General features: G+C 69.8%; 179 protein-coding genes, 3 tRNA genes and 2 rRNA genes (1 of these 184 only partly in view). 109 read left to right on the top strand and 75 right to left on the bottom strand.

The genetic code is table 11. From position 1 onward, the window contains the following. The 18 genes from ACTWQA_RS11930 to obgE all read left to right on the top strand — a co-directional run. Nucleotides 1-121, top strand: a 23S ribosomal RNA gene (locus tag ACTWQA_RS11930); the annotation flags it as partial. A 75-nt stretch (nucleotides 122-196) separates the two neighbouring features. After that, a 5S ribosomal RNA gene (rrf, locus tag ACTWQA_RS11925) occupies nucleotides 197-313 on the top strand. Nucleotides 314-454: 141 nt separating this feature from the next. Then, nucleotides 455-1,744 (top strand): bifunctional folylpolyglutamate synthase/dihydrofolate synthase, encoded by a 1,290-nt coding sequence (locus ACTWQA_RS11920; RefSeq protein WP_327591041.1) that lies wholly within the window; start codon nucleotides 455-457, stop codon nucleotides 1,742-1,744. Continuing rightward, complete coding sequence (locus ACTWQA_RS11915) at nucleotides 1,744-2,121, top strand: DUF4233 domain-containing protein (protein ID WP_443159290.1); 378 nt, start codon at nucleotides 1,744-1,746, stop codon at nucleotides 2,119-2,121. Before ACTWQA_RS11920 ends, ACTWQA_RS11915 begins: the two co-directional genes overlap by 1 nt. Before the next feature lie 11 nt (nucleotides 2,122-2,132). After that, nucleotides 2,133-3,917 carry a hypothetical protein gene (locus ACTWQA_RS11910; RefSeq protein ID WP_443159289.1) on the top strand — a complete coding sequence of 595 codons (1,785 nt, stop codon included), beginning with the start codon at nucleotides 2,133-2,135 and terminating at the stop codon, nucleotides 3,915-3,917. A 157-nt stretch (nucleotides 3,918-4,074) separates the two neighbouring features. Next, nucleotides 4,075-4,485, top strand: a complete 411-nt coding sequence (gene ndk, locus ACTWQA_RS11905; protein WP_138669422.1) for a nucleoside-diphosphate kinase — start codon at nucleotides 4,075-4,077, stop codon at nucleotides 4,483-4,485. 325 nt (nucleotides 4,486-4,810) lie between these two features. Beyond that, nucleotides 4,811-5,842, top strand: coding sequence for a rod shape-determining protein (locus ACTWQA_RS11900; RefSeq protein WP_305925431.1), 1,032 nt, complete (start codon nucleotides 4,811-4,813; stop codon nucleotides 5,840-5,842). Further along, on the top strand, nucleotides 5,842-6,744 hold the full coding sequence (mreC, locus tag ACTWQA_RS11895; RefSeq protein ID WP_443159288.1) for a rod shape-determining protein MreC: 903 nt from the start codon (nucleotides 5,842-5,844) through the stop codon (nucleotides 6,742-6,744). Before ACTWQA_RS11900 ends, mreC begins: the two co-directional genes overlap by 1 nt. Before the next feature lie 148 nt (nucleotides 6,745-6,892). Then, nucleotides 6,893-7,357 (top strand): rod shape-determining protein MreD, encoded by a 465-nt coding sequence (gene mreD / locus ACTWQA_RS11890; RefSeq protein ID WP_305925433.1) that lies wholly within the window; start codon nucleotides 6,893-6,895, stop codon nucleotides 7,355-7,357. Continuing rightward, nucleotides 7,336-9,399: a penicillin-binding protein 2 gene (gene mrdA / locus ACTWQA_RS11885; protein ID WP_443159287.1), complete on the top strand. Its 2,064-nt coding sequence runs from the start codon at nucleotides 7,336-7,338 to the stop codon at nucleotides 9,397-9,399. Before mreD ends, mrdA begins: the two co-directional genes overlap by 22 nt. Then, entirely contained in the window at nucleotides 9,396-10,562 is a 1,167-nt protein-coding gene (gene rodA, locus ACTWQA_RS11880; protein WP_305925435.1) for a rod shape-determining protein RodA, read from the top strand. The genes mrdA and rodA overlap by 4 nt, the downstream gene beginning before the upstream one ends. A gap of 4 nt (nucleotides 10,563-10,566) precedes the next feature. Continuing rightward, a complete protein-coding gene (locus ACTWQA_RS11875) occupies nucleotides 10,567-10,746 on the top strand; it encodes a hypothetical protein (RefSeq protein WP_305925436.1) in 180 nt (59 codons plus the stop codon). A 20-nt stretch (nucleotides 10,747-10,766) separates the two neighbouring features. Further along, nucleotides 10,767-12,677: a TIGR03960 family B12-binding radical SAM protein gene (locus tag ACTWQA_RS11870; RefSeq protein WP_443159286.1), complete on the top strand. Its 1,911-nt coding sequence runs from the start codon at nucleotides 10,767-10,769 to the stop codon at nucleotides 12,675-12,677. Between the two features lie 153 nt (nucleotides 12,678-12,830). Continuing rightward, a complete protein-coding gene (locus tag ACTWQA_RS11865) occupies nucleotides 12,831-13,598 on the top strand; it encodes a TIGR03936 family radical SAM-associated protein (protein ID WP_443159285.1) in 768 nt (255 codons plus the stop codon). 145 nt (nucleotides 13,599-13,743) lie between these two features. Further along, nucleotides 13,744-16,770, top strand: a complete 3,027-nt coding sequence (locus ACTWQA_RS11860; protein WP_443159284.1) for an Rne/Rng family ribonuclease — start codon at nucleotides 13,744-13,746, stop codon at nucleotides 16,768-16,770. Between the two features lie 212 nt (nucleotides 16,771-16,982). Beyond that, nucleotides 16,983-17,285, top strand: coding sequence for a 50S ribosomal protein L21 (rplU, locus tag ACTWQA_RS11855; protein WP_049575732.1), 303 nt, complete (start codon nucleotides 16,983-16,985; stop codon nucleotides 17,283-17,285). A gap of 15 nt (nucleotides 17,286-17,300) precedes the next feature. Then, the gene (gene rpmA, locus ACTWQA_RS11850) at nucleotides 17,301-17,558 is read left to right on the top strand and encodes a 50S ribosomal protein L27 (protein ID WP_012893687.1); all 258 of its coding nucleotides are present in this window, start codon (nucleotides 17,301-17,303) and stop codon (nucleotides 17,556-17,558) included. Between the two features lie 119 nt (nucleotides 17,559-17,677). After that, complete coding sequence (gene obgE, locus ACTWQA_RS11845) at nucleotides 17,678-19,030, top strand: GTPase ObgE (protein ID WP_443159283.1); 1,353 nt, start codon at nucleotides 17,678-17,680, stop codon at nucleotides 19,028-19,030. Between the two features lie 239 nt (nucleotides 19,031-19,269). On the opposite strand, the gene ACTWQA_RS11840 is transcribed toward obgE, so the two are convergent. Beyond that, a complete protein-coding gene (locus ACTWQA_RS11840; protein ID WP_443159282.1) occupies nucleotides 19,270-20,040 on the bottom strand; it encodes an SDR family oxidoreductase in 771 nt (256 codons plus the stop codon). A gap of 79 nt (nucleotides 20,041-20,119) precedes the next feature. Between ACTWQA_RS11840 and proB the strand changes: the two genes are divergently transcribed. The 4 genes from proB to ACTWQA_RS11820 all read left to right on the top strand — a co-directional run bounded on the left by proB (nucleotide 20,120) and on the right by ACTWQA_RS11820 (nucleotide 24,693). Beyond that, entirely contained in the window at nucleotides 20,120-21,238 is a 1,119-nt protein-coding gene (proB, locus tag ACTWQA_RS11835; protein WP_443159281.1) for a glutamate 5-kinase, read from the top strand. Between the two features lie 32 nt (nucleotides 21,239-21,270). Next, entirely contained in the window at nucleotides 21,271-22,545 is a 1,275-nt protein-coding gene (locus ACTWQA_RS11830; RefSeq protein ID WP_443159280.1) for a glutamate-5-semialdehyde dehydrogenase, read from the top strand. 50 nt (nucleotides 22,546-22,595) lie between these two features. Beyond that, nucleotides 22,596-22,772 carry a hypothetical protein gene (locus ACTWQA_RS11825; RefSeq protein WP_305925444.1) on the top strand — a complete coding sequence of 59 codons (177 nt, stop codon included), beginning with the start codon at nucleotides 22,596-22,598 and terminating at the stop codon, nucleotides 22,770-22,772. An 82-nt stretch (nucleotides 22,773-22,854) separates the two neighbouring features. Beyond that, nucleotides 22,855-24,693: a protein kinase domain-containing protein gene (locus ACTWQA_RS11820; protein WP_443159279.1), complete on the top strand. Its 1,839-nt coding sequence runs from the start codon at nucleotides 22,855-22,857 to the stop codon at nucleotides 24,691-24,693. A gap of 120 nt (nucleotides 24,694-24,813) precedes the next feature. Here ACTWQA_RS11820 and ACTWQA_RS11815 read toward each other — a convergent pair whose 3' ends face one another. Then, the gene (locus ACTWQA_RS11815) at nucleotides 24,814-25,845 is read right to left on the bottom strand and encodes a M48 family metallopeptidase (RefSeq protein WP_371826013.1); all 1,032 of its coding nucleotides are present in this window, start codon (nucleotides 25,843-25,845) and stop codon (nucleotides 24,814-24,816) included. An 87-nt stretch (nucleotides 25,846-25,932) separates the two neighbouring features. Here ACTWQA_RS11815 and nadD point away from each other — a divergent pair, with 87 nt between their 5' ends. The 4 genes from nadD to ACTWQA_RS11795 all read left to right on the top strand — a co-directional run bounded on the left by nadD (nucleotide 25,933) and on the right by ACTWQA_RS11795 (nucleotide 27,999). Beyond that, complete coding sequence (nadD, locus tag ACTWQA_RS11810; protein ID WP_305925447.1) at nucleotides 25,933-26,550, top strand: nicotinate-nucleotide adenylyltransferase; 618 nt, start codon at nucleotides 25,933-25,935, stop codon at nucleotides 26,548-26,550. A gap of 92 nt (nucleotides 26,551-26,642) precedes the next feature. Next, nucleotides 26,643-27,038: a ribosome silencing factor gene (rsfS, locus tag ACTWQA_RS11805; RefSeq protein WP_305925448.1), complete on the top strand. Its 396-nt coding sequence runs from the start codon at nucleotides 26,643-26,645 to the stop codon at nucleotides 27,036-27,038. 76 nt (nucleotides 27,039-27,114) lie between these two features. Further along, the gene (locus tag ACTWQA_RS11800; protein ID WP_443159278.1) at nucleotides 27,115-27,744 is read left to right on the top strand and encodes a histidine phosphatase family protein; all 630 of its coding nucleotides are present in this window, start codon (nucleotides 27,115-27,117) and stop codon (nucleotides 27,742-27,744) included. Between the two features lie 182 nt (nucleotides 27,745-27,926). After that, nucleotides 27,927-27,999: transfer RNA gene (locus tag ACTWQA_RS11795), tRNA-Ala, on the top strand. Between the two features lie 308 nt (nucleotides 28,000-28,307). Here the strand turns inward: ACTWQA_RS11795 and dctA are convergent. The 5 genes from dctA to ACTWQA_RS11770 form a co-directional block, all read right to left on the bottom strand. Next, on the bottom strand, nucleotides 28,308-29,615 hold the full coding sequence (gene dctA, locus ACTWQA_RS11790; protein ID WP_443159277.1) for a C4-dicarboxylate transporter DctA: 1,308 nt from the start codon (nucleotides 29,613-29,615) through the stop codon (nucleotides 28,308-28,310). 228 nt (nucleotides 29,616-29,843) lie between these two features. Beyond that, the gene (locus ACTWQA_RS11785) at nucleotides 29,844-30,893 is read right to left on the bottom strand and encodes a glycosyltransferase family 2 protein (RefSeq protein ID WP_443159276.1); all 1,050 of its coding nucleotides are present in this window, start codon (nucleotides 30,891-30,893) and stop codon (nucleotides 29,844-29,846) included. 354 nt (nucleotides 30,894-31,247) lie between these two features. Then, on the bottom strand, nucleotides 31,248-32,522 hold the full coding sequence (locus tag ACTWQA_RS11780; RefSeq protein ID WP_443159275.1) for an extracellular catalytic domain type 1 short-chain-length polyhydroxyalkanoate depolymerase: 1,275 nt from the start codon (nucleotides 32,520-32,522) through the stop codon (nucleotides 31,248-31,250). Between the two features lie 156 nt (nucleotides 32,523-32,678). Beyond that, nucleotides 32,679-33,539: a hypothetical protein gene (locus ACTWQA_RS11775; RefSeq protein ID WP_443159274.1), complete on the bottom strand. Its 861-nt coding sequence runs from the start codon at nucleotides 33,537-33,539 to the stop codon at nucleotides 32,679-32,681. A 58-nt stretch (nucleotides 33,540-33,597) separates the two neighbouring features. Further along, entirely contained in the window at nucleotides 33,598-34,575 is a 978-nt protein-coding gene (locus ACTWQA_RS11770) for a helix-turn-helix transcriptional regulator (protein WP_443159273.1), read from the bottom strand. 46 nt (nucleotides 34,576-34,621) lie between these two features. Between ACTWQA_RS11770 and ACTWQA_RS11765 the strand changes: the two genes are divergently transcribed. After that, nucleotides 34,622-35,062 carry a hypothetical protein gene (locus tag ACTWQA_RS11765; protein ID WP_443159272.1) on the top strand — a complete coding sequence of 147 codons (441 nt, stop codon included), beginning with the start codon at nucleotides 34,622-34,624 and terminating at the stop codon, nucleotides 35,060-35,062. Here ACTWQA_RS11765 and ACTWQA_RS11760 read toward each other — a convergent pair. From ACTWQA_RS11760 to ACTWQA_RS11740, 5 genes are all read right to left on the bottom strand, one after another. Then, nucleotides 35,049-35,384: a hypothetical protein gene (locus ACTWQA_RS11760; protein ID WP_443159271.1), complete on the bottom strand. Its 336-nt coding sequence runs from the start codon at nucleotides 35,382-35,384 to the stop codon at nucleotides 35,049-35,051. The genes ACTWQA_RS11765 and ACTWQA_RS11760 overlap by 14 nt on opposite strands. 106 nt (nucleotides 35,385-35,490) lie before the next feature. Next, on the bottom strand, nucleotides 35,491-35,952 hold the full coding sequence (locus ACTWQA_RS11755) for a hypothetical protein (protein ID WP_443159270.1): 462 nt from the start codon (nucleotides 35,950-35,952) through the stop codon (nucleotides 35,491-35,493). Between the two features lie 36 nt (nucleotides 35,953-35,988). After that, complete coding sequence (gene nhaA / locus ACTWQA_RS11750) at nucleotides 35,989-37,785, bottom strand: Na+/H+ antiporter NhaA (protein WP_443159269.1); 1,797 nt, start codon at nucleotides 37,783-37,785, stop codon at nucleotides 35,989-35,991. 27 nt (nucleotides 37,786-37,812) lie between these two features. Then, complete coding sequence (locus tag ACTWQA_RS11745) at nucleotides 37,813-38,502, bottom strand: GAP family protein (protein ID WP_443159268.1); 690 nt, start codon at nucleotides 38,500-38,502, stop codon at nucleotides 37,813-37,815. Between the two features lie 105 nt (nucleotides 38,503-38,607). Further along, complete coding sequence (locus ACTWQA_RS11740; RefSeq protein ID WP_443159267.1) at nucleotides 38,608-38,925, bottom strand: hypothetical protein; 318 nt, start codon at nucleotides 38,923-38,925, stop codon at nucleotides 38,608-38,610. Between ACTWQA_RS11740 and ACTWQA_RS11735 the strand changes: the two genes are divergently transcribed. Then, complete coding sequence (locus ACTWQA_RS11735; protein WP_443159266.1) at nucleotides 38,909-39,457, top strand: hypothetical protein; 549 nt, start codon at nucleotides 38,909-38,911, stop codon at nucleotides 39,455-39,457. The two genes, ACTWQA_RS11740 and ACTWQA_RS11735, sit on opposite strands and share 17 nt — an antisense overlap. Here ACTWQA_RS11735 and ACTWQA_RS11730 read toward each other — a convergent pair. Then, nucleotides 39,402-39,896: a DUF523 domain-containing protein gene (locus ACTWQA_RS11730; RefSeq protein ID WP_443159265.1), complete on the bottom strand. Its 495-nt coding sequence runs from the start codon at nucleotides 39,894-39,896 to the stop codon at nucleotides 39,402-39,404. The genes ACTWQA_RS11735 and ACTWQA_RS11730 overlap by 56 nt on opposite strands. 137 nt (nucleotides 39,897-40,033) lie before the next feature. Here ACTWQA_RS11730 and ACTWQA_RS11725 point away from each other — a divergent pair, with 137 nt between their 5' ends. The 3 genes from ACTWQA_RS11725 to ACTWQA_RS11715 are packed head-to-tail and all read left to right on the top strand — an operon-like array spanning nucleotide 40,034 to nucleotide 41,051. Continuing rightward, nucleotides 40,034-40,396 (top strand): hypothetical protein, encoded by a 363-nt coding sequence (locus ACTWQA_RS11725; protein ID WP_327590143.1) that lies wholly within the window; start codon nucleotides 40,034-40,036, stop codon nucleotides 40,394-40,396. Then, nucleotides 40,393-40,779: a hypothetical protein gene (locus ACTWQA_RS11720; protein WP_305922432.1), complete on the top strand. Its 387-nt coding sequence runs from the start codon at nucleotides 40,393-40,395 to the stop codon at nucleotides 40,777-40,779. Before ACTWQA_RS11725 ends, ACTWQA_RS11720 begins: the two co-directional genes overlap by 4 nt. A gap of 32 nt (nucleotides 40,780-40,811) precedes the next feature. After that, on the top strand, nucleotides 40,812-41,051 hold the full coding sequence (locus ACTWQA_RS11715) for a hypothetical protein (protein ID WP_443159264.1): 240 nt from the start codon (nucleotides 40,812-40,814) through the stop codon (nucleotides 41,049-41,051). 42 nt (nucleotides 41,052-41,093) lie between these two features. On the opposite strand, the gene ACTWQA_RS11710 is transcribed toward ACTWQA_RS11715, so the two are convergent. The 5 genes from ACTWQA_RS11710 to ACTWQA_RS11690 are packed head-to-tail and all read right to left on the bottom strand — an operon-like array spanning nucleotide 41,094 to nucleotide 45,920. Beyond that, nucleotides 41,094-41,957, bottom strand: coding sequence for an ABC transporter permease (locus ACTWQA_RS11710; RefSeq protein WP_443159263.1), 864 nt, complete (start codon nucleotides 41,955-41,957; stop codon nucleotides 41,094-41,096). Beyond that, nucleotides 41,957-44,458 carry a class III lanthionine synthetase LanKC gene (gene lanKC / locus ACTWQA_RS11705; protein WP_443159262.1) on the bottom strand — a complete coding sequence of 834 codons (2,502 nt, stop codon included), beginning with the start codon at nucleotides 44,456-44,458 and terminating at the stop codon, nucleotides 41,957-41,959. The genes ACTWQA_RS11710 and lanKC overlap by 1 nt, the downstream gene beginning before the upstream one ends. Beyond that, complete coding sequence (locus ACTWQA_RS11700; protein ID WP_443159261.1) at nucleotides 44,446-45,054, bottom strand: flavoprotein; 609 nt, start codon at nucleotides 45,052-45,054, stop codon at nucleotides 44,446-44,448. The genes lanKC and ACTWQA_RS11700 overlap by 13 nt, the downstream gene beginning before the upstream one ends. Then, on the bottom strand, nucleotides 45,051-45,611 hold the full coding sequence (locus ACTWQA_RS11695; RefSeq protein ID WP_443159260.1) for a GNAT family N-acetyltransferase: 561 nt from the start codon (nucleotides 45,609-45,611) through the stop codon (nucleotides 45,051-45,053). Before ACTWQA_RS11695 ends, ACTWQA_RS11700 begins: the two co-directional genes overlap by 4 nt. 45 nt (nucleotides 45,612-45,656) lie before the next feature. Further along, on the bottom strand, nucleotides 45,657-45,920 hold the full coding sequence (locus tag ACTWQA_RS11690; RefSeq protein ID WP_443159259.1) for a response regulator transcription factor: 264 nt from the start codon (nucleotides 45,918-45,920) through the stop codon (nucleotides 45,657-45,659). 384 nt (nucleotides 45,921-46,304) lie between these two features. Here ACTWQA_RS11690 and ACTWQA_RS11685 point away from each other — a divergent pair, with 384 nt between their 5' ends. From ACTWQA_RS11685 to ACTWQA_RS11665, 5 genes are read left to right on the top strand one after another with little or no spacing between them, the layout of a single operon-like run. Beyond that, nucleotides 46,305-47,246, top strand: a complete 942-nt coding sequence (locus ACTWQA_RS11685; protein ID WP_443159258.1) for an ATP-binding cassette domain-containing protein — start codon at nucleotides 46,305-46,307, stop codon at nucleotides 47,244-47,246. A 2-nt stretch (nucleotides 47,247-47,248) separates the two neighbouring features. After that, a complete protein-coding gene (locus ACTWQA_RS11680; protein WP_443159257.1) occupies nucleotides 47,249-48,373 on the top strand; it encodes an ABC transporter permease in 1,125 nt (374 codons plus the stop codon). Continuing rightward, nucleotides 48,370-49,509, top strand: a complete 1,140-nt coding sequence (locus ACTWQA_RS11675) for an ABC transporter permease (protein ID WP_443159256.1) — start codon at nucleotides 48,370-48,372, stop codon at nucleotides 49,507-49,509. Before ACTWQA_RS11680 ends, ACTWQA_RS11675 begins: the two co-directional genes overlap by 4 nt. Before the next feature lie 10 nt (nucleotides 49,510-49,519). Further along, entirely contained in the window at nucleotides 49,520-50,869 is a 1,350-nt protein-coding gene (locus ACTWQA_RS11670; RefSeq protein ID WP_443159255.1) for a nucleotide sugar dehydrogenase, read from the top strand. 4 nt (nucleotides 50,870-50,873) lie between these two features. Then, nucleotides 50,874-51,851 (top strand): NAD-dependent epimerase/dehydratase family protein, encoded by a 978-nt coding sequence (locus tag ACTWQA_RS11665; protein ID WP_443159254.1) that lies wholly within the window; start codon nucleotides 50,874-50,876, stop codon nucleotides 51,849-51,851. On the opposite strand, the gene ACTWQA_RS11660 is transcribed toward ACTWQA_RS11665, so the two are convergent. The 3 genes from ACTWQA_RS11660 to ACTWQA_RS11650 form a co-directional block, all read right to left on the bottom strand. After that, nucleotides 51,793-52,950 carry a DegT/DnrJ/EryC1/StrS family aminotransferase gene (locus tag ACTWQA_RS11660; protein ID WP_443159253.1) on the bottom strand — a complete coding sequence of 386 codons (1,158 nt, stop codon included), beginning with the start codon at nucleotides 52,948-52,950 and terminating at the stop codon, nucleotides 51,793-51,795. The genes ACTWQA_RS11665 and ACTWQA_RS11660 overlap by 59 nt on opposite strands. Further along, nucleotides 52,947-53,381: a sugar 3,4-ketoisomerase gene (locus ACTWQA_RS11655; protein ID WP_443159252.1), complete on the bottom strand. Its 435-nt coding sequence runs from the start codon at nucleotides 53,379-53,381 to the stop codon at nucleotides 52,947-52,949. The genes ACTWQA_RS11660 and ACTWQA_RS11655 overlap by 4 nt, the downstream gene beginning before the upstream one ends. A gap of 278 nt (nucleotides 53,382-53,659) precedes the next feature. Next, nucleotides 53,660-54,217, bottom strand: coding sequence for a GNAT family N-acetyltransferase (locus ACTWQA_RS11650; RefSeq protein WP_443159251.1), 558 nt, complete (start codon nucleotides 54,215-54,217; stop codon nucleotides 53,660-53,662). A 100-nt stretch (nucleotides 54,218-54,317) separates the two neighbouring features. Between ACTWQA_RS11650 and ACTWQA_RS11645 the strand changes: the two genes are divergently transcribed. Continuing rightward, on the top strand, nucleotides 54,318-55,535 hold the full coding sequence (locus ACTWQA_RS11645; RefSeq protein ID WP_443159250.1) for a methyltransferase domain-containing protein: 1,218 nt from the start codon (nucleotides 54,318-54,320) through the stop codon (nucleotides 55,533-55,535). Here ACTWQA_RS11645 and ACTWQA_RS11640 read toward each other — a convergent pair. Then, nucleotides 55,528-56,802 (bottom strand): activator-dependent family glycosyltransferase, encoded by a 1,275-nt coding sequence (locus tag ACTWQA_RS11640; protein ID WP_443159249.1) that lies wholly within the window; start codon nucleotides 56,800-56,802, stop codon nucleotides 55,528-55,530. The genes ACTWQA_RS11645 and ACTWQA_RS11640 overlap by 8 nt on opposite strands. Nucleotides 56,803-56,864: 62 nt before the next feature. Between ACTWQA_RS11640 and ACTWQA_RS11635 the strand changes: the two genes are divergently transcribed. The 5 genes from ACTWQA_RS11635 (at nucleotide 56,865) to ACTWQA_RS11615 (ending at nucleotide 61,886) form a co-directional block, all read left to right on the top strand. Beyond that, nucleotides 56,865-57,998 (top strand): activator-dependent family glycosyltransferase, encoded by a 1,134-nt coding sequence (locus ACTWQA_RS11635; RefSeq protein ID WP_443159248.1) that lies wholly within the window; start codon nucleotides 56,865-56,867, stop codon nucleotides 57,996-57,998. 4 nt (nucleotides 57,999-58,002) lie between these two features. Then, nucleotides 58,003-59,019 (top strand): ketoacyl-ACP synthase III family protein, encoded by a 1,017-nt coding sequence (locus ACTWQA_RS11630; RefSeq protein ID WP_443159247.1) that lies wholly within the window; start codon nucleotides 58,003-58,005, stop codon nucleotides 59,017-59,019. Continuing rightward, nucleotides 59,016-60,140, top strand: coding sequence for an acyl-CoA dehydrogenase family protein (locus ACTWQA_RS11625; RefSeq protein WP_443159246.1), 1,125 nt, complete (start codon nucleotides 59,016-59,018; stop codon nucleotides 60,138-60,140). Before ACTWQA_RS11630 ends, ACTWQA_RS11625 begins: the two co-directional genes overlap by 4 nt. Before the next feature lie 64 nt (nucleotides 60,141-60,204). Continuing rightward, entirely contained in the window at nucleotides 60,205-61,650 is a 1,446-nt protein-coding gene (locus ACTWQA_RS11620) for an amino acid adenylation domain-containing protein (RefSeq protein ID WP_443159245.1), read from the top strand. Beyond that, nucleotides 61,647-61,886: an acyl carrier protein gene (locus ACTWQA_RS11615; protein WP_443159244.1), complete on the top strand. Its 240-nt coding sequence runs from the start codon at nucleotides 61,647-61,649 to the stop codon at nucleotides 61,884-61,886. Before ACTWQA_RS11620 ends, ACTWQA_RS11615 begins: the two co-directional genes overlap by 4 nt. A gap of 3 nt (nucleotides 61,887-61,889) precedes the next feature. Here the strand turns inward: ACTWQA_RS11615 and ACTWQA_RS11610 are convergent, their stop codons facing one another. From ACTWQA_RS11610 to rfbA, 6 genes are all read right to left on the bottom strand, one after another. Further along, the gene (locus ACTWQA_RS11610) at nucleotides 61,890-63,260 is read right to left on the bottom strand and encodes an NDP-hexose 2,3-dehydratase family protein (protein ID WP_443159243.1); all 1,371 of its coding nucleotides are present in this window, start codon (nucleotides 63,258-63,260) and stop codon (nucleotides 61,890-61,892) included. Nucleotides 63,261-63,280: 20 nt separating this feature from the next. Next, nucleotides 63,281-64,390, bottom strand: coding sequence for a DegT/DnrJ/EryC1/StrS family aminotransferase (locus ACTWQA_RS11605; RefSeq protein WP_443159242.1), 1,110 nt, complete (start codon nucleotides 64,388-64,390; stop codon nucleotides 63,281-63,283). After that, a complete protein-coding gene (locus tag ACTWQA_RS11600) occupies nucleotides 64,387-66,027 on the bottom strand; it encodes a fatty acyl-AMP ligase (RefSeq protein WP_443159241.1) in 1,641 nt (546 codons plus the stop codon). The genes ACTWQA_RS11605 and ACTWQA_RS11600 overlap by 4 nt, the downstream gene beginning before the upstream one ends. A gap of 3 nt (nucleotides 66,028-66,030) precedes the next feature. Next, on the bottom strand, nucleotides 66,031-66,720 hold the full coding sequence (locus tag ACTWQA_RS11595) for an LmbU family transcriptional regulator (RefSeq protein ID WP_443159240.1): 690 nt from the start codon (nucleotides 66,718-66,720) through the stop codon (nucleotides 66,031-66,033). Between the two features lie 66 nt (nucleotides 66,721-66,786). After that, nucleotides 66,787-67,776 (bottom strand): dTDP-glucose 4,6-dehydratase, encoded by a 990-nt coding sequence (gene rfbB, locus ACTWQA_RS11590; protein WP_443159239.1) that lies wholly within the window; start codon nucleotides 67,774-67,776, stop codon nucleotides 66,787-66,789. A gap of 18 nt (nucleotides 67,777-67,794) precedes the next feature. Further along, nucleotides 67,795-68,667, bottom strand: coding sequence for a glucose-1-phosphate thymidylyltransferase RfbA (rfbA, locus tag ACTWQA_RS11585; protein ID WP_443159238.1), 873 nt, complete (start codon nucleotides 68,665-68,667; stop codon nucleotides 67,795-67,797). Nucleotides 68,668-68,726: 59 nt separating this feature from the next. On the opposite strand from rfbA, the gene ACTWQA_RS11580 reads away from it, so the two are divergent. Next, nucleotides 68,727-69,980, top strand: coding sequence for an activator-dependent family glycosyltransferase (locus ACTWQA_RS11580; RefSeq protein WP_443159237.1), 1,254 nt, complete (start codon nucleotides 68,727-68,729; stop codon nucleotides 69,978-69,980). A gap of 46 nt (nucleotides 69,981-70,026) precedes the next feature. Here ACTWQA_RS11580 and ACTWQA_RS11575 read toward each other — a convergent pair whose 3' ends face one another. After that, nucleotides 70,027-70,359, bottom strand: a complete 333-nt coding sequence (locus ACTWQA_RS11575) for a hypothetical protein (protein ID WP_443159236.1) — start codon at nucleotides 70,357-70,359, stop codon at nucleotides 70,027-70,029. A gap of 121 nt (nucleotides 70,360-70,480) precedes the next feature. On the opposite strand from ACTWQA_RS11575, the gene ACTWQA_RS11570 reads away from it, so the two are divergent. The 3 genes from ACTWQA_RS11570 to ACTWQA_RS11560 are packed head-to-tail and all read left to right on the top strand — an operon-like array spanning nucleotide 70,481 to nucleotide 74,053. Further along, entirely contained in the window at nucleotides 70,481-71,476 is a 996-nt protein-coding gene (locus tag ACTWQA_RS11570; RefSeq protein ID WP_443159235.1) for a Gfo/Idh/MocA family protein, read from the top strand. After that, the gene (gene rfbH, locus ACTWQA_RS11565) at nucleotides 71,473-72,774 is read left to right on the top strand and encodes a lipopolysaccharide biosynthesis protein RfbH (RefSeq protein WP_443159234.1); all 1,302 of its coding nucleotides are present in this window, start codon (nucleotides 71,473-71,475) and stop codon (nucleotides 72,772-72,774) included. Before ACTWQA_RS11570 ends, rfbH begins: the two co-directional genes overlap by 4 nt. 10 nt (nucleotides 72,775-72,784) lie before the next feature. Further along, nucleotides 72,785-74,053 carry an activator-dependent family glycosyltransferase gene (locus ACTWQA_RS11560; RefSeq protein ID WP_443159233.1) on the top strand — a complete coding sequence of 423 codons (1,269 nt, stop codon included), beginning with the start codon at nucleotides 72,785-72,787 and terminating at the stop codon, nucleotides 74,051-74,053. Here ACTWQA_RS11560 and ACTWQA_RS11555 read toward each other — a convergent pair. Further along, nucleotides 74,028-74,747 (bottom strand): NAD-dependent epimerase/dehydratase family protein, encoded by a 720-nt coding sequence (locus tag ACTWQA_RS11555; RefSeq protein WP_443159232.1) that lies wholly within the window; start codon nucleotides 74,745-74,747, stop codon nucleotides 74,028-74,030. The genes ACTWQA_RS11560 and ACTWQA_RS11555 overlap by 26 nt on opposite strands. Before the next feature lie 73 nt (nucleotides 74,748-74,820). Between ACTWQA_RS11555 and ACTWQA_RS11550 the strand changes: the two genes are divergently transcribed. The 3 genes from ACTWQA_RS11550 to ACTWQA_RS11540 are packed head-to-tail and all read left to right on the top strand — an operon-like array spanning nucleotide 74,821 to nucleotide 78,324. Then, entirely contained in the window at nucleotides 74,821-76,332 is a 1,512-nt protein-coding gene (locus ACTWQA_RS11550) for an FAD-binding oxidoreductase (protein WP_443159231.1), read from the top strand. A gap of 1 nt (nucleotide 76,333) precedes the next feature. After that, entirely contained in the window at nucleotides 76,334-77,605 is a 1,272-nt protein-coding gene (locus tag ACTWQA_RS11545) for an activator-dependent family glycosyltransferase (protein ID WP_443159230.1), read from the top strand. Beyond that, nucleotides 77,602-78,324 (top strand): class I SAM-dependent DNA methyltransferase, encoded by a 723-nt coding sequence (locus ACTWQA_RS11540; protein ID WP_443159229.1) that lies wholly within the window; start codon nucleotides 77,602-77,604, stop codon nucleotides 78,322-78,324. The genes ACTWQA_RS11545 and ACTWQA_RS11540 overlap by 4 nt, the downstream gene beginning before the upstream one ends. On the opposite strand, the gene ACTWQA_RS11535 is transcribed toward ACTWQA_RS11540, so the two are convergent. Both ACTWQA_RS11535 and ACTWQA_RS11530 read right to left on the bottom strand, forming a co-directional pair. Next, nucleotides 78,267-80,021 carry a BTAD domain-containing putative transcriptional regulator gene (locus tag ACTWQA_RS11535; RefSeq protein ID WP_443159228.1) on the bottom strand — a complete coding sequence of 585 codons (1,755 nt, stop codon included), beginning with the start codon at nucleotides 80,019-80,021 and terminating at the stop codon, nucleotides 78,267-78,269. The two genes, ACTWQA_RS11540 and ACTWQA_RS11535, sit on opposite strands and share 58 nt — an antisense overlap. Nucleotides 80,022-80,409: 388 nt before the next feature. Then, complete coding sequence (locus ACTWQA_RS11530) at nucleotides 80,410-83,313, bottom strand: BTAD domain-containing putative transcriptional regulator (protein WP_443159227.1); 2,904 nt, start codon at nucleotides 83,311-83,313, stop codon at nucleotides 80,410-80,412. Between the two features lie 261 nt (nucleotides 83,314-83,574). Between ACTWQA_RS11530 and ACTWQA_RS11525 the strand changes: the two genes are divergently transcribed. Genes ACTWQA_RS11525 through fabG form a run of 7 tightly spaced genes read left to right on the top strand, consistent with a single transcriptional unit; the run spans nucleotide 83,575 to nucleotide 90,471 of the window. After that, complete coding sequence (locus ACTWQA_RS11525; RefSeq protein WP_443159226.1) at nucleotides 83,575-84,249, top strand: AfsR/SARP family transcriptional regulator; 675 nt, start codon at nucleotides 83,575-83,577, stop codon at nucleotides 84,247-84,249. A 48-nt stretch (nucleotides 84,250-84,297) separates the two neighbouring features. After that, complete coding sequence (locus tag ACTWQA_RS11520) at nucleotides 84,298-85,419, top strand: glycosyltransferase (RefSeq protein ID WP_443159225.1); 1,122 nt, start codon at nucleotides 84,298-84,300, stop codon at nucleotides 85,417-85,419. 48 nt (nucleotides 85,420-85,467) lie between these two features. Next, nucleotides 85,468-86,736, top strand: a complete 1,269-nt coding sequence (locus tag ACTWQA_RS11515) for a beta-ketoacyl-[acyl-carrier-protein] synthase family protein (protein ID WP_443159224.1) — start codon at nucleotides 85,468-85,470, stop codon at nucleotides 86,734-86,736. A 55-nt stretch (nucleotides 86,737-86,791) separates the two neighbouring features. Beyond that, nucleotides 86,792-87,028, top strand: coding sequence for an acyl carrier protein (locus ACTWQA_RS11510; RefSeq protein ID WP_443159223.1), 237 nt, complete (start codon nucleotides 86,792-86,794; stop codon nucleotides 87,026-87,028). Then, entirely contained in the window at nucleotides 87,025-88,215 is a 1,191-nt protein-coding gene (locus ACTWQA_RS11505) for a hypothetical protein (protein WP_443159222.1), read from the top strand. Before ACTWQA_RS11510 ends, ACTWQA_RS11505 begins: the two co-directional genes overlap by 4 nt. Continuing rightward, complete coding sequence (locus ACTWQA_RS11500; RefSeq protein WP_443159221.1) at nucleotides 88,212-89,726, top strand: aromatic amino acid lyase; 1,515 nt, start codon at nucleotides 88,212-88,214, stop codon at nucleotides 89,724-89,726. Before ACTWQA_RS11505 ends, ACTWQA_RS11500 begins: the two co-directional genes overlap by 4 nt. A gap of 40 nt (nucleotides 89,727-89,766) precedes the next feature. After that, nucleotides 89,767-90,471, top strand: coding sequence for a 3-oxoacyl-ACP reductase FabG (fabG, locus tag ACTWQA_RS11495; RefSeq protein WP_443159220.1), 705 nt, complete (start codon nucleotides 89,767-89,769; stop codon nucleotides 90,469-90,471). Between the two features lie 27 nt (nucleotides 90,472-90,498). Here the strand turns inward: fabG and ACTWQA_RS11490 are convergent, their stop codons facing one another. The 3 genes from ACTWQA_RS11490 to ACTWQA_RS11480 all read right to left on the bottom strand — a co-directional run bounded on the left by ACTWQA_RS11490 (nucleotide 90,499) and on the right by ACTWQA_RS11480 (nucleotide 92,701). After that, complete coding sequence (locus ACTWQA_RS11490) at nucleotides 90,499-90,678, bottom strand: hypothetical protein (protein WP_443159219.1); 180 nt, start codon at nucleotides 90,676-90,678, stop codon at nucleotides 90,499-90,501. A 10-nt stretch (nucleotides 90,679-90,688) separates the two neighbouring features. Further along, entirely contained in the window at nucleotides 90,689-91,684 is a 996-nt protein-coding gene (locus tag ACTWQA_RS11485; protein WP_443159218.1) for a hypothetical protein, read from the bottom strand. A gap of 225 nt (nucleotides 91,685-91,909) precedes the next feature. Then, on the bottom strand, nucleotides 91,910-92,701 hold the full coding sequence (locus ACTWQA_RS11480) for a 4'-phosphopantetheinyl transferase family protein (protein ID WP_443159217.1): 792 nt from the start codon (nucleotides 92,699-92,701) through the stop codon (nucleotides 91,910-91,912). Between the two features lie 60 nt (nucleotides 92,702-92,761). Here ACTWQA_RS11480 and ACTWQA_RS11475 point away from each other — a divergent pair, with 60 nt between their 5' ends. The 3 genes from ACTWQA_RS11475 (at nucleotide 92,762) to ACTWQA_RS11465 (ending at nucleotide 96,320) form a co-directional block, all read left to right on the top strand. Then, nucleotides 92,762-94,156, top strand: a complete 1,395-nt coding sequence (locus ACTWQA_RS11475; protein WP_443159216.1) for an ArnT family glycosyltransferase — start codon at nucleotides 92,762-92,764, stop codon at nucleotides 94,154-94,156. A 116-nt stretch (nucleotides 94,157-94,272) separates the two neighbouring features. Beyond that, entirely contained in the window at nucleotides 94,273-95,496 is a 1,224-nt protein-coding gene (locus ACTWQA_RS11470) for a CynX/NimT family MFS transporter (RefSeq protein WP_443159215.1), read from the top strand. Next, the gene (locus ACTWQA_RS11465) at nucleotides 95,493-96,320 is read left to right on the top strand and encodes a metal-dependent hydrolase (RefSeq protein WP_443159214.1); all 828 of its coding nucleotides are present in this window, start codon (nucleotides 95,493-95,495) and stop codon (nucleotides 96,318-96,320) included. Before ACTWQA_RS11470 ends, ACTWQA_RS11465 begins: the two co-directional genes overlap by 4 nt. On the opposite strand, the gene ACTWQA_RS11460 is transcribed toward ACTWQA_RS11465, so the two are convergent. Next, nucleotides 96,317-96,442 (bottom strand): dienelactone hydrolase family protein, encoded by a 126-nt coding sequence (locus ACTWQA_RS11460; RefSeq protein WP_443159213.1) that lies wholly within the window; start codon nucleotides 96,440-96,442, stop codon nucleotides 96,317-96,319. The two genes, ACTWQA_RS11465 and ACTWQA_RS11460, sit on opposite strands and share 4 nt — an antisense overlap. An 11-nt stretch (nucleotides 96,443-96,453) precedes the next feature. After that, the gene (locus tag ACTWQA_RS11455) at nucleotides 96,454-96,678 is read right to left on the bottom strand and encodes a dienelactone hydrolase family protein (RefSeq protein WP_443159212.1); all 225 of its coding nucleotides are present in this window, start codon (nucleotides 96,676-96,678) and stop codon (nucleotides 96,454-96,456) included. Here ACTWQA_RS11455 and ACTWQA_RS11450 point away from each other — a divergent pair. From ACTWQA_RS11450 to ACTWQA_RS11440, 3 genes are read left to right on the top strand one after another with little or no spacing between them, the layout of a single operon-like run. Next, nucleotides 96,670-96,867, top strand: a complete 198-nt coding sequence (locus ACTWQA_RS11450) for a hypothetical protein (protein ID WP_443159211.1) — start codon at nucleotides 96,670-96,672, stop codon at nucleotides 96,865-96,867. The genes ACTWQA_RS11455 and ACTWQA_RS11450 overlap by 9 nt on opposite strands. A 55-nt stretch (nucleotides 96,868-96,922) precedes the next feature. Further along, the gene (locus ACTWQA_RS11445; protein WP_443159210.1) at nucleotides 96,923-97,138 is read left to right on the top strand and encodes an RNA polymerase subunit sigma-70; all 216 of its coding nucleotides are present in this window, start codon (nucleotides 96,923-96,925) and stop codon (nucleotides 97,136-97,138) included. A 4-nt stretch (nucleotides 97,139-97,142) separates the two neighbouring features. Further along, nucleotides 97,143-97,673 (top strand): hypothetical protein, encoded by a 531-nt coding sequence (locus tag ACTWQA_RS11440; RefSeq protein WP_443159209.1) that lies wholly within the window; start codon nucleotides 97,143-97,145, stop codon nucleotides 97,671-97,673. Nucleotides 97,674-97,676: 3 nt separating this feature from the next. On the opposite strand, the gene ACTWQA_RS11435 is transcribed toward ACTWQA_RS11440, so the two are convergent. Continuing rightward, nucleotides 97,677-98,570 (bottom strand): RNA polymerase sigma-70 factor, encoded by an 894-nt coding sequence (locus ACTWQA_RS11435; protein ID WP_443159208.1) that lies wholly within the window; start codon nucleotides 98,568-98,570, stop codon nucleotides 97,677-97,679. Between the two features lie 75 nt (nucleotides 98,571-98,645). Here ACTWQA_RS11435 and ACTWQA_RS11430 point away from each other — a divergent pair. Further along, a tRNA-Ala gene (locus ACTWQA_RS11430) sits at nucleotides 98,646-98,718 on the top strand. A 546-nt stretch (nucleotides 98,719-99,264) separates the two neighbouring features. Beyond that, nucleotides 99,265-99,846 carry a hypothetical protein gene (locus tag ACTWQA_RS11425; RefSeq protein WP_443159207.1) on the top strand — a complete coding sequence of 194 codons (582 nt, stop codon included), beginning with the start codon at nucleotides 99,265-99,267 and terminating at the stop codon, nucleotides 99,844-99,846. Between the two features lie 342 nt (nucleotides 99,847-100,188). Here ACTWQA_RS11425 and ACTWQA_RS11420 read toward each other — a convergent pair whose 3' ends face one another. The 5 genes from ACTWQA_RS11420 to ACTWQA_RS11400 all read right to left on the bottom strand — a co-directional run bounded on the left by ACTWQA_RS11420 (nucleotide 100,189) and on the right by ACTWQA_RS11400 (nucleotide 102,253). Continuing rightward, entirely contained in the window at nucleotides 100,189-100,662 is a 474-nt protein-coding gene (locus tag ACTWQA_RS11420) for an AAA family ATPase (protein WP_443159206.1), read from the bottom strand. A 3-nt stretch (nucleotides 100,663-100,665) separates the two neighbouring features. After that, nucleotides 100,666-101,187 (bottom strand): nucleoside-triphosphatase, encoded by a 522-nt coding sequence (locus ACTWQA_RS11415; protein WP_443159205.1) that lies wholly within the window; start codon nucleotides 101,185-101,187, stop codon nucleotides 100,666-100,668. Nucleotides 101,188-101,199: 12 nt separating this feature from the next. Then, nucleotides 101,200-101,610 (bottom strand): VOC family protein, encoded by a 411-nt coding sequence (locus ACTWQA_RS11410; protein ID WP_443159204.1) that lies wholly within the window; start codon nucleotides 101,608-101,610, stop codon nucleotides 101,200-101,202. Between the two features lie 184 nt (nucleotides 101,611-101,794). Further along, nucleotides 101,795-101,983 (bottom strand): DUF4236 domain-containing protein, encoded by a 189-nt coding sequence (locus ACTWQA_RS11405; RefSeq protein ID WP_327590154.1) that lies wholly within the window; start codon nucleotides 101,981-101,983, stop codon nucleotides 101,795-101,797. A 66-nt stretch (nucleotides 101,984-102,049) separates the two neighbouring features. Beyond that, the gene (locus tag ACTWQA_RS11400) at nucleotides 102,050-102,253 is read right to left on the bottom strand and encodes a DUF4236 domain-containing protein (protein WP_138666837.1); all 204 of its coding nucleotides are present in this window, start codon (nucleotides 102,251-102,253) and stop codon (nucleotides 102,050-102,052) included. Between the two features lie 186 nt (nucleotides 102,254-102,439). Here ACTWQA_RS11400 and ACTWQA_RS11395 point away from each other — a divergent pair, with 186 nt between their 5' ends. Continuing rightward, complete coding sequence (locus tag ACTWQA_RS11395) at nucleotides 102,440-103,201, top strand: metallophosphoesterase (protein ID WP_443159203.1); 762 nt, start codon at nucleotides 102,440-102,442, stop codon at nucleotides 103,199-103,201. A 300-nt stretch (nucleotides 103,202-103,501) separates the two neighbouring features. On the opposite strand, the gene ACTWQA_RS11390 is transcribed toward ACTWQA_RS11395, so the two are convergent. Then, nucleotides 103,502-106,900: an alpha-L-arabinofuranosidase C-terminal domain-containing protein gene (locus ACTWQA_RS11390; RefSeq protein ID WP_443159202.1), complete on the bottom strand. Its 3,399-nt coding sequence runs from the start codon at nucleotides 106,898-106,900 to the stop codon at nucleotides 103,502-103,504. Between the two features lie 197 nt (nucleotides 106,901-107,097). On the opposite strand from ACTWQA_RS11390, the gene ACTWQA_RS11385 reads away from it, so the two are divergent. The 12 genes from ACTWQA_RS11385 (at nucleotide 107,098) to araA (ending at nucleotide 121,928) form a co-directional block, all read left to right on the top strand. Further along, the gene (locus ACTWQA_RS11385; protein WP_305922446.1) at nucleotides 107,098-108,111 is read left to right on the top strand and encodes a LacI family DNA-binding transcriptional regulator; all 1,014 of its coding nucleotides are present in this window, start codon (nucleotides 107,098-107,100) and stop codon (nucleotides 108,109-108,111) included. A 76-nt stretch (nucleotides 108,112-108,187) separates the two neighbouring features. After that, nucleotides 108,188-109,174, top strand: a complete 987-nt coding sequence (locus tag ACTWQA_RS11380; protein WP_443159201.1) for an ABC transporter substrate-binding protein — start codon at nucleotides 108,188-108,190, stop codon at nucleotides 109,172-109,174. 249 nt (nucleotides 109,175-109,423) lie between these two features. Continuing rightward, a complete protein-coding gene (locus ACTWQA_RS11375) occupies nucleotides 109,424-110,959 on the top strand; it encodes a sugar ABC transporter ATP-binding protein (protein ID WP_443159200.1) in 1,536 nt (511 codons plus the stop codon). Next, a complete protein-coding gene (locus tag ACTWQA_RS11370) occupies nucleotides 110,956-111,969 on the top strand; it encodes an ABC transporter permease (RefSeq protein WP_443159199.1) in 1,014 nt (337 codons plus the stop codon). Before ACTWQA_RS11375 ends, ACTWQA_RS11370 begins: the two co-directional genes overlap by 4 nt. After that, complete coding sequence (yjfF, locus tag ACTWQA_RS11365; RefSeq protein ID WP_443159198.1) at nucleotides 111,966-112,949, top strand: galactofuranose ABC transporter, permease protein YjfF; 984 nt, start codon at nucleotides 111,966-111,968, stop codon at nucleotides 112,947-112,949. The genes ACTWQA_RS11370 and yjfF overlap by 4 nt, the downstream gene beginning before the upstream one ends. 199 nt (nucleotides 112,950-113,148) lie before the next feature. After that, nucleotides 113,149-114,258 (top strand): multiple monosaccharide ABC transporter substrate-binding protein, encoded by a 1,110-nt coding sequence (gene chvE, locus ACTWQA_RS11360; protein WP_305922451.1) that lies wholly within the window; start codon nucleotides 113,149-113,151, stop codon nucleotides 114,256-114,258. Between the two features lie 58 nt (nucleotides 114,259-114,316). Continuing rightward, the gene (gene mmsA, locus ACTWQA_RS11355) at nucleotides 114,317-115,849 is read left to right on the top strand and encodes a multiple monosaccharide ABC transporter ATP-binding protein (protein WP_443159197.1); all 1,533 of its coding nucleotides are present in this window, start codon (nucleotides 114,317-114,319) and stop codon (nucleotides 115,847-115,849) included. Continuing rightward, nucleotides 115,846-117,105: a multiple monosaccharide ABC transporter permease gene (gene mmsB, locus ACTWQA_RS11350; protein ID WP_305922453.1), complete on the top strand. Its 1,260-nt coding sequence runs from the start codon at nucleotides 115,846-115,848 to the stop codon at nucleotides 117,103-117,105. Before mmsA ends, mmsB begins: the two co-directional genes overlap by 4 nt. Before the next feature lie 34 nt (nucleotides 117,106-117,139). Next, complete coding sequence (locus ACTWQA_RS11345; RefSeq protein WP_443159196.1) at nucleotides 117,140-118,159, top strand: LacI family DNA-binding transcriptional regulator; 1,020 nt, start codon at nucleotides 117,140-117,142, stop codon at nucleotides 118,157-118,159. Between the two features lie 54 nt (nucleotides 118,160-118,213). Beyond that, nucleotides 118,214-119,833 (top strand): ribulokinase, encoded by a 1,620-nt coding sequence (gene araB / locus ACTWQA_RS11340; RefSeq protein ID WP_443159297.1) that lies wholly within the window; start codon nucleotides 118,214-118,216, stop codon nucleotides 119,831-119,833. Next, on the top strand, nucleotides 119,830-120,477 hold the full coding sequence (locus ACTWQA_RS11335; protein ID WP_305922610.1) for an L-ribulose-5-phosphate 4-epimerase: 648 nt from the start codon (nucleotides 119,830-119,832) through the stop codon (nucleotides 120,475-120,477). Before araB ends, ACTWQA_RS11335 begins: the two co-directional genes overlap by 4 nt. After that, nucleotides 120,474-121,928 (top strand): L-arabinose isomerase, encoded by a 1,455-nt coding sequence (gene araA / locus ACTWQA_RS11330; RefSeq protein ID WP_443159195.1) that lies wholly within the window; start codon nucleotides 120,474-120,476, stop codon nucleotides 121,926-121,928. The genes ACTWQA_RS11335 and araA overlap by 4 nt, the downstream gene beginning before the upstream one ends. On the opposite strand, the gene ACTWQA_RS11325 is transcribed toward araA, so the two are convergent. Beyond that, nucleotides 121,925-122,272: a PLD nuclease N-terminal domain-containing protein gene (locus ACTWQA_RS11325; protein ID WP_327590164.1), complete on the bottom strand. Its 348-nt coding sequence runs from the start codon at nucleotides 122,270-122,272 to the stop codon at nucleotides 121,925-121,927. The two genes, araA and ACTWQA_RS11325, sit on opposite strands and share 4 nt — an antisense overlap. Before the next feature lie 81 nt (nucleotides 122,273-122,353). On the opposite strand from ACTWQA_RS11325, the gene ACTWQA_RS11320 reads away from it, so the two are divergent. The 3 genes from ACTWQA_RS11320 (at nucleotide 122,354) to ACTWQA_RS11310 (ending at nucleotide 124,866) form a co-directional block, all read left to right on the top strand. Next, nucleotides 122,354-123,562 carry an FAD-binding protein gene (locus ACTWQA_RS11320; protein WP_443159194.1) on the top strand — a complete coding sequence of 403 codons (1,209 nt, stop codon included), beginning with the start codon at nucleotides 122,354-122,356 and terminating at the stop codon, nucleotides 123,560-123,562. 89 nt (nucleotides 123,563-123,651) lie between these two features. Further along, nucleotides 123,652-124,422, top strand: a complete 771-nt coding sequence (locus ACTWQA_RS11315) for an LLM class flavin-dependent oxidoreductase (protein ID WP_443159193.1) — start codon at nucleotides 123,652-123,654, stop codon at nucleotides 124,420-124,422. Nucleotides 124,423-124,458: 36 nt separating this feature from the next. Further along, nucleotides 124,459-124,866: a DUF3224 domain-containing protein gene (locus tag ACTWQA_RS11310; protein ID WP_443159192.1), complete on the top strand. Its 408-nt coding sequence runs from the start codon at nucleotides 124,459-124,461 to the stop codon at nucleotides 124,864-124,866. A gap of 174 nt (nucleotides 124,867-125,040) precedes the next feature. Here ACTWQA_RS11310 and ACTWQA_RS11305 read toward each other — a convergent pair whose 3' ends face one another. Then, on the bottom strand, nucleotides 125,041-125,361 hold the full coding sequence (locus ACTWQA_RS11305; RefSeq protein ID WP_443159191.1) for a helix-turn-helix domain-containing protein: 321 nt from the start codon (nucleotides 125,359-125,361) through the stop codon (nucleotides 125,041-125,043). Then, nucleotides 125,358-125,846 carry a type II toxin-antitoxin system RelE/ParE family toxin gene (locus ACTWQA_RS11300; RefSeq protein WP_443159190.1) on the bottom strand — a complete coding sequence of 163 codons (489 nt, stop codon included), beginning with the start codon at nucleotides 125,844-125,846 and terminating at the stop codon, nucleotides 125,358-125,360. The genes ACTWQA_RS11305 and ACTWQA_RS11300 overlap by 4 nt, the downstream gene beginning before the upstream one ends. 51 nt (nucleotides 125,847-125,897) lie before the next feature. Here ACTWQA_RS11300 and ACTWQA_RS11295 point away from each other — a divergent pair, with 51 nt between their 5' ends. The 3 genes from ACTWQA_RS11295 to ACTWQA_RS11285 all read left to right on the top strand — a co-directional run bounded on the left by ACTWQA_RS11295 (nucleotide 125,898) and on the right by ACTWQA_RS11285 (nucleotide 128,867). After that, a complete protein-coding gene (locus tag ACTWQA_RS11295) occupies nucleotides 125,898-127,241 on the top strand; it encodes a hypothetical protein (RefSeq protein ID WP_443159189.1) in 1,344 nt (447 codons plus the stop codon). After that, nucleotides 127,238-127,405: a recombinase family protein gene (locus ACTWQA_RS11290; RefSeq protein ID WP_443159188.1), complete on the top strand. Its 168-nt coding sequence runs from the start codon at nucleotides 127,238-127,240 to the stop codon at nucleotides 127,403-127,405. Before ACTWQA_RS11295 ends, ACTWQA_RS11290 begins: the two co-directional genes overlap by 4 nt. A gap of 367 nt (nucleotides 127,406-127,772) precedes the next feature. Beyond that, a complete protein-coding gene (locus ACTWQA_RS11285; RefSeq protein WP_443159187.1) occupies nucleotides 127,773-128,867 on the top strand; it encodes a methyltransferase in 1,095 nt (364 codons plus the stop codon). Here ACTWQA_RS11285 and ACTWQA_RS11280 read toward each other — a convergent pair. After that, on the bottom strand, nucleotides 128,848-129,825 hold the full coding sequence (locus tag ACTWQA_RS11280; RefSeq protein WP_443159186.1) for a helix-turn-helix domain-containing protein: 978 nt from the start codon (nucleotides 129,823-129,825) through the stop codon (nucleotides 128,848-128,850). The two genes, ACTWQA_RS11285 and ACTWQA_RS11280, sit on opposite strands and share 20 nt — an antisense overlap. Nucleotides 129,826-129,867: 42 nt before the next feature. On the opposite strand from ACTWQA_RS11280, the gene ACTWQA_RS11275 reads away from it, so the two are divergent. The 3 genes from ACTWQA_RS11275 to ACTWQA_RS11265 all read left to right on the top strand — a co-directional run bounded on the left by ACTWQA_RS11275 (nucleotide 129,868) and on the right by ACTWQA_RS11265 (nucleotide 132,740). Continuing rightward, nucleotides 129,868-130,887 (top strand): type III polyketide synthase, encoded by a 1,020-nt coding sequence (locus ACTWQA_RS11275; protein ID WP_443159185.1) that lies wholly within the window; start codon nucleotides 129,868-129,870, stop codon nucleotides 130,885-130,887. A 189-nt stretch (nucleotides 130,888-131,076) separates the two neighbouring features. After that, on the top strand, nucleotides 131,077-132,564 hold the full coding sequence (locus ACTWQA_RS11270; protein WP_443159184.1) for a YfbK domain-containing protein: 1,488 nt from the start codon (nucleotides 131,077-131,079) through the stop codon (nucleotides 132,562-132,564). Nucleotides 132,565-132,667: 103 nt separating this feature from the next. Further along, nucleotides 132,668-132,740: transfer RNA gene (locus tag ACTWQA_RS11265), tRNA-Ala, on the top strand. A gap of 111 nt (nucleotides 132,741-132,851) precedes the next feature. On the opposite strand, the gene ACTWQA_RS11260 is transcribed toward ACTWQA_RS11265, so the two are convergent. From ACTWQA_RS11260 to ACTWQA_RS11245, 4 genes are all read right to left on the bottom strand, one after another. Beyond that, on the bottom strand, nucleotides 132,852-133,499 hold the full coding sequence (locus ACTWQA_RS11260) for a hypothetical protein (protein ID WP_443159183.1): 648 nt from the start codon (nucleotides 133,497-133,499) through the stop codon (nucleotides 132,852-132,854). Nucleotides 133,500-133,642: 143 nt separating this feature from the next. After that, nucleotides 133,643-134,896 carry a hypothetical protein gene (locus ACTWQA_RS11255; RefSeq protein ID WP_443159182.1) on the bottom strand — a complete coding sequence of 418 codons (1,254 nt, stop codon included), beginning with the start codon at nucleotides 134,894-134,896 and terminating at the stop codon, nucleotides 133,643-133,645. After that, nucleotides 134,880-135,449 carry a hypothetical protein gene (locus tag ACTWQA_RS11250; RefSeq protein ID WP_443159181.1) on the bottom strand — a complete coding sequence of 190 codons (570 nt, stop codon included), beginning with the start codon at nucleotides 135,447-135,449 and terminating at the stop codon, nucleotides 134,880-134,882. Before ACTWQA_RS11250 ends, ACTWQA_RS11255 begins: the two co-directional genes overlap by 17 nt. Before the next feature lie 700 nt (nucleotides 135,450-136,149). After that, nucleotides 136,150-137,322 carry a winged helix DNA-binding domain-containing protein gene (locus ACTWQA_RS11245; protein ID WP_443159296.1) on the bottom strand — a complete coding sequence of 391 codons (1,173 nt, stop codon included), beginning with the start codon at nucleotides 137,320-137,322 and terminating at the stop codon, nucleotides 136,150-136,152. A 27-nt stretch (nucleotides 137,323-137,349) separates the two neighbouring features. On the opposite strand from ACTWQA_RS11245, the gene ACTWQA_RS11240 reads away from it, so the two are divergent. Continuing rightward, entirely contained in the window at nucleotides 137,350-138,252 is a 903-nt protein-coding gene (locus ACTWQA_RS11240) for a bifunctional helix-turn-helix transcriptional regulator/GNAT family N-acetyltransferase (protein ID WP_443159180.1), read from the top strand. On the opposite strand, the gene ACTWQA_RS11235 is transcribed toward ACTWQA_RS11240, so the two are convergent. The 4 genes from ACTWQA_RS11235 to ACTWQA_RS11220 all read right to left on the bottom strand — a co-directional run bounded on the left by ACTWQA_RS11235 (nucleotide 138,191) and on the right by ACTWQA_RS11220 (nucleotide 140,723). After that, nucleotides 138,191-139,108: a pyridoxamine 5'-phosphate oxidase family protein gene (locus ACTWQA_RS11235; RefSeq protein ID WP_443159179.1), complete on the bottom strand. Its 918-nt coding sequence runs from the start codon at nucleotides 139,106-139,108 to the stop codon at nucleotides 138,191-138,193. The two genes, ACTWQA_RS11240 and ACTWQA_RS11235, sit on opposite strands and share 62 nt — an antisense overlap. Continuing rightward, nucleotides 139,108-139,551 (bottom strand): VOC family protein, encoded by a 444-nt coding sequence (locus tag ACTWQA_RS11230; protein WP_443159178.1) that lies wholly within the window; start codon nucleotides 139,549-139,551, stop codon nucleotides 139,108-139,110. Before ACTWQA_RS11230 ends, ACTWQA_RS11235 begins: the two co-directional genes overlap by 1 nt. 91 nt (nucleotides 139,552-139,642) lie before the next feature. Then, complete coding sequence (locus tag ACTWQA_RS11225) at nucleotides 139,643-140,212, bottom strand: CGNR zinc finger domain-containing protein (protein ID WP_443159177.1); 570 nt, start codon at nucleotides 140,210-140,212, stop codon at nucleotides 139,643-139,645. A 4-nt stretch (nucleotides 140,213-140,216) separates the two neighbouring features. Next, nucleotides 140,217-140,723, bottom strand: a complete 507-nt coding sequence (locus tag ACTWQA_RS11220; protein WP_443159176.1) for a TetR/AcrR family transcriptional regulator — start codon at nucleotides 140,721-140,723, stop codon at nucleotides 140,217-140,219. A gap of 10 nt (nucleotides 140,724-140,733) precedes the next feature. On the opposite strand from ACTWQA_RS11220, the gene ACTWQA_RS11215 reads away from it, so the two are divergent. Beyond that, nucleotides 140,734-140,898, top strand: coding sequence for a hypothetical protein (locus ACTWQA_RS11215; protein ID WP_443159175.1), 165 nt, complete (start codon nucleotides 140,734-140,736; stop codon nucleotides 140,896-140,898). A 1-nt stretch (nucleotide 140,899) separates the two neighbouring features. Here the strand turns inward: ACTWQA_RS11215 and ACTWQA_RS11210 are convergent, their stop codons facing one another. Both ACTWQA_RS11210 and ACTWQA_RS11205 read right to left on the bottom strand, forming a co-directional pair. Continuing rightward, a complete protein-coding gene (locus tag ACTWQA_RS11210) occupies nucleotides 140,900-141,727 on the bottom strand; it encodes an SAM-dependent methyltransferase (RefSeq protein ID WP_443159174.1) in 828 nt (275 codons plus the stop codon). 85 nt (nucleotides 141,728-141,812) lie between these two features. Then, nucleotides 141,813-142,763: a GlxA family transcriptional regulator gene (locus ACTWQA_RS11205; protein ID WP_443159173.1), complete on the bottom strand. Its 951-nt coding sequence runs from the start codon at nucleotides 142,761-142,763 to the stop codon at nucleotides 141,813-141,815. A gap of 71 nt (nucleotides 142,764-142,834) precedes the next feature. Here ACTWQA_RS11205 and ACTWQA_RS11200 point away from each other — a divergent pair, with 71 nt between their 5' ends. Together ACTWQA_RS11200 and ACTWQA_RS11195 are read left to right on the top strand one after the other, a co-directional pair. After that, nucleotides 142,835-144,106 carry an MFS transporter gene (locus tag ACTWQA_RS11200; protein ID WP_327590185.1) on the top strand — a complete coding sequence of 424 codons (1,272 nt, stop codon included), beginning with the start codon at nucleotides 142,835-142,837 and terminating at the stop codon, nucleotides 144,104-144,106. Next, nucleotides 144,103-144,768 carry a peptidyl-tRNA hydrolase gene (locus ACTWQA_RS11195; protein ID WP_443159172.1) on the top strand — a complete coding sequence of 222 codons (666 nt, stop codon included), beginning with the start codon at nucleotides 144,103-144,105 and terminating at the stop codon, nucleotides 144,766-144,768. Before ACTWQA_RS11200 ends, ACTWQA_RS11195 begins: the two co-directional genes overlap by 4 nt. Before the next feature lie 15 nt (nucleotides 144,769-144,783). Here the strand turns inward: ACTWQA_RS11195 and ACTWQA_RS11190 are convergent, their stop codons facing one another. Continuing rightward, nucleotides 144,784-145,743, bottom strand: coding sequence for a DUF3616 domain-containing protein (locus ACTWQA_RS11190; protein ID WP_443159171.1), 960 nt, complete (start codon nucleotides 145,741-145,743; stop codon nucleotides 144,784-144,786). A gap of 170 nt (nucleotides 145,744-145,913) precedes the next feature. On the opposite strand from ACTWQA_RS11190, the gene ACTWQA_RS11185 reads away from it, so the two are divergent. From ACTWQA_RS11185 to ACTWQA_RS11160, 6 genes are all read left to right on the top strand, one after another. Further along, nucleotides 145,914-146,711, top strand: a complete 798-nt coding sequence (locus ACTWQA_RS11185) for a hypothetical protein (RefSeq protein WP_443159170.1) — start codon at nucleotides 145,914-145,916, stop codon at nucleotides 146,709-146,711. Between the two features lie 36 nt (nucleotides 146,712-146,747). Continuing rightward, nucleotides 146,748-148,655: an ATP-dependent zinc metalloprotease FtsH gene (ftsH, locus tag ACTWQA_RS11180; protein WP_443159169.1), complete on the top strand. Its 1,908-nt coding sequence runs from the start codon at nucleotides 146,748-146,750 to the stop codon at nucleotides 148,653-148,655. An 86-nt stretch (nucleotides 148,656-148,741) separates the two neighbouring features. Then, nucleotides 148,742-149,395, top strand: coding sequence for a DUF937 domain-containing protein (locus tag ACTWQA_RS11175; RefSeq protein WP_443159168.1), 654 nt, complete (start codon nucleotides 148,742-148,744; stop codon nucleotides 149,393-149,395). 19 nt (nucleotides 149,396-149,414) lie between these two features. Continuing rightward, nucleotides 149,415-149,996 (top strand): Maf family protein, encoded by a 582-nt coding sequence (locus ACTWQA_RS11170; RefSeq protein ID WP_443159167.1) that lies wholly within the window; start codon nucleotides 149,415-149,417, stop codon nucleotides 149,994-149,996. Between the two features lie 10 nt (nucleotides 149,997-150,006). After that, a complete protein-coding gene (locus ACTWQA_RS11165; protein WP_443159166.1) occupies nucleotides 150,007-150,777 on the top strand; it encodes an EI24 domain-containing protein in 771 nt (256 codons plus the stop codon). A 257-nt stretch (nucleotides 150,778-151,034) separates the two neighbouring features. Continuing rightward, nucleotides 151,035-152,147 carry a DUF4192 domain-containing protein gene (locus ACTWQA_RS11160; protein WP_443159165.1) on the top strand — a complete coding sequence of 371 codons (1,113 nt, stop codon included), beginning with the start codon at nucleotides 151,035-151,037 and terminating at the stop codon, nucleotides 152,145-152,147. 435 nt (nucleotides 152,148-152,582) lie between these two features. On the opposite strand, the gene ACTWQA_RS11155 is transcribed toward ACTWQA_RS11160, so the two are convergent. Beyond that, nucleotides 152,583-152,927 (bottom strand): hypothetical protein, encoded by a 345-nt coding sequence (locus ACTWQA_RS11155; RefSeq protein WP_305922499.1) that lies wholly within the window; start codon nucleotides 152,925-152,927, stop codon nucleotides 152,583-152,585. A gap of 134 nt (nucleotides 152,928-153,061) precedes the next feature. On the opposite strand from ACTWQA_RS11155, the gene ACTWQA_RS11150 reads away from it, so the two are divergent. Continuing rightward, on the top strand, nucleotides 153,062-153,664 hold the full coding sequence (locus tag ACTWQA_RS11150; protein WP_443159164.1) for a DUF1707 and DUF4870 domain-containing protein: 603 nt from the start codon (nucleotides 153,062-153,064) through the stop codon (nucleotides 153,662-153,664). A 41-nt stretch (nucleotides 153,665-153,705) separates the two neighbouring features. Here ACTWQA_RS11150 and ACTWQA_RS11145 read toward each other — a convergent pair whose 3' ends face one another. From ACTWQA_RS11145 to ACTWQA_RS11135, 3 genes are all read right to left on the bottom strand, one after another. Beyond that, nucleotides 153,706-154,332, bottom strand: coding sequence for a septal ring lytic transglycosylase RlpA family protein (locus ACTWQA_RS11145; RefSeq protein WP_443159163.1), 627 nt, complete (start codon nucleotides 154,330-154,332; stop codon nucleotides 153,706-153,708). Between the two features lie 536 nt (nucleotides 154,333-154,868). After that, nucleotides 154,869-156,392, bottom strand: coding sequence for an ATP-dependent DNA ligase (locus ACTWQA_RS11140; RefSeq protein ID WP_443159162.1), 1,524 nt, complete (start codon nucleotides 156,390-156,392; stop codon nucleotides 154,869-154,871). 156 nt (nucleotides 156,393-156,548) lie between these two features. Then, nucleotides 156,549-156,923 (bottom strand): FKBP-type peptidyl-prolyl cis-trans isomerase, encoded by a 375-nt coding sequence (locus ACTWQA_RS11135; protein ID WP_305922501.1) that lies wholly within the window; start codon nucleotides 156,921-156,923, stop codon nucleotides 156,549-156,551. A gap of 78 nt (nucleotides 156,924-157,001) precedes the next feature. Here ACTWQA_RS11135 and ACTWQA_RS11130 point away from each other — a divergent pair, with 78 nt between their 5' ends. Beyond that, entirely contained in the window at nucleotides 157,002-157,763 is a 762-nt protein-coding gene (locus ACTWQA_RS11130) for an SDR family NAD(P)-dependent oxidoreductase (protein WP_443159161.1), read from the top strand. A 61-nt stretch (nucleotides 157,764-157,824) separates the two neighbouring features. Here ACTWQA_RS11130 and ACTWQA_RS11125 read toward each other — a convergent pair whose 3' ends face one another. Continuing rightward, nucleotides 157,825-159,264: a GuaB1 family IMP dehydrogenase-related protein gene (locus ACTWQA_RS11125; RefSeq protein ID WP_443159160.1), complete on the bottom strand. Its 1,440-nt coding sequence runs from the start codon at nucleotides 159,262-159,264 to the stop codon at nucleotides 157,825-157,827. 96 nt (nucleotides 159,265-159,360) lie between these two features. On the opposite strand from ACTWQA_RS11125, the gene ACTWQA_RS11120 reads away from it, so the two are divergent. After that, entirely contained in the window at nucleotides 159,361-159,813 is a 453-nt protein-coding gene (locus ACTWQA_RS11120) for a GyrI-like domain-containing protein (protein ID WP_305922504.1), read from the top strand. A gap of 28 nt (nucleotides 159,814-159,841) precedes the next feature. On the opposite strand, the gene ACTWQA_RS11115 is transcribed toward ACTWQA_RS11120, so the two are convergent. After that, the gene (locus tag ACTWQA_RS11115; RefSeq protein ID WP_443159159.1) at nucleotides 159,842-160,366 is read right to left on the bottom strand and encodes a TetR/AcrR family transcriptional regulator; all 525 of its coding nucleotides are present in this window, start codon (nucleotides 160,364-160,366) and stop codon (nucleotides 159,842-159,844) included. A 75-nt stretch (nucleotides 160,367-160,441) separates the two neighbouring features. On the opposite strand from ACTWQA_RS11115, the gene ACTWQA_RS11110 reads away from it, so the two are divergent. Next, nucleotides 160,442-161,716: an FAD-dependent monooxygenase gene (locus tag ACTWQA_RS11110; protein ID WP_443159158.1), complete on the top strand. Its 1,275-nt coding sequence runs from the start codon at nucleotides 160,442-160,444 to the stop codon at nucleotides 161,714-161,716. On the opposite strand, the gene ACTWQA_RS11105 is transcribed toward ACTWQA_RS11110, so the two are convergent. After that, entirely contained in the window at nucleotides 161,643-162,764 is a 1,122-nt protein-coding gene (locus ACTWQA_RS11105) for a CaiB/BaiF CoA transferase family protein (RefSeq protein WP_443159157.1), read from the bottom strand. The two genes, ACTWQA_RS11110 and ACTWQA_RS11105, sit on opposite strands and share 74 nt — an antisense overlap. Before the next feature lie 109 nt (nucleotides 162,765-162,873). On the opposite strand from ACTWQA_RS11105, the gene ACTWQA_RS11100 reads away from it, so the two are divergent. From ACTWQA_RS11100 to ACTWQA_RS11085, 4 genes are all read left to right on the top strand, one after another. Then, entirely contained in the window at nucleotides 162,874-164,400 is a 1,527-nt protein-coding gene (locus ACTWQA_RS11100) for a serine/threonine-protein kinase (protein ID WP_443159156.1), read from the top strand. Further along, nucleotides 164,397-165,380 carry an NAD(P)-dependent oxidoreductase gene (locus ACTWQA_RS11095; protein WP_443159155.1) on the top strand — a complete coding sequence of 328 codons (984 nt, stop codon included), beginning with the start codon at nucleotides 164,397-164,399 and terminating at the stop codon, nucleotides 165,378-165,380. The genes ACTWQA_RS11100 and ACTWQA_RS11095 overlap by 4 nt, the downstream gene beginning before the upstream one ends. 203 nt (nucleotides 165,381-165,583) lie before the next feature. After that, nucleotides 165,584-166,933, top strand: a complete 1,350-nt coding sequence (locus ACTWQA_RS11090; protein ID WP_443159295.1) for an FAD-binding oxidoreductase — start codon at nucleotides 165,584-165,586, stop codon at nucleotides 166,931-166,933. A gap of 4 nt (nucleotides 166,934-166,937) precedes the next feature. Beyond that, nucleotides 166,938-168,197: a class I SAM-dependent methyltransferase gene (locus ACTWQA_RS11085; RefSeq protein WP_443159154.1), complete on the top strand. Its 1,260-nt coding sequence runs from the start codon at nucleotides 166,938-166,940 to the stop codon at nucleotides 168,195-168,197. A gap of 45 nt (nucleotides 168,198-168,242) precedes the next feature. On the opposite strand, the gene ACTWQA_RS11080 is transcribed toward ACTWQA_RS11085, so the two are convergent. Further along, on the bottom strand, nucleotides 168,243-168,530 hold the full coding sequence (locus ACTWQA_RS11080; protein ID WP_443159294.1) for a zinc-binding dehydrogenase: 288 nt from the start codon (nucleotides 168,528-168,530) through the stop codon (nucleotides 168,243-168,245). After that, the gene (locus tag ACTWQA_RS11075; RefSeq protein WP_443159153.1) at nucleotides 168,425-169,150 is read right to left on the bottom strand and encodes a zinc-binding dehydrogenase; all 726 of its coding nucleotides are present in this window, start codon (nucleotides 169,148-169,150) and stop codon (nucleotides 168,425-168,427) included. The genes ACTWQA_RS11080 and ACTWQA_RS11075 overlap by 106 nt, the downstream gene beginning before the upstream one ends. 103 nt (nucleotides 169,151-169,253) lie before the next feature. Here ACTWQA_RS11075 and ACTWQA_RS11070 point away from each other — a divergent pair, with 103 nt between their 5' ends. Then, on the top strand, nucleotides 169,254-169,898 hold the full coding sequence (locus tag ACTWQA_RS11070; protein ID WP_443159152.1) for a TetR/AcrR family transcriptional regulator: 645 nt from the start codon (nucleotides 169,254-169,256) through the stop codon (nucleotides 169,896-169,898). A gap of 116 nt (nucleotides 169,899-170,014) precedes the next feature. Here ACTWQA_RS11070 and ACTWQA_RS11065 read toward each other — a convergent pair whose 3' ends face one another. The 4 genes from ACTWQA_RS11065 to ACTWQA_RS11050 form a co-directional block, all read right to left on the bottom strand. Beyond that, nucleotides 170,015-170,140, bottom strand: coding sequence for a hypothetical protein (locus ACTWQA_RS11065; RefSeq protein WP_443159151.1), 126 nt, complete (start codon nucleotides 170,138-170,140; stop codon nucleotides 170,015-170,017). A gap of 132 nt (nucleotides 170,141-170,272) precedes the next feature. After that, the gene (locus ACTWQA_RS11060) at nucleotides 170,273-171,208 is read right to left on the bottom strand and encodes a phosphotransferase (RefSeq protein ID WP_443159150.1); all 936 of its coding nucleotides are present in this window, start codon (nucleotides 171,206-171,208) and stop codon (nucleotides 170,273-170,275) included. 10 nt (nucleotides 171,209-171,218) lie between these two features. Further along, nucleotides 171,219-171,875 (bottom strand): HAD family hydrolase, encoded by a 657-nt coding sequence (locus tag ACTWQA_RS11055; protein WP_443159149.1) that lies wholly within the window; start codon nucleotides 171,873-171,875, stop codon nucleotides 171,219-171,221. A 49-nt stretch (nucleotides 171,876-171,924) separates the two neighbouring features. After that, nucleotides 171,925-173,463: a long-chain-fatty-acid--CoA ligase gene (locus ACTWQA_RS11050; RefSeq protein WP_443159148.1), complete on the bottom strand. Its 1,539-nt coding sequence runs from the start codon at nucleotides 173,461-173,463 to the stop codon at nucleotides 171,925-171,927. Between the two features lie 125 nt (nucleotides 173,464-173,588). On the opposite strand from ACTWQA_RS11050, the gene ACTWQA_RS11045 reads away from it, so the two are divergent. Next, nucleotides 173,589-175,148: a GMC family oxidoreductase gene (locus ACTWQA_RS11045; RefSeq protein ID WP_443159147.1), complete on the top strand. Its 1,560-nt coding sequence runs from the start codon at nucleotides 173,589-173,591 to the stop codon at nucleotides 175,146-175,148. A 33-nt stretch (nucleotides 175,149-175,181) separates the two neighbouring features. Further along, nucleotides 175,182-176,435 carry a cytochrome P450 gene (locus ACTWQA_RS11040; RefSeq protein WP_443159146.1) on the top strand — a complete coding sequence of 418 codons (1,254 nt, stop codon included), beginning with the start codon at nucleotides 175,182-175,184 and terminating at the stop codon, nucleotides 176,433-176,435. A gap of 89 nt (nucleotides 176,436-176,524) precedes the next feature. Here the strand turns inward: ACTWQA_RS11040 and ACTWQA_RS11035 are convergent, their stop codons facing one another. Continuing rightward, the gene (locus ACTWQA_RS11035) at nucleotides 176,525-177,859 is read right to left on the bottom strand and encodes an MFS transporter (protein ID WP_443159145.1); all 1,335 of its coding nucleotides are present in this window, start codon (nucleotides 177,857-177,859) and stop codon (nucleotides 176,525-176,527) included. Nucleotides 177,860-177,933: 74 nt separating this feature from the next. Here ACTWQA_RS11035 and ACTWQA_RS11030 point away from each other — a divergent pair, with 74 nt between their 5' ends. Continuing rightward, complete coding sequence (locus tag ACTWQA_RS11030; protein ID WP_443159144.1) at nucleotides 177,934-178,773, top strand: alpha/beta fold hydrolase; 840 nt, start codon at nucleotides 177,934-177,936, stop codon at nucleotides 178,771-178,773. Nucleotides 178,774-178,815: 42 nt separating this feature from the next. On the opposite strand, the gene ACTWQA_RS11025 is transcribed toward ACTWQA_RS11030, so the two are convergent. Beyond that, nucleotides 178,816-180,018 carry a methyltransferase domain-containing protein gene (locus tag ACTWQA_RS11025; RefSeq protein ID WP_443159143.1) on the bottom strand — a complete coding sequence of 401 codons (1,203 nt, stop codon included), beginning with the start codon at nucleotides 180,016-180,018 and terminating at the stop codon, nucleotides 178,816-178,818. Between the two features lie 229 nt (nucleotides 180,019-180,247). Between ACTWQA_RS11025 and ACTWQA_RS11020 the strand changes: the two genes are divergently transcribed. Further along, nucleotides 180,248-181,489, top strand: a complete 1,242-nt coding sequence (locus tag ACTWQA_RS11020; protein WP_443159142.1) for a cytochrome P450 — start codon at nucleotides 180,248-180,250, stop codon at nucleotides 181,487-181,489. A 3-nt stretch (nucleotides 181,490-181,492) separates the two neighbouring features. Here ACTWQA_RS11020 and ACTWQA_RS11015 read toward each other — a convergent pair whose 3' ends face one another. Beyond that, nucleotides 181,493-181,800, bottom strand: the 3' end of a protein-coding gene (locus tag ACTWQA_RS11015; protein WP_443159141.1) for a hypothetical protein. It continues 1,048 nt past the right edge of the window; the window shows 308 of its 1,356 coding nt (coding positions 1,049-1,356); its start codon lies off the right edge, out of view; its stop codon occupies nucleotides 181,493-181,495.

The following is a 181,800-nucleotide window of genomic DNA, read 5'->3' as shown; positions in this document are numbered from 1 at the left end:
TGAGGTCTCCCACCATGAGAGTGGGTAAGGCCCCCGGTAGACGACCGGGTTGATAGGCCGGAGGTGGAAGCGCGGTAACGCGTGGAGCTGACCGGTACTAATAGGCCGAGGACTTGACCACAAAGCAGACTTTTTCTAGTCGTTGCTCGCGTCCACTACGCAATTCTGAGACAGCAAACAGGCTGTTTCTCAGGGTTACGGCGGTTATGGCGGGAAGGAAACACCCGGTTACATTCCGAACCCGGAAGTTAAGCTTCCCCGCGCCGATGGTACTGCACTCGGGAGGGTGTGGGAGAGTAGGTCACCGCCGGACAATCTTTATAGGAAGGGCCCGGACCAGGCATGGTCGCGGGCCCTTCTTGCGTTGTGCCCTCGGGGGCGAGGGCGAGTACGGACTGCCGCGGGCAGTCAGTAGGGTTGAGTTGTGGATTATCGTGCGGTTGAACGCGCGATCATGGAGCGCGGCGTCGAGTGGGATTTCGAGCCGACGCTCGACAGGATCGCGGCCCTCCTGGATGTGCTCGGCTCTCCGCAGCGGGCATACCCGGTGATACACATCGCCGGCACCAACGGAAAAACGAGCACGGCGCGGCTCACGGAGGCGCTGCTACGGGAGCGCAACTTGCGGGTGGGCCGGTTCACCAGCCCTCACCTCATCTCCATGCGCGAGCGGATCACGGTGGACGGAGAGCCGCTGAGCGAGGAGCGGTTCGCTGAGGTATACGAAGAGATCGCCCCATATGTAGAGCTCACTGATGCTCAGGGGCGGCGTATCCAGTTCTTCGAACTGCTGACTGCGATGGCCTTCGCGGCGTTCTCCGACACCCCAGTCGATGTCGCGGTCGTGGAGGCCGGGATGGGCGGATCGTGGGACGCCACCAATGTGGCGGACGGCATCGTGTCGGTCATCACGCCTATCTCCCTTGACCACACCGATCGGCTCGGGCCGGACATCCCGAGCATCGCCTCAGAAAAGGCCGGCATCATCAAGCCCGGCGCGACGACAGTGCTGGCCCAGCAGGAGCTGGCCGCGGCGGAGGTGCTGATGCGGCGGGCGGCCGAGGTGGGTGCCGTCGTGGCGCGGGAAGGGCTGGAGTTCGGGGTGATGAGCCGCGAGGTCGCGATGGGCGGCCAACTGCTCACGCTGCGCGGGCTCAAGGGTGTATACGATGAGGTCTACCTACCGCTCTACGGTGCTCACCAGGCAAGCAACGCGGTTTGCGCGCTGGCCGCCGTCGAGGCGTTGACCGCTGGTGATGACCCCCTCGACGTCGAGCTCGTACGGCAGGCGTTCGCCCAGGCGTCCTCTCCAGGGCGCATGGAGGTCGTGCGCCGCACGCCGACGGTGGTGATCGACGCCGCGCACAACCCCGGCGGCATGCAGGCCACCCTCGAAGGGCTGCATGAGGCGTTCGACTTCGCCAAGGTCATCGGGGTGGTCGCGGTCATGCGCGACAAGGACGTCCACACCTTGCTCGACCTGCTGGAGCCGGTCCTCGACGAGATCGTTGTCACCCGTAACTCGTCTCCTCGGTCGATGTCGCCCGACGAGCTGGCGTCGCTGGCGGAGCCGCTCTTCGGCGAGGACCGGGTGCACATCGAGGACCGGCTCGACGACGCCATCGACAAGGGGATCGGCATCGCCGACGCGGAAGGCGAGTTCAGCGGCACAGGGGTGCTGATCACCGGGTCCGTCGTCACAGCCGGCGACGCGCGACGGCTCCTGAACGTGGATGGCGCCTAATGGTCGGCATGTCGCAAAGTGGGTGGTTCGCGATGAAGGACTTCCAAGTCACGCCCGGGATGCGCCGCCTCGGCGCCAGCGTGCTCGGCATGGAGGCCATTGTCGCGGGACTGATCACACCCGTGGCGATCACCGTGGGCGGGGTCGCGCCCGCGCTGGCCGTGAGCGTCGGCATCGGGCTGGCCGTGTTGTGCGTGGTCGCCGCGGGCCTGCTCAAGAGGCCCTTCGGCTATGTCCTCGGCAGCGTCGTACAGGTGCTGGCGATCTGCACGGGTTTCCTGGTGACAGCGATGTTCTTCCTCGGATCGATCTTCGCAGCACTGTGGATCACGGCGATTATCGTCGCTCGTCGTGTCGAGGGCGTCACTAACCGCTAAAGTCGGCCTACATGGCCGTCCCCCCGATCCAGCGGTCGCCCCGTCCGGCCGGCCCCAGGCACCCGTGGCTGCTCGACACGGTGCTCGGGCTGCTCGTCGTGGCTGCGCTGCCACTGGCGATCATCACGATCCCCAACACGCTCTCCGTCGTCGCCAAGCTGCTGCCCGGCGACATCGATCAGGTCGGCTTGATGCGTACGCACGGGCTCGCCCTGCCCGCGCTCATGCTGACCGTCCCGCTCGCGGCCGTGGTGCTGCGGCGAGTCAAGGCGGCCCATCTCATGCTCGGCGGCCTGGCCTTGGTGGCCCTTTCCGACGCCGCAGGCGGATACGCCGCCTCTGAGCTCGTCGTCGGAGCCGTTCGCGTGCTGCGCGGCATTGGGGCCGGGGTCATCGTGCCGGCCACTCTCGCGGCCGTCTGGGGCCGCGTGGCGATGCTGCGGGGCTTGTGGGTGGGAGTGTTCAGCTTGAGCCTGCTCGCCGCCCAGGCGCTCGCGCTCTGGCCGCTCGACGAGGTGAGCAACTGGAAGGTGACGTTGCAGCCGTACCCGCTGGTGACGGGGGTGGCGCTGGGTCTGGCAGCCGTCTATCTGCTCGTTTGGACGCTCCTCGGCCGTCCCGCCGAGCCTCGCCTCCACCTACGGGAGCGCAGCCGGCTGCTGCTGGCCGCCGTGCCCGCGGCGGGCATCGCGGTCGTGGCGATCAGCACCGCGACCGAAGGGTGGCGGGCCGTCCCGGTGATCATGCTGGCGGCCACGGCGATCGTCGGGCTGCTGGCGTTGGCCTCGATCGGCACGGGCGAGAGCCGCACGCTGGCGTACTCGATGGTGGCGGTCGGTGTCGTGCTGGTGCCGAGCGCGGCGCAGGTCACGCTGGTGGAGATGGGCGGCCTCGGCGGCCCCGGGCTGCGTGGGCTCTGGATCCCCTTCGCGGTCGCCGGAGTGCTGGCGGTCGGCGCGTCGGTCGTGGTGTGGCGGTTCGCGTGCGCCGCTGGACGGTGGCTGGCGCCACTGGGGCTGTTGTCCATGGTCGGGGGGCTGTCTTCGGTGCGGCTGGTGGTGCCGTCGGCCGACGGTGTTGTCTTGGCGGTGCCGTTCACGCTGCTCGCCGTGGGGGCGGCGGTGGCGTTGACGGCCACGCTGCAGGAGGTTGGGTACGGGACGGCGGCGTTCGGGTTGTCGCTGTGCTTCGCCGGCGTGCTGGCCGGTTTCCTGCTGGGCACGGGTGTGCAGATGGTCATGCTGGACGGCGTACGGTCGGCTCAGGAGCTGGTCGACAACTATGTCGGGGCGCTGCGGTGGTGGGCGTTGGTCGGCGGCTTCCTTCTGGTGGCGATCATCGTGCTCGCGGCTGTGATGGTGCGGCGGCCCGGCGCGGAGACGCTGATCCGGGTGGAGGGTGATCCGCCACCCTCGGGTGCGGGACCAGAGCATGGCGATGATGGAGAGGTGCCGGCTGGAGACGGTGCGGGCCCGTCGCAGAATGCCCGGACGGTCGTCGGGGTGGCGGAGGCGTCCAGCGGAGGCAGCGAGGGCGGCAGGCGTAAGTGGGGGGACGCCTCGCAGAGCGACGACGACAGCGGCGAGGTCGTGCCTGGCGGGAGCGAGGACCAAGCAGGCGACGACGAGGACGGGCCGACCGGGATCGTGCCGCGGGTCGTGGCGCCCGCGTCGTCTCAGGGAGCCTTCGACAAGGGGGAATCGCGGCGCGACGGCGACGAGGCGCCCGGTTCTGAGGGAGCGGTGCCTGCTGTGCCGCCGCCAGGGCAATCGCCTGAAGACACCACATCCCCATAGGCCGCCGAGATCCGCACGGGAAACGAGGGTACGGCGCGGGGCGGTAAGCTGAGGGCCCAGCTACGGCGACGCGCGGGCCGATGCCCCCGTGACGCGTCCTCGCGGTGCGGCCGGCGCCGATAGCCGCGACCCCAATCTGTTCGAAGGAGAACTTCAAGTGTCCGAGCGCACTCTTGTCCTGATCAAGCCCGACGGGGTGAAGCGTGGCCTCATCGGTGACGTGATCGCCCGTGTGGAGCGCAAGGGCCTCAAGGTCGTGGCGATGGACCTGCGCACCCTCGACGCCGACACCGCCAAGGTCCACTACGCCGAGCACGCCGAGCGGCCGTTCTTCGGCGAGCTCGTCGAGTTCATCACGTCGGGCCCGCTCGTGGCCATGGTGCTCGAGGGCCCGCGCGCCGTCGAGGCCTTCCGCGCGCTGGCCGGTGCCACCGACCCGGTGAAGTCGGCGCCCGGCACGATCCGCGGCGACCACGCGCTCGAGATCGGCGAGAACGTCGTGCACGGCTCCGACTCCCCCGAGTCCGCCGCCAGGGAGATCAAGATCTTCTTCCCGGACCGGTTCTAGCCGCTTCGCGCTCCGCCCGCGCCCGTGTCAGCTGTCCAGCTGCGCGGGCGCGTGGTTTTTGGCTGGGCGGGGCGGCGAGGTTTCTGTCGGCAGGCTCCCGTACGCTGTGGCGCAGTGTCGGCGGTGCGTCGTCCAGGCCTTTGGAACGTTCCAGCTACTGGCCGGATGTTGTGGTGCAATCCGGGCAAAATTGCGGTTGAGGTTGAGGCTGGAGATTTTTGAGGAGCGCGGGGCCTGATCGCACCCATCGGCGGGTACGTCACGTTACGATTCGAATTCATTCCGTAGTCACTCGCGAACGACGTTACGGAGGGCTCCGTTCCCCATGGGCAGCAAGCTCGCGTTCCTCGGCCGTGACATGGCGGTCGACCTGGGCACCGCCAACACGTTGGTCTACGTGCGCGGCCGGGGCATCGTGCTCAACGAGCCGTCAGTCGTGGCGATCAACACCACTACGGGCAAGATCGTTGCAGTTGGCATCGAGGCCAAGCGGATGATCGGTCGCACGCCCGGCAACATCATCGCGGTCCGCCCGCTCAAGGACGGTGTGATCGCCGACTTCGACGTCACCGAGCGTATGTTGCGATATTTCATCCAAAGGGTGCATAGGCGTCGGCATTTCGCCAAGCCGCGCATCATCATCGCCGTGCCCAGCGGCATCACCAGCGTCGAGCAGCGCGCGGTGAAGGAGGCCGGCTACCAGGCGGGCGCCCGGAAGGTCTACATCGTCGAGGAGCCCATGGCCGCCGCCATCGGGGCGGGGCTGCCCGTGCACGAGCCCACCGGCAACATGGTCGTCGACATCGGTGGCGGCACCACTGAGGTGGCGATCATCTCGATGGGCGGCGTGGTCACCAGCCAGTCGATCAGGATCGGCGGCGACGAGCTCGACCAGGCGGTGATCGCGTTCGCCAAGAAGGAGTTCTCCCTGATGCTCGGCGAGCGCACCGCCGAGGAGATCAAGATGGCCATCGGCTCGGCCTGCCCCAACGGTGAGGAGGCGCACGCGGAGATCCGCGGCCGCGACCTGGTCAGCGGGCTGCCCAAGACGATCATCGTGTCCGGTGAGGAGATCAGGAAGGCCATCGAGGAGCCGGTCAACGCGATCGTGGACGCGGTGAAGAGCACGCTCGACAAGTGCCCGCCCGAGTTGTCCGGCGATATCATGGACCGCGGCATCGCGCTCACCGGCGGAGGCGCCCTGCTCAAGGGGCTGGAGGAGCGGGTCAAGGCCGAGACGGGCATGCCGGTGCACCTCGTCGACAACGCACTCGACTCGGTGGCCATCGGCTCGGGCAAGTGCGCCGAGGAGTTCGAGGCGCTCCAAGACGTCCTGGTGCCGGAGTCGCGACACTGATGAGAGACTCGCGCCGGGCCCGGCTGATCCTCGGAGCGCTGCTGACGGCGGCTCTGGTCATCCTGACCATCGACCACCGCACCGGCGAGAGCTCGCCGCTGCGTCCGCTGCGCGCTGCCGGGGCATGGGTGTTCGGCACGGCCGAGCAGTTCGGCAGTGGGCTGGTGCGGCCGGTCGGCGGGTTCGTGCGCGCCATCCTGACGGCGCCGAGCGCCCAGGAACGCATCGAGGTCCTCAAGGAGGAGAATGCGAAGCTGCGCACGGAGCTGCTGACGGGCAAGCTCGACGGCGCCCGCTCCAGCGAGCTCAAGAAGGTGCTCGGGCTGTCGGGGACGGGTGGATACAAGGTCGTCGCGGCCAACGTGGTCGCCAGGCGCGGGCAGCCGGGGTTCGAGGACACCGTCCAGATCGACGCCGGCACCAGTGACGGCGTGGAGCCTGAGATGACCGTGCTCAATGGTGATGGGCTGGTCGGACGGGTGATCCACGCATCCGCCCGCACGTCGACGGTGGTGCTGCTCAGCGATCCGGCCTCGGCCGCGGGGGCGCGGCTGGAGGGCGGGAGGGAGATCGGGGTGGTGCACGGGGTGGGGGAGCACGGCAGGCTCGTCCAGTTCCGCCTCCTCGACTCCACAGCGCCGCTGACCAGGGGCGCGCGCATCGTCAGCTTCGGTTCCCAAAACGGCCGGCCGTACGTTCCGGGGGTGCCGATCGGGGTGATCGAGCGGGTGGAGTCGACCCCTGGGGAGCTGACCCGCATCGCGTACGCCCGGCCGTATGCGGATCTGACGGCACTCGACGTGGTGGGTGTGGTGGTGGAGGCGCCCAAGCGGGATCCGCGTGACGCGGTGCTGCCTGCCAAGCGTGACGCGGTGCTGCCCGCCAAGGAGGGGTCCCGGTGATCGGGTCGGGAGCGCTGATCGGGTGGCGGCATGTGGCTGGTGTGACTGAAGGCGTCCGGAGGTGCCGGCGGGCCGCGGGTGTGGCGGTCGAGCGGTGTCGGCCGAGAGGGGGCGCGGTGAGTGGAAGGGCCGGTCGGAAGGGGGCGCTGTGATCGGCGGGATCTCCGTGCTGCTGGCGTTGCTGGCTCAGGTCATGCTGGTCAATCGGCTGCCACTGCCGGCGGGGGGGGCGCCTGACCTGGTGTTGCTGGCCGTCGTCGGCGCGGCGCTGGCACGGGGGGCTTCGTCCGGGGCGATGCTCGGCTTCTTCGCCGGGCTGCTGGTCGACGTCATGCCGCCGACCGCGCACCTGGTGGGCCAATACGCGTTCGTGCTGGCGCTCGCCGGCTACATCGCCGGGCGCGGTGCGGGCGGGCCGGTGACGACCGTGGTGCTGTGCGTGCTGCTGGCGCCGTTGCTGGCCGCGGCCGTGGGCATGCTCATCTCTGATCCCCGGGTGACCATGTCCACGCTGATCGAGCAGGTGCCGGTCACCGTCGTCTACACGCTGCTCGTGTCGCCGATCGTGATCTGGCTGACGACGCGGGGCAGATGGTCGAGGTACTCGACATGATCAGGATGCGGGCCCGGCTGCTGGTGCTGCACGTGCTGGTGCTGGTGCTGCTCGTCGTGCTGGCTGTGCGCTTGTGGCAGGTGCAGGTCGTGCGCGGAAACGAGTTCGTGACGCGGGCGACGGAGACCAGGACGCGGACGGTCATCGTGCCGGCCGTGCGCGGGCAGATCCTCGACTCGTCGGGACGGCCGCTGGTGCGCAACAAGACCGCGCTCGTCGTGTCCGTGGACCGGGCCATGCTGTCGCGGATGCCCGACGGAGGGATGACGGTGCTGCGCAAGTTGTCCGCGGTGCTCGGCATGCCGGTCGCGGACCTGCAGCAGCGCATCACGCCGTGCGGGCCGGGGGTGGGCAAGCCATGCTGGACGGGATCGCCATACCAGCCGGTTCCGCTGGATGAGAAGGTCGACCCACGCAAAGCGCTGCAGATCCTGGAGCGGCAGGAGGAGTTTCCCGGCGTGACGGCGGAGATCCACTCCGTGCGGCAATATCCCGGCGGCAGGGCCGGCGCGCAGATGCTGGGTTACCTGCAACCGGTGACCGAGCAGGAGCTGGAGCAACGCGAAGGGCTCAAGGCCAGCTTCTCCGGTGTGGACCTGGCCGGGCGCGACGGGCTCGAATACGTCTACGACGACGCGCTACGCGGCAAGTCGGGCCTGCGCAGGGTGCAGGTGGACCGGATGGGCAAGGCACTCGGGCTGGAGGAGCAGGTGCCGCCCATCCCCGGCGACCATCTGGTCACCAGCATCGACTCGCGGATCCAGACGATCACCGAGAGGGCACTGAACAAGGCGATGAAGTCTGCGCCCGCGGCCGACGGCGGAGCCGGGGTGGTGCTGGACGCGCGCTCGGGGCGGGTGGTGGCGGTGGCCAGCGCGCCCGGCTACGATCCGGCGATCTGGGGTGGCGGGATCTCGGCCCGTGGATACCAATGGCTGCTGTCGGACAAGTCCGGTAAGCCGCTGGTGTCGCGGGCCATCAACGGCCAGTTCGCGCCGGGCTCCACGTTCAAGATCTCCTCCGTTTCGGCGATGTTGCGGGCCGGCTATCCGCTCAATGGCAAATACGGCTGCCCGGGCTCCTACACGGTGGGCGGCCGGGCCTTCAACAACTTCCGCGGCATCGGGCTGGGCACCCTCGACCTGCACACGGCACTGGTCAAGTCATGCGACACGATCTTCTACCGGGCGGCGTACGAGCAATACCTCAAGGACGGGGGGCGGCAACCGAAGAAGAAGCCGAAAGAGGTGTTCTCCAACATGGCCAGGTCGTTCGGGTTCGGCAGCCCGACCGGCGTGGACCTGCCCGGCGAGTCGGCCGGCCGCATTCCCGACCGCGCCTGGAAACGGGATCTGTGGAACAGGACCAGCGCGATCAACTGTGAGCGGTCGCGCAAGGGATATCCGGAAGTGAAGGACCGGGCGCGGGCCGAGTTCCTCAAGCGGCTGGCGCTGGAAAACTGCACCGAGGGATTCCTGCTGCGGCCGGGCGACTCGGCCAACTTCTCCATCGGCCAGGGCGACGTGCTGGTCACGCCGATGCAGCTGGCCAGGGCGTACATGGCGCTGGTGAGTGACGGGAAGGTGCGCAGCCCGCGCATCGGATGGGCGCAGGTGCGGCCCGACGGCAAGGTGGTCAGGACCTTCCCTGTGCCCGTGGTGGGCAAGCTGCCGCTCAGCGAGAAAGAGCGGCTCTACATCAAGAACGCGCTGAGCCAGGTCGCCCAGGACGGCACCGCGGCGGGGGCGTTCGCCGGATTCCCGATGAACAAGGTCCGCATCGGTGGCAAGACCGGCACCGCGGAGGTGTGGGGCAAGAAGGACACCTCCTGGTTCGCCTCCTTCGCGCCCACGAAGAACCCTCAGTACGTGGTGGTCGTCATGGTCTCCCAGGGCGGGATGGGCTCGCAGACCGCGGCGCCGGCCGTGCGGGAGATCTACGAGGGCATTTACGGCATCAAGCGGCCCGCGGCCGTGCCCGGCGGAAAGCTGACCACCAAGCTGCCGACGTTCAGGCCGGACGGGACGGTGGTCCCGGGATGATCGCGCGCACCGCTGTCATCCGGCGGCCCTCGCTCCTGCGGCGGATGGCGCACGAGAATTCGACGATACGCCGGCTCGACGGGCTGATGCTGGTCGCGGTGGCCGGGTTGTGCGTGATCGGCACACTGCTGGTGTGGTCCTCCACCAGGACCTGGGCGCCCGGAGCCACGGGACTGGTGAAGAAGCACCTGCTCAACGAGGTCATCGGAGTGGTGCTGTGCGCGGTGGTGGCCACGATCGACCACCGGGCGATGCGGGCGTACGCGCCGCTGGTGTTCCTGGTGTCCTTGGTGGGCCTGGGGCTGGTGCTCACGCCACTGGGGGCGACGATCAACGGGTCGCATTCGTGGATCCTGCTGGGCGGGGGTTTCGCGGTGCAGCCGTCGGAGTTCGCCAAAGTGGGGCTGCTGCTGATCATCGCGATGCTGCTGGCGCAGCCGGCCGAGGGCACCGATCGGCCCCGCGGGCTCGACGTCACGCTGGCGCTCGTGGCCGCGGTGATCACGATGGGAATGGTGATGCTCCAGCCCGATCTCGGCACGGCCATGGTCCTGGCCGTGATCACGGCGGCTGGGCTGATCATCGGAGGCGTGCGCAAGCGAGTGATCATCGCGATGACGCTGGTGGCCGCAGCCGGGATTTTCGCGGTGTTCAAATTCGAGATGCTGGAGCCCTACCAGGTGGCGCGGTTCACCGCGTTCGTGGATCCGAGCGTCGATCCGCGCGGAGTGGGCTACAACAGCACTCAGTCGCTGATCGCCATCGGATCCGGGCAGTTGCTGGGCAAGGGGCTGCTCGGCGGCGGGCAGACGACCGGCAGGTTCGTGCCCGAGCAGCACACCGACTTCATCTTCACGGTGGCGGGAGAGGAGTTCGGGTTCCTCGGGTCGGTCACCGTCGTGTTGTTGCTCGGCGTGGTGCTGGTGCGCGGGCTGAAGATCGCCAGGAAGTGTGAGGACCGGTTCGGGACGCTGGTCGCAGGGACGATCGTGTGCTGGTTCGCCTTCCAGACGTTCATCAACGTCGGGATGACGATCGGGATCATGCCGATCACCGGGCTGCCGCTGCCGTTCGTGTCATATGGCGGGACCGCGACATTCGCGAATCTCATCGCGATTGGGCTTCTCCAAGCCATCAAGATGCGCGGTCAGTCGTTTAATTAGAAGTATGTTCTTGGCCTATTGCGATGAGTGCGAGGAGCGCTTTCTGCTGCCCGCGAACCACGTGGTCGCCCTGCACAACCTGGAAAGCGGCGTGATCGCCGTGGAGCTGACCTGCTACGAAGGGCACCACGTCCTGGTGCTCAGCGGAAATGACATCGACATCACCGGACCTGCCACCGTCTGACCGCCGCTACCCTGGACCGTATGCCTGTCGAGTCGATTTTCCACCGCCTGGAAGCGCTGCTGCCCAAGGTGCAGAAGCCGATCCAGTATGTGGGAGGTGAGCTCAACTCGACCGTCAAGGACTGGGACTCCGCCGACGTGCGGTGGGCGTTGATGTACCCGGACGCCTACGAGGTCGGGCTGCCCAACCAGGGCGTGGCGATCCTCTACGAGATTCTCAACGAGCTGCCCGCGACTCTGGCCGAGCGCACCTACGCGGTGTGGCCGGACCTCGAGGCGCTCATGCGGGCCGAGGGCGTCCCACAGTTCACCGTCGACGCGCACCGGCCGGTGCGTGCCTTCGACGTGCTGGGGGTGTCGTTCTCCACCGAGCTCGGCTACACCAACATGCTGACCGCCCTCGACCTGGCGGGCATTCCGCTGCACGCGGTCGACCGGGGCGAGGACGACCCGATCGTGCTCGCGGGCGGCCACGCGGCCTTCAACCCCGAGCCGATCGCCGACTTCCTCGACGCGGCCGTGCTCGGCGACGGCGAGCAGATTGCGATCGCCATCTCCGAGGTCATCCGCGAGTGGAAGGCCGAGGGCCGGCCCGGCGGGCGGGACGAGCTGCTGATGCGGCTCGCCGAGTCCGGCGGCGTCTACGTGCCCAAGTTCTACGACGTCGACTACCACCCGGACGGGCGCATCAAGCGTGTCGCGCCCAACAGGCCCGACGTGCCGTGGCGGGTGCACAAGCACACCGTGATGGACCTGGACGAGTGGCCCTATCCGAAGAAGCCGCTGGTCCCGCTGGCGGAGACGGTGCATGAGCGGTTCAGCGTGGAGATCTTCCGCGGCTGCACCCGCGGGTGCCGGTTCTGCCAGGCAGGCATGATCACGCGCCCGGTGCGCGAGCGGTCGATCACCACGATCGGGGCGATGGTCGAAAACGGCATCAAGGAGTCCGGCTTCAACGAGGTCGGGCTGCTGTCGCTGTCATCGGCCGACCACTCCGAGATCGGTGACGTCGCCAAGGGCCTGGCCGACCGCTACGAGGGCACCAACACCTCGCTGTCGTTGCCCTCGACGCGGGTGGACGCGTTCAACATCGACCTGGCCAATGAGTTCTCCAGGAACGGCAGGCGCTCGGGCCTGACGTTCGCGCCGGAGGGCGGCTCGGAGCGGATGCGCAAGGTGATCAACAAGATGGTCACCGAGGAAGACCTCATCCGCACCGTCACCACGGCATATTCGCAGGGGTGGCGGCAGGTCAAGCTCTACTTCATGTGCGGCCTGCCCACTGAGCAGGACGAGGACGTGCTGGGCATCGCCGACCTGGCCAAGAAGGTCATCAAGGCGGGCCGCGAGGCCACCGGCAGCCGCGACATCCGCTGCACGGTCTCCATCGGCGGCTTCGTGCCCAAGCCGCACACGCCGTTCCAGTGGGCCGGGCAGGCCGACCACGAGACCGTCGACCGGCGGCTCAGGGCGCTGCGTGATGCGCTCCGGAGCGACAAGGCATACGGCCGGGCCATCGGCTACCGCTACCACGACGGCAAGCCCTCGATCGTGGAGGGCCTGCTGTCACGTGGCGACCGCCGGGTCGCGGCCGTGATCCGCGCCGTCTGGGAGGAGGGTGGCAGGTTCGACGGCTGGAGCGAGCACTTCTCCTACGAGCGCTGGATGGCGGCCGCCGAGAAGGCCGGCATCGACGTGGACTGGTACACCACGCGTGAGCGGGAGGAAAACGAGGTCCTGCCGTGGGACCACCTCGACGCCGGGCTCGACCGCGAATGGTTGTGGCAGGACTGGCAGGAGGCCGTCTCCGGCGGCGAGGTCGAGGACTGCCGCTGGACTCCCTGCTATGACTGCGGCGTCTGCCCGACCATGGGCACAGAAATTCAAATCGGTCCCACGGGGCGAAAACTCCTTCCTCTGACGGTGGTCTAGCGCGCTCAGTGGGCGAGCCGTGCCTCGGCGTACACATACATACGCTGGGGCGGCTTATCCTGAGACGAAGGGACCTGAAAAGAAGGAACTCTGACAAGGGAAGGACGACAAGCTCTGAAACCTGTTCCCGAAGGGCCTCCGCCCGCGCCCACGGTGCAGCGCCTTCGCGTGCGTTACGCCAAGCGCGGCCGCCTGCGCTTCACCAGCCACCGCGACATTTCGCGGGCCGTCGAGAGGGCGGTTCGCCGTGCCGGCATTCCGGTGGCTTACAGCGCGGGATTCTCGCCCCACCCGAAGATCTCCTACGCGGGCGCGGCGCCGACCGGTGTCGCCAGCGAAGCCGAATACCTCGAGATCGGTGTCACCACGCACTGCGACCCCGAGCAGGTCAGGTCCGATTTGGACCGGTCGTTGCCGCCGGGGCTCGATGTGATCGACGTCGTGGAGGCGGGTCAGGGTGGACTGGCTGACCGCTTGGAGGTCTCCGAGTGGGAGGTGCGGCTGCCTGGTGCCGATCGCGAGCTCGCCGAGGTGGCGGCGGAGAAGTTCCTCGCGGCGGGCACCGTGGAGGTCGAGCGCCTCACCAAGAAGGGCCCCCGTCGCTTCGACGCGCGCGAGGCCGTCCTGGTGCTGACGGTGTCCGAGGGAACAGACAGAATCGCAGCTCAGGTGCTTGGAGGACCGTGTGTCATACTGCGCATGGTTGTTCGGCACATGACGCCTGCCGTTCGACCCGACGATGTGCTCACAGGGCTGCGCCTTGTGGCCGACTTCGCGCCGCCGGTTCCCCCAGAGGTGACCAGGCTGGCGCAGGGGCCGCTCGACGTCAGCACCGGTGCGCTTGCCGATCCGCTCGACCTGGACCGCGACACAACGCGCGGCGGCGAGGCGGGACCGGCGGGTGAGCACGCCGTCGGTTAAGGACGCGCCCAGCATGAGCCGGGCACGACCGCTGACAGGACTTGGCGCCGGTGCCTCCGACACGGAGGCGCTGGCGGACAACTGAGACACGAGGGCTCCTGCGCGGCGCGGCGACGCGCCCGGGAGCTGACGGGAGAGCGCCCGCATGCTCGACAACGAGCCCAACGCCGGGGCCACTGGCCCTGACGGGGAAACAACTGAACAGACCAAGGTGACCGCGCGTCGCCGCTCCGCCAGCCGCCCGGCCGGTCCGCCGCCCGAGCTGCCCGAGGAGCCGGCTTCCGTTCCGGTCACCCTTCCCGCCGCGCAGGCCGCGCCGTCGGTCGCGGAGGGCGCGCCGGTGCAGCGCACCGTCGTGCAGCGCGCTGCCGGCGAGCCTGATCCTGACGTTCTCGCGGCGGCTGCTGCCGCCACGGCCGGCGAGGCCCCAAGAGAGAGCACAGTCGAGAGCCCGGTCGAGGGCGTCTTGGCCGAGGCCGTCGCCGAAGCCGAAGACAAGCCCAAGAGGGCTACGAGGACCCGGTCCACCGCGACGACTCCGCGGCGGCGCACCACGAAGAAGGCCGCCGAGGACCAGCCGGAAGAGGCACAAGCGCTCCCGGAGGGTGCTGTGCCCGCCGAGGCCGAGGCGGCGCCCGTGAAGCGGCGCAGGACCACGCGCAAGAAGGCCGAGCCGGAAGAGGCTGTGGCGCCCGAGGCTCCCGCCGCCGCCGACGAGGCGGTTGCCGGGGAGACGGCTGGTGCCGGTGACGTGGCGGCCGCCGCACCGCGGACCGGCCGCACCAGGACGCGCGCCGGGCGTGGCGCTGCGGCGCGAGCGGCAGCCGGCGGTGACGCCGGGGTCGGTGCCGAAGCAGCGGAGGCCGAAGGCGCGGCGGTTTCGCGCCCGAAGGCCGCCGCGGCGGACGCTTCCGGCGTCCAGGCGGTGGTTTCCGGCGGTGACGTCGAGGGCGAAGAGGACATCATCGAGATCCTGCCCGAGGACGAGCCGCTCGACGATGAGCCCGCAGGCGAGGACCTCGACGAGGAGCTCGAGCGGCCGAGTCTGCTCGCCGACCCGTTCGGGTTCGCGGCCCGCACACAGGACGAGGCGGGCGGCACCGCGTTCCAGCGGCCGGCGGCCATTTTCGCGCCGCTGTTCCAGGCGCCCGACCCCAGCCAGGCCAAGCCCGCCGTGGTCCGGCGGCCCGAGCCGCAGCCCGAGGCCGCCGAAGCTCGCCCCGCAGAGGCGGAGGACGTGGCCGAGGAGGCCGTGAGCGAGGAAGAGACCGACGTCGACACCTCCGATGAGCAGGAGGAAGAGGCCGGTGGCAGGCGCCGTCGCCGCCGCCGTGGCGGTCGCGGCCGTGGCAAGGCCCGCGAGCGCGACGAAGCCGAGGACAGCGAGGAGTCCGAGGAGGAGACCGACGAGGAGCAGGGCGAGGAGGCCCAGGACGAGGAGGGCTCCACGTCGCGTCGCCGTCGTCGCCGTCGCCGCCGCGGGTCCGACGAGACCCCTGAGCCGGCCAGCGACGACCCGCCGAACACGGTGGTGCGCATCCGCGCGCCGCGATCCGGCCGTGCGGCCTCGCTCGAGACCGCCACCGACGGCGTGCAGAGCGTGCGCGGCTCCACCAGGCTGGAGGCCAAGAAGCAGCGGCGCCGCGAGGGCCGCGAGCTGGGCCGCAGGCGCCCGCCGATCATCACGGAGTCGGAGTTCCTGGCCCGCCGCGAGTCCGTCGACCGCATGATGGTGGTGCGCAGGCAGGGCGACCGCACGCAGATCGCGGTGCTGGAGGACGGCGTGCTCGTCGAGCACTACGTCAACCGCGAGGCCAGCCAGTCCTACGTGGGCAACGTCTACCTCGGCAAGGTGCAGAACGTGCTGCCGTCGATGGAGGCGGCGTTCGTGGACATCGGCAAGGGCAGGAACGCTGTCCTGTACGCCGGTGAGGTCAACTTCGACACCGCCGGAATGGAAGGCCAGCCCAAGCGGATCGAGTCGGCGCTGAAGTCGGGCCAGTCGGTGCTCGTGCAGGTCACCAAGGACCCGATCGGGCACAAGGGCGCGCGGCTCACCTCGCAGATCAGCCTGCCCGGGCGCTACCTGGTTTACGTGCCCGACGGCTCGATGACCGGCATCAGCCGCAAGCTGCCCGACAAGGAGCGCACGCGGCTCAAGAGCATCCTGAAGAAGGTCATGCCCGAGAACGCCGGCGTGATCGTACGCACCGCGGCCGAGGGCGCCTCCGAGGACGAGCTGGCCCGCGACGTGGCCCGGCTGTCCGCCCAGTGGGAGAACATCCAGAAGAAGGCCAAGTCGGCGAGCCCGCCCGAGCTGCTGTCCGCCGAGCCCGACCTGACCATCAGGGTCGTACGGGACGTCTTCAACGAGGACTTCACCTCGCTGGTCGTGCAGGGCGAGGAGGCCTGGGACACGGTCGACGACTACGTCAAGTACGTCGCGCCGCACCTGGGCGAGCGGCTGTCGAGGTGGGACGGCGAGCAGGGCGACGGCGACGTCTTCGAGTCGTACCGGATCGACGAGCAGCTCGCCAAGGCAATGGACCGCAAGGTGTGGCTGCCGAGCGGCGGCTCGCTGGTGATCGACCGTACCGAGGCGATGACCGTCGTCGACGTCAACACCGGCAAGTTCACCGGACAGGGCGGAAACCTCGAGGAGACCGTCACCAGGAACAACCTGGAGGCGGCCGAGGAGATCGTGCGCCAGCTCCGGCTGCGCGACATCGGCGGCATCATCGTGATCGACTTCATCGACATGGTGCTGGAGTCGAACCGGGACCTGGTGCTGCGGCGGCTCCTGGAGTGCCTGGCGCGCGACAGGACCAAGCACCAGGTGGCCGAGGTGACCTCCCTGGGTCTGGTCCAGATGACGCGTAAGCGGGTCGGTCAGGGGCTCCTGGAGGCCTTCTCGACGCCGTGTGAGTGCTGCAACGGGCGTGGCCTGCTGGTCTCCACGGAGCCGGTGGAGTCCAAGCCGGAGCCGCGCGGCACGCAGGGGAAGATGGCCGTGGAGAAGGCGGTCTCCGACAAGGTTTCCGCGGCCAAGGAGTCCGCAGGCCGTGATACGGTGACCGGTGCGCTTGAAGACGTCCCGGCAGAGGACGACCAAGCGGGTCAGACTTCTGGCAGGGGGCGGCGACGCTCCCGCCGAGCTAAGTCCGCCGAGTAGCCCTCGGCGGACGTCCGACGATCCGTCCGGTTCGCCTGGGGGACCGCTCATCCGGTACCCTGGTAAATCGGTGCGTCAGGTGACGTGCCCTGTTGGCGCGCCTACTCGGATCGTCGGTTCGAGACAGGACCGAATGACAAGGCGCAGCATTCGGCGGCCATCCTCGTTGGGGGATGGCCGTGACAACAGCGAGTCAGTAGAAGGGTTCCGCGGTGTACGCGATCGTTCGTTGCGGCGGCAGGCAGCAGAAGGTCTCCGTCGGTGACGTCCTCGAGGTGGACAAGGTCGCCGGCGAGGTCGGCTCTTCGGTTTCGCTGCCGACGGTGCTCGTCGTCAACGATGGCGACGTGACGACCGAGGCGGGCAAGTTCACGGTCAGCGCCGAGATCCTCGGTGAGACCAAGGGCCCGAAGATCCGCATTCTCAAGTACAAGAACAAGACCGGTTACAAGAAGCGCCAGGGTCACCGCCAGCGGTACACCCAGGTGAAGATCACCGGTATCGACCAGGCCTGATCGGGAGTTTGAGAGATGGCACACAAGAAGGGCGCGTCGTCCACCCGGAACGGCCGTGACTCCAACGCGCAGCGCCTGGGCGTCAAGCGTTTCGGTGGCCAGCTGGTCAACGCGGGCGAGATCATCGTCCGCCAGCGTGGCACCCACTTCCACCCCGGTGACAACGTCGGCCGTGGTGGCGATGACACGCTGTTCGCGCTGGCCGCCGGTCACGTGCAGTTCGGCGTCAAGCGCGGCCGCAGGGCCGTGAGCATCGTTCCCGTCGCGGAGTAGCTTTTCCTCCTCCCGACCTGGGGATCTTCTGGGGTGGATCGAGCGGTTTCGATCCACCCCTTTTGCGTTGTGTGGGAACTATGAGAGGCCCCTGGTGGGGCGATGGAGGAGAACGCGGCATGCCGGACTTTGTGGACCAGGTGGTCCTGCATATCAAGGCCGGTGACGGGGGGAACGGGTGTGCCTCCATCCACCGGGAGAAGTTCAAACCGCTCGGCGGCCCCGACGGGGGCAACGGCGGGCGCGGCGGCGATGTGATCCTCGAGGTCGATCCCAACACCGCAACCCTGCTCGACTACCATCGGCGGCCCCATCGCAAGGCCGACAACGGCAAGCAGGGGCAGGGCTCCAACCGGGACGGTGCCAACGGGGAGGACGTGGTCCTGCCCGTCCCCAACGGCACCGTCGTCAAGGACGCCGGCACGGGCGAGGTGCTGGTGGACCTCGTGGGAGCCGGCACCCGATATGTGATCGCCCAGGGTGGGCATGGCGGGCTGGGTAACGCCGCCCTGGCCAGCACGAAGCGGAAGGCGCCCGGGTTCGCGCTGCTCGGGGAGCCGGGCGACGGGCTCGACGTCATGCTGGAGCTGAAGAGCGTCGCGGACGTGGCGCTGGTCGGGTTCCCGAGCGCCGGCAAGTCGTCGCTGATCGCCGCCCTGAGCGCGGCCAAGCCGAAGATCGCCGACTATCCGTTCACCACGTTGATCCCCAATCTCGGGGTGGTGACGGCAGGGGACAACGTGTTCACCGTGGCGGATGTGCCGGGGCTCATTCCCGGGGCGTCGCAGGGGAAGGGGCTCGGGCACGAGTTCCTGCGGCACGTCGAGCGGTGCGACATGCTCGTCCACGTCATCGACTGCGCCACCATGGAGCCTGGGCGCGATCCGATCACGGATTACGAGGTGATCGAGGCGGAGCTGCGGGCGTACGGCAAGCTCGAGGACCGGCCGCGGATCGTCGTGCTCAACAAGGCCGACGTGCCGGACGCTCGGGAGCTGGCTGAGCTGGTCACGCCCGAGTTCGAGGCGCGGGGGCTGCAGGTGTTCACGATCTCGGCGGCCACCCATGACGGGTTGCGGGAGCTCACGTACGCGATGGGCGAGTGGGTCGCGGCCGCCCGGGCCAGCAAGCCGATCGAGGAGCCGACACGGCTCGTGATCCGGCCCAAGCAGCTCGGCGACGCCGGGTTCCGGGTGCGCCGGGTCAACGAGAACCTGTTCCAGATCACCGGCGAGAAGCCGGAACGGTGGATCAGGCAGACGGACTTCACCAACGACGAGGCGGTCGGATACCTCGCCGACCGGCTGGAACGGCTCGGGGTCGAGGAGCAGCTCGCCAAGGCCGGCGCCACCGCGGGGGCCGAGGTGGTCATCGGGCCGATGGAGGGCGGGTACGTCTTCGACTGGCAGCCCACGCTGCGCGCCGAGTCGGTCCGCCAAGGGCCGCGCGGCTCCGACAACCGGCTCGGGTAGGACCTGGGAGGGCTGCGGGCCTCCACAGCCAGCTCCCGCCGCTCCGGCCGCTCCGGCTGACCTGGGAGGGCTGCGGGCCTGCACAGTCGGCTCCGGCGGGCCGCCTGGGTTTCCACCGGGTGCCGAGCAGTTGCGCCTGTGGGTGGGCCCCGCGGGGTGCGGGGAGCAGCCGGGCACGTGGAACGGCGCCGAGAGGGCGCCCTATGGCGTCGTCAGATGGGTGCGGGGGTGGGAGCGGTCTACGAGCGGAGGGCGGCCTCGGCGCCGCCGTCGGCGTACAGAATCTGGCCGGTCATGAAGGAGTTGTCCGCGCTCACCGTCCACGCCAGCAGGGACGCGATGGCCGAGACCGGACCGGGGAAGCCCAAGGGCTGAGGCATCGCGGCGGCCACGAGCTCGGTCGTGGCCGGGTCGGCCAGGAGCGTTCTGCGGGCCGTCTCCGTGTCCACCACACCCGGCGCCACCGCGTTCAGCGGGATGCCCGCCCCCGCCCAGTCAGGGCCGACGGCGGCGCTCCGGAGCCACTGGTTGAGTGCGCGCTTGCTGGACGGGTAAACGATGCGGCCCTGCCCTGCCTCCACGACCGCGGTGGCGGCGGTAGCCGCGGCCTCCTCGTCCAGGGCCAGGCAGGCTTCGACGATGCTCTCGTCCGCGGCCACGATCGCGCTCAGCGAGGACACCGCGACCGCGCGGGGCCGGTCGGACTCGGTCAGGAGCGGGCGCAGACCCTCCAAGGTGGCAAGGGTGCCGAAGAAGTTGAGCCGTACGGTGAGCGGGGATGGCAAGCCGACACCCGCGACGGCGACCACGCCGTCGATCCTTCCGCCCGATGCGGCCCTGACCTGCGAGGTGAGCCTCTCGCGCCCCTCCGCGACGGCCAGGTCGGCGATCACTTCGGCGTCGCGCACGTCACAGCGGATCGCCCGCGCTCCGGTGGCCGCCAAATGGTCGGCAGTGGCCGCGCCGATGCCCGAGGCGGCGCCTGTGACGACATAGGTCCGTTCGCTCATGAGTCAATGACTACATCCAATGAAGTGATTCAGTCAATGCAGTAATGTCCGGAACCGTGGCTCAGATAGGCTTCGAGACGTGCGGGAACAGATCAGCTCGGCGTCGAAGGTCGTTGTCAAGGTCGGCTCCTCCTCGCTCACCACCCCCCAGGGAACGATCGACGTCGATCGTGTGGACGCCTTGGTGGACGTGCTGGCGGCGAGGCGCCGCGCCGGGACGCAGCTCGTCCTGGTCTCCTCCGGGGCGATCGCGGCGGGCCTCGGCCCGCTCGGGCTGAGCGCGCGACCGCGTGACCTCGCCACCCAGCAGGCGGCCGCCTCGGTCGGCCAGGGCGTGCTGGTGGCCCGCTACACCTCCTCCTTCGCCCGGTACGGCCTGCGCGTCGGCCAGGTCCTGCTGACCGCCGACGACATGATGCGGCGCGCGCACCACGTCAACGCCCAGCGCACCCTGACCCGGCTGCTGGAGCTGGGCATCGTGCCCATCGTCAATGAAAACGACACCGTAGCCACCGATGAGATCCGCTTCGGCGACAACGACCGGCTGGCGGCGCTGGTGTCGCACCTGATCAGGGCGGATGCGCTGGTGCTGCTGTCGGACGTGGACGCGCTCTACGACGGCCCGCCCAGCCGAGGCGGTGCCCGCCGGCTGGCCGAGATCCGCGGCCCTGAGGACCTGGTCGGCGTCGAGCTGGGCAAAAACGGCGCGAGCGTCGGCACCGGCGGCATGGTGACCAAGGTGCAGGCCGCCAGGATCGCGACCGGGGCCGGTGTCCCTGTGGTGCTCACCGCGGCCGCTCACGCGGCCCAGGCGCTGAGCGGGGCCGACGTCGGCACCTATTTCCACCCCGGGGGTCGCCATCCTGGCACGCGCCTGCTCTGGCTCGCGCACGCCGCCACCGGGCGCGGCCTGCTCCACCTCGACCAGGGGGCGGTCGAGGCCATCGTGACGCGCCGCAAGTCGCTGCTGCCGGCCGGGGTGACGTCCGTGGAAGGCGACTTCGCCGCGGGCGATCCGGTGGACCTGTGCGGGCCTCAGGGGCTCGTGGTGGCCCGCGGCCTGGTCAACTTCGACGCCGCCGAGATTCCCGGGCTGCTCGGGCGCTCCACGAGAGAGTTGGCGAGCGCCCTCGGCCCGGAATACGAACGCGAGCTCATCCACCGCGACGACATCGTCATACTGGAAGCCCACAACTAACCCATAGAGGTCCTGGACAGCGGAGCGTAGCCATGAGCACAGAGTTCCTGAGGGTCGCCCAGGCGGCACGAGAGGCCGCCGCCGAGCTGGCCCCGTTGCCGCGGGCGCCGAAGGACCGGGCGCTGCGTGCCGTGGCCGACGCCCTGGTCGCGCACGCGGCCGAGATCGTCGAGGCCAACGCCAAGGACGTCGAGCAGGCCAGGGCGCAGGGCACGTCCGAGGCGATGATCGACCGGTTGCGGCTCGACGAGGCCCGGATCGCCAAGATCGCCGACGCCGTGCGCGAGGTGGCCGACTTGCCCGACCCGGTCGGCGAGGTCGTCCGCGGCTCCACGCTGCCCAACGGGCTGGAGCTGCGCCAGCTCAGGGTGCCGCTGGGCGTCATCGGCATCATCTACGAGGGCCGTCCCAACGTCACGGTCGACGCCGCCGCGCTCTGCCTCAAGAGCGGCAACGCGGTCCTGCTCAGGGGCTCCTCCAGCGCCTACTCCTCCAACACGGCGCTGGTCCGAGTCATGCAGGACGCGCTGGAGGGCACCGAGGTGCCTGCCGGGGCCGTCCAGTTGGTGCCCGGACAGACCCGGGACTCCGTCAAGGAGCTGATGCGGGCTCGCGGCCTGGTCGACGTGCTGATCCCGCGCGGTGGCGCGTCACTGATCAACTCGGTGGTCGAGGAGTCGACGGTGCCGGTGATCGAGACGGGCGTCGGCAACTGCCACGTCTACGTCGACGCCGAGGCCGACGTGGACCTGGCCGTGCAGATCCTGGTCAACGCCAAGGCGCAGCGGCCGTCGGTGTGCAACGCGGCCGAGACGTTCCTGGTGCACGAGGGCGTCGCGGACACGTTCGTGCCCAAGGCGCTTGAGGCGCTCGCCGAGGCAGGCGTGACCGTGCACGGTGACGAGCGGATCGCCCGCCACGGCTCCGGCGTCGTGCCCGTCACCGAGGACGACTTCTCCACCGAATACCTCTCGCTCGACATCGCCGCCGCCGTCGTCGGCTCGCTGGAGGAGGCGGTGGCGCACATCAGGCGCTACGGCTCCGGGCACACCGACGCCATCGTCACCCGCTCGCAGCAGGCCGCCCGCAGGTTCGTGGCGCTGGTGGACTCGGCGGCCGTGGCGGTCAACGCCTCGACCAGGTTCACCGACGGGGGCGAATTCGGATTCGGGGCCGAGATCGGCATTTCTACGCAGAAGCTGCACGCGCGCGGCCCGATGGGGCTGCCCGAGCTGACGTCCACCAAGTGGGTCTACACCGGTGATGGGCATATGCGCACGTCAGAAGGCACGGTGATGCCTTGCTGACCGGCGTGTCGGCCTGACCGGCGCCCCTCGCCGCGGCTTGACTGGGAGACATGGACATTGTCGTCGCCCTCGTCTTCTCGGCCGCGGTGTTGTTCGGCGCCGACCGGCTCATGCTCTGGCTGGAGAGCCGCGGCCACGTCAACTGGCGCAGGAAAGGCCGCAGGCGGCTGTCGGAGGAGCCCACGGCCGGGCTCGACGCCATGCTCTCCGACCACACACGTCGATAAACCATCGGCGTGCCTCGAGCGGCAACTCGTATCCCGGCGCTAGGGTTGTGTCCCTTATGGGCGCGCCCGGCGGGGAGGGACGGTGAGCAAGCTCGGCAAGGTCGGGCCGTATACCCTGGTCGAGCGGCTCGGCCGGGGCGGGATGGGCGAGGTCTACCTCGCGACCACCCGCCGGGGCGAGCGCGTCGCGCTCAAGGTCCTGCACGATCTGGCAGAGGACGAGACCTCGCGCGTCAGGCTCGAGCGTGAGGTCCGCGCGCTGCGCAGGGTCGAGAGCCCTTACGTGGCCAAGGTGCTGGACGCCGATCTCAACTGCGCGCGACCTTACCTGGTCATGGAGCACATCGAGGGCGCCACGCTGCTGGAGCAGGTACGCCAGAGCGGACCCCTCGACGTCTCCGACCTCGTTGACATGGCGCAGGGCATCGCCGCGGCGCTCGCGATCATCCACGCGGCCGGGGTCGTGCACCGCGACCTCAAGCCGGGCAACATCATCATGGGCACCGAAGGGCCCGTGCTGATCGACTTCGGGATCGCGCAGGTGCTCGACGCGACCCGGCTGACCATGACGGGCACGTTCCTCGGCACGCCCGGCTACACGGCTCCGGAGATCTTCGCCGACGAGAACGTCGACTCGCCGGCCGACGTGCACGCGTGGGCGGCGACGGTGGCGTTCGCGGCCACGGGGCGGCCGACGTTCGGGCGGGGCACGGCTGAGGCGCAAATGTACGCGGTGCTGAACGGGCAGGCCGACCTCAAGGGCGTGCCCGTCGCGTTGTTGCCGCTGGTACGGGCCGCACTCAACCGGGAGCCGGGCAAGCGGCCCACGGCGGCGCTGCTGGCCGACCGGCTCTCCCGGCTGGCCAAGGCCACCAGCGCCACGGAGCCCGAGCCGCCCGCGGCCCCCGAGGCGGTCGAGGAAGCAGGCAGGTCGACGCCGGCGCGCGGCCGCACCACCGACGAGGCGGCCGCCAAGTCCGCCCGCGGCAGGCCCAACAACACGGGCGCGGACGGGAAGGTGCCCGCGCCGCGCCGTCGCCCGGCCGCCGACGCCGGCCGTACCGGCACGGACGGCAAGGGAGCGGCGGCACGCGGCCGCGCCGGCCAGGACGGGGCAGCCGTACGCGGCCGCACGGGCGCGGACGAAGCCGCGGCCCGCCAGCGCTCGCCCAGGACGGGCACGGCGGCGGACGGGGCCGTGGCGCGAAGCCGGATGGACGGGACCGTGGCGCGCGCCCGGACGAGCGCGGACGGGAAGGTGCCCGCACCGCGGAGCCGGGGGAGCGCCGACGGCAAGAACACGGGCCCGCGCGCCAAGATGACCACGCCGCGCCAGAGCGCCGCGGCGGCCGTCCGGAGCAGGGCCAAGCCGCAGAGCAAACGCACGACGGAGTCCCACACCACGCTGCCCGCGGGCAACGGCGCCCTGCTGCTGCTCGCGGTGCTGGCCGTGCCGTGCGTGGTGACCTCGGTGATCTGGCCGATCGCCTCCATCGCGATCACGACCGTGTTCGTGGTGCTGACCAGGACGTTGTGGATGAGCCACTGGCTGATCAGAAACCGCAGCTCGCCGCGTACGCGGGTCGCGCTGCGCGTGCTGCTGTTCCCGCTGGCCCTTGCGGGGGCGGCGGCGACCGCCGTGGTGTGGCCGGGCGTGCCCGTCGCGGTGGCGTCGGGTGGGGCGCTCTGGGTGACCGGAGGCGGTCAGATCGACACCGACTGGTGGCAGCAGCCCGCTCCCGTGACGGTGGCGGGCGTGGTGTTCGGGATGCTGTGCGGCGGCATCACCGGGCGCGAGATCGAGCGGATCGGTGGCCGGCTGCCTGATCTCCGCAGAGAGGGGCTGCGCGCGCTGGCCGTGCTCGGCGGGTTTGTCGCCCTGTGCGCGGCCGCCGTGCGGGCGCTCGCCCTGCTGCTCTGACCTGCTGCTCTGACCTGCGCCGTTAGCCGATGCGTGTGCTGGTTCGGCCCGCCGCCCGGCGATCGGGCGGCGGGTCGGACGCGGCCGATCAAGCGGGATCGGCCGCGTACGGCGATCGGGCTAGCCCTGGCCGCCGTCGCGGCGCGAGAAGCGGTTGAAGATGCGCTCGCCCGCGTTGACGGCGCCCTCGGCCACGTCGCGCAGCACGCCGATGAACGGGTCCTGCGACTGTGACCAGGATGCGCGGTAGGACTCGGCCGCCGCCTTGATCTCGTCGGTCACTCGTGCGTTGGGGTCATCCTCGCGGCGCGGGTAGTCGCCGCCGATGATCCGGTCGTACTCGCCGCTGCGCTGCCACTTGTCCAGCTCGGCCACGCGCACCACCGCGAACGGGTGGGTGGTGCCGAGCAGGTTGAGCACCTTGAGGAAGCCGTCGCGAAGGTCGCCCGCGGTGTCGTACTCCTGGTATTGCTCCAGGAAGGCCTCGATGTTCATCTCGTGGGTGTAGTCGCCGCCGGCGAGCTTCATCAGCGCCCTCTTGCCCGCTTCCGGGTCCTGGCCGACGAGCAGGCCGCCGCGGTCGGAGGACAGCTCCGACTTGCGGTACCACTCCTCCAGGCCCGCGACGATCGCCCGCAGGCCGATGTAGCCGAGCGGGATCCACGCGACGCGGGCGGCGAGCATGGTGAGGATGTCGAGCATCGTCCGGTAGACCGCGTGCCCCGACAGGATGTGCGAGGTCTCGTGGCCGATGACGAAGCGCTGCTCCTCCTCGTTCATGAGGTTGAGCAGACCGGTGGTCACGACGATGAACGGGTCGTCGAAGCCGATGGCCTTGGCCTGGACCTGCGGGTCCTGCTGGACGTAGACCTCGGGGATCCGATGCAGATCCAGGATGTACGCGGCGTCGCGGCCCATGTCATAGACCGAGCGGAACTGTGTTTCGCTCACGCGCACGGCCGAAGCCAGATACATCAGGCGCAGGCGGCGCTCGCTTACGAGGCCGGACATCTGCTTGAGAACCGTGTCGAACCCACTCAACTTACGCAGAGCGACCAGCGCGGACCGGTCTGCGGGGTGTTCGTAGGCTCGAGACGAGATGCCGGGCAGTTGGACGCGGTTGCGGTCCGGGGTGGTCGTCATGCCCGGCATGCTACGTCCGCAACGGAAGTGATGCGCGGCCATCGTCAAGGGGGGTGCCATCATGTTGTCGGAAGGTGTCCGCGTAAGGTCCGTTTCATGATGAATGCGCCTGGTGTGCAGGGGATTAGGCGAGTAGGAGTGATGGGCGGGACGTTCGATCCCATCCATCACGGGCACCTTGTCGCGGCCAGCGAGGTCGCTCACCACTTCGAGTTGGACGAGGTCGTTTTCGTGCCGACCGGTCGCCCGTACCAGAAGTCGGAGCGCGAGGTGTCCGCCGCTGAGGACCGCTATCTGATGACGGTGATCGCGACCGCGTCGAATCCCCGGTTCTCCGTGAGCAGGGTGGATGTGGACCGGCCGGGACCGACGTACACCATCGACACTTTGCGCGATATTGCCGAAATCTATGGCCCGCAGGTCGAGCTCTACTTCATCACCGGCGCCGACGCGCTCGAGGCCATTCTCGGCTGGCAGAACGCCGACGAGCTGTTCGAGCTGGCCCACTTCGTCGGCTGCACGCGTCCGGGCCACACCCTGCACGATCCCGGGCTGCCTGCGGGAAAGGTCACGTTGCTGGAGATTCCCGCCCTGGCCATCTCCTCGTCGGAGTGCCGGCAGCGGGTGGCCAAGGGGGAGCCGATTTGGTACCTGGTGCCGGACGGAATCGTCCAGTACATCAACAAGCGGGGGCTGTATCACGGCCAGGGGTGAACGGATCTGTGCCGGTACGTGAGGGGTTTCGGGCCGGAAGGGTACCCTCAACATAAGGGCATGCTGCCGACACAGGAGGACAGACCCGCATCGTGACCGCATCTGACAGATCCGTCCAGCTCGTGCGCATCGCCGCGGAGGCGGCGGCCGACAAGCTGGCCGATGACATCCTCGCCTATGACGTGAGCGAACAGCTCGTCATCACCGACGCCTTCCTGCTCTGCTCCGCCACCAACGACCGCCAGGTCCGCGCCATCGTCGACGAGATCGAGGATCGGCTGCGCACCGAGGCCGACGCCAAGCCCGTGCGCCGCGAGGGCGAGCGCGAGGGCCGCTGGGTGCTGCTCGACTACATCGACATCGTCGTGCACGTCCAGCATGAAGAGGACCGCACGTTCTACGCGCTCGAGCGCCTGTGGAAGGACTGCCCGGCCATCTCGCTGCCGGAGAGCGTCATGCAGGCCAACCTCCAGCGGGCGCGCGCGTGAGTGACCGGAGCGAGGCAACCATCAGACGCAGGAGCCATGCTCATGCCGATTTCGCGCCCTTTGGCGAGGAAGCTGCATGAGCAAGCGCATTGTATGCCTGCGACATGGGCAGACGTTGTGGAACGTTGAGCAGCGGTTCCAAGGACACTCCGACATCCCGCTCGACGAGACCGGCGTCGCGCAGGCCGCCCGGGCCGCGTCGCTGCTGGCCTCGCTGCGGCCCACGCTCATCGTCTCCTCAGACCTGCAACGGGCCAACGACACCGCGCTGGCGCTCGGGCGTGTCGTCGGGCTCGACGTGGCGGTCGACAAGGACTTCCGCGAACGCGGCGGCGGCCAGTGGGAAGGGCTGACGCGTGAGGAGATCGCCGCCCGCTGGCCCGTGGAGTACGCCGCCTGGGAAGCCCCGGACGGCGAGCCGGTCACGGACGTCGCCGCACGCGTGGGGGCGGCCATGCGCCGGTGGGCAGGCCGGCTCGACGACGACGGGCTGCTGGTCGTGGCCTCGCATGGCGCCGCGCTCCGGCTCGGCATCTGCGAGCTGCTCGGGCTGCCCGAGGAGCTGTGGCCGGCGCTCGGTGGGCTGGGCAACTGCTCCTGGTCCGTGCTGCAGGAAGGGCGCAAGGGCTGGCGGCTGCTCGAGCACAACGCCGGGACCCTGCCGGAGCCGGTCCACAGCGACGACCGGCCGGACGCCGAAGCATAACGTCCCCGTGCGGCTCGGGGGCCGTACGGCGGCGGATCTCGGAGCAGTCCATCGACGGCGGCCTCCGTCGTCTCCCGCACGGCCTGGCCAGAGCACGGACGGGCGGGCGCGATTAGGCGAATCGGCGCGGATGGCTATATGCTCTCGGAGCGCCGCAACGGGTGGACTCGTAGCGGTGACCAGGGGCTATAGCGCAGTTGGTAGCGCGCCTCCATGGCATGGAGGAGGTCTGGGGTTCGAATCCCCATAGCTCCACCCACGTTCCGTATTTCAAACATGCGGAACAGATCGTCAAAGGGCGGTCGGAAGGCGCCATCGCCGATCCGGCCGCCTTTGATCTTTATATGGGTGAAGAGTGCCTAGTTGAGCCGGGTTCGGTTGCGGGCGGTGCCGACCCGGTAGGCGTCGCCGGTCCCGGCGCAGGGGTCTTGGCAGTTCGCAGAGGCACAACGACGGCCCGCGTGCCGTCGACCCGTCGGCGATGGACGCCGCGCACCTGGCAGAACAGGCGCGCGGCGCACATACGGTGCGGCGATGTCAGGCCCGAACGCGGGCGGGCGGTCCTAGGCCGGCACGGTCGCCGGCTCCTCCTCCGTGCTTGCCAGAGCGACCTCCTGGCCGTCCAGGACCTTCGCGGCACGGTCCTTGTCGATGTCGCCCTCCCAGGCGGCGATGACCACAGTGGCCACCGAGTTGCCGAGCAGGTTGCCGGCCGCACGGGCCATGCCCATGAACCAGTCCACCGACAGCACCAGGACCAGGCCCGCGACCGGGATCGTCGGAATCGAGGCGAGCGTGGCGGCGAGCACCACGATGGCCGAGCCGGGGATGCCATGTGCGCCCTTGGAGGTGACCAGGGCCACGAGCAGCACCACCAGCAGATCGCCGATGGACAGCGGCACGCCGGTGGCCTGCCCGATGAAGACGGCGGCGAGGGTGAGGTAGATCGAGAAGGCGTCCAGGTTGAAGGAGTAGCCGGTCGGGATGACGAGGCCGACCGTGGACTTCTTGATCCCCATGTGCTCCAGCTTCCGCATGACCTGCGGGAGCACGCTGTCGGACGAGGCCGTGCCCAGAACGACCAGGACCTCCTCGCGGAGGTATCCGATCAGCTTGAAGATGTTGAACCCGGCCAGCCTGGCCACGAAACCGAGAATCACCACGACGAAGATCACGACTGCGGCATAGAAGAGCACGACGAGCCAGCCCAGCCGGACCAGGGCGTCGCCACCCGAGTTGCCCGCGGTGACCGCCACCGCGCCGAGCACGCCCAGCGGGGCGAGCCGCACGATCAGCGAGACGACCTTGAACAGCACCTCCGTGGTCGCCTCGATGAACTGGCCGACCGGGCGCGCCTTCTCCCCGACCAGCAGCAGGCCGCAGCCGAACAACACGGCGAACAGCAGCACCTGCAGCACGTTGCCCTCGGCGAAAGCGCCCACCACCGAGGAGGGGATGAGCCCCAGGATGAAGCCGACCGGGCCGCCTTCGGCGAGTTTGGCGGCGTTGTCCTGTTGGGTCGCGAGCTTGGAGGCGTCGAGGGAGGCCGGGTCGACGCTCATGCCCGCGCCCGGCTGGAAGACCAGGGCGAGCACCAGGCCGAGTATCAGCGCGATGGTGGTGATGACCTCGAAGTAGATGATCGTCTTGAGGCCGACCCGGCCGACTCGCTTGAGCTCGCCCGCTCCCGCGATGCCCGCGACGACCACGCAGAACACCAGCGGTGTGATGACCATCTTGATCAAGGTGATGAAGCCGTCGCTGAGGGGTTTGAGCTCGGCAGCGAAGGCCGGGAAGAGCAGGCCTACCGCCGCGCCGATGACGGCGGCGATGAGGACCTGGCCGAACAGAGAGGTGACGAACCTTCGCACAGTGCTCCCTATGCCACGCGCCCGCGGTCTCCCGCACGCACGCTCGGGAGTGGCCGCTCGAGCGCCATTGCTGATCGGGGGTTACGACGGATGTACGGTAGGTGACTTTCCCGTCGTGGATAGCACCCTATGGACGGGCAAATGCGCCGTCTAGGGGACGAAACGCACTCGAAACCTAGATAACAACGAATTTACGAAACTCGACAAAGGCTGTGGAGGCGGGTCTGGTCAGCGGCCTTTCTCGTACGTGAGGAGGCCGGGGGACAAGCGCAGGGGGACCATGATCAGCTCGACCGCCATGGCTTTCCAGGCGTAGTAGAGGTTGACGGCCTTGTTCAGGTAGACGAACGGCAGGTTGAACAGGACCTGGTGGAGGGGGAGGCGGCGGCGGCCGGCGGCGTAGAGGAGGGTGGGAGTGGTGAGGAGCAGCTCACTGCCCGCCCACCACGTCATCGTGCGGGCCACCGGCTCGTGCAGGGCCAGGGTGAGGATCAGCGGGGTGGCCCACCACAGCGGGGCGAGGAGGATCTCCAGGAGCGCGATCACGATCCAGGTCGCCAGCATGGGCTTGCGGGTGAGGAGGCGGGGGAGGTGCAGGCGGACGTTCTGCATGAAGCCCGCCATCCAGCGCCACACTTGCTTGCGGAGGTAGGTGAGGGTTTCCGGGTCGGCGGCCCAGGCCATGGCGTCGGAGACGTAAACCGCCTTGCGGCCCTCCAGTTGCTGGCTCCAGGTGAAGTCCATGTCCTCTACGATGGTCCGCTCGGGGAAGCCGCCGAATGCCGCGAGGGTGCTGCGCCTGAACACCGAGCAGCAGCCCGAGCAGACCATGGGGCTGTTGGCCAGTTGCTGGATCGGGCGGTGCCAGTGGAAGCCGAAGAGGTATTCGGTGGATCTGCCGCGCTCCCAGGGGGTGCGGGCGAATCGGGTCTGCACATTTCCCGCGGCCACGCCCACCTCCGGGTCGTCGAAGGCGGGCTTGATGCGCTCGATGTAGTCGGGGGCGAGCACCGTGTCGGCGTCCACGGCCAGGACGAGGTCGGTGTCGCAGTGAGGGAGCGCGTGGTTCTGGGCCTTGGCCTTGCTTCCCAGGTTGCGGGGCGGGCGAAGGACCGTTGCGCCGTGGGCGGCGGCCACCTCGCTCGTGCGGTCGGTCGAGCCGTCGTCGATGACGATGACCTTCTCGGGCGGGACGGTCTGGGCGGCTATGGATCGCAGGGTCGCGGGGAGCCCGTCCTCCTCGTTGTGGGCCGGGACGATGACCGTGAGGGTCTTCACCTGCGCCTCCTTCGCAGCTTGAAAGCGATCAGGGTGACCAGGCCGACCATGGCGTAGATGATCAGGCTGAACCCGAGCGTGGGCGGGCCTCCGGGCATCTCGTGCTTCCTCTCGACGGGAGGGTGTGGTGGTGGGCGTCGTACGTGCTGGTCGATGTGGCAACGAGGATGCCGGGCCGGCCGGGGTCGTGATGGGGGCGAATCGCATTCTGTGGATGCCGGGCGAGGGTGGGAATTGTCCTGTGGACAAGCGGCTCAGCGGCGCGCTCAAGGCGGCCTGACGTGGCCCTGCGGTTGCGCCGCAATGCCAGCGCCCGGCGCCGGGTGATCCGGCGCCGGGCGGACAGGGGGATCGTCAGGTGCAGGCGGCCCCATTGAGCGTGAAGGCCGGCGGCTTGGCGGTGTTGCCGTTGTGTGTGGCCTGGAAGCCGAACTGCGTGGAGGCGCCCGCTGCGAGGGTGCCGTTGTAGCCGACGTTCCTGGCCGTGACCTGGCCGGAGTTGGGAGAGAGCGTCGCGTTCCACACGGAGGTGACCGTCTGGCCGGCAGGCAGCGTGAAGCCCAGGGACCAGGAGGACAGGTGCGTGGTGCTCGTGTTGGTGATCGTGACGGCGGCCGTGAAGCCGGTGTTCCACGTGTTCATCGTGTACGTGACCTGGCACGCCCCCGGCGGCTGCGGACTCGGTGACTGCGACGGGCCGCCGCCCCCGGTGTTCAGCCCGAGGAACGCGATCGCGGCGGCGGCCATCCCGCCCATCGGCAGGTTGTGCCCGACGCCCTGAAGGCTGATGCCCTCGACCGGGACGATCGTGCCGGTGCCTCCGTACCTGGTCCGCGTCCAGCCGGACTGGGGCTGGTCGGTGAGGCTCGGAGTCTGGCTCAGGCCGTGGACGTTGGTCCACTGCTTGATCTGCTCCTGGAAGTTCGGATAACGCAGCGTGGAGTCCTCGGTGCCGTGCCACACCTGCATGCGGGGACGGGGGCCGCTGTAGCCGGGGTACGCGGCGCGTACCAGGTCGCCCCACTGCTGCGGGGTCATGATGCGCTGGCCGTTGGCGCACTGGCTGTTCCAGCTCGACCCGTCCGTGGTGGCGAAGCAGCCGAAGGGCACGCCCATGAACGATACGCCTGCCTTGAACACGTCGGGATAGGCGCCCAGCAGCACGTTCGTCATCATGCCGCCGGAGGACGCGCCCGTGGCATAGGTGCGCTCCGGGTCGGTGTTGTAGCGCTGCTGGACGTACCTGACCATGGAGACGATGCCCACCGGGTCGCTGCCGCCGTCGTGCCGCAGTGCCTGCGGCGAGGAGACGTCGTAGCAGGAGCCGCTTCTGGTCGCCGACGGGTAGATCACGATGAACTTGTGCTGGTCGGCCAGCGCGGCGAACTCGGTGCCCGAGTAGAAGGCCGGGCCGGAGCCCGTGCAGTAGTGGACGGCCACCAGCAGTGCTGGGCGGGCGGGGATTCCGTCGGGGACATAGAGGTGCATGCGTAAGTTGGTGGGGTTGGTACCGAAACCGGTCACCTCCGTCAGCTGCGCCGAGGCCGCCGGCGGCGCCGTGATCAAGCTCGCGATGACGAGTGTCACCGCGGCGATCACGGCGCCCGCGATGCGGGCTGTCACCTTCATGGGACTCCTCTCTTCTTTTGGAAACGTTGCGAGTAAGCGATGAAAGTTTCATACTGGCAACGTTCCTGTTGAGCTCCTGTGAGTGTCCCTTTCTGTGCTCCATCAGGGCATGAATCAAGCGGTGAACGGTACGAAACTTTCGGCGAGCGGTCGTCCTCAGGCCGTGAGCGCCGCCGCCGCCGCGAGCTCCCGCCACCACCGCTCCCGTTGCGTGGCACGCAGGAGGCGGTGGTGCAGGCGGTGCAGGACCTTGGCGTTGTGGGTGTTGACCTCGAGCTCCTCGGCCCGCGCCAGCTCGCGCAGCGGGCGGCCGTGGCAGGTGGAGCAGCCGCACGTGCCCGCGCCGAGCCGCTCGACCGGCACGAACGCCAGCCGCTCCGGCACGAACGCGCTGCGTGCCCCACCCCGCCGCCAGCCGCCGCTCGCCTCGTGCGGCTCCGGGTAGAGGTGGCGCAGCACCTCGCGGACGCCGACCGCGGCCCACTCGGCGCCGTGCGCCAGCGCGGCCAGCGCCGGCACGCCCGCCGAGAGCAGCGGGAACGGCAGCGGCCGGTACGGCGGCCCGTCCTCGACGACCAGCGCCACCGGCGTCCCGTAGCCGGCGACCGTACGCAGGAGAACGGGCCGGTCCTCGGCGACCCACCGCGCGTGGACGGGAAGCACGGCGATCACACCGTCCCATTGGGCGGCCTGCTCGAGGATGGCATGCAGGGCTTCATGGTCCCCTTTGCCGATATATCCGGAATCGGTGAGCGGGGCCGTCGCTCCCGACTCCACCTGGTCCGCGATCCAGTCCGCCGACAGCCTGGCCGTGCCCCGTACCCGCGCCGACCCCGCGTAACGCCGCCGATCGGCGAGCAGCGGCCCGTCGTAGCCGCTCCGGCGCACCATGCGGACCGCGTCGTGCCCCGCCTGGCCGGTGAAGACCAGGCCGGAGCCGGGATGCCCGGCCAGCGCCACCGCGTCGTAGACGTCCCTGACGCTGACCTGGACCAGCAGACGGTCGCGCAGGTCCATGGCGCGCTCTCCGGGGCGGGGGAGTCTTTATAGCGAAATATCCCCATAAATAAGGGGTTCAGGCGCTCCCGTACCGTTCCGCGAGCACCTTCGCCACGCCCGCCAGCCGATCACGCAGCTCGCCGGGGGCCAGCACCTCGGCGTCCACGCCCAGCCGGAGAAACTCCCCGAGCGCGTGCTCGATCGACTCGATCGGCACCGTGACCCGAGTCCAGCCTTCCTCGTCCGGTGGCCCAGCGCTCTCCCGCGCCGCGGCCACCACACCCGGCGTCATGAGATTCGCCAGCCGCTCCAGGCCGCGCGGCGAGAGCCGGACCACCGCCTCACCCCACCGCAGGCCGGCCTCGAACGCGGCCAGGTATTCCTGCCAGTACGCCGCCAGATCGAAGCCCTCCGGCCGCGTGAACCCCTCCTCCAGCGGATGCAGATCGAGGATCTGCGAGACCCGGTACGTGCGCACGTCCTCGCCCGCGCGTGCCACCAGATACCACCGCCCCGCCTTGACCACCAGCCCGTACGGGTCCAGCCGCCGCTCCACCTCCTGCGGCGCCTTCCACCGCCGGTATCTGACCTGGATGCGCCGCTCGTTCCAGACGGCGTCGGCCACGGCCGGCAGGTACGTGACCGGCTCCCGGTCCCGATACCAGGTGGGCGCGTCCAGGTGGAAGCGCTCCTGGATGCGCCCGGCCCGATCGCGCAGCTCGACCGGCAGCGCGGCCATCAGCTTGAGCTGCGCGGCCGTCACCACCGCGCCCAGCCCCAGCTCGGCCGCGGGACCCGGCAGCCCGGCCAGGAACAACGACTCCGCCTCGTCCGTGGTCAGGCCGGTGAGCCTGGTGCGGTAGCCGTCGAGCAGTTGGTAGCCGCCCTGCGGCCCGGCGTCGCCGTACAAGGGGATGCCGGCCGCGTGGAGGGACTCGACGTCGCGGTAGATGGTGCGTACCGAGACCTCGAGCCGGTCGGCCAGCTCCCGCGCGGTCAGCCGGCCGCGCGTCTGCAGGAGCAGCAGGATCGAAACAAGGCGAGAAGCCCGCATATTCGCTGACATTACCTGTCAGTGACCCCGGCCTACGGTCGGCCGCATGAACGATTTCGACTTTTTCGCCGGCCGCTGGAACGTCGTCAACCGCCGCCTGGTGAAGCCGGGCGAATGGGACGAGTTTCCCGGGCGGTCGGTAGCGACCCGGCACTTCGACGGGGCGGCCAGCTTCGACGAGATCACCTTCCCGACCAAGGGCTCCAGCGGGCTGACCGTCCGCGTGTACAACCCGGTGACGCGGCAGTGGTCGATCTACTGGGCCAGCAGCAGGCTCGGCGTGCTCGACACCCGTCCCATGGTGGGCGCGTTCGAGGGGAACCGGGGTGAGTTCTTCGGTGAGGAGACCTACGAGGGCAGGCGGGTGCGGTGCCGGTTCATCTGGACCGTCATCGACCGGGACACGGCCCGGTGGGAGCAGGCCTTCTCGGAGAAGGGCGAGGAGGCCTGGGAGACGAACTGGGTCATGGAATTCACGCGCGCGTGACGCCGTGGAGCGCGCGCGGCATGCCGGTGGGCGTCGCGTCGGCGGTGCTGCGCACCCACAGGAGCGCGGCCACGGCCACGGCCGCGATCAGCAGCACCAGTCCGCCGACCACGATCACCCACCACCAGGCGGACTTCGGAGGCTTCGCCTCGTAGTGGGGCACGTCGGGCAACATGTCCGGCGTGTACGGCAGGCGCTGCGTGGACGGAGGGTCCTGCCGATGCGGCGGCTGCGTGGGATGGGGGTAACGGTGCCTGATCGTCTGGTCGGGATCCGGGTCCTGCCGGTCAGGCTGATCTGGATTCATGAGGCCCTCGAGCACGCTGCGGAGTGTCGGGTTTTCCGCCCACATTGTCACACTCTCGCTGGCCTTCCCGTCCAGGTGGCATGACATCTGTATGCGCGACGGGAGCCGGCGGCCGGCGAGATCAGCTGGGACGCGTATCCCAGGGGTTGACGGGTGGGTTCGGCGGGTTCTGCCAGCCGGGCGGCTGCTGCTGGAACGGCGGCTGCCCCCACTCGGGCTGCTGCTGCTGCGGCGGCTGCCGGCCCGGCCCCTGGGGTGGCGCGGGCTGCTGCGGGTTGCGCCGGGTCACCACGGCCCCGATCAGCAGGGCTGTGCCGGTGAGGCTGAAGAGCAGGGAGATGGCGTTCGAGATGGTGAGCGCCGGCGCCAAGCCCACGAGGTCGGCCACCGCCTCGTCGACGAGGCCCCGTGCGATGTTGAACACCGTTCCCGCCAGCAGCACGACGCAGCCCATGATCCCGATGACCGATGCGCGCCCGTGGTCGCGTCTGCGCACCGCCATCATGATGATGCCGCCCACCAGCAGCACGCTCAGCAGGATGAGGCCCGCGATGGTGACAATGGCGAAGGACGTGCTGATCATCAAAAAGCTCCCGCAGGTGAGGCGACGCCGAAGACCTTACGGGGATTTGCGCAGTTCTTCCAAGGCCCGGCTGATCGAAGCCAGGTTCAGCGGACCCTGGTAACGCACGCCGTTCAGGAAGAGCGTGGGCGTGCCGCGCACCCCGCTGTCGCGCCCCGACGCCTCGTCGAGCCCGATCCTGGAGACGTGTCTCGGCACGTGGGACCAGGGCTCGACATCCAGCTGGGCGGCATAGTGCGCCAGGTCGGCGTCCGTGAGGAAGCGCTGGTTGTCGTAGAGGATGTCGTGCATTTCCCAGAACCTGTCCTGATCGGCCGCGGCCTCGGCGACGATCGCGGCAGGCGCGGCCCGGGGGTGCAGGGTCCTGAGCGGGAAGTGCCGGAACACCAGCCGTACGTCGGGGTTCTTGTCGCGGAGCTCCTCCAGGACGGGATGGAGGCGCCCGCAGTAGGGGCACTCGAAATCGGCGTACTCCACGATCGTGATCCTGGCGTCCTGCGGACCCCGCACGTGGTCGCCGGGCCCCACAGGTACGGACAGCAGCTCGGGCAGCTCCTCGTCCGGCTCGGCCTCGGGCGGAGCGCAGACCCCGCCCCGATCCCAGGCCATCCGGAAGATCACCCAGCCCAGCAGGGCGGAGAGCAGCGACCCGGCCAGGATGCCGATCTTCGCCTCGGCCTGGATCGCCGGATCGTCGAAGGCCAGGTCCACGATGAACAACGCCACGGTGAACCCGATCCCGGACACGGCGGCCCCGCCCAGCACCTGACCCCACACCAGATTTCCGGGCAGGATGCCCCATCCGAATCTGAGCGGCAGCCACGTGCCGAGCGAGATCCCGATGAACTTCCCCAGCAGCAGCCCGAGCGCCACGCCGATGGCCACCGGCGACGTGAGCGCAGCCCGCAGGGTCTCGGCGTCGAGCCGCACGCCGGCGTTCGCCAGTGCGAACACCGGCACGATCACATAGCTGCTCCACGGGTGCAGCCGCAGCTGCAGCCGCTCGTTCACGGAAACGGCCATCTGGACCCGCCGCGCGGCCTCCCTGGCCGCCCGCGCGCTCGGCTCGGTGGTGAACTCGTGCACCGCCTCGCCGGCCATCAGCAGCTTATGGTCGGTCGGGGCGTACACGAAGACCAGGACGCCCAGCGCGATCCCGATGAGCGTGGGGTGGATCCCGCTCTCCAACGTGGCCACCCAGAGGCCGAACCCCAGCACGATGTACGCCGGCGCGCGCCAGATCTTCAACCACCGCAACGTCACGATCGCGGCCAGCAGCACGGCGGCCACCACGAGGGCGGGCAGGGCCAGGCTCTCGGTGTAGAACAGGGCGATGATGATGATCGCCAGCACGTCGTCCACGATGGCCAGGGTCAGCAGGAAAGCCCGCAGCGGATCGGGACACCGCGCGCCCACGACGGCCAGCACGCCCAGCACGAAAGCGGTGTCGGTGGCGATCGGCACGCCCCACCCGGCGGCTCCGGGCCCGCCGAAGTTGAGCAGCAGGTAGATCCCGGCCGGCACCAGCATCCCGCCCAAGGCCGCCACCGCCGGCACCGCGATCAGCCGCCGATCCCGCAGCTGCCCGAGCCGCATCTCGTAGGAGACCTCGAGCCCGACGACGAAGAAGAACACCGTCATGAGGCCGTCGTTGACCCAGTGCCGCAGATCCAGCGAGAAGACGGCGTCCCCGAAGGACAGACCCATCGGCGTGTGCCAGAAGGCCTCGTAGGCGTCCCCCCACGGGGAATTCGCCCAGAGCAGGGCCAAGGCGGTGGCGACGAGCAACACGCTCGTACTGCCGGCCTCGGTCCTGAAAAAGGCTCGCAACATCTCAGATCTCCCCCCGGAGATCTGATCCTAGGGTCCCTTGGAGAACAGGTGGGACGCCGCATCCAAGGCAAGCAGCAATCCGACGATGGCCAGGGCCCAGCTGACCATCGAGGCCGAGTTCTTGGTGAGCCACGCCCGCAGCCGCTCCAGCTTCGGCTCCAGCCAGGACGCGGCCACCGCGCGCAGCCCCATGAGCGCCAGCGGCGGCACGATCATGATGAGCACGTAGCCGGCGAGCAGTGGCAGCCACTGCCCCGGGGGCAGGCCGGAGGTGGTCATGATGCCGACGGCCGCCAGGTACGGCACCATCGTCGCCACCTCGACCACCCCGGCCGTCAGCCCGAGCACCACCATGACGCGCGGGCCGCCGGTGCGCGGCTCGAACCGGCGCTCCGGCTTGCCCAGCTTCGCCCGCCTCTTGGGGTCGAACCTGTAGCTGAGCGCGAACAGCCCCACCCCCAGGACGAGCTGCACCCAGTACGCCGGGCGGCTGTACAGCGCGTCGCCGAAGCTCTCCATGGCCGCCGCCAGCCCCATTGTCAGTGCCACCCCGACGAGGAAGTAGAAGAGCGCGATGGTGCCGAGGTAGATCAGCAGCCGGGACACGCGGGATCGTTCCGAGGCCAGCAGGAGGTAGATGGGGATGACCAGAGTGCCGAAGCTGGTGCTGTCGATCACCGCCAGGGCGGCGAGGGTGAGCATCAGTCCGATCGTCATGTGACGATCCTCTGGTCACGGGGGAGCGGGCGCCTCCTCCACCGGACCGAAACCGGCGTACATCCTTCGATGCATCCTCACTCGTCCGCGGTTGGCTGCGGCCGTCTACGTACCCGAAGTGCTCAGCGCCGCCACCGACTCGGGCTCGGCGTCGCCGATGAGGATGACCGCGTGGATCTCCCGCTGGAAGACCCACTCCCACTGGTCCACCTGCGGGTCGTTCACCTCGGCGATCCGCCGCTTCATGCCGTCGCGGAACACCTTGTCGCCGAACTTGCGCACCTCGTCCAGCGAGTGGCCGAGATCGATGTATCCGGCCTTGCTGATGCCGATGCCGATGCCGATGCCGAGGTACGGCGTGCCGGGGCGGCCGCGGGCGGCGAACTCGCGTACCTCCTCCAGGTGCTTGCGCGCCGACTTCATCGTGGTGGTCGCGCGGCTCTACTGCGCACGTCGTACTGCGACGGCCTCCCTGGGGACGATGGCCCGGACGGGCCGCGGTGGGACCGTGGTCGGCATGGACGCACTGCGCAAAGCCTTGGGCGGGCTCTCGCTGCTCTATGCGCTGGTCTTCTTCGCGGCCATGCTGCTGCACTCGGGGGTCGCGCTCGGCCCGCTGACCCAGCCCGTGATCATCCCTGCCTCGATCGTGGAGACGGTGTGCGGCCTCGCCATGCTCGCCGGGGCGTACGGCGCACTGTCCGGGCGGGAGTGGGCCTGGGACGGGCTGATCTACACGCACGCGGCCGCGCTGGGCGGTGTGCTGATGGGCATGCTGGCGATCGCGATGAAACCGGGGGCCGAGGCCACCACGCTGCTGCTCTGGTATCACGGCACGATCGCGGCCGCGCTGGCCGGCGGCCTCGGCGCGGCCTTCTACGTCTCCCGGGTGCGCCCGGTCACGACTCCAGGGTCCGCAGGTAGGCGGCGGCCTCGTCGACGTGCTCCTCGGTGAACACGCGGATGCCGTTGGACTCCAGCAGCGCCGTCGTGACGCCCTGACCGGGCGTGCGACGGCCGCGGAACGTCCCGTCGTAGATCGACAGCGCGCCGCACGACGGGCTGCCTTCCTTCAAGACCGCCAGCCGGATCCCGAAGGACCGGGCGACGGCGAGCGCGGCGTGCGCGCCCGCCAGGAACTCGGCCGTCACGTCGGACCCGTCGGTCGCCAGCACGCGGGCGGCGCCGGCGAGCACGGCCGCCCCGCCGGCCCCGCCCTCGATCTCGGCGGCCGGGCGCGGGATCGGCAGCCCACCCTCCACCTCAGGGCAGAACGGCACCAGCCGCCCCTCCTCGCGCCAGCCGGCCAGCCGGGCGTCCGAGCTGGTCTTGGCGCCGCCGTCGTAACGCACCCGGCGGCCCATCAGACAGGCGCTGACGAGGATCCTCTCCACGTCTTCGATCCTATGAGCAACCGGCCCCGCCACCGCCACACCACGTGGCCCCTTGGCGTCGGTGAGCTCGCGGCCGGCGCCGGCATCAAGCAGGGTGTGCCGGGAGGGCGGCCCACCCTGACGATAGCCTTACCGCGATGAACACCACCGTCTCCACGATCGTGATCGCCGGCTCGCTGGTCCTCATGCTGGCGAGTGCGATCGTCGCGATCCGCAACCGGCCGATGGGCATGGTGCTGCTGATCGGCTTCGCCGTGCTCGAGGTGGCGGTGCTGGTGCAGCTGGGCTTCGTGATCGCGGCCGTGGCCAGGGGAGAGGGCCCCGAGGACAAGGTCACGCTGTGGGGCTACCTCGCCGGCCAGGTCGTGATCCCGCCGGCCGGGGTGTTCCTGGCGCTGGCGGAGCGGAGCAGGTGGGGGTCGGCGATCCTGGCCGTGGCCGGGTTCGCGATCGCGGTGATGACGGGCCGGCTGCTGCAGATCTGGCAAGGAGTGGCGTGAGCGCGTCCTCCTCGCTCGGCACCGGGCCCGGGCGTGCCCTGATCGCCGTCTACGGCTTGTTCTCGCTGGCCGCCGGGGCGCGGGCGGCGGTGCAGATCGCCGGCAGGTTCCAGGAGGCGCCGCTGGCGTACTCGCTGTCGGCGTTCGCCGCGCTGGTCTACATCCTGCTCACCGTCGCGCTCTGGCGCGGGGCCCGGCGTGTGGCGCTGGTGGCGCTCGGCATCGAGCTGGCGGGCGTGCTCGTCATCGGCACCGCCAGCCTCCTCGACCCGGCCGCCTTCCCCGACGAGACCGTCTGGTCCGCCTACGGCAAGGGCTATCTGTTCATCCCGTTGGTGCTGCCCGTCGTCGGCCTCTACTGGTTGCTGCGGCGAAGGCGTTAACGGGCGGCGTGCCCGGGCAGAGGCGCACCCCCATGAGCACGATCGAGCACTGCGACATCACCGAGCAGCACCTGGACGAGCGGATCGCCTGGCGCACGACCGACAAGCCGCACCAGGCCGGCGTGGTCACCTTCCACCGGCTCGACGAACGGGGTCACATCCGGCGTGAGGTGAGGCCAGAAACACAAGCTGCCCCGATCGGGACGCCATCCGCCGCAGGTCGAGCAGGCTATGTCGAGTTCTCGATGCCAGGAGGGACGCCGACTACCTGAAGTGGTTCGATGCGCAGGTGCGCATGACGAAGTGACCGTTCTCTAGTCCACGCGGTTGAACTGCACGACGGCCAGCCAGAGGAACGCCATCGCCACGCCCCCGACCAGTAGCAGCTCCACCCACACGGGAACGGCCCAGCCCGCCCACGAGATGCCCGGGTTGTACAGTGCCGCCACGTCAGGGGGAGCGTCCACGAAGGCGAACACCGCCCTGCGCAGCGGGTCCACCGCATACGTCAGCGGGTTGACCGTGGTCAGCGCCGCCAGCCACCCGGGAAGGCGCGCCACCGGGAACAGCGCCCCCGACATGAACATCAGCGGCATGATCGCCAGTTGCATGACACCGAGGAACGACTCCATGCCGCCGATCCTGGCCGCCACCATCACCCCGAACGCCGTCACCAGGAACGCCGCCAGGAACATCCCGCCCAGCAGGGCGAGCATGAGAAGCGGATGGTACGGCACCCCGACCAGCCCCGCCATGGCCAGCAGCACGACGCCCTCGGCGGTGGCCAGCACAGCGCCGCCCAGGACCTTGCCTATCACGATCGACCCGCGGCGTACGGGGGCGACGAGCATCTCGCGCAGGAAGCCGAACTCCCGGTCCCAGACCACCGAAGCGGCGGAGGACATCGAGGTCTGGATCACCGACATGGCGATCACGCCGGGGAACAGGAAGGTGCGCATGTCCACCGTGTCGGTCACCGTCGGCGTCAGCGCGCTGAGGCCCGCTCCCATGACGAACAGCCAGAGCACCGACTGCAGCAGGACGGACATGGCGCGTTTCTGGTCGTTGGCGAACCTGATCGCCTCGCGCCTGAAGACGGTCCTGATCGTGCGGAGGTCGTAGGCCAGGCCGTAACGTGCCGCCGGTCGGCGCGTCGCTTCCTTGGTGGTGACGGACATCAGGCCGCCTGGGAGAAGAACGGCAGGAACGGGCCGCCGGCGGCGGTGGACATGGCCAGCAGGACGCCCGCGCCTCCGGTGGCCAGGTCCATGGAGAGCCGGAAGCCGAGGCTGCCGGGAAAGGCCAGCTCGCCCCGGTAGGGGATGGCGTGCCAGGACAGGTCGCGCAGGTGGCTCTCGAGCGTCTCGCGACGATCCACCCGGTGGGTCAGGCGGGCCAGCGTGGCGATCTTGCTGGCCTGGCCGCGGAAGAGGTCCGCCTGGATGGCGAAGCGCCTGGACGGGCCGATCAGGAGCGCGGGCAGGCTGTCCGCGCACCGCTCGTCCTTGCGGCAGGCGAGCAGTTCGTCGATCACGAGCGCTATGCCGCCGCTGCCGACGTCGAGGTACGGCAGGGTGCGCACGCCCTTCTCCTCGACCATCAGCGCGCCGTCGCCGGTGACGACGCAGTGGTCGAGGTCGTGGTGGAGGGCGCGGACGGCGTAGTCCAGCCAAGCTGGATCGCCGGTGCGCTCGTGCAGGCGGATGAGGAACAGCGCCACGCCGGACCAGCCGCGCATGAGCCCGGCTTCTACGTCGCTCTTCCCTGTCTGCGGTTCGCCTCGCTCGACCGCCACGGCCAGGCGGCAGGCGACGGCCTGCGCCTCCTCGAGGTGGCCGAAGTGCAGCAGTGTGGCGCCGATGCCGGACAAACCAGAGAAGAGCGACATCGCCCACGGCTCGGCCGCCCGGTCGAGCAGCCGGCCGGTCAGCTCGGCGGCCTCGGCGGTGTGGCCCAGGTGGTCGAGCACGTAGGCCACGCCTGCCATGCCGTCGTAGAAGCCGGGACGCTCCGCGCGGCTGCGCCGCACCGCGTCGAGCAGCCAGCGCTCGTGCTCAGGAAAGCGCCCGTGCCCGGTCACCGAGAGCGCCCACAGCACGCCCGCCGCGCCGAAGGCGAAGCTCGCCCCGCCCCACGGCGTGAACTGCTCGACGGCGCCGGGGAACAGCCGGTCCTCGCGAGAGGGCGTGGCGGAGGCGAGGATCGCGGCGGCCACCGACTTGCCGGCTGCGGGCCACTCGACCTCCATCGGCTGCCGAGCGGGCGGGGAAGGGGCCAGTTCCGCGCGGATCACCGACTCCCAGCCGTCCGGGATGGGGAAGCTCTCCTTCAGCAGGCCGACGAACTGCCCGGCCTTTGCCGGGTCGAGCACCATGATCCGGCTCAGCATCAGGAAGATCGCCAGCCGGACGGCGGCCGCCGAGTAACGATCCACGTCGAGGCCGCGCTTGCCGGGGTGCCCGAAGCCGGTGGCGCGCAAGCCGGGCCGCCACTCGGTGTCCGCGATATCGAATGCCAGTTCGAAATCGATCAGGGCGGGTGAGCCGTCCGGGCGGACGATCACGTTGCCCAGGTGGAGGTCGCCGAAGACCACGCCGCGGGCGTGGATGGCGTCGAGGAGCCGCTCAAGGCGGTCCACGATCTCGACGGCCCTGCGGGTGAAGTCCGCCATGTCCTCGGGCGTGGGGGAGGCGTTGACGACCCAGGGGTGGTGCACGCCGCACCACACGTGCAAGGGCTGGCCCTCGACGTACTCCTCGGCGATGAAGTGGTGACCGCCCAGCTCGAACGCGTCGATCAGGGCAGGCACCCCGTCCACGCCTGCGAGCCGCTCCAGCGCCCACCGCTCCCGCGCCTGGCGGGCGACGGCGTCCTCGTGGTTCTCGTCCAGGCCCGCGTGCGGGCGCGCCTCCTTGAGCACCACCTTCCGGCCGTCCCTGGTGGCGAGGTAGATGCCGCCGGAGTTGGAGAAGTGCAGCGCGCGTTCCACCCGGTACGGCATCGCCGCGGCGCCGCCCCTGGCCGCCAGGTGGGGGCGGAGGAACTCCGGCAGGGGCACCCAGTCGGGCGGGCTGAAGTAGGGCCTGCGGACGTCGGGCACCAGCACGCCGTCCGGGCGGCGGACCGCGTACGTCCAACCGCCCCTCTCGTCCTGGCAGCCCATCTCCGTGAAGCCGCCGTAGCGGACGTACAGGGCCGTGTCGCCCCAGCGCAGGTCGCTGAGGATGTACGGGCCCGGCTCGCCCTCGGTCAGCGGCGCGAGGTCCTGGAGGATCCGGTGGAGCCGGTCCTCGTCCTCCGGATAGATCGTGACCAGCTTGCCGCTGGCGCCTCGCGGGGCGTACTTGGCGTTGAGCGCGATGAGCAGGTTGCGGTCGCGCAGGTGCTTGAACGGGATCCCGCGCGGCACGCAGTAGTCCCAGGCGATCCGGCAGAGCCGGTCGGCGTTGTCCGGGGTCGCGGAGATGTGGATCTTCCAGCCCTGTGCGGGGAGAGACTCGCCGGGAGGGTGCAGCGAGGTCCAGACGCCGCGTTCCGTCCTGGTCCAGCCGTCGGGCAGGGGCCGGGCCGAGACGCTCAGCGTGCCGTCGGCCAGCCGCCCCGGGCCGTCCGACCAGCGGCTCACGTCCTCGAAGAAGAGGGGGTCGGCAAAACAGTAGAGCTGCTTCAGTTCGAACATGCCTCTCCTTGGGATTCGGCCAGCGCGAGGCGGAGGCTCTCCAGCGCCTCCACCAGCACCCACAGCGGGCTGGCGCCGGCGGCGTCCCGGCGGCCCGTGGTCACGCTGACGGCGGCCTGCGTCGGGGCGATCACCACGTTGGGGCGCTCCTCGAGCCTGCGGAGGTTGGCGGTGTAGACGGGGTTCTGCTCCGCTCCGGGCGGCACCGATGGCGCGATGCCGATGGGTCCGGTCGAGCACTGCAGGGCCAGCAGGGCCGGGGTGTCGGCCAGCCCCGTGGACAGGCGGGAGATGAAGTTGAGGCACGCGGGGAAGACGATCATGCTGTCGCTCCACTCCATGAGCCGTACGTGCAGGGCGTCCGTCTGCTGCTCCTCCGGCCAGCGGTCGCGGACGCAGGGGCGGCCGGTGAGCACGCTCACCGCGTGGCCGCTGACGAACCGCTCCGCGCTCGGTGTGAGCACGACCTGGAGTTCGAGGTCCGGATAGGTGCCGCTCAGCCAGTTGAGCCAGAACGGCAGGTGCATGACCGAGACCGCGCCGGTGCCGACCAGCAGCAGCCGCTGAGCGCCGAAGGCCGGGGCGGGGAGCTTCATCCCGCCGGTTCGACGAGGCTGGGACCGCGTACGAGGCGGTCGAGGATCAGGGCGCCCTCGGTTTCCCACTGCTCCCGGTAGATCGCGTACCAGTGGATGTCCCAGAGCTGCCCCGCGAAGTACGAGTGCTGGGGGAACGTGGCCTCTCTGGGGACGTTGGCCAGGGCGGCGCCGAAGCTGTCCAGGCTCGCGTCGGTCGTCAGGAAGTAGACCTTCCTGACCTGCTCCCAGGTGGCGAAGGCGTAGTTGACGAGGAGCATCATCGCCTCGCCGCCCACGCCGAAGCGCGCTCTGGCAGTGTCGGTGAAGATCCCGATCTGGATGTGCCCGGCCGGGTCCAGCTGGTGCAGCGAGCCGTATCCGACGGTGTCGCCGCCGTGCCGGGACTGGATGGCGAACAGCGCGTCCACGTTCTCGTCGAACGTGCCCAGGAAGGTGTCGAGGGTGGGCAGGCTGTGGTGGCCGAGTCGGAGAAGGAGCTCATATACCGCAGTGCCGTCCGCCGCGCCGGCTGGCCGGAGCGCGGTGCGCTGCGTTTCAACGTGGGGAGAAAGCACGATCGGCACCTTCGATTTCTGGTCAGAATTCGGGCGAACGGTACGCTAGTTTCGCCGGTATTGGCCGGTCAAGGGATTCGTCTCGCCGGCGGGACAGCCCAGCCAGCCGAGTTCTTGGGCACGCAATGCGAGCTGAAATCGGCTGGCCGCGCCGGCCGCCTGCTTGAGGCCGTTGATCTCCCGGCGGACGGTTCTGGGGGCGATGTCGAGACGCGCGGAAATCGCCGCGTCCGTCAATCCCTCCGCCATCAGGCGGAGTATCGCGTGGCTCCGCTCCTTGAGTCGGAAATTTTCCCGGGATTCTGTCATGGCGCATTCTTTTCAGATTACTCGAATGGCTGGCCGTTTTGGGCCACGCGGTTGCGGGGTCCCAGGTGTATGCATAGCTTGTGCTCGGGCTGACGCGTGAAAACTTGGTGGTCGGTCCGTGGACATAGCCGACGTGAATGCCGGGCCATGGGTTCACGGCGGCTCCGCATAGCCGGAGGCAGGAAGGAGGTGCCGCAATGGACCTGAACGACGTCTTCAAGCTCCAGGAGATCGAAATCGACCAGGAGAACGAGCTGCTGCCGAGCAGCCTGCAGAGCCAGGGCTGCTAATTAACGGCGGTGCGCGCGGTGATTTCCCGGCCGCGCGCACCGCTGTTTTTGTTCTGGTTGTGCGTTCTCGGTGAATCGTGGTCCACTGTGCCGCATGAGCGATGCCATTCTTGTTTGCGCCGGACTGCGAAAGGCTTTTGCCGACCGCATTGCCGTCGACGGCATCAGTCTGTCCATCGCCGAAGGCGAGATATACGGCCTGCTCGGCCCCAACGGCGCAGGCAAGACGACCACGATTTCGATGATCGCCGGTGTGCTGGGACGGGATGCCGGCGAGGTGACGATCGACGGCCGCCGTCACGACACCGCGAGCGTCGCCACCAAGGCGCTGATCGGGTACGTGCCGCAGGAACTGGCGCTGTATCCGGACCTGACGGCCAGGGAGAACCTGGCCTTCTTCGCCCGCCTGCAGGGGCTGCGCGGGCGCCAGGTCGGTGTGCGCACGGACGAGGTGCTGGAGATCGTCGGCCTGACCGACCGCTCGCGCGAGGCGTCGGGCAAGCTCTCCGGCGGCATGCGGCGCCGGCTGAACATCGCCATCGGCCTGCTCAACCGGCCGCGCCTGCTGATACTCGACGAGCCGACCGCCGGGGTCGACCCGCAGAGCCGCAGTGCCATCCTCGACAGCGTCAAGGGCTTCGCCGATCAGGGCATGGCGGTGCTCTACACGACCCACTACATGGAAGAGGCCGAGCGGCTCTGCGACCGCGTCGGCGTCATCGACGAGGGCCGGCTCGTGGCGGAGGGCACCCGCCGCGAGCTGGTCCGCCGGATCGGCGAGGCCGACAAGGTCACGCTGACCGTCGAGGGAGACGTCCGGGCCGCGTTGCGCGCGGTCGAGCGCCTGCCGGGCTCCGCCCGGGCAGGCGCCGGCGAGTCGCAGATCGACGTGCTGATGGAGGACGCGGGCAACGCCCTGCCGGAGATTCTCGGCGCCGTGGCCAAGGCCGGCGTGCCCGTGCGCTCGGTAGAGGTGCGCGAGCCCGACCTCGAAGCGGTCTTCCTGCACCTCACCGGCAAGGCACTGAGGGACTGACGATGCGCGCGAGCCTGATCATCCTCGGCAAGGACCTGCGGCAGCGGTCGCGCGACAGCGCGCTGTTCGTCTTCGCGGTGGCGCTGCCGCTCGGACTGGCGTTCGTGTTCAACCTCGTGCTCGGCGGCGAGCAAACCTTCCACGCCAGGTACGCGGTGGCCGACCTCGACCGCGGGCCCGTCGCGCAGGCGTTCACCGAGCAGGTGCTGCGGCCCTTGGAGAGGGCGGGCACCATCCGGCTGCGTGCCGTCGCCAGCCCGCAGGAGGGCACGCGGCTGACCGAGGCCGGACAGGTGGACGCGATGTTCGTGATCCCCGCGGGGTTCTCCGCCGCCGTGTCCGCGGGCAGGAAGGCGGACCTGCGGGTGGAGGGCAGCGTGGACGCCGTGGTGCCCGTACAGGTGGCCAGGGAGATCGCCGAGTCGTTCGCCGCCGAGCGCAGGTCCGTACAGCTGTCCGAGGCGGTGGGCGCCACGCCGGAGCAGGCGCGGGCGGCGCCGGAGCCGCTCACGGTCGTCGAGGCGACGGGCGAGCGGCGCGAGCTGGACAGCACCACCTACTACGCGGCCGGGATGGCGGTCTTCTTCCTCTTCCTGGCCATGGCGTTCAGCGCCACAGGAGTGCACGACGAGCGCGGTGAGGGGACGCTGGCGCGGCTGCTGGCGATGCCGGTCTCGCACAGGGAGATCCTCGCGGGCAAGTCGCTGAGCGGGCTGGTCACTGGGGTGGCCGGGATGGCGATCCTGATCGTCGCGACCACGCTGCTGCTCGGTGCGCGTTGGGGCAGCCCGTTCTGGGTGGCCGCGCTGGCCGTGACCGCCGTGCTGGCGGCGGCGGGTCTGTCGGCGCTGGTCGCGACATTCGCCAGGACTACGCAGCAGGCGTCCAACTGGCAGTCGGTCGTGGCCATGACGCTGGGCATCTTCGGCGGCTCGATCTTCCCGATCTCGCAGCTCGGCGGCTGGTCCTCGATCAGCCTGCTCACGCCGCACCACTGGTTCCTCCAAGGGCTCGCCCAGCTGGCCGGGGGCGGGGGCGCGCTGGTACCCGTCGCGGTGCTGCTGGGGTTCGGCGTGGCGGGTGGGGGGCTCGCGCTGCTGCGGGCCGGAAAGGCGTTGCGGGCATGAAGGCACTGATCATCGGCTGGCTGAACCTGCGCAGGCTCTTCCGCGACAGGAACAACATCTTCTACGTGATCATCGTCCCGATCCTCATGGTGTTCCTGATCGGCACGCTGTTCGGCGGCGGCAGGCAGCTCAGGCTCGGCGTCGCCGCCCCGCACGGCCCGCTGGCCGGGCAGCTCGTGGCCGCGCTCGCGGGGGGCGACGGCATCGTGGTCGAGCTGCTCGGCGGCGACGAGGTACGCGCCGCCGTCGCGGACGGGCGCGTGCACGCCGGGCTGGTGATCCCCGACGGGTACGACGCCGCGCTCGCCAGGGGCACGGCCGTGCGGCTCACGTTCGTGGCCAGGCCGGTGGACCAGAAGGCGCAGGACGTCGGCGTCTGGGTCAGGTCGGTCGTCCGCCAGGAGTCCTCGGTGCTGCGGGCCGCGCAGTCCGGCGCGGGCACGTTCGGCAAGGACCTGGCTACCACCCGCGCGGCCGCCGTGCCCGGCATCGACGTCAGCGTGACCACCACCGGAAAGTCCCTGTTCCCCGCCGGGTTCCGCCAGTTCGAGGTGTCGGCGCCGCCGCTGCTGCTGCTGTTCACCTTCTTCACCTCGCTGACCGCGGCCGCCGGGCTCATCGAGACGCGGCGCAGGGGCGTGGGCCGCCGCATGGTCGCCACCCCCACCCCGGCCAGGACCATCGTCATCGGCGAGGCCGTCGGCAGGCTGGCCGTCGCCGTCGCGCAGGGGCTGATCATCATGCTCGGCTCGGCGCTGCTGTTCGGCGTGCGCTGGGGCGACCCGGTGGCCGCCGGGGCGTTGCTTCTGGTGTTCGCCCTGGTCGGCAGCGGGGCCGCGACGTTGATCGGGGCGCTGCTGCGTACCGAGGGGTCCGCGCTCGCGCTCGCCTCCACCGTCGGCCTCGGCCTGGCCGCGCTCGGCGGCACCATGGTCCCGCTGGAGTCTTTCGGCGACACCATGCGCGCCGTCGCCCATCTCACGCCGCATGCCTGGGGCTACGAGGCCTTCGCCGAGCTCGTACGGCACGGCGCGAACCTCATCGACATCCTGCCGAGCCTGGCGGTGCTCGCGGCCTACGCCGCGGCGCTGTTCGCGCTCGGACTCTGGCGCCTGCGCCGGGCGCTCACCAGATAGAGGAGCTGACATGCGTTTCCTGCCTGACGACGAACTCACCGTCGCGGTCGTGGGTCTGGGCTACGTCGGGTCGTGCCTGGCCGCGATCCTGGCAGACAGCGGCACGGACGTGATCGGCATCGACATCGACGCCGCCCACGTGGCCGAGCTGAACGCCGGCCGGTGCCGCTTCAGCGAGGCCGGGCTGCCCGAGCTGCTGGCCCGCTGGGCGGGCACAGAGCGCCTGCGGGTCACCACGGACTACGCCCGCGCGGCCGAGGCCGACGTGGTCGTGGTCACGGTGGGCACCCCCGTCCACGAGGACGGCACGCTGAAGGACACCCAGCTGAGGAGCGCGTGCGAGGAGCTGAGCAAGTACCTGCGCCCCGGCGGGCTGCTCGTGTTCAAGAGCACCGTGCCGCCCGGCATGACCAGGGAGCTGGTCGTGCCGCTGCTCCAGCAGCGCGGGCTGATGTGCGGAGCGGACTTCGGGCTGGCGTTCTGCCCCGAGCGGCTGTCGGAGGGCGAGGCGCTGCGCGAGCTGCGCAGCTTCCCCATCGTGGCCGGCGGCTGGTGCGCCGACAGCACGGAGGCCGCGGCCGAGTTCTGGCGCAGGAGCATGGGCGCCGAAGTGATCGTCTGCGACTCGATCGAGGCGGCGGAGATGGTCAAGCTGGCCGACAACTGGTGGATCGACCACAACATCGCGCTCGCCAACGAGCTGGCCAGGGTGTGCGGGCTGCTCGACGTGGACGTGCTGGACGTCATCGCGGCCGCCAACTCCATCCCCAAGGGCAACGGCAACGTCAACATCCTGCTGCCCAGCGTCGGCGTGGGCGGCTCCTGCCTGACCAAGGACCCGTGGATGGTGTGGCGGGCCGCCCGCGACCGCGGTGTGGACCTGCGGACCATCCCGGCGGCACGCGCCGTGAACGACTCGATGCCCGCGCACACGTTCGACCTCATCGCCGGCGAGCTGGCCAAGCTCGGAAAGCCGGTCGCCGGGTCGAAGGTGGCGGTGATCGGGCTGGCCTTCAAGAACAACACCGGCGACCTGCGGGCCACGCCCACCCGCCCGGTCGTGGCGGCCCTGCGCGAGGCGGGGGCCGAGGTCGCCATCTTCGACCCGCTGGTGGACGAGGACGAGGCGGAGAAGACGTTCGGGCTGCCGATGTCCCCAGGGGTGGCGGAGGCGGTCGAGGGGGCGGACTGCCTGGCCGTGCTGGCCTGGCACAAGGCGTTCGAGGCGATCGACCTCGTACGGCTCAAGCGGCGCACCGCGGACTCGTGCGTGGTGGTGGACGGCCGCGCCTACTACTCGAAGGAGACGATTGCGATGTTGCAGGAATCGGGATTCGCCTATCGCGGGATCGGACGGTAGCGCCATGGCTCGTGTGGTGGTCACCGGCGGCTGCGGCTTCCTGGGAAGCCATCTCGTGGACCGGCTGGTACGACAGGGCGACCAGGCGGTCGTGTTCGACAGGGGGACGCCGTCTCCCGATCAGGAGGTCGCGGCGACGTACGTCAAGGGCGATATCTGCGACATCAGGCACTTGGCCGACGTCATCACCAAAGAGATCGACATCGTCTACCACCTGGCGGCCATCGTGGGCGTGGACCGCTACGTGGACCGGCCGCTCGACGTCGTCGACGTCAACCTGCTCGGCACCAGGAACGTGCTGGAGCTGGCGGAGCGCGCCGGCGTGAAGGTGGTCGTGGCCAGCACCAGCGAGGTGTTCGGCAAGAATCCGCAGGTGCCCTGGTCGGAGGAGTCGGACAGGGTGCTCGGGAGCACCTCGATCGAGCGGTGGGGCTACTCCACGAGCAAGGCGCTGGCCGAGCACCTCACGTACGCGTTCATCCGCCAGCACGGCCTGACCGCCACCATCGTGCGATATTTCAACATCTACGGCCCGCGGCAGCGGCCGGCGTTCATCGTCAGCAGGAGCATCCACAGAGCGCTGAGGGGCCTGCGGCCCGTGGTGTACGACGCCGGCGGCCAGACCCGCGCCTTCACCTTCGTCGACGACGTGGTCGAGGCCACCGTGCTGGCGGGCACCAGCAGCAAGGCCGACGGCGAGGCGTTCAACGTCGGGCACAGGACGGAGTGCACGATCCAGAAGATCGTCGATCTCGTCATCGAGCTCACCGGCACCGCGCCCGACGTGATCCCGGTGGACACGAGGGGCCATTACGGCGACAGCTACCAGGACCTCCTGAGGCGGCTGCCGGACAGCACGAAGGCAGGCAAGGTGCTCGGCTGGCGCAGCGAGACCGGCCTCAGGGAGGGGATCCAGCGCACGGTCACCTGGGCGCGGGCGAACCAGTGGTGGCTCGACCTGCCGGACAGCGGCCCTGAGTGAGATGGGCGGTCGCCGCGCGAACCGCGGCGACCACCTCGCCGGCCGCCTCGGCCGTCAGATGCGGCCCCATCGGCAGGCTGAGCACCTCATCGGCCAGGCGGTCGGCCAGCGGGTACGAGCCCGCCACGGAACCCGCGTACGCGGCCGAGCGGTGCACGGCCACCGGATAGTGGATCAGCGTGCCGACGCCGGCCGCCGCCAGCAGGTCCTGCAGCTCCTGGCGGCGCGGATGCCGGACCACGAACAGATGCCAGACGTGCTCGGACCACGGCGCCACCACGGGCAGCCGCAGGCCGTCCAGCTCGGCCAGCTCAGCCAGGTAGCGCCCCGCCACGGCCCGCCTGCGCACGTTCCACGCGTCCAGCCGGGCCAGCTTCACCCGCAGGACGGCCGCTTGGAGCTCGTCCAGCCTGGAGTTGCCCGCCGGCTCCTCGTGGTGGTACTTGACACGCGAGCCGCAGTTGCGCAGCAGCCGCACCCGGGCCGCCAGGTGCGCGTCGTCGGTCACCACCGCGCCGCCGTCGCCCAGAGCGCCCAGGTTCTTGCCCGGGTAGAAGCTGAAGGCCGCCGTGGCAGGCCGGGCGCCCACCCGGAAGCCCCGGTGGCGGGCCCCGTGTGCCTGCGCGGCGTCCTCCACCACGGCCAGCCCGTGCCGCCTGGCGATGGCGTTGATCGCGTCCAGGTCGGCGGGCTGGCCGTACAGGTGCACCGGCATGATCGCCGCGGTCCTGGTCGTGATCGCCGCTTCAACCGCGGCCGGGTCGATGAGGAACGTGCTCTCGACCGGCTCGGCGGGCACGGGACGCGCGCCCGTCTTGGAGACCGCCACCCAGCTCGCGATGAACGTGTGCGAGGGCACGATGACCTCGTCGCCGGGGCCGACACCGAGCCCGCGCAGGATGAGCTCCAGCGCGTCCACGCCGCTGCCCACGGCCACGCAGTGACTGTTGCCGCAGTAGCCGGCGAACTCCGACTCCAGCGCCTCCACCTCGGGCCCCAGCAGGTACCAGCCGGACTCCAGCACCCGCCGCACGGCCCTGTCGATCTCGTCCTTGAGCTCCCCGTAAGGGGCCTTCAGATCCAGGAAGGGAATCGTCATGCCAGGCTCCGCGCGTCGCGCAGGAACTCCTCGTAGTCGCGGTAGTACTCGCTCTCGTCGTAGTGGTCGGCCACCAGCCACAGCCCCACCGTCCCAGGTGCGAAGTCGACCATGTCGCGCCAGACCATCGGACCCATGTAGAGCCCCTTGCTGGGGTGGTCGAGCACGAACGTGTGCTTGGTGAACCCGTCGTCCACCACGACCTCGAACCGGCCGTGCACAGCGATGATGAGCTGCTCGAGGCGCCGGTGCCCGTGTGCGCCGCGGGCCGCGCCGTCGGGGATGTCGAACATGTAGTACGCCCGCCTGATCACGAACGGGACGTGGATGCCCGTCTCGACCACGCAGAGGCTTCCGCGCGGGTCGGTGAACTCGGGCAGGTCGATGATCCGGCAGGGCTTGATCCTGCCCACAGCCACAGAGGTGCTCACGTCGTCGGAACCTGCGCTTCCTCGCGGCGCGCGATCCGCACCACCACGAACTCGGCCAGGTCGTCGAACGTCCTGCCCTCGAACGTGTGGTCTCCTCCAGCAGCGGCACGAGGAAGTAGTCCTCGAGCGACAGGATCAGCTGGACGACGGAGAAGGAGTCGAGGTCACCCAGGTGCTGGGGCTCCTGGATGTCGGGATCGCCCGAGCTGAGCACGACGATGGCCGCCGCCTGCTCCCTGATCTGCTCGGTGATCTCCTTGCGCTCGGTCTCGTACATGTCAGCGTCCCTCTCCGTTCGCGGCCTTGCGCCCGTGCACCAGGCGGGTCAGGAGCTTGGTGCCGTACTCCTCCCAGTCCTCGCGGTAGATCGCGAAGACGTGCACGTCCGTCAGCTCGCCGTTCTCGACGGCGTGGCCCGGGAGGGTGGCCTCCTTGCGGACGAGCTGGGGCGGGCCCGTGAAGTTCCTGGCCTCGGCATCGGTCGTCCAGAAATAGACCTTCCTGACGTTCCACATGGCGAAGGCGTAGTTGACGGTCATCAACGTGACCTCCGCGCCCAGGCCCATCCGGCCTCTGCCCGCGTCCGTCAGGATCTCGGCCCTGATGTGCCGTCCCGCCTGGTCCAGGTCGCGCAGCGAGGTCAGGCCCACCACCTGGCCGCGCTGCTCGACGAAGAACTGGGCGGCGAGATTGCCGGCGTGTTCCCGCTCGAATGCGGCGCGTTCAGGAAGGGTCGCGATTCCAGCTTTCTGGAGCGTCTCGTAAACGGTCGGGCCGTCGCTGGAATGCGCCGGGCGAAGCGCCGTCCTTTTGGTTTCGACATGGGGAAAGAGCATGAGCTGCCACCTCGGTTCCGGCGTCCCGCCGGCGGGACGGAGTGGAATTAGGGACAGTTTATGTTGATATTTCCTGGGCGTCACCAAGAAAGGAATTGCCATGGGTGAGTGCCGCGTTTGCGCGGGAACTGTCACTGAGTTCTTCGACTTCGGCCGGCAGCCGCTGTCCGACGCTTTCGTACGGCCCGCGGACTTCGCGTCGGAGTTCTTCTTCCGGCTCGCGGTCGGCGTCTGCGCGTCGTGCTCGATGGTGCAGCTCATGGACGAGGTGCCGCGCGAGCACATGTTCCACGAGGACTACCCGTACCTCTCGTCGGGTTCGGCGGTCATGCGGGCACACTTCGAGCGGACCGCCGAGCGCTTCCTCGCCACCGAGCTGACCGGTCCCGATCCGTTTGTCGTGGAGCTGGGCTGCAATGACGGCGCGATGCTCAAGGCGGTCGCGGAGGCCGGCGTCAGGCATCTGGGGATCGAGCCGTCGGGAGGGGTGGCCGACCTCGCCGCCGCCAAGGGCGTCAGGGTGCGCAAGGCGTTCTTCGAGGAGTCCACGGCGCTGGAGGTGCGTGAGTCGGACGGGCCGGCGAAAGTGATCTTCGCGGCGAACACGCTCTGCCATATCCCCTACATCGGCTCGGTCTTCCGCGGCGTGGACACGCTGCTCGCGCCGGACGGGGTGTTCGTGTTCGAGGATCCCTACTTCGCCGAGATCGTACGGCGGACCTCGTTCGACCAGATCTACGACGAGCATTTCTTCTTCTTCACCGCGCGGTCCGTGCGTGCCATGGCCGCCGCGTACGGCTTCGAGCTGGTGGACGTCGAGCCGCTCGCGGTGCACGGCGGCGAGGTCCGCTACACGCTGGCCCGCGCGGGCGCGCGGCGGCCCACCGACGCCGTGCGTGACCTGCTGGCCGAGGAGGAAGGTGCGGGGTTGGCCGACCTGTCCACGCTGCGCGCTTTCGCCACGCGCGTGGAAGGCATCAGGGACGGGCTGACGTCGCTGCTGCGCGACCTGCACGAGCAGGGGAAGACCGTCGCCGGGTACGGGGCCACGGCCAAGAGCGCCACGGTGACCAACTACTGCGGCATCGGCCCCGACCTGGTGCCGTACGTGTGCGACAGCACACCGGCCAAGCAGGGCCGGTTCATGCCGGGCTCGCACATCCCGGTGCGCGAGCCCGCCGCGTTCGCCGACCCGTACCCCGACTACGCGCTGCTGTTCGCCTGGAACCACGCCGCGGAGATCATGGCCAAGGAGACGGCGTTCAAGGACGCGGGCGGCCGGTGGATCCTCTACGTCCCCGAGGTGCACGTCATCTGAGCTCCGCGACCCGCCGCTCGATCTCGGGCACCAGGTCGTTGGGCGTGGGCAGGGCGAGCATCTCCTCGCGCAGGCGGGTGGCGTTCTCCTGGAACGAGAGCTCGTCCAGGAGGCGCACCAGCCGCTCGCGGATCCCCGCGCCGGTCGCCTCGGCGCAGCTCAGCGTCAGGCCCGCGCCCTGGTCCTGGAGGTACTGGGCGCGCAGCTTCCCGTCGAAGAAGAACGGCACGATGAGCTGCGGCACTCCGTGCAGGAGCGTCGTGCAGTAGGAGCCGTTGCCGCCGTGGTTGATGATCGCCGAGCAGGTGGGCGCCAGCGCGTTCAGCGGTACGAACGTCACGAGCCTGGTGTTGTCCGGCACTCGCGCCAGGCCCGCCCGCTCGGCCTCCGACACGGTCGCGACCAGATCGATGTCGAGGTCGGCGAGCGCGTCGAGCTGCTCCTGCACGGAGATGGCGTAGCCGTCGAGCCGTTCGGTGGACGACACCCCCAGGGTGAGCGCAACGCGCGGCTTCTCCGGTGATGCGCGCAACCACTGCGGCACGACCGAGACGCCGTTGTACGGCACGTACCGCATGGGCAGGTAGTCCAGGCCCCGGTCCAGGCCGTAGGCGGGGTCCTGGCGCAGCGAGGACGGCACGTTGTCGATGGTGAAGTGGCCGGTCGTCAGCTCCTCCCCGAACCGCCCCGCCTTGGCCCCGATCCACTCGGCCAGCAGGTCACGGCCGCCCGGCGGGCGTACCCGCAGGAAGTGGGACCGCGTCCGGGTGAAGAGGTCCACGCTCCACATCATCCTGGCGTGCACGGCCCCGCAGGCGGCGGCCGCGATCGGGCCCGCGTACGTGACCGGCTCCCAGACCACCAGGTCGGGCCGCCACGACCGGCAGAACGCGATCAGATCGCGGATCATGGGATCGTTGACCAGCCGGAACCACCACGGCACCACCTGGCTGTACCCCGACGACAGGTACTCCCAGGTGAGCTTGGCGGGGTCGTTCTCGGTAAAGTCGAAACGCTCCTCGTCACCGCCGTCCAGCTCTTCGGTGCGTTTGAGGAATTGGTGCAGGGTGTGATCCCGGCCCACGGGCACGGCGGTCAGGCCGGTGTTCGTGATGACGTCGGTGAGTTCGGGCTGGCTCGCCACTCTTACGTCGTGTCCGGCCGTTTTCAGCGCCCACGCGAGTGGCACCATGCCGAGGAAGTGTGTTTTCTCTGCGTACGTGGTGAATAAGATTCGCACGCCCTGGATGAAAGCGGGATGTGTCATTAAGGTCAACGTTTATGCGCGTCTTGTTCGCGACATATGCTGAGAAGACCCATTTCCTAGGTATGGTGCCACTCGCGTGGGCCCTGCGTACGGCGGGCCACGACGTACGGGTGGCCAGCCAGCCGGAGCTGACCGCTGCCATCACGAACGCCGGTCTGACCGCCGTCCCCGTGGGCCGCGACCACCGGCTGCGCCGCTTCCTGGCCGGCATCGGGCGGATGTCGGCCGACGACCCGATGCCGCTGCCCTTCGCCACGCCGCCCGAGCAGCTCACGAAGGAGGAGCTCACCCATGGGTACCGGGAGTTCGTCCAGCTCTGGTGCCGGCTGGTCAACGAGCCCATGATCGCCGACCTCGTGGACTTCTGCCGCTCGTGGCGGCCCGACCTGGTGATCTGGGAGCCGGTCACGTACGCGGGCCCGATCGCGGCCGCCGCCTGCGGGGCCGTGCACGCCAGGATGATGTGGAGCGTCGACCTCTTCACCCGCACCCGTGCCCATTTTGTACAGATTTGCGATGAAGATCCGCTTGCGGAGTGGCTGGAGAAGAAGGCCGGCCACTTCGACGAGGAGCTGACCACGGGCCGCTTCACCGTCGACAACGTCACCCCCTCGCTCCGCAAGGACTTCGACCTCCACCACCGCTACCTGGCGATGCGTTACGTGCCCTACAACGGCGTCTCGATCGTGCCGCCCTGGCTGCGCGAGCCGCCCGAGCGGCCGCGCGTGGCGCTCACGCTGGGCACCTCCGGCATCTCCGCGCCCGTGCCCGCGTGGGAGCTGCTCGACGCGCTCGCCGACCTCGACATCGAGCTGGTGGCCACGCTGCCGGACGAGCGGCCCGTGCCCGCCAACACCAGGCGCGTGGACTTCGTGCCGCTGGACGCGCTCGCGCCCACCTGCGCGGCCGTCGTGCACCACGGAGGCAACGGCTCCTACTGCACGACGTTGCTGCATGGCGTGCCCCAGCTCGTGCTGCCCAGCTTCTTCGACCTGCCGATCAGGGCCCGTTACCTGGAGGAGCAGGGCGCGGGGCTGAGCCTGCCGCAGTCGCAGGTGAGCGCGGAAGGGGTGCGTGAGCGGCTGCTGCGCCTGCTGGGCGAGCCCGCGTACAAGGAGAACGCGCTGCGGCTGCGCGAGGAGATGCTCAGCCTGCCCACCCCCAATGACCTGGTGCCCGAGCTGGTAGGAGCGTGACGAAGTGCGTACGGACGACGTCTACTTGGGCGGGCTCGGCGTGCACGTGCCCGAGACGGTCAGTGTGGGCTGGGCGGTCGAGCAGGGCCTGTACCCGGCCTCCGCCGCCGAGGAGCAGGGGCTGCTGGCCACGGCCATAGCCGGCGACACGCCCGCGCCCGAGATGGCCCTCCAGGCGGCCCAGGAGGCGCTCAAACAGCACGGCGCGCCGCTGGAGGAGCTGGGCCTGCTGCTGTACACCGACGTCTGGCACCAGGGGCCGGACGGCTGGTCCCCCCACTACTACCTGCAGCACCATCTCGTGGGCGGCGATCTGCTCGCGCTCGAGGTCAGGCAGGGCTGCAACGGCGTGTTCACGGCGCTGGAGCTGGCCTCGGCCTACCTGGGGGAGGGGCGCGACGCGCTGATCGTGGCGGCGGACAACTTCGGCACCGCACGCATCGACAGGTGGCGGGCCGGCCCCAACTTCATCCTCGGCGACGGCGCCTCCGCGCTCGTGCTCAGCCGCAGGCCCGGCTTCGCCCGGCTGCTGTCGGTGAACTCGGTGACCATCCCTGAGGCCGAGGAGCTGCACCGCCAGGGCGAGCCGCTGTTCCCGCCGGGGGCCACCACCGGGGCCGCGGTCGACTTCGTCGCCAGGACCGACGAGTTCGTCAAGCTCACGCTGTCCAAGCTCGACCTGGCGATGATCTGGATCACCATGCATGAGAAGTTCGTGCAGGTCATGAAGAAGACCCTGGAGGAGGCCGGGATCGAGGCCGAGCAGGTCACCAGGGTCGCGTTCACGAACCTCGGCAGGCAGGCCGTCGAGGAGCGCTGCGTGGGCGCGCTCGGCCTGCCCATGGAGAAGTCCACCTGGGAGCACGGGCGCACCGTCGGCCATCTCGGCGCCAGCGACCAGCTCGTCGCCCTGCACCACCTGCTGGCGGCGGGCGAGCTGGGGCCGGGCGACCACCTGCTCATGGCCAGCCTCGGTCCCGGCGTCACCGCCTCGTGCGCCGTCGTGAGGATCGGGCCATGAACTTCGACCTCGCTCCGGAGCAGCGCAAACGCTACGACGAGACGCTGGCGGGCGTCCGCGCCGAGCTGGCCTGCCCGAGCTCGCCCGCCACCCGCGCCGAGTGGCGGGCCGCCGGGAGGCTCGGGCTCACCGGGCTCTGCCTGCCCAAGGAGCACGGCGGGTCCGGCCTGGGCGCGCTGGACACGGCGTTGTGCCTGGAGGCGTTCGGCAGAGGGTGCGCGACTGCGGGGCTGCCGTTCGCGGTCGCCGCGCACCTGCTCGCCTGCGCCGTCCCCATCCGCGACTTCGCCTCGAAGGAGAGTGGCCTGCTCGCCGGGCTGGCAACCGGCGAGCGGATCGCGGCGAACGCGATGACCGAGGACGGCGCCGGCTCCGACGTCGGCAGGCTCGCCACCACCGCCCGCCGCGACGGCGACGCCTACGTGCTGGACGGCGAGAAGTCGTTCGCCAGCAACGCCCCGCTCGCCGACGTCATCGTGACCTACGCGGTCACCGACCCCACGGCCGGTTTCCTCGGCATCACCGCCTTCGCCGTGCCCCGCGACCTGCCCGGTGTCGAGGTCGGGTCGCCCCTGGAGAAGATGGGCCTGCACGGCTGCGCCGCCGCCCGCGTGCGCTTCTCCGGCTGCCGCGTGCCCGATCGTTACGTGCTCGGCAGGCCGGGGCAGGGCAGTGCGATCTTCCAGCACTCGATGGGCTGGGAGCGCGCCTGCCTGTTCGCCGTCTACCTCGGCCTGATGGACGACCAGCTCGACCGCGTGGTCGCGCACGCCCGCGAGCGCCGCCAGTTCGGCCGCGAGATCGGCGGCTTCCAGGCCGTCTCGCACCGGATCGCGGCCATGGCCCAGCGGCTGGAGGGCGCGCGGCTGCTGCTCTATCGAGCCTGCTGGCAGCTCGACCAGGGACACGCGGGCCGGGTGGCCGCGGCGGCCATGTCGAAGGCGGCGGTCTCCGAGGCGGCGGTGGCCAACGGGCTGGACGCGGTGCAGATCTTCGGCGCGGCCGGCTACCTGACCGGGCCGGGCATCGAGGCACGCCTGCGTGACGCCGTGCCGAGCACGATCTTCTCGGGGACGACGGAGATCCAGCGAGAGATCATCGCCAGGGAGGTGGGCTTGTGAGTGAGCGAAGCGAACGAACCAATGGACACAGCAACCTGTTCACAGGCCCGACGGAGGAGGGCCTGTGAACCTTCACAACCTGGTCATCTCGACGGCGGCGCGGCACCCCGGGCGGACTGCCGTGTCGGGTCCGGCGGGCGAGCTGAGCTACGCGGAGCTCGACCGCAGGGCCGGTGAGCTGGCCCGGACGCTGGCGGCGCGTGGTGTCGTGCGCGGCGACCGGGTGCTGATCTGGGGTCCGAAGTCGCCGGGCATGGTGGCGGCCATGCAGGCCGTACTCAGGCTCGGAGCGGCGTACGTGCCCGCGGGCGAGTCCACGCCCGCCGCCAGGGTCGCGCTCATGGCGGCGGACTGCGCGGCCAGGGTGATCTGCACGACCGCCGGCCTGATGGACCGGATCGGCGCCGGGATCGACCGCGTCGATGTGGACGCGCCCGGCGCGGGATCGATCGTCCCGGCCGAGTCGGGCGCGGGTGACCTGGCGTACATCCTCTACACCTCCGGCTCGACCGGCACGCCCAAGGGCGTCTGCGTCAGCCACGGCAACGCGCGGGCCTTCGTGGACTGGGCGGTGGCCGAGCTGGGCGCGCGAGCCGAGGACAGGTTCGCCAACCACGCGCCGTTCACGTTCGACCTGTCGGTGCTCGACCTCTACGCCGCCTTCTCGGTGGGCGCGGCCGTGTGCCTGATCCCCGGCGGGCTGGCGTACGCGCCGGGCAGGCTGGTGGAACTGCTGCACGAGCAGCGGATCAGCGTGTGGTACTCGGTGCCGTCCGCGCTCACACTCATGATCCGCGACGGCGGCCTGCTCGACGCGCCCGCCCCCGCCGGCCTGCGCGCGGTGCTGTTCGCGGGGGAGCCGTTCCCCATCCCGCACGTCCGCGGCCTCGCGCGGTGGACCACGGCCCGCCTGCTCAACCTGTACGGCCCCACCGAGACCAACGTGTGCACCTTCCACGAGGTCCGGCCCGAGGACCTGGCGCGCGACCGCCCCGTGCCGATCGGCCTGGCGAGCTGCGGCGACAAGGTGTGGCCCGTGCGCCCCGACGGCACCGTGGCGGGGCCGGGCGAGGAGGGCGAGCTGATGGTGGAGGGCCCCACCGTGATGCTGGGCTACTGGGGCCACGAGCCCCACCGCGGCCCCTACGCCACGGGCGACATCGTCAGGGCCCTGCCCGACGGCACGCTGGAGTACGTCGGCCGCACCGACCACCTCGTCAAGGTGCGGGGACACCGGGTCGAGCCGGGCGAGGTCGAGGCCGTGCTGGTCGCCCACCCGGGCGTCGCCGAGGCCGCCGTGACCGTCGAGGGGAGCGGGCTCGACGCCAGGCTCGTGGCCCATGTCAGGGCGCGCGCCGGGGCGGAGCCGGGCGTGCTGGCGCTCAAGCGGCACAGCGCCGGGCGGCTCCCGCCGTACATGATCTGCGACGAGTTCCGCTTCGTGGCCGAGCTGCCGCGCACCGGCAACGGAAAGATCGACAGGCTGGCACTGGAAAGGAGAACGACGTGACCGAGAGCGACGTGTCGAGCAAGCTCATCGGCTTCATCCGCGACAGGTTCCTGGACGGGGACCCACGGGGCGAGCTCGACGACAGCGCGCCCCTGCTCGAATGGGGGATCCTCACCTCGCTGAACACCTCGATCCTGCTCAACTACATCCGCGCCGAGTTCGGCGCGGTCGTGGACGGAATCGAGGCCGACGACTTCAGGACCGTGCGCAGCCTCACCGCGATGATCTGCCGGTGACGCTCACCAGAGGCTGTGCACGCAGGCCAGCAGGCTGCGGGCCTCGATGTTGAGATACTGGCCGTGCCTCAGCAGGCTCATGAGCTGGCGCACGGTCACCCAGCAGTAGTTCTCCGGCACCTCGGCGGGGAAGTCCTCGCCCACCTCGATCACCTGGTAGCGGGTCTGCGCGTGGTGGAAGCGGCCGCCCTCCTCCGACTGCACCGCGTCGTAGCGCACCTGCCCGGGGCGCGCGGCCAGCACGTCGTTCACGTACGGACCGCCGTCCCTCTCATGTGACATGAGCTGCACCGTCGGCGCCATCTCCACCACGTCCAGCAGCCCCGGCTCGGGCCTGGCCTGCACCAGCAGGTGCAGCACGCCCCCGATCGGCCGGGCCAGGAACGCGGCCAGCCCCACGCCGCGCGGGGCGAGCAGCGGCTGCGTCCACCTGGTGACCTCCCGGGTGCCCGCCTCCACGCTGACCGCGATGACCCGCACGTCCCTGTGCTCGTCGTCGGTGATCTCGTCCTCGCCTTTGGACCAGCCCTCGATCTGGGAGAGCGGGATGAGCCGGGAGTTCCACTCGCAGCGGGTCTTCGCCTCGATCAACCAGCTCAGGATGCGCTCCAGCGGGTGCAGCGCCAGCTCGGGGTCGTGCTCGTACGAGCGCACCAGCGCCTCGGAGAAGGCGTCGCCGCGCGTGCCGCGCGGATGCGCGAACGGCATGCACGACAGCACGGTGCGGGCGTCCATGTTGATGAAGTTGTCGGTGCCCAGCAGGGCCCGGACCTGGTGCAGCGTCAGCCAGTGGAAGTCCTCGTGCTCGGGGACGTCCTCGGTGACCTTGACCACCATGTTCCTGTTGCTCTTGTGCCAGAACCAGGCGCCCTGCTCCGACTGGAGCACGTCCACCAGCACCTGCCCGCGGCTCTCCCTGAAGTATTCGAGGTAGCGGGTGTTGGCTCCGCGGTGGATGCGGGTGTAGTTGCTCCTGGTGGCCTGCACGGTCGGCGAGAGCTGCAGGGTGTTGACGTTGCCCGGCTCCATCTTGGCCTGCATCAGGCAGTGCAGCACCCCGTCGAACTCCTTGACCAGGATGCCGAGCACGCCGATCTCCGGCTGGTTGATGATCGGCCGGGACCACAGCGCCTCGCCGTTCCGCACGCGCAGGCCCTCGACCGCGAAGAAGCGGCCGCTCTCGTGCACGAGGTTGCCGCCGTCCGGCTCGAAGCGCCACTTGTCCAGCTCGGCGAACGGGATCCTGGTCACGTTGAAGTAGCCGGCCCTGTGCCGTTCCGCCCACCAGTCCTGGAAGTCCGCGCCCGGGTCGTCCCCCGCCAGCGCCGAGAGCGTGAACTGGATCTCGGCCTCCAGGTCGTAACCCGCGCTCATGGTTCGCTCGCTTCGCTCGTTCACAGTGTCGCCAGTACGTCTCGAAGGGCGTCGATGACCTTCTCCTGGTCGCTGACCTGGAGCGAGGGGAACATGGGCAGCGAGAAGATCTCGTCGGCGGCCGACTCGGTCACGGGGAAGGCGCCCTTGCCGTAGCCGAGGTGGGCGAAGCCCGACATGGTGTGCACCGGCCACTGGTAGCTGATGTTGAGCTGGATGCCGTAGGAGCGCATCCGCTCGATGACGGCGTCGCGGGCGGGGTGGCGGACGACGTACACGTAGTAGACGTGCTCGTTGCCCTCCGCCGTGGCGGGCAGCACCAGGTCGGTGTCGGCGAGCCCGTCGGCGTACCTGGCGGCGACCGCGCGCCTGCCGGCGATGTAGGCGTCGAGCCTGGTCAGCTTGCGCCGCAGGATCTCGGCCTGCACCTCGTCCAGCCGGCTGTTGTGTCCTGGGGTCTCGACGACGTAGTAGCGGTCCTCCATGCCGTAGTACCGCAGCCGCCGCAACCGCGCGGCCACCGCGTCGTCGGAGGTGATCGTCGCTCCGCCGTCGCCGTACGCGCCCAGCACCTTCGTCGGGTAGAACGAGAAGGCCGCGGCCCGGCCCATCGAGCCCGCCACACGGCCGTGGTGACGCGCGCCGTGCGCCTGCGCGCAGTCCTCCAGGATGACCAGGTCGTGCTCGGCCGCCAGCCGCTCGAGCGGCGCCATGTCCACGCACTGTCCGTAGAGGTGCACGGGCAGCAGGCAGCGGGTGCGGGGCGTGATCGCCGCCGCCACCTGATCGACGTCCATCAGGTACGTGCCGGGCAGCGTGTCCACGAAGACCGGCACCGCCCCCACGGCGTCGATGGCGACCACGGTGGGCGCGGCCGTGTTCGAGACGGTGATGACCTCGTCCCCCGGCTTGACGCCGAGCGCCTGGAGGCCCAGGACGATGGCGTTGGTGCCGTTGTCCACACCCACGCAGTGCGCGGCTCCGTGGTAGTCGGCGAACGACCGCTCGAACCTGGACACGCTCTGGCCGAGCACCAGCCGCCCGGAGCGGAAGACGGTGTCCACGGCGTCGAGGAGGTCCTCGCGCTCTGCCTCGTACTCATGCAGGTAGTCCCAGACAGCCAGCGTCATAACCTGTCACCTTCGGGAATCGATGAGTGGAACTCTCCGCGCAGGTACTGCTCGCGGCAGGCGCCGCGCCTGAGCTTGCCGCTCGTGGTCCGCGGGATGCGGCCACGCCTGACGAGCAGGACTTCGTGCACGTCCAGGCCGTGCTCGCGGGTCACCGCCTGACGCGCCGACTCGGCGGCCGCCTTCCGCGCGGCCTCGTCATCGGTCAGCAGCTCGCGCTCGGCCTCGACGACCAGGACCAGCCGCTCGCCGTCCCCTTCTCCGTCGATGGAGCCGTCTGTGGAGAACGCCGCCGCGGTGGACAGGAGGTCCGGCGAGGTCGCCAGGACCGTGGTCTCGATGTCGTCCGGGTAGTGGTTGCGTCCCCGTACGATGACCAGGTCCTTGATCCGGCCGGCGACATAGAGCTCGCCCTCGTGGACGAAGCCCAGGTCGCCGGTGTGCAGCCAGCCGTCGTCGGCGTAGGAGGCGACGTTCGGGCCGCGTACCAGGATCTCGCCGACCTCGTCGCCGTCGATCATTATCGAGACGCCCTGGCTGGGTGTCCCGCAGGAGACCAGCCGCACGCCGTCGTGCGACGCGCGCACCTGGCCCGCGGCCAGCGCGGCCCGGTCCACGGTGACGGTCTTCGCCTGCCTGCCGACGGGCGAGGCGGTGACCGGAAGCGTGGCCTCGGCCAGGCCGTAGGAGGGGGTCGGGGCGGACGGGGACAACCCGCAGCCCGCGAAGGCCGCCACGAACGACTCGACGGCCTCGGGGCGGATGGGCTCGGCCGCGATCGTGAGCACCTTGAGCGAGCTGAGGTCGAGGTCCCGCTTGCGCTCGTCACTCACCCGCCGTACGCACTGCGTCAGGCTGAACGTCGGCGCCACGCTCCAGTCCGCCCGGAACTCCGAGATCGCCTCCAGCCACCGGTACGGGTCCTGCACGAACGTCATCGGGCTGATGTGCACGGTGTGCGACCCGGCGCTCAACGGCGTGGCGATGCCGCACACCAGCCCGAAGTCGTGGAAGAACGGCACCCACGACACCACGGTGGACGACTCGGGGAAGTGGGCGGTGATCTGGTGGTTGGCGGCGGCCAGGTTCGCGTGGGTGATCCGCACGCCGGTGGGGTTGCCGGTCGATCCGGAGGTGTACTGCAGGTACGCCACCTCGTCCGGATCGACGTCGGCCCGCCGCAGGTCGTGGCCCTCCGCGACGGGCACCTCGTCCACCAGCAGCAGGTCGTCCGCGCCCAGCGCGGCGCGCACGGCCGTGGCGGCGCCGGAGGTCGTGAGCACCGCGCCCGGCGCGCAGTCCGCGACGATCGCGCGCAGCCTGACGTGGTCGCGGAACAGCTCGGGCGCGTGCAGCGGCACCGCTACCACGCCCGCGTTCAGGCAGGCCAGGAAGGCCACGATGTACTCGAGCCCGTGCGGGCACATGATCGCCGCCCGCCCGCCCGGAGCGCAGCGTCGCCGCAGGACGGCGGCCGTGGCACGGGCCCGCGCGTCCAGCTCGCCGTAGGTCAGCGTGAGCGTGGCCCGGCCGCGCCGCCCGTCGGCCAGGCGTGCGCGGTGGTCGATGAAGGTGGCGGCGGGCCGGTCGCCGTCCAGCTGGGCCAGTTCGGCCACCGCGCCGTGGGTCGTCCTCATGGCTCAGGCGATCTGCTTGCTGGGCTCGAGCGTCCCGGCGGCCATCTGCCCACGCGGATCGAGCGTTCCGGCTGCCAGCGGCTCGCCTGGCTCGAGGGCGGTCGTCGCGGCCCGGTCCAGGATCGCCACGATCCAGCCGAGCAGGTCCTGCTCGGCCGACTCCGCAGCCTCCTGCCAGCGCCGCTTCTGGTCGGCGATCACGTTCATCTGGATGTGGGTCACCTCGCCAGGCACGCGGCCAGGGTTCTTGCTGGCCCTGATCTGGCGGCGCAGCTCGTTGCGCGACCAGGAGCCCTGCTCGGCCCGGTCGAGCCAGGTGTCCTGCTCGGGCTCGGTCAGGCTGGCCACCTCGGCATGGTGCTGGAAGCTGAGTTTGTCCCTGCGCCTGGTGACGTGGAACTGCCTGGCCACCCACGCGTAGTTACGCAGCGTCTGGTAGTCGAGCGAGGTCTCCTCGATCGCGCGCTTGTAGCGGTCGGGGTATTGCCGCTGGCCGTAGATCAGCCAGTCGCCCAGCCACCACGCCGACGAATCCGAGATCACGAAGATCTGGCGGCCAAGGTGCCGCCAGGCGTTGATCGACATGCCTGGCGGGATGGAGAGGGACGTGCGCTTCGTCAGGGCCCGGCCGTCGAGGCCGATCCGGTCGTCGGGGGTTTTCGTGGTCACCGCGCCGTTGCTGCGGCTGGTCATATTTCGACACCACCCTTCGCATCGATCCGACGATCACGATTCTGCGACGCTGATCCTTTACGGCATCTAGACGGGATCTAGACGTTCCTTCTTCAGCGGCTCCCACCAGGCGCGATTCTCCTCGTACCAGCGGGCCACCGCGGCGAGGCCGTCGGCGAACGGGATCCGGGGACGGAACCCCAGCTCCTCGGTGATCTTGGTGAAGTCGAGCGAGTAACGGCGGTCGTGGCCCTTGCGGTCGGTCACGAAGCGCACGCTCGACCAGTCGGCGCCGGAGATGTCCAGCAGCGCCCTGGTGAGGTCGAGGTTCGTCAGCTCGGTGGTGCTGCCGATGTTGTAGACGTGCCCGGCCCGTCCCCCCGCCGCCACCAGGGCGATGCCCAGGCAGTGGTCGTCCACGTGGATCCACTCCCTGACGTGCCTGCCGTCGCCGTACAGCGGGACGGTCCTGCCCTCCATGAGATGGGTGAGGAACAGCGGGATGACCTTCTCCGGGAACTGGTACGGGCCGTAGTTGTTGGAGCAGCGGGTGATCGAGACGGGCAGCCCGTGGGTGCGGGCGAAGGCGAGCGCCAGCAGGTCGGAGGCGGCCTTGGAGGCGGAGTACGGCGAGTTCGGCTCCAGCGGGTGGCTCTCCGTCCACGAGCCGGATTCGATCGAGCCGTAGACCTCGTCGGTCGAGACGTGCACCACCTTGCCCACGCCGGCCCGCAGTGCGGACTCCAGCACGGTCTGTGTGCCGACCACGTTGGTCATGACGAAGTCGGAGCCGCTCTCGATGGACCTGTCCACGTGCGTCTCCGCGGCGAAGTGCACCACGAGTGCCACGCCTTGGAGCAGCTCGTCGAGCAGCGCCGCGTCGCACACATCGCCCCGCACGAACGTCAGCCGCGGGTCGTCCGCCACGGGCGCCAGGCTGTCGAGCGTGCCGGCGTAGGTGAGCTTGTCGAGCACGACGAGGCCGGTGACGTCGAGTCCGGGATAGGCGCCGGTGAGCGCGCGCCTGGCGAAGTTCGACCCGATGAAGCCAGCGCCGCCGGTGACCAAGATTCGCATGTCGATCTGCCTTCGGTGTCAAGCCATGGATCGGGCGATGTCCATCACGTAGTGGCCGTAGGACGAGTTCTTCATCTCGATGCCCCTGCTGTAGCACTCGTCGGCGCTGATGTAGCCCATGCGCAGCGCGATCTCCTCCAGGCAGGCCACCCGCACGCCCTGCCGGTGCTCCAGGATCTCGACGTACTGGCTTGCCTCCAGCAGCGACTGGTGGGTGCCCGCGTCGAGCCACGTGAAGCCCCTGCCCAGCTCGATCAGGCGGGCCCGGCCCTGGCTCAGGTAGATGCGGTTGACGTCGGTGATCTCCAGCTCGCCGCGGGCGGACGGCCGGAGCCCGCGGGCCAGCTCGACGACCGTCGAGTCATAGAAGTACAGGCCGGTGATCGCGTTGTCGGACCTGGGCTGGAGCGGCTTCTCCTCGATCGACATCAGGTGGCCGTGCTCGTCCAGCTCGGCGATGCCGTACCGCTCGGGGTCGGTGACCGGGTAGCCGAACAGCACGCAGCCGTCGAGCTCCTCCTGCGCGGTCCTGAGGATCTCCGGGAAGCCGGCCCCGTGGAAGAGGTTGTCGCCCAGGATCAGCGCGCAGTCGTCCCCGCCGATGTGGCCGGAGCCGATGAGGAACGCGTCGGCGATGCCGCGCGGCTCCGGCTGCGGCGCGTACGAGAACGACACCCCGAGCCGCGACCCGTCGCCGAGCAGCGCCCGCAGCTGCGGGATCGTGCCGGGCGTGGAGATCAGCAGAATATCTCTGATTCCGGCGAGCATCAGCACGGAAATCGGATAGTAGATCATCGGCTTGTCGTAGATGGGTAGTAATTGCTTGGACGTGGCGAAAGTCAGGGGGTGCAGGCGGGTCCCGTTTCCGCCGGCGAGAACTATTCCCTTCATGGCGGTCACACTACTGCTTGAATTATTCTCCGGTCCACGTTTCGAGGAGAGGACGGGATATGCGTGTGCTGTTCGCCGCCATCGCGGAGAAGACGCACTTCCTCGGTATGGCGCCACTGGCCTGGGCGCTGCGCACCGCCGGCCACGACGTACGCGTGGCCAGCCAGCCGGAAATGACCGACGTCATTACCGGCGCCGGGCTGACCGCGGTTCCCGTGGGCAAGGACCACAAACTCTACGAGATTTCCAGGCTGGAAAAGCGGCTGGAAATAGACGTGCCCATGTTCGACATGGCCGAGAACCGGCCGGAGAAACTCACCTGGGACTACCTGCGGCCCGGCTACGACCAGGTCGTTCGGTGGTGGTTCCGTGTGGTCAACGACTCGATGGTGGCCGACCTGGTGGACCTGTGCCGCCAGTGGCGGCCCGACCTGGTGATCTGGGAGCCGATCACGTACGCGGCGCCGATCGCCGCCGAGGCCGCGGGGGCCGCGCACGCCCGGTTCATGTGGGGGCTCGACGTCTTCACCCGGATGCGCCGCCACTACGTGCGTGTCAGGGACGAGCAGCCCGCCTACGACCGGCGCGACCCGATGCAGGAGTGGCTCACGGCCAGGGCCGGGTACTTCGGCGGGCGCTTCTCGGAAGAGCTGGTCACCGGGCGGTTCACCATCGACTACATGCCCGCGCCACTCCGGCTCGACCTGGGCCTGCACACCGTGCCGATCAGGTACGTGCCGTACAACGGCGCGTCCGTCATCCCCGAGTGGCTGCGCGAGCCCGCCGGCCGCCCGCGGGTCTGCCTCACGCTGGGCACCGCCGCCAGCGAACGGCTGGACGGGTACTTCGTGCCGGTGGGCGAGCTGCTGGAGTCGGTGGCGGAGCTGGACGTCGAGGTCGTGGCCACGCTGTCGGACAGGCAGCAGGCCGAGCTGGGGCCGGTGCCGGACAACGTGCGGCTGGTGACGTTCGTGCCGCTGCACGCGCTCGTCCCGACCTGCGACGTGGTCATCCATCACGGGGGCGGCGGGTCGTACTGCACGAGCCTGCTCAACGGGGTGCCGCAGCTCATCCTGCCGAACCTGTTCGACGCGCCCGCGCGGGCCGCCAACCTGGCCGGGCAGGGCGCGGGGCTCACGTTGCCCAGCCACGAGGCGACCGGTGCGAAGGTGCGCGACCTGGTGGCGCGGCTGCTCGAGGAGCCCGCGTTCGGCAAGGAGGCGGCCCGGCTGCGCGAGGAGATGCTCTCCCAGCCGACGCCCAACGAGCTCGTGCCCGAGCTGGAGCGGCTGGCCGAGGTCTACAGGAGCTGAGGTGTCTCGCTGGCGGGACGGCTGGAAGCCGCCGGGCGGGCCCGGTTCACAGCGGGATGTGATCGACCACGAAGGTCACGAAGTCGTCCACGGTCTTGCCGGTGAACTCGTGCATCGCCGCCATCAGCGGCGCGCCGGTGAGGTCCTCCAGCGTGAGCAGCAGGCCGAGGAACGCGCCCTGGTCGATGTCGCCGATCGGCGAGTCGCCGGTGGGGCGCTCCTCGCCGGTGGCGGTGGCCCAGGTTCTCGCCACCGTTCTGATGACCTCGTGCCGCACATAATCGCGCATCGGGTCGAAGTCCTCGGTCGGGTCGAAGTCGCGGGCCGGATCGAAGTCCCGCATAGGATCGAAGTCCCGGTCGAATTCGTAGTCAGCCATCTCGATAAAGGCCTTTCTCCTGGCGAGTCGGCCGTATCGTACTTGAATTGACTGCACCGCGGAGATGGCGTCTCATTACGAGTTGTCGCGGACGTCCCCCAATTTGAGGAAGTCAATCGCCATGCCCCTGGACAAGAGTGAGACGCCCGCGTTCGGTCTCGGCGTCCTCGGCACCGCGGCCATCGCCGGGAAAAGAGTTCTCCCGGCCGTCGCCGCCGTTCCCGGGATCGAAATCGCGGCCATCGCGAGCAGATTCCCCGACCGGGCCGAGGTAATGGCCAAGGAATACGGCGGCCGGCCGGTCGAAGGCTATGCGCGGCTGCTGGAACAGCCCGACGTCGACATCGTCTACATACCGCTGCCGTCCGCGCTGCACGCCGAATGGATCGAGCGGGCGCTACTGGCGGGCAAGCACGTGCTCGCGGAGAAGCCCATGACGACGAGCCCGCACGACACCGAGCGGCTGGTGCGGCTGGCCGCCGAGCGCGGGCTCGTGCTCAGGGAGAACTACATGTTCCTGCAGCACTCCCAGCACGCCTACGTCCGGCGACTGCTGGACGGCGGCGCCATCGGCGAGCTGCGCGCGTTCTCCGCGATCTTCGCTATCCCTCCCAGGCCGCCCGACGACATCCGCTACCGCGCCGAGCTGGGCGGCGGCGCGCTGCTCGACGTGGCCGGATACCCGATCCGCGCCGCGCAGCTCTTCCTCGGCGGCGAGCTGGAGGTGGCCGGGGCGAGCCTGCGGCACAGCCTCGCGCTGGACGTGGACGTGGCCGGGGGAGCGCTGCTGACCAGGCCGGACGGCGTGCACGCGCACGTCTCGTTCGGCCTGGAGCACCTGTACGCGTCCCGGTACGAACTGCTCGGCAGCGAGGGCAGGATCCGCGTCGACCACGTCTTCACCCCACCACCCGGGCACCGGCCGGCCGTCCTGGTCGACCGGCAGGACCACCAGGAACGCACGCTCCTGGAGCCTGACGACCAGTTCGCGAACACCCTCAGCGCGTTCGTGTTCGCGGTGCGCACGGGAGCCAGGAGCCTCGACGACGAGTCGATCATCACGCAGGCGAGGCTCGTCGACCAGGTACGCCGGCAAGCGAAGGTGAGCAGAACATGAATGAGCTGAAGGCCAGGATCCTCGAACTGGTCCGCAAATACGATCAGGAGCAGGCGGACGTCGACTTCGTCCCCGGCGAGACCAGGGTGCTCGTGTCGGGCGCCGTGCTCGACGAGAGCGAGCGGGCGGCGCTCGTCGAGGCCGCACTCGACATGCGGATCGCGGCCGGGGTGAGCGCCGCCAGGTTCGAGCGGGAGTTCGCCAGGCTCTTCGGGCTGCGCAAGGCCCACCTGACGAACTCGGGCTCGTCGGCCAACCTGCTGGCGCTCAGCGCCCTGACGTCGCCGTCGCTGGGCGACCGGCGGCTGCGCCCGGGCGACGAGGTGGTCACGGTGGCGGCGGGTTTCCCCACCACGGTCAACCCCATCATCCAGAACGGCCTGGTCCCGGTCTTCGTGGACATCGAGCTGGGGACGTACAACACGACGCCGGAACGGGTGGAGGCGGCGATCGGGCCGCGCACCAAAGCCATCATGATCGCGCACTCGCTGGGCAACCCGTTCGCCGCGCGGGAGATCGCCGAGCTGGCCGCCGCCCACGACCTGTTCTTCGTCGAGGACAACTGCGACGCCGTCGGCTCGTACTACGAGGGGCGGCTCACGGGCACGTTCGGCCACCTCAGCACGGTCAGCTTCTACCCGGCGCACCACATCACCATGGGCGAGGGCGGCTGCGTCCTGACCGGCGACCTCTCGCTCGCCCGTCTGGTGGAGTCGATGCGCGACTGGGGCAGGGACTGCTGGTGCGAACCGGGCGAGGACAACCGCTGCCTCAAGCGCTTCGACCAGCAGCTCGGCACGCTTCCGCTGGGCTACGACCACAAGTACGTCTTCTCCACGGTCGGCTACAACCTCAAGTCCACCGACCTGCAGGCCTCGCTCGGCCTGAGCCAGCTCGCGAAACTGGAGTGGTTCGGCGCGGCCAGGCGGCGCAACTGGGCGCGGCTGCGCGAGCAGCTCGACGGGCTGCCCGGGCTGCTGCTGCCCGAGCCGACGCCAGGCGGCGACCCGAGCTGGTTCGGCTTCGTCATCACGGTGCTGCCCGAGGCGCCGTACACGCGCAAGGCCATGGTGGACCACCTGGAGCAGCAGAAGATCAGCACCCGTGGCCTGTTCGGCGGCAACCTCACCCGCCACCCCGCCTACCTCAACAGCGCCCACCGCGTCTCCGGCGAGCTGACCAACAGCGACGTCGTCACTGAGCACACGTTCTGGGTCGGCGTCTACCCGGGGCTGACCACGGAAATGATCGACTACACGGCCCGGACGATCCGAGAGTTCGTGGCCGCCAACTCCTGAGGGGACCCCGATGCGTGTTCTGTTCGCCGCGCACGCCGAGAAGACGCACTTCCTCGGCATGGTGCCGCTGGCTTGGGCGCTTCAGACGGCCGGACACGAGGTACGGGTGGCCAGCCAGCCCGAGCTGACCCAGGTGATCAACCGAGCCGGGCTGACCGCCGTCCCGGTCGGCAAGGACCACCGCTTCGCCATGGTGCTCAAGCTCAACGCGATGCGGGACGAGGCGCCCGAGTTCGAGTTCGGCGAGGACCGGGCTGAGGTGCTCACCTGGGAGCACCTCAAGTGGGGGTACGGCGAGGCCGTCCCGTGGTGGTGGCGCGTGGTCAACGACACCATGATCGACGACCTGGTCGCCTTCAGCCGCTGGTGGCGGCCCGACCTGATCGTCTGGGAGTCGATCACGTTCGCCGGCGCCATCGCGGCCACCGCGTGCGGGGCCGCGCACGCCCGCTTCAACTGGAGCATCGACCTGTTCGGCCGGATGCGCGCCAGGTACGTGCGGCTGCGTGACGAGCAGCCGCCGCACGACCGGGAGGACGTGCTGGCCGAGTGGCTGGCGGCCAAGGCCGGGCGGTTCGACGAGGAGATGACGACCGGGCACTTCACCATCGACACCGTGCCGCCCTCGCTGCGCGGCGATCCCGAGCTCGGCCTGGATCTCGGCCTTCGCCAGGTGCCCGTGCGGTACGTCCCGTACAACGGGCCCGCGGCGGTGCCCGGCTGGCTGCGCGAGCCGGCCGAGCGGCCGCGGGTCTGCCTCACGCTGGGCACGACCGCGATCGAGCGGCTCGACGGCTACGCCGTGTCCGTGGGGGAGCTGCTCGACGCGCTGGGCGACCTCGACGTCGAGGTCGTCGCGACCCTGCCGGAGGAGCAGCAGGCCAAGCTGGGCGCCGTGCCGGGCAACGCCAGACTGGTGACGTTCGCGCCGCTGAACGCGCTGGCCCCGACGTGCGCGGTGGTGATCGACCACGGCGGTCCCGGCACGTTGTTCACGACCCTGTCACACGGAGTGCCGCAGCTCGTGCTGCCGAACATCTTCGACGAGCCATTCCTGGCCGCGTACCTGGAGAAGAACGGCGCCGGGCTGACGCTGCCCACCCGGGAGGCGAGCGGGGAAAGGGTACGCGAGCAGGTCGTGCGGCTGCTGGCGGACCCGTCGTTCGCCAAGGGCGCGCGGTCGCTGTGGGAGCACGACATGCTCGCCCTGCCGACGCCCAACGAGGCCGTGCCCGAGCTGGAACGGCTGGCGCTCACGCATCGAGGAAACGGTCGATGACCGTGCGGTAGTAGCCGGGGGCGAAGTCGATCGCGCCCGGCAGCAGCCGCCGCAGCTTGGCCACCGAGACGTTGTGCGGCGCGTCCACGTCCACGTAGGTGCGCCCGGCCCGGATCCCGAGCCGGGACTCCAGATGATCGACGATACGCATGATCGGCACGGACTCGCCGGAGGCCACGTTGACCACCTGGTCACGGACGCCCGCGCGGAGCAGTTCGGCGATGATCCGCATGAGGTCCGACACGTCGAGGAGGTCGCGCCTCGCGCCCCGGTAGACGGTGACGTGGCCCGAGCGGAGCTGGCCGATCAGCGCCGGGATGAGCCGGTCGGCCCGCCCGTGCGGGCCCACGATGTAGGTCAGGCGCAGGACGAGGTGGCTCACTCCCGACTTTATTACGCGTTCCTCCAGCGCGAGTTTGTGCGCGCCGTATTCGTCGGCCGGGGTAAAAGGCTCGTCCTCGACGCCGTCGCTGTTCCCGTACATTCCGGCGGCGGCCGTCGAGAAAAACAACACGGTGCGGCCCGTGTGCCGGCACCGGTCGATGGTCGCGTCCACGAGTTCGGTTTCCCGCGCGTACGCGGCGGCCGTGTTCTGTGGCAGAGGAACGCCTGCCGCCAACGCCACCACCTGCTGATACGCCCCTTCGAGCGGTCGCAGATGATGTGCTAGAAAGCCATTTCCGATAATCTCCATTCGATCCGCCTTTCCTGTCCCGCCAGCGAGACAGTGAATACCTTAATTGGCGAATAATTGAAAGGCGCCGACCATGCAGCGATTTCCAGAGACGGATGCGGTCGGCCCCGGCGACCCCCGTTATCGACGACTGGCGGCCCGGGGCTACAATAAGCGCTACAGCGCCCGCCCGGAGACCATTCATTTGGCCCGCTCGCCCGAGCAGGTCGAGCACGTGGTCGGCGCCGCGGTCGCGGCGGGCAAGCGGCTCGCGGTGCGCAGTGGCGGTCACTGCGAGGAGCCGTTCGTGGACGACCACGACGTGCGGGTGCTGATCGACCTGCGGCCGATGCGGTCGATCAGCTATGACCCGGACATGCGGGCGTTCTGCGTCGAACCCGGCGCCACGCTGCGCGAGGTCTTCGCCGCCCTGCACGAGGGGTGGGGGGTCACGATCCCGGCCGGCTCCTGCCCCAGCGTCGGCATCGGCGGCCACATCCCCGGCGGCGCGTACGGCCCGCTCTCCAGGGAGCACGGCATGGTCGTCGACCACTTGTACGCCGTTGAGGTCGTGGTCGTCGGCGAGGACGGCCGGGCCCGGCGCGTGGTGGCCACGCGCGAGCCCGGCGACCCCAACCACGACCTGTGGTGGGGGCACACCGGCGCGGGCGGCGGCAACTTCGGCGTCGTCACCCGCTACTGGCTACGCTCCCCGGACGCCGACGGCGATGACCCGGCGACACTCCTGCCCAAGCCCCCTTCCACGCTGCTGACCAGCTCGCTCGGCTGGTACTGGAAGGACCTCGACGAGCCCTCCTTCACCCGGCTCGTGCGCAACCACTGCGAGTGGTACGAACGCAACAGCCACGACGGCACTCCGTTCGCGAGCCTCGACACCGGCTTCACACTGAACCGCCGGGCGCCCGACGAGAAGATCATGCTGGAACTGCAGATCAGCGGCGACGTGCCGGGCGCCGCCGGGCTCGTGGACAGCTACGTGGCCGCGGTCGTGGACGGGGTGGAGGTGCCGTACACGATCGAGAGCGACACCGGCCCGTGGCTGGAGCTGACGCTCGCCTACGACGACAGCACCGGCGGCTACCCGATCAGGTTCAAGTCGAAGGGCTCCTACCTGCGAGCCTGCTGGTCCGAACGGCAGCTCGCCACCCTCTACCGCCACCTGACCGACGACGCGGAAGACGCCGACAGCGCCGGGGTCTACCTGCACGGCTACGGCGGGCGGGTCAACGCGGCCGGACCGGCGGCGACGGCCAACCCGCACCGGGACTCGATCCTCGTCGCCTACTACAACGTCGACTGGCTGGGCGCCAAGTACGACGAGCGGTGGATGACCTGGATGCGCGAGTTCTACCGCGACATGCACGCCGACACCGGGGGAGTGCCGGTGCCCGGGCCGATCACCGACGGCTCCTACATCAACTACCCCGACGTGGACCTGGCCGATCCGGCGTGGAACACCTCGGGCGTGCCCTGGCACACGCTCTACTTCAAGGACAACTACCCGAGGCTGCAGGAGATCAAGGCCCGCTGGGACCCGCTCGACGTCTTCCGCCACGCTCTTTCGATCCGGCTGCCCGGGGAGTGACATGCGCATCCTGTTCGCCACGTACGCGGAGAAGACCCACTTCTTCCTCATGGTCCCGCTGGCCTGGGCGCTCCAGTCGGCCGGGCACGAGGTGCGGGTGGCCAGCCAGCCCGAGCTGACCGAGGTCATCACCGGCGCCGGGCTGACCGCCGTGCCCGTCGGCAAGAACCACAGCTTCTGGCGGGTGATGCGCGCCTATCCGCTGTTCGACCCCCGCAAGGACAAGGTGCCGCCGTACGGCATCGCCGAGACCCCAGCCCACGAGCTGACCTGGGAGTACCTGTCGTGGGGGTACGGCCAGGTCGTGCCCTGGTGGTGGCGGCTGCTGAACGACACGATGATCGACGACCTGGCCGGGCTGTGCCGGCAGTGGGAGCCCGACCTCGTCATCTGGGACCAGATCACCTACGCCGCGCCGATCGCGGCCACCGCCTGCGGCGCCGCGCACGCCAGGTTCATGTGGAGCGTGGACCTGTTCGCCCGGATGCGCACCCACTTCCTGCGGCTCAAGCCGCCCGGCGGCAGGGACCCGCTGGCGGAGTGGCTCGGCTCCCGTGTCGAGCCGTACGGCGGCGCCTTCTCCGAGGACATGGTCAACGGCCACTTCACGATCGACTACTTCCCCGACTCGCTGCGCAAGGATCCTGATCTGGATCTCGACCTGGACCTGCACTACGTGCCGATGCGGTACGTCCCGTACAACGGACTGTCCGTGATCCCCCCGTGGCTGCGTGAGCCGCCGGAGCGGCCCAGAGTGTGCCTGACGCTCGGCACGGCCGCGACCGAACGGTTCGACGGCTACTCGGTGTCCGTGCAGGGCATCCTCGACGCGCTGGCCGACCTGGACATCGAGGTCGTCGCGACCCTCCCTGCAGAGCAGCAGGCGAAGCTGGGCGCGGTGCCGGACAACGCCAGGCTGGTGGCGTACGCACCGCTGCACGCGCTCGTCCCCACCTGCGACGCGGTCATCCACCACGGCGGCGGCGGGTCGTACTGCACGACGCTGGTCAACGGGGTCCCGCAGTTGCTGCTCTACAACCTGCTCGACGCCCCCGTACGCGCCCGCCACCTGGTCAACCAGGGCGCGGGGCTGGCCATCCACACCGACGACGTGACCGGCGAGCAGGTCAGGGACCACGTCGCCCGCCTGCTGAAGGAGCCGTCGTTCCGTCAGGAGGCACAGCGGCTGCGCGCCGAGCAGCTCGCCCTGCCCACGCCCAACGACCTCGTGCCCGAACTCGAACGGCTCACTGCCGAATACCGTGGAGGATGACGATGTACGACGCCGAGCTCGCCGATGTCTACGACGCGCTGTACGAGGGGCGCGGCAAGGACTACGCCGCCGAGGCGGCCGACGTGCTCAAACTGGTCCACGCACGCAGGCGGGGCGTCGCCTCGCTGCTCGACGTGGCCTGCGGCACCGGCTCCCACCTGCGCCACTTCGCCGCCCTCGTGGACGACGTGGCGGGGCTGGAGCTGTCCGAGGACATGATCGAGGTGGCCAGGATGCGGCTGCCCGGCGTGCCGGTGCACCAGGGCGACATGCGCGACTTCGGCCTGGGCCGCCGCTTCGACGCCGTCACCTGCATGTTCAGCTCGATCGCGTACATGCGTGACGATGCCGAGCTGGCGGCGGCGCTGACCAGGATGGCCGCCCACCTGACGCCCGGTGGCGTGGTCGTCGTCGAGCCGTGGTGGTTTCCCGAGACGTTCCTGCCCGGGTACGTGGCCGGCGACGTCGTCACCGCCGCCGGACGTACCCTCGCCAGGGTCTCGCACACGGTCAGGACCGGTGACGCGAGCACCATGCAGGCGCACTACCTGGTCGCCGACGCCGGGTCCGGCGTCAGGCACTTCACGGTCACGCACGTGAACACGTTGTTCACCCGCGAGCGATACCTCTCGGCGTTCGAACGGGCCGGGCTGTCGGCGGACTACCTCGAGGGCGGCCCCTCGGGGCGCGGCTTGTTCGTGGCGAGCTCCTTGGCGTAGGCGTGCATGAGGCCGTGCAGCCGGAAGCGGTCCCTGCCGGCCTTCTCCACCAGGTGGGCGCTCGCCAGCCGATCGAGCGCGAGCCCCGCCTGCTCCACGAGAAGGCCGGCCGCCCGCGCGGCGGTGTCCAGGGACACCTCACGCTCGGCATGCCGCCCCAGCGCGTGGAACATCTGCTGTGCGTATCGCGGCAGCGCCCGGTACGACCAGGAGAAGAGCGTGCGCACCGACGAGGGGTCGTCATCGTCGGCGTGCAGCACCTTCAGCAGGTCGTCGGGGCCGCTGAACTCGTTGAGCGCGCCCATGAGCACCCGCTCGGCGGCGATCCGCAGCGCCACCGGCAGCCCCGCGCAAGCCTCGACCAGCGCGGGCCGGCCCGGCTCGCCCATGATGCGGCGCATCAGCTCGGCGGCGTCGCCGTCGGGCATCGCGCCCAGCGTCAGCCTGCGGGCGCCGTCCCGCGCCACCAGCCCGGACAGCCGGTTCCTGCTGGTGACGATCATCAGGCAGGACCGGGTGCCGGCGAGCAGGGGGCGTACCTGCTCGGCGGACTCGGCGTTGTCCAGCAGGACGAGCAGCCGCCGGCCCGCCATCAGGCTGCGGTAGCTCCCCGGGTCGGCGGGCGTCTCGCCCAGGAGCTGGCGCAGGGCCTCGGTGGCGGAGAGGGGCGGGGCGCCGGAGAAGCCGCGCAGGTCCACGTGGAGCTGGCCGTCGGGATAGCGTGCGGCCAGCTCGTGCGCGAGCCGCACGGCCAGGGCGGTCTTGCCCACGCCGGGGCCGCCGTCGATCAGGATCAGCCCCGTCTCGCCGCCGGCCTCGGCCTCGGACGCGTACGCCCGCAGCCGCCGCAGCTCCTCCTCCCGTCCCGTGAACGCCGGGACGTCCCTGGGAAGCTGCGCGGGCGCCGAACCGAGAACGTTTACAGTCTGGCGCAGCGGGTCCCCGCGCAGGATCAGCTCATGACACCGCCGTAGTTCGTCGCCGGGCTCCAGGCCCAGCTCCCTGACCAGCAGCGTGCGTACGTCCCTGAACTCGGCCAGCGCGTCCGCCTGCCGCCCTGAGCGGTAGTAGGCCCGCATGAGCAGGTGGCGCAGCCGCTCGCGTAACGGGTGCCGCTTGACCAGCCCGGACAGCTCGCCGATCACCTCCGGGTGCCGGTCCAGCGCCAGCAGCACCTCGGCCCGGTCCTCGACGGCCGTGAAGCGCAGTTCGCCCAGCCGCACCCGTTCGGCGTCCGCGAAGGGCCCGGCCGCGCCGCCGAACGCCGTGCCGTGCCAGAGCGCCAGCGCCTCCTCCAGCTCGGCCAGCGCCTCGGCCGGCGCTCCCGCGCGACGCAGCCGCCTGGCCTCTTCCAGCCGCTGCTCGAAGCGGGCGGCGTCCACGTTGCCGGGCGTCAGGTTGAGCAGGTATCCCGAGCCGTCGTTGAGCAGCAGCCCGGACGGTGCGCGCGACGCGCGGTCGGGCTCCAGCCCCCGCCTGAGCCGCGCCACGTACGTGTAGACGCTGCTCTCCACCGTCGGCGGGGCGTCCATCCCCCAGATCGCGTCGACGAGCTCCTTGCGGCTCACCGGTTCGCCGGCCCGGGCGGCCAGCGTGGCGAACAGCGTGCGTTGCCTTGGCGGGCCCAGGTCCAGGTCATGGCCGTTCAGCGAGGCCGTCACCCGGCCGAGCAATCTCACCCGCAGGGCGTGGATCATCCGACATGCCCCCTTTGTGAAGATCTACAGGTGAAAACATAGGGGCTGTGATCTACAGGAGATCTACAGGCAACTGGGGTCGACAGAACCAGCTTGCTGTGCTAGGGGGGTTTATATGCTGATTTTGTGGTTGATGAGGGTACGGTGACTGATGTAGAGGATGCTTCTCCTTTTGCGGAAGAGTTGAAGGGAGATTCGTTTGCTCAGACACCTGCGGAGAGTCGTCGTCACGCTGGCTGTGGCGATGTTCGCCTTCGGACCTGTCGCGGCCCACGCACATGGGCTCAACAGCCACTGGACTAACAATCCCAACAATCACCCCCACAATCACTCCCATAATCACCCCCCCAACCATCATCCCCGCCCATGAGTGCCCGCGGCCCCGGCCCTAGCCGGGGCCGCCCTGGGCCTGGACCGCGCGGACCCGGCGCTCCCACAGGTCCGCCCGCAGCTCCACGAAGATCCGCGCCGCCCCCTCCAACAGCACTCCGCTCGCCTCCCACTGCTCGCGCGAGCTCTCCAGCTGCCCCAGCGCGAACAGCGCGCGGGCCTCGCCGAAGCGCTCCCCGATCTCCCGCGCCCTGATCAGCGCGCCGGAGAACGCCCGCTCGGCCGACGCCGCGCTCCCCTGCTCCAGGTGCAGGTCTCCCAGGCCGAGCAGCCCGTGCACCTCGCCGATCAGATCGCCGCCCTTGCGCGAGTACACCAGCACGGCCTCGAACGCGCTCTGCGCCGCCCGCAGGTCGCCCTTCCTGCGGTAGACCTCGCCCAGCCGGTAGAGGGACTGCGCCTCGCCGCGCCGGCTCTCGATGGCCTTGAACGTCTCGATGGACGCCGTCAGCAGCGACTCGGCCTCCTTCAGGTCGCCCTGGTCGAGCCGGACCTGGGCGATGTTGATCAGGACGTGGGCCTCGGTATAGCGATCTCCGGCCGCGCGCAGGATCTCCAGCGCGGTGGTGTACTTGTCCAGCGCCTCGGGGAAGCGGCCGCTCACCCGGTCGTAGAGTGCGGCGTTACGCAGTGCCAGCGCGTAACCGTGCCGCTCGCCCACCGCCTCGAACAGCTTGAGCGCGAGCGAGAGCAGGCTGTCGGCCGCGTCGAAGTCCGACAGGAACACCTGCAGCGAGCCCAGCGAGTAGAGCATGGCCGCCTCGCCCCGCCGGTTGCCCGCCCTGCGCGCGGCGGCCAGCGCGTGCTCGCTGGACTCGCGCCAGTCGTCGAAGTAGCTGCGGGTCTCGAACAGCGTCGTGACGGCTTGGGCCAGGTCCCAGCAGAGCTCGTCGAGATCCGCCCTGGCGGTCTGCTGGATGACGCCGAGCAGCGAGTGGCGCTCGATCTCCAGCCACTCGATCGGGTCCTGCCGCACCAGCTCGACGGTGGCGCAGCCGGGGTTCCAGCGTGGGGCGGTGCCGTGCAGGGTGGCGTAGTCGCCGCCGTACCTGCGCAGGTGGGCCTGCTCGGCCAGCAGAAGATACGCGCCCGCGACCCGCTCCAGCGCCGTTCGCAGGTTCTGCGGGGACTCTTCGGCCTGCGCGACCTCCTTGGCGTACAGGCGTACCAGGTCGTGGAAGCGGTACCTGATCTGGCCCAGGGGATCGGTCGTGGAGATGCGTAACAGGTTGGCGTCCACCAACAGGTCGAGGTGCCGGTCGACGTCGGCCGGCGAAGTGTCGAGCAGCGCGTGGGCGACCCAGCTCGGGAAGTCGGGCACGTTGACCGCGCTGAGCAGGCGGAACAGGTGCCGCGCCGGCTCGCTGAGCCCGTGGTAGCTGAGCGCGAGGCTGGCCCGTACGGACACGTCGCCGACTTCGAGCCGGTCCAGCCGCCGGTGCTCGTCGCTGAGGTCCGCGGCGAGTGCGGCGAGCGACAGCGCCGGGCGTGAGGCCAGCCGCGAGGCGGCCACCCGCACCGCGAGCGGGAGGTAGCCGCAGAGCCGGACGATCTCGTGGGCCATCTCGGGCTCCGCCCGCGTGCGCGGCGGCCCGGCCACCCGGCCGAGCAGCTCGATCGCGTGGCGGGCGGGGAGCACGTCGATCGGCAGGTGGTGGGCCCCTTCGAGGCCCACCATGTGGTCGCGGCTGGTGACCAGCACCACGCACGTGGGGGAGCCGGGAAGTATCGGCCTGACCTGCTCGGCGCTGTAGGCGTTGTCCAGGATGACGAGGCGGCGCTTGCCCGCCATCAGTGACCGGTAGAGCCCGGCTGCCTCTTCCTCGGTCGCGGGTATGAGCTGTGGCAGCGTGCCGAGCGAGTGCAGCAGCCGGTGCAGCGCGTCCAGCGGGCGCAGCCGGTCCCCGCCGTCCTGGCCGCGCAGGTTGACGTAGAGCTGGCCGTCGGGGAAGTCCTGCGAGACCGCGTGTCCCCACTGCAGCGCGAGCGCCGTCTTGCCGACACCGGCCGTGCCGGCGATCACCGCCACCCGCAGGGCCGGTGAGTCGAGCCTGAGCTCGTCCAGCCTGACCAGCTCGTCGTCCCTGCCGGTGAAGTCGACGGTGCCGGCGGGCAGCTCGGCGGGCACGACCCAGACCCGCTCGCTCTGTGGTTCTTCCTGCTGGTCGTCCTGGGTGATCGCCTCGCGCATGCGCCGCAGCGCGGGGCTCGGCTGCACGCCCAGCTCGCTCTCCAGCCGCTCGGCCGCCCTGCTGTAGAGCGCCAGGGCCTCGGCCCGCCTGCCCGCCTGTTGTAGCGCGCGCATGTGCAGCTCGATCAGGCGTTCCTTGGTGGGGTGGTCGGCCGTGAGCCTGGCCAGCTCGGGCAGCGCCTCCTGGTGGCGGCCGAGCGACAGCGTGGCGGCCAGCCACTCCTCCGTCGCCCACATCCTGAGCTCGTCGATCTCGGCGCAGAGCCGGGCGCGCAGCCAGTCGCTGGGCGCGTCGTCGAACGTGCGGCCCCGCCACAGGTCGAGCCCTTCCCTCAGCAGCGCCATCCGCTCCATCGGGTCGCCCGTCGTGCCGGCCTTCGCCAGCAGGGTGCGGAACCGCTGCACGTCGACGGTGCCGGGGGGCAGCTTGAACGCGTAACCGCGGCCCGTGGAGACCAGGTCCACGCCGTGCTCATGAGCTCCGGCCTCGCGTAGGACCGCGCGTACCCGGGCCACGTGGCTCTGGACGGTGCGTCGGGCGGTCTCCGGTGGCTCGTCCTCCCACAACAGCGCGGTCAGCCGGTCGAGGGAGACGCTCATGCCCGGCTCGAGCAGGATGGCCACGATCAGGCAGCGCTCGCGGCTCCGGCTGAATCGGAGCGCACGTCCGTCGCACTCGACCTCTAACGGCCCAAGAACGTGGAAGTGCATCGGCCTCCACCATCATGCTGAGGATGTCAGCATAATGGCAACCATCCCGCAGTCTCCCACTATCACCATAGGAAGAGAAGTCGACCTTCTCGTGACAAACGTGCTAGGGGGGCTGTGATGACGTCGAGCCCGGCATTGTCGGCTCCGGTCGGGATCGAATTCCGGATTCTCGGGCCACTTGAGGTCATTGTGGACGGGAAGCATATAGCGCTCGGAAGTGCCAAAGTGCGCACATTTCTCGCGTCTCTCCTTCTCTGGTCGATGCAGACCGTGACGCTCGATCGGCTCAGCCGCTCCGTCTGGCCGGAGGCCCCGCTGTCGGCCGCCGCGAACTTGCGTACGTACGCGTACACACTGCGCATGCGCCTAGACCGGGCCCTGCCCGGGCTCGGGGGCGCGCTGGAGACGGTGCGGGGCGGATACCGGCTGTCGGTCGAGGGCGGGCGGCTTGACCTGCACGACTTCGAGTCGGTGACGCAGGAGGCGGAGGGGTTGGTAGCGCGGGGGCGGCTGGCGTGCGCCGCCGACCGCTACGAGCAGGCGCTGCGGCTGTGGCGGGGGAAGCCGCTGGACGACGTGTCGGGCGGGCCGCTGCTGCTGACGGAGACGGCCTGGCTGGAGGAGCGCTTCACGGGGGCCATCGAGCGGGCCGTGGACCTGTGGCTGGCCATCGGGCAGAACGGGAAGGTGGTGGAGGTGGCCTCGCGGGTGGTGCACGATTACCCGTTTCATGAGCGGTTCTGGGAGCAGCTCATGCTGGGCTTGTTCCGGTCGGGGCGGCAGGTGGAGGCGCTGGAGGCGTACGCCAGGGCGCGGCTGTGGCTGATCGAGGCGGCGGGGGTGGAACCCGGGCCGGCGATGCGCCGCTTACAGCGGGCCATCCTGGCCAACGATCCCACGCTGTTCGGCCCTACCCTCTCCGCCCTCCCCGCCTGAGCGTGGCCTTCGCCCGATAGCACCATCCCGCTGAGAGGATGCGGAAGCATGCGAGTCTTGTTCACCTCCGTGCCCCTGGTCGGGCACCTCTTCCCGATGGTCCCCCTGGCGTGGGCACTGCGGAGCCGGGGCGACGACGTCCTGGTCGCCTGCCCCACCGAGAGGTTCAGCACCACCGTCACCACCACCGGACTCCCCGTGGGGCTCATCGACGCGGGCATAGGCCCCGACGAGTACGCCAAGGCCAGCGCCGTGGAAGGCGCGGGCGAGCAACTGGCAAGGGCCATCGAGGAGAGCGGCCGGGCCTGGGGCGTCCTGTCGGCCCGTATCTCGGCGGGGATGGGGGAGCTGGCCGACGACTTCCGGCCGGATCTGGTGATCAGCGAGCCGTGCGAGTACGCGGGCCGCCTGGCGGCGTACGAGCGCGACATCCCCTGGATCGAGCACAGCTGGGCCCTTCCCGGCCTGCCCGCCTACGCGGCCGCCGCCCGGACCGCCCTCGGTGGCGCCACTGCGGGAACGGCGCTGCCGGCGCCGAGCGCCACCATCCACCCGTGCCCGCCGAGCCTCACCGAAGATCCCGCGGCCATCGCGATGCGCTACGTCCCGTACAACGGCCCGGCGCGGCTGCAGCGATGGCACCGCAAGGGCCAGGGCAGGCCGAGGGCGCTGGTCACGTTCGGGAGCCTGCTGCTCGACCGCGCCCACGTCGACCCCCGCAAACTCGTCACCAAGCTCGTGGAGAGCCTGACCGAGGCGGGCTTCGAGCTGGTGCTCGGGCTGGACGAGGGGCTGGCCGCGAGCCTGCGCCCGTGGCCCGAGCACGTGCTGCACGCCGGCTGGGTGACGCTCAACCTCGCGCTGCCCCACTGCGACCTGGTGATCCACCACGGCGGCTCGGGCACCGCCATGGCCGCCCTGGTGTCCGGAGTGCCGCAGCTCATCGTTCCGCAGGCGACCGACCAGTTCGTCACCGCCGAGACCCTCGCCTCGTCGGGCGCCGCGCTGGCTCTCACTCCGGAGGAGGACGCGCCCGACGTGGTCGCCGCGCACGCCGCACGGCTGCTGTCGGAGCCCGTTTTCCGGAAACGCGCGACGGAACTGGCCGCCGAAATGGCGGCGCTGCCCTCGCCTGCCCTGGTGGCCGAAAAACTGCATATCGGAATGTGACCGGGTTACCCTCTACGCCGTCGCTGAATTCGCAGAAAAGAGGCGGACATGCGCGTGGTGGTAACCGGTCATGGCGTGCTCACCCCGGTCGGCATCGGGTGGGCCGAAACCTGGTCAGGATTGACGGAGGGCCGCAGCGGCATCGGCACGCTGACGGGCGTGGACGTTTCCGGGCTGCCCGTCACCATCGGCGGCCAATTGAGCGGGCTGGATTTCCGCGATTATCTGCCGCATTCCCTGGCGGGCCGGGCCGGCGGCGCCGCGCGCCTCGCGCTGGTCGCCGCGGAGCTCGCGCTCGAAGACGCGGGAATGACCGCCGGCGACCTGGACCCGCCGAGGACCGGCGTCGTGATCGGCTCGGTGGGCGCCCCCACCGAGGCCGTGCTGGGGGCCGCCGCGGCCCTGGACGCCAGGGGGTTCAAGGGCGTCAACCCGTACACGTTCGCCACCACCGGGATCGTCACGCCCGCGGGCGAGGTGGCGCTGCGGATCGGCGCACAGGGCCCCTGCCTCGCGCTGGCCACCGCCTGCGCGACCGGCGCGAACTGCGTCGGCGAGGCGCTGCGGCTCATCCAGCACGGCCGGGCGGACGTGGTGCTCGCCGGCGGCGCCGACGACACGCTCAACCGCCTCGACATCGCCGCCGCAGCCCGATCCGGCGCCCTCTCCCGGCGCAACGACGACCCCGAGGCGGCCAGCAGGCCGTTCGACCGCGACAGGGACGGCTTCGTGATGAGCGCGGGCGCCGCCGTCCTCGTACTGGAGAGCGCCGAACACGCCCTCGCCCGCGGCGCCAGGATCTACGGCGAGATCGCCGGGTACGGCGCCACGACGGACGGCCACCACGTCACCGCCCCGCACCCGGAGGGGGTCGCCGTCGAGCGCGCCGTCCGCCAGGCCCTGGCCGACGCCGGAGTCGCGCCGGGCGAGGTCGGGTACGTCAACGCGCACGGCACCAGCACCCCGCTGAACGACGCCGCCGAGCTGAAGGTCATCCGGCGGGTGTTCGAGGACAGGAGCCTGCCGGTGAGCTCGACCAAGTCCATGACCGGTCACATGCTGGCGGCGGCCGGAGCGGTGGAGGCAGCCGTCGCGCTCGAGAGCGTACGCACAGGGATAGCTCCGCCGACCATCAACTGCGACAATCCCGACGACCCCGAACTGAACCTGGTCCCGCATAAGTCGCAAGAGCATTCCGCGAACGTGGCCATCAGCAATTCGTTCGGATTCGGCGGCCACAATGCCGTCCTGGTCGTCCGCCGCTGGCGTCCTGACGTCCCGCCGGCGAGACACATTCATTGGTTATTCGGCCGGTAATTAGTTAGCGTGCTGGCGGCGGAAAGAAAATTTTCGAGCCGGAGGAACAGCAGCCATGTCCACTGCGGAACTGGAACGCCTTTCACTCTTGTCCGAAGTCGTCGAAAAAGTGGCTGGCGTCGCGGCCGGCGAGGTTCTACCGGAGCGGTCATTCATCGAGGACCTCGGGCTCGATTCGCTGGCGATGGTCGCCGTCGTCTTCACGCTCGAAGAGACGATCGGCGTCGACATCTCGGAAGAGGCACTGGCAGGGGTCAAGACCGTTCAGGATCTCCTGGAGCTGATTTCGTGACATATACCGAGCTGTCGCCATCTGAGCTGCTCCGGTCGGGATTCGCCGCGCCGCGCATCACGGAAGAGCAGTGGCTGGTCCGCTGGGACCGGTTCGAGGGCGACGTCGAAGCGCTGGTGCCCGCCACCGTGGACCTCGGCACGTCGGGGAGCACGGGGGCGAGCCGGACCTGGCGGCGTACCAGGGAGCAGATGTGGGCCGAGGCCGGCCTCCTGGCCGGCCTGCTGGAGAAGGACCGGCCCGAGGCCGTCCTGTCGTTCGCGCCGCCCAAGCACGTGTACGGAGCGCTGGCCGGCGTCCTGGTGCCCGCGCTGCTGCGACTGCCCGTCTGGTACCGGCCCCGGTACTTCGGCGCGCTCCCTTCGGAGCCGTTCGACCGGTGGGCGGTGGTGGCGGTGCCGTGGACGTTCTCGATCCTGCTGCGCGCGCTGCCGTGGGTGAGTGCGGCCGAGCGCCTGGTCGTGCTGCACAGCACGGCGCTGCTGCCCGCGACGGCGGGGGAGCTGGTGTCGGCGGCCGGGGCGGAGCAGGTGGGGATCGTGGAGGTGTTCGGGTCGACGGAGGCGGGCGGCATCGCCAGCCGTACGTGGTCGCCGTCAGAGCAGCCCTGGCGCCTCTTCGACGACGTCGACTTCGCACCCGCGCCTGGGGCGCGGAGTTCCGCCGCGACCGGGACACCCGCGAGCGGCGAGCCGTCCACCGGACCGGAGACCGCCTCCGTCATGCCGGAGGACATCGGCGGGGTGGAAATCGCGCTCGCCGTCACGAGCCCTCGGTTGGCCTTCGCCCCGGGCGGGGTCCGTCCCTCCATCTGGGTGACGGACGACCTCATCGTGCCCCTGGACGACCGCAGTTTCCGCTTCGCCGGGCGAAGCAGCCGCCTGGTCAAGGTCAACGGCCGCCGGGTGAACCTCGACCACCTGGAGGAGTCGCTCCGTCAAGAGCTCCGCTGCGCGGATCTCGCGTTCCTCCCCATCGCCGACGCCGTGAGCGGCGAGCACCTCGATCTGCTCGTCGTACCGGAAGCCGGCCACCCCCTGACGGACGCGGACGTGCGTGCCGCGCTCGCCAGGATCGGCGCTCTGCCGCGGAACGTGTCCGTGGTGGACAGGATCGACCGTTCCGCGACCGGCAAGCTCCGGCGCTTCCAACCACCGCCAACAGCCGACGCGGGAGCAGCCACATGACGAATCTGGTCCAGGTAGAACGCGGAGCACGGCTGTCCGGCCTGCTCAAGCAGGCCGGCTGGGACGCCGCCGTCGCCGAGTGCGACTACGACGACATCGCGCGCATGCAGGCAGGCGTCGACACGCTGGCCAAGGCGCTCTCCTCCGACGACCCCGTTTACGGGGTGACGCACGGGTTCGGGCCGCTCGTGGCGTTCACCGCCGCCGAGTCCGCGCTCGAACAGGGCAGCGGCCTGATCGCCCATCTCGGCACGGCCCAGGGGAGACCGCTCGACCCGGACGTTTGCCGCCTGGCCGTCTGGCTCAGGCTGTCGAGCATGCGCAAGGGCCATTCGGCGGTGTCCGCCGGGTTCTGGCAGCGGCTCGCCGACCTCTGGAACGCGGGCTTCACCCCGGCGATCCCGCGCAACGGCACCGTGAGCGCCAGCGGCGACCTGCAGCCGCTCGCCGCGGCCGCCATGGCGTACGCGGGCACCGGCGAGGCCTGGGTCAGGGACGACGACGGCGCCTGGACCCCGCGTCCCTCGGCGCAGGCGCTGGCGTCGCTCGGTGCGGAGCCGATCGTGTGGCCCGCCCGCGAGGCCCTGTCCTTCGTGAACGGGACCAGCGTCAGCCTGGCCGTCACCGCCCTCAACCACCAGGCCGTACTCCGCCTGGTCAGAGCCGTCGGCCTCCTCACCGCCCGCGTCGCGTACCTCCTCGGCGCCAACCCCGAGGCCTACCATCACGGCATCGGCCACGCCCGCGGCCAGCTCGGCCAGCTCGTGGTGGCCCGATGGATCCGGGAAGCGCTTCCCGAGGACATGGAACGCGACCGGAGCAGGCCGCTCCAGGAGCCGTACAGTCTGCGTTGCGCCCCGCAGGTCCTCGGCGCGGTCCTCGACCAGCTCGGCTCGGCAGAGGACATCCTGCTGCGCGAGGCCACGGGCTGCACCGACAACCCGATCTGCTACGAGGGCGAGCTGCTGCACGGCGGCAATTTCCACGCCATGCCCGTCGGCCTGTGCTCGGACCAGATCGGGCTGTGCCTGCAGCAGGTGGCGTTCCTCGCCGAACGCCAGCTCGGCCTGCTGTGCGACCCCTCCTACAACGGCGGGCTGCCGCCGATGCTCACCCCGCGTCCCGGCGCGGGCAGCGGACTGGCCGGGGTGCAGATCAGCGCGACGTCGTTCGTGTCGCGGATCAGGCAACTCGTCTACCCGGCCTCTCTCACCGCCTTGCCCACGAACGGCGGGAACCAGGACCACGTGCCGATGGCGCTGAATGGGGCCAACGCGGTGGCGGAGGCGATCGAGCTGGCCTGGCTCGTGGTCGGCTCGCTCGCAGTGGCGACGGCCCAGCGCGCGGCCTTGGCGGGCGATGCCAGGCGGACGACCGGCCTCTGGGCCGCGCTGGCCGAGATCTCGCCGCCGCTCGAGCGCGACCGCCCGCTGGCGCCGGAGGTACGTGCCGCCTGCGACCTCATGTCCTCGGCCGCCGACGACCTGCTGGCGGAAGAGGAAACGTTCTAGCCCGGCGGCGGACACGCCCCGGACGGAGGAGGACAGACACATGGGCAGATCAGTGCTCGTCACCGGCGGGAACAGGGGTATCGGGCTCGCCGTGGCCCGGGAGCTGAGCGCCGCCGGAGAATCCGTCGCGATCACCTACCGCTCCGGCGAGCCGCCTGCCGGCCTGTACGCCGTTCGCTGCGACGTCACCAGCACCGCCGACGTCAACGCCGCCTTCGAGAAGACCGAGGCGGAACAGGGCCCGGTCGAGGTGCTGGTCGCCAACGCCGGGATCACCAAGGACGGGCTGCTGGCGCTGATGAAGGACGAGCAGTTCACGTCGGTCGTCGACACCAACCTCGTGGGGGCGTACCGGGTGGCCAAGCGAGCCGTACGCGGAATGCTGCGGATGCGGCGCGGCCGGATCGTGTTCGTCTCCTCGGTGGCGGCCATGCTCGGCTCCGCCGGACAGTCGAACTACGCGGCCACCAAAGCAGGCTTGATCGGGTTCTGCCGCTCGCTGGCCCGCGAGCTGGGCCCGATGGGCATCACGGTGAACGTGGTCGCGCCGGGCGTCGTCGAGACCGACATGACTGCCGCGCTACCGGAGAGCCGCCGTGAGGAGATGCGGGGCAACATCCCGCTCGGCCGCTTCGGGCAGGCGGCGGAGGTGGCGCGGGCCGTGAGGTTCGTGGCGGGGGAGGACGCCGCGTACATCACCGGCGCGGTGATCCCGGTGGACGGCGGGCTCGGCATGGGCCATTGATCACACCCGGCGCCCGCAAGCAGGTGGTCACTGAGGACGCCGCCTGAAGAGCACGTAGAGGAGCGCGAAGATGGCGACGAGTCCCCAGCCGATGGCGATCCCCCACAGCGCGCTGTCCATGCCGAAGATCCCGATCCCCATGCCGATGGGCAGGCCCGTGGCCAGGATGGTGGTCGCTGCCGTCGATTTCTTCTTCGCAGGCGGCACAGAGAACTCCCTATTTCTCGAGATGGAGCCTGGCGATTTCCTGAAAAGCGGCCTTCGGTTCCCACCGATATCCGCCGCGGCCGTCGGGACAGGCTTTCACGACCCCGAAACTGGCCATGTCCAGATCATATCTGGGGTCCGGCGAATGTGGATAGGACGTCTCGATGAATTCAAATACGAAAGCCTCCCGTACGCCCTCCGTACGGTATATCTGAAAGAGCTCGGCAATTCGCTCGGCCTGCACGCGCTCGTCCCTGCGGTATTCGCGTTTCAGCTCGGGCACGGCCTTGCCCCAGTCGACGATGTCGTCCCCCGCCGCCCCGGCCGCCTTCGCTCCCTCGTAGGAGCAGCAGCCGTACTCGACGATGACGATCGGCTTGCCGTACCGCGCCAATCTCTGCAGGCCCGCCACGTACCCGCCGCTGTTGCCGGAGTCCATGTAGTAATTGAGCCCAATGACGTCGAACGGCGCCCAGTCGACCCGCTCCCAAGTCCCCGCGCCGTACGTCACCTCACCCTGGAAACGAGCCTTGACGACCTCGACGGCCCGCCGCAGCAGCTTGTTGAGCCGCCCGTTGAACAACGGCAGCAACCACCACAGAAACCCGACCAATGCGGCCCGCCGCTGAAAATTCTTCCCCGGGATCATCCCGGCGGAAAAAATGGTCAGCTCGCACCCCACATTGACCCCGACCGCACCGTCCCGATCCTTGCGCAGCCGCTCGGCTGCCTCCACCACTCGCCCGAGCTTCTCCAGCACCTCATCCGCCCCGGCCTCGATCACGCGCGGCTGTATCCACACCCGCAGCCCCAGCTCCAAGGCCAGCTCGGCGCCCCTGATCAGCCGTTCGACATCGGAGCCGAAGATGTTGACGGAGTCACAGTGGAGCTGGTCGCGGATGACGAGCAGCTCCTGCCGCACGACATCCTCATCCCAATTGGGGCGCGACAGGGGCCCCGGTACGTAGTTCGTTCCGACGTCGTAGTTGATCCCTTTATGGATCACGCGCTCCTCCCCTGGCCGTCGATCTTTCCAACGCTCGGCCCAATGACACGGTTCCTCCCGGAGGGTCGGAAGGGTTGTCGGCGGAGGCGCGGCACGAGAACTGTGTGGCCGGCGAAGGGGTGCGAGGTCGGGGTCCTTGAGCGGGTCGTCGGTCGCAAGGCGAGGGTCCTTGGGCGCCGTAGTGCGGGGATCGATCGGATGGCGCTGCTGGACTCGGGTGCGCGGTCATGCGGCAGGGTCGCGGATTGCGATCGACGTCAGAATCAGACCGCGGCTCACCAGCCAGCGCCCCCTGAGGTGGGTCGGCCACCCTGCGCCATGGACGGCGATCTCGGCGTCGAAGGTCCCGGACACGGCCAGCTCTCCGGAGTGAGCGGACGACTCGGGTGGGGCGAACACCCGAGGTGGTGCAGGAGCGGGAACCGTGAGGGCGGCGACATCAGGAAGCGATGGCGAAGGCGCGGCATGCGGTGGTGGCGTTGTGGGGTTGGCGGTCTGCGGTGGGGGCGATTGCGTGAAGATCACTGTGGCGTCGAGAAAGCCGAGTCGGTAGCCCGTCAGGGGATACCAGGCCTTGTAGATCGCCTCTTTTGCGCAGAACAGCAGGCGGCCCGTGCCCGGAACGCCCGACCGCTCCAGGGCGGCGAGTTCCGCGGGGGTCGTGATCCGCCCCAGGAAGCCGTCGAGCACCGGCAGGTCGGGTTCGGCGTCTATGCCGATCGCCAGGGCGCCGCGCGCTACCGCGGCCGCTCTGTAGCCCGCACAGTGCGTGATGCTGCCCGTGACCCCTGGTGGCCACGTGGGGGCGCCATGGTCCCCGCGCAGGATCGGCTGGGGCTCCGTACCGAGCAGCCGTAACGCCCGGTGGGCGCAGTGGCGGGACGTGCGGAACTCGCGTTGCCTTCTCTCCGCCGAGCCCGAAATGAGTGCGTCCTCCTCTGGAAAGAGGACCGCGTGCGGTGGGTCGCCGAATTCCTCGGCGCTGGCGACCCAGGAGGGCAGGATTTCATCGATCATGGTGAAGGAATCATCGTGCAAGATTTCGCGTGGCGTCCGGTGCTCATTATCGCTGCCTTCGTGGGTGCCGTTCTTTTGCTGACGAGTGGTCAGCCGGGATTCTTCGGTGACGAGCTGTACTTTCTCGCCGCTGGACGGCGGCTCGACTGGAGTTATGCCGACCAGCCGCCGCTGGTGCCGTTGCTGGCCAGGGCTATGGATGCGGTCTTCGGCGGCTCGCTCACCGGACTCAGGCTGCCCTCGATGGTGCTGGCCGTGCTCGGCATCCTGGTGACCGCGCAGCTCGCCCGCGAACTCGGCGGCGATCGCAGGGCTCAGCTGATGGCCGCCGCGGCGTACCCCACCTCCAACTTCCTGCTCTCCACCGGGCACCTGTTGTACACGGCCACCGTGGATGTCTTCCTGTGGGCTGTCTTGACGTGGTTGCTCGTGCGCTGGGTGCGTACTCGTGACGACCGGGTGCTGCTCTGGGCGGGCCTGGGCACCGCGCTCGCGCTCCAGGCGAAGTATTTGATCGTTGTCCTGTGTGTTGCCCTCCTGGTCTGCGTGGCCGTCGTCGGGCCGCGGGAGTTGTTGCGGCGGCCGCTGCTGTGGGTGGGGATGGGGATGGCCGCCGCGTCGTCGGTGCCGGGCCTCGTGTGGCAGGCCGTACACGGCTGGCCGCAGCTGCGGATGGGATCCCTCATCTCCGAGCAGAACGGCTACGCCGGGCGGCTGTTGCTCCTCCCGCAGGCGTTGCTGGCGGCTGGTCTGCTGGTGGGCGCGGTGCTCGTCTGTTACGGGTCGTGGCGGCTGCTCAAGTCGCCCGAGCTGCGGGACTACCGCTTTCTCGGGTGGGCGTGCCTGCTGGTGGCGGCGGTCTTCGTCGTCACGGGCGGGCGTCCGTACTATGTGGCCGGGCTGTTTCCGCTGCTGTGGGCGGTGGCGGCGGTGGAGCTGCGGCGGCACAGACCGCGGCGGTGGTGGCGGTGGGTGCCCACCTGGCCGGTGTACACCCTGTCCGTCGCCTTCGCCCTGAGCGCGCTGCCCATCATCCCGGCGAGCTGGCAGGCGACCTCCATCGATCCTGTCGCGGTCGGCAGTCACGGGTGGCCGGAGCTTGCCGACGCCGTGGCGGCCTCCTACCGGTCTCTTCCGCCTGATCAGCGTCGCGATGCCGTGCTGGTCGCCCAGACGTATTGGGAGGCGAGTGCGCTTGACTTCTTCGGACAGGAACGCGGACTGCCGCCCGTCTTCAGTGGGAACCTGGGGTGGGCCTACTTCGGGCCGCCGCCGGAACGCTCCGGGCCCGTGCTCTTCGTCGGTCAAGATCCTGCTTCCCTTCGTCCGTACTTCACGACGCTCCGCCAACTGGCCGTCGCCGCTGGAAAAGTCGGCGGCACGCGTACGGTGTGGGTATGCGAGGGCCGTCGTCGTCCCTGGTCGGAGATCTGGCCCGCATATCGCGACCTATGAGTGGCCTTCGCGGCCGCGTCACCTTCTTGTGCAGCGGGCCAGGAATAAACGTATGTTTCGGTCCTGTTACACTGGCCATTCATCCCATGATTAGATGAGTGGAGGACCGTGCTCACATGAGCGTGCTCACCCAAGAGCGCCGGGGGAGAACCGCACCCCTCGCGTGGCTGCTCGTGTTGGGAATCGTCCTCGCCGCACTCAATCTCCGCACCGCCGTCACCAGCGTCGGGCCGCTCCTCGACCAGCTGGCCGGCGCGCTCGGCATGTCGAGCGTGGGCACCGGCCTGCTCACCGCCCTCCCCGTCCTGGCCTTCGCCAGCGTGGGCGTCGTCACCCCGGCGCTGGCCAGCCGGGTCGGGGAGCACCGGCTGCTCCTGCTGGCCCTGCTCACGCTGGGCGCCGGCATGCTGGTCAGGGCGCTGGTCGAGTCCGCGCCGGTGTTCCTGCTGAGCAGCGCTGTCGCGCTGTCCGGTGGGGCCGTCGGCAACGTGCTCATCCCGACGCTGATCAAGCGTCACTTCCCGGCCCGCACCGGGATCATGACCACCGTCTACACCACGGCCCTGGCGACGGGCACCATGCTGGCCGCCGCCGCGACCGTGCCGATCGAGCGTGCCTCGGGGGACTGGCACATCGCGCTCGGCGTGTGGGCGGCCCTGGCCGCCGTCGCCGCCATTCCGTGGCTTGCGCTGCTGCGCAGTGAGCCGGAGCGGGACGCGGGCAGCAGGGACTCGGGCATCCGCCGGATGCTCGGCAGCCGGATGGCCTGGATGATCGCGACGTACTTCGGCACCCAGTCGATGATCGCCTACATCATGCTCGGCTGGTTCGCCACGATTCTCGTCGACGGCGGCTACAGCACCTCGCAGGCCGGGCTGATCCTCGGGGTGTTCACCGCGCTGAACATCCCCGTCTCGGCGGTCGTGCCCATGGTCGCCGCCCGGTTCCGGGACCAGCGTCCCGTGGTGGTCGGGCTCGTGGCGTTCTACGCGGCCGGGTTTCTCGGGCTCTGGGCCGGGCCGATGTCGTGGGCGCTGGTGTGGGCGGTGCTGATCACCGTCGGCATGGGGTCGTTCCCGCTGGCGCTGATGATGCTGGGCCTGCGCACCCGTACGCCGGAGACCACGGCCGGGTTGTCGGCGTTCGGCCAGAGCGCCGGCTACCTGATGGCGGGGGCAGGCCCGCTGCTGGTCGGCGTGCTGTACCAGATGACGGGGGGTTGGGCGCTGACGTACACGATGATCTTCGCTGTCCTGGTCGTGCAGCTCCTCACCGGCCTGTACGTCGGCCGCGACCGCTACCTGGAGGACGAGCGGCCCGCTGGGACAATGACGAGGTGAAATCCACTACCGTCACCTTTCCCAGCGGCCAGGTCTCGGGCCGCTCTCAGATCGTCGGGACCGTGCCGGCGGGGGACCGGCACGGCCTCGTCGTGGCCGAGACCCCGTTCCATCCCCTCGACCACACCTGGCCTGACCAGCCGGCCGACCGCGGCACGGTCGGCGGCGTGCCGGTGCTCGACTGCGTGACAGGGGCCCAGTCGAGCACTGGCGAGGTCTTCCTGGGCGAGGCCATCCCGGTGCGGCGCGGCGCCGAAGGCTGGGAGTGGCTGGTCGTCCACGTGACCGAGACGCCGCTGCCCGTGGGGGCCGAGGTGGAGCTGGAGGTCGACGCCGCGTTCCGTACGGCGCTCTCGGCCGGGCACACCGCGTGCCATCTGGCCGCTCTCGCGCTCAATGCGGCCCTCGCCGGCCTGTGGCGCAAGGAGGCGCCGCTGGACGCGCTCGGGCACCCCGACTTCGACCAGGCGGCGATCACCTCCTCGCGGATCGCCGAATACGGCAGCGTGGACGTCTACCGCCTGGGCAAGTCGCTGCGCAAGAAGGGGTTCTCCGCGGAGGGCCTGGACCCTGAGCTGGTCGCCCAGCAGGTGAACGACCGGCTCAAGGCCTGGGTGGCCGCCGACGCGCCGGTCCGGCTGGACGTGCCGGGGCCCGGTCTGACGGCGCGCCGTACCTGGCACTGCTCGTTGCCCGGGGGCGAGGCGTCGATCCCGTGCGGTGGCACGCATGTCACCCGCACGGCGGAGCTGGGCCGGGTCGAGGTCACGCTCTCTCTGGAGGACGCGACCTTGACGATGCGCACCACGACCCGCGCCGTCTAAAGACCGGACAGGAAGCCGAGCATCCGCTTCCAGGCGTCCTCGCAGGCCGCGGCGTGCTCGGCGAACCCCGCATCGAAGAACCCGTGAGGCGCCCCCGGATACGTGACGATCTGGTGCGGCACCCCCGCCGCCGTCAGCGCCTCTGCGTCGGCCCCGGCCCGTACGGTCCCGCGATCCCAGGGGCCCCGTAGAACCCGATCACCCCGGCGAACCCGAACCGCGGATCCGAGGCGAAGAACGCGTTGCGCCCGCCCATGCAGAACCCGAGCGCGACGACCGGCCCGTCGCCCAGGTGCGCGGCGGCCGCCCGAAGATCGGCCTGGATGCCGTCACGGGTGAGCTTGACGATGTGCTCCATGAGGGGGAAGGACTCGCCCCGCACGCCTCGGCCCAACTGGCGCACCTGGAGCGGCGCGCCGCGCTGGACAGCCGCGAGCAGGTCATCACCGAACGCCTGGCCACCGCCGTCGACTCGCTGACCCCCGACGAGCGGAGGCGGCTGGCCGAGGCGCTCCCGGTGCTCGCGCTCCTCGCCGAGAGGCTGTGAAAAACCGCGTCAGCATATGCTGACAAACGGCCGCGCGTCAGCATATGCTGACGGCGTGGAAGTCACCGAACTGGCCGAGGCGGCCACCGATCGCGACCCCGGAGTGGGCCTGGCGGCAGTGGCCGCCCTCAGGACCCTGCTGGAAGAGCTCGAGGCGATGCACGTGTCGAACGCCCGCTCTCAAGGGTGGTCGTGGGAGCAGATCGCCGACGCGCTGGGGGTTCGGCGGCAGACCGCCCATCGCAAGCACGCTCACCGGACAAGGGGGTAGCACGGTGTTCGCCAGGTTCACAGAAGACGCCCGCCGGGCCGTGGTCAGGGCCGGGATCCTCGCACTCGACGCCGGACGGCCGGCGCTTGAGGCCGACCTGATGCTGCTGGGACTGGCCGAGGTGCGGCCGTTCACGCTCTCGTCGTTCACCGCGTCCGCGAGCGACGTGCGCGAGCGTGTCGACGTCGGCGATCCCCGGTGGCTGCTCGCCACGCTGGGGATCGACCTCGACCTGGTGCACCGCCGCACCAGGGCAGGCGCCGACGCGCCGGCCGCGTGGCGGTTGCGGCGCTCCCGGCTGAGGCCGCTGCGGGTGATGTTGTATGGGCCGCTCGGCCAGATCCCCCTGGCCATGCACGCCAGGAAGGTGATCGAGGTGGCCCAGTGGCGGCCGGGGCCGGTCACCGGGGAGGACCTGATCTGGGGACTGCTGGCCGACTGCTCCAACGGCACCGCCAGGATCCTCCGGGACGCCGGAGTCGACCTGCCCGAGCTGGTACGCGAGATCGGCATGCCGGTCCGCCGAGCCGCCTGACGTTCAGCCCGCCGCCCGCAGGTGCGCGATCTTCTCGGGGTTGGCGAGGAGGTAAATGGTCTCGATCTTGCCGTCCGCGACCACCAGCGAGATGACCGTGATCACCTTCCCGTCCGCCGAGGCCACGATCGCCGGTCCGTCGTTCACCTCCGCCATCTCGAACGACAGGCCGGCTGCCTCCGCCATGCCGATCGAGGCCATGAAGCGCGCGATGTTCGCCGGCGTGTTGATCGACAGCAGCCAGCGGCTGACGTTGTCCGCGCCGGTGATGATCCGCAGTGCCGCCCTGGCCTTGCCGCCGCCGTCGCTGACCATCGTGACCTCGCCGGACAGCAGCTCGATCAGCCCGTCGAGGTCGCCGTTCGCGGAGGCGTTCATGAACCGCTGGGTCATGCGCCTCCGCTCGTCCCTGTCCACGTCGAACCGCGGCCGCTTCTCCTGCACGTGCTCCCGCGCCCGCCGCGCGAGCTGCCTGGTGGCCGGCTCGGCCCGCCCGATGATCTCGGCGATCTCCGCGAACGGCAGGTCGAACGCCTCCCGTAACACGAACACGGCCCGCTCCAGCGGCGACAGCGTCTCCAGCACCACCAGCAGCGCCAACTCCACCGACTCGGCCAGCTCGGCATGCTCGGCGGTGTCGGGCTCGGTGCTGATCGGCTCCGGCAGCCACGGCCCGACGTACGCCTCCCGTCGCGACTTCGCCCACCGCAGCCGGTCGATGGCCAGCCGCGAGGTCACTCGGATCAGATAGGCCTTGGGGTCGTCGACCGTCGCCTGATCCACACCCGACCAGCGCAGCCACGCCTCCTGAACGACGTCCTCAGCGTCGGCGACACTGCCCAGAATCCGGTACGCGACGCTGGTCAACAGGCTGCGATGATCTTCAAAGGTGGACATAAAACCTAAGACGTATCACAGGATCTTCGGTGTGACACGGGCGCTTCAGGATTCCGATACACTTGGTGATCGCAAGGGGCTATAGCGCAGTTGGTAGCGCGCCTCCATGGCATGGAGGAGGTCTGGGGTTCGAATCCCCATAGCTCCACCTGTGTTCCATGTTCGAACATGTGGAATAGATCGTCGAAGGGCGGTCGGAAGGCGGCATCGCTGATCCGGCCGCCCTTGATTTTTATGCAGGTGAAGAGAGCCTTGTTGAGTTGGGTACGGCTGCGCCTGGTGCCCATCCGGTAGGCGTCGCCGATCCGCGGTGGGGTCGTGCTGGCGTCGGATCGCTTCCGGCCGCATCGCCTCGCTTCGCGGACCTCAGCTACGGCCTCGGATCCTGTGAGTTCCACCAGCGGGAGCCTCGTCGTCGAGATCTGGCGTCGCCAGACCGATCTCTGCCCAGGGGTCCGCTGCGATCGCCAGTAGGAAATGAGCGGGCCTGGCTCGACCTTCGTGCGCTGGCAGCCGATCTGGTCGCCCGGCGAACCAACTGGCAGGGCTCACAAGTCGCGCGGATCGTGTACTGCACGGCTCGCATTGACGGGGCCGACAACCCGGCGGGCAGCGCGACCAGAGCGTTTACCTCAATGCCCTGCTGGCCGGCGGCAGTGTCGACCACATCGAGTTCGGCTACTACGTCTCACGGGTGAAGTACGCGCCGCTGGCCGTACGGGATCGCACGGGTCGGCCCGTGCTCGCGCGCTCAGCCTGGCCGGTGCAGGTCTGCGATTCCCAAGGCACGCCGGTTCCAGACGCGAGCTTCATGGTCTCCTACGCCTATCGGGAGGAGAAGGGCTCCGACGTCAACGTGGCCTCCCATCTCCTGCTCGATCTCTTCACCGGTGTCATCGACGCCGCAGTGGTCATCTCCAACGACAGCGACCTGCGCTTTCCCATCGAACAGGCACGTCAGCGAGTTCCGGTCGGACTGGTCAACCCCAGCGGCAACTACCTCGCGGGTGCGCTGCGCGGGCAGTTCCTCGGATGGCGTGGGGCGGCATTGGTGGTATCAACTGACCGCAGCCGATTTGACCAAGTGCCAGCCCCCCTCGGTCGTCGGCGCCTACACTCGGCCGCCGGACGGGTGAGGGCGATCGGCCGCACGTTCGCGAACCCAGCTGACATACCACTCGGCTCCTTGTGGGCCGGGTTTTCTTATGCCTACTCAGGTGCAGCCGCACCGGATCATGTCTCCGCGTTAGCGTTCTTCAGGGCAGCAAGCCGCTGATTGGAGCTCAGCGGAGTACGAATAGCCACTCGCGAGTGACCCAGCCCTTCCCGTAGGCCTGGCCGAAGCGACCCGAGCGCACGATGAGTCACACGTGCGCCGACGTGCGTGCTGTCCGGCGAATATGGAACCCCTCGCGCGCAGTTCGCTCTGTCCGCCGTCCAGAACCTCGCCCTCATCGGCGACAAGCTGCCGGCAGCCGTGACCTGTCAAAGAGCCAGAACGTTCTGGGTTTTTGACAGATTAGCTTTCAGAGCCATGGCCCCACACAGAGGTTTCTCATGGGCGGAGAAGGCGCCCCCGCGTCCATACGAGAAGTCGGACATGCTCCGACGACAGGCCCTAAGCGTCGTACCGGGCCAGCTCCTCGGGCGTCGGAGGCTCGAAGATCTTCGCCCAGCGGTCGAGCAGGTCGCAGGTGATCGGCACTGTGCCCCAATCGCCGGCCGCGTTGCGGCTCTCCAGGCGGCGGTGCAGCTCCTCCAGGGACACCGCGAGATAGCGCAGCTCGACGGCCGCGCCCAGGGCGCGCGCGCCGAGCCGCATCGCCTCGCGTTCCTCGCGCGACCAGAAGCCGTACTCCAGGATGACGGTCTGGCCGAGTCGCAGCAGGTCCTGCGCGTGCCGCCAGAGTTGCCTCTCCAGCCGGTCGCGGGCCGGCTCGTCGTAGAGGTCGACGCCGAGGTGGGTGAGCCATTCGTCGGGGCAGAGACGGACGGCCGGGAGCTCGGTGGCCAGCCGCCGGGCCAGCGTGGTCTTCCCCGAGCCGGGCAGTCCGCAGAGCAGGATCAGCCGTCCCGGCGGTGTCGTAGGCATGGGTTAGGCCGACAGCAGGCGGCTGAGTGTGCGGGGCAGGTCGTCGCGGTTGTGCGGGGTGACGGTGATCAGCTCCGCCTCGATACGCGATTTCAACGATGGCCGGCTGCGCTGGTGGATGGTGGCCACGACGGGGATGTCGGCGGCGAAGAGCGCGACGCAGCGTGGCATGAAGGCGGGCGACAGCAGCTCCATCGGCCCGATCTCGTCGATGAGGGCGACCGCGCCCTTCGTGGTGAGCGCACGCTCCATGGCGGGCAGCGCGATGCGTTCGAACTCCGGCACGTTGACGCCGTACTGCCCGACCCGGGGGCCCGACACCCACGAGACGTGGGCCATCACCGCCTTCTCCCCGCCGAACTCCTCCACCGTGAAGCCCACCCGGTGGCCGTGCTCGCGTAGCTCGTCGCTGACGAACCCGCGCACCGGTACGCCCGCCCCCTCCAGCAGCTCCGCCAGGCGGCGGATCACCGTGGTCTTGCCGGTGCGGGGAGGGGCGGTGAGCAGGATGTGCGGGCGCGACACGAGTCCAGGATGTCAGACCGGCCGCTTAGCGGTCAGCACCTCGAGGTAGTGCGGATTCCGCATGATGCCGAGGATGTTGCCGAACGGATCCACCACGGACGCGGTCACGAAGCCCTTGCCTTCGCCCCGCTCGGTGATGGGCTGGTATTCCTTGGCCCCCATGCTGAGCAGCCGGTCGAACGCGGCCTGCAGGTCGTCCACGTGCCAGTACATGATCGAACCCGCGGGCCCGTCGGTCGCGCCCTCGGGGGCGAAACGGCTGTTGATCAGGCCGAGCTCGTGCTGATAGTCGCCGAGGCGGAACTCGGCGTAGGCGCCCGGGACCTCGTAGTACGGCTCGATGCCGAGCAGCTCGGCGTACCAGCTCTTGGCCGCCTCGAAGTCGGCCGCGTAGAAGGTCAGCGTCGCGAATCCTCGCAGCATGTCGGTTTCCTCTCTCCGATTCCTGATACTGCGATTCTTGCGGTCAAAGTGCTCACCAAATGAGCACTTTTATCCGGCCAGTGTGGCGTGCTCACGGCGGATCTCGGTCCACGCCTGCTCCACGTGCCGCCGCTCCGTGGCCGGGCCGGAGGCTTTCACCTCCGGCCCGTTCTGTGGCGAGCGGTCAGCGGCGGCCGCCGAGGGTCTTGCGCCAGTGGAAGCCGCCGGGCAGGTTGACCGACAACGTACGGCGGCCGTCCGCCGTCCGCGTCACCCGGAACAGACGGTTGCCCCAGCTGTGTCCCACGCCACCGCGGGAAAGGTTCAGCCGGAACGGCCCGAGCTTGATCGACTTTCGGTAGCTCCAGCCCATCGCATTCCTCCCATGAGATTCGCGAATGAGCCTCCTGCTACCCCGACAAAGCGCGATATATCGGGTTTAGTAATGCCTGTAGTACTTGCGCTTTCCGAACGTCTTACCGACGTGGAAGCCCCCAGGCAGGCGCAGGGACACGTGCCGACGGCCGTCCGGGGTGGCCGTCACGTGGAAACGCCGGTTGCCGAAACTGTGGCCGACTCCGTGCCGCGACAGGTTGATCCGGAACGGTCCCACCTTGATTGACTTGTTGTAGTGCCAGCCCATGTCCCTCCTTCGGTGTTCATGGAGAAGAACGGCCGGCCGGCCCGCCGAGTTCCGCCCGCGTTCCGGCCAGGGCGTCCTCGGCTCCGGAACTGGTTCTGGGCTTTCCGCCCGGAACTGGATCTACGGTCGGTCCGGTCGTCCGGCGTACCGTAAGGAGGCCTGCGAGAAGGGGAAGGACCTCCAGTCATGATCGTGATCGCCCATCTGAGCGATATCCACATCGGCGCCACACCCGGCAGCGTCGATCGCGCCGACGCCGTGATGCGCTATCTCGACGCCCTGCCCGGGGATCTCGACGTGGTGCTCGTCACCGGCGACATCGCCGACCACGGGGTCGCGGAGGAGTACGAGGAGGCGCGCAAGCTGCTCACTTCACGTCACCCCGTCCTGGTCGGTCCCGGCAATCACGATGTGCGGGAGGAATTCCGCCGGGTGCTGCTCGGCGAGCCGGCCGACCCCGGCGGGGAGCCGATCAACCAGGTTTACCGCAGCTCCAAGGCGGTCTACGCGATGTGCGACTCCTCCATTCCGCCCCGTCAGAACCCGGGGCTGCTGGACGATGAGACGATCGCCTGGCTTGAGGGTGTGCTGGAGGGGGAGCGCGAGCTGCCGGTGTTCATCGCGTTCCACCATCCGCCGGTGGTGCTGCACAGCCCGATCGTGGACGCCATCAGGCTGCGGCGGCCCGAGCCCTTGGAGTCGTTGGTCGCCCGGCACCCGAACGTGGCCGCCGTCCTGGTCGGGCACGCCCACACGGCGGCCGCCACCACCTTCGCCGGTCGTCCGCTGCTGGTCGGGCCGGGGGTCATCTCGACGCTGAAGCTGCCGTGGGAGAAGGGCGGGACGTCCCCGGAATCCTGCGCCGATTACGACCTGCCCCCGTCGATCGCCTTCCACGTCCTCGACGACGACGGCCGCGTGACGACCCACTACCGAGTGATCGGGTAGTCGGCGGGGAGGGGCCCGTCCCGCCCCGGCCAACGTGCCGGCGCGCCGCGATGTGGTGCGCGTGCGGCGCGGTGCGGTGCGCTGCGCCTGCGGCGCAGGTGCATTGCGGTGGTCCTGCGATGCGGTGGTCCTGCGATCCGATGCACATGCGATGCGATGTGCTGCGGTGCGTCTGCGGTGCGGTGCGTCTGCGGTGCGGTGCGTCTGCGACACGCTGCGCCGGGCCGCGGCGGAAGCATGTTCGCCTGCGCGGAGGCGTGGGGCGGCGCCGTTCGGTTGGAGCGGCGCCGCCCCCGAGTCTCACCGTTCCGTGAGCTTCACGAACGTCACCGATTGGGCCGGGAAGTCGTAGGTGAAGGACGAGGAGAAGCCGTTCTCCCGCCACTCCACCGGCACCACCCGCTCCGGGTCCGCGATCGAATTCATGTCCGACGGCGCACCGGTCAGCGACGTGACCTTGGCCGTGGGCCGGACCTGGAGTCCGCCGAGGTCGACGGTGCTGCGTACGGCGGTGTCCTGGGCGTTGACGACCTTGAGCGTCACCGCGTCACCGTCCCTGGACACCACCTGGTACAGCGGCTCGACCCGGCCACTGTCCACGAACTCGTTGACCTTCTGCCCGTCCAGCCAGGTCGTGATCTTGCGCCCGCTCACCTCGATCTTCAGCCGGTGGTCCCGGCCGGTCTCGACCGTGGTGGCGGACGTGGCGATCGAGGACTTGCCGCCGTTCACGGCCTTCTCGATGGCGGACTGGGTGTTGTTCCAGCCGCCGACGTTCCACCAGTAGAAGTTGCCGGTGTCCCGCACGCCGAACATCACCAGGAAGCCCTCGGCCCCGCCGGTCTTGCGGGCGGTCACCTCCATCGTGTAGTTCGACCAGTCAGCGGAGCCCGCCGTGGACCTGGCGTCCTCGACGAGCGCGGACTGCACGTACGCGCCATCCTGCACGGCCCACGTCCCCAGCCCAGGGGTCCACTGGGACGCGCCCGCCGAGAAGTCGTCCGACAACAGGACGGTCCCGTCCTTCGCGGTGACCTTCACGTCGTCGTAGCGCACCTGGGTGCGCCAGGCCCCGAGGCCCACCGCGCCCTTGATGTCCTCCACGGGCTGCGCCTCGGCCTCGAACGAGCTCGGCACCACCCGGTCGCCGACGTTCGTGGAGAACAGCCGCTGCACGTGGTAGCTGGGCGAGCCGTACGCCTGGTCGTTGTCGAACCAGATGAGGTCGGGCGTCCAGTCCACATAGTCCACGTTGGCCAGCAGCGGCGCGTACGAGGACAGCTCCACCACGTCGGAGTTGCGCTCCAGGCCGGTGATGTAGGACGCCTCCGCCAGCGCGTTGCCGAAGGTGTTGCCACGAGAGGCGTACTCGCCCACGAACACCTTCGGCCCGTTGCGGTCATAGGAGTCGTAACGGTGGTTGTTGGTCAGGAACCAGTCGGGGTTGTTGTAGTAGTGCTCGTCGACCAGGTCGGCCTTCTGGTCGCGGGCGAACTGCCACATCCGGTCGAACCAGGCGCCTCCCGACGTCTGCCCCGAGTTGCTGATGATCTTGATGTCCGGGTACTTGGCCCGGATGGCGTTCGCGAACTTCGGGTAATTCGTGAAGAACTCGGGGTAGATCTCCTCGTTCCCCAGCCCGATGTAGTCCAGCCCGAACGGCTTGGGATGCCCCAGCTCGGCCCGCTTCTTCCCCCACTCGGAGGTGACCGGCCCGTTGGCGAACTCGATCAGGTCGAGCGTGTCCTGCACCCACGTGGCCAGCTTGGCCTCGTCGGTCAGCGGCCGGTTCTCGCCGCAGCCGTTGACGCCCACCGACAACACCGGCAGCGCCTCGGCCCCGATGTCCTCGGCGAACTGGAAGTACTCGAAGTAGCCGATCCCATACGTCTGGTTGTAACCCCAGAAGTTGAAGTTCGTTGGCCGCTCCTCGACCGGGCCGATCGTCTCCTTCCACTGGTAGATGCGCCGCCGCTCCTGGTTCAGCGAGTACGGGTCGTACGTGCCGACGTTCGTCACGCAGCCGCCGGGGAAACGCAGGAATCGCGGTTCCAGGTCGGCGATCATCTTGGCCAGGTCCGTCCGCATGCCGTGCCCCTTGAAGGTGTCATGCGGGAACAGCGAGACCATGTCCAGGTCGGTCCGCCCGGCGGGAGCCTGGACGATCAGACGGCCGGCGTCCGTGGTGGCCGACGCCGTGAACGAGGCCGTGTACTTGGCCCAGCCGCCCGCCTTGACCTGCAGCGTCGCGCTCCCGAGCACGGTCGTCCCGTCCTCGGCCGTGACCGTCAGCGTTGCGTCCTGCGCCCGCCTGGCCCACAGCGACAGGTCGTACCGCTTGCCGGCCTTCAGCGGCAGGCCACGGTTGAAGCCGGCGTTGCTCACCCCGGCCGTGCCGTCGCCGGCGACATCGAGCCGCAGGTAGTTGCGGTTGTTGGGGTTCAGAGGGTCTTCACCGGTGACCGCGAGGGTGGCGGTGGCGCCGCGCTCGGCCTTGCTCCAGGCGGTCAGGCCCGTGTAGGAGCGCTCGTCGACGGAGTTGAACTCGAACGAGCGGTTCTGCACCAGCTCGGCGTACAGCCCGCCGTCGGCGGCGTGGTTGATGTCCTCGTAGAACACCCCGTAGAGGTTCGGGCTGACCTTGGTGCCTTTGGCCTTGGCATCCACGGTGAGCTTGCCGGACAGGTAGTCCTCGACGCGGAACTTCGTCGCCTCCGTCCCCATGACGAGCCTGCCGTCGCTGATGGAGACGTTGCGGTCGCCGGAGGAGAGCGTGACCTTGCCGCCGCCGGCGTCCTTGAGCTGGAAGACCGACGCGGTCCCGCTCAGCCGCACCTGGTCGGTGGCCTGCAGGTATCGCCCCGTATCCACGTCCTTGAGCGTCACGCCGTCGCCGCTGGCCGTGGCCGTGACGGCCAGGCCGGTCATCGGCGGCCGCGCCGTGGCCCGCACCGCGCCGGACTTGCCGGCCGACAGGTATGGCAGCGTCGTCGCCCGCAGGGTGAACGCGCCCGCCGGCACCACGGCCTGACCCTCGGCCGCCTTCACGGCGATGTAGTCGAAGTCGGCGCGCACGGACGTGCCGTTCTGAGCCGACAGCGCGAACAGCCCGAGCTGCTTGACGTTGAGCCGTGCGGTCATCTTGGCCGCCTGGACCCACGCCGAGCCGTCCCAGTAGGAGGAGGTGAACTCGTCCCCGGTCCGCGCCAGCTTGACGATCTCGGCGGAGGAGCCGGGACGGGCCGCGAAGGTCGAGGTGAAGGCCGCGCCGACCTCGGTCGCGGTCTCGATCACCGGGCCGCCGGCGAAGCCGACGTGGGCCAGCCCGGCCCGTACGTAGTTGTCCCAGTCCTGCCAGGCCAGCAGGCCCGCGCTCTGGTAGTCGAGCGTGACCGGCGCGCTGAGCTTGGTGACCACCTCGAAGTCGCCCGCGGGGACGTCGACGAGGAAGAGGTTCCTGGCGCTGTTCGTGCCCTGGTGGGTGTCGCCGGTCAGGGTGTCCACGTGGAGCGCGCTCGCGGACACCGACCAGCGGGAGTCGTCGGGCGACAGGACCGTCCAGTCCTCACCCAGCGTGGTCCCGTCGAACTGGTCGACGACCGCGCCTTCGGGGATGGGATCCGCCAGCGCGGCCGCCGCCGGTGGTGGCGCCACCAGCAGACCCGCTACGAGCAGGGCGGATAAGGCGATTCGCGTCATGAGTGGGGGGCTCCTCGGGTCTTGTTAGCGCTAACATTTTAGTTAGCGTTAACAACTGCGATTCGCGACAAGTTAAGGACTGGTCGGCGACCGCGTCAAGAGCCCGGCTCACGTAATCCGACCGTAACCCGGCGACCCTTGACGAGACCGGTTGTTAACGTTCACAGTCGTGGCCAAGCCAGGAAAGGAGTACGGCAATGAGACCCGCCCTGGGGCGCCGCCTGCCGGTCATGGCCGACGTGGCCAAGGAAGCCGGCGTGTCGCATCAGACGGTCTCGCGCGTGCTCAATGATCACCCGAACGTGCGCAGCGAGACCCGCACCCGGGTGCTCGAGGCGATCGACAAGCTCGGCTACCGCCGTAACCTCGTCGCCCGCGCCCTGGTCACCAAGAGGTCGAGGACGCTCGGCGTGGTGAGCTTCGACACCACGCTGTACGGCCCGGCCAGCACGGTGTACGGAATCGAGCAGGCGGCCAGGTCGGCCGGCTACTTCGTCAGCATCGTCAGCCTCAAGTCCATCGACAAGGGCGGCGTCCGCGACGCCCTTGACTACCTGGCCGATCAGGGCGTGGACGGGGTCGTGGTGGTCGCGCCGCAGCGCTCGGCCGCCCGGGCCCTGGCCGACCTGCCGCTCGGCATCCCCACGGTCGCCGTCGAAGGCGGCGAGGCGGGCGATGTGTCGGTGGTCTGCGTGGACCAGGTCGCGGGCGGCAGGCTCGCCACCGAGCACCTGCTGTCGCTGGGCCACGAGACGGTCTGGCATGTCAGCGGTCCCTCCGACTGGCTGGAGGCCGAGGGTCGCGTGGCCGGGTGGCGGGCCGCGCTGGAGCAGGCGGGCCGCGAGGCCCCGCAACCGCTCGCCGGGGACTGGAGTCCGCGCTCGGGATACGAGGCGGGTCGCAGCCTGGCGCGCATGAAGAACGTCACCGCGGTCTTCGTCGCCAACGATCAGATGGCGCTCGGGGTGCTGCGGGCGTTCACCGAGCAGGGGGTGAGAGTGCCCGGCCAGGTGAGCGTCGTCGGCTTCGACGACATCCCCGAGTCGGCGTACTTCTCGCCGCCGCTCACGACCATCAGGCAGGACTTCGACGCGGTGGGAAGACACAGCATCGAGGTGCTCGTACGGCAGCTCGAAGGCGGTCCCGAGGAGCGGCAGCGGCTCGTGGTGCCGCCGACGTTCGTACTCCGGGCCAGCACGGTCCGGGTCTGAGCCGTACTGGAAGGTAGCAGGCGCCGGCGTCCGGTCTACGGACTGTTAGCGTTCACATCAGAAGGGAATCCCCCAAGTGTTCAAGAGGATCTCGGCGTTGGTGGTCGCCGGTCTCGCCGCGATGTCGGTGGCGGCCTGTGGCAGTGGCGGCAGCACGACTGCCGGCACGAGCGGTGGCGGCGACAGCACGATCACCATGGGCTTCTCGCAGGTCGGCGCGGAGAGCGGCTGGCGGACGGCGAACACCAAGTCCGTGCAGGACGCGGCCAAGAACGCGGGCATCGAGCTCAAGTTCTCCGACGCCCAGCAGAAGCAGGAGAACCAGATCAAGGCCATTCGCTCCTACATCCAGCAGAAGGTGGACGTCATCGCCTTCTCGCCGGTGGTGGAGTCCGGCTGGGACACGGTGCTCAAGGAGGCACAGAACGCGAAGATCCCGGTCATCCTGACCGACCGCGCCGTGGACTCCAAGGACACCTCCCTCTACAAGACCTTCCTCGGGTCGGACTTCGTGGAGGAGGGCCGCAAGGCCGGTAAGTGGCTGATGGAGGAGTACAAGGACAGCACCGACCCGGTGAACATCGTCGAACTGCAGGGCACGACGGGTTCGGCCCCGGCCAACGACCGCAAGGCCGGCTTCCAGGAGATCATCGGGGCGGAGTCGAAGTTCAAGATCGTCGCTTCGCAGACCGGCGACTTCACGCGGGCCAAGGGCAAGGAGGTCATGGACGCCTTCCTGAAGTCCAACCCGGACATCGACGTGCTGTACGCGCACAACGACGACATGGGTCTGGGCGCCATCGAGGCCATCGAGGGCGCGGGCAAGGTGCCCGGCAAGGACATCAAGATCATCACTGTCGACGCCGTCAAGGACGGCATGCAGGCGCTCGCCGACGGGAAGATCAACTACATCGTCGAGTGCTCCCCGCTGCTTGGCCCGCAGCTGATGGACCTGGCCAAGAAGGTCGTCAAGGGCGAGCAGGTGCCGGCCCGCGTGGTGACCGAGGAGAGCACGTTCGACCAGGACCAGGCCAAGCAGGTCCTGTCCACCCGCCAGTACTGATTCCCGGACCAGACCGCCCACCGCACTTCGGCCGGGGTCCTTCGAAAAGGGACGCCGGCCGGGGTGCGGGTGCGGCGGGCGTAGGAAGGCGCCACCCCGCACCCTCCAAAGGACACCAGCCAGATGCGGACGGTGCGAGGCGGGCGGCGCGCAAGGAGAGCAGCGGCATCCGCCGCCGTCTGGACGGCGGGGCGGAGAAAGCGTAGTGACGAGGCAGGGTGCAGACCTGATGACGACGGAAGGGGCGACATGGCAGTTCCCGCGCCGGTCCTGACGATGAGCGGGATCGGCAAACAGTTCCCGGGGGTGAAGGCCCTGGACAGCGTGGACCTGCGGCTGCTGCCCGGTGAGGTGCACGCGCTCATGGGAGAGAACGGCGCGGGCAAGTCCACCCTGATCAAGGTGCTCACCGGCGTATACCCCGCCGACGCGGGCACCATCGAGCTGGGCGGCGCGCCGGTCGCGTTCGGCAGCCCCCTGGAGGCGCAGCAGGCCGGTATCAGCACGGTCTACCAGGAGGTCAACCTCTGCACGAACCTGTCCGTGGCCGAGAACATCTTCATCGGCCGCGAGCCGCGCCGCTTCGGGCGCATCGACTGGAAGCGCATGCGGGCCAGGGCGAACGAGCTGCTGGCGCGACTGGAGCTGAGCCTGGACGTGTCCGCGCCGCTGTCGACGTACTCGCTGGCCATTCAGCAGATGGTGGCCATCGCGCGGGCGATCGACGTCGAGGCCCGGGTGCTGATCCTGGACGAGCCCACGTCCAGCCTGGACGCGGGCGAGGTCGAGCAGCTGTTCAGAGTGATGAGGCGGCTCAAGGAGGAGGGCATCGCCATCCTCTTCGTCTCCCACTTTCTCGACCAGATCTATGAAATTTCGGACCGTATGACGATTCTTCGCAACGGGAAGCTCGTCGGCGAGTACCTCACCCGCGAGCTGAGCCAGATCCAGCTCGTCTCCAAAATGATCGGCCAGGAGCTGGCCGCGCTGGAGCGCCTGCACGGCGAGGCCAAGGTCTTCGACCGCCCGCTGATCGAGGCCCGCGAGCTGGGCCGCACCGGGGCGATCGAGCCGTTCACGCTGACCATCCACGAAGGCGAGGTCGTCGGCCTTGCCGGGCTGCTCGGCTCCGGCCGTACGGAGGTCGCCAGGCTGCTGTTCGGCGCCGACCACGCCGGCACCGGGGAGATCGCCATCAGCGGCTCGTCGGCGTCGTTGCGCACGCCGCGCGTCGCCATGACCCACAAGATCGCGTTCTGCTCGGAGAACCGGAAGGCCGACGGCCTCATCCCCGACCTCACGGTCAGGGAGAACATCATCCTGGCACTCCAGGCCACCAGGGGCTGGACCAGGCCGGTGCCCCGCGAGCAGCAGGACGAGCTGGTCGGCAAGTACATCAAGGCGCTGAAGATCAGCCCGGCCAACCCCGAGCACCTCGTCCGCAACCTCAGCGGCGGCAACCAGCAGAAGGTCCTGCTGGCCAGGTGGCTCATCCTCGAGCCCAGGTTGCTCATCCTCGACGAGCCCACCCGGGGCATCGACGTCGGGGCGAAGACCGAGATCCAGCGGCTGGTGACGGAGTTGTCCGACGGCGGCATGGCGGTGCTGTTCATCTCCGCCGAGCTGGAGGAGGTGCTGCGGCTCAGCCACAAGGTCGAGGTCCTGCGTGACCGGCGGCTGGTGGCCGAGCTGCCCAACGACGAGTCACTGACGACGGACGTGCTGATGGAGACCATCGCGAGCGGTGCGAGCAACGGGAGCGCGAGCGGAGGGCGAGCCTCATGAGACGCCTGCTGTGGCCGGTGGTGGTCCTCGTGCTGCTGCTGGCGCTGAACGTGTTCTTCACGCCCAGCTTCTTCTCGATCGAGGTCAAAGACGGCCACCTGTACGGCAGCCTGATCGACATCCTGCGCTTCGGCGCGCCACTGATCCTGGTCTCGCTCGGTATGACCCTGGTGATTGCCACGGGCGGCATCGACCTGTCGGTGGGCTCGGTGGTGGCGATCTCGGGCGCGCTGGCGTGCCTGCAGATCAGCCAGGACGCGAGCGTGTTCACGGCCGTGGTGTCGGCGCTGGTGTTGTGCCTGGTGCTGGGGGCCTGGAACGGGTTCCTGGTCGCCGCCGTCGGCATCCAGCCGATCATCGCCACGCTCATCCTCATGGTGGCCGGGCGCGGTCTGGCCCAGCTCATCACCGACGGGCAGATCATCACGGTCAACAGCCCGGCGTACAAGGTGATCGGCGGCGGTTACTGGCTGACCGTGCCGGTGGGCATCCTCATCGTGATCGGCGTGCTGGCGCTGACGGCGTTCCTGACCCGGCGACTGGCGCTGGGCATGCTGCTGGAGTCCGTCGGCGGCAACGCCGAGGCCAGCCGGCTGGCCGGCATCCGGTCGCGCGGGATCATCATCATGGTGTACGCGTTCGCCGCCCTGTGCGCGGGCGTCGCCGGCCTGATGATCAGCTCGAACGTCTCCAGCGCCGACGGCAACAACGCCGGCCTGTGGATCGAGCTGGACGCCATCCTGGCCGTAGTGATCGGCGGCACGTCGCTGTCCGGCGGCCGGTTCTCGCTCAGCGGCACCGTCCTGGGCGCGCTGATCATCCAGACGCTGACCACGACCATTTACTCGATCGGCGTGCCGCCGGAGACCACGCTGCTGTTCAAGGCGCTGGTCGTGACGGCCGTCTGCCTCATCCAGTCCCCGTCCTTCCGCGCGAAGGCGTTCCACCGACGCGGGCGAACCGCACCGCCCAGCCCGGCCCCCGAGGAGAAAGTGCGGGTGACCGCGTGACCGCGATAGCCATCGGCCGGACGTCCATTCCGGCCAAGTACCTCCCTGTCCTGGTGACGGCCAGCCTGTTCGCCGCCATGTTCGTGGTGGGCGGCATCCGCTACGAGGGCTTCGCCACCGGGCAGATCATTCTCAACGTCTTCATCGACAACGCCTTCCTGCTGGTGGTGGCGGTCGGGATGACGTTCGTGATCCTGACCGGGGGCATCGACCTGTCGGTCGGCTCGGTCGTGGCGCTGTCCACGATGATCTCGGCGAGCCTGATGGCGGGGCCGGGGTGGCCGCCGTACCTGGTGGTGCCGCTGGTGCTGGCCATCGGGTCCGGGCTCGGGCTGGTGATGGGCTACATCGTGCACGCCTTCGACATCCAGCCGTTCATCGTGACGCTGGCGGGCATGTTCCTGGCGCGCGGGTTGTGTTACACGATCGGAACGGACTCGATCCCGATCGAGGACGCCACGTTCACGGCCTTCGCCCAGACGCGGATCGACCTGTTCGCGGACATGTGGATCTCACCGAGCGTGATCATCGCGCTGGTGGTCGTGGGCGTGGCGGTGTACGTCCTGCACTACACGCGCCTGGGCAGATCCGTGTACGCCACCGGCGGCAGCGAGCAGTCGGCGCTGCTGATGGGGCTCCCCGTGGGGCGGACGAAGATCGCCGTCTACACGATCAGCGGTTTCTGCTCGGCGCTCGGCGGGGTGCTGCTGTCGTTCTACATGCTCTCCGGCTACGGCTTGCACGCCGTGGGCATGGAGCTGGACGCGATCGCGGCCGTCGTGATCGGCGGTACGCTCCTGACCGGCGGCACCGGCTTCTTGCTGGGCACCGTGCTCGGAGTGCTCGTCCTGGGCCTGATCCAGACGATCATCAGCTTCGAGGGCACGCTCAGCTCCTGGTGGACAAAGATCTTCATTGGATTGTTGCTCTTCGTCTTCATCTTGCTTCAACGTCTGTTCTCGTCTCGGTCACGCCGCTGACCTGCGTAGAGTGTTACCGGAAAGTTTCCGTGCGGTTATGGTCGGCCGTTGACATAGACTTTGTTAGCGATAACAATCGGCGGAAACGAAACGCGAACTTTGTACTGATTCGTCACGTTCAAGTGATCAAACTCGCTGTTTCATCGGCAGCCGCCGCGTTCCAGCGCTGCCGCGACCCCCATCGCAAGGAGATGCATTCATGAGGTTGGGACGAATCGGGGGCGTGGTGTCCGCCATCGCGCTCGCCGCGACCATGACGGCCTGTGGCTCCAGCCAGAAGACCGTTGACGCCGAGGCCTCCACCTCGGCGTCGGCCGGCAGCGCGGGCGCACTGATCGGTGTCACCATGCCCACCAAGTCGTCGGAGCGCTGGATCCACGACGGCGACAACGTCAAGAAGCAGCTGGAGGCGCTCGGCTACAAGGTCGACCTCCAGTACGCCGAGAACGACATCCCCACCCAGGCCAACCAGATCGAGAACCAGATCACCAAGGGCGCCAAGCTCCTGATCATCGCCTCGATCGACGGCACGGCGATCACCTCGCAGCTGCAGCAGGCCGCCGACAACAAGATTCCGGTCATCGCCTACGACCGGCTCATCCGTAACAGCCCCAACGTCGACTACTACGCCACGTTCGACAACTTCAAGGTCGGCGTGCAGCAGGCCACCTCCCTCCTGAAGGGCCTGGGCGTCGAGGACGGCAAGAAGGGCCCGTTCAACGTCGAGCTGTTCGGCGGCTCGCCCGACGACAACAACGCCACGTTCTTCTGGAACGGCGCCATGTCGGTGCTCAAGCCGAAGATCGACGACGGCACCCTGAAGGTCGCGAGCGGCCAGACGGACTTCAAGCAGGCCGCCATCCTGCGGTGGGACCCCGCCACGGCGCAGAAGCGCATGGAGGACATCCTCACCAAGACCTACACCGGCGGCACCAAGGTCGACGGCGTGCTCTCCCCGTACGACGGCCTTTCCATCGGCATCCTGTCGGCGCTGAAGAGCTCCGGCTACGGCAAGCCGTACCCGATCGTGACCGGCCAGGACGCCGAGCTCCAGTCGGTGAAGTCGATCATCGCCGATGAGCAGTACTCCACCATCTTCAAGGACACCCGCAAGCTCGCGGAGCAGACCGTGAAGATGGCCGACGCCGTGCTCAAGGGCCAGAAGCCCGAGGTCAACAACGAGAAGGACTACGACAACGGCAACAAGGTCGTCCCGTCGTACCTGCTCGACCCGGTGATCGTCGACAAGTCCAACTACAAGGACGTCATCATCGGCGGCAACTACTACACCGAGGACCAGCTCAAGTAAGGGCTTTGGCCCCGGGGACGCCTGCGCGTCCCCGGGGCTGCTCTGAGTGAGGGGCACTATGACCGAGCACATCTTGCGGATGAGCGGGATCACCAAGACGTTCCCAGGTGTCAAGGCGCTGCAGGACGTCAACCTGTCCGTCCGGCGGGGCGAGATCCACGCGATCTGCGGCGAGAACGGCGCCGGCAAGTCGACGCTGATGAAGGTGCTGTCCGGGGTCTACCCGCACGGCGAGTACGAGGGCGAGATCACCTTCGAGGGCAAGCGGAGCGAGTTCAGCGGCATCCGCGACAGCGAGCACGCCGGCATCGTCATCATCCACCAGGAGCTGGCGCTCAGCCCGCAGCTGTCGATCGCCGAGAACATCTTCCTCGGCAACGAGCGCGCCAAGCGCGGCGTCATCGACTGGAACCGCACCAACTACGAGGCCGGCGAGCTCATGAAGCGGGTCGGCCTGCGAGAGAACCCGACGACGCCGATCTCCGACATCGGCGTGGGCAAGCAGCAGCTCGTCGAGATCGCCAAGGCGCTGTCGAAGGAGGTCAAGCTCCTCATCCTCGACGAGCCGACCGCCGCGCTCAACGACGACGACTCCGCCCACTTGCTGGGCCTGCTGCGCGGCCTGCGGGACGAGGGCATCACGTGCGTGATCATCTCCCACAAGCTGAACGAGGTCATCGCGATCGCCGACTCCGTCACGATCATCCGCGACGGGCGGACGATCGAGACGCTGGACATGGCCTCGGACCATGTGACCGAGGACCGCATCATCTCCGGCATGGTCGGCCGCGCGCTGGACAACCGTTTCCCGCCCCACGAGTCCACGATCGGGGAGGAGTCGCTGCGCATCGAGGACTGGACCGTCTACAGCCCCAGCCAACCAGGCAGGAAGGTGGTCGACGGAGCCAGTCTCACGTTGCGTCGCGGTGAGATCGTGGGCCTTGCGGGGCTGATGGGCGCCGGGCGCACCGAGCTGGCGATGAGCGTGTTCGGCCGCACGTACGGCGTGCACATCTCTGGCAAGATCTTCAAGGACGGCCGCCCGGTCGAGATCCGCAACGTGCAGGACGCGATCAGGCACGGCATCGCCTACGCCACCGAGGACCGCAAGAGGTACGGGCTCAACCTCATCGAGGACATCAAGCGCAACATCAGCGCGGCCGGCCTCAGCGGCCTGTCCAAGCGGGGCTGGGTCAACGAGAACGAGGAATACCGGGTCGCCGAAGAGTTCCACCGGAGCATGAACATCAAGGCGCCCAGCGTCAACAGCGTCGTCGGCAAGCTCAGCGGCGGCAACCAGCAGAAGGTCGTGCTCTCCAAGTGGATCCTGACCGAGCCCGACGTGCTCATCCTCGACGAGCCGACCCGAGGCATCGACGTCGGCGCCAAGTACGAGATCTACACGATCATCAACCGCCTGGCCGACGAGGGCAAGGCCGTGCTGGTGATCTCTTCTGAGCTGCCCGAGCTGCTGGGCCTGTGCGACCGCATCTACACCCTCTCCGAGGGACGCATCACCGGCGAGGTGCCGCACCAGGAGGCCACGCAGGAACACCTCATGTACTTGATGACCAAGGGACAGGAAAGATGAGTAGCATCACGCCCGCCGACGTGCAGGTCGGCGCCAAGGGCGACGGGGGAGCGCCACGGCAGCCGGGACGGGTGTCGCTCGGCGGACTGTCGCTGAACCTGCGTTCGAGCGGTATCTACATCGCCTTCGCGCTGATCATCGCGCTGTTCTCGGTGCTGACCGACGGCGCGCTGCTCCAGCCGCAGAACATCTCCAACATCATCGTCCAGAACTCCTACGTCCTGATCCTCGCGATCGGGATGATCCTGATCATCATCGCCGGGCACATCGACCTGTCGGTCGGCTCGGTGGTGGCGGTCACGGGGGCGCTGGCCGCCGTGCTCATGGTCAACATGGGCATGCCGTGGCCTCTGGCGCTGCTCATCACGCTGGTGGCCGGTGCGCTGATCGGGGCCTGGCAGGGCTACTGGATCGCGTACTTCGGCATCCCCGCGTTCATCGTGACGCTGGCCGGCATGCTGCTGTTCCGGGCGCTGACCCTCACCGTGCTCGGCAACCAGGGCATCGGCCCGTTCCCCGACCAGGTCCGCACGCTGGCCAACGGCTTCACCAACGGCTACCTCGGCAACATCGGCCTCGGCCCGCTCGGCGGCGCCGACCTGTTCAGCCTCCTCATCGGCCTGGTCGCGATCGCCGGCATGGTGACCTCGCAGTGGCGCACCCGGGGCGCCCGCAAGGGCTACGGCCAGTCGGTCGAGCCGATGGCGCTGTTCGTTCTGAAGATGGCGGCCGGGGCCGCGCTGATCCTCTTCCTCGTCGTGCAGCTGGCCCGCTTCAAGAACCTGCCGTGGGTGCTCGTGCTGCTGGCGGTGCTGGTGCTGGCGTACTCGCTGATGGCCAACCGCACGGTCTTCGGCCGGCAGATCTACGCCATCGGCGGCAACCTCCAGGCGGCCGTCATGTCCGGCGTGAAGGTCAAGTCGGTGGTCTTCTGGATCTTCGTGAACATGGGCGTGTTGTCGGCGATCGCCGGCATCATCTTCGCCGGTCGGCTCAACCAGGCGGGTCCGACCGCGGGTAACAGCTTCGAGCTGGACGCCATCGCCGCGGCCTTCATCGGCGGCGCGGCCGTCCAGGGCGGCGTCGGCAAGGTGGTCGGCGCGATCACCGGCGGCCTCATCATGGCGGTCATCAACAACGGCATGTCCCTCATCGGCTCCCCGAGCGAGCGGGTCATGCTCGTCAAGGGCGCCGTGCTCCTCGCCGCTGTCGCGTTCGATGTCTGGACCAAGCGCAGGGCAGGCGCGTCGCGCTGAATAAGATCGTCGAAGCCCCCCGAAAGGAGAGACCGTGACCACCCCCAAACGTCGCCTCCCGGTCATGGCCGACGTGGCCAGGGAGGCAGGCGTATCGCATCAGACGGTCTCCCGGGTGCTCAATGACCATCCGAACGTCCGGCCCGGCACCAGGGCCAGGGTGGAGGAGGCGATCACCAGGCTGGGCTACCGGCGCAACCTGGTCGCCCGCGCTCTGGTCACCAAGCGGTCCCGGACGCTCGGCGTGGTCAGCTTCGACACCACGCTGTACGGCCCGGCCAGCACGATCTACGGCATCGAGCAGGCGGCCAGGACCGCGGGCTACTTCGTCAGCATCGTGAGCCTGAAGACGATCGACGCCCACAATGTGCGCGACGCCATCGACTACCTCACCGAGCAGGGCGTGGACGGCGTCGTGGTGGTCGCGCCGCAACTGTCGGCCACGGCCGCTCTGGAGGGGCTGCCGCCCGGCATGCCGGCGGTGGCGGTGGAGGGCACCACCTACCGGGCCGACGTGTCGGCGGTCTGCATCGATCAGGTCGAGGGCGCCAAGCTCGCCACGCGGCACCTGCTGGAGCAGGGCCACGAGACGGTCTGGCACGTCAGCGGCCCGCCGGAGTGGCTGGAGACCGAGGGCAGGCTCGAGGGCTGGCGTGCCGCCCTGGAGGAGGCCGGCCGGCCGGTGCCCGAGCCGCTGGCCGGCGACTGGAGCCCGCGCGCCGGTTACGAGGCGGGCAAGAGCCTGGCCGCGATGGACGGCGTCACCGCCGTCTTCGCGGCCAACGACCAGATGGCGCTCGGCGTGTTGCGCGCGCTCGGCGAGCTGGGCGTGCGGGTCCCCGAGCAGATCAGCGTGGTCGGCTTCGACGACATCCCCGAGTCCGAATTCTTCTCGCCACCGCTCACGACCGTCAGACAGGACTTCGACGTGGTAGGCAGGCACTGCATCGAGGTGCTGCTGCGGCAGATCGATGTGGGCCCCACCGCGTTCGAGCGTCTGGTCGTGAGGCCCAGCTTCGTGGTGAGGTCGAGTACAGCCTGTGCCGGTAGATGATGGGCATGCCCCCGGAAACCCCCTCTGGAGTTCAATGTGAACGCTAACAATTACGTGGTCGGAGTCGACTTCGGCACGCTGTCCGGGCGTGCGGTCGTCGTCCGCGTGAGCGACGGCGCCGAGCTGGGCAGCGCCGTCCACGAGTACACCCACCGCGTCATCGAGCAGACCCTCCCCGGCTCCGGCGTGAAGCTGGGCCCGGACTGGGCGCTGCAGTCGCCGCAGGACTGGATCGACGTGCTCAAGATCGCCGTGCCCGCGGCCATCGCCGCCGCCGGTGTCGAGCCCGAGCAGGTCATCGGCATCGGCACCGACTTCACCGCCTGCACCGTCCTGCCGACCACGGCCGACGGCACGCCCCTGTGCTTCGAGACGCCCGAGCTGCCGCACGCCTGGCCGAAGCTCTGGAAGCACCACGCCGCGCAGCCGCACGCCGACCGGATCAACGAGCTGGCCGCGCGCCGCGGCGAGAGCTGGCTGCCGCGCTACGGCGGCAAGATCTCCTCCGAGTGGGAGTTCGCCAAGGGCCTGCAGCTGCTGGAGGAGGCCCCGGACGTCTACGCCAGGGCCGAGCGCTGGATCGAGGCCGCCGACTGGATCATCTGGCAGCTCACCGGCGTCGAGAGCCGCAACATCTGCACGGTCGGCTACAAGGGCATCTTCCAGGACGGGGCCTACCCGTCGGAGGAGTTCCTGGCCGAGCTGAACCCGGGCTTCGCCGGCTTCGTCGGCAAGCTCGCCACCGGCCAGGTCGGTGACGACGTGGGCGGCGTCACGGTCGCCCCGCTCGGCGGCCTCGCCGGCCGGCTGACCGATCAGGCCGCCGCGTGGACGGGCCTGCCCGAGGGCGTCGCCGTGGCCGTCGGCAACGTGGACGCCCACGTCACCAACGCCGCAGCCGACGCCGTGCGGCCCGGCCAGATGGTGGCCATCATGGGCACCTCGACCTGCCACGTCATGCCCAGCGACCAGCACGCCGAGGTGCCCGGCATGTGCGGCGTCGTGCGCGACGGCATCGTCCCGGGCCTGTGGGGGTACGAGGCCGGTCAGTCCGCGGTCGGCGACATCTTCGCCTGGTTCGTGGACACCTTCGGGACCGACGGGCACGAAACCCTCACGACGCTGGCCGAGAAGCAGGCGGTGGGCCAGCACGGGCTGGTGGCGCTGGACTGGTTCGGCGGCAACCGCTCGGTGCTCGTGGACCACAACCTCTCCGGCGTGATCATCGGACAGACCCTGGCCACCAAGCCGGAGGACGTCTACCGCGCCCTCATCGAGTCCACGGCGTTCGGCGCCCGCATGATCGTGGAGACCTTCGAGAAGTCGGGCGTGCCCGTCGAGGAGTTCATCGTCGCCGGCGGCCTGCTCAAGAACCCCTTCCTCATGCAGGTCTACGCCGACGTGCTGCGCCGCCCGCTGTCGGTCATCGGCTCCGACCAGGGGCCCGCGCTCGGCTCGGCCATCCACGCGGCCGTCGCCGCCGGCGCCTACCCGGGCATCGAGGAGGCCGCCGCGGCCATGGGCAAGCGCACCGAGGCCGCGTACGTGCCCGACGAGGCCCGTGCGGACGCCTACGACCGGCTCTACGCCGAATACCGCAGGCTCCACGACTTCTTCGCTGACGGACAGATGCTGCACACGCTGCGCGCGATCAGGAACGAGGCACACGCATGAGAAAGATTGTCGCTGACCTGCATGCCGAGCTGGTCCGCTACAACCTTGTCGTCTGGACTGCTGGAAACGTTTCCGGCAGGATCCCGGGCGAGGACCTGTTCGTCATCAAGCCGTCCGGGGTCTCCTACGACGAGCTGACGCCCGAGAACATGGTCGTGTGCGACCTCGACGGCAACCTCGTGGAGGGCGAACACGCGCCGTCCAGCGACACCGCCGCGCACGCCTACGTCTACCGCAACATGCCGGACGTCGGCGGCGTCGTGCACACCCACTCGACGTACGCCTCCGCCTGGGCCGCCCTCGGCGAGCCCATCCCGTGCGTGCTGACCGCGATGGCCGACGAGTTCGGCGGCGAGATCCCGATCGGCCCGTTCGCGCTGATCGGCGACGACTCCATCGGCCAGGGCATCGTCGAGACGCTCAAGGGCCACCGCTCGAAGGCCGTGCTCATGCAGAACCACGGCGTGTTCAGCATCGGCAAGGACCCGAAGTCCGCGGTGAAGGCGGCCGTGATGTGCGAGGACGTGGCGCGTACCGTGCACGTGGCCCGCCAGCTCGGCACCCCGCTGCCCATCGCGCAGGACGACATCGACCGCCTCTACGACCGCTATCAGAACGTCTACGGACAGAGGAGCCCGCGTTGAAGATCTGGTTTCTGACCGGCAGCCAGGGACTGTACGGCGAGGACACGCTGCGGCAGGTGGCCGAGCAGTCGCAGCGTATCGCCGAGCAGCTGCCCGTCTCCGTCGAGTGGAAGCCCGTGCTCACCGACGCCGCCGCGATCCGGCGGATCATGCTCGAGGCCAATGCGGACGACTCGTGCGCCGGCGTGATCGCGTGGATGCACACGTTCTCCCCGGCCAAGATGTGGATCGCCGGCCTCGACGCGCTGCGCAAGCCGCTGCTGCACCTGCACACCCAGGCCAATGTCGAGCTCCCGTGGAGCACCATCGACATGGACTTCATGAACCTCAACCAGGCCGCCCACGGCGACCGCGAGTTCGGCCACATCCAGACCCGCGTGGGCGTGCCGCGCAAGACCGTCGCCGGGCACGTCAGCGACCCGGCCGTGGGCGAGCGCATCATGACCTGGGTGCGCGCCGCGACGGGCCTGGCCGAGGTCCGCACGCTCAAGCTCGTGCGCTTCGGCGACAACATGCGCGACGTGGCCGTCACCGAGGGCGACAAGGTCGAGGCCCAGCTGCGCTTCGGCGTCTCGGTCAACACCTACGGCGTCAACGACCTGGTCGAAGCCGTGGACGCGGCCTCCGACGCCGACGTGACCGCGCTGGTCAAGGAGTACGCCGAGCAGTACACCGTCGCGCCCGAGCTGCTCAGCGAGCGCAACGAGTCGCTGCGCTACGCGGCCAGGATCGAGCTGGGCCTGCGGAGCTTCCTCGAGGCCGGCGGCTACAAGGCGTTCACCACCAACTTCGAGGACCTCGGCGGCCTGCGCCAGCTCCCCGGCCTGGCCGTGCAGCGGCTCATGGCCGACGGGTACGGCTTCGGCGGCGAGGGCGACTGGAAGACCTCGGTCCTGCTGCGCACGCTCAAGGCCATGACGCCCGGCGGCACCTCCTTCATGGAGGACTACACCTACGACCTGACGCCCGGCAATGAGCTCATCCTCGGCGCGCACATGCTCGAGGTCTGCCCGTCCATCGCGGCCGGAACGCCGTCGTGCGAGATCCACCCGCTGGGCATCGGCGGCAGGGAGGACCCGGTCCGGCTGGTGTTCGACGCCGAGCCGGGGCCCGGCATCGTCGTGGGCCTGGCCGACATGGGCGACAGGTTCCGCCTGGTGGCCAACGAGATCGACATCGTGGCGCCGCCGCAGCCGCTGCCCAAGCTGCCGGTGGCCCGCGCGGTCTGGAGCCCTCGCCCCAACCTGCGGACGTCCACGGAGTCGTGGCTGACCGCCGGCGCCCCGCACCACACGGTGCTCTCCACGGCCGTCGGCCGCGAGGAGCTGACCGACTTCGCCGACATGCTCGGCGTGGAGCTGCTGGTCATCGACGCCGACACCACAACCGAGCGGTTCACCAAGGAGCTGCGCTGGAACCAGGCGTACTACCGCCTGGCCCAGGGCCTCTAGTCCTCGTCGGCAGGTTTCTTCGGGGCGTTCCTGCGCTGCTCCTCGGCACGTTCGCGGCAGCGGCGCAGGAACTCCTCGTCGTCGTCCGGGTTGGTCGCGGCGAACCGGCCCGGGCGGTCGTACTCGGGAAACGCGCTGGGCCGCGTCGGCGTCTCAGCCCGCTGCGGCCGCCCCGCCACCAGCCAGATGATCGAGCCGACCAACGGGAACAACAACACGATCACCACCCACGCGATCTTGGGCAGATTACGGCAGAGCGTGTCCGGCGTGGTGATCACGTCGAAGAGGCAGTAGAGCCAGAGCACGAGCGTGACCAGGCCGAGAGCCTGGGACAGATAGAGCACGGCACACCTCCGTCAGCGGGTCATGAAACTAGCGACACCCGGGCCGGGCTGACAAGGTGCGCGCTGTGGGAGGGTAAGGCCGTGACGCTGACCAACTGGGCGGGAAACACCGCATTCCGGGCACAAGACGTTCATCACCCGACCTCGCTCGACGAGCTCCAGCGGCTCGTCTCGGCCAGTTCCCAGGTGCGGGCGCTGGGGAGCGGCCACTCGTTCAACGACATCGCGGACACCACCGGCGACCTGGTGGTCCTCGACCGGATGCCGGACGCCGTGGAGATCGACAGCGCGGCGGCCCAGGTGCGGGTGCCCGCGCGCATGACGTACGCGCGGCTCGCGCCGATCCTGCACCAGGCCGGCTTCGCGCTGGCGAACATGGCCTCGCTGCCGCACATCTCCGTGGCCGGCTCGGTCGCGACCGGCACGCACGGCTCCGGCGACACGATCCAGGGGCTGGCCGCCGCCGTGGCGTCGCTCGACCTCGTCACGGCCGACGGCTCGGTGCTGACCCTGTCGCGCGGCGACGCCGACTTCCCCGGCGCGGTGGTGGCGCTGGGCGCCCTCGGCGTCGTGACGTCGCTGACGCTCGACCTGGTGCCCGCCTTCGAGGTGCGCCAATACGTCCGCGAGGGCCTGTCCGTCGACGCGCTCGCCGACTTCGACGAGATCATGTCGAGCGGCTACAGCGTCAGCCTCTTCACCGACTGGCGCGACACCCGCGTCTGGCTGAAGCGCACCGAGGAGCTGACCAGCCCCGACTGGTACGGCACCCACCCCGCCGACGCCCCACGCCACCCGCTGCCGACCATGCCGGCCGACAGCTGCACTCTCCAGCTCGGCGTGCCGGGACCGTGGCACGAGCGCCTGCCGCACTTCCGCCCCGACTTCGAGCCCAGCGGCGCCGGCGACGAGCTGCAGTCGGAGCTGATCCTGCCGAGGGAGCACGCCGTCAAGGCGCTCCGCGAGCTGTACGCGATCGGCGACAGGATCCGCCCCGTCCTGCAGATCTCGGAGGTCCGCTCGATCGCCGCCGACGACCTGTGGCTCAGCCCCTTCCGCGGACGCGACAGCGTGGGCATCCACTTCACCTGGGTCAAGGACCTGGCAGGTGTGCTGCCGGTGCTGGAGTTGGTGGAGGAGACGCTGGCGCCGTTCGACCCCCGCCCGCACTGGGGCAAGCTGTTCACCCGGTGGCCGTCCTGCCCGGAGCGGTTCCGCTCGCTGGCGCGGCGGCTGGACCCGGCGGGCACGTTCGCCAACGACTTCACGCGGATACTTCTGGGGGAGTAGTCCGTCCCGGGCGGCTGCACCGCCGGATGTAGCCGGTCACCGGCCCCCGGGACGATGTCATCGGGGTGCCGGTCGGCGATCGTTAGGGCATGACCGATCACCTGTTCAGGTTCGGCGCGGTCGCCGGACACGCCCCCGACTGGACCGGCCTGGCCCGCCGGGCCGAGGACCTCGGCTACGCCACGCTGCTGGTGCCCGACACGCTCGGCACCCTCTCGCCCTTCGCCGCGTGCGCCGCGGCCGCCGCGGTCACGACGAGTCTGCGCGTCGGCACGTACGTGCTGAGCGTCGCCAACCGCACCCCGCGCGCCATGGCGTGGGAGACCGCCACCCTGCAGACCCTCACCGGCGGCCGGTTCGAGCTGGGCCTCGGCGCCGGCCGGCCGGACGCCGAACGCGACGCCGCCGAGCTCGGCGTCAGGTTCGGCACGCCGAGCGAGCGGCTCGAGCGGCTCTCCGAGACCATCGACGCCGTCAAGGACGTGCCCATCCTGCTCGCCGCGTCCGGCACCCGGCTGCTCAGGCTGGCCGCGGCCAGGGCTGACACGGTCGCTCTCGGCGTGCCCCCACAAGCCACGGAGGAGCAGGTGGCGGCGAAGCTGGACGAGCTGTACGAGCTGGCCGGCGACCGCTTCGACGATCTCGAGCTCGGCATGAACCTCGCCGCCGCCGGCACCGAGCCGCCCGCCTGGCTCGGCTCCCTCGACGACACCGCCACCGGCGTGCTCCGCGGGACGCCCGGCGAGATGGCCGACGTCCTGCTGCGGCGCAGGGACCGGCTCGGGGTCTCGTACGTGTCGGTGAACGCCCAATGCCTGGACGCCTTCGCGCCGGTGGTGGAGCGCCTCACCGGTACCTGACGGAATCTGACAGGTTAGCTCGGCACGATGGACCGCATGACCGCTAAGGGCACCTTTGACACCGCCGACTGGAACGCCAAGCCGCCTTACGAGGACCGCGACGGCGTCACCCTCGGACTTGTGACCATGTCCAAGACCTTCCACGGGGACCTGACCGGCACCAGCGTCGTCACCTTGCTGGTGGCGAGCACCCCGGTGGAGGACTCGCGCTCCTACGTGGCGCTCGAACGCATCGAGGGCACGCTGCACGGCCGGTCCGGCAGCTTCGTCGTCCAGCACAACGCGGTGAGCGACCAGGGCGAGCAGTCGCTGCGCATTTCTGTGGTGCCGGACTCGGCGACGGGGGAGTTGCGCGGCCTGAGGGGCGAGATGGGCATCGTCATCGGCCCGGACGGCGAGCACTCCTACACCTTCGACTACGCGCTCAGCTCACATCGGCGTTGAACAGGAACCCCACGGAGTCCTCGGCCCCGCCACGCTCTGTCGGAGACCGAGATCCACACCCGGCGCGCACCTCGGCCGCGAAGTACTCCCCGAGGTCGCGCCGACGGCCGAGTGCGCCGTCGGGCCGTCCGGAGCCTCGACCATCTCTCAGCCGTATTACAGCGTGGGGCAGAATCAGCTGACCTTGAGTTGCTCGTCCCCGAAGTCGGCGACGAGTTTGAGGGTGCCACCAAGCGCGGCAACGTAGCGATCTAGTACCTCACGCGTGGACACGTCGCCCTTCTCAATCTGGGAGACACGAGCGACGGATACGCCCATACGTTCGGCAACATGCGCCTGGGTGAGGCCCCGGCGCTGCCGCATCTCGGCCAGTCGCCAGCCCTGAGCTTCCTCACGCAGTTGACGAACCTCGTCTTCGAACTCCTCGGCGCCTCCGGCGGTCTCCACAGCACGCTCCAGGTGTCCGCTTTCGCGCCACCTGCGGTAACCGCTCATCTGTCCATCTCCTTGTGCCGCTCTACCAGGTAGAACTCATACAACCGCTCGGCTCGTGGTACTGCCTCGCGATACCACCGTTCCCAGTTCCCTGCCTTGTCGCCGGCAACCAGCAGGATCGCCGCCCGCCACGGGGCGAACACGAAAAGAATCTTCGATCCGGCGATGGTGTCCACCAGCGGTCGCCCTTCGGAGGGGCCGTTGCGTTCCAACACCAGAATCGCCTGGTTCACGAGCCTGTGCGTCTGTCGATCGGTCTCGTACAACTCCTCCAGGAACAACCTGTCCGCGTCAGCCAGAGGTAGGGTTCCGCCACACCGGCGACGCACTCCAGACAACAGGGACCGCAGAATATCCCCGTGAACCACATCCTGTGCGGGCTCGCCGCCAATCCAGCGCTGCCGTCGGATCTGGTTGACCGGCTGATCACAGCCGCCGACGAAGACATAGCGGCGGCTCTGGCGGAGCGCGAGGACCTCACGCATGCGCAGGCAGTGGCGCTTGCCTCACGTATCGAACCGAGTGTTGTACGGCTTGTGGAGCGGGGTCTGCTGGCAACCAATGCCGTCGATCCTGTCGCTCGGCTGGACATCGCCCTCGCCCTGCTCGCCGAGGGCCTCGGCCGACCTGCGTGGGCCCGCGTACTGGCGACCGACTCCAGCGTCGAACGCCGGGAGAAGCTGGCCGCGTGCCCCAATCTTCCCCCTGATGTGCGGGAGATTCTTGCAGGCGACGCTGAGGTACAGGTCGTCGCAGAGCTCGCCTTGTGGACGACCGCAGACATGGCAGCGCGACTTGCTGAGCATCCACATGCGGAAGTCCGCAGCGCGGTGGCGGCCAACGAAGCGACACCGCCAGAGGTACTGGCTGCCCTGCTCAGCTGCGAACGGCTCCCGCCGGCACGGAGATGTCTGGTCTGTGACCGCGAGGAAACACCGTTCATTCACGATCCGCAATGCCCGAGACTCGACTGCGAACTGCGTCCGGGCGCCTCATGTGCCGGCTCTCACGAGTCCACCACTCACGAGATGCATCTCAAGGCGGTGCAGAACCCGGCCACGCCGCCTGCGGCCGTCATCGGCTTCGCCGACCATCCGTCCATGCTGCTGCGCTGGCAACTGGCCGAGCGTCCCGACTTACCGCCGGCGATCTATACACGGCTTGCCACCAGCCCCGAACCCGGCGTCCGCGCCGCGCTCGCCGCCAATCCCGCGATCGATGACAACTTGATCCGCGTGCTCTCCACCGATATCGGCCACGATGTGAAGCGCAGCCTCGCCCAGAACCCAAATGTGCCGCTGGACGTACTCGCGCAACTGGCGGCGACCACCAAAGTCGGCTCCACCCTGTTGCCCCGGATCGCTGCTGCCTCGATCGCCGAGGTCTGGGAGCTGGCCGTTTCACCGACCCCAGCCCTGCGGATGCTCCTCGGCGAACGGCGTGATCTGCCGCCCGAGATCCGCGATGCCCTGGCTGCTGATCCCGGCGCCAAGGTGGCCAAGTCCATCGCACCTCACTCCGGCCTGTCCGAAGCTCAACTGCGGGCCATGGTCGACCTCCACGGGGTGAGGGTCGTCGCGGCAGTGGCAAAGAACCCCGATGCCACGTCAGCGTTGCTGGAGGATCTGACCCGCCATCGACCACCGGTTCAAAAGGCGCTCCGTGAAGTTGCCCGGCACCGCAACGCAACAGCCGCGGCGTTGCTGAACTGCCTGCCTGACCGGCAGGCCAGGCCCATCGCCGCCAGCCACCCGCACCTGCCGCCAAAGGTCATCGTTGAACTGCTCACCGACGACGATTGGCAGGTGCTGGAGGCGGCGTCAGCCAATCCGTCGCTGCCGCCCGCAAAGATGTCGGAGCTGGTAACCAGGTGCGCATGATCCACGCGGCCATCCGCGCCGTGCTACGGCGGCACGGCGTCACGCTGATCAGCGTTACCGAGAACCTCGAAGAGGCCGCCTCCGGACGCCTGGTTGAAGGCATCCACTCCCTGATGGCCGAGTTCTACTCCGCCAACCTGTCCGGCGAGATCCGCAAGGCATAAACCAGAAGGCCAAGATGGGTGCCTGGCCACCGAACTCGCCCATCATGGCCTCACCGACCGCGCAGGCCGGCCGATCACCTGGCAGGCCTGGCCAAGATCCTGCACACCCCGCCTACGTCGGCCTCGTAGAACGGGAGGCGATCCGCCGCCGGGAGGTGGTCGAGGCATTCACGGCGGCGCGGAGGTCACGCGGTGCTGCTCAGGCAGATCCAACCGGCGGGCCGGGCTCAATTTGCAGGCGGCCTCGATTGTGATCATCGGTGAGTCACAGGTCAAGCCGACGGTGGAGAGCCAGGCCGTGGCCCGCGCCCACCGAATGGAAAATGGATCGCCTGAGGACGCGGGTCTGTGAAACGGTCGAGTCCTGATGATCCGATGGACCGAGGCGGGGCGGGAACGGTCGGCGGAGTGGCGTTCGGCGCTGGGAGTGCCGCCACCCCAGCGTGTCGTGGTCGCCGACGACCGGACGAAAGCCGCCACCGCCTATCGTCTCGCCTGCGAAGGCACTGCCCTCCTGTGGCGCGGCGACTTCCACAACGCCCGTCAGCTCCTGAGCGCCATGGGCCGCCGCTGCAAGCCCGCCGCCCCGGGATCGGGATTCCACCGTCACCGCCAGGCCCGATCCCAGCGTGCCCGCACGCTGGGCATGCTGCTCATCCCCTACAACGCCGGCCACGTGGTGCCGTTGCGCAGGGCACCGGACGTGCGGCAGGCCTGCGCCGAGGTCTACGGTCCGCAGGCGCCCCCGGGCGTGGGCCAGCTACGTGAGCTGCTCGGCCTGATCGGCGCCCACGAGTGGCGCGAAAAGGGCGTCTACGTCCCCGCGCTCGGCGCCCGCGTCCACCCGCACCATGGTGTGTTCTCCCCCATCAGGGGCGAATACGTGGATCTGGTCGCGGAGGCGCCGCTGCCCGCCGACCGGCTGGCGTTCGACATCGGCACGGGCACGGGGGTGCTGGCGGCGGTGCTCGCCAGGCGCGGCGTCCGGCACGTCGTGGCCACCGACCTCGAGCAGCGGGCGGTGGACTGCGCCGAGGACAACGTCGCGCGGCTGGGGCTGGGCGGCACGGTGGAGATCGTGCGGGCTGACCTGTTCCCGCCGGGACGGGCGCCGCTGGTCGTGTGCAATCCGCCGTGGCTGCCCGCCACCCCGATCTCGCCCCTCGACCAGGCCGTTTACGATTCAGGCGGGCGGATGTTGGGCGGGTTCCTGAACGGGCTGGCCGAGCACCTCGAGCCCGAGGGCGAGGGCTGGCTGATTCTGTCCGATCTGGCCGAGCACCTGGGGCTGCGCAGCCGGGACGAGCTGCTGAGCGCGTTCGAGCGGGCGGGGCTGCGGGTCGCCGGCCGCCGGGACGTCGCGCCGCGCCACCGGCGGCCGAAGGACGCGGCGGATCCCCTGCACGCGGCCCGTGCCGCCGAGGTGACGTCGCTCTGGCGGCTCACCCCGCGCGCCCGCTGAACGCTTTCCGGTAGGCCGACGGGGACGTACGCATGGTCTTGGAGAAATGGTGGCGGAACGTCACCGGGCTCTCGAATCCGACCGCCGCCCCGATCTCCTCGACCGGCGCCGCCGTGGACTCCAGCATCGTCAGGCTGGCGGCCACCCGCTGCGCGATCACCCACCGCAACGGGCTGGTGCCGGTCTGGCGCTTGAAATGCCGGATGAACGACCGTTGCGACATGTTCGCCACCCTGGCCAGGTCCGCCACGGCAATGGGCCGGACCAGGTTGTCCATGGCCCACGACATCGCCCTGGCCACCGCGTCATCGTCCTCGACCGCCGTGACCGCGGCCTCGATGAACTGCGCCTGACCGCCCTCCCGGTGCGGCGGCACGACCAGGCGGCGGGCCACGGTGTTGGCCACGCCGGGGCCGTGGTCGGTGCGGACGAGGTGGATCAGCAGGTCGAGCCCCGCGGCGCTGCCGGCGCTGGTCAGCACGTCCCCCTCGTCCACGTACAGGACCGACGGGTTGACCCGCACGACGGGGTGACGGTCCTGGAGCAGGTCGGCGTACCTCCAGTGCGTGGTCGCCACGCGTCCGTCCAGCAGCCCGGCGGCGGCCAGCGCGAACGCGCCCGAGCAGATCGACACCATGCGCGCGCCACGTCCGTGCGCCTGTCGCAGCGCCGCGACCAGCTCTCCGGACGCCGGCGCGTGCACGTCCGCCCCGGGAACGATCACCGTGTCGGCCCCGGCCAGCACGTCCAGCCCGTGCTCGGCCCGCATGGTGAACCCGCCCACCACCCTGAGCGGCTCCAGCGTCTCGGCACACACCTTGAGGTCGTACCAGGGGACGTCCAGCTCGGGCCGGGGCAGCCCGAACAGCTCCACGACGCAGCCCAGCTCGAACGGCGCCATCCCATCGAAGGCGAGCACGGCCACCCTGTGGGGCCGGTACGGGTCGGGCAGCGCCATGCCCGCATGTTAGCCGGAGCCTCTCCGCGGCAGGAGTGATATATGCACATTTCGGGTGTACAGACGGTTTTGCCGGAAAACCGCTACGACCAGGAGGAGATCACGGAGGCGTTCTCCCGGCTGACCGACTGCGACGAGGAGCTCCTGCGGCGCTTCCACGTCGCGACGGGCGTGACGGGCCGCAATCTGGCCCTCCCGCTGGAGGATTACGCCAAGCTCGACTCCTTCGCCCGCGCGAACGACATGTACGCCGAGATCGCCCTCGACCTGACCGAGCAGGCGCTGCGCGGCGCGCTCGACAAGGCCGGCGTACGCCCCGAGAAGATCGACCACCTGCTGTTCTGCTCCACCACGGGCCTGGCCACGCCCTCGCTCGACGCCCGCCTGGCCCAGCGCGTGGGGCTGCGGCCGGACGTCAAGCGGACGCCCGTGTTCGGCCTCGGCTGCGCGGCCGGCGCGTCCGGGCTGGCGCGCCTGCACGACTACCTGCGCGGCTGGCCGGGACACGCCGCGGCACTGGTGTGCGTGGAGTTGTGCTCGCTGACGATCCAGCGCGACGACACCTCGATCGCGAACCTCGTGGCCAGCGGCCTGTTCGGGGACGGCGCGGCGGCCGTCGTGGCGACCGGGCGCGGGCCCGGACCCGAGGTCGTGGCCACCCGCAGCCGCCTCTATCCCGGGACCGAGCACCTCATGGGCTGGGAGGTGAGCGACCGCGGGTTCCGCATCGTGCTGGACCCGGAGCTGACCGCCTTCGTGGAGCAGGCACTGGCCGCCGACATCCGGCTCTTCCTCACCGACTACGGCCTGACCCCGGACCAGGTCGCCACGTGGATCTGCCATCCCGGCGGGCCCAAGGTCATCGAGAAGATCGTGGACACGCTCGGCCTGCCGCCCAGGGCGCTCGACGTCACCTGGCGCTCGCTGCGTGAGCACGGCAACCTGTCGTCGGTCTCGGTGCTCCACGTGCTGCAGGAGACGCAGGCCCGGCCGGACGCGCCCGCCGTACTCCTCGCCCTGGGGCCGGGCTTCTCCGCCGAGTTGCTCCTGCTGCACTGGTGATCGCCTGCCTGGTCCTGATCGGCCTGGGCGTGCTCATGGCCCAGGGGCTGCGCCGGCCGCCTGGAACTGATGCCTCGGTGGCACCGGCTGTCACAACTGATCACGTATCGATCGCGGTTTGTGCTCGCTTGAGTCACCGGCCCGGCCGCTGAAGATCCAGTTCCGTCGTACGGGGCGGAGGTGGTTGAGATGAGAATTCGCCCGTTAGCGGTCGGCACCGGGCTCATTGTGCTCCTCGCCGTCGCGGCCTGCGGCGGCTCCGGCGGCAAGGCGACCAGCGACGAGAACGCTCCCCAGCACGCCCAGCAGCCGGCCGCGTCCCCGTACCGGCCCGCCCCCACGAAGTCGCCCATCCAGGAGAACGACGAGCAGGACACGACCACGGCCCAGATCTCCACGTTCGCACTGGACGTGGACACCGCCTCGTACGGCTACGCCCGCCGTACCCTCCAGGAGGGCCGCTGGCCCGCGCCCGGCGAGATCCGCCCCGAGGAGTGGGTCAACGCCTTCAGGCAGGACTACGCGCAGCCGCCGGACGACGGGTTCGCCGTGCACGTGGACGGCGCGAAGCTGCCCGGTCGCGACGAGGCCGTGCTGCGCGTCGGCCTGCAGACGCGCGCGTCCGACACGGCGGCGCGGCGGCCCGCCAACCTCACGTTCGTGGTGGACGTGTCCGGCTCGATGGCCGAGCCCGGACGCCTCGACCTGGTCAAGTCGGCCCTGCACACGCTGCTCGACCAGCTCGCGCCCGGCGACCAGGTGTCGATCGTGGCTTTCGACGACGCCGCCGAGGTGCTGGCGTCGATGACCCCGCTGACCGCCAGGGACGAGCTGAAGAGCGCGGTGGACCGGCTCGTCGTCGACGGCGGCACGAACCTGGAGGCCGGTCTGGTCGCCGGGTACGAGGAGGCGTCCAAGGCGTTCCGCCCCGCCGCCACCAACCGGGTCGTCCTGCTCTCCGACGGCCTGGCCAACCAGGGCAGCACCCAGTGGCAGGAGATCCTGGAGCAGGTCAAGGAGTACGCGGGCAAGCAGGTCGCGCTGCTCACGGTCGGCGTCGGCAGGGAGTACGGCGACGAGCTGATGGAGCAACTGGCCGACAACGGCGACGGCCTGGCCGTGTACGTCAGCTCCCAGGAGGAAGCCGACAAGATCTTCACCACCCAGCTGCCCGCCACCATCGAGCTACGGGCCCGCGACGCCAAGGCCCAGGTGGTGTTCAACCCGTCGGTCGTGGACAGCTACCGGCTCATCGGGTACGAGAATCGCGCCCTGACCACCGAGGAGTTCCGCGACGACAGCAAGGACGGCGGCGAGATCGGCCCCGGCCACTCGGTCACCGCCCTTTACTCGATCCGCCTCAAGCCCGGCGCTACCGGGCAGCTCGCCCAGGCCACCGTCCGCTGGCAGCACCCCGACACCCGCGCCGCCTCCGAAGCGAGTAAGTCGCTCCAGGCCGAGGATCTGGTCGCCGACGTGTGGGCCAAGGCGACACCGGTCCGGCTCCAGGTGGACGTGGTCGCAGCGGCGTTCGCCGTCTATCTGCGGGACAGGAAGGCGTTCGGCATGGACCTGCCCGAGCTCGGCGAGCACGCCTCGCGGCTGGCCGCGACCTCCGAGGACCCGATGGTGTCGGAGCTGGCCACGCTCATCGAGAAGGCCCGCTCGGTCGGTTAGGCCGCCGGCCCGGCCCTGAACTCCTGGGGCCGGGCCCTTCTCTCGTGAGATGTCCAGAGCGTGCTTTGGGAGTCGTGGAGTCCGATAAACTCGTACATGGCGCGGGGCTATAGCGCAGTTGGTAGCGCGCCTCCATGGCATGGAGGAGGTCTGGGGTTCGAATCCCCATAGCTCCACAACATCGTCGTCAAAGGGCGGTCGGTAAGCGATCTCGCTGATCCGGCCGCCCTTGATCTTTATGCGGGTGAAGACTGCCTTGTGTGCCCAGATGGCGATTAAATGGGCCGCTACTGCCATCGGCCGAACAGGACCGTCTCGTACGGGGGCGCCTCCACAGTGAGTTTGGTGAGGGTGCCGGTTCCGATATCGGCGGCGTAATAGCCGTTGCCGGTCCTGGCCAGAAGGTGATCGGCATCGAGCCACTGTTCGGTGGCCGGAATTGGGAAGTCCCGCACCGCCTTACCGGTCGCGAAATCGATGAGCGTGAAGCCTCGAACCGCGATGACCTTCCCATCGGGTGAGAGCGACGGCCCGTCGTTGCGGTTGAGGAACTCGAAGACGCGCGGTTTCTTGCCTGGAGAGACCCAGCGCAGGTCGCTGTCGCCCTCGCAGTCCCGCGTGCCGAGCACCCCTGAAGCGGTCACGCCGTAGAGCCGGCAGACATTTTTGATGATCCTGGTCTCGCTGGTATCAAAGTTGGTGATCGTGGTTTCCGCGACTTCCGCAGGCGAGGTGGCGAAGAACACGCCGTCGCCCGAGATGGCCAGGTGCGGCTCATGCGCCATGACCCGGCCTACCGGTTTCGCGTTGAGCTTCCGGATCTGACCGGTACGCAGGTCGAGCGCGACGTAACGGTCCGAGGCGTCGTCGATGTAGGCGATGCGATGACCATCGCGGCTCACGGCCACGACCTTCGCGACGTTCGGGATCGCCACATCCTGGCCGGATGCGAGGCGGGCGATGCCTGATGTGCGGACCCAGCGGACGGGGGACTGCGTGGGCGCGAACGGGCTCGGATCCTCGGGGGCGGCGGAAGAGCAGGCCGTCAGCAGGAGTGCCGCCAGGGCGAGCCGGACCTTCATACCGCTCCGATCGTGATGTCGTGCCCGGCCACCTGCGGAGCGTGCGCGACCGGCCGGGCCGCGCCGGTGCGCACGTCCACGAGGTAGACGGTGGCTGAACCGTAACCAGGCGCATAGAGCAGCACCTCGCCAGGTCCCACCCATCGATAGACGCGCCTGAGCTCGGCGGTCGGCGGCAGGTCGGCGTCGACCTTGCGAATCACCTTGCCGTCGAGGTCGAGGATCAGGACACGCCCGCCGGAGGGCACGGCGACCGCCTCGCCCTCCGGCGAAACGGCCAGCTCCCATTGAGGATCCAGTTCCGCTGCCCGTAGCTTCGCGATCACTGAGCCGTCCAGGGCCAGGACCTTGATCCCGTCGTAGGAGTTGCTCACCACCAGATGATCGCCCGCCCAGCCAAGAAGGAACTCGTCGACCCGTAGACGCGTGACGACGCCCGACCGTACGTCGGTGACGACCACGTCGTCCGCTTGTTCCATGGCCAGATGGCGGCTGTCGGCGGAAAAAGCCAGGGCAGCCTTGTAGAAGGCGGTCGGAACGGGAATGATCGCACCGGTCATGACGTCCTGGATCACCACCTGCATCCGGGCGAGGCTGTAGTAGGCGAGCTTGCGGCCATCCGGGCTCACCTGCACGTCGGTTTGCGGGAGGGCGTCCGGTAGCCGCCAGCGCCGTCCCGACGTGCCGACCACCAGCCATCCTTCGGACGGATCCGCTGAGGCGAACGGCTCGATCCGTTCGGGGAACAGCTCCTCCCGGACGCGCATGCCGTACCGAATGGGCTCGGCCGCCACGGCGGGCAGAACCGGCAGCGGCGGCGCTGGAGAGGCGAGCGGGACGACGGCAGCCGAGCCGGCCACGACGAGCAGGCAGAGGCCGGCGACGAGTTTCGGAAAGCGCGCCGACGCCGGTGCCGGCGTCGTGGCCGTCTCCCGAAGCCGGGCGGCGAGCGCCGCCCTTTCCTCCTGCGGTACGGCGAGCGCTCGTACCTTGGCCTGGCTCAACCCGCACAACTCGGCGGTGTCCTCCTCGTCCCATCCCTCATGCAGCGTCGCCACGAGGATCGCCCGCTGCCGCCGGGACAGTCCACGACCCCAGGCGGGCGCGTCCCAGAGACGCAGCGGCGATAGGAAGCGGCGAAACATCCGGAAATAGCTGGCAGGGGTGCCGCTGCCCCTGGCGAGTCTCGCCGCCGATCGGCCGGCGAGCAGGGACGCGGCGCGTGCCTGCCGTTCAGCCCAGCCAGTCATTACCCGCCCCCGGCCACGCGACGTAAGGGATCCATTCGTCCGGCAGCGCCGGGTCGTGGCGCTTGTTGCCCGTCCTGACGTCGATGAGCTGGTACGGCGATCCTTCGACGATGACTTCGTGATCGTTGAACCAGGCGATGATGCCCGGATTCTCTCTCTTGATCAATTTGATCTTCTTGCCCGACATGGCGTCGCTGATCAGAACGCCGTCGAAGTCATATGACGCCACAAGCCGCAGATCCGGCGATACCAGCCCGCCGGTCAGTTTGCCGACGAACGCCCCCGTGCCATCGCGCCGCACGGTCACGAGCCGGGCGTCCTCCCCACGGCGTTCGCAGCCGGGCGCACCCCACACGACGGTGGCGGACAAGCCGGACACCCTGCAGATATCGGGAACCGTGCGGCGCTCGCCAGTCCGGAGGTTCGCGATCAGCGTGCGATCCCGGTACGAGACCGTGACATCCCGGCCGTCGAAGGAGACGTGCAGGCCGGTAAGGCGGCCCGCGTCGGCGAGGTCGTGGACCGTTCCGTCCCGCAGGTCGCGTGCCTGCACGCGGTTGCTCTGGACGTAGACGATCGTGTGACCGTCGCCGCTCACGATGAGAGGGTCGTCTGCCTGCATCTCGCCGAGCTCTAGGCTGCGCCCGGATCGTAGGTGAAGCGCCCAACCCTCGTCGTGGACCGGCGCCCCGTACAGGATGGGCTCATTCGTGACGCTCGCCGGCCACAGGGCATAGACGCCCCAGCCGGCAACGAGCAGGAGCGCCGCGGCGCGGCGGCCGGCTCGGGAGCGACGGGAGCGGCGTGCTAAGCCGGTCCAAGTGCCAGACACGTGGATGATCGTACGGAAGGATGCGCCGCGGCGGAAGATCGTCGTACCAGCTGACCGGCTATCGGATCACTCCGACGGGATGTTACGTTTCCGCAGGCTTCGCCGCGGGGAGGCGCTCCCGCTCTTCCTTGACGATCCGCTCGGCCAGGGACCTCGTCCGAGAGATCGATCGACTCGGGCGTGGACTCGGCGAGGTGGCTGCGCCTGGCGTAGGCGTCGAACCAACTCCGCCTTCGCGTGGAGGATCCGCAGCAGCTGTTCGTCCAGGCTGCCGGGTGTGAGCAGCCGATGCACCCGGACCCGGCGCACCTGTCCGACTTAGCAGTGGTGCAGGAGTGGGCTACGAGGCGCAGGTCAACCGCCGCGGTGTCCCCGAACGTGTCGCCGAAGCACTCCGAACGTCTTCGCGCCACCGTCCTGATCATGTCCCGGTGAACCGCACGCGGCAGCCGGAGGCCCCGCGGAGCACGGCGATGGCCTCCGCTTCCGCCTCGATCAGGTCGCGGGCAGCGGAGCCTGGCGGGGCGGCGAGCGGCTCCACCTCGATCCGCAGCCGCATGCCCTCCTTCCGCTGCCGCCACGTCGCCACCAGCCTTCCCTCCGCCAGCACCGTTCCGGGCTCGCCAGTCGTACGCCAGATCCGCCGGTGCAGGCCCTTGTCGGGAACCAGTCGCAGCCTGTCGGCAGTCTGGATGTACGGATCACGCGGAGGCAGCAGTCGCACCCCGCGCACCGCCTCGGCCGACCGCAACGCGTCGAGGTCGGACGCGAGTAGCCAGGCCGGGCGGCCGTCCAGGTCCACTTCAGCCAGTTCGTCCTCGATGAGCCGCCACCGGTGCGGGACGTCCCCGGCTGTCAGACCGGTCCAGGCGGCAAAGCCCTTAGGCGTGGACGGGCCGTAACAGCGCAGGTATCGGCGGGCGAGCTCGGCCCGCGCCGCCTGGGGATCGGGGTCCGGCGGCGGCTCGCCGAGCCATTCGGCCGTGAGCACGAAAGGCGCCTTGTTCCCGCTGCGCGGGGCGAAACAGAGGGCGCCCTTGAGCGCGACGATCCGCAGGGCGAAGTGCACGACGCCCTCGCCCCAAGGCTGGCCGGCCGCGTAAGGGCCCTCCGCCTGCCACACCAGGGCCTGCTCCGGCGGCAGGTGACGCACGATCCGCGCGCTGAGCCGCGCACCCAGCTCGTCGATGGCGAGCCGGCGCTCCGACAGGACCGCCTCCAGCTCGCGCTCCGTGCGTTCCACCGCCTCGTCCAGGCTCATGCCCAGCGTGGCCAGCGCCTGCTCGACACCGAGGATGAAACGCCGCCGGGAGGTCTCCCCGTCGGGGAGGACGCCCATGGTGAAGACCGGCGCGTCCTGCGTCGGGAACAGGAATGGCGCGCCGCGCATGCACCAGGTCTGCAGGAGCGTCTTGTCGGCCTCGATCGCCTGGGCGACCTCTTCCGAGGTCACGTCGGCGACCCTGGCGTGCAGGGCGAGCAGAGCCGAGCCCGGCGGGCTGTTCTGGATCGCGCACGCCCCGGCACGCCCCTGCCGGCCTGGGGCGACGATGCCGAAGGCGTGAGGTCCTGATTCACCTGCCCTCTCCCGGATCCGGAATTCTCTGACTAGAGTCAGAGAATGGACGTTTCGACGATCGCACAGGTGCGCAGGTTCCAGCGGACCGTGACGCAGCGGATCGGCGCACTCGACGACAGGTTCCTGGCCAGGGACCGCCCGCTCGGCCAGGCGCGGGTGCTGTGGGAGATCGGCGCGGCAGGGAGCGAGGTACGCGCCCTGCGGGCGCGGCTGGAGCTCGACTCGGGATACCTGAGCCGGTTGCTGCGCTCGCTGGAGGCCGACGGGCTGGTCGTCGTCGACGACGGGGGCGGCTCCGACGGGCGGGTCCGCACGGCCCGGCTCACCCCTTCGGGCCTCGCCGAGCGCGAGGAGCTGGACCGCAGGTCCGACGAGGCGGCCACGTCGATCCTCGAGCCGCTCTCCGCCCGGCAGCGCGAGCGCCTGGTGGCCGCCATGGCGGAGGTCGAACGGCTGCTCCTGGCCTCGACGGTCGCCATCGACGTGCTCGACCCGCGCCACCCGCATGCCCGCCACTGCATCCAGGCGTACGTCGACGAACTGGCCGGCCGGTTCGGCGGCGGCTTCGACCCGGCTCGCAGCATCTCCGCCGACGACCACGAGCTCCGCCCGCCGGCCGGGATGCTGCTGGTCGCCACGCTCCGCACCGAGCCGGTCGGATGCGTGGCGCTCAAGCTGCACCCCGGCGGCGGGTACGCCGAGCTCAAGCGCATGTGGGTGGACCCCTCCACGCGCGGTCTGGGCCTGGGACGCCGCCTGCTCGCCGAGGCCGAGGGTCGGGCGGCCGCCAACGGGCTGCGTACGGTGCGGCTGGAGACCAACCGGTCGCTCACCGAGGCCATCGCCCTGTACCGGGCGGCGGGCTACCGCGAGGTGGAGCCCTTCAACGACGAGCCGTACGCTCACCACTGGTTCGAGAAGCGTCTCCAGGAGCCGGCGGATTGAAACGGTGGTAGCCCGGGGCCGTCCAGCCCGGTGCGACGGTCCCCGCGACGTGGACGTACTCGTCCAGCTCGAACCGCACCAGCCGCTGCGCGCCCGGCACGTCGCCCGGATCCCAGTCCACCTGGGCCCGCCCGGTCAGGTGCAGCGTCTCCCCGCGTTCCCAGTCCACGAACAGCAGCCCGGCGGCCGGGTTCAGCTCCAGGTTGCCGAGCGTCATGTACATCGAGTTGCCGGCGTAGTCCGGGAACACCAGTGATGCCGGCCCCGTGACCTGCACGAACCCGGGATTGCCGCCGCGGTGCGACACGTCCGCGCCGAGACCTTCGACGCCGGTGGCGATGAAGAACGTGTCCGCCGTGCCGATCCACTCCTGGTGACGGGCCAGGAGCGTGGTCCCGCCCCCGAGTCTCGCCGGCGTGCCGGCAGGCTCGGAGGTGGGCTCGCGGGTCTGGATGTACTTGGGGCAGTTCGAGTAGACCTGCTCCGTCCACACCACCAGCGCATCTCCCGCCTGTACGGCGGTGCCGTTCACGCGCATCCTGCGCCGCGTGTGCGGTTCGATGGCCAGCAGTCCAATGGCGCGTTCCCTGGCGAACAGCCCATCCAGCGGCGGACCGGGCAGGGCGTGCACCACGATCGTGCGGTCGTCCTCGGGTGAGGCGAAGCCGGGCGGGCCGGTCATCGCACCGGCCCAGAAGCGGCCCCGGTCGTCGGCCGCGCCCGCGACGAGCAGGTGCTGCTCGCGCAGGAAGGCGGCCGCCACGTCCGGGATCTCGGGGCGGGTGCGGGAGCTGCCGCGGTCTTCTCCGCGCACCCCCGCCCGCCGCTGCACGGCGATCTCGCCTGGGTGTCGCATTAGAAGAACCCGCAGGTCGGCGCGCCGGACGTGGGAGCGGGCCGGTCGCCGGCGGCATCCGGAGCGTAGATCTCCAGGCGGATGCCGTCAGGGTCGTCGAAGAACACGCCACCCGACGAGGCGCCCTCGCCGTGCGGCACAACGCCGTCGTGGTGCAGGGTCGCCCCGATCTCCCTGATGACCGCCTCGGCCTCGCGTACCGCGGCGAGGTCGGCGACCTGGAACGACAGGTGGTGCAGCCCCGGCTGGGCGGCGGCGAAGCGTCCCTCGCTCTGCTGCCAGAGGGTCAGCACCAGCGTGCCGTCCTGTGCCAGGAACGCGTAGCGGCGATCGTCCTGCCGTGACTCGCCCGCCACCGTGAAGCCGAAGACCCGACGATAGAACTCCTTGGACTTGTCGAGGTCGGTGACGTTGAGCCCGATGTGCCCGGTCTGGAACGACATTCCGCACTCCTTCAAAATCTAACGAATGCATGACTGGCTAGCCGTTAGGAATCATATAACGGCAAATCGGCTCTGCAAGCGTTAGATAGAGTTATTTCTTGTGTTCCCGGTAGTGTCTGGCTGCTCTCGCACGGTTGCCGCAGGCGGTCGAGCACCACTCCTGACGTGGGTGTTCCTTGATGAAATAGAGCACGCAGCGCGGCGCCTGGCAGGTACGCAACTGCGTGCGCTCCGGCCCCGCCAAGAACTCCACGGCGGCCGTCGCGAGCGCGCCACGCGCCCGTACAGACGGTTCGGCCTCCACGGCGGGGACCGTGAGGAGGGTCGGTTGCCCGTTCCAGGACAGTTGCGGGGCCCGGGGCGCGGCCAGGGCGATGGCGTTGACCAAGGCCAGCGACTCCGCGAGCGTGGGCAGGCGGGCCGCATCCGCCCGGCTCGGCGGCTCCGGGGCCACGGCTCTGGCGAACAGCGCGCGTACGGCCTGGCGCAGCCGCACGATCTCCTCGCGCGCCTCCTCCGTCGCGGTGAAGCCGGGATCGACGTCCAGTTCGGCCGCATGCTCGCGCACCCACGCCGTCATGGCGTCCACGTCGGCCAGCAGGTCGATCAATCCAGAACGATCGGCCCTGATCGTGCTGACGAAATCGAGGGTCAGGGACATGCCCTCAATCTAACGCGTACGGGCACACTGGTCCGTGAGAGTCCAGAGGGGCGGCGCGCTCGCCGCGCCGGGCGATCCCGTCCATGATCCGCCGCACCAGGGTGCGCATGCCATCGTAGGACTCGCGTGCGAGCGGCCGCAGCTCGGGCCGGGTGCGGGCGGCCGTCGCGAACGCCAGCCAGACGGTGGCCTCGTCCCGCCGCCGCTCGTCCAGCGGCAGGAGCTCCGACAACATCAGCTCGACGCCCTCGGCCCGCTCGTCCTCGTCCTGGGTGGCCAGCAGCGGGCCGACCCGCTCCGTCAGCCGGGCGCTCACCCGGTCGAGCGAGGCCCGCATCGCGAACACCATCAGGTCCGTGTGGCCGTCGAAGTAGTGCCTGACCGAGCCGATGGCCAGCCCGGCCTCCTCGGCCACGTTGCGCAGGGACGCCTGCTCGAAGCCCGCGCGCCGCACGACGCGGAACACCGCGTCGACGACCTCGTCCCGGCGTGCTTCCGGATCGATCGCCAAGGATGTCTACGTGCCGCCGGTCGTGCTGGTCGCGGTCGGCGTGCACGGCCTGGCGAAGCAGGGCCTGTCCGCGCTCGACGTGGGATGGCTCGCCGTCACGGTGCTGCTCGGCGTCGCCTTCGGCGCGGTCCGGGCCGCCACCACCGTGCTGTACGCGAGGGACGGTGTTCGATGATTTATCCGCGTACGCGGCCCACGCCGGCCAGGATGCCGGACCTGACGAGATCGTACGAGCCGTCGGGGGAGGCGTCCTGGGCCCAGTCGGCGACCGGCACGACGCCGGGGCCGAGCAGGTCCAAACCGTCGAAGTACGCGGCGATCTCGTCGTAGCCGCGCCGCGCCAGGCCGCCCGGCGAGGTACGCGAATAGACCTGACGGCTGGCCTCGGTGACGTCGTCCGCGGCGTCGCCCGCGTACAGGTGCGACAGCACCAGATAGCCGTCCGGGCCCAGGCGCTCGCGGAGACGGGCGACGATCCGGCGCGCCTCGGTGTCGTCGGTGATGAAGTGCAGCACGGAGACCAGCAGGACCGCGTACGGCTGGGACAGGTCGAGATGTCCGGCCACGCGCGGGTCGTCCAGGATCGCGTCCGGGTCCTTCAGGTCGCCTTCCAGTGCGAGCACGTCCGGGTCCCTGGCCAGCAGCGCGCGGGCGTGGACGAGCACGATCGGGTCGTTGTCCACGTAGACGACGCGGGAGCCGGCCCCGTGCCGCCGCGCCACCTGGTGGACGTTGTCCTGGGTGGGCAGCCCCGCGCCGATGTCGACGAACTGGCGCACGCCCGCCTCGGCCAGCATCCGCACCGCCCGGCCGAGGAAGCCCCGGTTGGCCAGGGCGATCTCCCGGGCGTCGTTGCCCATCTGCCGGCCGATCTCGATCATCTTCTCGGCCGCTTCGCGGTCGGCGGCGAAGTTGTCCCGGCCACCGAGGTAGTAGTCGTACATGCGGGCGACGCTGGGCACGTTCGGGTCGATCCCGGAGGGTACGCGGTCCGCCTCGGTCATGCGACGACCTTTCCTTGGTGATCTTCCTGGCGCCGATTGTAGGGGCAGAGGGGAGTATTCGGGCAAGGGATGCGGTGGAGGGGGATCAGGTGCGGCGGAACGTGTGCCGATAGGCCAGTGGCGCCACCCCCACCGCCGCGTGCAGGTGCTGGCGCAGCGAGACCGCCGTGCCGAAGCCCGCCCACCTGGCCACCTCCTCCACCCCGAGGTCCGTCGTCTCCAGCAGGTGCCTGGCGTGCTGCACCCGCTGCCCGGTCAGCCACTTGGCCGGGCTCACGCCGGTCTCCTCGCGAAAGCGCCTGGTGAACGTGCGCACGCTCATCCTGGCGTGCTCGGCGAGCGCGCTCAGATCGAGCGGGGTCTCGAGCTGGGCCAGCATCCACGCGCGGGTGGCGGCGGTGCCGCCGGCGGCCTCGTACGGAAGGGGGCGCTCGACGTACTGCGCCTGGCCGCCTTCCCGCCACGGCGGCATGACGCAGCGGCGGGCGGCGCGGTTGGCCACCTCGCTGCCGTGGTCGCGCCTGATCACGTGCAGGCACAGGTCCATCCCCGCCGCCACCCCGGCCGAGGTCAGCACATCGCCGTCGTCGACGAACAACACGTCGGCGTCCAGCTTCACCTCCGGGAACAGCGCGGCGAAGCGGGCCGCCTCGCGCCAGTGCGTGGTGGCCGGGCGCCCGTCGAGCAGGCCGGCGGCCGCCAGCACGAACGACCCCGTGCAGATCGACATCGTCCGCGGGCGGCCCTGGAGCGCCGCGTACAGGGTGTCCGAGATCGTGCCGTCCTTCATCGCCCGGCCCGCGTGGATGCCGGGCACGAGGACCGTGTCGGCCGTGTCCAGCACGTCGAGGTCGTGGTCGGGCAGGACGCTGTAGCCGGCCGAGCAGCGGACCGGCTGCCGGCCCTCGGAGCAGGTCACCACCTCGTACAACTTCTCGCCCTCCGGCGTCTCCGCCGACCAGAACACCTGGCCGGGCACGCCGAGGTCGAGCGGGGCGAAGTGGTTGAGCACCACGACGGCGATGCGATGCGGCATGGCCAGATTCTTTCACATATTGACTTTCCGGCCACTCGCGACCATGTAAGGAGATAAATCATGATTGGCGCATGACGTTGAGCACCACCCCCGCGGCCACCACCCGCCGCAAGCTCCACAGGGCCTGGTACGTGGCGGCCGTCGCCTTCGTGGCGATCCTCGGCGCCGCCGGCTTCCGCGCCACCCCAGGCGTGCTGATCACCCCGCTGCGGGAGGAGTTCGGCTGGTCCACCGGCACGATCTCGCTGGCCGTGTCGATCAACCTGGTGCTCTACGGGCTGACCGCGCCGTTCGCCGCCGCGCTGATGGACCGCTTCGGCATGCGCCGCGTGGTCGCGATCGCCCTGCTGCTGATCGCGGTGGGCAGCGGGCTCACCGTCGTGATGACCGCGAGCTGGCAGCTGCTGCTGCTCTGGGGCGTGTTCGTGGGGCTCGGGACCGGGTCGATGGCGCTCGTGTTCGCCGCGACCGTGGTCGACCGGTGGTTCGTCAGGCACCGCGGGCTGGTCACCGGCATCCTCACCGCGGCGGGCGCCACCGGGCAGCTGATCTTCCTGCCGGTGCTGGCTCACCTTGCCCAGGGGCCGGGATGGCGGGTCGCCTCGCTCGCCGTCGCCGGGTCGGCGCTGGCCGTGGTGCCGTTCGTCTGGTGGCTGCTGCGCGACCATCCAGCGGACGTCGGTACGACGGCCCTGGGCGCGGAGCCGGGCGCGGTGCGTACCGAACCCGGCAAGGTCAACGCGGCCGTCCGGGCGGTCACCGTGCTCGCCCAGGCGGCCAGGACGCGGCCGTTCTGGCTGCTCGCGGGCGGCTTCGCGATCTGCGGAATGAGTACGAACGGGCTGGTCGGCACCCACTTCATCCCCGCCGCACACGACCACGGCATGGCCGAGCCGGTCGCGGCCTCTCTGCTGGCGGTCATCGGGATCTTCGACATCGTGGGCACGGTCGCCTCCGGCTGGCTCAGCGACCGGATCAACCCCAAGATCCTGCTCGGCGTCTACTACGGGCTGCGCGGGCTGTCGCTGATGGTGCTGCCCAGCCTGTTCGCGGCCACGACCGAGCCCAGCATGCTGATCTTCATCGTGTTCTACGGGCTGGACTGGGTGGCGACCGTGCCGCCCACGGTGGCGCTGTGCCGGCGCATCTACGGCGCCGACGGGGCCGTGGTCTTCGGCTGGGTGTTCGGCTCGCACCAGATCGGCGCCGCGATCGCGGCCGTCGGCGCCGGCCTCACTCGCGACCACCTGGGCGCCTACGACCTCGCCTGGTACGGCGCCGGCGCCCTCTGCCTCCTGGCCGCCGGCATGTCCCTGGCGATCGGGCAAGCTAGAGGGCGATGAACGAACTGTATGTGCTGCCGCTCGTGGTCAGGATCGAGCGGGCCACACCCCCTGAGCGCACCGACGCGCTGGAAGCCGCCGCCATGGCGGTGCTGAGCCTGCTCGACGATCCGGGGGAGTGGGCCGCCGAACTCCATGCCTGGCAGTCCACCGGCAAGATCCGCAAGGTCGTGCGCCGGGCCAGGGGCGCCGAGTGGCGCCGCGCGATCGCGCTGCCCGGGCGCACCGTCGAGCACCGCACGGCGGAGGTGCGCGTGCACCCGCCCGTGCCACTCGACGGCTGGCCGAAAGACCTGGCGCGACTCCAGGTGGGAGGCACCGAGCTGGTCGACAGCGCCGAGCCGCCGCCGGTCGAGCCGCCGATCCTGTGGGCCAACCCGGAGCTGGAGATGTCCGCGGGCAAGGCCATGGCACAGGCCGGGCACGCCGCCCAGCTCGCCTGGTGGGCCAGCGACGCGGCCGAGCGGGCGGCCTGGCGGGCGAACGGGCTCGCCGTCTCGGTCCGCACGGCCGCCCGGGACGATTTCCCCGCCAAGGTGGCCGCCGGGCTGCCCGTGGTGCGCGACGCCGGGTTCACCGAGATCGAGCCGGGCTCGTGCACGTTCGTGGCGGACGCGCCCTGGCTCTACGGCGGGTCGCGTTCAGCGACTCACCGCAGGTAGCGCACGGGCGGGTCCCTAGATCGTGAACACGTCCGCCAGCACGCCGCCCGCCGGGGTGATCCGCGCGGGTGACGGGCTGTCGTACACGACCATGAGCCTGCCGTCGTCCAGCCGCGCCAGGCCCTCGGGATGGTCGCAGCCCACGCCGTAGGGGAGCTCGCGCACGATCTCCAGCTCGTCCTTGGGCACGAGGCCCTGCCGCTCGGCCGGCCGCCAGCGCACGATGCGCACCGGGCCGTCGAGGTCCATGGTGGGGCCGGTGAGCAGCAGCAGCGAGTCGCCGTCCGGGCACAGGTCCCGCACGCCCAGCCCGTCCAGGTCCAGGAAGTGCTTGCGGTACGGCTCCCGCAGGCGCAGCCGCCGCCGGCCGGAGTCGTCGAGCCGCAACTCGAGAACCACCGCCCAGCCGCGCAGCACCGGGCCGCGCAACCCGATGTAGACCTGTTCCGAGACGACGGCGATGCCCTCGACGTCGAAGCCGTTGTCCTTGCCCGGCAGCGCCAGGAACGGAGCGAGGTGCCGGTCCTCGCGCAGGTGCGCGGTGAGGTTGTGCGTCCCGGCCAGGATCGCGCCGGGACCGGGGACCTCGTCGTGCAGCGGCAGGCGGGCCAGGATGAACCGGTTCTCTTCCCTGATCACCGTGGCGAGCCGGTCGGCGGCCTTGTCCGGGTCCTTCGACTTGACCCGCTTGCGCTTCATGCTGTGCGAGCCGACCAGCCAGAGCCAGCCGTTCGCCCGGGCCATGCCCTCGATGTCGGCCTCGTCCTCCGGACCCGCGGGCAGGTCGACGTAGTCGGCCAGCCGGTAGGTGTGCTGGTCTCCGAAGTGGTCGCCCGACCACGCCAGATGCTCGAAGGTCGCGGTCTCGTCGCCGGCGACCCAGAGACCGTTCGCGCTCTGCCGGATCGCTGAGAGATTCGTGTGTGTTTGAGACGCTTGCGAGGCGTGGTCGAATCGCAGCTCCACCTGTTCCACGAGCCCATGATTGCACTTCGGTAGCTTCCTGGGCGTAATGGCGGGATATGTCGTACGCTCCCGTCGTGCTCGATGGGGAAGATGAGATCAAGGGTTCCCGAGTGAGAACCGTCACCAGGCCTGGAACCCCTGTTTCTCCGCCCAGACGCTCCCGCATCGGAGACCTCCGCATGCGGGACGTGTACCGGGGGCTCGCCGTGGTCGCCGCCGTCGTGGCAGTCGCCGCGACGGTGGTCGCGGTGCTCCCGCCGGAGCCGGACGAGGTCGTCGCGCGGCCGGTAACCGCGCCGCCGGCCGCGCCGTCCTCGTCCGGCCCCACCGTTTCGGCGAGCGCCACCGTGTCGGCCGGCCCCACCGTTTCGGCCAGCCCCGCGGCCGGTGACGCGCCTGTGGAACGGGCCACGCCGAGCCCCGGCCCGACCCTCGCGCCCGGCTACACGCCCATGGAGGCGCTGGCCGCCGACCCACGCGTCCCCCGCCTGACCGGCGCGGTCAAGCGCATGTCCCTGTCGTCGCCGTCCCGGCAGGTCGTCAAGGACGAGCGCACCGGCCTGGCCCTGCCCAACCTCCCCAAGCCGTGGAAGTCGTACGGGCCCGCGCCGTTCAGCACCAAGCAGGTGCTTCCCAAGACGCGCGGGACCAGCCTGCGCGGCATGGTCGTCACCTGCCCGCTGCCGATCATGGCGCAGGACTCCGCGCGCGACACGGCGTTGCTGGCCGCCCGCTGGACGCTCAACCACCACCCCAAGGGCGCCAAGATCAGCTGGCTCGCCTCGCAACCCGTCAAGCGCGGCTGGATGCTCGTCTACCGCGTCACCTACGGCAAGCACACGTCGCGGGCGGCCGTCGTGATCATGGACGGGGGAATGAGCAAGCCCGGTCTGGTGTTCGTCACAGTGCCTGACGCGCAGCGAAAGCAGTGGCGGGACATCGGTCGAGTGGTGTCCGGGGTGCGTGTTCTAGGCTAGAAAGATCATGGTTGCGGCGATATGGGGAGTGACGCCGTGGAACGCTCTGGACCGCCGCAGTCAGCGGAGAAGGGCAAGGGCAAGCCGCCCTGGCGCTCTGAAGGGCTGCCGGGAGGCAAGCCCAAGATCAACTGGTGGCGATTCGTCGTCACCTTGCTTGTGGTGTACGCGGCCTTTTTCGTCGTGTCGTCCTTCGTCGACAGCGGATCCGTCGAGACGATCTCGTACACCGAGTTCACCAAGCAGGTGGACGCCAAGAACGTCAAGGACATCTATGCCCAGGGCCTGTCGGTCGAGGGCGACCTGAGGTCTGGGGCGAAGAACCCCGAGACCGGCGAGTCGTACACCAAGTTCGCCACCGAGATCCCGGCCTTCGCCAACACCGACCAGCTCGACCAGCAGCTCGCGACCGGCCAGGTCGAGATCACCTCGCAGCCGATCACCCGCGGCTTCTTCTCCAACCTGCTGCTGTCGCTGCTGCCCGTGCTGCTGCTGGCCGGCCTGTGGATCTGGATCATGCGGCGCGGCGCCAGCATGATGGGCGGCGGCCTGGGCGGCCTCGGCAAGTCCAAGGCGACCAAGCCCGTCGAGGCCGCCAAGGTACGCGTCACGTTCGAGGACGTCGCGGGCATCGACGAGGTCGAGAACGAGCTCGTCGAGGTCGTCGACTACCTCAAGGACCCCGGCAAATACCGCAGGCTCGGCGCCAAGCTGCCCAAGGGCGTGCTGCTCGCCGGCCCTCCCGGCACCGGCAAGACCCTGCTGGCCAGGGCGGTCGCGGGCGAGGCCAAGGTGCCCTACTTCTCCGCCTCCGCCTCCGAGTTCATCGAGATGATCGTCGGCGTGGGCGCCTCGCGGGTGCGCGACCTGTTCGAGGAGGCGCGGAAGGTGGCGCCGTCGATCGTGTTCATCGACGAGATCGACGCCATCGGCCGCGCCAGGGGCGGCGCCGGCGGCATCGGCGGCCACGACGAGCGCGAGCAGACGCTCAACCAGATCCTCACCGAGATGGACGGCTTCTCCGGGGCCGAGGGCGTGATCGTCATCGGGGCCACCAACCGTCCCGAGGTCCTCGACCCGGCGCTGCTGCGTCCCGGGCGCTTCGACCGTACGGTGCAGGTCGGGTTGCCCGACGCGGCCGGACGTACCGCGATCCTCGGGGTGCACTCGCGCGGCGTGCCGCTGGACGGGGAGGTGGCCCTCGACCAGCTCGCCAAGACCACGCCCGGCATGACCGGCGCCGACCTGGCGAACCTGGTCAACGAGGCCGCCCTGCTCGCCGCCAAGCGCGGCAAGGAGAAGGTCACGATGGCCGACTTCGCCGACGCGCTGGAGAAGCTGCAGCTCGGCGCGGCCCGCAGCATCGTGATGCCCGAGGAGGAGCGCACCAGGACCGCCTACCACGAGGCCGGCCACGCGCTGCTCGGCATGCTCCAGCCGGGCGCCGACCCGGTCAGGAAGATCTCGATCATCCCGCGCGGCCGGGCGCTCGGCGTCACGCTGTCCACCCCGGACACCGACCGGTACGCCTACGACGAGCAATATCTTCGCGGCCGCATCACCGGCGCGCTCGGCGGCATGGCGGCCGAGCAGGTCGTGTACGGCGTCATCACCACCGGCGCCGAGAACGACCTCGAACAGGTCACCATGATCGCCCGCGGCATGGTCGGCCGGTGGGGCATGTCGGAGAAGATCGGCCCGCTGACCATCCTGCCCAACGACGGTCAGCCGCCGCAGGCCTCGCCCGTCACCCTCGCCATGGTCGACGAGGAGGCGCGGCGCATCGTGGACGAGTGCTACGAACGCGCCATCCAGGTGCTCACCGACAACCGCGACAAGCTCGAGGGCATCGTGGCCGCCCTGCTGGAGCACGAGACGCTCGACGAGGTGAGCGCGTACGCCGCCGCCGGCGTGGCCAGCCGGTCCACGGCCGCCGTCCAGTAATAGATTTTCCGAGAATTAGCGCAAGACGGGCATTGGCTCGATGGTGTCTCGGGAAGCTCTCCCCCGACGAGGATCGGGGGAGAGCGGTGACGCTGCACGACGAGCTTCTCGAGCAGCTCGGAGAGCCGGGTGTTGAACAGGTCGCCGGAATGCTCGGCACCGGCCCGGCCCAGGCCCGCGACGTCGTCCAGGCCGTGAGCGGCATCATCGTCGGCGGCCTTGCCCGCAACGCCCAGCACCCGGACGGCGCCGAGGCGCTGCGCGGGGCGTTGGAAGACCACGTAGACGCCGACCCGTTCAACGGCGACGTGGCCTCGCTGACCCGAGACGGGCACGGCATCCTCGGACACGTGCTCGGCGGCCAGGGGACCGAGCAGGCCGCGGCGGGGTTGGCGCGGCTCGCCGGGATCGACACCGGCGCCGTCATGAAGCTGCTGCCGCTCATCGCCCCCATGGTGATGTTCCTGCTGGCCGACCGGGCGGCGCGCCACGACATGGACGCCAGGGACGTGGCCCGCGAGCTGGAGCGGGAGCGGGAGGCGGTGCCCGGCGGCCTGGGGGAGGCGCTCGACGGGCTGCTATCGAACATCTTCGGCAGCGCCGTGCCGGGCTGGCCGTACGTGGGGAGGGAGCTCGCGACGGACATGTCGTACGGGGCGTACGGCGAACTGGAGCCGGGACCCTCGCGCGAGCCGGAGCAGGGGCACTCCACTCCGGGCAGGTCGAACTCCGACTGGTGAGGGCCGGTAGGCTGGTGCGGTGATCGTTCTGGCCTCAGCTTCCAACGCCCGACTGGCCCTCCTGCGCAGTGCCGGCCTCGACCCCAAAGTGATCGTCAGCGGGGTCGACGAGGACGCCTACACCGCGCACAGCCCCGCCGCGCTCAGCCTGATGCTGGCCAAGGCGAAGGCGGAGGCCGTGGCGAGCGGGCTCGACGAGGGGCTGGTCATCGGCTGCGACTCCATCCTCGAGCTCGACGGCCGCCCCTACGGCAAGCCGGCCTCCGAGGAGGAGGTCGTGCAGCGGTGGCGGCTGATGCGCGGCCGCACCGGCCGCCTCGTGACGGGCCACTGCCTGATCGACGTTGCGACCGGGCGGCAGGTCGCGGAGGTGGCCACGACCGTGGTCCGCTTCGGCCAGCCGTCCGATGAGGAGATCGCCGCCTACGCCGCCACCGGCGAGCCGCTCAACCTGGCCGGGGGGTTCAGCATCGAGGGGCGCGGCGGGTGGTTCGTCGAGGGGATCGAGGGCGACCACGGCAACGTGCTCGGCATCTCGTTGCCGCTGCTTCGTGACCTGTTCGCGGAGCTGGGCTACGCGGTGACCGCGTTCTGGCGTTAGCCTGCCGGGCATGCGATCAGTGCGTGACTTCACCTCCGGCATAGGGTTCTTCCTCCAGGGGTTCGGGTGGGTGGCCAGGAACGGGCGGTGGTGGGCGTTCGGGCTGATCCCGGCGCTGGTCGCGTTCTCCATCTACGTGGTGGCGCTGATCTTCCTCGGCACCAACGCCAGTGAGGTGGCCGAGTTCCTGACGCCGTTCGCGGACTCGTGGAGCTGGCGCGAGGTGTTCCGCACGCTGATCGGCATCGCGCTGGTGCTGGCCGGGCTGGCCGTGGCGGTGCTGACCTTCGCGGCGGTCACCCTGGCGATCGGGGAGCCGTTCTACGAGAAGTTGTCATCGGCGGTGGACGCGCTCGAGCGCGAGGACGAGCAGCCGTTCTGGCGTACGCTGCCGCGCTCGATCAGGGACAGCCTGGTGACGCTGTTCTATGTGCTGCTGTTCACGGTGCCGCTGTTCTTCCTGGGCTTCGTGCCCGTCGTCGGGCAGACCGTGGTGCCGGTGCTGGGGGCCGCCGTGTCCGGATTTTTCCTGACAGTCGAGCTCACCACGCTGGCGCTGGAGCGGCGGGGCATGGCCCGCAAGCAGCGCTTCGCGCTCCTGCGCGCGAACAAGGCCAGTGCGCTGGGGTTCGGGGTGGCGGTGTTCCTGCTGTTCCTGGTGCCGTTCGTGGCAGTGATCGCCATGCCGGCCGCGGTGGCGGGCGCCGCGCTCCTAGTACGCAACCGCCTGGCCCCCGCCCATCCGGGCCCTTTGACGCCGGGCCCCGGGACGCCCGCCTGACGCGAGCCTGCCGCCTCCGCCCGCCCTAGGCCTGGCCCGCCCTGGCTGGCCCGCCCTGTCCCGCGTTAGCCCGCTCCGGCCGCGTGTGCCCGCGCTAGCCCGCTCCGGCCGCTCCGGCCAGCTCTAGCCCGCCCTGGCCAGGCCGGCCCGCCGGGGGCGCTCTGCGGTTTCCACAGGCCGACCGAGGAACCCGCCCTCATCCCCAGAACCGCGTTCGGCCCCACGCCGCTACCGCCCCGCCCGGCACCCTTCCGTCCATGACGACCAACGCCTCCCCATCCGCCTCCTCCGCTTCCCCGCCCTTCTCCGGGTCGTGCCTCACCCTCACCACCCCCGCCGACATCCTGGCCGCCGTCCCCTACCTTGTTGGCTTTCACCCGAGCGACAGCCTCGTCATCATCGGGCTCGACCGCGGCCAGGCCAAGATGGTGGTCAGATGGGGTCTGCCGCTCCCACCGGACGCGCTCGCCCCACTGCCGCCCCTGCTCGACCGAGAGGGCGTCACCCAGGTCGTCATCATCGGCTACGGCGCAGGAGACGTGGTCACGCCCGTAGTGGACGAGGCCAGGCTCCTGGCGGCCAAGGCCGAGGTCCACGTTGGTGAGGCACTGCGGGCCCATGAGGGCCGCTACTGGTCATACGTCTGCGATCTACCGGCGTGTTGCCCGGCGGAGGGCACGCCCTACGACCCTTCGACGAGCCAGATCGCAGCCGAGGCGACTGTGCGGGGTCTGGTCGCCCTTCCCGACCGCGAGGCCCTGGAACGCACCGTAGCGCCCGTCACGGGCCCCGTACGGATGGCGATGCGCCGCGCCACGGCCGACGCGATCGCGGAGCTCAGGTCCAGACTGGCGGCGGCCGGCGCGGACCTCGACGCCTTCGCCCGGCACTACGTGGCGGAAGGCCTGGCACGCGTCCGATCGGCGCTGACCACGCACGCCGAAGGCGGCCGACTGCGCGACGAGGAAGCGGCGAGGCTGGGCCTCGACCTCGCGATCACCAGGGTTCGCGACGAGGCGTGGACGCTCATGCGCGATTCCCATGCCTCGCTGTGGAAAGACCTGACCCGCAGGCTCGAGCCCCGTTTCATCCCGCCGGCCGCGTCCCTGCTGGCCATGGCGGCCTGGCGGGCGGGAAACAGCGTGCAGGCCACCATCGCCCTCGAACGCGCTCTGACCATCGACCCCGCCTACTCGATGGCGAATCTCCTCATGCACGCGGTCCAAAACCTGCTGTCCCCAGCCATCATGCGAGACCGCATGCCCACCCCTGCCGAGCTCGACGCGGCCATGGGCCGCGCGCACGCAGGCTGGCTCCTCCCGCTGGTCAACCTCCTGGACGAGGAAGACCCGACCGTCCCTCTCGAATGACCTCGGCCCTGCGCCCCTCGCTCCACTACCCGCCGAGCGGTGGCCTGGCCACCGCCTACGCCCGGGATTGTGCGGGTCGCCTACGCCCGGGATTGTGCGGGTTGCCTACGCCTGGCACCGTGCGAGTCGCCTACGCCCGGCACTGTGCGGGTGGGCGACGCCGTCGTCGGCTGCTTGACCCGCACCTCGAAGGGCCGGTCCTCGAAGAGGTTCACCACGGCGGGGGGACGTGCCCGGACAGGTTCGCACTGAGCGCCTTTCCCGCGCCCCTCGGCCCTCCTCCCCAAAGAGCCTCGGGCCGGAGAACGGCGAAAGGGCGGAGAAGCGAAACGCACGTAGGAGTCGTGGTGACGATCGGGAAACGAGGGTGGGGTCGGAAGGGAAGTGATCGGGGACGAAAGGGGGCCGAGGGTGCGGGGTGACGATCGGGCTGGACTAGAGGGTTCCTTCCTCGCGGCGCCGCCGCTCGTTATAAGCACGCATGCGCGGCGGATACCCCGTGAGCTGAACGTCGTACACCGGAAGGGCAAGATCACGGGCGACCTTGTGAATCACCGCGGGGGATCCGACCCTTCGCCTGGTCCACTCACCGTCGTCGGCCACCGCCACAGCCGTGGTGTCGGTGGCGAACGTCTCTGGCTCGACATAGAACTCAACGCCACGCCGCGAACGGGCAAAGGCGATAAGCGCTTCGATGTCGGCGTCTGTCGCCTCACGGTCGAACTTCGCAACCTTAGGGCCGCGCTGCCGACGAAGGCCGTAGCGGTCTCGCCATCTCATGCATCCTTTTTATACCGTCTGGAGCCCGCGTGCGTCGGGGATGATCTAGGGGACATATCCGGGATTCTCCCGATACCACCCGCGGCATTGGCGACGCAGTATGAGGGGGACTGCTCAATTACCTAAGGAGAGGCATGGCGACTATGGCTGGGGTACCGACAACCCCCGGGCCGGGACAGGTGCCGCCAGCGCATTTGCGCGCCACCAACCAGGACCGAGAGCACGTGGTCGAGCACGTCAAGGCGGCGTACGCGGAAGGCCGCTTCGACAAGCTCGAGTTCGACGACCGGCTGGAGCGCGCGATGACCGCGCGTACCCACGGGGACCTGATGCCCATCATGACCGAGCTGTACGGCACCCAGGTCGCGCCCCAGCTCGCCCCGCGGCCGGCTCCGGTGCGTCCGCAGCCGATCACCGGCGCGCCGGAAAGCAACGAGCGCCTCGGCGCGGCCGCCGCCCACCTCCTCGTCCTTCTCGGGATTCCGATCGCGGGCCCGTTGATTCTGCTGCTCACCGGCGGCAGGACGTCGCCCTACATTCGCAGGCACGCACTAGAGGCGCTCAACTTCCAGATCACGGTGGTCGGCGCGACGTTCTTGCTGCCGTTCACCGTGATCGGCATCGTGCTGGTGCCGGTCATTTGGGTCGCGTCCGTCGTGCTCGCCATCGTCGGCGGCGTCTCCGCGCTCTCGGAGAGCAACTTCCGCTATCCCATGACCATTCGCCTGGTCAAATGAGCTCTCGCCCATATTTCGCGTGATCGTGATTTCTGCGGACGTCAGCGGGCCAGGACCTCGTACCTGACCCTCATGACGCCCGCGCCGGTGTTGCCGATGGCGGAGAAGGCGGCGGCGGAGAGGTCGAGGCAGCGACCGCCGATGTACGGACCCCGGTCGTTGATGCGGACCGTGACCGATTCGCCGGTGTTGGGGTTCGTCACGCGGACCTTGCTGCCCAGGGGGAGGGTCTTGTGGGCGGCGGTCATGGCGGAGGGGTTGAAGCGCTCGCCGCTGGCCGTCATCTGGGGTTCGTCATAGAACGAGGCGCCGCATGAGCCGGACGACAGGACGCGGACCTTGGGCTTCGCGACCTCGGTCTTGGCCTTGACCGGCTGCTGCGAGGGCTTGGCCGACGCCTCGGTGGGCTTGGTCGGCTGATCAGTCGGCTTCACCGATTGTTCCGCGGGCTTGGTCGGGTTCGGGAGGGCGGCCGACGGCGGCTTGGGGGCGGGGGAGGGGGTCTTCGGTGCGGATTGGCGGGCGGCTTCGTTGGCCGCCGCCGGTCCGGTGCTGGGGGCCGATCCCTGGGCTGCTGCGGCAGAGGCGGCGGTGTGCTTGGGGAAGTCGTCGTTGGCGAGGGCCGCCCATGCGGCGGACGAGGCGGTGGCGAGGACGGCGGTCCCCACGGCTATGGCGGTCCAGCGGCGTCTGCCTGCGGAGGACGGCTTGTGGGAATGCAGGCCCAAGGTAAACCACGGTCCTAGGTAGGGGCTAGGGAAGGGAAAGGCCGGTCCGCAGGGTGGGAGGGGTGTGCGGTGGCCGATCCGTCGGCGCGGCAGGGGGTCCGCGCGGTGAGGACGAACATATGCGACAAACGGCAGGTAAAGACAACATAATGCGACATTCAGTGATGTATCTCACTTAGCTCGCAAGATCGCCCATAACGCCAATCTGTGCCATGGATCTTGGGAGTTCGGGACAACCGTGCCGCGTCACGTCACCGGCTGGAAGCGCGCGGGCAACGTCCATAACCGGTCCGCAGGAGTCAAAGATCAGAACGCGAGGCCGTGAGGCGTCAGAACGCGAAGGGCGTCAGCGGTCGGAACAGGGGTGACGTCCAACGGCGGTCGGAACAGGGGAGACGTTCAGAGGTCAGGCGTGAGGCACTGAGGCGTCAGAACGTGAGCGACGTCAGCGCCCTGAACATGAATGACGTCAGAGGTCAGAACATGAGGGAGCGGACGGTTTCCACCGTGTCGGCGTCCTCCACCCGCTTGTCCAGGCGATAGCGCAGGACCCGGGCGAAGCGCAGGGCCATGCCGCCCGGATAGCGGGGCGAGCGCTGGACGGCGTCGAAGGCGATCTCCACCACCAGTTCGGGCCGGACGTTGACCGTCCAGGTGTCGGTCGGCCCTTCGGCCAGCTCCAGGAAACGCGCGGTCTGCCAGGCCAGCAGCTCGTCCGTCAGGCCCTTGAAGGTCTTGCCGAGCATCACGAAGCCGCCCTCCGGATCGCGGGCGCCCAGGTGGAGGTTGGACAGCTTGCCCTCGCGCCGGCCATGCCCCCACTCGGCGGCCAGGACCACCAGGTCGAGGGTGTGGCGGGGCTTGACCTTGATCCAGCCTGCGCCCCGGCGGCCCGCCGCGTAGGGGGACGACAGGGACTTCACCACCAAGCCCTCATGACCGGCCTTCACCACATCGGTGAAGAACTTCTCTGCCTCCGACACGTCTCCCGTGACCAGCCGCGGCGTCAGCAGGCCCTGCGGGACCGTGCGGGCCAGCGCCTCCTGCCGTTGCGCATAGGTGAGATCGAGCAGGTCGGCGCCGTCCACGCGCAGCGCGTCGAAGAAGAACACGCTCAGCGGCGTCTGGTCGCGCAACTGGGCGACGTTGGTCTTGCTGCCGGCCCGGCTCGCCGTGACCTGGAACGGGTGCGGGCGGCCGTCGGGGCGCAGCGCGATCACCTCACCGTCCAGTACCAGATCCTCCGACGGCATCTCCAGCACGGCCTCGACCAACTCGGGCACTTGCGGCGTGATGTCGTCGAGCGTACGGGTGAAGACTTTCACCTCGGAGCCGGAGCGGTGGGCCTGAACGCGTATGCCGTCGAGCTTCCACTCCAGCGCCGCCGGCGTGCCCGCCTTGTCCAGGGCCGCGGCGACGTTGGGCGCGCTGCCGGCCAGCATGGGGGCGACCGCCCGGCCGACCTCCAAGCGGAATGCGTGCAGCGCCACCACCCCACCGCTCAGCGCGGCCGCGCCGACAGCGGGGAGCCAGCCGCGCAAGGTCAGCGCGCGCCGCACGTCCGCCGACGGCGCGCCGGACGCCTTGGCCACCGCTTCGATCATGACGCCGTCGAGCGCGCCCTGCCGCAGCTCGCCATGCAGCAGCCGGCGCATGAACTGCTGCTCCTGGCTCGTCAACCCGGCGAACAGCTCGGCCACCAGGGCCCTGCGCGCCGCCTGTGAGCCCGGGCCTGAGACGGCCTTGATCCTCGTCAGCAACGCGTCGACCGTGGTCAGTGTGGCGGTGGCGGCCAGTTTGGGCTCGGGCAGGTCCTCCAGTGTGCGCCAGCCAACGCCCACCTGCCGCTGAGGCAGCTCGCCAGAAAGGTAGGAGATCGCGATCTCCGCCTCGTCCGGGCCGACCCGGCCCAGCAGCTCCGCCAGGTGGGCGATCTTGCCAAGCCTGGCGGACGTGCGCGTCACCGCCTCGGAAACTCGCACCACGTCGATCAGAAGCACACGCCTATCGTGCCTCACGCCGCCGACATTCCCTACCCGGTCTCGAGCGCCGTGTGTCGAGCGCCGTATGGTGACCGGCTGTGCGTTGGCTGATCGCCTGCCGGCGTCCGTCAGCTGACGGTGGTGAAGGTCGTCAGCTGACGGACGGGACGCAGGTCAGCTGACGCCGAGCAGGTCGACGACGAAGATGAGCGTCTCGTTCGGCTTGATGCGCGCGCCCGCGCCGCGGCTGCCGTACCCCAGGTGCGGCGGGATGACGAGCTTGCGCCGGCCACCGACCTTCATGCCGGCGACTCCCTGGTCCCAGCCCGCGATGACGCGCCCCCCGCCGAGCGGGAACTCGAACGCGTCCCCGCGGTTCCACGAGGCGTCGAACTCCTCCCCGGTCGAGAAGGCGACGCCCACGTAGTGGACGCGGACGCGATGCCCGGGCTTGGCCTCCGGGCCGTCGCCCTCCACCAGGTCGACGATCTCCAGGTCGGTGGGCGGGTTGCCTTCGGGGAAGTCGATCTCGGGCTTTTCGAGTGCCACGACGTGCTCCTGATAACGATGACGGACGATGAAATGTGAACCCGACGACTCTATGCGCTCGGGATATCGTCATCGTTCATGACCGCCATCACACCCGACGCGATCCTGCTCACCGGGCGCGTCGCCGTGGTCACGGGGGCGGCCCGAGGCATCGGGCTGGCGATCGCGGAGACGTTCGCCGCGTTCGGCGCCCACGTCGCGAGCTGCGACCGTGACACGCCGCACGCCGAGGTGGCGATGACGCTCGACGTGCGCGACCAGGCGGCGGTGGAGGTGTTCGCCCAGGCCGTACGGGAACGATGGGGCCGCGTCGACGTGCTGGTCAACAACGCGGGCGGCACTTTCCACGCCGCGTTCGCCGACACCTCACCGCGCGGCGAGCAGGCTCTCATCGAAGAGAACTTCACGCAGGTCACCGGCATGATCCGGCATCTGTTGCCGATGATGCTCCCCGGCTCCTCGATCATCAATGTGACGTCGAGCGAGGCCCATCAGGCGGCGCCGGGATTCGCGGTGTACGCGGCGATGAAGGCCGCCCTGGAGAGCCTGACGAAGTCCCTGGCCCTGGAGCTGGCGCCCAGGGGCATCAGAGTGAACGCGATCGCGCCCGACGCGCTGCCGACCGAGGGTGAGGCGGGTGTGCGCGAGCACATGCTGGCGCGCCCGCTGCCCTACGAGCCGGTACGCAATCCGCCCCTCGGTCACCTCGGCGACCCCGCGGACGCGGCCGGGGCGGCCGTGTTCCTGGCGAGCGACCTGGCGAGGTTCGTCACGGGGACAACGGTGCACGTGGACGGCGGCATCCACGCGGCCGGCGGCTGGCGGCGCACCGAAACCTGATCGCACGCCACGCCCGCCCGCCTCCGCCCAACGCAACCGCCCGCCCGCGCCCGCTGGGATGTCACCAGCTCTGGTGCAACGGCATCCCCTCGGCGTACCCCGACGAGCTCTGGATCCCCACGACCGCCTGCGCGTGGAACTCCTCCAGATCCGAGGCCCCCGCGTACGTGCACGCCGACCGCAGCCCCGCCACGATCGCGTCGATCTGGTCCTCCACGCTGGGCCGCTTCGGGTCCAGGTACATCCTGGACGTCGAGATGCCCTCCTCGAACAACGCCTTCCTGGCCCGCTCGAACGCCGAGTCCTCGGCCGTCCTGAGCCGCACGGCCCGCGCGGAGGCCATGCCGTAGTTCTCCTTGTACTTGCGCCCGTTCGCGTCGGTGTGGGTGTCGCCCGGCGACTCGTACGTGCCGGCGAACCACGACCCGATCATCACGTTCGCCGCCCCGGCGGCCAGCGCCAGCGCCACGTCGCGCGGGTGGCGCACGCCGCCGTCCGCCCACACGTGCCGCCCCAGCCGGCGGGCCTCGGCGGAGCACTCGAGCACGGCGGAGAACTGAGGCCGCCCCACCCCGGTCATCATCCGCGTCGTGCACATGGCCCCCGGGCCCACCCCGACCTTGATGATGTCGGCCCCGGCGTCCACCAGGTCGCGTACGCCGCCCGCCGTCACCACGTTGCCCGCCGCGACGGGCACGCCGGGGTCGAGGGCCTTGACGGAGCGCAGGGCGGAGAGCATCTTCTCCTGGTGGCCGTGCGCGGTGTCCACGACCAGGCCGTCGATCCCGGCCTCCAGCAGCTCCTTCGCCCTGGCGGCCACGTCGCCGTTCACGCCGACCGCCGCCGCGATGCGCAGCCGTCCCTGGGCGTCGACCGCGGGCTGGTAGAGGGTGGCGCGCAGCGCGCCGGTGCGGGTGAGGATGCCGACCAGCCGCCCGTCGGCGTCCACGATGGGCGCCAGCCGGTGCCGGCCCTCGTGCAGCCGGTCGAACGCGGTCCGCGGATCGAGGCCGGCCGGCAGCGTCAGCAGTTCGCTCGACATGACCTGCGACAGCTGCGTGTACATGTCCACGCCCTGGCAGTCGGCGTCGGTGACGACGCCGACGGGCCGGTTGTCCCAGTCGACCACGATGATCGCGTTGTGCGCCCGCTTGGGCAGGAGCTGCAGTGCCTCGCCCACGGTGTCGTGCGGCGTCAGCGTCAGCGGCGTGTCGTGGACGAGGTCGCGCTTCTTGACCCAGTCGACGACGTTCGCCACGACGTCCAGCGGTATGTCCTGCGGGATCACGGCGAGGCCGCCCCGCCGGGCCACGGTCTCGGCCATGCGCCGGCCGGCGACCGCGGTCATGTTGGCCACGACGACGGGGATGGTCGTGCCGGTGCCGTCGTGGGTGGACAGGTCGACTGCGAGCCGTGATCCGATCGAGGAGCGCGACGGGACCATGAATACGTCGCTGTAGGTCAGATCGTGGTGCGGCTCGAGGCCATTAAGGAATTTCACGTTCGTCCATCATATGCGGTGATTCGTCACCAAGGAGTTTCCCCCTTTCGCGGGGGCTTATGATCGGCCGGGACACTTTTGGGGGAGGGAGGGTCTGTGGATGTCACCGAACGGGCCGAGTTGACCGTCGTCGGCTACGTCATACGCACTACCAATGCCGACGAGATGGATCCGGCACGGGCCAAGCTGCCTGCGTTGTGGCAGCGGGCCGGCGCGCCCGGGGCCTTCGCGCACGTGCCCGGCCGCGTCGATGAAAACCTTTATGCCGTGCTGACCGACTACGAAAGCGACCACAACGGGGCCTACACACAGATCGTCGGCATCGGCGTGCGCACGGTGCCGCGGCTGCCCGAGGGCATGGTGGCCGTGCGGGTGCCCGCCGGGCAGGCGCTGAGGGTGGAGGCGCGCGGGCCGATGCCGCAGTCGCTCGTCGAGGCGTGGCAGCGGGTGTGGAAGCACACCGAGTCGGGCGGCACGCCGTCGCGTTCGTACACGACGGACCTCGAAGTGCATCACCCGCAGGGCGCGGACCTCTACATCGCCATCTAGGCAGGTCCGGGCTTGGAGAGGCCCGGACCTAGGAAAGGTCGAGAGCGGCGGCCGCGGCCTCGACGGCCGTCGGTTTGACCTGCTCCATCGGCAGGTGCGCATACTCGGCGGAGCAGTCCGACATCCCGCCGAGCGCCACAGTCGCCCGGATCTGCTGCTCGAGGGTGACCTCCGGCCCGAGCAACAGGCGGACCAGCGTGCGCCGCCACTCGAACATGCGCGTGCCCAGGTCCAGATAACCCATCGTGGACATCTCCCGCACGATCATGACGATCACTTCCCGGTGCCGCCAGGTCAGCTCGAAGTAGTCCTCGAGCAGTTCCCGCGCGTCGCCCCCCGGCTCCCGCGTGGCCACGAACCGCTCCACGTCCTCGACCATCGGCTGGACGATGCTGCGCACCAGATCCTCGCGCGAGGCGAAGTGGTAGTAGAGCGCGGGCTTGGTGATGCCCAGCCGTTCGGAGATCTGGCGCAGGCTCGTGTTCTGCACGCCCTGCTGGACGAACAGCTCGCGGGCCACCTCCAGGATGCGGGACTTGGTATCGCTGGGCATGGCCCAAGACTATCGCTTACTTACCGTTAAGTATGCTAGCGTCGACTTACCTTCCGTTAAGTAAGGGGGATCGGCATGAGAATCCTCATCTCCGGCGCGAGCATCGCAGGGCCGGCTCTCGCCTACTGGCTCACCCGGTACGGGTTCGCGGTCACCGTTGTGGAGCGCGCCCCGGCCCTGCGTAAGACGGGCGGGCACGCGATCGACCTGTTCAGGCCGGCGATGGACATCGTCGAGCGGATGGGCGTCCTGGAGCAGGTCGTGGCCAAGAAGACCGGCCTCGAGCACCTGACGGTCCACAGGGTCGGCTACGACCGCCCCATCCGCCTGGAGGTGCGCCGGCTGATGGCGGCCGTCTCCGACCGGCACGTCGAGATCATGCGCGACGACCTGAGCGAGATCTTCTACGACGCCACCCGCGACGACGTCGAGTACGTCTTCGGCGACTCGATCGCCTCCATCTCCGACGACGGCGAGGTGACCTTCGACAGCGGGCGGGCGGCCCGCTTCGACCTGGTGATCGGTGCAGACGGCCTGCACTCCAACGTGCGCCGCCTGGTCTTCGGTCCCGAGTCCGCATTCTCCACCTGGATCGGCGGCTACCTCGCCGTGGTCTCGGTCCCCAACTTCCTGGGCCTCGACGGCCGCATGGAGGCCATCGCGGGGGTGGGCAGGATGGCCGGCATGGGCGCGCCGCGCATGGCCGACGCGCGGGCGGTGTTCCTGTTCAGGACGCCGGAGCCGCTCGACTACCACCACCGGGACGTGGCTGCGCAGAAGCGGTTTCTGCGGGAGCACTTCGACGGAATGGGCTGGGAGGTGCCGAGGATCATGGCGGAGCTCGACGACACGCCCGCGTTCTACTTCGACTCGATCACCCAGCTTCGCCTGGACACCTGGTCACGCGGCCGGGTGACGCTGGTGGGCGACGCCGGCTACTGCCCGGGGCCCGCCGTCGGCGGCAGCACGAGCCTGGCCGTCGTGGGGGCGTACATCCTGGCGGGGGAGCTGGCCGCGCACGGCGGCGACCACACGCGGGCCTTCCCCGCCTACGAGGCGGAAATCGGCGACTACGTGCGCCGCAGCCGCACGTTCGCCGTCAACGCGGCCAAGCGCATCGTCCCGGGCAGCCGCTTCGAGCTCTGGGCGCTCGGCGCGGCCGTGGGGCTGGTCACGCATCTGCCGGCCGCGCTCACCAGGGCCGCCACCAAGATCACCAGCAAGGGTGTGCGCCTGCACGACTCGATCCGGCTGAAGGACTACTCCGCGCACGAGGTCAGGCGAGCACCCCTTGGCCCCGCAGCTTCTCCGCCTCCCCCTGGGACAAGCCCCACTCCGAGAGGTCGGTGAGCCGGGTAGCCGGCGACAGGTCGGGGTCGGCGGCGCCCAGCAGGCGGGGCGCGGGCACGGGCATGGTGACGCCGCCGACCTCGGCGAAGCTGCCGCGCGCGACGTTGTGCGGGTGGGCGGCGGCCTCCGGCATGGACAAGACGGGCGAGACGCACGCGTCGGAGCCCTCGAAGAGCTCCTCCCACTCGGCCCGCGTCCTGGTCTTGAACTCCGCGGCCAGACGGGCCTTAAGCGCGGGCCACTGGGCCCGGTCGTTCCTGTCGGGCAGATCCGTCAGGCCCATCAAGGACACCATCGTGTCCCAGAACTGCGGCTCCAGCGCTCCCACGGCCACGTGCAGTCCGTCGGCGGTCTCGTACGTGTCGTACTGCGGGGCTCCCGTGTCCAGCAGATTCGTGCCGCGCGGCCCCCAGAAGCCGCTCTGCACGCCCTGATAGAACATCGCGAACAGCACCGACGCCCCGTCCACCATGGCCGCGTCGATCACCCGGCCCTTCCCGGTGCGCTCCCGCTCGAACAGGGCCAGCAGCACCCCGTACGCCAGCATGAGCCCACCGCCGGCGAAGTCGCCCAGGATGTTGATCGGCGGCGTGGGCTTGTCCCCCTCGCGTCCCAGCATCGACAGGATGCCGGAGATCGCGATGTAGTCGATGTCGTGCCCGGCCGTCGGGGCCAGCGGCCCATCCTGACCCCAGCCGGTCATCCGGCCGTAGATCAGCCGCTCGTTCACCGCGCGCAGGTCGGCCGGGCCGATGCCGAGCCGCTCGGCCACGCCGGGCCGGAACACCTCGATCACCACGTCGGCGTGCCTGGCCAGCTCCTTGAACGCGGCCACGCCCTCGGCCGCCTTCAAGTCCAGCCCGATCGTGCGCTTGCCCCGATCCATGACATCCCTGCGCGGCTGGTCGGAGACCGCCTTGACCCGATCCACCCGCAGCACCTCGGCGCCATGGTCGGCCAGCATCATCCCCGCGAACGGCCCGGGAGCCAGGCCCGCGAGCTCCAGCACGCGGACTCCGGCCAGCGGGCCTCGGCGAACTTCAGACATACGGACAGTAGAACAACATTCGGTGATCTCTGGCAAGCGGCTCCCCGGCGAAGGCCTATCAGGTATGGGAAACTTGCCCACTGTTCGTGGTGGTCTACAGGGGACGGACATGGTTTCGGAAGACAGCCGGCTCATCGCCAGGCGCTACGAGTTAGTGCGCGAACTGGGCCGCGGGGGGATGGGCGTGGTCTGGGAAGGCCGGGACACGCTGCTCAACCGGCAGGTCGCCATCAAGGAAGTCGTGCTGCCCGACGGGCTGTCGCCCGGCGATCAGGAACGCCAGCTCATGCGCACCGTCCGCGAGGCCCGTACGGCCGCCAAGCTCAACCACCCGTCCGTCGTCGCCGTCTACGACGTCGTCGAGGAGGGTGGCCGCCCCTGGATCGTCATGGAGCTGCTCAGCCACCCCACGGTCGAGCAGGTCGTGCTCGGCTCGGGAGCCCTGCCCGTGCGCGAGGCGGCCGACGTCGGCCGGCAGGTGTTGTCGGCGCTGAAGGCCGCCCACGCGGCCGGGATCCTGCACCGCGACGTCAAGCCCAGCAACATCCTCATCACCGACGACGGCCGCGCGGTCCTCACCGACTTCGGCATCGCCACTGTCGAGGGCGACGCGTCGCTGACCAGGACCGGCATGGTGACCGGCTCGCCGAGCTTTCTCGCGCCGGAACGGGTCCGCGCCGCCGAGGCAGGACCGGCCTCCGACCTGTGGTCGCTGGGCGCCACGTTGTACGCGTGCATGGTGGGGCGCTCGCCGTTCGAGCGAGGCGACCCCATGGCGACGCTCAACGCGCTGCTCACCGAGGAGCCCGACTACCGGCGCATCCCGCCGATCATGCATCCGATCCTGCGCGGCCTGCTGCGCAAGGAGCCCGAGGAGCGGGTGGACGCCGAGGAGGCCGACCGGCTGCTCGCGGCCATCGTCGCGGCCAAGCCCGCCGCCGCCGACCGCGACGTGCCCGAGCGGAAGAGTGGCCGCGGGCGGGCGCTGCTCGCGGCAGGCGCGGCGGCGGTCGTCATGATCGCGGGCGGCTCGGTCGCCTACTTCAAGCTCGCCACCCCCGCCGAAGGCGCGCCGCGCGCGACCGCTCTGCCCGCCGCGGCGACCAGCCCGCTCACGCCGAGCGCCACCCGCACGCCGGAGCCGACTGTCTCGCCCACGCCCAGCGTGACCCGGGTGGCGCCGGTGGTACGGGCGTGGACGTCGCCTGACGGCTGGTCCATCCTGCGGCCGGTCGGCTGGAAGGGCGCGCGGCGAGAGGCCGGCACCGAATGGACGCGCCGGGACAGGAACGCCCATCTCGGCATCGAGGCCGTCTACTCCAACCTCGACATCAACGAGCTCCTGCGCGCCTCGGAGGACACGATGCGCCAGAACGCCGAGCGCGTGGTGACCCGCGGCCGCCGCACCGTCACGCACCAGGGCGTCAAGGGCGTGGAGTGGGAGTTCTCCTGGACGGCGGGCGCGGCGGGCGGGGCGCGGTGGGCCGCCGCCGGCACCCGCTACCGGGAGGTGCGCCGGGCCCTGGCGATCGGCGACACCGCGTACATCGTGTCCTGGACGGTCGCCGAGAACCAGTGGCCGCGCAACAGGGGACTGATGCGACAGGTGATCAGCAGCTTTACTGTGGGGGCATGAGGCCCTGGAACCTGCTCGCCCTGCCCCCGCTCCCGGAGGAGCTGATGCGGGGCCTGCTCGCCCCGCTGGGCGAGCGCGTGCACGTCCGCGTGCCCGCGGCCCGCGACAGGGACGCGCTCCTCGCGGCGCTGCCGGAGGCGGAGATCGTGCTCGGCGACTGGACGGGCACGCTCGTCATGGACGCGGCGGCGGTCGCGGCCGCGCCCCGGCTGGCCTTCGTGCAGCAGCCGTCCGTGGGCGTGGACGGTCATGACCTCGGCGCCCTGGCCGCGGCCGGGGTGCCGCTGGCCAACACGCCCGGCGTCAGCGCCGTGGCGGTCTCGGAATGGTGCCTGGCGGCCACGCTCTCGCTGTCGCGCAAGCTCGCCGCGGCCGACGCCGCCGTACGCGCGGGCGAGTGGCCGCAGCAGGGCCTGCAGCCGCATGAGCTGCGCGGCCGCCGCGTCGGCATCGTCGGGTGGGGCCCGATCGGCGTCTCCTGCGCCGAGATGTTCAGGGCGCTCGGCTGTCACGTGACGTTCTGGACCCGCACGCCGCGCGAGGACCCCGCCTTCGAAGACCTGGAGACGCTCGTCTCCGGCAGCGACGTGGTGGTGGTCGTCATCGCGCTGTCCGACCAGACCCGTGACCTGATCGACCCGGCCCGCATGAAGCAGGGCGCGCTGCTCGTGAACGCCGCCCGAGGCGGCGTCGTCAACCAGCAGGCGCTGGTCACCGCGCTGCGTGAGGGGCATCTGGGGGGAGCGGCGCTGGACGTGTTCGACGTCGAGCCGCTGCCCGCCGGCGACCCGCTGCGTGACCTGCCGAACGTCCTGCTGTCCCCGCACGTCGCCGGCGTCACCCCCGAGGCCACCGGGCGGCTGCTGACCGCCACCCTCGACAACCTGACCGCCGCCGTCGAGGGCCGCGAGGTGGACGCGGTGCTCAATGGCGTAGCGCCCATCGTGCGGAGGAAGTTTACGGAATCGTCTACCACATAGGCATTTCACCTGGCACCATGAACAGTTTTCGTGTCTTTAACGACCCCGGTCTGTTCGAGGTGCCGTGTGGGAGATACGGTCTTACGGACGATCTCTACCGGCTCAAGGGGGTGCTTCGTGAACGAGCGTAACGAGCGTCGCACAATCGAACGTAGCACGACCGTCGTCACGGCCCCGACGAAGGAGGGGCCGTGACGACGACGATGTCGACACACCAACGGGCAGTAGAGCAGATCCGGCACTCCTACGCCGAGATCCCGGGTGACGCCGCGCCGCGGCTGGCCAAGTCGACGTCCAACCTGTTCAGGTTCCGCGACGCCACGAAGACGGCCAAGCTCTCGGCCAGGGATCTCGACGAGGTCATCAGCGTCGACCCCGAGACCATGACGGCCGAGGTCCAGGGCATGACCACGTACGAGCACCTGGTCGACGCCACGCTGCCGCACGGGCTCATGCCCTACGTGGTGCCGCAGCTCAAAACCATCACGCTCGGCGGCGCCGTGACCGGGCTCGGCATCGAGTCCACGAGTTTCAGGGACGGGCTGCCGCACGAGTCGGTCGAGGAGCTCGAGATCCTCACCGGCGACGGGCGCGTTGTCGTGGCCCGCCCCGACAACGAGCACAGCGACCTCTTCCGCGCCTTTCCCAACTCCTACGGCACGCTCGGCTACGCGTTGCGCATCAAGATCAGGCTGCGCAAGGTCCAGCCGTACGTGCACCTCACGCACGTCAAGTTCACCGACGTCGCCAAATGCATGCTGGCCATGCAGGAGATCTGCGACACCATGGTGCACGACGGCGAAAGCATCGACTTCGTGGACGGGGTCTTCTTCGGCCCAGGCGAGATGTACCTCACGGTCGGCCGCTTCGCCGACCGCGCGCCCTACGCCTCCGACTACACCGGCATGCGCATCTACTACCAGTCGATCAGGCACCGCAGCCGCGACTGGTTGACCATCCGCGACTACCTGTGGCGCTGGGACACCGACTGGTTCTGGTGCTCGCGGGCCTTCGGCGTGCAGCAGCCGGTGGTGCGCTCGCTCATGCCGCGCCGCTGGATGCGCTCCGACGTCTACCGCCGCCTGGTCGCCCTCGACCGCAAATACGGCGTGACCGCCCGCGTCGACCGGTGGCGCAACCAGCCGGTCCAGGAATCGGTCATCCAGGACGTGGAGGTTCCGGTCGAGCGCGGGGCGGAGTTCCTGGAGTTCTTCCACGACAAGGTCGGGATGACGCCGGTGTGGATGTGCCCGCTGCGAGCAGGCACCCGCTGGCCGCTCTATCCCCTCGAACCCGGCAAGCTCTACGTCAACTTCGGCTTCTGGGGAATGGTGCCGCTGCCACGGGGGCAGTTCGACGGCTACTACAACCGGCTCATCGAACATGCGGTGCACGACCTCGACGGGCACAAGTCGCTCTATTCGACGTCCTTCTACGCCCGTGAGCAGTTCTGGCAGCTGTACAACGGCGACGCCTACTGGCCGGTCAAGCGGGAATACGACCCGAACGGGCGCCTGCTGGACCTGTACGACAAGTGTGTGCGGGGAAGGTGAGTGGATGGCTCTCGCAACCATCTTTGAAAAGATCGTCGGTACGGACGCGAACGTCGCGTTCCTGGCGTACGACGGCAGCAAGGCAGGGCCCGACGGGGCCGACATCACCCTTGAGGTCAAGTCCCCGATCGCGGTGGCCTATCTGGCGCAAGCCCCGGGGGAACTGGGCTTGGCCAGGGCGTACATCGCCGGTCACATCGACGTGCACGGCGACATGTACACATTGCTCGACCGCATGTGGAACATCACCACCAACGACCTGACAACATCCGAGAAGATCGCCGCTGTCCGCTCGCTGGGCGTCAAGCCGCTTCTCATGCGCGTGCCGCCGCCCCCGCAGGAGATGCGGCAGAGCACGCTGGCCAAGCTCGGCTCCCGGCATGCCAAGCAACGCGACGCCGAGGCCATTCATCACCACTACGACGTCTCCAACCGCTTCTACGAGTGGGTCCTCGGCCCGTCGATGGCCTACACCTGCGCCGCCTTCCCCGAGGAGGACGCGACGCTGGAGGAGGCCCAGTACACCAAGTTCGACCTGGTGGCCCGCAAGCTGGGGCTCGAGCCCGGCATACGCCTGCTGGACGTGGGCTGCGGCTGGGGCGGCATGGTCATGCACGCCGCCAAGCACTACGGCGTCAAGGTGCTCGGCGTGACGCTGAGCAAGCAGCAGGCGGAGTGGGCCCAGCAGGCCATCGCCGACGCGGGCCTGCAGGACCTGGCCGAAGTGCGTCACATGGACTACCGCGACGTCCGGGAGACCGGGTTCGACGCGGTCAGCTCCATCGGCCTCACCGAGCACATCGGCAAGGCGAACCTCCCGGCGTACTTCTCCTTCCTGTACGGCAAGCTCAAGCCCGGTGGCCGCCTCCTGAACCACTGCATCACCCGGCCGACCGGCAAGGAGAAGACGTTCAACAAGGGCGGCTTCATCAACAAATATGTCTTCCCCGACGGGGAGCTGGAGTCGGTGGGCCACCTCATCAGGGAGATGGAGGACCTCGGCTTCGAGATCCGCCACCAGGAGAACCTCCGGGAGCACTACGCGAAGACCCTGCGGCACTGGTGCGACAACCTGGACGCCAACTGGGAGGACGCGGTCCAGGAGGTCGGCATGGGCACGGCCCGCGTGTGGGCGCTCTACATGGCCGGCTGCATCGTCGGTTTCGAGCGCAACAAGGTCCAGCTCCACCAGGTCCTGGGCGTGAGACTGGACGAGCAGGGCCGCTCCGGCGTCCCCCTCCGCCCGTCCGTCACCTGGCCCTGAGTCCGACGGCAGTGTCCTTGCGTAATCTGCACGCTGGTTTGCAGATTACGCAAGGACGTCCAGGACCGCCTTGCCGCCGATCCGCCGGTCGAGCAGAGCCTGGCCGGCCTCGGCGAACCGCTCCCACGAACCACGCCAGTCCACCTCCGGCGACAGCTTGCCGGCCGCGACGAACCCGAGCAGCGTCGCCAGGTCTGGACCGACCTCATGAACGTCGCCGAAGGTGCTCATCGTCTTGGCCGGGCCGATGGAGAACAGCGAGTACGGCTCGAACACGGCGGGCTCGCCGGACGCCCACCCGATGTTCTGAACGCCCCCGCCCGGCGCGAGCAGCTTCCAGGCGTCGGCCAGCTGCGGCCCGCCCACGTTACCAGGATGAGGTCGACCGGCCGGTCGACGCCGTCCAGGCCGATCACCACTTCGTCGGCGCCCAACTCGGCGAGGCCCTCGGCGCGGGCCACCGAACCCACCGACGCGATGACGTGGGCGCCGCCGAGTGCCGCCAGCTGGACCGCGTACCGGCCGACCCCGCCTGCCGCGCCGGTGATCAGCACCCGCCGCCCCAGGATGGAACGGGACCGCAGGGTACGCAGTGCGGTGACGCCGACCATCGGGAGTGCGGCGGCGTCGGCCAGATCGACCTGTGCGGGGACATCGGCCACGGCGGTAGTGTCCACCGCCATCCGCTCCGCCCAGGCTCCGGTGCCGAACGCCGCCACTCTGGTGCCCGGGACCGGTCCGCTGCCGTCCGCTGCCGGGTGGGTGACGACCCCGGCGGCGTCGTAGCCGTGCACGGTCCCCGGCGGCAGCTGCCCGGCGAAGGCCACCTCCCCGCGATTGAGTGAGATGTGCCGGACCTCGACCACCAGCTGGTGAGGCCCGGGCTCCGGCTCGGCGGCCGTACCGAGGCGAAGGGAACCGGGGGCGTCCGGATCGACGATGAGAGCGCGCATGGCCATCTCCAGGTTCAGGGGATATATCCGGACTGTTGGTCCGGATAGTGCCGCACGCTATCATATGCGGACCGATAGTCCGCAACGGGAAACAAGGATGGCGATGCCCGAAAACCGGACCGAAGGCGGTCGTAGCGGACGGCGCGTCGAGCGCGCCGATGCCGCGCGTAACCGCCACGCCGTTCTCCGTGCCACCGAGCAACTGCTGGCCGAGGGCGGTGGCGACCACGTGTCGCTCGATCGCGTCGCCGCCCTGGCCGGGGTCGGGAAAGGCACGGTGTTCCGCCGTTTCGGCAGCCGTGCGGGGCTGTTGCAGGCCCTGCTAGAGGAACGGTCACAGGACCTGCGCGACGCGATCACGACCGGCCCTCCGCCGCTCGGCCCAGGGGCGCCCGCACGAGAGCGACTGCTGGCGTTCCTCGAGGGGCTGGGTGCGATCGCCGAGGGCAACGCCATTCTGCTGGCCGCCCACGAGCAGGCCTGCGCCGAGGACAAGTACGACGACCCCAGCTACCGCTTCTGGCACGCCCACGTGGGTGCGCTGCTCGCCGCCGAACGCTCCGATCTCGACGCGGACTTCCTGGCGCACGCCATCCTCGCGGTCTTCGACGGCGCCCTGATTCGCCACCTCACCCAGCCCGGCGACCCGCGCCGCTTCACCCGTTCAGTCCAGGAGATGGCCAAGGCGCTGCTCGGCGCCACCTCGGCGGGGACGGGAGAACCTCCGCCGAGGCGGCGGGCTCGCTGATCGAGCGCGGCTACCACGTGCGCGTCTGGCGCGGGAGCCGCCCCGAAACAGGACGGGCCTAAAGGCCGGACCGACCGGAAGGGCGCGTCGGCGCGCCTAGGTGTTCCTGGTGGGGATCACTTCTTGTCCTTGGCCGGAGCGGCGTGTTTGCCGCGGCTCGCCTGGTGCTCCTTGGCGCTGGAGCCTTCTTTGGACTCGTCCGGCGTGTCCTTAGGGGTGTGGGGCTTCTCGTGCCGGCCCACGCGACCTCCTCTTGCCTGGCTTGGTTGCATAACGTTGCCATGAGATTACCGTCAGTGCGTTCCCCTGGCGAATCCACTCACGAGACGGCACCGAGGAGGGCGAGCACCCGCTCGGCCTGCCGTTCTCGGCCGCTAGCCGGCCAGCCCTTCGAGGGTCCCGGTGAGCCCCGCCCAGCTCTGCTCGGCGTCCGGCGTGCGGCCGTGCGGCGAGCGGAAACACGCCACGAACTCGGCCAAGTCGTCGAGCGCCCACCGCAGTCGGTACAGCTCCAGAGCGGCCGGGTCAGGAGCGCGCCCCGAGACCTCGGCATATCGGGCGAGGTCGGAAGGATCCTCGGCGACATGCCAGAGATCGCGCTCAGGGACCGCCAGCCCCACCGTGTCCCAGTCCACGAGCAGCAGCCGCCCGTCCGCCTTCCGCAGCAGATTGCCGGGGTGCGGCTCGCCATGGGTGACGACGGGCTCGCCGCCCTTCTCGGCCATCCGGTCCAGCTCCTCCAGACGGCGGCGCAGCGTCACGGCGTGATCGGCGATCAGAGCCCGGGCAGGCTCGGCGTACGGGCCGCCCAGCCACGGGTGGTCCGTCTCCCTGATGGCGTCCTCCAGCCAGGCCCGTCCCGCCAGCTCGACCGGCCGGGCCGGGATCGAGAGCGGGGGTGGGGTCCGGTGCAGCTCGGCCAGCAGGTCGATGACCCGGCCGCGCTCCTCGGCGGACACCTCGTCGCCGAAGTCGCCGCCGGCGCCGTCCAGGTAGGGGAACACGCTCATGACGTAACGGTGGCGGTCGAGCCTCCGGAGCGTCGTGCCGTCGGCCGCCCGCACCGGCGCGACGACGAAGCCGAGCCCCGCCTGCTCGCTGAGGACCGCCGCCGTCTCCATGGCCTGCTGGAGCCCGTCGTACGGCCTGCGCCGCACGTCCGCGACCGTGACGAACCACCGCCGGTCCGCCACCCAGTGATAATCCCCGAACCCCACCGGCGCGTAGTCCAGCGCGACGGCGTCGATGCCCCACTCGCGCAGCGCGGGCCGCAGCAGCCCTTCGTCCAGTCCTTCCGGCCGATCTCGCATGCCGATCACGCTATAGGCCCGGGCCGCCCGGCTTCATCTCCATTAAGAGCCCTAGGGCGGCCTGGACGTCGCTCACCACGTGGTCGGGCTCCCCGCAGGGAGCCACCCCGCGGTCGATCCAGATCGTCCGCAACCCCGCGGCCCGCCCGCCGGCGACGTCCTTCTCCGGATCGTCCCCGACCATCCATCCGCCCCCGGCCAGCGATCTCCCGCACCGCCTGGCCCCGATCTCGAACAGCCGCACGTCGGGCTTCCGCACGCCCTCCGCCCCGGAGATCGCCCACCCGTCCACCCGCTCGGCCAGCCCCGTACGCCGGATCTTGCCCGTCTGGTTGTCGGCCATCCCGTTGGTCACGATCCCGACGGCCCACCCGGACGCTCGCAGCCGGTCGAGCCCGTCGAGCACCTCGTCGGGGCACGAGACCAGGTGCGGCAGCCGCGCCCGGTACGCACGCCACAGCTCCTCCGCCGGCTCGGCCAGCCCGAACCGCTCCCGCACCCGTGCGAAGAACACGTCCATGGGCACTGACCCGTCCGCGTCGGTCTCCACCAGCCACGCCGCCGCAGCCGCGCCCAGTCCTCGCTCCCCGGCGAACTCGGCGGCCCACCGCTCGAACGCCGCCAGCCGGTCGATCAGCGTGTTGTCCAGCTCGAAAAGGACGAGCATGATCGCCAGTGTAGGGCGCGGGCGGGGCCCGCGCCCTCCGCAGGGACGGTTACCGCAGTTCGCGCTTGAGGATCTTGCCCGTGGCCGTCATCGGCAGGCTGTCGCGGAACTCGATGATCCGCGGATACTTGTAGGCCGCCATGTTCTCCCTGGCCCACGCGATCAGCTCGTCTTCGGTGATCGTGGCGCCCGGCGTGCGGATGACGTACGCCTTGACCTCCTCGCCGAGGGACTCGTGCGCGACCCCCACCACGGCGGCCAGCGACACGGCCTCATGGGTCAGCAGGACCTCTTCGAGCTCTCGGGGGTAGACGTTGAAGCCGCCGCGGATGATCATGTCCTTGGCCCGGTCGATGATGGAGTAGTAGCCGTCCGCATCCCGGGTCGCGATGTCGCCCGTGCGGAACCAGCCGTCGTTCATGACCTCGGCCGTCGCCTCCGGACGGCCGTAGTAGCCCTTCATGATGTTGTGCCCGCGGATGGCGATCTCACCGGGGCCCTCGCCCTCGACGGTCTTCCAGTCACCATCGATCAGTTTCATTTCCACACCCCAGATCGGGGTGCCGACCGTGCCCGGCTTGGTCGGCCGGCCGAGCTGGTTGAAGCTGGCCACCGGCGAGGTCTCCGACAGCCCGTACCCCTCCAGGATGCCGATGCCGAAGGTCGTCTCGAAGTCCTTGAGCACCTCCACCGGCGACGACGCGCCGCCCGCGACCGCCACGCGCAGCGACCGGGGAACCTCCGCCCCCTCGGCGTGGATCTTGGTGAGCATGCCCCAGTACATCGTGGGCACCCCGGCGAAGAAGGTCACGTTCTCCTTGACCATGAGCGCGAGCGCGTCGCCCGGGTCGAAGCGCGGCATCAGCACGACGGTGGCGCCGCGCAGGAAGCCGGTGTTCATGACCACGGTCTGGCCGAAGGAGTGGAACAGCGGCAGAACCGCCAGATAGGTGTCGCCCTCCTCCTCGCTCCGCGGGAACATCTTGTCGCTGACCATGGCGTTCATCAGCATGTTCTGGTGGCTGAGCTCGGCGCCCTTGGGCTGGCCCGTGGTGCCCGAGGTGTAGAGGATCACCGCGGTGTCGTCGGGCGCCGTCTGCACGGTCTCGAACGTGCCGGCCGTCCCGCCGAGTGCCGCCCAGATCGACTCGCCGTACTCGGACTCGGTCGCGAGCGGCGTCGCGGGCAGCACGAAGAAGTGCTCGCATCCCGCCGCCGCCTCGAAGCCGCTCCTGCCGCGCTCGCCCAGTGGCAGCTCCGGCGTGCCCTCGAAGCAGAACAACGCCTTGGCGTCGCTGTCGTCGAGGTGGTAGGCGATCTCACGCGACTGCAACAGCACGTTCAGCGGCACCACCGTCGCCCCGGCCTTGAGGATGCCGAAGTAGACGAACGGGAAGTACGGCAGGTTCGGGCAGGCCAGCGCGACCTTGTCGCCCTTCTGGATCCCGCGCGCCACCAGGAGGTTCGCGACCTGGTTGGCGATCGTGTCGATCATCGAGTACGGCAGCCGCATGTCGCCGAAGACGATGGCCGTGCCGTCCGGGTTGTTCCTGGCGCTGTCCTCCAGGACGATCGACAGATTCAGCATGACGCCTTCCTCTCTCTAAGCCTGCTTGGGCGCCATCTAAGCAGCCACCTCATACCGGCCGGTAGGTAAACGGAGGTTACAACTGGATATGGACGCGCCCCGCCGTCGGGAGTAAGCAAGGGGTTATGGAGTACGACTACGTGATCGTCGGCGCGGGTTCCGCGGGGTGCGTGCTGGCCAACCGGCTGTCGGCGGATCCGAACGTGTCGGTCGCACTGGTCGAGGCCGGCGGGCAGGACGACAAGCTCGAAATCCGCATGCCCGCGGGCTTCGCCAAGTTGTTCAAGACCGAATACGACTGGAACTACACGACGGCCAAGCAGAGCGAGATGTCCGGCCGGGAGCTCTACTGGCCCCGTGGCCGGGTCATCGGCGGCTCGTCCTCGCTCAACGCCCAGATGTGGGTGCGCGGCTGCCAGCGCGACTACGACGAGTGGCAGGTCCCCGGCTGGTCGTACGACGACGTCCTGCCGTACTTCACCAGGGCCGAGCACCGCGTCGGCAGCAACGGCGGCAACGTCTACGGCACGTCCGGCCCGCTGTACATCTCGGAGCTGCGCAGCCCCAACGTCACCACCGCGGCCTTCCTCAAGGCGTGCGAGGAGCTCGGCTTCGGGCGGCTGGGGGAGCTCAACGGGCGCTCCAACGAGGGCTACAGCCCGACCCCCGTCACCCAGAACCGCGGCCGGCGGTGGAGCGCCGCCGACGCCTACCTGCGGTCGGCGGCCGGGCGGCCCAACCTCACGGTGATCACCGCGGCGACGGTCGACCGGGTGCTGTTCGACGGCCGGCGCGCGATCGGCATCCAGCACGACGGCGGCGCCCAGATCAAGGCAAAGGCTGAGGTCATCCTGTCGGCGGGGGCGATCGGCTCCCCGCACCTGCTCATGCGCTCCGGCGTGGGCGCGGCCGGCGAGCTGCGCGACGCCGGGATCGAGGTCGTGCGCGACCTGCCCGCGGTCGGCAAGAACCTGCAGGACCACCTGGCGAGCGGCGTGTACGTCGAATGCAAGCAGCCGGTCACGCTCACCAAGGCGGAGTCGCTCGGCAACCTGCTGCGTTACCTCGTGCTGCGCTCCGGCATGCTGACCACGAACGTGGGCGAGGCGGTCGCGTTCATCCGCACCTCCGAGGAGGAGCCCGCGCCCGACATCGAGCTGATCTTCGCTCCCGCTCCGTTCATCGACCACGGCCTCACCCCGCCGACCGGCCACGGGCTCACCGTCGGCGTGGTGCTGCTGCAGCCGGAGAGCCGCGGCAGGATCGGGCTGAACGGCGGGGACGTGACGATCGACCCCGGCTACCTGACCGCGGAGGCGGACGTCAAGCGGCTCGTCGCGGGCCTGAAGACGGCCAAGCAGGTGTTCGCCACCGCCGCGATGAACGCCACCGCCGCGATGAAACCGTACGTGGGCGGGCCGATGGCCCCGTACTGGGCGCCGGAGAGCGACGAGGAGCTCGCCCAGTGGGTGCGTGAGCGCGGCGAGACCCTCTACCACCCGGTCGGCACGTGCCGCATGGGCGCCGACGACGCCTCCGTCGTGGACCCCTCCCTGCGGGTGCGCGGCATCGAGGGGCTGCGGGTCGTGGACGCGTCGATCATGCCGACACTGAACCGCGGCCACACCCACGCCCCCGCTATCATGATCGGCGAAAAGGGGGCCGATCTGATCCGTTCCTCTTGACGTAAGTGACCACTTGCAGAAGGCTTGTCTGATATGACGCTGTCCGCGGACCTGGACCTGTCGCAGATCCCGTTCTGGGGGTTGCCGCAGTCCGAGCGTATGGAGGCCTTCCGCAGGCTGAGGCAGCTGGACCGCCCGGTCTTCATGCGGGAGCAGATCGTGCCGTTCATCGGCGGCGGGCCGGGTTTCTACGCCCTCGTCCGCCACGCCGACGTGATCGAGGCCAGCAGGAACGCGGCCGTGTTCAGCAGCGAGCCGTGCTCCAACAGCATCCCTGACATGCCGCGCTGGCTGAGTGTCTACTTCGGCTCGATGATCAACATGGACGACCCGCGGCACGCCCGGTTACGCCGGATCGTGTCGAGGGCGTTCACGCCGCGCATCCTGGCGAAGATGGAGGAGGACCTCGCCAGGGCCGCCGCGGAGATCGTGGATCGGGCGATCGAGGAAGGGCCGCGCGACTTCGTCGCCCAGGTGGCCGCGAAGCTCCCCGTACGGGTCATCTGCGACATGATGGGGATCCCCGCGGAATCTCATGACCTGGTGCTCCAGCAGACCAACGTCATCCTGGGCAACACCGACCCCGAATACACCGGTGTCGCCCCCGACCTCACCCGCCGCAACGTCGCCAAGGGCCTGGCCAAGCTGCTGCGCGCTGGATACACGCTCAACCGGCTGGCCGCCCGCCTGGGCGACGAGCGGCGCAAGCGGCCCACGGGCGACCTGGTCAGCCTGCTGGTCAACGGCGAGGAGAGGCTCACCCCGCAACAATTGGGGTCGTTCTTCATCCTGCTCGTGGTGGCCGGCAGCGAGACCACCCGCAACGCGATCGCGCACGGGCTCAAGCTCCTCACCGACCACCCCGACCAGCGCGCGATCCTGCTCGGGAATTTCGAAGGGCTCATCGGCACCGCGTGCGACGAGATCATCCGGTACGCCACGCCGGTGATCCAGTTCCGCCGCACGCTGACGCAGGACTACGAGATGAACGGCACCTCATACCGGAAGGGCGACAAGGTGCTGCTCTTCTACAACTCCGCCAACCGCGACGAGGTGGTCTTCTCGGACCCGGACACGTTCGACATCACCCGCGACCCCAACCCGCATGTCGGCTTCGGCGGGCCGGGGCCGCACTACTGCCTGGGCGCGCACCTGGCGCGCAGGGAGATGACCGTGATGTTCCGCGAGCTGTTCACCCGGTTGCCCCGCCTCAGGTCCGCCGGCGAACCCGACTACCTCCTCTCCAACTTCATCAACGGCGTCAAGCACCTGCGTTACACCTTCTGACCGCATCTGTGATCGACTCGGCCAGCCCGCGCCAGGCGACTCCGTGCTCGGCTCCGTGGCCAAGGAGCTGGCCGAGCAGGCGGACGACCTCAGCCTCCATGATCGGTTCGAGTTCGGGCCGATGTGCCTGCTGACGGGGTGCGCCGAGCACGTCCGCTGAGCGCCACCGGCAGCAGCGCGCCGGCCAGCGCCAGCCCGGCCGCCACGGCCAGCAGCGGGACGAGCCCTGACCGGTACGGCGCCGCCAGCACCGCCACGCCCACGGCCGTGCCGACCTGTTTGAGCGTGTTCACGATCCCGGTCGCCATCCCGACCCGGTCCATCGGCGCGGTCAGCCCGACCTGGTTGGCCACGACGTTTCCCGCGCCGAGCCCCAGGCCGCCGAGGAACAACCCGACCATGATGGGCGTCCACGGATCGGCCGCCGGGACGGCCATGACCAGCAGCGCTACCGCGATGACCGCAGGACCGACGGCGATCAGCACGCCCATCGGCCACTTGTGCAGCACCCGCCCGATCGCGACGGGTCCGATGACCGCCGCCACGCTGAAGGCCAGGAAGCGTGCCCCCGCTTCCGCCGGGCTCGTGTCCAGCGGGCCCTGCACGTACAGCGTGAGATAGGTGAACGCGCCCAGCAGGGCCGCCAGCATGAGCAGCGTCGTTCCTGAGCCGACCGCGAACACCCGGTTCCTGAACAGCCCGAAATCGATCATCGGATTGGCGGCGCGCCGCTCGACGAGCACGAACACCACCAGCAGCACCAGCCCGGCCACCAGTAAGGCCGGCAGGTCGTGGATGAGCGCCGGGATGATCGCGAACAGCGCCGCTGTGATCAGCAGGATGCCCAGCGGGTCGAGATGTCCTCTGCCGCGCGACTCGGCCACCCGCCGGCGCAGCGCCACCAGGACGAACGCGCCGATGGGCAGGTTGATGAGGAAGATGGCCCGCCAGCCGAACGCGCTCGTCAGCGCGCCGCCGACCACCGGTCCCAGCGTCATGGCGAGCCCCGACACCGCGCTGAAGATGCCAAGCGCCTTGCCCCGGTCCGGGCCCTCGGGGTAGGCGGCGCCGATCAGCGGGGTGGTGGTGCCGTACAACGCGGAGGCGCCCAGGCCCTGCACGCCCCTGGCCAGGTCCAGCAGGGGAGCCGTGGGGGCGAGCGCGCAGGCCAGCGAGGCCACCGTGAAGATCGACACGCCGATCACCAGCAACCTGCGCCTGCCGTACCGGTCGGCCAGGACTCCGGCGGGCAGCAGCGCGGCGGCCAGCGTGAGCGCGTAGGCGTCCACCACCCACTGCACCTGCGCCAGGCTCGCGCCCAAGTCGGCGCGGATGTCGGGCAGCGCGATCGTCACGGCGGTCAGGTCCACCACGACGAGCACGATCGTCATCGAGGCCAGTGCGAGCACCCATCCCCGTCGCATGCGAGCCCCTTCGCGTCGCGGACCCCTGTGAAGTTCGTACTCCTCGAAGGGGCCGGGTGCTAGGTTTCGCAGTCATGGAGATCAGGACTATCCACGCCAATGGGGTGGAGTTCGCGTATCTGACCCTCGGTGAGGGGCCGCTCGCGCTGTGCCTGCACGGCTTCCCCGACACCGCGCACACCTGGCGCCATCTGATGCCGGCGCTGGCCGAGCGCGGTTACCGCGCGGTCGCGCCGTTCACGCGCGGCTACGCGCCGACCGAGGTCCCGGCTGACGGCGCGTACGAGGACGCCGCGCTGGTCGCCGACGTCCGTGCCCTTTACGAGGAGCTCGGCGGTGACGCCGACGCGGTCATCATCGGGCACGACTGGGGCGCTTTCCCCGTCTACCCCCTGGCCGGCCGCTTCCGCCGCGCCGTCACGCTCGCGGTGCCGCCGCCCGGGTCGCTGGCCGGCACGTTCCTCGACTATGAGCAGCTCAAGCGCTCGTTCTACATCTTCCTCTTCCAGACCGCGCTGGCGGAGACGGCCGCCGCAGGCCCGGGCTTCCTCGAGAACCTGTGGCGCGACTGGTCCCCGGGGTACGACGCGAGCGAGGACCTGGAGTTCGTACGGCGCAGCATCGGCGCGCCCGCCAACCTGAGCGCGGCCCTCGGCTATTACCGGGCCATGCTGGGCACCACGCCGCGGTCCGGTCGCTACCCCGCCGTCGAGCCCGGGGTGACCGGGCCCATCCTCTACCTGCACGGTGCCCAGGACGGCTGCCTGGGCGCCGACCTGGTCAAGGACGTGCTCAGCCACCTTCCGGCCGGCTCGCGGGCCGAGCTGGTGGGGGACGCCGGTCACTTCCTCCACCTGGAACGGCCCGCCGAAATCAACCGCCTGATCCTGGACTGGCTCGGCCCCGCCCGCTGAGGGCAGCCGCGCCTCAAGACGGCCGGCCGCGCCCTGGGGTGGTCAGCCGTGGCCCTGCTTCCGCAGAACCGCGATCACCGGGTGCAGGCCCGACAGGCTCACCCGGATCGCCTCCTCCACGGCGAACCCGTGCGGGATCCCGCCGTGGACCAGCGCCACGGCCAGCCCGTCGGCGGCCAGGACGCGCCGCACCTCCCGCCACAGGGGTCCGAGGTCCCCGGCGAGCAGCCCCCTCGGCGGCACCTGACACCCCCAGGGCGGGTTCACCAGCACGCGCTCGACGCCGCCGTCGGGCACGGGGATCCGCCCGCCATCCGCCAGACCCCACCCGAACGGCGACCCGCCGCCTCCGGCCGCTCGGCCGCCCGCAGGTGCCGGCTCGTGGCCTCCGGACGGACGGCCGCTCGTCGGCGTCGGCTTGCCGGATGGTGGCGCGCTCGCCGGAGGTCGCCCGCCTTCGATGGGCGATCGACCCGTCAGGGCCGCGTGGGCGTTGGCGGCGCCGGCCGCGAGCGCGGCCGGGTCGTGATCGAAGCCCAGCAGCCGCACGTGCGGCGCGAGAGCGTGGGCCTCGATGAGGGTGGTGCCCGCGCCACAGCACGGATCGAGCACCGTGCCCGCGCCCTCCAGCCGCGCCAGCTCCGCCATGGCGGCCGCCACCGGCGGATGCAGCGTGCCCCGGATGGAGGCCGTCTTGTACGGCCTGCGGTGCAGCGGCCGGTCGGCAGGCCGCAGCGCGATGACCGCCTGCTCGCCCTCGATCGTGACCCGCCACGACATCGCCTCCAGCGGCGGCCGCCCTCCCGCCGTCCTGGAGTGGTAGCGCACCCGCAGGGCCCGTGCCAGCTCGCCCCCGACCGCGTCCTCGATCTCGAACCTCGTGTAGTTGCGCCGCCCGACGAACGACGCCGACACTTCCAGCCCACCACGCGCGTCCGGCCGCCCGCCGCCCAGGCGAGCCAGCCGGACCGCGTCCACGCCCCGCGCCGCCTGCGCCAGCCGCGCGAGCGCGGAGCGGCGGACGCCGATCCCGTCCACCACGGCCCCGGCCAGCAGCACGTCGTCCGCCGTACGCAATCCCAGGGGCGCCGTACGCAATGCCAGAAGCCCGGCCTCGTCCGCGGCCTCGAACCACACCTCGCGATGCCGCACCCCGCGCACCACGCCCAGCCGGGAACGCCGAATCTCCGTGGCCACCAGGGGCTCGATGCCGTGCACCGCCCTGGCCACGGCAAAAGTATGCACGTGTCCTTCTCCCACGTCGCGAACCCGGGACGGCGGTCGCTCAGCCGTCCCGCATCGCCGGCGGTGGGATGTCCGCGCCCCGCCGGCGGCTCGCTAACGCAGGTAGAAGAAGGTCATGGCGATCACCATAGGGCCGGCCGCCACCTCCCGCCACCCGTTTTCCAGGCCCTACGTACGCCGTACGTCATAACCATTGACGTAAGTGGCCGCTTTTCCGAATGATGGGCATATGAGCGTCCTCGACTTCGACCTGTCGGACCGTGACTTCTGGGCCAAGCCCATGGAACAGCGCGAGGAGGCGTTCGACCGCCTGCGTGCCCGCGCCACCCCCGCGTTCTTCGAAGAGATGGACATCGGCTTCGCCCCCAAGGGTCCGGGCTACTACGCGCTGGTCAAGCACGCCGACATCCTGGATGCCAGTCGCAACCCGGAGATCTTCTGCTCGGGTGACGGCGGAGCGACGGGCATCCCGGACATGCCAGCGGAATTCGCCGAGTACTTCGGCTCGATGATCAACATGGACGACCCGCGGCACGCCAGGCTCCGCAGGATCGTCTCCCGCGCCTTCACCCCCAAGATGATCAAGCAGTTCGAGTCGGACGTCGAGGCGGCGGCGGTCGGCATCGTGGACGACCTCCTCGCCAAGGGTCCGGGCTGCGACTTCGTGACCGAGGTGGCCGCCCGCCTGCCCTTGAAGATCATCTGCGATATGATGGGCATCCCCGAGCGCGACTACAAGTTCGTCTTCGACCGCTCGAACACGATCCTCGGCGGCTTCGACGCCGAATACGGCGGCACCGACGTCAGCGAGATCGCCACCCGCCTGCTCAACGCCGGGATGGAGCTGCAGCAGCTGGTGCAGGACCTGGCCGCCCACCGTGCCGAGCACCCCACGGACGACCTGACGTCGTCCCTGGTCAACGCCAACATCGACGGCGAGCGGCTCACCATGCAGGAGCTCGGGTCGTTCTTCATCCTGCTCGTCGTAGCCGGCAACGAGACCACGAGGAACGCCATCTCGTACGGCCTGCGCCTGCTCACCAAGAACCCCGACCAGCGCGCCCTCTGGCTGCAGGACCTCGACGGCCATGCTCCCGGGGCCGTGGAGGAAATCGTCCGCCTGGCCTCCCCGGTGAACTTCATGCGCCGCAAGGTCACCAGGGACTTCGAGATGAACGGCAACCTCTACCGCAGGGGCGAGAAAGCGGTGCTGTTCTACTGGGCCGCGAACCGGGACGAGGCCGTGTTCGCAAACCCGTACCGCTTCGACATCACCCGCACCCCCAACCCGCACGTCGGCTTCGGCGGCCCGGGCCCGCACTTCTGCCTCGGCTCGCACCTGGCCCGGCGGGAGATCACGGTGATGTTCCGCGAGCTGCTGCGCCGCGTCCCGCAGATCGAGGCGGGCAAGCCGGACCGGCTGCATTCCATGTTCATCAACGGCATCAAGCACATGGAGTGCACGTTCTAGCGGCTAGCCCTGCGTCGAGAGCCTGAGCTGGTTCATCACCGTGCGGATGTCGGGCAGGAGCTGCTTGCTCTCCGACGGGATCGACATGTAGACGATCGCCGGGACGCTGCCGCCGGTGTTGATCGCCATCGTGACGATCGTGGCCTTCTCGGTCTCCGACGTCAGCGAGTACGCGATCAGCCGGCCCGTCTGGTCGCCTACCTTGATCGGCTGCTGGGCGATCTTGCGGACCTTGTTGTCCGCCGGGAAGAAGCGCTTGCGGGCGGTCAGCACCACCTGCTTGATGACCGGCTCCAGGTTGTCCTGCTCGT

Source organism: Nonomuraea sp. 10N515B (assembly GCF_052245915.1).
Taxonomy (GTDB): domain Bacteria; phylum Actinomycetota; class Actinomycetes; order Streptosporangiales; family Streptosporangiaceae; genus Nonomuraea.
Note: the sequence above shows the minus strand (reverse complement) of the source record. Positions and strands in the feature narration are given on the sequence as shown.

Excerpts from the sequence above, each read along its gene's own strand:
- mmsB (WP_305922453.1), top strand. The coding sequence starts at position 115,846 with ATGAGTAGCATCACGCCCGCCGACGTGCAGGTCGGCGCCAAGGGCGAC.
- ACTWQA_RS11290 (WP_443159188.1), top strand. The coding sequence starts at position 127,238 with ATGATCCACGCGGCCATCCGCGCCGTGCTACGGCGGCACGGCGTCACG.
- ACTWQA_RS11530 (WP_443159227.1), bottom strand. The coding sequence starts at position 83,313 with ATGCACTTCCACGTTCTTGGGCCGTTAGAGGTCGAGTGCGACGGACGT.
- ACTWQA_RS11700 (WP_443159261.1), bottom strand. The coding sequence starts at position 45,054 with ATGAAGCTCCCCGCCCCGGCCTTCGGCGCTCAGCGGCTGCTGCTGGTC.
- ACTWQA_RS11525 (WP_443159226.1), top strand. The coding sequence starts at position 83,575 with ATGCAGACCGTGACGCTCGATCGGCTCAGCCGCTCCGTCTGGCCGGAG.
- ACTWQA_RS11455 (WP_443159212.1), bottom strand. The coding sequence starts at position 96,678 with ATGGAGCACATCGTCAAGCTCACCCGTGACGGCATCCAGGCCGATCTT.
- rodA (WP_305925435.1), top strand. The coding sequence starts at position 9,396 with ATGATCGCGCGCACCGCTGTCATCCGGCGGCCCTCGCTCCTGCGGCGG.
- ACTWQA_RS11070 (WP_443159152.1), top strand. The coding sequence starts at position 169,254 with ATGCCCGAAAACCGGACCGAAGGCGGTCGTAGCGGACGGCGCGTCGAG.
- ACTWQA_RS11045 (WP_443159147.1), top strand. The coding sequence starts at position 173,589 with ATGGAGTACGACTACGTGATCGTCGGCGCGGGTTCCGCGGGGTGCGTG.
- obgE (WP_443159283.1), top strand. The coding sequence starts at position 17,678 with ATGCCGGACTTTGTGGACCAGGTGGTCCTGCATATCAAGGCCGGTGAC.
- ACTWQA_RS11390 (WP_443159202.1), bottom strand. The coding sequence starts at position 106,900 with ATGACGCGAATCGCCTTATCCGCCCTGCTCGTAGCGGGTCTGCTGGTG.
- ACTWQA_RS11230 (WP_443159178.1), bottom strand. The coding sequence starts at position 139,551 with ATGTCGTTCCAGACCGGGCACATCGGGCTCAACGTCACCGACCTCGAC.
- ACTWQA_RS11575 (WP_443159236.1), bottom strand. The coding sequence starts at position 70,359 with ATGGCTGACTACGAATTCGACCGGGACTTCGATCCTATGCGGGACTTC.
- ACTWQA_RS11910 (WP_443159289.1), top strand. The coding sequence starts at position 2,133 with ATGGCCGTCCCCCCGATCCAGCGGTCGCCCCGTCCGGCCGGCCCCAGG.
- chvE (WP_305922451.1), top strand. The coding sequence starts at position 113,149 with ATGAGGTTGGGACGAATCGGGGGCGTGGTGTCCGCCATCGCGCTCGCC.
- ACTWQA_RS11660 (WP_443159253.1), bottom strand. The coding sequence starts at position 52,950 with ATGACGATTCCCTTCCTGGATCTGAAGGCCCCTTACGGGGAGCTCAAG.
- ACTWQA_RS11550 (WP_443159231.1), top strand. The coding sequence starts at position 74,821 with ATGCAGCGATTTCCAGAGACGGATGCGGTCGGCCCCGGCGACCCCCGT.
- ACTWQA_RS11675 (WP_443159256.1), top strand. The coding sequence starts at position 48,370 with ATGAAGGCACTGATCATCGGCTGGCTGAACCTGCGCAGGCTCTTCCGC.
- ACTWQA_RS11685 (WP_443159258.1), top strand. The coding sequence starts at position 46,305 with ATGAGCGATGCCATTCTTGTTTGCGCCGGACTGCGAAAGGCTTTTGCC.
- ACTWQA_RS11670 (WP_443159255.1), top strand. The coding sequence starts at position 49,520 with ATGCGTTTCCTGCCTGACGACGAACTCACCGTCGCGGTCGTGGGTCTG.
- ACTWQA_RS11040 (WP_443159146.1), top strand. The coding sequence starts at position 175,182 with ATGACGCTGTCCGCGGACCTGGACCTGTCGCAGATCCCGTTCTGGGGG.
- ACTWQA_RS11130 (WP_443159161.1), top strand. The coding sequence starts at position 157,002 with ATGACCGCCATCACACCCGACGCGATCCTGCTCACCGGGCGCGTCGCC.
- ACTWQA_RS11545 (WP_443159230.1), top strand. The coding sequence starts at position 76,334 with ATGCGCATCCTGTTCGCCACGTACGCGGAGAAGACCCACTTCTTCCTC.
- ACTWQA_RS11595 (WP_443159240.1), bottom strand. The coding sequence starts at position 66,720 with ATGACCAGCCGCAGCAACGGCGCGGTGACCACGAAAACCCCCGACGAC.
- rfbB (WP_443159239.1), bottom strand. The coding sequence starts at position 67,776 with ATGCGAATCTTGGTCACCGGCGGCGCTGGCTTCATCGGGTCGAACTTC.
- ACTWQA_RS11210 (WP_443159174.1), bottom strand. The coding sequence starts at position 141,727 with ATGACCGAGGCGGACCGCGTACCCTCCGGGATCGACCCGAACGTGCCC.
- ACTWQA_RS11715 (WP_443159264.1), top strand. The coding sequence starts at position 40,812 with ATGAGCACGATCGAGCACTGCGACATCACCGAGCAGCACCTGGACGAG.
- ACTWQA_RS11095 (WP_443159155.1), top strand. The coding sequence starts at position 164,397 with ATGAGGCCCTGGAACCTGCTCGCCCTGCCCCCGCTCCCGGAGGAGCTG.
- ACTWQA_RS11315 (WP_443159193.1), top strand. The coding sequence starts at position 123,652 with ATGACCGATCACCTGTTCAGGTTCGGCGCGGTCGCCGGACACGCCCCC.
- ACTWQA_RS11600 (WP_443159241.1), bottom strand. The coding sequence starts at position 66,027 with ATGAGGACGACCCACGGCGCGGTGGCCGAACTGGCCCAGCTGGACGGC.
- ACTWQA_RS11225 (WP_443159177.1), bottom strand. The coding sequence starts at position 140,212 with ATGTCCCTGACCCTCGATTTCGTCAGCACGATCAGGGCCGATCGTTCT.
- ACTWQA_RS11500 (WP_443159221.1), top strand. The coding sequence starts at position 88,212 with ATGACGAATCTGGTCCAGGTAGAACGCGGAGCACGGCTGTCCGGCCTG.
- ACTWQA_RS11665 (WP_443159254.1), top strand. The coding sequence starts at position 50,874 with ATGGCTCGTGTGGTGGTCACCGGCGGCTGCGGCTTCCTGGGAAGCCAT.
- ACTWQA_RS11725 (WP_327590143.1), top strand. The coding sequence starts at position 40,034 with ATGAACACCACCGTCTCCACGATCGTGATCGCCGGCTCGCTGGTCCTC.
- ACTWQA_RS11580 (WP_443159237.1), top strand. The coding sequence starts at position 68,727 with ATGCGTGTGCTGTTCGCCGCCATCGCGGAGAAGACGCACTTCCTCGGT.
- ACTWQA_RS11335 (WP_305922610.1), top strand. The coding sequence starts at position 119,830 with ATGAGAAAGATTGTCGCTGACCTGCATGCCGAGCTGGTCCGCTACAAC.
- ACTWQA_RS11920 (WP_327591041.1), top strand. The coding sequence starts at position 455 with ATGGAGCGCGGCGTCGAGTGGGATTTCGAGCCGACGCTCGACAGGATC.
- ACTWQA_RS11780 (WP_443159275.1), bottom strand. The coding sequence starts at position 32,522 with ATGAAGGTGACAGCCCGCATCGCGGGCGCCGTGATCGCCGCGGTGACA.
- ACTWQA_RS11625 (WP_443159246.1), top strand. The coding sequence starts at position 59,016 with ATGAACTTCGACCTCGCTCCGGAGCAGCGCAAACGCTACGACGAGACG.
- ACTWQA_RS11110 (WP_443159158.1), top strand. The coding sequence starts at position 160,442 with ATGAGAATCCTCATCTCCGGCGCGAGCATCGCAGGGCCGGCTCTCGCC.
- ACTWQA_RS11030 (WP_443159144.1), top strand. The coding sequence starts at position 177,934 with ATGGAGATCAGGACTATCCACGCCAATGGGGTGGAGTTCGCGTATCTG.
- ACTWQA_RS11560 (WP_443159233.1), top strand. The coding sequence starts at position 72,785 with ATGCGTGTTCTGTTCGCCGCGCACGCCGAGAAGACGCACTTCCTCGGC.
- ACTWQA_RS11510 (WP_443159223.1), top strand. The coding sequence starts at position 86,792 with ATGTCCACTGCGGAACTGGAACGCCTTTCACTCTTGTCCGAAGTCGTC.
- nhaA (WP_443159269.1), bottom strand. The coding sequence starts at position 37,785 with ATGTTGCGAGCCTTTTTCAGGACCGAGGCCGGCAGTACGAGCGTGTTG.
- ACTWQA_RS11055 (WP_443159149.1), bottom strand. The coding sequence starts at position 171,875 with ATGCTCGTCCTTTTCGAGCTGGACAACACGCTGATCGACCGGCTGGCG.
- ACTWQA_RS11305 (WP_443159191.1), bottom strand. The coding sequence starts at position 125,361 with ATGAGCGGTTACCGCAGGTGGCGCGAAAGCGGACACCTGGAGCGTGCT.
- nadD (WP_305925447.1), top strand. The coding sequence starts at position 25,933 with ATGATGAATGCGCCTGGTGTGCAGGGGATTAGGCGAGTAGGAGTGATG.
- ACTWQA_RS11105 (WP_443159157.1), bottom strand. The coding sequence starts at position 162,764 with ATGTCTGAAGTTCGCCGAGGCCCGCTGGCCGGAGTCCGCGTGCTGGAG.
- mreC (WP_443159288.1), top strand. The coding sequence starts at position 5,842 with ATGAGAGACTCGCGCCGGGCCCGGCTGATCCTCGGAGCGCTGCTGACG.
- ACTWQA_RS11285 (WP_443159187.1), top strand. The coding sequence starts at position 127,773 with ATGATCCGATGGACCGAGGCGGGGCGGGAACGGTCGGCGGAGTGGCGT.
- lanKC (WP_443159262.1), bottom strand. The coding sequence starts at position 44,458 with ATGTTCGAACTGAAGCAGCTCTACTGTTTTGCCGACCCCCTCTTCTTC.
- ACTWQA_RS11610 (WP_443159243.1), bottom strand. The coding sequence starts at position 63,260 with ATGAGCGCGGGTTACGACCTGGAGGCCGAGATCCAGTTCACGCTCTCG.
- ACTWQA_RS11470 (WP_443159215.1), top strand. The coding sequence starts at position 94,273 with ATGAGCGTGCTCACCCAAGAGCGCCGGGGGAGAACCGCACCCCTCGCG.
- ACTWQA_RS11640 (WP_443159249.1), bottom strand. The coding sequence starts at position 56,802 with ATGACACATCCCGCTTTCATCCAGGGCGTGCGAATCTTATTCACCACG.
- ACTWQA_RS11535 (WP_443159228.1), bottom strand. The coding sequence starts at position 80,021 with ATGATCCACGCCCTGCGGGTGAGATTGCTCGGCCGGGTGACGGCCTCG.
- ACTWQA_RS11605 (WP_443159242.1), bottom strand. The coding sequence starts at position 64,390 with ATGACGCTGGCTGTCTGGGACTACCTGCATGAGTACGAGGCAGAGCGC.
- ACTWQA_RS11100 (WP_443159156.1), top strand. The coding sequence starts at position 162,874 with ATGGTTTCGGAAGACAGCCGGCTCATCGCCAGGCGCTACGAGTTAGTG.
- ACTWQA_RS11555 (WP_443159232.1), bottom strand. The coding sequence starts at position 74,747 with ATGGAGATTATCGGAAATGGCTTTCTAGCACATCATCTGCGACCGCTC.
- ACTWQA_RS11860 (WP_443159284.1), top strand. The coding sequence starts at position 13,744 with ATGCTCGACAACGAGCCCAACGCCGGGGCCACTGGCCCTGACGGGGAA.
- ACTWQA_RS11840 (WP_443159282.1), bottom strand. The coding sequence starts at position 20,040 with ATGAGCGAACGGACCTATGTCGTCACAGGCGCCGCCTCGGGCATCGGC.
- ACTWQA_RS11155 (WP_305922499.1), bottom strand. The coding sequence starts at position 152,927 with ATGAGATGGCGAGACCGCTACGGCCTTCGTCGGCAGCGCGGCCCTAAG.
- ACTWQA_RS11770 (WP_443159273.1), bottom strand. The coding sequence starts at position 34,575 with ATGCGGGCTTCTCGCCTTGTTTCGATCCTGCTGCTCCTGCAGACGCGC.
- ACTWQA_RS11150 (WP_443159164.1), top strand. The coding sequence starts at position 153,062 with ATGGCGACTATGGCTGGGGTACCGACAACCCCCGGGCCGGGACAGGTG.
- ACTWQA_RS11745 (WP_443159268.1), bottom strand. The coding sequence starts at position 38,502 with ATGACGATCGGACTGATGCTCACCCTCGCCGCCCTGGCGGTGATCGAC.
- ACTWQA_RS11690 (WP_443159259.1), bottom strand. The coding sequence starts at position 45,920 with ATGACAGAATCCCGGGAAAATTTCCGACTCAAGGAGCGGAGCCACGCG.
- ACTWQA_RS11160 (WP_443159165.1), top strand. The coding sequence starts at position 151,035 with ATGACGACCAACGCCTCCCCATCCGCCTCCTCCGCTTCCCCGCCCTTC.
- ACTWQA_RS11645 (WP_443159250.1), top strand. The coding sequence starts at position 54,318 with ATGGGTGAGTGCCGCGTTTGCGCGGGAACTGTCACTGAGTTCTTCGAC.
- ACTWQA_RS11165 (WP_443159166.1), top strand. The coding sequence starts at position 150,007 with ATGCGATCAGTGCGTGACTTCACCTCCGGCATAGGGTTCTTCCTCCAG.
- ACTWQA_RS11420 (WP_443159206.1), bottom strand. The coding sequence starts at position 100,662 with ATGCCTACGACACCGCCGGGACGGCTGATCCTGCTCTGCGGACTGCCC.
- ACTWQA_RS11800 (WP_443159278.1), top strand. The coding sequence starts at position 27,115 with ATGAGCAAGCGCATTGTATGCCTGCGACATGGGCAGACGTTGTGGAAC.
- ACTWQA_RS11650 (WP_443159251.1), bottom strand. The coding sequence starts at position 54,217 with ATGCTCTTTCCCCATGTCGAAACCAAAAGGACGGCGCTTCGCCCGGCG.
- ACTWQA_RS11370 (WP_443159199.1), top strand. The coding sequence starts at position 110,956 with ATGAGACGCCTGCTGTGGCCGGTGGTGGTCCTCGTGCTGCTGCTGGCG.
- ACTWQA_RS11680 (WP_443159257.1), top strand. The coding sequence starts at position 47,249 with ATGCGCGCGAGCCTGATCATCCTCGGCAAGGACCTGCGGCAGCGGTCG.
- ACTWQA_RS11710 (WP_443159263.1), bottom strand. The coding sequence starts at position 41,957 with ATGTCCGTCACCACCAAGGAAGCGACGCGCCGACCGGCGGCACGTTAC.
- mmsA (WP_443159197.1), top strand. The coding sequence starts at position 114,317 with ATGACCGAGCACATCTTGCGGATGAGCGGGATCACCAAGACGTTCCCA.
- ACTWQA_RS11200 (WP_327590185.1), top strand. The coding sequence starts at position 142,835 with ATGACGTTGAGCACCACCCCCGCGGCCACCACCCGCCGCAAGCTCCAC.
- ACTWQA_RS11050 (WP_443159148.1), bottom strand. The coding sequence starts at position 173,463 with ATGCTGAATCTGTCGATCGTCCTGGAGGACAGCGCCAGGAACAACCCG.
- ACTWQA_RS11035 (WP_443159145.1), bottom strand. The coding sequence starts at position 177,859 with ATGCGACGGGGATGGGTGCTCGCACTGGCCTCGATGACGATCGTGCTC.
- ACTWQA_RS11280 (WP_443159186.1), bottom strand. The coding sequence starts at position 129,825 with ATGGCGCTGCCCGACCCGTACCGGCCCCACAGGGTGGCCGTGCTCGCC.
- ACTWQA_RS11400 (WP_138666837.1), bottom strand. The coding sequence starts at position 102,253 with ATGGGCTGGCACTACAACAAGTCAATCAAGGTGGGACCGTTCCGGATC.
- ACTWQA_RS11075 (WP_443159153.1), bottom strand. The coding sequence starts at position 169,150 with ATGCGCGCTCTCATCGTCGATCCGGACGCCCCCGGTTCCCTTCGCCTC.
- ACTWQA_RS11385 (WP_305922446.1), top strand. The coding sequence starts at position 107,098 with ATGAGACCCGCCCTGGGGCGCCGCCTGCCGGTCATGGCCGACGTGGCC.
- rpmA (WP_012893687.1), top strand. The coding sequence starts at position 17,301 with ATGGCACACAAGAAGGGCGCGTCGTCCACCCGGAACGGCCGTGACTCC.
- fabG (WP_443159220.1), top strand. The coding sequence starts at position 89,767 with ATGGGCAGATCAGTGCTCGTCACCGGCGGGAACAGGGGTATCGGGCTC.
- ACTWQA_RS11255 (WP_443159182.1), bottom strand. The coding sequence starts at position 134,896 with ATGACTGGCTGGGCTGAACGGCAGGCACGCGCCGCGTCCCTGCTCGCC.
- ACTWQA_RS11090 (WP_443159295.1), top strand. The coding sequence starts at position 165,584 with ATGTCGACACACCAACGGGCAGTAGAGCAGATCCGGCACTCCTACGCC.
- ACTWQA_RS11270 (WP_443159184.1), top strand. The coding sequence starts at position 131,077 with ATGAGAATTCGCCCGTTAGCGGTCGGCACCGGGCTCATTGTGCTCCTC.
- ACTWQA_RS11515 (WP_443159224.1), top strand. The coding sequence starts at position 85,468 with ATGCGCGTGGTGGTAACCGGTCATGGCGTGCTCACCCCGGTCGGCATC.
- ACTWQA_RS11900 (WP_305925431.1), top strand. The coding sequence starts at position 4,811 with ATGGGCAGCAAGCTCGCGTTCCTCGGCCGTGACATGGCGGTCGACCTG.
- ACTWQA_RS11405 (WP_327590154.1), bottom strand. The coding sequence starts at position 101,983 with ATGGGCTGGAGCTACCGAAAGTCGATCAAGCTCGGGCCGTTCCGGCTG.
- ACTWQA_RS11185 (WP_443159170.1), top strand. The coding sequence starts at position 145,914 with ATGCGGGACGTGTACCGGGGGCTCGCCGTGGTCGCCGCCGTCGTGGCA.
- ACTWQA_RS11410 (WP_443159204.1), bottom strand. The coding sequence starts at position 101,610 with ATGCTGCGAGGATTCGCGACGCTGACCTTCTACGCGGCCGACTTCGAG.
- ACTWQA_RS11815 (WP_371826013.1), bottom strand. The coding sequence starts at position 25,845 with ATGCCGGGCATGACGACCACCCCGGACCGCAACCGCGTCCAACTGCCC.
- ACTWQA_RS11755 (WP_443159270.1), bottom strand. The coding sequence starts at position 35,952 with ATGATCAGCACGTCCTTCGCCATTGTCACCATCGCGGGCCTCATCCTG.
- ACTWQA_RS11195 (WP_443159172.1), top strand. The coding sequence starts at position 144,103 with ATGAACGAACTGTATGTGCTGCCGCTCGTGGTCAGGATCGAGCGGGCC.
- ACTWQA_RS11435 (WP_443159208.1), bottom strand. The coding sequence starts at position 98,570 with ATGTCCACCTTTGAAGATCATCGCAGCCTGTTGACCAGCGTCGCGTAC.
- ACTWQA_RS11375 (WP_443159200.1), top strand. The coding sequence starts at position 109,424 with ATGGCAGTTCCCGCGCCGGTCCTGACGATGAGCGGGATCGGCAAACAG.
- ACTWQA_RS11520 (WP_443159225.1), top strand. The coding sequence starts at position 84,298 with ATGCGAGTCTTGTTCACCTCCGTGCCCCTGGTCGGGCACCTCTTCCCG.
- ACTWQA_RS11740 (WP_443159267.1), bottom strand. The coding sequence starts at position 38,925 with ATGAAGTCGGCGCGCAAGCACCTGGAGGAGGTACGCGAGTTCGCCGCC.
- ACTWQA_RS11875 (WP_305925436.1), top strand. The coding sequence starts at position 10,567 with ATGTTCTTGGCCTATTGCGATGAGTGCGAGGAGCGCTTTCTGCTGCCC.
- ACTWQA_RS11300 (WP_443159190.1), bottom strand. The coding sequence starts at position 125,846 with ATGCGTGAGGTCCTCGCGCTCCGCCAGAGCCGCCGCTATGTCTTCGTC.
- ACTWQA_RS11085 (WP_443159154.1), top strand. The coding sequence starts at position 166,938 with ATGGCTCTCGCAACCATCTTTGAAAAGATCGTCGGTACGGACGCGAAC.
- ACTWQA_RS11480 (WP_443159217.1), bottom strand. The coding sequence starts at position 92,701 with ATGATCGATGAAATCCTGCCCTCCTGGGTCGCCAGCGCCGAGGAATTC.
- ACTWQA_RS11020 (WP_443159142.1), top strand. The coding sequence starts at position 180,248 with ATGAGCGTCCTCGACTTCGACCTGTCGGACCGTGACTTCTGGGCCAAG.
- ACTWQA_RS11915 (WP_443159290.1), top strand. The coding sequence starts at position 1,744 with ATGGTCGGCATGTCGCAAAGTGGGTGGTTCGCGATGAAGGACTTCCAA.
- mrdA (WP_443159287.1), top strand. The coding sequence starts at position 7,336 with ATGGTCGAGGTACTCGACATGATCAGGATGCGGGCCCGGCTGCTGGTG.
- ACTWQA_RS11060 (WP_443159150.1), bottom strand. The coding sequence starts at position 171,208 with ATGCGAGATCGGCCGGAAGGACTGGACGAAGGGCTGCTGCGGCCCGCG.
- ACTWQA_RS11540 (WP_443159229.1), top strand. The coding sequence starts at position 77,602 with ATGACGATGTACGACGCCGAGCTCGCCGATGTCTACGACGCGCTGTAC.
- ACTWQA_RS11115 (WP_443159159.1), bottom strand. The coding sequence starts at position 160,366 with ATGCCCAGCGATACCAAGTCCCGCATCCTGGAGGTGGCCCGCGAGCTG.
- ACTWQA_RS11240 (WP_443159180.1), top strand. The coding sequence starts at position 137,350 with ATGGACGTTTCGACGATCGCACAGGTGCGCAGGTTCCAGCGGACCGTG.
- ACTWQA_RS11205 (WP_443159173.1), bottom strand. The coding sequence starts at position 142,763 with ATGCCGCATCGCATCGCCGTCGTGGTGCTCAACCACTTCGCCCCGCTC.
- rfbH (WP_443159234.1), top strand. The coding sequence starts at position 71,473 with ATGAATGAGCTGAAGGCCAGGATCCTCGAACTGGTCCGCAAATACGAT.
- ACTWQA_RS11870 (WP_443159286.1), top strand. The coding sequence starts at position 10,767 with ATGCCTGTCGAGTCGATTTTCCACCGCCTGGAAGCGCTGCTGCCCAAG.
- ACTWQA_RS11765 (WP_443159272.1), top strand. The coding sequence starts at position 34,622 with ATGAACGATTTCGACTTTTTCGCCGGCCGCTGGAACGTCGTCAACCGC.
- ACTWQA_RS11635 (WP_443159248.1), top strand. The coding sequence starts at position 56,865 with ATGGTGCCACTCGCGTGGGCCCTGCGTACGGCGGGCCACGACGTACGG.
- ACTWQA_RS11310 (WP_443159192.1), top strand. The coding sequence starts at position 124,459 with ATGACCGCTAAGGGCACCTTTGACACCGCCGACTGGAACGCCAAGCCG.
- ACTWQA_RS11830 (WP_443159280.1), top strand. The coding sequence starts at position 21,271 with ATGAGCACAGAGTTCCTGAGGGTCGCCCAGGCGGCACGAGAGGCCGCC.
- ACTWQA_RS11235 (WP_443159179.1), bottom strand. The coding sequence starts at position 139,108 with ATGCGACACCCAGGCGAGATCGCCGTGCAGCGGCGGGCGGGGGTGCGC.
- ACTWQA_RS11395 (WP_443159203.1), top strand. The coding sequence starts at position 102,440 with ATGATCGTGATCGCCCATCTGAGCGATATCCACATCGGCGCCACACCC.
- ACTWQA_RS11775 (WP_443159274.1), bottom strand. The coding sequence starts at position 33,539 with ATGGACCTGCGCGACCGTCTGCTGGTCCAGGTCAGCGTCAGGGACGTC.
- ACTWQA_RS11825 (WP_305925444.1), top strand. The coding sequence starts at position 22,596 with ATGGACATTGTCGTCGCCCTCGTCTTCTCGGCCGCGGTGTTGTTCGGC.
- rfbA (WP_443159238.1), bottom strand. The coding sequence starts at position 68,667 with ATGAAGGGAATAGTTCTCGCCGGCGGAAACGGGACCCGCCTGCACCCC.
- ACTWQA_RS11275 (WP_443159185.1), top strand. The coding sequence starts at position 129,868 with ATGCACATTTCGGGTGTACAGACGGTTTTGCCGGAAAACCGCTACGAC.
- ACTWQA_RS11570 (WP_443159235.1), top strand. The coding sequence starts at position 70,481 with ATGCCCCTGGACAAGAGTGAGACGCCCGCGTTCGGTCTCGGCGTCCTC.